Annotated in this window: 207 protein-coding genes, 5 tRNA genes, 5 pseudogenes and 1 riboswitch (1 of these 218 running past the window's edge); of the genes and pseudogenes, 105 read left to right on the forward strand and 112 right to left on the reverse strand. The window is 63.2% G+C overall.

The genetic code is table 11. The annotated features are described in order from the left end of the window. Positions 1–62: 62 nt before the first annotated feature. On the reverse strand, positions 63–287 hold the full coding sequence (locus tag CK222_RS22025; protein ID WP_176477709.1) for a hypothetical protein: 225 nt from the start codon (positions 285–287) through the stop codon (positions 63–65). Positions 288–934: 647 nt separating this feature from the next. Continuing rightward, entirely contained in the window at positions 935–2,092 is a 1,158-nt protein-coding gene (locus CK222_RS22030) for an AraC family transcriptional regulator (protein WP_245433174.1), read from the reverse strand. Between the two features lie 204 nt (positions 2,093–2,296). Between CK222_RS22030 and CK222_RS22035 the strand changes: the two genes are divergently transcribed. From CK222_RS22035 to CK222_RS22065, 8 genes are all read left to right on the forward strand, one after another. Beyond that, complete coding sequence (locus CK222_RS22035) at positions 2,297–2,572, forward strand: hypothetical protein (protein WP_141247107.1); 276 nt, start codon at positions 2,297–2,299, stop codon at positions 2,570–2,572. 119 nt (positions 2,573–2,691) lie between these two features. Beyond that, on the forward strand, positions 2,692–2,937 hold the full coding sequence (locus tag CK222_RS31840) for a hypothetical protein (protein WP_141247108.1): 246 nt from the start codon (positions 2,692–2,694) through the stop codon (positions 2,935–2,937). A gap of 241 nt (positions 2,938–3,178) precedes the next feature. Next, positions 3,179–4,063 carry a cytochrome c oxidase subunit II gene (locus CK222_RS22040; protein WP_095801846.1) on the forward strand — a complete coding sequence of 295 codons (885 nt, stop codon included), beginning with the start codon at positions 3,179–3,181 and terminating at the stop codon, positions 4,061–4,063. Positions 4,064–4,079: 16 nt separating this feature from the next. Continuing rightward, positions 4,080–5,849, forward strand: coding sequence for a cbb3-type cytochrome c oxidase subunit I (locus CK222_RS22045; protein ID WP_095801847.1), 1,770 nt, complete (start codon positions 4,080–4,082; stop codon positions 5,847–5,849). Further along, positions 5,846–6,550: a cytochrome c oxidase subunit 3 gene (locus CK222_RS22050; RefSeq protein ID WP_095801848.1), complete on the forward strand. Its 705-nt coding sequence runs from the start codon at positions 5,846–5,848 to the stop codon at positions 6,548–6,550. Before CK222_RS22045 ends, CK222_RS22050 begins: the two co-directional genes overlap by 4 nt. Positions 6,551–6,560: 10 nt before the next feature. Beyond that, the gene (locus tag CK222_RS22055) at positions 6,561–7,280 is read left to right on the forward strand and encodes a heme-copper oxidase subunit III family protein (RefSeq protein WP_095801849.1); all 720 of its coding nucleotides are present in this window, start codon (positions 6,561–6,563) and stop codon (positions 7,278–7,280) included. A gap of 26 nt (positions 7,281–7,306) precedes the next feature. Next, on the forward strand, positions 7,307–7,699 hold the full coding sequence (locus tag CK222_RS22060; RefSeq protein ID WP_082953928.1) for a cytochrome C oxidase subunit IV family protein: 393 nt from the start codon (positions 7,307–7,309) through the stop codon (positions 7,697–7,699). 111 nt (positions 7,700–7,810) lie between these two features. Next, positions 7,811–8,284, forward strand: a complete 474-nt coding sequence (locus tag CK222_RS22065) for an aminoacyl-tRNA deacylase (RefSeq protein ID WP_095801850.1) — start codon at positions 7,811–7,813, stop codon at positions 8,282–8,284. A 37-nt stretch (positions 8,285–8,321) separates the two neighbouring features. On the opposite strand, the gene CK222_RS22070 is transcribed toward CK222_RS22065, so the two are convergent. From CK222_RS22070 to tig, 4 genes are all read right to left on the reverse strand, one after another. After that, positions 8,322–9,143 carry a DUF2189 domain-containing protein gene (locus CK222_RS22070; RefSeq protein ID WP_067325381.1) on the reverse strand — a complete coding sequence of 274 codons (822 nt, stop codon included), beginning with the start codon at positions 9,141–9,143 and terminating at the stop codon, positions 8,322–8,324. Positions 9,144–9,626: 483 nt separating this feature from the next. Then, complete coding sequence (locus tag CK222_RS22075; RefSeq protein WP_067000047.1) at positions 9,627–10,007, reverse strand: cytochrome c family protein; 381 nt, start codon at positions 10,005–10,007, stop codon at positions 9,627–9,629. 289 nt (positions 10,008–10,296) lie between these two features. Continuing rightward, positions 10,297–10,803 carry a hypothetical protein gene (locus CK222_RS22080; RefSeq protein ID WP_067000878.1) on the reverse strand — a complete coding sequence of 169 codons (507 nt, stop codon included), beginning with the start codon at positions 10,801–10,803 and terminating at the stop codon, positions 10,297–10,299. A 196-nt stretch (positions 10,804–10,999) separates the two neighbouring features. Further along, positions 11,000–12,484 (reverse strand): trigger factor, encoded by a 1,485-nt coding sequence (gene tig, locus CK222_RS22085; RefSeq protein WP_095801851.1) that lies wholly within the window; start codon positions 12,482–12,484, stop codon positions 11,000–11,002. Between the two features lie 342 nt (positions 12,485–12,826). Between tig and CK222_RS22090 the strand changes: the two genes are divergently transcribed. Then, positions 12,827–12,911 (forward strand) — tRNA-Leu (locus CK222_RS22090). Positions 12,912–13,231: 320 nt separating this feature from the next. Beyond that, complete coding sequence (locus CK222_RS22095; protein WP_095801852.1) at positions 13,232–14,164, forward strand: hypothetical protein; 933 nt, start codon at positions 13,232–13,234, stop codon at positions 14,162–14,164. Positions 14,165–14,216: 52 nt separating this feature from the next. Here CK222_RS22095 and CK222_RS22100 read toward each other — a convergent pair whose 3' ends face one another. Further along, on the reverse strand, positions 14,217–14,798 hold the full coding sequence (locus CK222_RS22100) for a GDYXXLXY domain-containing protein (RefSeq protein ID WP_095801853.1): 582 nt from the start codon (positions 14,796–14,798) through the stop codon (positions 14,217–14,219). Further along, entirely contained in the window at positions 14,795–15,910 is a 1,116-nt protein-coding gene (locus tag CK222_RS22105; RefSeq protein WP_095801854.1) for a DUF2157 domain-containing protein, read from the reverse strand. Before CK222_RS22105 ends, CK222_RS22100 begins: the two co-directional genes overlap by 4 nt. Positions 15,911–16,144: 234 nt before the next feature. Here CK222_RS22105 and CK222_RS22110 point away from each other — a divergent pair, with 234 nt between their 5' ends. The 3 genes from CK222_RS22110 (at position 16,145) to trmFO (ending at position 18,235) form a co-directional block, all read left to right on the forward strand. Beyond that, complete coding sequence (locus CK222_RS22110) at positions 16,145–16,285, forward strand: DUF1127 domain-containing protein (protein ID WP_006335194.1); 141 nt, start codon at positions 16,145–16,147, stop codon at positions 16,283–16,285. A gap of 51 nt (positions 16,286–16,336) precedes the next feature. Next, positions 16,337–16,477: a DUF1127 domain-containing protein gene (locus tag CK222_RS22115; protein ID WP_067000031.1), complete on the forward strand. Its 141-nt coding sequence runs from the start codon at positions 16,337–16,339 to the stop codon at positions 16,475–16,477. 348 nt (positions 16,478–16,825) lie between these two features. Beyond that, complete coding sequence (gene trmFO, locus CK222_RS22120) at positions 16,826–18,235, forward strand: methylenetetrahydrofolate--tRNA-(uracil(54)-C(5))-methyltransferase (FADH(2)-oxidizing) TrmFO (protein ID WP_095801855.1); 1,410 nt, start codon at positions 16,826–16,828, stop codon at positions 18,233–18,235. Here the strand turns inward: trmFO and CK222_RS22125 are convergent, their stop codons facing one another. From CK222_RS22125 to yajC, 6 genes are all read right to left on the reverse strand, one after another. Beyond that, positions 18,236–19,186 carry a sterol desaturase family protein gene (locus CK222_RS22125; protein ID WP_176477710.1) on the reverse strand — a complete coding sequence of 317 codons (951 nt, stop codon included), beginning with the start codon at positions 19,184–19,186 and terminating at the stop codon, positions 18,236–18,238. Beyond that, the gene (locus tag CK222_RS22130; protein ID WP_067329583.1) at positions 19,186–19,611 is read right to left on the reverse strand and encodes a hypothetical protein; all 426 of its coding nucleotides are present in this window, start codon (positions 19,609–19,611) and stop codon (positions 19,186–19,188) included. Before CK222_RS22130 ends, CK222_RS22125 begins: the two co-directional genes overlap by 1 nt. Before the next feature lie 79 nt (positions 19,612–19,690). Continuing rightward, on the reverse strand, positions 19,691–20,539 hold the full coding sequence (locus CK222_RS22135; protein WP_176477711.1) for a phytoene/squalene synthase family protein: 849 nt from the start codon (positions 20,537–20,539) through the stop codon (positions 19,691–19,693). Further along, positions 20,539–20,928 carry an Mth938-like domain-containing protein gene (locus CK222_RS22140; protein WP_067329577.1) on the reverse strand — a complete coding sequence of 130 codons (390 nt, stop codon included), beginning with the start codon at positions 20,926–20,928 and terminating at the stop codon, positions 20,539–20,541. Before CK222_RS22140 ends, CK222_RS22135 begins: the two co-directional genes overlap by 1 nt. A gap of 126 nt (positions 20,929–21,054) precedes the next feature. Then, positions 21,055–23,610 carry a protein translocase subunit SecDF gene (gene secDF, locus CK222_RS22145; RefSeq protein WP_095801856.1) on the reverse strand — a complete coding sequence of 852 codons (2,556 nt, stop codon included), beginning with the start codon at positions 23,608–23,610 and terminating at the stop codon, positions 21,055–21,057. Between the two features lie 55 nt (positions 23,611–23,665). Further along, a complete protein-coding gene (yajC, locus tag CK222_RS22150) occupies positions 23,666–24,004 on the reverse strand; it encodes a preprotein translocase subunit YajC (RefSeq protein ID WP_067000009.1) in 339 nt (112 codons plus the stop codon). 267 nt (positions 24,005–24,271) lie between these two features. On the opposite strand from yajC, the gene CK222_RS22155 reads away from it, so the two are divergent. After that, positions 24,272–25,144, forward strand: coding sequence for an ATP-binding protein (locus CK222_RS22155; RefSeq protein WP_095778420.1), 873 nt, complete (start codon positions 24,272–24,274; stop codon positions 25,142–25,144). Between the two features lie 101 nt (positions 25,145–25,245). Here the strand turns inward: CK222_RS22155 and CK222_RS22160 are convergent, their stop codons facing one another. The 13 genes from CK222_RS22160 to CK222_RS22225 form a co-directional block, all read right to left on the reverse strand. Next, positions 25,246–26,772: a peptidoglycan DD-metalloendopeptidase family protein gene (locus CK222_RS22160; RefSeq protein ID WP_095801857.1), complete on the reverse strand. Its 1,527-nt coding sequence runs from the start codon at positions 26,770–26,772 to the stop codon at positions 25,246–25,248. A gap of 648 nt (positions 26,773–27,420) precedes the next feature. After that, on the reverse strand, positions 27,421–28,074 hold the full coding sequence (locus CK222_RS22170) for a protein-L-isoaspartate(D-aspartate) O-methyltransferase (RefSeq protein WP_095801859.1): 654 nt from the start codon (positions 28,072–28,074) through the stop codon (positions 27,421–27,423). Further along, positions 28,071–28,829, reverse strand: a complete 759-nt coding sequence (surE, locus tag CK222_RS22175) for a 5'/3'-nucleotidase SurE (protein ID WP_095801860.1) — start codon at positions 28,827–28,829, stop codon at positions 28,071–28,073. The genes CK222_RS22170 and surE overlap by 4 nt, the downstream gene beginning before the upstream one ends. 4 nt (positions 28,830–28,833) lie before the next feature. Continuing rightward, on the reverse strand, positions 28,834–30,138 hold the full coding sequence (gene serS, locus CK222_RS22180; RefSeq protein ID WP_095801861.1) for a serine--tRNA ligase: 1,305 nt from the start codon (positions 30,136–30,138) through the stop codon (positions 28,834–28,836). A 108-nt stretch (positions 30,139–30,246) separates the two neighbouring features. Continuing rightward, on the reverse strand, positions 30,247–31,113 hold the full coding sequence (gene tatC, locus CK222_RS22185; RefSeq protein ID WP_095801862.1) for a twin-arginine translocase subunit TatC: 867 nt from the start codon (positions 31,111–31,113) through the stop codon (positions 30,247–30,249). Beyond that, positions 31,110–31,853 carry a Sec-independent protein translocase protein TatB gene (gene tatB / locus CK222_RS22190; RefSeq protein ID WP_095801863.1) on the reverse strand — a complete coding sequence of 248 codons (744 nt, stop codon included), beginning with the start codon at positions 31,851–31,853 and terminating at the stop codon, positions 31,110–31,112. Before tatB ends, tatC begins: the two co-directional genes overlap by 4 nt. Before the next feature lie 83 nt (positions 31,854–31,936). Next, positions 31,937–32,155, reverse strand: coding sequence for a twin-arginine translocase TatA/TatE family subunit (locus CK222_RS22195; RefSeq protein WP_066999984.1), 219 nt, complete (start codon positions 32,153–32,155; stop codon positions 31,937–31,939). Positions 32,156–32,334: 179 nt separating this feature from the next. Then, entirely contained in the window at positions 32,335–33,090 is a 756-nt protein-coding gene (gene scpB / locus CK222_RS22200) for an SMC-Scp complex subunit ScpB (protein WP_067329549.1), read from the reverse strand. Then, on the reverse strand, positions 33,087–33,887 hold the full coding sequence (locus CK222_RS22205) for a ScpA family protein (protein WP_095801864.1): 801 nt from the start codon (positions 33,885–33,887) through the stop codon (positions 33,087–33,089). Before CK222_RS22205 ends, scpB begins: the two co-directional genes overlap by 4 nt. 63 nt (positions 33,888–33,950) lie before the next feature. Further along, positions 33,951–34,970 (reverse strand): beta-N-acetylhexosaminidase, encoded by a 1,020-nt coding sequence (gene nagZ, locus CK222_RS22210; protein WP_066999978.1) that lies wholly within the window; start codon positions 34,968–34,970, stop codon positions 33,951–33,953. Positions 34,971–35,205: 235 nt separating this feature from the next. After that, positions 35,206–39,054: an SPOR domain-containing protein gene (locus CK222_RS22215; protein WP_095801865.1), complete on the reverse strand. Its 3,849-nt coding sequence runs from the start codon at positions 39,052–39,054 to the stop codon at positions 35,206–35,208. Between the two features lie 103 nt (positions 39,055–39,157). Next, positions 39,158–40,915 (reverse strand): arginine--tRNA ligase, encoded by a 1,758-nt coding sequence (argS, locus tag CK222_RS22220; protein WP_095801866.1) that lies wholly within the window; start codon positions 40,913–40,915, stop codon positions 39,158–39,160. Between the two features lie 60 nt (positions 40,916–40,975). Continuing rightward, positions 40,976–42,193, reverse strand: coding sequence for a deoxyguanosinetriphosphate triphosphohydrolase (locus tag CK222_RS22225; RefSeq protein WP_095801867.1), 1,218 nt, complete (start codon positions 42,191–42,193; stop codon positions 40,976–40,978). Positions 42,194–42,263: 70 nt separating this feature from the next. Between CK222_RS22225 and erpA the strand changes: the two genes are divergently transcribed. From erpA to CK222_RS22245, 4 genes are all read left to right on the forward strand, one after another. Continuing rightward, on the forward strand, positions 42,264–42,611 hold the full coding sequence (erpA, locus tag CK222_RS22230) for an iron-sulfur cluster insertion protein ErpA (protein ID WP_095801868.1): 348 nt from the start codon (positions 42,264–42,266) through the stop codon (positions 42,609–42,611). A gap of 9 nt (positions 42,612–42,620) precedes the next feature. Then, entirely contained in the window at positions 42,621–43,013 is a 393-nt protein-coding gene (locus CK222_RS22235) for a VOC family protein (RefSeq protein ID WP_095801869.1), read from the forward strand. Positions 43,014–43,020: 7 nt separating this feature from the next. Further along, positions 43,021–43,815, forward strand: a complete 795-nt coding sequence (xth, locus tag CK222_RS22240; protein ID WP_067329529.1) for an exodeoxyribonuclease III — start codon at positions 43,021–43,023, stop codon at positions 43,813–43,815. Positions 43,816–43,894: 79 nt separating this feature from the next. Then, positions 43,895–44,170, forward strand: a complete 276-nt coding sequence (locus tag CK222_RS22245; protein WP_066999955.1) for a hypothetical protein — start codon at positions 43,895–43,897, stop codon at positions 44,168–44,170. A 15-nt stretch (positions 44,171–44,185) separates the two neighbouring features. Here the strand turns inward: CK222_RS22245 and CK222_RS22250 are convergent, their stop codons facing one another. The 11 genes and pseudogenes from CK222_RS22250 to CK222_RS31845 all read right to left on the reverse strand — a co-directional run bounded on the left by CK222_RS22250 (position 44,186) and on the right by CK222_RS31845 (position 56,162). After that, positions 44,186–45,013 carry a tetratricopeptide repeat protein gene (locus tag CK222_RS22250; RefSeq protein ID WP_066999951.1) on the reverse strand — a complete coding sequence of 276 codons (828 nt, stop codon included), beginning with the start codon at positions 45,011–45,013 and terminating at the stop codon, positions 44,186–44,188. After that, positions 45,000–46,724 carry a dihydroxy-acid dehydratase gene (gene ilvD / locus CK222_RS22255; RefSeq protein ID WP_095801870.1) on the reverse strand — a complete coding sequence of 575 codons (1,725 nt, stop codon included), beginning with the start codon at positions 46,722–46,724 and terminating at the stop codon, positions 45,000–45,002. The genes CK222_RS22250 and ilvD overlap by 14 nt, the downstream gene beginning before the upstream one ends. Positions 46,725–47,092: 368 nt before the next feature. Then, positions 47,093–47,239 (reverse strand): annotated as a pseudogene (locus CK222_RS22260) (IS5/IS1182 family transposase); the annotation flags it as partial. 180 nt (positions 47,240–47,419) lie between these two features. Then, positions 47,420–48,667 carry an OmpP1/FadL family transporter gene (locus CK222_RS22265; RefSeq protein ID WP_095801871.1) on the reverse strand — a complete coding sequence of 416 codons (1,248 nt, stop codon included), beginning with the start codon at positions 48,665–48,667 and terminating at the stop codon, positions 47,420–47,422. 361 nt (positions 48,668–49,028) lie between these two features. Continuing rightward, positions 49,029–51,812, reverse strand: a complete 2,784-nt coding sequence (locus tag CK222_RS22270) for a valine--tRNA ligase (protein ID WP_095801872.1) — start codon at positions 51,810–51,812, stop codon at positions 49,029–49,031. 220 nt (positions 51,813–52,032) lie between these two features. Then, the gene (locus CK222_RS22275) at positions 52,033–52,839 is read right to left on the reverse strand and encodes a PopZ family protein (protein ID WP_095801873.1); all 807 of its coding nucleotides are present in this window, start codon (positions 52,837–52,839) and stop codon (positions 52,033–52,035) included. 233 nt (positions 52,840–53,072) lie between these two features. Further along, positions 53,073–54,467: a TolC family outer membrane protein gene (locus tag CK222_RS22280; protein WP_066999937.1), complete on the reverse strand. Its 1,395-nt coding sequence runs from the start codon at positions 54,465–54,467 to the stop codon at positions 53,073–53,075. A 181-nt stretch (positions 54,468–54,648) separates the two neighbouring features. Continuing rightward, positions 54,649–55,323 carry a protein-L-isoaspartate O-methyltransferase gene (locus CK222_RS22285; protein ID WP_095801874.1) on the reverse strand — a complete coding sequence of 225 codons (675 nt, stop codon included), beginning with the start codon at positions 55,321–55,323 and terminating at the stop codon, positions 54,649–54,651. 126 nt (positions 55,324–55,449) lie between these two features. Next, positions 55,450–55,523 (reverse strand) — tRNA-Cys (locus CK222_RS22290). A gap of 177 nt (positions 55,524–55,700) precedes the next feature. Beyond that, positions 55,701–55,961 carry a hypothetical protein gene (locus tag CK222_RS22295; protein WP_066999931.1) on the reverse strand — a complete coding sequence of 87 codons (261 nt, stop codon included), beginning with the start codon at positions 55,959–55,961 and terminating at the stop codon, positions 55,701–55,703. Next, entirely contained in the window at positions 55,962–56,162 is a 201-nt protein-coding gene (locus tag CK222_RS31845) for a hypothetical protein (RefSeq protein WP_141247109.1), read from the reverse strand. A 14-nt stretch (positions 56,163–56,176) separates the two neighbouring features. Here CK222_RS31845 and CK222_RS22300 point away from each other — a divergent pair. Next, a tRNA-Asn gene (locus CK222_RS22300) sits at positions 56,177–56,251 on the forward strand. A 92-nt stretch (positions 56,252–56,343) separates the two neighbouring features. Further along, positions 56,344–57,252 carry a hypothetical protein gene (locus tag CK222_RS22305; protein WP_141247110.1) on the forward strand — a complete coding sequence of 303 codons (909 nt, stop codon included), beginning with the start codon at positions 56,344–56,346 and terminating at the stop codon, positions 57,250–57,252. A gap of 72 nt (positions 57,253–57,324) precedes the next feature. On the opposite strand, the gene CK222_RS22310 is transcribed toward CK222_RS22305, so the two are convergent. From CK222_RS22310 to CK222_RS22330, 5 genes are all read right to left on the reverse strand, one after another. Further along, positions 57,325–59,637, reverse strand: coding sequence for a type I restriction endonuclease subunit R (locus CK222_RS22310; protein WP_095801876.1), 2,313 nt, complete (start codon positions 59,635–59,637; stop codon positions 57,325–57,327). Positions 59,638–59,757: 120 nt separating this feature from the next. Continuing rightward, the gene (locus CK222_RS22315; RefSeq protein ID WP_095801877.1) at positions 59,758–60,969 is read right to left on the reverse strand and encodes a restriction endonuclease subunit S; all 1,212 of its coding nucleotides are present in this window, start codon (positions 60,967–60,969) and stop codon (positions 59,758–59,760) included. Continuing rightward, entirely contained in the window at positions 60,966–62,414 is a 1,449-nt protein-coding gene (locus CK222_RS22320) for a type I restriction-modification system subunit M (protein WP_095801878.1), read from the reverse strand. Before CK222_RS22320 ends, CK222_RS22315 begins: the two co-directional genes overlap by 4 nt. A gap of 198 nt (positions 62,415–62,612) precedes the next feature. Further along, positions 62,613–63,746 (reverse strand): hypothetical protein, encoded by a 1,134-nt coding sequence (locus tag CK222_RS22325; RefSeq protein ID WP_095801879.1) that lies wholly within the window; start codon positions 63,744–63,746, stop codon positions 62,613–62,615. Continuing rightward, the gene (locus CK222_RS22330; protein WP_095801880.1) at positions 63,743–64,291 is read right to left on the reverse strand and encodes a DUF4365 domain-containing protein; all 549 of its coding nucleotides are present in this window, start codon (positions 64,289–64,291) and stop codon (positions 63,743–63,745) included. Before CK222_RS22330 ends, CK222_RS22325 begins: the two co-directional genes overlap by 4 nt. Positions 64,292–64,550: 259 nt before the next feature. Here CK222_RS22330 and CK222_RS22335 point away from each other — a divergent pair, with 259 nt between their 5' ends. Both CK222_RS22335 and CK222_RS22340 read left to right on the forward strand, forming a co-directional pair. Then, a complete protein-coding gene (locus tag CK222_RS22335; protein ID WP_095801881.1) occupies positions 64,551–65,159 on the forward strand; it encodes a recombinase family protein in 609 nt (202 codons plus the stop codon). Then, entirely contained in the window at positions 65,156–65,710 is a 555-nt protein-coding gene (locus tag CK222_RS22340; RefSeq protein WP_095801882.1) for a hypothetical protein, read from the forward strand. The genes CK222_RS22335 and CK222_RS22340 overlap by 4 nt, the downstream gene beginning before the upstream one ends. Here CK222_RS22340 and CK222_RS31850 read toward each other — a convergent pair. Beyond that, the gene (locus tag CK222_RS31850; RefSeq protein ID WP_141247111.1) at positions 65,678–66,310 is read right to left on the reverse strand and encodes a hypothetical protein; all 633 of its coding nucleotides are present in this window, start codon (positions 66,308–66,310) and stop codon (positions 65,678–65,680) included. The two genes, CK222_RS22340 and CK222_RS31850, sit on opposite strands and share 33 nt — an antisense overlap. 409 nt (positions 66,311–66,719) lie before the next feature. Here CK222_RS31850 and CK222_RS22350 point away from each other — a divergent pair, with 409 nt between their 5' ends. Continuing rightward, entirely contained in the window at positions 66,720–67,592 is an 873-nt protein-coding gene (locus CK222_RS22350) for a ParB/Srx family N-terminal domain-containing protein (protein ID WP_141247112.1), read from the forward strand. A gap of 459 nt (positions 67,593–68,051) precedes the next feature. Next, positions 68,052–68,396, forward strand: a complete 345-nt coding sequence (locus tag CK222_RS32460) for a DUF4145 domain-containing protein (RefSeq protein ID WP_176477713.1) — start codon at positions 68,052–68,054, stop codon at positions 68,394–68,396. Positions 68,397–68,688: 292 nt separating this feature from the next. Here the strand turns inward: CK222_RS32460 and CK222_RS22360 are convergent, their stop codons facing one another. From CK222_RS22360 to CK222_RS22385, 4 genes are all read right to left on the reverse strand, one after another. After that, on the reverse strand, positions 68,689–69,579 hold the full coding sequence (locus CK222_RS22360; protein WP_176477714.1) for an FHA domain-containing protein: 891 nt from the start codon (positions 69,577–69,579) through the stop codon (positions 68,689–68,691). A 979-nt stretch (positions 69,580–70,558) separates the two neighbouring features. Further along, positions 70,559–73,705, reverse strand: a complete 3,147-nt coding sequence (locus CK222_RS22375; protein ID WP_067329506.1) for an efflux RND transporter permease subunit — start codon at positions 73,703–73,705, stop codon at positions 70,559–70,561. Between the two features lie 78 nt (positions 73,706–73,783). Continuing rightward, entirely contained in the window at positions 73,784–74,662 is an 879-nt protein-coding gene (locus CK222_RS22380; RefSeq protein WP_141247113.1) for a hypothetical protein, read from the reverse strand. Continuing rightward, positions 74,649–77,753: an efflux RND transporter permease subunit gene (locus CK222_RS22385; protein WP_095801889.1), complete on the reverse strand. Its 3,105-nt coding sequence runs from the start codon at positions 77,751–77,753 to the stop codon at positions 74,649–74,651. Before CK222_RS22385 ends, CK222_RS22380 begins: the two co-directional genes overlap by 14 nt. 442 nt (positions 77,754–78,195) lie before the next feature. On the opposite strand from CK222_RS22385, the gene CK222_RS22390 reads away from it, so the two are divergent. Next, on the forward strand, positions 78,196–79,500 hold the full coding sequence (locus CK222_RS22390; RefSeq protein ID WP_245322446.1) for a hypothetical protein: 1,305 nt from the start codon (positions 78,196–78,198) through the stop codon (positions 79,498–79,500). A gap of 153 nt (positions 79,501–79,653) precedes the next feature. On the opposite strand, the gene CK222_RS22395 is transcribed toward CK222_RS22390, so the two are convergent. Further along, complete coding sequence (locus CK222_RS22395; RefSeq protein WP_095801890.1) at positions 79,654–80,118, reverse strand: hypothetical protein; 465 nt, start codon at positions 80,116–80,118, stop codon at positions 79,654–79,656. 769 nt (positions 80,119–80,887) lie between these two features. Further along, positions 80,888–81,214, reverse strand: coding sequence for a hypothetical protein (locus tag CK222_RS31855; protein ID WP_141247114.1), 327 nt, complete (start codon positions 81,212–81,214; stop codon positions 80,888–80,890). On the opposite strand from CK222_RS31855, the gene CK222_RS22405 reads away from it, so the two are divergent. Further along, positions 81,214–81,948: an isoprenylcysteine carboxylmethyltransferase family protein gene (locus CK222_RS22405; protein WP_245433177.1), complete on the forward strand. Its 735-nt coding sequence runs from the start codon at positions 81,214–81,216 to the stop codon at positions 81,946–81,948. The two genes, CK222_RS31855 and CK222_RS22405, sit on opposite strands and share 1 nt — an antisense overlap. On the opposite strand, the gene CK222_RS22410 is transcribed toward CK222_RS22405, so the two are convergent. Continuing rightward, positions 81,942–82,121, reverse strand: coding sequence for a hypothetical protein (locus CK222_RS22410; protein WP_095801893.1), 180 nt, complete (start codon positions 82,119–82,121; stop codon positions 81,942–81,944). The genes CK222_RS22405 and CK222_RS22410 overlap by 7 nt on opposite strands. 270 nt (positions 82,122–82,391) lie before the next feature. Here CK222_RS22410 and CK222_RS22415 point away from each other — a divergent pair, with 270 nt between their 5' ends. Beyond that, positions 82,392–84,602 carry a hypothetical protein gene (locus CK222_RS22415; protein WP_095801894.1) on the forward strand — a complete coding sequence of 737 codons (2,211 nt, stop codon included), beginning with the start codon at positions 82,392–82,394 and terminating at the stop codon, positions 84,600–84,602. 76 nt (positions 84,603–84,678) lie between these two features. Here the strand turns inward: CK222_RS22415 and CK222_RS32465 are convergent, their stop codons facing one another. Next, complete coding sequence (locus CK222_RS32465) at positions 84,679–85,038, reverse strand: hypothetical protein (protein WP_176477715.1); 360 nt, start codon at positions 85,036–85,038, stop codon at positions 84,679–84,681. A gap of 545 nt (positions 85,039–85,583) precedes the next feature. Between CK222_RS32465 and CK222_RS22425 the strand changes: the two genes are divergently transcribed. The 4 genes from CK222_RS22425 to CK222_RS22440 all read left to right on the forward strand — a co-directional run bounded on the left by CK222_RS22425 (position 85,584) and on the right by CK222_RS22440 (position 88,081). Beyond that, positions 85,584–86,015 (forward strand): cupin domain-containing protein, encoded by a 432-nt coding sequence (locus CK222_RS22425; protein WP_067329481.1) that lies wholly within the window; start codon positions 85,584–85,586, stop codon positions 86,013–86,015. Between the two features lie 187 nt (positions 86,016–86,202). Further along, positions 86,203–86,961 (forward strand): copper homeostasis protein CutC, encoded by a 759-nt coding sequence (locus CK222_RS22430; RefSeq protein WP_095802013.1) that lies wholly within the window; start codon positions 86,203–86,205, stop codon positions 86,959–86,961. 14 nt (positions 86,962–86,975) lie between these two features. Continuing rightward, the gene (locus CK222_RS22435; RefSeq protein WP_095802014.1) at positions 86,976–87,470 is read left to right on the forward strand and encodes a GNAT family N-acetyltransferase; all 495 of its coding nucleotides are present in this window, start codon (positions 86,976–86,978) and stop codon (positions 87,468–87,470) included. A 125-nt stretch (positions 87,471–87,595) separates the two neighbouring features. Further along, positions 87,596–88,081: an SRPBCC family protein gene (locus tag CK222_RS22440; protein WP_095801896.1), complete on the forward strand. Its 486-nt coding sequence runs from the start codon at positions 87,596–87,598 to the stop codon at positions 88,079–88,081. Between the two features lie 5 nt (positions 88,082–88,086). On the opposite strand, the gene CK222_RS22445 is transcribed toward CK222_RS22440, so the two are convergent. Beyond that, positions 88,087–89,109, reverse strand: a complete 1,023-nt coding sequence (locus CK222_RS22445; protein WP_095801897.1) for an acyltransferase — start codon at positions 89,107–89,109, stop codon at positions 88,087–88,089. 292 nt (positions 89,110–89,401) lie between these two features. Here CK222_RS22445 and CK222_RS22450 point away from each other — a divergent pair, with 292 nt between their 5' ends. The 4 genes from CK222_RS22450 to CK222_RS22465 are packed head-to-tail and all read left to right on the forward strand — an operon-like array spanning position 89,402 to position 92,301. Next, positions 89,402–90,100, forward strand: a complete 699-nt coding sequence (locus CK222_RS22450; protein WP_095801898.1) for a fumarylacetoacetate hydrolase family protein — start codon at positions 89,402–89,404, stop codon at positions 90,098–90,100. Beyond that, complete coding sequence (gene maiA, locus CK222_RS22455) at positions 90,097–90,747, forward strand: maleylacetoacetate isomerase (protein WP_095801899.1); 651 nt, start codon at positions 90,097–90,099, stop codon at positions 90,745–90,747. The genes CK222_RS22450 and maiA overlap by 4 nt, the downstream gene beginning before the upstream one ends. Then, the gene (locus CK222_RS22460; RefSeq protein WP_095801900.1) at positions 90,737–91,204 is read left to right on the forward strand and encodes a DUF4262 domain-containing protein; all 468 of its coding nucleotides are present in this window, start codon (positions 90,737–90,739) and stop codon (positions 91,202–91,204) included. The genes maiA and CK222_RS22460 overlap by 11 nt, the downstream gene beginning before the upstream one ends. A 56-nt stretch (positions 91,205–91,260) precedes the next feature. Then, on the forward strand, positions 91,261–92,301 hold the full coding sequence (locus CK222_RS22465) for a zinc-dependent alcohol dehydrogenase family protein (protein ID WP_067329463.1): 1,041 nt from the start codon (positions 91,261–91,263) through the stop codon (positions 92,299–92,301). Positions 92,302–92,310: 9 nt separating this feature from the next. Here CK222_RS22465 and CK222_RS22470 read toward each other — a convergent pair whose 3' ends face one another. Next, the gene (locus CK222_RS22470; RefSeq protein WP_095802015.1) at positions 92,311–93,174 is read right to left on the reverse strand and encodes a DMT family transporter; all 864 of its coding nucleotides are present in this window, start codon (positions 93,172–93,174) and stop codon (positions 92,311–92,313) included. A gap of 102 nt (positions 93,175–93,276) precedes the next feature. Between CK222_RS22470 and CK222_RS22475 the strand changes: the two genes are divergently transcribed. Next, on the forward strand, positions 93,277–94,722 hold the full coding sequence (locus CK222_RS22475; RefSeq protein ID WP_095801901.1) for a PLP-dependent aminotransferase family protein: 1,446 nt from the start codon (positions 93,277–93,279) through the stop codon (positions 94,720–94,722). Here the strand turns inward: CK222_RS22475 and CK222_RS22480 are convergent. The 3 genes from CK222_RS22480 to CK222_RS22490 all read right to left on the reverse strand — a co-directional run bounded on the left by CK222_RS22480 (position 94,719) and on the right by CK222_RS22490 (position 97,199). Then, positions 94,719–95,216, reverse strand: a complete 498-nt coding sequence (locus CK222_RS22480; protein WP_095801902.1) for a MaoC family dehydratase — start codon at positions 95,214–95,216, stop codon at positions 94,719–94,721. The two genes, CK222_RS22475 and CK222_RS22480, sit on opposite strands and share 4 nt — an antisense overlap. Before the next feature lie 191 nt (positions 95,217–95,407). Further along, the gene (gene phaP / locus CK222_RS22485) at positions 95,408–95,836 is read right to left on the reverse strand and encodes a TIGR01841 family phasin (RefSeq protein WP_095801903.1); all 429 of its coding nucleotides are present in this window, start codon (positions 95,834–95,836) and stop codon (positions 95,408–95,410) included. A 67-nt stretch (positions 95,837–95,903) separates the two neighbouring features. After that, complete coding sequence (locus CK222_RS22490; protein ID WP_095801904.1) at positions 95,904–97,199, reverse strand: DUF445 domain-containing protein; 1,296 nt, start codon at positions 97,197–97,199, stop codon at positions 95,904–95,906. 197 nt (positions 97,200–97,396) lie between these two features. On the opposite strand from CK222_RS22490, the gene rirA reads away from it, so the two are divergent. Beyond that, entirely contained in the window at positions 97,397–97,858 is a 462-nt protein-coding gene (rirA, locus tag CK222_RS22495) for an iron-responsive transcriptional regulator RirA (RefSeq protein ID WP_066999863.1), read from the forward strand. Here rirA and CK222_RS22500 read toward each other — a convergent pair. The 5 genes from CK222_RS22500 to hemP are packed head-to-tail and all read right to left on the reverse strand — an operon-like array spanning position 97,855 to position 101,981. Beyond that, the gene (locus CK222_RS22500; RefSeq protein WP_095801905.1) at positions 97,855–98,643 is read right to left on the reverse strand and encodes a heme ABC transporter ATP-binding protein; all 789 of its coding nucleotides are present in this window, start codon (positions 98,641–98,643) and stop codon (positions 97,855–97,857) included. The two genes, rirA and CK222_RS22500, sit on opposite strands and share 4 nt — an antisense overlap. A 7-nt stretch (positions 98,644–98,650) precedes the next feature. Beyond that, positions 98,651–99,751, reverse strand: coding sequence for an iron ABC transporter permease (locus CK222_RS22505; protein ID WP_095801906.1), 1,101 nt, complete (start codon positions 99,749–99,751; stop codon positions 98,651–98,653). A gap of 6 nt (positions 99,752–99,757) precedes the next feature. Beyond that, positions 99,758–100,651 (reverse strand): hemin ABC transporter substrate-binding protein, encoded by an 894-nt coding sequence (locus CK222_RS22510; protein WP_095801907.1) that lies wholly within the window; start codon positions 100,649–100,651, stop codon positions 99,758–99,760. A gap of 11 nt (positions 100,652–100,662) precedes the next feature. Further along, on the reverse strand, positions 100,663–101,724 hold the full coding sequence (locus tag CK222_RS22515) for a hemin-degrading factor (protein ID WP_095802016.1): 1,062 nt from the start codon (positions 101,722–101,724) through the stop codon (positions 100,663–100,665). A 50-nt stretch (positions 101,725–101,774) separates the two neighbouring features. After that, complete coding sequence (hemP, locus tag CK222_RS22520; protein ID WP_066999851.1) at positions 101,775–101,981, reverse strand: hemin uptake protein HemP; 207 nt, start codon at positions 101,979–101,981, stop codon at positions 101,775–101,777. Between the two features lie 203 nt (positions 101,982–102,184). Between hemP and CK222_RS22525 the strand changes: the two genes are divergently transcribed. The 4 genes and pseudogenes from CK222_RS22525 to CK222_RS22540 form a co-directional block, all read left to right on the forward strand. Continuing rightward, entirely contained in the window at positions 102,185–104,374 is a 2,190-nt protein-coding gene (locus CK222_RS22525) for a TonB-dependent hemoglobin/transferrin/lactoferrin family receptor (protein ID WP_095801908.1), read from the forward strand. Positions 104,375–104,379: 5 nt separating this feature from the next. Further along, positions 104,380–104,817, forward strand: coding sequence for a hypothetical protein (locus tag CK222_RS22530; RefSeq protein WP_095801909.1), 438 nt, complete (start codon positions 104,380–104,382; stop codon positions 104,815–104,817). Positions 104,818–105,033: 216 nt separating this feature from the next. Beyond that, the gene (locus CK222_RS22535) at positions 105,034–105,894 is read left to right on the forward strand and encodes a TonB family protein (protein ID WP_245433181.1); all 861 of its coding nucleotides are present in this window, start codon (positions 105,034–105,036) and stop codon (positions 105,892–105,894) included. A 9-nt stretch (positions 105,895–105,903) separates the two neighbouring features. After that, positions 105,904–106,026, forward strand: a pseudogene (locus CK222_RS22540) (antibiotic biosynthesis monooxygenase); the annotation flags it as partial. 32 nt (positions 106,027–106,058) lie between these two features. Here CK222_RS22540 and putA read toward each other — a convergent pair. Then, positions 106,059–109,667: a bifunctional proline dehydrogenase/L-glutamate gamma-semialdehyde dehydrogenase PutA gene (gene putA, locus CK222_RS22545; protein WP_095801911.1), complete on the reverse strand. Its 3,609-nt coding sequence runs from the start codon at positions 109,665–109,667 to the stop codon at positions 106,059–106,061. Between the two features lie 165 nt (positions 109,668–109,832). Here putA and CK222_RS22550 point away from each other — a divergent pair, with 165 nt between their 5' ends. Then, complete coding sequence (locus tag CK222_RS22550; protein WP_095778463.1) at positions 109,833–110,285, forward strand: Lrp/AsnC ligand binding domain-containing protein; 453 nt, start codon at positions 109,833–109,835, stop codon at positions 110,283–110,285. Positions 110,286–110,344: 59 nt separating this feature from the next. Here the strand turns inward: CK222_RS22550 and CK222_RS22555 are convergent, their stop codons facing one another. Together CK222_RS22555 and CK222_RS22560 are read right to left on the reverse strand one after the other, a co-directional pair. Further along, positions 110,345–111,553: a cytochrome c peroxidase gene (locus tag CK222_RS22555; RefSeq protein ID WP_095801912.1), complete on the reverse strand. Its 1,209-nt coding sequence runs from the start codon at positions 111,551–111,553 to the stop codon at positions 110,345–110,347. Between the two features lie 7 nt (positions 111,554–111,560). Further along, positions 111,561–112,004: a FixH family protein gene (locus CK222_RS22560; RefSeq protein WP_095802017.1), complete on the reverse strand. Its 444-nt coding sequence runs from the start codon at positions 112,002–112,004 to the stop codon at positions 111,561–111,563. A 154-nt stretch (positions 112,005–112,158) separates the two neighbouring features. On the opposite strand from CK222_RS22560, the gene CK222_RS22565 reads away from it, so the two are divergent. After that, the gene (locus CK222_RS22565; RefSeq protein WP_095801913.1) at positions 112,159–113,079 is read left to right on the forward strand and encodes a sugar kinase; all 921 of its coding nucleotides are present in this window, start codon (positions 112,159–112,161) and stop codon (positions 113,077–113,079) included. Here the strand turns inward: CK222_RS22565 and CK222_RS22570 are convergent. The 3 genes from CK222_RS22570 to CK222_RS22580 all read right to left on the reverse strand — a co-directional run bounded on the left by CK222_RS22570 (position 113,076) and on the right by CK222_RS22580 (position 116,755). Continuing rightward, on the reverse strand, positions 113,076–114,098 hold the full coding sequence (locus CK222_RS22570) for an aldose epimerase family protein (RefSeq protein ID WP_095801914.1): 1,023 nt from the start codon (positions 114,096–114,098) through the stop codon (positions 113,076–113,078). The two genes, CK222_RS22565 and CK222_RS22570, sit on opposite strands and share 4 nt — an antisense overlap. 96 nt (positions 114,099–114,194) lie before the next feature. Next, entirely contained in the window at positions 114,195–115,652 is a 1,458-nt protein-coding gene (locus CK222_RS22575; RefSeq protein WP_095801915.1) for an NAD-dependent succinate-semialdehyde dehydrogenase, read from the reverse strand. A 152-nt stretch (positions 115,653–115,804) separates the two neighbouring features. Next, a complete protein-coding gene (locus CK222_RS22580) occupies positions 115,805–116,755 on the reverse strand; it encodes an AEC family transporter (protein ID WP_095801916.1) in 951 nt (316 codons plus the stop codon). Positions 116,756–116,919: 164 nt separating this feature from the next. Here CK222_RS22580 and CK222_RS22585 point away from each other — a divergent pair. The 9 genes and pseudogenes from CK222_RS22585 to CK222_RS22625 all read left to right on the forward strand — a co-directional run bounded on the left by CK222_RS22585 (position 116,920) and on the right by CK222_RS22625 (position 124,368). After that, positions 116,920–117,460 (forward strand): annotated as a pseudogene (locus CK222_RS22585) (histidine phosphatase family protein). A gap of 221 nt (positions 117,461–117,681) precedes the next feature. Then, a tRNA-Gln gene (locus tag CK222_RS22590) sits at positions 117,682–117,754 on the forward strand. Beyond that, positions 117,755–117,823: transfer RNA gene (locus CK222_RS22595), tRNA-Met, on the forward strand. 354 nt (positions 117,824–118,177) lie between these two features. Continuing rightward, positions 118,178–119,323 carry a slipin family protein gene (locus tag CK222_RS22600; RefSeq protein ID WP_095801917.1) on the forward strand — a complete coding sequence of 382 codons (1,146 nt, stop codon included), beginning with the start codon at positions 118,178–118,180 and terminating at the stop codon, positions 119,321–119,323. 177 nt (positions 119,324–119,500) lie between these two features. Further along, on the forward strand, positions 119,501–119,782 hold the full coding sequence (locus CK222_RS22605) for an acyl carrier protein (RefSeq protein WP_066999801.1): 282 nt from the start codon (positions 119,501–119,503) through the stop codon (positions 119,780–119,782). A 46-nt stretch (positions 119,783–119,828) separates the two neighbouring features. Next, positions 119,829–121,019, forward strand: coding sequence for a beta-ketoacyl-ACP synthase (locus CK222_RS22610; RefSeq protein ID WP_095801918.1), 1,191 nt, complete (start codon positions 119,829–119,831; stop codon positions 121,017–121,019). Positions 121,020–121,036: 17 nt separating this feature from the next. Then, entirely contained in the window at positions 121,037–122,308 is a 1,272-nt protein-coding gene (locus CK222_RS22615) for a beta-ketoacyl-ACP synthase (protein WP_066999795.1), read from the forward strand. A gap of 38 nt (positions 122,309–122,346) precedes the next feature. Further along, positions 122,347–123,375 carry a zinc-binding dehydrogenase gene (locus CK222_RS22620; RefSeq protein ID WP_067329404.1) on the forward strand — a complete coding sequence of 343 codons (1,029 nt, stop codon included), beginning with the start codon at positions 122,347–122,349 and terminating at the stop codon, positions 123,373–123,375. A 6-nt stretch (positions 123,376–123,381) separates the two neighbouring features. Beyond that, positions 123,382–124,368, forward strand: a complete 987-nt coding sequence (locus CK222_RS22625) for a lipid A biosynthesis lauroyl acyltransferase (RefSeq protein WP_095801919.1) — start codon at positions 123,382–123,384, stop codon at positions 124,366–124,368. A gap of 141 nt (positions 124,369–124,509) precedes the next feature. Here CK222_RS22625 and CK222_RS22630 read toward each other — a convergent pair whose 3' ends face one another. Further along, positions 124,510–125,340: a hypothetical protein gene (locus CK222_RS22630; RefSeq protein WP_095801920.1), complete on the reverse strand. Its 831-nt coding sequence runs from the start codon at positions 125,338–125,340 to the stop codon at positions 124,510–124,512. A gap of 203 nt (positions 125,341–125,543) precedes the next feature. Continuing rightward, positions 125,544–125,975 carry a L,D-transpeptidase gene (locus CK222_RS22635; protein WP_066999783.1) on the reverse strand — a complete coding sequence of 144 codons (432 nt, stop codon included), beginning with the start codon at positions 125,973–125,975 and terminating at the stop codon, positions 125,544–125,546. Between the two features lie 255 nt (positions 125,976–126,230). Here CK222_RS22635 and CK222_RS22640 point away from each other — a divergent pair, with 255 nt between their 5' ends. The 5 genes from CK222_RS22640 (at position 126,231) to CK222_RS22660 (ending at position 132,564) form a co-directional block, all read left to right on the forward strand. Beyond that, positions 126,231–127,508, forward strand: a complete 1,278-nt coding sequence (locus tag CK222_RS22640) for an acetylornithine deacetylase/succinyl-diaminopimelate desuccinylase family protein (RefSeq protein ID WP_095801921.1) — start codon at positions 126,231–126,233, stop codon at positions 127,506–127,508. Positions 127,509–127,623: 115 nt separating this feature from the next. Continuing rightward, on the forward strand, positions 127,624–129,102 hold the full coding sequence (locus tag CK222_RS22645; protein ID WP_095801922.1) for an ABC transporter substrate-binding protein: 1,479 nt from the start codon (positions 127,624–127,626) through the stop codon (positions 129,100–129,102). Between the two features lie 29 nt (positions 129,103–129,131). After that, the gene (locus CK222_RS22650) at positions 129,132–130,079 is read left to right on the forward strand and encodes an ABC transporter permease (protein ID WP_095801923.1); all 948 of its coding nucleotides are present in this window, start codon (positions 129,132–129,134) and stop codon (positions 130,077–130,079) included. Continuing rightward, a complete protein-coding gene (locus tag CK222_RS22655; protein ID WP_067329386.1) occupies positions 130,076–130,945 on the forward strand; it encodes an ABC transporter permease in 870 nt (289 codons plus the stop codon). The genes CK222_RS22650 and CK222_RS22655 overlap by 4 nt, the downstream gene beginning before the upstream one ends. Further along, entirely contained in the window at positions 130,942–132,564 is a 1,623-nt protein-coding gene (locus tag CK222_RS22660) for a dipeptide ABC transporter ATP-binding protein (RefSeq protein WP_067329383.1), read from the forward strand. The genes CK222_RS22655 and CK222_RS22660 overlap by 4 nt, the downstream gene beginning before the upstream one ends. Before the next feature lie 15 nt (positions 132,565–132,579). On the opposite strand, the gene CK222_RS22665 is transcribed toward CK222_RS22660, so the two are convergent. Continuing rightward, on the reverse strand, positions 132,580–133,005 hold the full coding sequence (locus CK222_RS22665; RefSeq protein ID WP_066999766.1) for a TerB family tellurite resistance protein: 426 nt from the start codon (positions 133,003–133,005) through the stop codon (positions 132,580–132,582). Positions 133,006–133,117: 112 nt separating this feature from the next. Here CK222_RS22665 and CK222_RS22670 point away from each other — a divergent pair, with 112 nt between their 5' ends. The 4 genes from CK222_RS22670 (at position 133,118) to CK222_RS22685 (ending at position 135,557) form a co-directional block, all read left to right on the forward strand. Then, positions 133,118–133,903 carry a TSUP family transporter gene (locus CK222_RS22670; protein WP_095801924.1) on the forward strand — a complete coding sequence of 262 codons (786 nt, stop codon included), beginning with the start codon at positions 133,118–133,120 and terminating at the stop codon, positions 133,901–133,903. Between the two features lie 52 nt (positions 133,904–133,955). Further along, complete coding sequence (locus tag CK222_RS22675) at positions 133,956–134,126, forward strand: hypothetical protein (protein ID WP_082954093.1); 171 nt, start codon at positions 133,956–133,958, stop codon at positions 134,124–134,126. A gap of 91 nt (positions 134,127–134,217) precedes the next feature. Further along, on the forward strand, positions 134,218–135,051 hold the full coding sequence (locus CK222_RS22680) for an AraC family transcriptional regulator (RefSeq protein ID WP_095801925.1): 834 nt from the start codon (positions 134,218–134,220) through the stop codon (positions 135,049–135,051). Between the two features lie 86 nt (positions 135,052–135,137). Beyond that, a complete protein-coding gene (locus tag CK222_RS22685) occupies positions 135,138–135,557 on the forward strand; it encodes a VOC family protein (RefSeq protein WP_095801926.1) in 420 nt (139 codons plus the stop codon). Between the two features lie 278 nt (positions 135,558–135,835). On the opposite strand, the gene CK222_RS22690 is transcribed toward CK222_RS22685, so the two are convergent. Beyond that, positions 135,836–137,311: a cobyric acid synthase gene (locus CK222_RS22690; RefSeq protein ID WP_095801927.1), complete on the reverse strand. Its 1,476-nt coding sequence runs from the start codon at positions 137,309–137,311 to the stop codon at positions 135,836–135,838. Further along, the gene (locus CK222_RS22695) at positions 137,311–137,916 is read right to left on the reverse strand and encodes a dimethylsulfonioproprionate lyase family protein (protein ID WP_095801928.1); all 606 of its coding nucleotides are present in this window, start codon (positions 137,914–137,916) and stop codon (positions 137,311–137,313) included. The genes CK222_RS22690 and CK222_RS22695 overlap by 1 nt, the downstream gene beginning before the upstream one ends. Positions 137,917–138,054: 138 nt before the next feature. On the opposite strand from CK222_RS22695, the gene CK222_RS22700 reads away from it, so the two are divergent. Together CK222_RS22700 and mmsB are read left to right on the forward strand one after the other, a co-directional pair. Further along, positions 138,055–139,221, forward strand: a complete 1,167-nt coding sequence (locus tag CK222_RS22700; RefSeq protein ID WP_095801929.1) for an isobutyryl-CoA dehydrogenase — start codon at positions 138,055–138,057, stop codon at positions 139,219–139,221. Between the two features lie 24 nt (positions 139,222–139,245). Further along, the gene (mmsB, locus tag CK222_RS22705; protein WP_095801930.1) at positions 139,246–140,130 is read left to right on the forward strand and encodes a 3-hydroxyisobutyrate dehydrogenase; all 885 of its coding nucleotides are present in this window, start codon (positions 139,246–139,248) and stop codon (positions 140,128–140,130) included. A gap of 321 nt (positions 140,131–140,451) precedes the next feature. Here mmsB and CK222_RS22710 read toward each other — a convergent pair whose 3' ends face one another. From CK222_RS22710 to CK222_RS22725, 4 genes are all read right to left on the reverse strand, one after another. After that, positions 140,452–141,831 carry an aspartate aminotransferase family protein gene (locus tag CK222_RS22710; protein WP_067329356.1) on the reverse strand — a complete coding sequence of 460 codons (1,380 nt, stop codon included), beginning with the start codon at positions 141,829–141,831 and terminating at the stop codon, positions 140,452–140,454. 50 nt (positions 141,832–141,881) lie between these two features. Then, positions 141,882–142,004, reverse strand: coding sequence for a capsid protein (locus CK222_RS22715; RefSeq protein WP_066999731.1), 123 nt, complete (start codon positions 142,002–142,004; stop codon positions 141,882–141,884). Between the two features lie 32 nt (positions 142,005–142,036). Next, the gene (locus CK222_RS22720) at positions 142,037–144,106 is read right to left on the reverse strand and encodes a prolyl oligopeptidase family protein (RefSeq protein ID WP_095801931.1); all 2,070 of its coding nucleotides are present in this window, start codon (positions 144,104–144,106) and stop codon (positions 142,037–142,039) included. A gap of 89 nt (positions 144,107–144,195) precedes the next feature. Continuing rightward, entirely contained in the window at positions 144,196–145,356 is a 1,161-nt protein-coding gene (locus CK222_RS22725) for an MFS transporter (protein ID WP_095802018.1), read from the reverse strand. Between the two features lie 255 nt (positions 145,357–145,611). Between CK222_RS22725 and CK222_RS22730 the strand changes: the two genes are divergently transcribed. The 4 genes from CK222_RS22730 (at position 145,612) to CK222_RS22745 (ending at position 152,778) form a co-directional block, all read left to right on the forward strand. Then, positions 145,612–147,189, forward strand: coding sequence for a trimethylamine methyltransferase family protein (locus tag CK222_RS22730; RefSeq protein ID WP_095801932.1), 1,578 nt, complete (start codon positions 145,612–145,614; stop codon positions 147,187–147,189). A 53-nt stretch (positions 147,190–147,242) separates the two neighbouring features. Beyond that, the gene (locus CK222_RS22735; protein WP_095801933.1) at positions 147,243–149,813 is read left to right on the forward strand and encodes an FAD-dependent oxidoreductase; all 2,571 of its coding nucleotides are present in this window, start codon (positions 147,243–147,245) and stop codon (positions 149,811–149,813) included. Between the two features lie 92 nt (positions 149,814–149,905). Next, on the forward strand, positions 149,906–151,414 hold the full coding sequence (locus tag CK222_RS22740; protein ID WP_176477716.1) for a glycosyltransferase family 39 protein: 1,509 nt from the start codon (positions 149,906–149,908) through the stop codon (positions 151,412–151,414). 17 nt (positions 151,415–151,431) lie between these two features. After that, entirely contained in the window at positions 151,432–152,778 is a 1,347-nt protein-coding gene (locus CK222_RS22745) for a Xaa-Pro peptidase family protein (protein WP_095801935.1), read from the forward strand. On the opposite strand, the gene CK222_RS22750 is transcribed toward CK222_RS22745, so the two are convergent. Together CK222_RS22750 and CK222_RS22755 are read right to left on the reverse strand one after the other, a co-directional pair. Then, the gene (locus tag CK222_RS22750) at positions 152,740–153,585 is read right to left on the reverse strand and encodes a PhnD/SsuA/transferrin family substrate-binding protein (protein ID WP_095801936.1); all 846 of its coding nucleotides are present in this window, start codon (positions 153,583–153,585) and stop codon (positions 152,740–152,742) included. The two genes, CK222_RS22745 and CK222_RS22750, sit on opposite strands and share 39 nt — an antisense overlap. 75 nt (positions 153,586–153,660) lie before the next feature. Further along, positions 153,661–154,671, reverse strand: coding sequence for a fatty acid desaturase (locus CK222_RS22755; RefSeq protein ID WP_095801937.1), 1,011 nt, complete (start codon positions 154,669–154,671; stop codon positions 153,661–153,663). 228 nt (positions 154,672–154,899) lie between these two features. On the opposite strand from CK222_RS22755, the gene CK222_RS22760 reads away from it, so the two are divergent. Together CK222_RS22760 and bmt are read left to right on the forward strand one after the other, a co-directional pair. Next, positions 154,900–155,757 (forward strand): helix-turn-helix transcriptional regulator, encoded by an 858-nt coding sequence (locus CK222_RS22760; protein WP_095801938.1) that lies wholly within the window; start codon positions 154,900–154,902, stop codon positions 155,755–155,757. 152 nt (positions 155,758–155,909) lie between these two features. Beyond that, entirely contained in the window at positions 155,910–156,926 is a 1,017-nt protein-coding gene (bmt, locus tag CK222_RS22765) for a betaine--homocysteine S-methyltransferase (protein ID WP_066999705.1), read from the forward strand. A gap of 12 nt (positions 156,927–156,938) precedes the next feature. Here bmt and CK222_RS22770 read toward each other — a convergent pair whose 3' ends face one another. The 6 genes from CK222_RS22770 to CK222_RS22795 all read right to left on the reverse strand — a co-directional run bounded on the left by CK222_RS22770 (position 156,939) and on the right by CK222_RS22795 (position 163,352). Continuing rightward, the gene (locus CK222_RS22770) at positions 156,939–157,340 is read right to left on the reverse strand and encodes a hypothetical protein (RefSeq protein ID WP_245433184.1); all 402 of its coding nucleotides are present in this window, start codon (positions 157,338–157,340) and stop codon (positions 156,939–156,941) included. A 14-nt stretch (positions 157,341–157,354) separates the two neighbouring features. After that, positions 157,355–159,523 carry a VWA domain-containing protein gene (locus CK222_RS22775; RefSeq protein ID WP_095801940.1) on the reverse strand — a complete coding sequence of 723 codons (2,169 nt, stop codon included), beginning with the start codon at positions 159,521–159,523 and terminating at the stop codon, positions 157,355–157,357. Positions 159,524–159,525: 2 nt separating this feature from the next. Continuing rightward, complete coding sequence (locus CK222_RS22780) at positions 159,526–160,089, reverse strand: RNA polymerase sigma factor (RefSeq protein ID WP_095801941.1); 564 nt, start codon at positions 160,087–160,089, stop codon at positions 159,526–159,528. Positions 160,090–160,162: 73 nt separating this feature from the next. After that, positions 160,163–160,894 carry a dienelactone hydrolase family protein gene (locus CK222_RS22785; protein WP_095801942.1) on the reverse strand — a complete coding sequence of 244 codons (732 nt, stop codon included), beginning with the start codon at positions 160,892–160,894 and terminating at the stop codon, positions 160,163–160,165. Between the two features lie 104 nt (positions 160,895–160,998). Then, a complete protein-coding gene (locus CK222_RS22790) occupies positions 160,999–161,688 on the reverse strand; it encodes a hypothetical protein (RefSeq protein ID WP_095778495.1) in 690 nt (229 codons plus the stop codon). 89 nt (positions 161,689–161,777) lie between these two features. Next, a complete protein-coding gene (locus CK222_RS22795; protein WP_095801943.1) occupies positions 161,778–163,352 on the reverse strand; it encodes a trimethylamine methyltransferase family protein in 1,575 nt (524 codons plus the stop codon). Between the two features lie 281 nt (positions 163,353–163,633). Between CK222_RS22795 and CK222_RS22800 the strand changes: the two genes are divergently transcribed. Beyond that, positions 163,634–164,332: a B12-binding domain-containing protein gene (locus CK222_RS22800; RefSeq protein ID WP_066999684.1), complete on the forward strand. Its 699-nt coding sequence runs from the start codon at positions 163,634–163,636 to the stop codon at positions 164,330–164,332. Positions 164,333–164,415: 83 nt separating this feature from the next. Here the strand turns inward: CK222_RS22800 and CK222_RS22805 are convergent, their stop codons facing one another. Next, on the reverse strand, positions 164,416–164,553 hold the full coding sequence (locus tag CK222_RS22805; protein ID WP_019858698.1) for an entericidin A/B family lipoprotein: 138 nt from the start codon (positions 164,551–164,553) through the stop codon (positions 164,416–164,418). Positions 164,554–164,609: 56 nt separating this feature from the next. On the opposite strand from CK222_RS22805, the gene CK222_RS22810 reads away from it, so the two are divergent. The 7 genes and pseudogenes from CK222_RS22810 to CK222_RS22840 all read left to right on the forward strand — a co-directional run bounded on the left by CK222_RS22810 (position 164,610) and on the right by CK222_RS22840 (position 170,115). Continuing rightward, positions 164,610–165,239 (forward strand): DUF1638 domain-containing protein, encoded by a 630-nt coding sequence (locus CK222_RS22810; RefSeq protein WP_095801944.1) that lies wholly within the window; start codon positions 164,610–164,612, stop codon positions 165,237–165,239. A gap of 167 nt (positions 165,240–165,406) precedes the next feature. Next, a pseudogene (locus CK222_RS22815) lies at positions 165,407–165,977 on the forward strand (DUF4893 domain-containing protein). A gap of 114 nt (positions 165,978–166,091) precedes the next feature. After that, on the forward strand, positions 166,092–166,874 hold the full coding sequence (locus CK222_RS22820) for a formyl transferase (protein ID WP_095801945.1): 783 nt from the start codon (positions 166,092–166,094) through the stop codon (positions 166,872–166,874). A 135-nt stretch (positions 166,875–167,009) separates the two neighbouring features. Continuing rightward, positions 167,010–167,312 carry a virulence factor gene (locus CK222_RS22825; protein ID WP_066999671.1) on the forward strand — a complete coding sequence of 101 codons (303 nt, stop codon included), beginning with the start codon at positions 167,010–167,012 and terminating at the stop codon, positions 167,310–167,312. Continuing rightward, a complete protein-coding gene (locus CK222_RS22830; protein WP_066999668.1) occupies positions 167,305–167,904 on the forward strand; it encodes a methylenetetrahydrofolate reductase C-terminal domain-containing protein in 600 nt (199 codons plus the stop codon). The genes CK222_RS22825 and CK222_RS22830 overlap by 8 nt, the downstream gene beginning before the upstream one ends. After that, complete coding sequence (locus tag CK222_RS22835; protein ID WP_095801946.1) at positions 167,901–168,995, forward strand: methylenetetrahydrofolate reductase; 1,095 nt, start codon at positions 167,901–167,903, stop codon at positions 168,993–168,995. Before CK222_RS22830 ends, CK222_RS22835 begins: the two co-directional genes overlap by 4 nt. 142 nt (positions 168,996–169,137) lie before the next feature. Further along, positions 169,138–170,115 carry a methyltetrahydrofolate cobalamin methyltransferase gene (locus CK222_RS22840; protein WP_095778498.1) on the forward strand — a complete coding sequence of 326 codons (978 nt, stop codon included), beginning with the start codon at positions 169,138–169,140 and terminating at the stop codon, positions 170,113–170,115. A 79-nt stretch (positions 170,116–170,194) separates the two neighbouring features. Here CK222_RS22840 and CK222_RS22845 read toward each other — a convergent pair whose 3' ends face one another. Further along, complete coding sequence (locus CK222_RS22845) at positions 170,195–170,425, reverse strand: hypothetical protein (protein ID WP_245433190.1); 231 nt, start codon at positions 170,423–170,425, stop codon at positions 170,195–170,197. 89 nt (positions 170,426–170,514) lie between these two features. Between CK222_RS22845 and CK222_RS22850 the strand changes: the two genes are divergently transcribed. From CK222_RS22850 to CK222_RS22860, 3 genes are all read left to right on the forward strand, one after another. Further along, entirely contained in the window at positions 170,515–172,584 is a 2,070-nt protein-coding gene (locus CK222_RS22850; protein ID WP_095801948.1) for an ASKHA domain-containing protein, read from the forward strand. 185 nt (positions 172,585–172,769) lie between these two features. Then, complete coding sequence (locus tag CK222_RS22855; RefSeq protein WP_067329623.1) at positions 172,770–172,955, forward strand: hypothetical protein; 186 nt, start codon at positions 172,770–172,772, stop codon at positions 172,953–172,955. Between the two features lie 231 nt (positions 172,956–173,186). Continuing rightward, positions 173,187–174,146 carry an alpha/beta hydrolase gene (locus CK222_RS22860; RefSeq protein ID WP_095801949.1) on the forward strand — a complete coding sequence of 320 codons (960 nt, stop codon included), beginning with the start codon at positions 173,187–173,189 and terminating at the stop codon, positions 174,144–174,146. A 1-nt stretch (position 174,147) separates the two neighbouring features. On the opposite strand, the gene CK222_RS22865 is transcribed toward CK222_RS22860, so the two are convergent. Then, positions 174,148–175,047: a LysR substrate-binding domain-containing protein gene (locus CK222_RS22865; protein ID WP_066999645.1), complete on the reverse strand. Its 900-nt coding sequence runs from the start codon at positions 175,045–175,047 to the stop codon at positions 174,148–174,150. Between the two features lie 221 nt (positions 175,048–175,268). Between CK222_RS22865 and CK222_RS22870 the strand changes: the two genes are divergently transcribed. Further along, a complete protein-coding gene (locus tag CK222_RS22870; protein ID WP_066999640.1) occupies positions 175,269–175,454 on the forward strand; it encodes a hypothetical protein in 186 nt (61 codons plus the stop codon). A 254-nt stretch (positions 175,455–175,708) separates the two neighbouring features. Here the strand turns inward: CK222_RS22870 and CK222_RS32470 are convergent, their stop codons facing one another. Further along, positions 175,709–175,975, reverse strand: a complete 267-nt coding sequence (locus CK222_RS32470; RefSeq protein ID WP_164746637.1) for a hypothetical protein — start codon at positions 175,973–175,975, stop codon at positions 175,709–175,711. Between the two features lie 288 nt (positions 175,976–176,263). On the opposite strand from CK222_RS32470, the gene CK222_RS22880 reads away from it, so the two are divergent. Then, the gene (locus CK222_RS22880) at positions 176,264–177,202 is read left to right on the forward strand and encodes a GlxA family transcriptional regulator (RefSeq protein ID WP_348626902.1); all 939 of its coding nucleotides are present in this window, start codon (positions 176,264–176,266) and stop codon (positions 177,200–177,202) included. Positions 177,203–177,345: 143 nt separating this feature from the next. Here CK222_RS22880 and CK222_RS22885 read toward each other — a convergent pair whose 3' ends face one another. The 5 genes from CK222_RS22885 to CK222_RS22905 all read right to left on the reverse strand — a co-directional run bounded on the left by CK222_RS22885 (position 177,346) and on the right by CK222_RS22905 (position 184,521). Continuing rightward, the gene (locus CK222_RS22885) at positions 177,346–177,687 is read right to left on the reverse strand and encodes a peptidase inhibitor family I36 protein (protein WP_067000849.1); all 342 of its coding nucleotides are present in this window, start codon (positions 177,685–177,687) and stop codon (positions 177,346–177,348) included. Positions 177,688–177,801: 114 nt separating this feature from the next. After that, on the reverse strand, positions 177,802–178,650 hold the full coding sequence (locus tag CK222_RS22890) for a DUF1194 domain-containing protein (protein ID WP_095801951.1): 849 nt from the start codon (positions 178,648–178,650) through the stop codon (positions 177,802–177,804). A gap of 92 nt (positions 178,651–178,742) precedes the next feature. Then, complete coding sequence (locus CK222_RS22895; RefSeq protein ID WP_095801952.1) at positions 178,743–181,304, reverse strand: FAD-dependent oxidoreductase; 2,562 nt, start codon at positions 181,302–181,304, stop codon at positions 178,743–178,745. A 321-nt stretch (positions 181,305–181,625) separates the two neighbouring features. Further along, positions 181,626–181,889 carry a hypothetical protein gene (locus tag CK222_RS22900; protein ID WP_066999629.1) on the reverse strand — a complete coding sequence of 88 codons (264 nt, stop codon included), beginning with the start codon at positions 181,887–181,889 and terminating at the stop codon, positions 181,626–181,628. 142 nt (positions 181,890–182,031) lie between these two features. Continuing rightward, entirely contained in the window at positions 182,032–184,521 is a 2,490-nt protein-coding gene (locus tag CK222_RS22905; RefSeq protein ID WP_095801953.1) for a mechanosensitive ion channel family protein, read from the reverse strand. Between the two features lie 205 nt (positions 184,522–184,726). Between CK222_RS22905 and CK222_RS22910 the strand changes: the two genes are divergently transcribed. The 5 genes from CK222_RS22910 to CK222_RS22930 all read left to right on the forward strand — a co-directional run bounded on the left by CK222_RS22910 (position 184,727) and on the right by CK222_RS22930 (position 191,532). Further along, positions 184,727–185,986, forward strand: a complete 1,260-nt coding sequence (locus CK222_RS22910; protein ID WP_095801954.1) for a sarcosine oxidase subunit beta — start codon at positions 184,727–184,729, stop codon at positions 185,984–185,986. Between the two features lie 12 nt (positions 185,987–185,998). Continuing rightward, on the forward strand, positions 185,999–186,292 hold the full coding sequence (locus tag CK222_RS22915; RefSeq protein ID WP_067329272.1) for a sarcosine oxidase subunit delta: 294 nt from the start codon (positions 185,999–186,001) through the stop codon (positions 186,290–186,292). Next, on the forward strand, positions 186,289–189,282 hold the full coding sequence (locus CK222_RS22920; RefSeq protein ID WP_095801955.1) for a sarcosine oxidase subunit alpha: 2,994 nt from the start codon (positions 186,289–186,291) through the stop codon (positions 189,280–189,282). Before CK222_RS22915 ends, CK222_RS22920 begins: the two co-directional genes overlap by 4 nt. 22 nt (positions 189,283–189,304) lie before the next feature. After that, positions 189,305–189,892: a sarcosine oxidase subunit gamma gene (locus tag CK222_RS22925; protein ID WP_067329620.1), complete on the forward strand. Its 588-nt coding sequence runs from the start codon at positions 189,305–189,307 to the stop codon at positions 189,890–189,892. A 197-nt stretch (positions 189,893–190,089) separates the two neighbouring features. After that, positions 190,090–191,532: an MFS transporter gene (locus tag CK222_RS22930; protein ID WP_095801956.1), complete on the forward strand. Its 1,443-nt coding sequence runs from the start codon at positions 190,090–190,092 to the stop codon at positions 191,530–191,532. 29 nt (positions 191,533–191,561) lie between these two features. Here CK222_RS22930 and CK222_RS22935 read toward each other — a convergent pair whose 3' ends face one another. Continuing rightward, on the reverse strand, positions 191,562–192,266 hold the full coding sequence (locus tag CK222_RS22935) for a nitroreductase (protein WP_095801957.1): 705 nt from the start codon (positions 192,264–192,266) through the stop codon (positions 191,562–191,564). A 235-nt stretch (positions 192,267–192,501) separates the two neighbouring features. Here CK222_RS22935 and CK222_RS22940 point away from each other — a divergent pair, with 235 nt between their 5' ends. From CK222_RS22940 to CK222_RS22960, 5 genes are all read left to right on the forward strand, one after another. Continuing rightward, positions 192,502–193,089 (forward strand): XRE family transcriptional regulator, encoded by a 588-nt coding sequence (locus CK222_RS22940; RefSeq protein WP_176477717.1) that lies wholly within the window; start codon positions 192,502–192,504, stop codon positions 193,087–193,089. A gap of 106 nt (positions 193,090–193,195) precedes the next feature. Continuing rightward, positions 193,196–195,649 carry an FAD-dependent oxidoreductase gene (locus CK222_RS22945; RefSeq protein ID WP_095801958.1) on the forward strand — a complete coding sequence of 818 codons (2,454 nt, stop codon included), beginning with the start codon at positions 193,196–193,198 and terminating at the stop codon, positions 195,647–195,649. Then, the gene (locus CK222_RS22950; protein ID WP_095801959.1) at positions 195,646–196,545 is read left to right on the forward strand and encodes a homocysteine S-methyltransferase family protein; all 900 of its coding nucleotides are present in this window, start codon (positions 195,646–195,648) and stop codon (positions 196,543–196,545) included. The genes CK222_RS22945 and CK222_RS22950 overlap by 4 nt, the downstream gene beginning before the upstream one ends. Then, the gene (locus CK222_RS22955) at positions 196,545–197,726 is read left to right on the forward strand and encodes a pyridoxal phosphate-dependent aminotransferase (RefSeq protein WP_095801960.1); all 1,182 of its coding nucleotides are present in this window, start codon (positions 196,545–196,547) and stop codon (positions 197,724–197,726) included. The genes CK222_RS22950 and CK222_RS22955 overlap by 1 nt, the downstream gene beginning before the upstream one ends. Then, positions 197,723–200,170: an FAD-dependent oxidoreductase gene (locus CK222_RS22960; RefSeq protein WP_095801961.1), complete on the forward strand. Its 2,448-nt coding sequence runs from the start codon at positions 197,723–197,725 to the stop codon at positions 200,168–200,170. The genes CK222_RS22955 and CK222_RS22960 overlap by 4 nt, the downstream gene beginning before the upstream one ends. A 139-nt stretch (positions 200,171–200,309) precedes the next feature. Here CK222_RS22960 and CK222_RS22965 read toward each other — a convergent pair whose 3' ends face one another. The 7 genes from CK222_RS22965 to CK222_RS22995 form a co-directional block, all read right to left on the reverse strand. After that, positions 200,310–200,897, reverse strand: a complete 588-nt coding sequence (locus CK222_RS22965) for an NAD(P)H-dependent oxidoreductase (RefSeq protein ID WP_067329249.1) — start codon at positions 200,895–200,897, stop codon at positions 200,310–200,312. Beyond that, positions 200,897–201,478 (reverse strand): NAD(P)H-dependent oxidoreductase, encoded by a 582-nt coding sequence (locus tag CK222_RS22970; RefSeq protein ID WP_067329247.1) that lies wholly within the window; start codon positions 201,476–201,478, stop codon positions 200,897–200,899. Before CK222_RS22970 ends, CK222_RS22965 begins: the two co-directional genes overlap by 1 nt. A gap of 127 nt (positions 201,479–201,605) precedes the next feature. Then, a complete protein-coding gene (locus CK222_RS22975; RefSeq protein ID WP_095801962.1) occupies positions 201,606–203,003 on the reverse strand; it encodes an FAD-binding oxidoreductase in 1,398 nt (465 codons plus the stop codon). A 2-nt stretch (positions 203,004–203,005) separates the two neighbouring features. Further along, the gene (locus tag CK222_RS22980; RefSeq protein ID WP_095802021.1) at positions 203,006–204,304 is read right to left on the reverse strand and encodes a cytosine deaminase; all 1,299 of its coding nucleotides are present in this window, start codon (positions 204,302–204,304) and stop codon (positions 203,006–203,008) included. A 12-nt stretch (positions 204,305–204,316) separates the two neighbouring features. Next, positions 204,317–205,168, reverse strand: a complete 852-nt coding sequence (locus CK222_RS22985) for an ABC transporter permease (RefSeq protein ID WP_095801963.1) — start codon at positions 205,166–205,168, stop codon at positions 204,317–204,319. Then, on the reverse strand, positions 205,155–205,973 hold the full coding sequence (locus CK222_RS22990; RefSeq protein ID WP_095801964.1) for an ABC transporter ATP-binding protein: 819 nt from the start codon (positions 205,971–205,973) through the stop codon (positions 205,155–205,157). Before CK222_RS22990 ends, CK222_RS22985 begins: the two co-directional genes overlap by 14 nt. Positions 205,974–205,988: 15 nt before the next feature. Beyond that, positions 205,989–206,993, reverse strand: a complete 1,005-nt coding sequence (locus tag CK222_RS22995; RefSeq protein WP_067329238.1) for an ABC transporter substrate-binding protein — start codon at positions 206,991–206,993, stop codon at positions 205,989–205,991. A gap of 254 nt (positions 206,994–207,247) precedes the next feature. On the opposite strand from CK222_RS22995, the gene CK222_RS23000 reads away from it, so the two are divergent. After that, complete coding sequence (locus CK222_RS23000; protein ID WP_067329236.1) at positions 207,248–207,631, forward strand: RidA family protein; 384 nt, start codon at positions 207,248–207,250, stop codon at positions 207,629–207,631. A 66-nt stretch (positions 207,632–207,697) separates the two neighbouring features. Beyond that, positions 207,698–208,495, forward strand: coding sequence for a creatininase family protein (locus CK222_RS23005; protein ID WP_095801965.1), 798 nt, complete (start codon positions 207,698–207,700; stop codon positions 208,493–208,495). Positions 208,496–208,510: 15 nt separating this feature from the next. Here the strand turns inward: CK222_RS23005 and CK222_RS23010 are convergent, their stop codons facing one another. Then, complete coding sequence (locus CK222_RS23010) at positions 208,511–209,020, reverse strand: tyrosine phosphatase family protein (protein ID WP_067329232.1); 510 nt, start codon at positions 209,018–209,020, stop codon at positions 208,511–208,513. Between the two features lie 2 nt (positions 209,021–209,022). Then, a complete protein-coding gene (gene cobD, locus CK222_RS23015; RefSeq protein WP_095801966.1) occupies positions 209,023–210,072 on the reverse strand; it encodes a threonine-phosphate decarboxylase CobD in 1,050 nt (349 codons plus the stop codon). Here cobD and cbiB point away from each other — a divergent pair. Beyond that, positions 210,071–211,060, forward strand: a complete 990-nt coding sequence (gene cbiB, locus CK222_RS23020) for an adenosylcobinamide-phosphate synthase CbiB (RefSeq protein ID WP_095801967.1) — start codon at positions 210,071–210,073, stop codon at positions 211,058–211,060. The two genes, cobD and cbiB, sit on opposite strands and share 2 nt — an antisense overlap. 6 nt (positions 211,061–211,066) lie before the next feature. On the opposite strand, the gene cobO is transcribed toward cbiB, so the two are convergent. From cobO to CK222_RS23045, 5 genes are all read right to left on the reverse strand, one after another. Next, positions 211,067–211,696: a cob(I)yrinic acid a,c-diamide adenosyltransferase gene (cobO, locus tag CK222_RS23025; RefSeq protein WP_095801968.1), complete on the reverse strand. Its 630-nt coding sequence runs from the start codon at positions 211,694–211,696 to the stop codon at positions 211,067–211,069. A 1-nt stretch (position 211,697) separates the two neighbouring features. After that, positions 211,698–212,219: a bifunctional adenosylcobinamide kinase/adenosylcobinamide-phosphate guanylyltransferase gene (gene cobU, locus CK222_RS23030; RefSeq protein WP_095801969.1), complete on the reverse strand. Its 522-nt coding sequence runs from the start codon at positions 212,217–212,219 to the stop codon at positions 211,698–211,700. After that, on the reverse strand, positions 212,212–213,009 hold the full coding sequence (locus tag CK222_RS23035; protein ID WP_095801970.1) for a CbtA family protein: 798 nt from the start codon (positions 213,007–213,009) through the stop codon (positions 212,212–212,214). Before CK222_RS23035 ends, cobU begins: the two co-directional genes overlap by 8 nt. A 15-nt stretch (positions 213,010–213,024) precedes the next feature. After that, positions 213,025–213,204 carry a CbtB domain-containing protein gene (locus CK222_RS23040; protein ID WP_095780832.1) on the reverse strand — a complete coding sequence of 60 codons (180 nt, stop codon included), beginning with the start codon at positions 213,202–213,204 and terminating at the stop codon, positions 213,025–213,027. Between the two features lie 36 nt (positions 213,205–213,240). Further along, a riboswitch (cobalamin riboswitch) is annotated at positions 213,241–213,439 on the reverse strand. Positions 213,440–213,509: 70 nt separating this feature from the next. Beyond that, on the reverse strand, positions 213,510–214,196 hold the full coding sequence (locus CK222_RS23045) for a gamma-glutamylcyclotransferase (RefSeq protein ID WP_095801971.1): 687 nt from the start codon (positions 214,194–214,196) through the stop codon (positions 213,510–213,512). 141 nt (positions 214,197–214,337) lie between these two features. On the opposite strand from CK222_RS23045, the gene CK222_RS23050 reads away from it, so the two are divergent. After that, the gene (locus tag CK222_RS23050; protein ID WP_095802022.1) at positions 214,338–215,537 is read left to right on the forward strand and encodes an aromatic ring-hydroxylating dioxygenase subunit alpha; all 1,200 of its coding nucleotides are present in this window, start codon (positions 214,338–214,340) and stop codon (positions 215,535–215,537) included. Here the strand turns inward: CK222_RS23050 and CK222_RS23055 are convergent. Next, positions 215,506–216,705 (reverse strand): annotated as a pseudogene (locus tag CK222_RS23055) (MFS transporter). The gene CK222_RS23050 and the pseudogene CK222_RS23055 overlap by 32 nt on opposite strands. Before the next feature lie 226 nt (positions 216,706–216,931). On the opposite strand from CK222_RS23055, the gene CK222_RS23060 reads away from it, so the two are divergent. Both CK222_RS23060 and CK222_RS23065 read left to right on the forward strand, forming a co-directional pair. Continuing rightward, the gene (locus CK222_RS23060; protein ID WP_067329215.1) at positions 216,932–217,933 is read left to right on the forward strand and encodes a DUF1624 domain-containing protein; all 1,002 of its coding nucleotides are present in this window, start codon (positions 216,932–216,934) and stop codon (positions 217,931–217,933) included. Further along, positions 217,930–218,409, forward strand: coding sequence for an isoprenylcysteine carboxylmethyltransferase family protein (locus CK222_RS23065; protein WP_067329213.1), 480 nt, complete (start codon positions 217,930–217,932; stop codon positions 218,407–218,409). The genes CK222_RS23060 and CK222_RS23065 overlap by 4 nt, the downstream gene beginning before the upstream one ends. 204 nt (positions 218,410–218,613) lie before the next feature. Here CK222_RS23065 and CK222_RS23070 read toward each other — a convergent pair whose 3' ends face one another. Then, on the reverse strand, positions 218,614–219,000 hold the full coding sequence (locus CK222_RS23070; protein WP_040969921.1) for a MerR family DNA-binding transcriptional regulator: 387 nt from the start codon (positions 218,998–219,000) through the stop codon (positions 218,614–218,616). A 144-nt stretch (positions 219,001–219,144) separates the two neighbouring features. Continuing rightward, positions 219,145–220,563 (reverse strand): magnesium transporter, encoded by a 1,419-nt coding sequence (gene mgtE / locus CK222_RS23075; protein WP_067329211.1) that lies wholly within the window; start codon positions 220,561–220,563, stop codon positions 219,145–219,147. A 391-nt stretch (positions 220,564–220,954) separates the two neighbouring features. On the opposite strand from mgtE, the gene CK222_RS23080 reads away from it, so the two are divergent. The 7 genes from CK222_RS23080 to CK222_RS23110 all read left to right on the forward strand — a co-directional run. After that, positions 220,955–221,578, forward strand: coding sequence for a response regulator transcription factor (locus CK222_RS23080; RefSeq protein ID WP_095802023.1), 624 nt, complete (start codon positions 220,955–220,957; stop codon positions 221,576–221,578). A 122-nt stretch (positions 221,579–221,700) separates the two neighbouring features. Further along, complete coding sequence (locus CK222_RS23085) at positions 221,701–222,891, forward strand: aminotransferase class V-fold PLP-dependent enzyme (protein ID WP_095778527.1); 1,191 nt, start codon at positions 221,701–221,703, stop codon at positions 222,889–222,891. A 10-nt stretch (positions 222,892–222,901) separates the two neighbouring features. Then, on the forward strand, positions 222,902–223,864 hold the full coding sequence (locus CK222_RS23090) for a CoA ester lyase (RefSeq protein WP_095801972.1): 963 nt from the start codon (positions 222,902–222,904) through the stop codon (positions 223,862–223,864). 17 nt (positions 223,865–223,881) lie between these two features. Then, positions 223,882–225,069 carry a malate--CoA ligase subunit beta gene (locus CK222_RS23095; RefSeq protein WP_067001218.1) on the forward strand — a complete coding sequence of 396 codons (1,188 nt, stop codon included), beginning with the start codon at positions 223,882–223,884 and terminating at the stop codon, positions 225,067–225,069. Positions 225,070–225,082: 13 nt separating this feature from the next. After that, entirely contained in the window at positions 225,083–225,982 is a 900-nt protein-coding gene (gene sucD, locus CK222_RS23100; protein WP_067001220.1) for a succinate--CoA ligase subunit alpha, read from the forward strand. Positions 225,983–226,070: 88 nt separating this feature from the next. Next, the gene (locus CK222_RS23105) at positions 226,071–227,039 is read left to right on the forward strand and encodes a D-glycerate dehydrogenase (protein WP_095801973.1); all 969 of its coding nucleotides are present in this window, start codon (positions 226,071–226,073) and stop codon (positions 227,037–227,039) included. A 66-nt stretch (positions 227,040–227,105) separates the two neighbouring features. Beyond that, on the forward strand, positions 227,106–228,794 hold the 5' portion of the coding sequence (locus tag CK222_RS23110) for a phosphoenolpyruvate carboxylase (protein ID WP_095801974.1). 996 nt of this gene lie beyond the right edge of the window; 1,689 of the gene's 2,685 nt are visible here — the first part of the coding sequence; the start codon lies at positions 227,106–227,108; the stop codon falls past the right edge of the window.

Consider the following 228,794-nt stretch of genomic DNA (forward strand, 5'->3'; position numbering starts at 1 on the left):
ACCGGGACAGTGAATCAGACAGGATCTATCGCGTGAAGGTCCTCAAACCGACTCTGTGTTCATCAAAGATGCTCTAGCGCGATGGGCCAGTATTTAGTCGTCCAGTCGCGCCCGTTCTTGTTGTAAAGACGCGCGCCGTTCTTATCAATGATGATTTGCGTGCGGTAGCCGTCGAATTTGGCCTCGTGGACCCACCCTTCATCTTCGGGCGGCCGCTCGACAAGAGTTGGTATCTGCGGCGGAATGAACTCCAGCCGTTCGTCGTCGACTTTGTCACGCTGACTCAACTACGCCACCATCTTTGCCGGATAGCGGTGGCGCGAGCGGCACCGGCGATCTGGTATCCATTTGGACACCTGCCGCCTGTGCCTTGCCCCCACTAAGCCATTCTGCGACGGAATGAACACCGGCCAGCCGCCCCCCGGCCATTGGCACGCTTACTCAATTACGCCACACCTTCGACGGATAGCGGTAGCGCGAGCGGCACAGGCGATCCGATGTCCCCCAACTTGGACATCTGCCGCCTGTGCCGAGCCCCCACTAAGCCGTCGAGCCCCCACTAAGCCATTCTGCGGCGGAATGAACACCAACCGGCCGCCTCGGCCTTGGCACGCTAACTCACTTACGCCTTTGACGGTTTGCGGCGGCGCGGTCGGCACAGGCGGTGCGATATTCCCCCCAACTTGGAAACCTGCCGCCTGTGCCGAGCCCCCCGCTAAGTCACAGCGAACATCTACGAATAAGGCCGCGCTGTCGTTAGCTGCGCATCCAGATACTTATCCGGGCGTACATATCTCGATCGGCACGGCATCTCTCGCCAGGGATTTTGCCAATGGGGTACCGCCAGCCAAGGATCGCTTGCCCGGCAAGGATTGTCGCCGGATCCAGTATCACTCCGGGCATACTGATGAAACGTCCGCCGCGGATGCTATGATCAGCTTCCAAGCGCCTTGAGCCATCCTTCAAACGAGGAGGTCTTCTCGTGCTCGCCAAGCGAAACAGAGTGGGCGGGGCGCGGCAACACCGTCGTCCTGCGCCCTTCGCGGGGGCTGTAACCGAACTCCTTGCTGAACGCCCGGCTGAAATTTGCCGCTGAACTGAACCCGAAGGCCTCCGCAATTTGAACGATGCGCCGGCTGTCCGCCGGATCGCTGAGCGCAACATGGGCCGCTAGAAGTCGGCGACTTTGAATGTAATGGAGCACCCCACCGCTCGGTTCGAACAGCTGGTAGAGACGAGATCGCGAAACACCGAGCGCCCGGCACATTGAATCCGGCGTCAGATGAGCCGCTTCCAGGTTGTTTTGGACGTATCGACGGGCCCGCTCCATCAGCGCGACACTCGCCAGTTGTTCGGCCGCAGCCGCATGTTCGGCCGGCGGCGCTAGGCACGCAATGATCATGCTGCGGGTTGCGTGTACGATGCGAGGCAGGTCGTCAGCGGTGAGGCTGCGCAGTCTTGTTACGATGCCGTCGACATAGTCGATCAAAAGGTTTGCAAAATTGCCGGAAAGAATTGAATTGTTGTTTGCGTCGAGGGTTGCCGCCGCGTCGGCGAACAAATCACGCGGCAAATATAGAACGAGACTTTCGGATTCGGTCATCCTCCCGCGAAACGGGTAGCCTAGCGACCTGATCTCAAGTTTGCCCGGCTGGCCCTCCGCGACACGGCGATTGACCTCCGTCCACGACCGGCCGGTATGTGGCAAGACGACATACCAATGATCGATCGAGCTGGACCGAAGCTTTGCGGCGGAACGGATGTAACTGTGCGCCGGCGTCCGCTGTTCGACGATCAGCATGCCGCCGAGATTCCAAGCCTTGTGCGCTGCGGGGAAGCCGTCGTCCACCGATTTGTCATCCGGCAGCCTGACCTCGACAAGCGGTGCCACATGCGTTTGCCAAGCGGGGAATTGATCCTCTGCTGCCAGTTCGAGCGTTGAAAAGGACAGCGGTTCCAGTGCCGGCGCGATTGGCCGAGCCGCCTCATTGTCGGGTTGAACGTCGCGAGGCCAACGCCGTCGCTCGCGCTCCGGTACAGGCCCGGTATGCGCCTCGTCTTGCTCCTTAGCGTCCATCGCGCGTGGTGCCATATCCGATTCCGGTATGCCCATGCCCCCGCAATCATGTGGTGTATCCCGGGATCTGGCAAGCCTGTGGACCGCATCGTCGATCACGCTGGGTTACAATAAGAAATGCATCCCGAGATAAGTTTCTGGATACGAGGCTAACGACACACTTCAGACCGGCGCCTATAGATTCCGACATCGTGAAAGCGACGTTGAGGAGACCAGGTAATGAATGAAAAAGTCAAAGGAGAAGCTCGCCGCAAGATAATTCTTGATGGATATGTCAACAACGAGCCATTGAAAGACATTGCGGCAAAGCTCGGATGCTCACTGGCGAGTTTGAAAGCCAGCGCCAGCAAACTTGGCTGCACTCGCGCCCGAAAGAGGCGGCTGACTTTCGACGCGGCTTCCGTATACCCGACAACAAACGGCAAGACTATTACCAGCTCATGCGGGTCGGCCAATATAGATCTCGGGACTGCGCACAGATTTTGGGATTATTGACAACACAATCGCCGAGCATGGAGTAACGTTACTAGAAGCTGGGGACAACATCTTTTCAAGCCTCGGTGACAAGGCCCCGCCGCAAAGCACGGGCGGCGGGCGCTGAAAGGTTCGCTCAAATGCTGCGTCGGCGTTTCAATCGCACCTGCCTTAGCCCTCTCGATCTGGTCGTTTGCGAACGCGTGTTCAATCAAGTCTGCGCAGATGAACAGCTCGATCCTTTGCACCCGGACGCCGAAATTCTAGCGGTATTGGTTGTGGCCATCTTTCGAAATGCTCACACCAGCGAACGCGAACTGCTGGAGGCGGTCAAATCTCGCCGGCAAAAGGCCAGGGCAGCCGTCCGCACGCCTAAAATGAACTAGTTGATCTACCCGCCAGCGGCATCTAGCCGGCCATTCATCCCTCTGCACATTGTCCGTAAGGGCAATGCTTCGACGAAGGGCCCGCTGCGCCAAGGCCCCCCGCCCCAAAAGGTCCGGGCGCGCAGCAACGTTTTGCACATCAGCTAGTCGGCTCTGGAATTTCAACCGGAAATCGAGCATGATGCGGCTTGGTATTGGCGTTGGATGCTTCGCGCTCCCATGAAATACCGGAGGACGGGACATGGCCATCGCGCTTGTACTCGTTTTGATCGTCGTGGGCTCGGTGTTGTTCCACTTCCTGAGCCCATGGTGGTGGACGCCGATTGCCTCGAACTGGGACTATATCGACCACACCATCATCATCAGCTTCTGGATCACCGGCGTCGTTTTTGCCGCCGTTGTGCTCTTCATGGCGTATTGCGTGTTCCGCTTTCGCCATCGCGAAGGCAATCGCGCGGTATACGAACCGGAGAACAAGCGTCTCGAATGGTGGCTGACGATCGTCACTGCGATCGGCGTCACCGCCTTGCTCGTTCCCGGCCTGTTCGTCTGGAGCCGCTTCGTCAACGTGCCGAGCGATGCGACCGAAATCGAGGTCGTTGCTCAGCAATGGCAGTGGAGCTATCGCCTGCCGGGCAAGGACGGCAAGCTCGGCACTTCGGACACCCGTGAAGTAGCCGCTGAGAACCCGCTAGGCATCGCCCCAAAGGATCCCAACGGCCAGGACGACGTCGTGGTCGAGGCGGCGGACCTGCACTTGCCGGTCGGCAAACCGGTCAAGATGCTGCTGCGTTCGATCGACGTGCTGCATGATTTCTACATCCCGGAATTCCGCGCCAAGATGGACATGATCCCGGGATCGGTCACCTATTTCTGGTTCACTCCAACAAGGACCGGAACCTTCCAGGTCCTGTGCGCCGAGCTCTGCGGCCAGGGACATCCGCTGATGCATGGCATGGTGATGGTCGACACCGAGCAGGATTACCTGACCTGGCTCGGGCAGCAGCAGACTTTTGCGCAACTGTCGGCGCCTCAGCAAACGGGCTCGGCGAACCCGCTGCCAGGAAAGACAATGGCGTCCGCTTTGGACGTCGAGGCAAAAGTCGAAACTGTCGAGGCCCGCTGAACAGGGAGGTGCTCCCATGGTCGACGTCACACCCGCAGATGCCGTTCCCCCCGCCGAAGTCGGGGAAATGGAACTGTACCATCCGCACAGTTGGTGGACGAAATACGTCTTCTCGCAGGACGCCAAGGTCATAGCGATCCAGTATTCGGCAACGGCAACGGCGATCGGCTTTGTAGCGCTGTTCCTGTCCTGGCTGATGCGCCTGCAGCTCGGCTTCCCCGGCACGTTCGATTTCATTACTCCGGAGGCCTACTACCAGTTCATCACCATGCACGGCATGATCATGGTGATCTACCTGCTCACCGCACTCTTCCTCGGCGGCTTCGGCAACTATCTCATCCCGCTGATGGTCGGCGCCCGCGACATGGTCTTCCCCTATGTCAACATGCTGAGCTACTGGGTCTACCTGTTGGCGGTGCTCGTTCTCGTCGCAAGCTTCTTTGCGCCCGGCGGACCGACCGGCGCCGGCTGGACGCTCTACCCGCCGCAGGCGATCATGACCGGCACGCCGGGTGGCCAGGACTGGGGCATCATCCTGATGCTCTCTTCGCTCATCCTGTTCATCATCGGCTTCACCATGGGTGGCTTGAACTATGTTGTGACGGTGCTGCAGGGCCGCACGCGGGGTATGACCTTGATGCGCCTGCCGCTCACCGTATGGGGCATCTTCACCGCCACCGTCATGGCTCTGCTCGCCTTCCCGGCGCTGTTCGTTGCTTGTGTGATGATGCTGCTCGACCGCGCGCTCGGCACCTCCTTCTTCATGCCGGCGATCGTCGAGATGGGCCAACAGTTGCAGCACAGTGGCGGCAGCCCGATCCTGTTTCAGCATCTGTTCTGGTTCTTCGGCCATCCGGAAGTCTACATCGTGGCCCTGCCGGCCTTCGGCATCGTGTCCGACCTCATCAGCACGCATGCGCGCAAGAACATCTTCGGCTACCGAATGATGGTCTGGGCGATCATCGCGATCGGCGCCCTGAGCTTCGTGGTCTGGGCGCACCACATGTATGTCAGCGGCATGCACCCCTATTTCGGCTTCTTCTTCGCCACGACGACGTTGATCATAGCCGTTCCGACCGCCATCAAGGTCTATAACTGGGTGCTGACCCTGTGGCGCGGCGACATCCACCTCTCGATACCAATGCTTTTCGCGCTCGCCTTCATCGTCACCTTCGTCAATGGCGGTTTGACGGGGCTGTTCCTCGGCAATGTCGTCGTCGACGTTCCCCTGTCGGACACGATGTTCGTCGTTGCCCATTTCCACATGGTGATGGGTGTCGCCCCGATCCTGGTGATCTTCGGCGCGATCTATCACTGGTATCCGAAGGTCACCGGACGGATGCTGGACGAGGCGCTCGGCCAGTTTCACTTCTGGGTCACCTTCCTCGGCGCCTACCTGATCTTCTTCCCCATGCACTATATCGGCCTGATTGGTGTACCGCGCCGCTACGCCGAACTGACCGACATGACGATCATGACGGAGTCGGCCCATCATCTGAATTCGTTCATCAGCATCATGGCCTTCTTGGTCGGCTTCGCCCAGATGGTGTTCCTGTTCAACCTGATCTGGAGCATCCGTCACGGCCGTGAGGCCGGCGGCAATCCGTGGCGGGCAACGACGCTCGAGTGGCAGACGCCGCAGACGCCGCCGGCGCACGGCAATTTCGGCAAGGAACTGCCGATCGTCTATCGTTGGGCCTATGACTACAGCGTGCCGGGCGCCAAGGAGGATTTCATTCCGCAGAACGTGCCGGGCTCCTTCATCCCATCGAGGGAGCCGGCATGAGCGTCATCCTGGTCTTCCTGCTGGTGATCGCCGGCTTTGCCGGATGGTGGCTTTCGCACCAGCGGCTGACCGCGAAGCCGTGGCTCGAGCAAGGCTTGGCCGGGGATTTCGTCGGCCTCGAGCGATCGGCCCTGCCCACCGCCAAGATCGGCCTCGGTGTCTTCCTCGCGGTCGTCGGCTGTCTGTTTTCGCTGTTCACCAGCGCCTATTTCATGCGCATGGGTCTGCCGGACTGGCGGCCTCTGCCGCTGCCGCGCCTGCTCTGGCTGAACACCGGCGTGCTGGTGCTGAGCAGCGTTGCGCTGCAATGCGCCGTGATCGCGGCGCGCAGAGGCCAGACGGACATCGTCAGGCTCGGTCTTGCGACGGCCGGGCTGACCGCCCTCGCCTTCCTGATCGGCCAACTGATCGCGTGGCGGCAGCTGACCGATGACGGCTACCTGCTGGACTCCAACCCGGCCAACAGCTTCTTCTATCTGATCACCGCCATGCACGGCCTGCACATACTGGGCGGGCTGGTCGGCCTTGGCAGGACGAGCATCGGCGCCTGGACGGGCCCCCGGCCGCAGCGGCTTCGCCTCGGGATCGAGCTCTGCGCGATGTACTGGCATTTCCTGCTTTTCGTCTGGCTCGGCATTTTCGCCGTCCTGGCCGGCTGGGCGGCGACATTCGTGAGCATTTGCCAACGGCTGCTGACCTAGGAGACTGGCGATGGCCGAGACGACACTGACGGATAGCAGCCAGTTGGATCGCCCCCAGGGCTGGCGCGGGATTGCCGCCGACTGGGCCTCGGATCAGCGCGCGTTCAAGAACGTGTCCTGGGGCAAGGCCATGATGTGGATCTTCCTGCTCAGCGACACCTTCATCTTCGGCTGCTTCCTGCTCTCCTACATGACCGCCCGCATGTCGACGCGCGTGCCGTGGCCCAACCCAAGCAAGGTCTTCGCGCTGCACATCGGCGGGTCGGAGGTCCCGCTGATCCTGATCGCCATCATGACCTTCGTGCTGATCTCCAGCAGCGGCACCATGGCCATGGCGGTCAATTTCGGCTACCGCCGCGATCGCCGCAAAACCGCGATCCTGATGCTTTTGACCGCCGCGCTCGGCGCAACCTTCGTCGGGATGCAGGCCTTCGAATGGACCAAGCTCATCACCGAAGGAGTGCGGCCCTGGGGCAATCCCTGGGGAGCCGCGCAATTCGGCTCATGCTTTTTCATGATCACCGGCTTCCACGGCACGCACGTCACCGTCGGGGTCATCTTCCTGATCATCGTGGCGCGAAAAGTCTGGCGCGGCGATTACGACATCGGGCGTCCAGGGTTTTTCACCAGTCGCCGGGGCCACTACGAGAATGTCGAGATCATGGGACTCTACTGGCACTTCGTCGACCTGGTCTGGGTGTTCATCTTCGCCTTCTTCTATCTTTGGTGAGAGGCAGGCTTTGCTGAGAGGACGAAATGGCTGAAGCAACCGCAAACGGTCTCGGACAACAGGCACTGCACTCCACCCACGATGCGGCGACCGCCGGCAAGTCGGACACGCATCAGGAACACCCGATCAGGCTCTATCTGGTGGTCTGGGTGTGGCTGTTCATTCTCAGCGCCTGCTCCTATATGGTCGACTATTTCGGCCTGCACGGCTATCTCAGATGGTCGCTGATCCTGATCTTCATGATGCTCAAGGCAGGACTGATCGTGGCCGTCTTCATGCACATGGCCTGGGAACGGTTGGCGATGATGTATGCGATCATCCTGCCGCCGATATTGGTGCTGGTCTTCGTGGCGATGATGGTCTTCGAGGCCGACTATACGCTGCTGACCCGTATCGCGTTTTTCGGGCCCGGCCCCTGACGCGCGGTTTGGATAAACCGCAGCCTAATCAGCCCGAAATGGCCGGTGCCTCGAAACAACCGGCGGTTTGGTTTTGATATGCGTCGTGAACTCAAGCAAAGGACGCGGAAAATGACGATAGCGAACAGACTGAGGAATTTCATAGACGGCAAGGGAATCCCGTACGACACCGTCGCGCATCATCGGACTGCAACCAGCAGGCAGGCCGCCATTGCCGCCCACGTGCCCGGCAGCATGATGGCCAAGACCGTGGTCGTTCACCACGAGCTCGGCTATGCGCTGGCCGTGGTCCCAAGCACCCACAGGATCGAACTCGCCAAGCTCCAGGACGTCATGGACAAGCGCCTCGGGCTCGCTTCCGAGGACGAGGTGGTCTCGCTCTTCGACGATTGCGATATCGGCGCCGTACCGCCGATCGGCGCGGCCTATGACGTGCCGGTCATTTTGGACGAAAGCCTCGGCGACGCCGCCGATATCTACTTCGAGGGCGGCGACCACAAGACCCTTGTGCATGTCAGCGGCAAGGATTTCCGCGACCTGACCACAGGCGCGCGTCGGGCACGCTTCAGCCACCCGGCCCTGTGAGAGCACCGGCACTCCAGCCCGTGCTCGACAGGGTTTGCTAGTTCGCCGGTCTTGGGGCGGCGGCCGGCGCTTCCACGACCTTACGATACACGTGCCAGGTGGCATGGCCGAGGACTGGCAGCACAACCGCCAGCCCCGCGAACACCGGCAGCGAACCGACGATCAGCCCAACGGCGACGATCAGTCCCCAGACGGCCATTACGATGGGGTTCGCCAGCACTACGCGTACCGAAGTGTGAATGGCTTCGTAGGCGCCGACATCGCGATCAAGCAGCAGCGGAAAAGCCACCACGGTGGTACACAACACGACCACGGCGAAGACGAATCCGATGGCGTGACCCAGCACGATCAGGGTCCAACCGCGCCCGGTGGCGAATATCTCAGCGATGAAACTGGACAGCGATGCCGGGGGCGCGGGACCGAACAGCTGCTCGTAGAAGATTTTGGCGGTCAAAAGCCACGCGATGAAGATCGCGAACAGCATGATCCCGACCGCGGCGATGGCCGGCAGCGCCGGGGAGTTCCTGACCTCGAAGGCATGGCGCCAGGATGCATCGAGCCCGGCTTCCCGTCTGCGGCTGATCTCGTAAAGACCGATCGCCGCGAATGGGCCGATCAGCGCAAAACCGGACACCAGCGGAAACAGCAGTGGCAGCGCGTTCGCTCCCGATGTCCAGGTAGCAAGCACCACGCCGACGAGCGGATAGATCATGCACAGAAACACGATATGCGAGGGTTTCACCATGAAATCGTCGACACCGCGCCTGAGCGCGTCGAAAAGATCGGAAAGGCCGATCTTTCTCACTCTGGTATGCTCGAGCGTTTCGCTAGCGCCTGCAATGACGTGAAAGCTTGCCATGACCATTCCTCCAGACAGGGTCCGGCAAGGTCGCGGATTCGCGGTGCTACCGCTCTGCATGGTTGGCCACGCAAAACCGCGACCTGCACCGGCAGCCAACATACTCCATTGCGCCTGATTTGTCTCTTTTCATTGAAACGAGGGTGCGGTGGCCGGCCAGAGCTCCACGCTGGTTCGAGAGGTTTTTTTGCGGTATTCTTATACAGCTACAACGCAGCGCCTCCGGTACGCGCAAAGGAGGCTGGATCACTTTGATTGGCCCGTGATCTTTCCCGATTTCCGGGTCATGCGCCTGGTCGAAGGCGAACGTCATGGACACGCGAACGCTTCTCATACTCGGCCTTGGCATAGCCATTCTGTTGGTGCTGGGATTTTTTGCGCTGCCTGCATGACGGCGCCGGCGGCCACACTTCAGCAGCGTCATGCCGGCCGCCTTCGGTCGGGGCGAGCCGGCGCCACCGAAAGGGGCCTGGAAGGGCCCGCTTACTTCGAAAACTGTTTCAGGTAAGCGATGACGTTGGCTACGTCCTGATCGTTCTTGAGGCCGGGAAACACCATCTTCGTCCCTTTGATCATGCCCCTGGGGTCTTGAAGATACTTCGTCAGCGTGGGCTCATCCCATTTGATGCCGGATTTTCCGGCCTCGATCATAGCAGGGGAAAAAGTGAAACCGGGATGCGTGCCCGCCGTGCGCCCGATGACGCCGTGCAGAGACGGGCCGACCTTGTTCTGGTCCTGGTCTGCAATGTGGCAGACCTTGCACTTGGTGAAGACCTTCTCGCCTGCGGCTGCATCCTGCGCCCGCGAAGGGCTTGCAATGAAGATCGTGGCCGCCGAGGCGATGAAAAGTGCGATTGCGCGCATGGCATTCCTCCCTGATCGATCGTCATCTGCGCCGGACGATGCGCACCACGCCAGCTGCGCTGGGGCGGCCTGCACGGTACAGCGGAATATCCGTGGTCCCACCAATGGAATTGCGGCATCTACATACCACAGTATCAAGCCAATGGGTAGAAACGGCAATTTGTGCGAAGGTGCACGTCGCCCAAGCTGCGCAGCGGTTCTGGCAGAACGACATGCATCAAAACACGGACCTAAAGCGCGTCGCCTGAGTCCGGCTCCTCGCGACGCCCTTTAGGCCGTGTACTGAGACTCACGGCGGATCGGTATTGCAGCTTGCAGCCATCTGTCCGATCGCCTCGGACAGTCCGGCGAGTTCGAAATCGGCCTCGCCGCGTCCCGACAGCAGGCCGAAGCGCCATGACAGCAACAGCCGGCTCGCCGAAACCAGCCGCTTGATGCCATCGGCTCCGTCCCTGACCAGCATTTTACCGCGTGGGCCGACAGACCAGCTTTCATCGAACTTGCCGCCGCCATCGACCATGACCGACATGGTGATCTTGCGGCTGGCGGAGACTGAATCGTTGAGTTGCAGCCATTCGCTCCAACGCGGTTCGCCGCCCGGTCGACAAGCCAGCGTCAGCACCGGACTGTAGCCCAGCGCGCCGCCGCCGGTGATCAGCTTGTTGGTGGCGTATAGCGACGCAGTGACCTGGCCGTCGTTGCCGGCGTCGACGCGCCAGTTGCCGAGATCGGGTCCGGCCTCTGCCACACCGGCCGCGGCAAGCAAGAGCGCCGCGGTAACGACCACGCCCCTCATCGTGAATGCCACACCCACCGACGCCTCCAAACGACCCTGCGCAATGTGATATCGAGCAGATAATCATCAATGTTCGGTATCGCCAGCAGCGTGCATTCATCTGAAGCGGGTGGTGTTGCCCCGCAGCAACAACAGAGAACATGAACGAAAAAGGCCGCCTCGTGGGCGGCCTTTCGAAATCAGCTTATCGCCGGTTTTACTCGGCGTCCTTGGCGGCCTTCTTCTTCGGCGCGGCCTTCTTCTTGGGCTCTTCCGCCTCACCGGCTGCTTCGCCGGCCTTGGCCTCGGCTTTCTTGGAGGAAGCCTTCTTCGCCGGCTTCGCCTTGCTGGCGCTCTCGGCCTCCTCGTCGTCCGCCATCAGCTCTTCCTTGCTGACCTTCACGTCCTCGACCGAAATCTGGCCCAGCAAATAGTCGACGACCTTTTCCTCGAACATCGGCGCGCGGAGCGAATTAATCGCCTCGGGGTTGCTGCGGTAGAACTCGAAAGCTTCCTGCTGCTGGTTGGCCGGGAAGCGGCGAACCTGCTCGAACAGGCCGCGCTGCAGTTCATCGTCCGACACGGTGACCCCGGCCTTCTCGCCGATCTCGGCAAGAACCAAGCCGAGACGCACGCGACGTTCGGCCAGGCGCATATATTCGGCGCGCGCCTCTTCCTCCGTCGTTTCTTCGTCGGCAAAGGTACGGCCGGCGGCTTCAAGGTCGCGGTTGACCTGCGCCCAGATGTTGTTGAACTCGGCCTCGACGAGCTTCGACGGCGCCTCGAAGGAATAGGCGGCATCGAGCTGGTCGAGGAGCTGGCGCTTCACCTTCTGGCGGGTCATGGAACCGAACTGGTTCTCGATCTGGCCGCGCACGATCTCGCGCAGGCGCTCCAGCGATTCCAGGCCAAGGTTCTTGGCCGTCTCGTCATTGATCTCGAGCGCGCCGGGCTTGGCCACTTCCTTGACGGTGACGTCGAAGGTGGCTTCCTTGCCGGCCAGATGCGCTGCCTGGTAGTTCTCCGGGAAGGTCACCGTGACCTGCTTCTCATCGCCCGCCTTGGTGCCGACCAGTTGGTCCTCGAAGCCCGGGATGAACTCTTTCGAGCCCAGCACCAGCGGCTGGTCGGTGCCGGCGCCGCCGGCGAACGCCTCGCCGCCGATCTTGCCGACATAATCGATGCCCACGCGATCGCCTTCGGCGGCCTTGCCCTCCTTGGGCTCGTAGCTGCGAGCCGATTCAGCGACCCGCTTCACCTGGTCGTCGACCTCCGATTCCGGCACGTCGTAAACCTGACGCGTCACCTTGATGTCGGAGAAATCCTTGACCTCGATGGCCGGGATGACCTCGTAATTGAGGCGGAACTCGAAGTCGGCGCCGCCAGCCAGGATCTTCTCCGCCTCCTTCTCGTCCTCGGTCATGATGACTTCAGGCTGCATGGCGGCCTTTTCGCCGCGGCCCGAGATGATCGAGCGGGTCGAGTCGTTGAGGATCTCGTTGACCACCTCGGCCATGAACGACTTGCCGTACATCTTGCGCAGGTGCTGCACCGGCACCTTGCCCGGGCGGAAACCGTTGATCCGCACCTTGCCGCGGGCGTCGTTCAGCCGCGCCATCAGCTTGGCTTCCATGTCACCGGCCGGCACGGTGATCTTGATCTCGCGCTTGAGACCGGAGTTGAGCGTTTCGGTGACCTGCATCCTAAAACCTTTGTTTTCACCAACGAGGCTGCCAAACGGTCCTTAGCCGTTTACAGCCTGCCGGTATATTCTTGCCGGAAATGGCTTTGGTACGGAACCTGGTGATTTGACCGCCAATGCGGCTCAAACTCTCCTGAACTGCGCTTCCAAAATGTGAAGAAGTCTTTGTTTTTCCTACTTCTTCTTGCATTCGGCAGAAGCAGATAGTCGCGTCCCGTCACATTCGACACGCCTTTTGTCACAGGCTAGGCTAATTTTCAACCATCTTCGCGATTACGAGAATGACGGTGACTTGGACCCCGACATTGACAGAATGATGGCTACATGGGATTGCCGGGGAACGCGGATGTGGCGGAATTGGTAGACGCCCTGGATTTAGGTTCCAGTGCCGAAAGGCGTAGGGGTTCGAGTCCCTTCATCCGCACCACCCTTCGCCTGCGAGCTTCTGGTGGTAGGCCACCCTATGGTCGTCAGAGCGAAGCGTGTCCTCCGAACCTTTGGCAGGAAGGACCGGAGCCATCAACTCCTGGCGCGCAAGGCTCGAGCAGACAATCCGCTTTTTCGTGTGCAATTCCCTTGAAATAGCGCGTCAATAGGTTCTTAGTCGCAGCAACAGGCAGGTTGGGGCTCTGTCAGGTTGTGCGCGTAGTTTCTCTGGTTCTGGCGGTTGGGTCGGCTGTCGCGGCAGCGACATGTCACGTTGAGGCCTTGGAGTACACTTCGGTTTCCTCTCCGGGCCAGCAGCCAATGCTTCTTGTATCCGGTGAGTTTGGCGCCAATGAACCCCTGAACGCCTTCAGCAACGCGGTTGCGAGCAGCAGGGCCAGGATGATCGTATTCAACTCCCGCGGCGGCAACGTCGGCAGTGCGATTCGCTTGGGGCGACTGATCCGCGCGGCGGGGTTGGATACTTTTCAGCTTCGCCAATTGCAGTGCGCTTCAGCCTGCTCACTGGCCTTCCTGGGCGGCGTCCACCGCGTTGCCGAACCAGGTTCCATCGGCGTTCATCGGCCGTCCCTCAAACCGGCCGACGGGATGTCAAATGAAGACGCGGAGGCCCGTTTCCAGTTCGGCACGGCCGCAATCATATCCTATGTGATCGAGATGGGAGCGGATCCCAAGCTGATGGAATTGGCTTCGAGCTATGACAAGCATGACATACGGTACCTGTCGGCCAGCGAAATGGCAGAGTTGCGTGTGACCAATGCCGCAGCGAACCAGCCGCAAGCAGATGCATTGCAGGTATCAACGACGCCGGATCCTGCGTCCGTGTCCGCTCCTGCGCCCGACGCCAGGCAACAGCCGGAAAGCGTTGCGGTCACCCTCGTCAGGGACCTCATCGAGCATCATGGCGATAACAACGATTTCGCTCTTGCTCAGGCTCAGGCGTCCTACGCTCCCACGGTCGACTATCATGGCAAGTTGACGAACCTAAGTTCGATCATTGAGGACAAGAGAAGCTATTACCAGCGATGGCCTGAACGCGGATACAACGTCCGCAATGACAGCATTGCGGTCAGCTGCGCCAACGATCGCTGCAAGGTCTCAGGCATCTACGACTGGATTGTGCGCAGCCCCTCGACACACAAGCAGGAGAAAGGCGTAGCGAACTTCAGCTATACGATATCGATCGGTCCCTATCCCAAAATCATCGCCGAGACGGGCGATGTCCGGCCATAACCAGGACCGTCGTTAACGCGGACCGTCGCGCTGACGCCCAGGCCCGAACACACTAATAAAGCGGCTCCTCGAACAGCGTCTTGTCGCCGTCCATGAGCGCCTTGATCTGCGCCTTGCCATTGGCGGAGAGCGCCAGCTTGACGCCGAACGGCCGCACGCGCATGTCGTTCTGGATCGCCATCCCCTTGCCCTCCGGCAGGTAGAAACGCTCGATCCCGTATTCCGGCGTGATCGTCATGTCGGGTGAGCGCAGATCCCAGCCATCCGCTACATGCCCGACAATGTCGGCCTCATCGGAAGCGGCAGGCGCCGGCGCCCGATCGAACCATGCCGCGCTCGGCTGCCAGTAGCCGTCCACAGCCTTCTTCAACCTGACGACGATCTCGGAGTCATTGCTGGTGAACTTGCCCGGCGGAATGTTGGCGATAAGCTTCACCGGGATGCGCGAGATGTCATAGCCAAGCGAGATATAATCGCCGCGCAGAAGATCGCGCGGGTCAACGGGCTCAACCTTGAGCAGGACCTCCTTGCCGTTGCGCAGGATCGCCGCGCGTCCGGCGATGATCCAGCCCAGCAAGCCGATTTGGACAAGCGCCGTCACCAGGGCCGCGATGATCAGTCTTTTGCCGCTCATGCCGCTGCTCCTCCGGCGGGCGTCTTCATTCGTTTTTCAACGCGGATGATGACCAGCGCCAGTATCCCCAGCAGCACGGCCGCGGACAGGAAGAAGCCCGCCGTGTCGAGCATCGACTGCAACATCACCACATAGATAATGGCGAGCTCGAAGGCAAAGCCGGCATAGGCCACCCAGCGCAAGCCTCTGCTTTCACGGCCGCCGAGCATGATCGCCGCGACGATGCCCGCAAGCGCGGCTGCCGAGGCAATGGCAAAGCCGCTGTTGTAGCTCGCCTCATCGGCCAGTTCGAACTGGACCATTGCGAGGCCGGCAAGAAAGCCGATGAGCGCATGCAATGGCAGCCTGCCGCCGAGTTGCACGACGCTGTCGACGGGTTCGGCGACAAAGATCGCTGCCGCGAACAGCAGCATCGAGACGAGCACGAGTGGAATCGCGACCTGGAGCGTGTTGTGGTCGATCGCCAGCAGCAGGAGATAGAATACGATCGAAAGGATGATGACGTGCCGCGCCGCCTGGCTGCGTGTCCAGAATGAAATGGCGAACAGCACCAGCACGATAGCGGCGAAGAGATGCGGGAACTCGGCCCGGCGGAAAAATCCTCCCCATTTAAGGAACAGCCAGGCATCGGCGATGCCGACGGAGGCGACGGTGAGCGGGTTCGAGCGCAATGCGACCGCCGCCAGCGCCGTGCCGGCGCACCACGTCAGCAATGCCGAAGCCTCGTCGCCCGACAGATGATACATCTGACCGATCAGCGCGATTGACCCGCCAAAGGCCGCGGCGGCGATGATCCATAGCGCCTCGCCGATCGCCGCATGGTCGCGTGTCTTCAGAACGGCGCCACCGACATAGCCGCCGAGGATGACACCAAACAGCGCCGTCACACGCGCCAGGCGCGGAATGGCTTCCCAGTTGGCGGCGACGAAGATCAGGATCGCGGCACCGAACAGCAACGCCGCCATCATCGCCAGGATCGAGCCGAAGCTCAGCGAGGCGCGATCGTTGGCGGCAACGTCACGCGTCAATGCGTCCGCCGTCGGCGCGTCGATCAGGCCCGCCGCCCGCCAGCGGGCGATATCGGCCCTCACCTTAGTCGCATAGCCCGCCATCCGTTCCCCCCGAGCTTGGCCATTTTTACAACCGTGCGCCGCAAATCGTTGACGCAACGGCATTTTCCGATTCGGTCTTCCTTATGTCGCAAGCGTGAATCGCCGTTGATGTTGCATTGCACAATTTGCATTGCTGCCATGCACCAATGGCACTTTTAAACCGATATGACCCTGCCTATTTTCCGTTCGTACACAAACGGAATGATCCGAACCAAAGACGAAACGAGCACTACCATGAACCTGATCCGCAACTACCGCAACTGGCGCCGCTACCGGGACACCGTTTCCGAGCTGAGCCGCCTGTCGAACCGTGAACTGACCGACCTCGGCATCAGCCGCAGCGACATCCACTACGTCGCTCGCAAGGCGGTCTAATCCGCTTCGGACCGCGAATGGTCCGAACCAGTTTTTGAGAAGAGCAAGACAATGAACCTGATCCGCAGCTACCGTAACTGGCGCGTTTATCGCGAGACGGTTTCTGAGCTGGGTCGGCTTTCGAACCGCCAGCTCAATGATCTCGGCATCGTTCGCGACGAGATCAAGATGATCGCCCGCAAGGCGGTTTGACAAGGAATCTCGCCAGGGTCGACCTCCTCCCCGACCCTGACGGATACGGTCAGCCTTTACCTCCTCCCGAAGGTTGACCACCGAAACGGCGCCCGCCGGACCTCCTCCCCCGGCGGGCGTTGTTCTCCGAAAGGATCCGCCCCTTCAATTGGCGGAAGGAATTTCGTCAAAGCCGACCTCCTCCCCGGCAATGACGAATATGGTCGATCTTCACCTCCTCCCGAGGATCGACCCCCAAAACGACACCCGCCGGACCTCCTCCCCCGGCGGGTGTTGTTGTTTTGGAGGTAGTCGGCCCCTCGAAGCCGGCAATTGCATTCGCCGCGCCAAGCGACTATCTCGGCGCTCATGAGCAAAGATCCCGTTCACGTCATCGGCGGCGGCCTCGCCGGCTCCGAAGCCGCATGGCAGATCGCAGAAGCCGGCGTGCCGGTCGTGCTGCACGAGATGCGCCCGGTGCGCGGCACCGACGCGCACAAGACCGACGGGCTCGCCGAGCTCGTCTGCTCCAACTCGTTCCGCTCGGACGACGCCGAGACCAATGCGGTTGGCTTGCTCCATGCCGAAATGCGGCTCGCCGGCTCGCTGATCATGAGCGCCGGCGACGCGCACCAGGTCCCGGCCGGCGGCGCTTTAGCCGTCGACCGCGACGGTTTTTCCGAGGCAGTAACCGCAAAAATCGAAGCGCATCCGCTGATTGCCATCCAGCGCGAGGAAGTGCCTGGACTTCCGCCGGCGGATTGGGACCAAGCGATCATCGCCACCGGTCCGCTGACCGCGCCTTCGCTTGCGCAGTCGATTGCCGAAGCAACCGGCGCCGATGCGCTCGCCTTTTTCGACGCCATCGCGCCGATCGTCCATTTCGACACCATCGACATGAACACCTGCTGGTACCAGTCGCGCTACGACAAAGTTGGCCCCGGCGGCACCGGTAAGGACTACATCAACTGCCCGATGGACAAGGAGCAATATCTCGCCTTCGTGGCGGCGTTGCTGGAGGGCCAAAAGACCGAGTTCAAGCAGTGGGAAGGCACGCCCTATTTCGACGGCTGCCTGCCGATCGAGGTGATGGCCGAGCGCGGCGTCGAGACGCTGCGCTACGGGCCGATGAAGCCGATGGGGCTGACCAACGTCCACAATCCGTCGGTCAAAGCCTATGCAGTGGTGCAGCTTCGCCAGGACAATGCGCTGGGCACGCTCTACAACATGGTCGGTTTCCAGACCAAGCTGAAGCATGCCGAGCAGATCCGCATCTTCCGCACCATTCCCGGACTGGAGAATGCCGAATTCGCCCGCCTCGGCGGCCTGCACCGCAACACTTATATCAACTCGCCGACGCTGCTCGATCCGTCGCTGCAGCTGAAGTCGCGCCCCGGCCTGCGTTTTGCCGGCCAGATCACCGGGTGCGAAGGCTATGTCGAAAGCGCCGCGATCGGCCTGCTCGCCGGCCGCTTCGCCGCGGCCGAACGGCTCGGCCGGGCGGCCTCACTGCCGCCGTCGACCACGGCCTTCGGCGCGCTGCTCAACCATATTACCGGCGGCCACATCGTCTCCGACGACGAGCCGGGCAAGCGCTCCTTCCAGCCGATGAACGTCAATTTCGGCCTGTTCCCGCGGGTCGAGGCTCCAAAGTCCGAAGGCAAGCGCCTGCGCGGCAAGGACAAGACCGTTGCCAAGCGCCGCGCGATCACGGCGCGCGCATTGGCCGATTGTCGCGTGTGGCTGGGCCTGCCTTCGCAGGCGCAGGCAGCGGAATAGCTACTCCGCCGGCTCGGCACTCGCCGCCGGCAATCCCGGCTTTCCTGCTTCGGACGGATTCCTCCGCACATAGGCCGCCTTCAACGTCTCCGACGTATCGCGCGAGCCGTCATGGCTCCAGCCTGGCGGCCGGATCAGATAGCTGAGACGCTGGCCGAGCGTCAGTCCCGGCATCATCGCATCCTTGAACATGCCGATCCATTCATGGAAGGCGACCTTCAGCGGGTTGAAGGTGCCGATGTTCTTGACAATGCCGTAGCGCGGCCGGTCCTCGTCCAGTTCCGCAACGAAAGTGCCGAACATGCGGTCCCAGATGATCAGCGTGCCGGCATAGTTGGCGTCCAGATAGCGCGGATTGGTGGCGTGGTGGACGCGGTGGTGCGAGGGCGTGTTGAAGACGAATTCGAACCAGCCCCACATCTTGCCGATCGTTTCGGTGTGGATCCAGAACTGCCAGACGAGGTTGAAGCCGAAGACGAACGCAATGACGGCCGGATGGAAGCCGAGCAGCACCAGCGGCGCCTGCAGCACGAACATGAAGGTGAAGAGACCGGTCCAGCTTTGCCGGAGCGCCGTCGAGAGATTGTAATGCTGGCTGGAATGATGGTTGACGTGCTCGGCCCAAACCCAGCGCACCCGATGCGCGATGCGGTGGTAGACATAGTAACGCAAATCATCGAGCAGGAAGGCGGCGACAAACACCCAGATCGACAGGCCGAGATTGAAGAAACGGAACTGCCAGAGCCACAGCAGCGCCCAGTAGGATACGACACCGAGCAGCAGGCCGGCGACGACATTGCCCGTCCCCATCATCAGGCTGGCCAGCGTGTCGCGCGTCTCGAACGATCCCTTGGCGCGGCCGGTGCGTACCAGCCAGAGCTCGATCAGGATCGCCGTGACGAAGAACGGGATGGCAAGCTGGGTGACCTGCGGGAAATTGTAATCGTCCATCACGCCGCCTCTCGGATCTGATCGTGCCTCAGCAGCACCGCCGCCACGGTCAGCGCGTCTGCCTCGTCGGCGAGGGCAAACCGCCCGCCTTTCCAGGTGAAATCATCCATTTTCAGCGACAAGACATTACCTTCCCGCACCAGGGCGAGCACATCCCGCGGCGTGACGATGCGGGTTAGGAAACAGTCGCCGATGCTCTGGACGATGCCGCAGCGCTGCGGGTCGAGTTCCAGGATGGCGGCTTGCCTGTCCGATGTCAGCCTGACCGCCCCAGGCTTTTCGTCTGGAAAGTCTTCGGCAAAACGTGCGAGCGCGTGTTCAGCCCCGGCAAGCGTCGCGGTCGCCGTACCGCCGGTGAAATGCACGGCCGCCACCGACAGCGCGATGCCGAACACGACAAGGACGACCAAAACTGGCAGGCTCATGGAAAGGCGGTCCTCCGCTGGCTCGCATTTCTCTGATGCGAGTCCACGCGCAGAACCCCTAGCATGGTTGACGTTTACGTCAAAGGGGCGTCCAGCCATGCATGGCATGACGCAAGAGCAGCCAGTGCCGGCGCAGGGTTGAGAGGGTCGAAGTGCCCCCGAGTGGAGACCGACCCGGCTTTTCCATCCTGTCGAGATAGGCATGTGTGAGCGCCAGCGGCAGGAAGGCGGGGCGCAGCAACGCGGGGAGCGCCGACGCGCCCTTCTCGAAAGCGCCGAGATGCTCTCGCGCCAGCGCGATCATCGCCCCGACCGCGCGCTCCGCGGCAGCATCGCCGTCGCCCTTGACGAACTCTTCCGGCGAGGTGCCGGCGGCTGCCAGGATATCGGAGGGGATAAAGCACTGTCCACGGCGACGGTGCAGCGGCAACAAAAGCAGCAAGCCGGTGATGGCCTGCGCGCAGCCCGCCCTGCCCGCCAGTTCGGCAAAGCGTGGCGCGGCATTCGGATCGAGCACCATGGCCGCAAGCTGGATGATCGCCGAGGCCGTCTCGCCGCAATAACCCTCAAGGTCGGTCCGCGACGGCATCGGATCGTTGTAGAGATCGAAGATACGCGCTTCGAGCATGTTCTCGAAAGCGGCCTTCGGCAGATGGTTGGCGACAATCGCCGCCCTCAGCGCGTCGGCGGTCGGATGACCTGTCTCCGCCTCGCCCTCGGCTAAGATGACATCGCGCCACCATTGCAGCCGGACCTCGCCCGGCAGCGGCTCCTGGATGCGGTCGCGAACGCTGGCGACCTCGGCATTGAAGGCATAGAGCGCAAGCAACGCGTCACGCCTCTCGGCGGGCGCGTAAAGCGCGGACAGATAGCGATCATGGTCTGCGGCACGCACCGCATCCATGACGATGTTGGACATGTCGGCCATCAATCGACGGCAATGAGCGCTGCGGCCACGGCACGGTCCTCGGCCAGCAGCACGTTGTAGGTGCGCACGGCCGCGCCCGTCGACATCGGGTCGGCCGAAATGCCCGCCTCTTTCAGCGCGGAGCGGAGTGCAGCCGGCAGCGGCCGCAGATCCTTGCCGGTGCCGACCAGCAGGATTTCTACCTTGTCGGCCTGGGCGAACAGCTTGTCGAAGTCCGAAGCTTTTAGCGCCAGCGGATCGGCCGGCTCCCAGCCATGGATACCGGACGGCAGGCACAGCAGCGAGCCTCGATGCGACATGTCGGCAAAGCGGAACCCGCCATTGCCATAGGCCTCGACCGGCGCCCTGCCCGGGAAATGCGCCTCTCGGATGACGATGCCTTTGGCCATGGGGCTAGAGCATGATGCCGAAAAGGGTGGAGCGGTTTTCGGACGACATTATGCTCTATCTCTTTGATTTAGAGCGGATTCAGATCTCAGTTCGACTCGACCTGAGATCATCCGGCTCTGACGGCTTCAGGTCGCCACGGCCTTGCCGTTCGCCGGCTTGGTCTCTTCGGCGGCTGCGGCCTGCGGCCTGAGCTTGAAGAGGATCAGCAGCGGCGCGGCGATGAAGATCGACGAATAGGTGCCGAACACCACGCCGAACAGCATCGCCAGCGTGAAGGAGCGGATCACCTCGCCGCCGAACAGCACCAGTGCCAACAGCGCAAGGATGGTGGTCACCGAGGTCAGCGTGGTTCTGGACAGCGTCTCGTTGATGGCGTTGTTCAACAGTTGCGGCAACGGCATCTTCTTGTATTTTCTTAAGTCTTCGCGGACGCGGTCATAGACGACGATGGTGTCGTTGAGTGAGTAGCCGATGATGGTCAGGATCGCCGCGAGCGACGACTGGTTGAATTCCAGTCCGGTTATGACGAAGAAGCCGATGGTCATCACCACATCGTGCACCGTGGCGATGATGGCGCCGACGGCGAACTGCCACTCGAAGCGGAACCACACATAGAGCAGGATGCCGACCAGCGCGATGAGCATGGCGATCGTGCCTTGCTTGGCGAGCTCGCCGGAGACCGTCGGTCCGACCACCTCCACGCGGCGGAAGTCATACTGGTCCTGCAGTTCGCCGCGCACCTTGTCGATGACGGTCTGCTCGGCATTCTCGCCGGCGTCCTGCGTGCCGACGCGGATCAGAACGTCGTTCGGCGCGCCGAACTGCTGCACCTGGATCTCGCCGATGTTGAGCTCGGAGAGCCTGTTGCGGATGTCACCGAGATCGGCGTCGCCCTGCTTGGACTGCACCTCGATCATCGAGCCGCCCTTGAAGTCGATGCCGTAATTGATGTCGATGGTGAGGAACCCGACAACTGACAGGATCGACAAGATGCTGGACAAAGCGAACGTCCAGCGGCGGATACCCATGAACGGGATCCTGGTGCCGGGCGGAATGAAGGTGACCGGCGCGCGCGGCAATTCCTTCGGACGGGCGCGGCGCAGCCAGATCGACACCAGCATGCGGGTGAAGGTGAAGGCGGTGAAAACGGTGGTCAGAATGCCGATCGCATAGGTGATGGCGAAACCCTTGACCGGTCCTGTGCCCAGCCAGAACAGCACCACGGTGGCAATCAGCGACGTGACATTGGAGTCGACGATCGTTGCCAGCGCCTTGGCGAAGCCGGTGTCGATCGACTGGATCACCGAGCGGCCAAGTCGCCGCTCCTCTCGAATGCGTTCATAGATCAGAACGTTGGAGTCCACCGCCATGCCGATGGTGAGCACGATGCCGGCGATGCCGGGCAAAGTGAGCGTGGCGCCCAGCAGCGACAGCAGCGCAACGATCATCGCCACGTGGACGGCCAGCGCGATGTTGGCGAGGAAGCCGAGGAAGCCGTATGCGACGAACATGAAGGCGACGACGAGGATCGAACCGATCACGCCCGCCACCTTGCCGGCATGGATGGAATCCTGGCCGAGGCCTGGACCGACCGTTCGCTCTTCGATGACCGTCAGCGTTGCCGGCAACGCGCCGGCGCGCAGCAGCACGGCAAGGTCATTGGCGCTCTGCGGGGTGAAATTCCCGGAAATCTGCCCGGTACCGCCCAGGATCGGCTCACGGATCTGCGGCGCCGAAATCACCTGGTTGTCGAGGACGATGGCGAACAGCTTGCCGACATTCTGCGCCGTCGCCTGGCCGAACCGTGTCGCGCCCTTGGAATCGAAACGGAACGAAACCACCGGCTCGTTGGTCTGCGAATTGTAGGTCGCCTGCGCGTCGACCAGATTTTCGCCGGAAACGATGACGCGGTTTTCGATGAGATACGGGACCGGCGGATCGTCTTGCGAGTAGAGGACGGAAGAGCCTGCGGGCGGACGGCCCTTCAGCGCATCCTGCACAGGCATCGACTGGTCGACCATCTGGAAGGTCAGCTTGGCGGTCTGCCCGAGGATCTCCTTCAGCCGCTGCGGATCCTGCAGGCCCGGCACCTGGACAAGGATGCGGTCGTCGCCCTGCCGCTGCACGATCGGCTCGGTCGTGCCGAGCTCGTTGACGCGCCGCTCGACCACTTCGATCGACTGCGACAGAGCCGTCGAGGTGCGGTATTTCAGGCCGGCGTCGGTGACCGTGAATTTGAGCAGGCCGGGCTCGGAGTCATCCAGCGACATTTCCTGGATGGAGCCGCCGCTGAACAGTCCCGCCGCCACCGGATCGGTCAGCGGTTTCAGGACCTTCTTGGCCTGGTCGAGTTGAGCCTGGTCCGTGATGCGAACCTGCACGGTGCGGCCGGAACCGGAAAGGCCGGTGTAGTTGATCTTGGGATTGGCCTCGCGCAGCAGCGTCCTGATCTCGTCGCGCGTCGTCTCCATCCTATCCTTGATCAGATCGTTCTGATTCATTTCAAGCAGGATGTGCGAGCCGCCCTGAAGGTCGAGGCCGAGCGTCATCTGCCGCTTCGGCACCCAGCTCGGCAGTTGCGCCAGCATGCTTGCCGGAAACAGGTTGGGCGCGGCGAGGACCACTGTCACGGCCACGGCCAGCCAGATCAGGATCATCTTCAGGCGCGAGAAATAAAGCATTAGTTCTTATCCGTTCAGGCGTACAAGCGGCAGCGTTCCGCCATCGAGGTGGTGATTACTTCTTGGCGTTCTGGTTCGCCACCGGCTCGCCCTTGACGCGCACGTCGGAGATCGTCGAGCGCAGCGCCGTCACCTTGGTCCCGCCGCCAAGGTCGATCTCCAGTTCATTGTCGTCGATCACCTTGGTCACCTTGCCGACGAAACCGCCGCCGGTCACCACCGTATCGCCGCGGCGCACTGCGGCCAGCATTTCCTGGCGCTTCTTCAACTGCGTGCGCTGCGGCCTGATGATCAGAAAATACATGATCACGAAAATCAGGACAAACGGCAAAATGCTGATGAACATATCGGGCGAGGTGCCGACGCCTTGGGCGTATGCCGGTGTGACGAACATCAAGAAACTCCTGGATGGTGAAATACCGCCGGGACGGCCCCGCGAAATTTTGGCCGGAATATAGTCGGTAAAGTTGCCAATGCAACTGCGCGACCCGCCGAATCCGTTGCTTTTCCAGCCGTTTGGCGCGTGCTAGAGCGTCGCAGCCGGAAGCCGGTTGGAGCCGGCCGAAAAGATCGTGCTACAACAGAAGCTTGCAGTTGGTTCTTGGTGCGCAGCCGCGGATCCGTTTCACGTTCCGTGATTGCCAAGTTAAAAAGACCGGAAATGACCGATAGCCTGGATGCCCTGAACAAAAAGCTCGACCGCCTGATCGACGCGGTCTCCCGTCTCGGGCCGCCACCGGTTCCCGAGACCGACCTCGGCGTGGCCGATTGCTTCGTCTGGCAGGCCGATCCCGGCTACCTGGAGCCGGTCCATAAGGTCAATCGCGTCGACATCGGCCTGATCCGCGGAGTCGACCGGGTCCGCGACATCCTGCTCGACAACACCGAGCGCTTTGCGTCCGGCTTCGCCGCCAACAATGTGTTGCTCTGGGGCGCGCGCGGCATGGGCAAGTCGTCGCTGGTCAAGGCCGTGCACGCCAAGGTCAACGCCTCGGACAAGCTCGACCGGCCGCTGAAGCTGATCGAGATCCATCGCGAGGACATCGACACCCTGCCCAAGCTGATGAGCTTGTTGAAGGCGGCGCCCTACCGCTTCATCCTGTTTTGCGACGACCTTTCCTTCGACCATGACGACACTTCCTACAAGTCGCTCAAGGCAGCGCTCGAAGGCGGCGTCGAGGGCCGCCCGGCCAATGTCATCTTCTACGCCACGTCGAACCGGCGGCACCTGCTGCCGCGCGATATGATCGACAATGAGCGCTCGACCGCGATCAACCCGTCGGAAGCGGTGGAGGAAAAAGTCTCGCTCTCCGACCGCTTCGGCCTGTGGCTCGGCTTCCACAAATGCTCGCAGGACGAATATCTCGACATGATCGACGGCTATGTCCGTTACCATGCCCTCGCGATTGATCCCGAGACGTTGCGCGCGGAAGCCTTGGAATGGGCAACGACGCGCGGCAGCCGCTCCGGCCGCGTCGCCTGGCAGTTCACCCAGGATCTTGCCGGACGGCTCGGCAAGCCGCTCAAGGACTGATAGCCCATCACCGGCTGCACTGAAAAAGCCCGCTCCTGGCGGAGCGGGCTGAAGCCGGCGGGCCGGACTGGAGGTCAGGCGGCCCGCAATTTGTTCTTGTTCTATTCGAGATAGCCGCTCGGATCGACCGGAGCAGAGTTCTTGCGCACCTCGAAGTGCAGCTTCGGCGAGTCCGTGGTGCCGCTCATGCCGGACAGCGCGATCTCCTGGCCGCGCTTGACCTTCTGGCCGCGCTGCACCTCGATCGAGCTGGCATGGCCGTAGACGGTGACCAGGCCGTTCTCGTGGCGCACCAGCACTGTGTTGCCGAACTCCTTGAGGCCGTCGCCGGCATAGATGACGACGCCGTTTTCGGCCGCCTTGATCGGCGTTCCTTCCGGCACCGCGATGTCGACGCCGTCCTTGCCGGAGCCGAAGCCGGAGATGACGCGGCCGCGCACCGGCCAGCGCATCTTGCCGATGCCGGTCGCATCCGGCGCCACTGCATCGTCGTCCTCGGCCTGCTGGATGACCTTGGCGTCCTTCTTCGGCGGCGTGTAGGAGGCGAGCGTCTCCGACGGTGTGGTCTTTGCCGGCGGCTGCGTGGTTGCCGTCGTCACCGGATCGACGGTCGGCTTGGTCGCGACAGGCTTCGCCGCAGCGACGGCAACGGTGCCGCCGGCCGGAACCTTGAGCGTCTGGCCGATCTTCAAGAGGCCGTCCTTCATGCCGTTGGCCTGCTTGAGCGCCGTGACGCCGACGCCGGTCTTGCGGGCGATCGAAGACAGGGAATCGCCCTGCTGAACGGTGTAGGTATCGCCGGCGCCGGCCGGCTTTGCCTCGGCCATCTGGGCGGGCGTGGCGCTCTTCGAACCGCTGGCCGCCGCCGATGCATCGACCTGCGCGGCGGATTTGCCGTCCTTGAGTTTTGGCTGCTGCGGCAGCACGGCAACCTTCTCCGGCGCGCCGGCGGGCTGCTTCGGTGTGTTGGCGGGCTTGGTGCTGTCGGCAACCTTCGGCCCGCCCTTGCTCGAATAGGCATAGGCCGGAATGACGATCTTCTGGCCGGTTCTGATGCCCTTGTTGGCATCGAGCCCGTTGACCTTGATGATCGCATCGGCCGGCACATGATATTGGCGGGCCAGACCGGAAATCGTCTCGCCTTCCCTCACCACGATCTCGGTCGCGTGCGGCGCCGCGCTTGCGTTGCGCACCGCGTCGGGCTCGGCGGTCTTGAACGGCTTCGCGGCCGGGGCGACTGTGTTGGTGGCCGTCCTGTCCAGATGAGGCGCGGCGGGGGCCGGCGCGAGTGCCGGGGCCGAGGCGGTGCGCATCGGCTTGGCGGCGGCCGGCGCCGAGGGCGGCGGCAATTGCTGGGAGGTCACCGGCTCGAGACTGGAGCGGCTCACGGACTGGGTGTGACTGCCGTCGACAGGCGCCGGCGCGACCGTATCGCCCGGATAGGGCTGGTCGACATTCTGCTTGTTGATGATGGCGCGCTGATTGTTGGTGGACGATGTGAACACGTCGTCGACACCATTGAAGCGCATCGCCTGGGAGCTGCAGCCTGCCGCGGCACCGGCGATCATCAGGACGGCGCAGCCGCGCGCCAGATTGCGTCCGTTTGCCTTCAAACCATTGGATTGCATCGCACTAACCCGCACAGACCCGGTACAAACTGGTCATGATTAAAGCGCGTTAATGTTACTGGCCGGTTAACCCATTAGAATCCGCCGAAAATTTTCTTAAAACATTTTTCGACAGGCGCGACCAAGTCCGGACAGATCGTGCCGGCCGAGACGAGACGGACGTCTCGGGAACCGGCGAATCGCACGAAATGAGACCGGGCGAGCAGCGGCACCACCCTCACACGACCACGCCTTCGCTTGGTTTGGCTTGCTGACCGCCCAAGTCGGGTACAGCGTCGACAACGCCCTCTTCTACGTCAAGGGAGGCGCGGCCGTGACTCACGACCGTTTCGATGTTCTCTTTTCACCCGACACGACCGCCGGCGAGACAGACGATCAGACCCGCTGGGGCGGTGCCTTGGGTGCCGGTCTTGAATATGGCTTTGCCCCGAATTGGTCACTCGCGATCGAATACGATCACCTGTTCATGCCCGACAAGACCACCACCATCACGGTCGTTGGCGCGCGGGGGCCCCTTCAGCACCGAGCGCATCGATCAGGATGTCGATCTCGTTGGTTTGCACCTGAACTACCGCTGCGGCGGCTGACTGGAGTGATGGTCTGCAGGCGCGTTCGGCGTGGTTAGCCGTCGATCGCAGGGCTGGCGCGCTAGATCACCGCGGCGACGCTGCGCAGGACCGGCTGCAGCCTGACCAGGCCGATGTCCTCGCGCTCGAAACGGCTGCCGACCTTGGTGAGCTTGGCCAGCACCTGCTCGCCCTCCTCCGGGCCGATCGGCGCGATGACGACGCCACCGCTCGACAATTGATCGAGCAGGAAGCGCGGCAGGCTATCGAAGGCCGCCCAGGCGATGATGCGGTCGAACGGCCCTTCGTTGGGCAGGCCGTTGGAGCCGTCGGTCTGGCGTACGATGACATTGCTGATGCCGAGCGCCTCGAAACGCTGCTTTGCCTGCTCGGCCAAGGTTTTGTAGCGGTCGACGCTGACGACGCGCGCGGCGAGCCTGGACATCACGGCTGCCGTATAACCCGACCCGGTGCCGATCTCGAGCACGCGGTTGCCCGGCTCGATGGCCAAAGCCGCAATCACCGCCGCCTGAAGGTCCGCGCCCTCGATCGCCTCGCCGCATTCGATCGGCAGCATCCCTTCCGACCAGGCCATCGAATGGAACTGCGCGGATAGGAAGCCGCGCCGCGGCGTCGCCTCGAAGGCGGCGACCAGTGCCTTCGGCGCCGCGCCCCTGCCGCGCAGCCGCAGCAGGAAAGCGGCGAAACCTTCACGGTCGTCGATAGCCATGGTCATGACAGCGCCTTGGTCAGCTGGTCGCGGAGTTCATGGGCGGTCAGGTCGAGCTGCAGCGGCGTCACCGACACCAGCCGGTTACGCAACGCGTAAAGATCGGTGCCCTTTTTGCCTTCGACCGGCTCTCGGCCGAAGCGCAGCCAGTAATAAGGCAGACCGCGGCCGTCGCGGCGCTCGTCGACCCAAAGACTGTGCACGAGCTTTCCCTGCGCGGTCACGACCGTGCCCTCGATTTCGTCGGGTGCGCAGTTCGGGAAATTGACGTTGAGCAGCACACCTTCCGGCAGCGGCGTTGCGATCAGCTTTTCGAGCAGCGCCGGTGCCAGCGCTTCGGTCGTCTCGTAAGGGACGACGCGGTCCTCGCCGAGATAGGAATAGGCCTGGCTGACCGCGATCGAACGGATACCGAGCAGCGCCCCCTCCATGGCGCCGGCCACCGTGCCCGAATAAGTAACGTCGTCGGCGATGTTGGCGCCGGAGTTGACCCCCGAAAGGATGAGGTCAGGCGGCCCGGGGAGGATCTTTTTCGTGCCCATGATGACGCAGTCGGTCGGCGTGCCGCGCACGGCGAAATGCTTCTCGCCGACCTTCCTCAGCCTGAGCGGTTCCGAAATCGAAAGCGAATGCGCGTAGCCGGACTGGTCCTGCTCGGGCGCCACCACCCAGACATCATCCGAGAGCGTTCGGGCGATGCGTTCGAGCCACGCAAGGCCTTCGGCGTGGATCCCGTCATCATTGGTCAGCAGGATGCGCATGAACTCATTTCGATTCGATCTTGACGAGACCACCCATGTAAGGCCGCAGCACTTCAGGAATGGTTACGCTGCCGTCCTCATTCTGGTAGTTTTCGACCACGGCGATGAGAGCACGGCCGACCGCGGTGCCGGAGCCGTTCAACGTGTGCACGAAGCGGTTGCCCTTGCCGTCCTTGTCCTTGTAGCGGGCATCCATGCGCCTCGCCTGGAAGTCGCCGCAGACGGAGCAGGACGAGATTTCGCGATAGGCGTTCTGGCCCGGCAGCCAGACCTCGATGTCGTAGGTCTTGCGTGCGCCAAAGCCCATGTCGCCGGTGCAGAGCGTCACCGTGCGGAACGGCAGGCCGAGCCGCTTCAGCACCTCCTCGGCGCATTGCGTCATGCGCTCATGCTCGGCGAGCGAGCTTTCCTGGTCGGTGATCGACACCAGCTCGACCTTGTAGAACTGGTGCTGGCGCAGCATGCCGCGCGTGTCGCGGCCGGCCGAGCCCGCTTCCGAGCGGAAGCACGGCGTCAGCGCCGTGTAGCGCAGCGGCAGCTTCTCATGCGGCGTGATCTCCTCGCGCACCAGGTTGGTGAGCGGCACTTCCGCGGTTGGGATCAGGCCCAGCCGTCCGTCGCCATGCGGCGTGAAGAACAGGTCCAGTTCGAATTTCGGCAGCTGGTTGGTGCCGAAGAGAACCTCGTCGCGCACCATCAGCGGCGGCTGGATCTCCTCATAGCCGTGCTCTGTCGTGTGCAGGTCGATCATGAACTGGCCGAGCGCGCGCTCCATGCGCGCCAGCCGGCTCTTCAGCACTGTGAAGCGCGAGCCGGACAGCTTCGCCGCACGCTCGAAATCCATCATGCCGAGCGCTTCGCCGATCTCGAAATGCTCCTTCACCCAGTTCGGGCGGGTCGGCACATCGCCGACGACGCGCTTGACGACATTGTCGTGCTCGTCCTTGCCGACCGGCACGTCGTCGAGCGGCACGTTGGGCAGGACCGCAAGCGAGTCGTTCAGCGCCTGGTCGAGCTCGCGCTCGCGCGCCTCGCCGTTCTGGATGAACGCCTTGATCTCGCCGACCTCGGCCTTGAGCTTTTCAGCAAGCGCGGCCTCGCCCGAGCGCATGGCATTGCCGATCTCCTTCGAAGCGGCATTGCGGCGCTCCTGCTTGACCTGCAATTCGCTGAGGTGGGTGCGCCGCTCCTCGTCCCTGGCGATCAGATCCTCGACGGCGGACTGGGCGTCGTCAGCAGACCACGAGCGCTTCACCAGCGCTTCGACAAGGGCCTTCGGGTTGTCGCGAATCCATTTGATGTCAAGCATGGCTTTCCGTCCTCGAGTAAGGTTCGAGGGCGTAAACCGCATCCCTGATCGATGCAAGACAGCAGCAGCCGGCAGCCGTGTTTTTCAGGCCTGGGACCAGGTTTAGCGCTAGGTTGACGGCGCGTCCGGCGTCTTTCCGGCGACAGTGCTGTCTGCCTCTTCCTGCCTGTCGCGCGCCAGACGGTCGCGCTCCCGGCTGCGCTCGATCAGGCGCGAAGTGAAGATCGCGACCTCGTAGAGCACGATGGTCGGAAGAGCGAGGCCGATCTGGCTCATCGGATCTGGCGGGGTCAACACCGCGGCGACGACGAAGGCAATGACGATCGCCCATTTGCGCTTCTCGGCCAGCGCTTGCGACGACAGAAGGCCGACGCGCGTCAGCAGGCTGGTCACCACCGGCAGTTGGAACACCAGGCCGAAGGAGAAGATCAGCGTCATGATCAGGCTGAGATATTCCGACACCTTCGGCAGCAAGGAGATCTGCACCTGGTCGTTGGTGCCGACCTGCTGCATGGCGAGGAAGAACCACATCACCATCGGGGTGAAGAAGAAATAGACCAGCGAGGCGCCCATCAGGAACAGGATGGGCGACGCAATCAGGAACGGCAGGAAGGCGCTGCGTTCGTTCTTGTAGAGACCCGGCGCGATGAATTTATAGATCTGCGTGGCGATCAGCGGGAAAGCGATGACCATGCCGCCGAACATGGCGAGCTTCACCTGGGTGAAGAAGAACTCCTGCGGCGCCGTGTAGATCAGCTCGACCTTGTGCGGGTCGAGCCCAGCCCATTGCGTCGCCCATTTGAACGGGACGACCAGAAGGTTGAACAGGCGCTTGGCGAAGAAGAAGCAGGCGAGGAAGGCGATGAAGAAGCCGCCCAGCGACCAGATCAGCCGCCGGCGCAGCTCGACAAGGTGCTCGATCAGCGGCGCCGAGGATTTCTCGATCTCTTCCCTCTCCTTGTCCGAGACGCTCACTTGGCGGCTCCTGCCGTCTTCTTGGCATCGGCGGCCTTTTTCACGGCCGGCTTCTTCGCCGCGGGATTGGCCTCAACCTTGGATGCCGCTTCCTTAGCAGGCGCTGCGACCTTTGCCGCCGCCGGCGCAGATTTCGCCGGGGCTTTAGTCGCCGGAGCCTTGGCCGATGCGGCTTTCGCCGCTGCACCGGCGGCTTTCGCCTTCGACGCGGCCACTTTTTTCGCCGGCTGGGCGGACCCGGCGGTCTCCGCAATGGGCGTGGTCACGGAGGCCTCAGTCAAGGCCGGGGAGATCGGCGCAGCTGGCGGGAACATCGGCACAGCCGGGGCGACGTCGGTTCCGTTGATGCCTGAGATTTCCGTCGCGCCGTTCTTCAGCGGCTCGGCAGGCTGCGGGGTCGTTGCATCCGAGGGCGCCTGATCGGAAGCCGGCTTGGGCTTCATGATCGTATCGACGCCGGCCCGAACGTCGGCCGCCGCCTGCTCGAACGGATTGAGCTGCTTGCGGATTTCGTTCATCGGGCTGAGCCCACGAAGGCTGTCGACCGAGTCCTTGACATCGTCAAGCTCGGCTTCCTTCAGCGCGTCGTTGAACTGCTTCTGGAAGTCGCCCGCCATGGCGCGCAATTTGGCCGCGGTGCGGCCAAACGTGCGCAGCATGTTGGGCAAATCCTTCGGCCCGACGACCACGATCATGACGACCGCGATCACCAGCAGCTCGCTCCAGCCGACTTCGAACATGGCAATCTATTCCAACGAGAGCCTGCCGCCCAAAAACACGAAACGGATCTGGGACAACGATATGCTCAAAGCAACAACCGGACTCAGCTCTTGCTGACCTTTTCTTTGCCCGGCGATACGGTCTCGTCGGCGCGGTGCTCGACGGTCCGCTTGTCGTCGGTATCGTCCTCAGCCATGCCCTTCTTGAAGCTCTTGATGCCCTTGGCCATGTCGCCCATCAGCTCCGGCAGCTTGCCGCGGCCGAACAGGAGCAGCACGATGACTAGAACGATCAGCCAGTGCCATATCGATAGTGAACCCATAACAATCTCTCTCGAATGTTTTCCCTCGGCGATGATCTATGCGTTTTCGCTCGGGGATTCAAACACAACCGCAATGAAGTTGGTAAAATGGCTAGCGGATGTCACGCACTTTCGGCGTGAGCGCCTTGCTACGAATCCGCGCAGCCCCTGCTAATAGACCATTCGCGTCGGTTTCGCACTCACTCTTCGGTAACGCGCGGCGTGAGCAATCCGAGCTCCTCGAGGTCGATATCGGTCAGCGCATCCTCGTCCTCGGCCAACGCGTCCGGATCGGCCGGCGGCACCGGCATCGAGAAATTGGACGGCATGCGCGTCGAAAGCAATCCGGCGCCCTTCAGCTCTTCCATGCCGGGCAGGTCGCGGATCTCCTCCAGCGCGAAATGATCGAGGAAAGCGTCAGTCGTGCCGTAGGTCACGGGACGGCCGGGCGTGCGGCGCCGGCCGCGCATCCTGACCCACTCCGTCTCCAGCAGCGTGTCCAGCGTGCCCTTCGAGGTCTCGACCCCCCTGATATCCTCGATCTCGGCGCGGGTGACCGGCTGGTGATAGGCGATGATCGCCAGAACTTCGAGCGCCGCGCGTGAGAGCTTTCTCTGCTGGACCGAGTCCCGGCTCATCAGGAAAGCCAGGTCGCCGGCGGTGCGGAACGCCCAGGCGTCGCCCACCCGCACCAGGTTGACCCCCCGCTTGGCGTAGATTTCCTGCAGATCGGCCATTGCGGCCGCAATGTTGACGCCCTCGGGCAGGCGCGCCGCCAGTTGCCTGTCACTGACCGGCTCGGCGCTGGCGAAGATGATCGCCTCGGCCATGCGGACTGCTTCCGACAATTGCAGCCGCTCGGCGGGGTTCTCGATAGAACCCTGCTCGGCCATCTCGGCTTCCGGTTCGACCTCGACCTTGAACGGGATGACCGAAGCGTTGGCGCGTTCACTCATGATGCCACCTCGACTGCCTTGACCCCTTGTGCGCGGCCGCGCAGATAGATCGGCGCGAAGACCTGATCCTGCCGCAGATCCAGCTTGCCCTCGCGCACCATTTCGAGTGTCGCGGCGAACGAACTGGCGATTGCCGTGCGCCTTTCTTCCGGCGCGGCCAGATATTGGATCAGGAAGCTGTCGAGCGCCGTCCAGTCGCCAATCGTTCCAACCAGCCGTGCCAGCACGTCGCGTGCGTCCTTCAGCGACCATACGGCGCGCCTGGCGATCGTCACGTTGCTGATCGCCTGCCGCTGGCGCTGCTGCGCATAGGCGGTCAGCAGATCGTAGAGCGAGGCCGAATAGGCATTGCGCTTCTCGACGATCACCATTTCCGGCATGCCGCGCGCGAAGACGTCGCGGCCGAGCCGGTTGCGGTTGACCAGCCGCGCAGCGGCATCACGCATCGCCTCCAGCCGCTTCAGCCGGAACTGCAGCACCGCTGCCAGTTCCTCGCCGCTCTCGCCCTCTTCGCCCGGCTGTTTCGGGATCAACAGCTTCGACTTGAGGAAGGCAAGCCATGCCGCCATGACCAGATAGTCGGCCGCGAGTTCCAATCTCAGCGCCCTCACCTTCTCGATGAAGGCCAGATATTGCTCGGCGAGCGCCAGGATCGAGATGCGGGCGAGATCGACCTTCTGGTTGCGCGCCAGATGCAGCAGAAGATCGAGCGGGCCCTCGAAGCCGGCGACATCGACCACCAGCGACGGGTCGCTGGTCAGACGTGACTCGTCGTTCTCGGCCCACAGACGGTCCATCGGTGCGGCCTTCGCGGCCTTGCTGTCCAATGTTTCCGCCACTTGCCTTGCTTTCCCTTCGGTTCAGGCCACCGCGTCGAAATAGGTGGCGAATTCCGCGCGTATGGTGCTTTCGTCCGCGACGTCGCGGTCCTTTATATAGGCCAGCGCCCGCTCCGCTCTCGCCAAGGACTTGCCTTCGAGCACCGTCGTACGCGACGCGATCCCCGACATTTCCTCGAAAACGCCGTTGCAGTGAAGGACGAGATCGCAGCCCGCCGCAAGGATCGCGGCCGCCTTTGTCGGGAAATCCCCAGAAAGTGCCTTCATCGAGGTGTCGTCGCTCATCAGGAGCCCGTCGAAGCCGATCTCGCCACGGATCACCTCGTTGACGACCTTGGCCGAGGTCGTCGCCGGATTGTCCGGGTCGATCGCGCTGTAGACGACATGCGCCGTCATCGCCATCGGCAGGTGGTTGAGCGCCTTGAACGGGGCGAAATCATGTTGCCGCAACTCGGCGAGGGGCGTGTCGACCGTCGGCAGCGCGAAATGCGTATCGGCAAAGGCGCGGCCGTGGCCGGGAATATGCTTCATGACCGGCAGGACGCCACCCGACATCAGGCCCTCGGCCGAAGCCCGGCCAAGCTCGATCACGGCATTTGGTTCCATACCATAGGCGCGCGCGCCGATGACATCGCTGGCGCCCGCAATGGGCACGTCGAGCACCGGCAGGCAGTCGGCGGTGATGCCGTGGCGCAGCAGATCGAAGGCGTGAAGCCGCGCGAGCAGCCACGCGGCACGGCGGCCGGCCTCGCGATCATCGCGCCAAAGCGCGCCGAGCGCTCCGCCTGCAGGATAGTTCGGCGCCAGCGGCGGTCGCAGGCGCTGCACCCTGCCGCCCTCCTGGTCGATGAAGACCGGGGCATCCGGGCGTCCGACGCTCTCGCGCATCGAGGCGACCAGGTCGCGGATCTGCTCGGTCTCGCCGACATTGCGCGCGAACAGGATGAAGCCCCAAGGACGTTCGTCGCCGTAGAAGCGGATTTCATCTTCAGTGAGGGATTTCCCGGCGCAGCCGAGGATCATGGATTTTGATTCGGTCATGGATCGAAGCTTAGAGCAATTCCAGGAAAAGTGTGTAACGGTTTTGCGTCCGGAATTCCGTAAAAACAAGGAGTTATGCGGGTTCGGTGATTCTGCCGGCGCTGAACCGCTCTAAGGTTTTGCGAACCAAAGGGGAATCACCCCTGACCGGTGCCGCATGAATGACGACAGCCGTCCACAACGAAAAAGCCGGCGCGGCCTCGCGGCGACGCCGGCTCTGAACGGTGGTAAATGATCAGCGCGACACGAAGCAGGTGCCGCCGGCCGCCTTGTAGTTGGTGCACAGATTGATCGCGTCGTTGCGCGACTGGGCCGGGACCCGGACTCGGTAGAAAGTGCCCTTGCCGGCGATCTGCGCCTTGACGATGTTGGCTGTGCGTCCGGCGAGCACACTTCCGTAACGGCGCTGCAGGTCCTGGTAGGTGGACTGGGCGCTTTCAACCGTCGGCTGCGAAGCGATCTGCATCGACCACGAGCCGCCGCCTGCCGCCGCCGGATCGATGGAGGCGACCTGGTCGGGCTTGACCTCGCCGACGATATCGACCGGCTGATCGGACGGACGCGGCGGCGCCACCGGCACCTTCGCCGGCGTGTTGGCGGACTGGACCCTGGCTTCGGTCTTCGCCGCGGCGGCTGGCTTCACCGCGGCGGCAGCGCGTTGGTCATCACCGCCCTGGTCGGCAGCCTGATCGGTTGCCGGCGTGACGGCGCCTGTCGGCTGGGCATCGCCCTGCCCGGCGGAAGCGACGTGCTGCGGCGCCGGATCGGTCGGTTCGGTTGCCGCGACCTGCGGCGCGGGAGCCGGATCCTCGCGCGGAACCAGCGAGCCGTCAGGCTTCACCATCATGGTCTTCACCTTGCGCGGCGCCACGGCGACGACATCGTTGTTGGTCCCCTTGTCTGCCTCCTGCAGAACCTGGGCGATGCGGTCTTCCGATTTCGGCGCCGGAGCGGCCTGCTGTGGGGTTGCGGGGGCGGCGGCCTGGGCGTCAGCCGGCGCTGCTGCGTCCGGTGCGGGCGCTGCGGCCTCCGGTGCCGGCGCTGCGGCTTCCGGAGCCGGCGCTGCTTCGGCCGGTGCCGGCGCGGCTGCGGCCGGTGCCGGCGCGGCTGCGGCCGGAGCTGCTGTGTCCGGAACCGGCGCTGCCGCGGCCGCATTGCCGGCTGAGTTGGTGCCAGGCGCGGCGTCGGTGTCGTCAGGCGAAAGGTCGACGATCCGGCTCTGCGCCGGTTCCTTCGACGCCACGTCGATAGGTTCCTCGGTGTTGGTCACCAGTTTCTGCTGCGCCGGTTCGGCGGGCTTGGCCGCCCCACCCTTGGCCACGGCGTCATAGACTTTGTTGTCCTGGTTCGGCACCACGGTGCCGCCCGGGTTTTGCGGCTTGACCTTGATCGGCGAATTGTCTGCCTTCACGATCACGGGCGCTTCGCTGCCGCCCTTGCCGCCAAAGGAGAAGGCGAGAGCGCCGAGACCGCCCGCGACCACAACGGCGCCGACGAGCGCGGCAAGCATCATGCCACGGCTTCGCGGCTTCGCGGCTTCGCGCTCGGCAAAGCCGGGCACAGTCATCGCTTCGTCGAGCTCAGGATCGTAGTCAAGTTCGTCGACGGCGAAGTCGTCCGCCTGCGAGACCGGCCGGCTGCCGGGCAAATCGTCTGCATCGAATTGGCTTGCAGCTGCGGCATAGGACAGGGTCGCCGGTGCAGCGGCCGTCTCGGCCCGCAACTCGCGGCGGTCGTAGCCGGTCTTGAGCCCGGCATTGTGGGAGTCGTCCTCATAGCCCCGGCTCTGCACAGGCGCCTGAGCGATCTCGGTTGCGTTCATCTCGCTAAGCAAGCCGGCAAACTCGGCATCGAGATCGTCATAGGCAGGCGCCGCAGGCTGATCCTCCTCGAAGCTGAGCTCCGGAATGTCTAGGTCGTCGGCCAACGCCACCACGCGCTCCGGCACGTCGACCGTCTCGACATCGGGCATTTCCTCCTGCTGGCGAGACTGCGGCGCCGCGGCTGGCTTGGCGTAATCGGAATAGTCCCTCGCCGGCTCCTCACGATAGGCAGGCGCCGACATCTGCGGCGCCGGGGCCGGCGTGGCGTAACCGGCATAGTCCTTCGCCGGCTCCTCACGATCGGCAGGCGCTGACATCTGCGGCGCCGGGGCCGGCGTGGCGTAACCGGCATAGTCCTTCGCCGGCTCCGCACGATAGGCAGGCGTCGGCATCTGCGGCGCCGGCTTGGCGTATGCGGAATAATCCTTCACCGGTTCGTAGGCAGGGGCCGCGGTTTGCGGCGCCGTAGCCGCAGGCTGCGTGGCATAAGAGGCGTGCACCGGCGCTGCGACCGGGGTCACGCGGCTCCACGACTTTGGCGGTTCGGCAGGCGCGACAGGCGCGTCCATCTCGATGCCCTTGGCGAAGGCGGCGTCGAAAGCCTCGTCATCGAAATCTATGCTGGGTTCGGCATCCTGTTCGGAAGCCGCGCCTTCGAAGCCCTGCCGGTCGAGTTCGCCGGCGAGCAGCCTATCGAGATCGGCATCGGCGGACTGGGCGATCTGCGTGCCGTAGGCGGGCTCGTTGCGTGCGTCGAGGTCCCAATCGAGCTCATCGCCCACGCCAGCCTTCTGGTCGGTGTCGCCAGCCGGCTGAACGACCGACCGCGGTGCCGATGCGGCGGCCGGAACAGGAGCAACCGGGACCGGCGCAACCGGAAATGGCCGCGCCGTCATGGCGCCAAGCAGCGCATTGAGTTCGTCTTCCAGGCTGCGCTCGCCTGCGGCCGGCTTAGCCGGGTCGACTGCCGCAACCGGCGGAACCGGTGCCGATGCAGAAGGAGCAGGCTCGGCAAATGGCGGCTCCGCCGCGGCGACGGGCTCGGCAGCCGGCGCTTCCGATTCCCCAGACGGCACGTTGTCGAAATTGAGTTCGAAATCGTCTCCGAAGACCTCTTCAGCCGCAGCCTCGTGACCGGCGACCGGTTCAGGATCGACAGCCGGGCCTTCCGGCTCCTCGGCAAGCGCGTCACGGAAGCTGAGCTCGAAATCGTCTTCGAAGACCTGATCGGCTACAGCTCCGTGATCGGGTTGGGGATCGAAGGCGGGCTCGGGATCGGCGGCGAAATGCTCGGCCTCAACAGGCGCCTCGAGAGCCGGCGATGGCTCGTCATCGACCGACAGTTCCTGCTCCAGGATCAGGTGCTGCGGCTGATCGATATCCATGGCGATATCAGCCGTCGCCTGCTCAAATTGGGCCTGATCAGATTGGGCCTGATCGAAATGGGCCTGATCAACTGCGGCCCGAACGAATTCGGCCTGATCGGACCCACTCTCGTAGTCTTCAGCGGCGATCGGCTGGTCGACAGCGGCGTGAGCCTCGATCGGCTGCACGTCGGCGCCTTCGGGCTCAATATCACGGTCATCGAAGGCCAACTCGTCCTCGAGCGACATCTGGACCGCAGTGTCGAAATCGGCGTCGAACGCCGTCTCGTCCGCAGGCTCAAGGACAGCAGGCTCGACAGCCGCAGGCTCGGCGGCCGCGGCGGCGCTCTCGTCCGTGTCAGGCTGGTCGTCGATCCAGAAGCCCTCATCCAGCGAGGCCGCCATTTCCTGGTCGACGGAAAGCTCGTCCTGCACGGGCGAGACTTCCAACGAACGCGCGACCGCCTTCTCGAAATCATCGTCGTATGCCGTGTCCGCGGCCGGCTCCGGCGCTGGGGGCGTGGCAACAGCGGGCGTGGCAAAATGGGCGTGATCCGCCGCATCGTCAAAGACGAAATCCCGTTCGAGAGAAGCGGCGAGCTCGTCGTCGCTGAGAGTGGCAGCCCAGTAAGCCGGCGCAGCCTGGGCAGCCTGCTGCGCCACCGGCTCGCTTTCCTCGGCAATGTCGAAGTCGCCCATCAGCTCCTTTTCGAGGTCGATGTCGAAGTCGGCCCCATCGGCAGCCTGGTTCGCGGGCGCAGCCTTTGCGGTCGCCGGCGACTGCGGCCTGACCGGTTGACGCGGATCGAAACCCATGATGCGGGTCAGTTCGGCGAACGGATCGTCGTCGGCGATATGATTGCTTGCGGCTACTTTCAGCTGGGTTCTGTCTGCCATTATTGTTCCCGAACTCGCACACAGTCGGACGCCATGGACGTCGCGCAGGGTTGGCCCTTACCAGCGCAATGTGGGCAAAAGGTGACAGGCTTTTTAGTCAAACCTAACGCATTTCGGTAGGCGCATCAGCTCCTATCAGCGTCAGGCCGGAGGTCAAAACATCCGAAACAGCCTGCACCAGCCCCAGTCTGGCATACGTCAATTGTGGGTCGTTAACCTTAACAAAACGTAAGTCTGGGTTGTCGGTGCCCCGATTCCAGTGTGCGTGGAAGCTCGACGCCAGATCGTAGAGGTAGAATGCCAGCCGGTGCGGCTCCAGCGCAAGCGCCGCGGATTCGATTAGCCGTGGATATTCAGCGAGTTTCCGGATCAGGCCGATTTCGCCCTCGTCCGTCAGCGACGCAACCGAGGCCACAAGCCGGTCGCGGTCGAAATTCGCTTCGCCCAATTGCTCGCTCGCCTGCCGGAACACCGAGTGGGAGCGCGCGGAAGCGTATTGCACGTAGAACACCGGATTGTCCTTGGACTGCTCGGTGACCTTGGCGAAGTCGAAATCGAGCGGCGCATCATTCTTGCGGTAGAGCATCATGAAGCGGATCGGGTCGCGGCCGACCTCCTCCACCACGTCGCGCAGCGTGACGAAATCCCCTGACCGCTTCGACATCCGGACCGGCTCGCCGTCGCGGAACAGCTTCACCAGTTGGCAGAGCAGGACCGTGAGCTTGACCGTGTCGCCGGCGACCGCGCGCGCCAGCGCTTCGAGCCGCTTGACGTAACCGCCATGGTCGGCGCCGAGCACATAGATGAGATCGACGAAGCCGCGCTCGACCTTGTCCTTGAGATAGGCGACGTCCGCGGCGAAATAGGTGAAAGAGCCGTCCGACTTCACCAGCGCCCGGTCCATGTCGTCGCCGACCGCGGTCGAGCGGAACAGCGTCTGCTCGCGGTCTTCCCAGTCGTCCGGCTTCTCGCCCTTCGGCGGCGGCAGCTTGCCCTTGTAGATATGACCCTTCAGCGTCAGGTCGGCGATTGCCGCGCGGATCTTCTTGGCGTTGTCGGCATGCAGCGTGCGTTCGGAGAAGAACACGTCGTGATGCACGTTGAGCAGCGCCAGATCCTCTCGGATCATCGCCATCATCGCGTCGACCGTGCGATCCTTGACGATCGCCAGCGCCTCGTCTTCCGGCATCTCCAGCAGGCCGAGGCCGAACTGTTCGGCCAGCGCCTGGCCGACGGGTATCAGATAGTCGCCTGGATAAAGGCCTGGCGGAATCTCGCCGACGGCTTCGCCGAGCGCCTCGCGATAGCGCAGCATGGCCGAACGTCCAAGCACGTCGATCTGCGAGCCGGCATCGTTGATGACATATTCCTTGGTCACGTCGTAGCCGGCGAAGGCCATCAGGTTGGCTAAAGTGTCGCCGACGACGGCGCCCCGGCAATGGCCGACATGCATCGGGCCGGTCGGATTGGCCGAGACATACTCGACGTTGGCCTTGCGGCCGCCGCCTATCTTGGAGCGGCCATAGTTGCGGCCCTCGCTGAGCAGCACTGCCAAATGCGCCTGCCAGAAGCCGTCCTTCAGCCGGAGATTGACGAAGCCCGGGCCGGCAACATCGGCGGAAGCGATGTCGGCATCGCTGCGCAGCGCTGCGGTCAGCTGCTCGGCCAGCGCGCGCGGGTTCTGGCCGGTGGGCTTTGCCAGCACCATCGCCGCATTGGTGGCAAGGTCGCCATGACTGGCGTCGCGCGGCGGCTCGACCGCGATGCGCGACAGATCCAGCGCTCCGCCATCCTTGTCCTTCAGATCAAGGGCTTCGACGGCTTTTACGATCCGCGCGTTGAAATCGGCGAAGATATTCATCGGGTATGCTCTGGGCTTTAAGAGGGACCGGCTGCTTGGCCGACAAAATCGTGGCTCGCCCTAGCCCAAATCCGGCGTATGGTCAAACAATCGCCTGTGCTCCTTGAGCGCATAGGTATCGGTCATTCCGGCCAGGAAATCGGCGACGCTGCGCGCCTTGATGCGATCCTGCGCCCTGTCGAGCCCTTCGCGCCAGCCGTCCGGCATGGCGCGCGGGTCGGCGAAATAGACATCGAACAGGTCGCGGACGATCTGCTCGGCGTCGGCCCGCACGCGCATCACTTCGGCATGCCGGTAGAGATGCTTGTAAAGAAAGGCCTTCAGCTCCTTTTCGGCTGCCGCCATCTCGGCCGAGAAGGTGACCATCGTCTCACCCGCGGCCCTCACCGCATCGGCGCTGTCCGGCTTGAGGCGCTCGATATTGTCGGCAGCGGCAGCAATGACATCCTCCACCATCAGCGTGATCTGCCGCCGCATCAGCTCGTGGCCGGTGCGAACGTCGTCGAGTTGCGGGTAGCGGGCGCGCACGCCACTCAGGATCGAGCCCGGCAGGCCGATGTCTTCCAGCATGTCCAGCGTCAGCAGGCCGGCACGCAGGCCGTCGTCGATGTCATGCGTGTTGTAGGCGATATCGTCGGCGATCGCGGCGCACTGCGCCTCGATGCCGGCGAAGCGGTCGAGCTCGAGGTCGTGCAGTGCGGAATAGTCGCGGACCGCCTGCGGCACGGGGCCCTTGAGCCCCTTCCCGCTTGCATCGGTAAGCGGCCCGTTATGCTTGACCAGCCCTTCCAGCGTCTCCCAGCTGAGGTTCAACCCGTCGAACTCGGCATAGCGCCGCTCGAGCCGGGTGACGACGCGCAGCGACTGCGCGTTGTGGTCGAAGCCGCCCCAGCCGGCCATCTTTTCGTTCAGCGCCTCCTCGCCGGTATGGCCGAAAGGCGTGTGACCGAAATCGTGCACCAAGGCCACTGCCTCCGCCAGATCCTCGTCGCCGCGCAGCGCGCGTGCCAGGGCGCGGGCAATCTGCGCCACCTCGATCGAATGCGTCAGCCGGGTGCGGTAGTGATCGCCCTCATGCGCAATGAACACCTGCGTCTTGTGCTTCAGCCGGCGGAAGGCGGTGGAATGGATGATGCGGTCGCGGTCACGCTGGAATGGCGTCCGGGTCGGACTTTCCGGCTCATCGAACAGGCGGCCGCGCGAGCGCGCCGGATCGCTCGCGTAAACGGCGCGCGGCCGGTAGCCGAAACCGATCTCGCCGAGAGCATCCTTGCCCATTCGCCCACCAGTTGACTTGCCCCCGTCCGCTTCATACCTATCATGGGAAACCGAAAGCAAGGTGACGCCGATGGGCGCGGATGCCAAGACTGCCATGAAGGTCGAGATGACCGAAGCGGCCGCGAAGCGGATCGCCAGGATTCTGGCCGGCGAGCCGGGCAAGAATGCCTTGCGTGTATCCGTCGAAGGCGGCGGCTGCTCCGGCTTCTCCTACAGGTTCGATCTCGTCGATAGTCGCAACGACGACGACGTGGCCATCGAGAAGGATGGCGCCACGATCCTCATCGACGACCTCTCGCTGGTCTATATGGGCGGCTCGGTCATCGACTTCGTCGACGACCTTATGGGTCAGTCTTTCCAGATCCGAAACCCGAACGCTGTCGCCTCCTGCGGCTGCGGCACCAGCTTCTCCGTCTAGCGGGCCGCCATGCGCACGATAGGCGCGGTCCGTCAGGTCGCGCTGTCGGCCGGGCGCGATCTCGATAGAACGCTGGCTTTCTGGCACGATGTGCTCGGCATGAGCGTGCATGCGCGCTACGATCCGCCGGGCATCGCCTTCATCATCGCGGGCGGCGTGCGGCTGTTTTTTGGCGACGGCGTGCCCCCCGGCACCGTCTATCTCGATATTGCCGGCCTCGAGGCCTTCCATGCCGAGGCGAAAGCCGCCGGTGTTCCTTTCACCGCGTCGCCGGCGCTGGTCCATCGCGACACCGAGGGCCGGTTCGGTCCGGCCGGGGAAAGCGAATGGATGGCCTTTCTAAAGGATCCGGCAGGCAATACGATCGGCCTCGTCGAGCGCCTTGCGCCGGAAGAACATTGAGGTCCGCATGAAGATCGTCACCTGGAATATCAACGGCGTTCGCGCCCGCATCGGCAACCTCACCCACTGGCTGACCGAGAGCGCGCCGGACATCGTGTGCCTGCAGGAGATCAAGACGGTCGACGACCAGTTCCCGCGCGCCGAGATCGAGGCGCTGGGCTATAATGTCGAGACCAACGGGCAGAAGAGCTTCAACGGCGTCGCTCTCCTGTCGAAGCTGCCCTTCGACGAGGTTAATCGCGGTTTGCCTGGCGACGATGCCGACGACCACGCGCGCTTCATCGAAGGCGTCTTCTCGACCGATAAGGGCGCGCTGCGGGTCGCCTCCCTCTATCTGCCGAACGGCAACCCAGTCGATGACGAGCGGAAGTTTTCCTACAAGCTGTCATGGATGGCGAGGCTGGAGCGCTGGGCGGAAGAGCGGCTGAGGCTCGAGGAAGCGCTGGTGCTGGCCGGGGACTACAACGTCATCCCCGAGCCCGCCGACGCCAGGTTCCCCGAAAACTGGCGCAGTGACGCGCTATTCCAGCCTCAGACGCGGCAGGCCTTCCGCCGCCTGAAGAATCTCGGCTTCACGGAGGCCGTGCGCGCTGTGACCGATTCGCCGGATGTCTATACTTTCTGGGACTATCAGGCCGGCGCCTGGCAGAAGAACAACGGCATCCGCATCGACCATCTGTTGCTGTCTCCCGAAGCCGCTAACCGCTTCTCGTCGGCCTCGGTTGAAAAGCACGTCCGCGCCTGGGAAAAACCTTCCGACCATGTGCCAGTGGCCATCGATCTGCGCTTGCAGCCGGCCTGAAGGCGCTGCTTGCGGACTCTTGCCGAACCCTGATGTCGCCACAAATCGTGTGTCTGATGCGGGATTGTTGCGGGGTTCGATGGCGATCCGATTTGTTCTTTGCCCGGTCGGCCTTGCGCTGGCATTTGCCGCGCCGGCGCTCGCGGCCCCGGAGTGTCTTGCCAACGGCAAATCGTTCAAGCTCGGTGAGACGGCCTGCCTGACCATTGCCGGCGAAAGTCACCTCGCCCGCTGCGACATGGTTCTCAACAACACGTCCTGGACGAAGGTCCAGGACGACTGCCCCGGCGAGAATCAGGCGCCGAAACTGCACCCGACCTCGATCACGGCGCCGACGGAACCTACCGAAAATTGAAGCCGAAGCTGCGGCCTACTGGTCGCCGTTGTTGCCCTTGGTCAGGATGTCGTCGGCGAGCGAAATCGCCGTGCGACGGTCGGCTTCGCCAGCCGCGGCGAAGGCCTCTTCCTGCATGCTGCGGATCCAGGGCTGATCCGCCGGCGGGGCACGCTCCAAGGCAGCCGTCATCATCGCCAGGCCGCGCACGATCTTGCCGCTCTGGAACAACAGGTTGCCGAGCGTCGCCTGCGCACCGGCATGGCCTTTTTCGGCCGCGAGTTGCAGCCAGCGCCCAGCCTGTTTGACGCTGGCCTTCACGCCGCCCTCGCCTTTGAGGAACATCTGACCGATCTCGAACTGGGCGTTCGGGTTGCGGTAGTTGGCGGCGGCGCGCATGTAGTATTCCTGCGCCGCAACCTCGTTCTCCTCGACCGGGCTGCCGGGGATACCTTTGCGCAGATAGTCGCCGAGCGCGACAAGCGCGTCGGAGACATAGCTTTCCTCGGGCGAGCCGGGCTCGACATCTTGGTCGACGATCTCCGAGAAGAACTTGAAGGCCGCATAGTCGTCGCGGGCCACGCCGTCGCCCTGGGCATACATGCGCGCAAGTTTCCAGGTGGCCCCGATCTGGCCGTTCTCGGCGGCATATTTATAGGCCTCGACCGCTTGATCCTTGTGGCCGTTCTTGTAGGCGGAGAAGCCGAACTGGAACACCGCCCACGGGCTCGACTGCGGCTTGACCCCGGTCTTGTCGTCGAACACCTTGTCGTCGAAGGCCATGACCTGCCCGACGGCGCCCAAGGTCGCCACCGCGACCAGTGCCGGCAAGACAAATGACCTCAACACCTCAAATGTCCGCATAGCAGTGTGTTTCTTTTGCACCGCCCGGATGGGTGACCGCGCCGTCGCGGGCCGACCCTACGGTCTGCGCATATTTCCAGATCGCGCCGGACTGATAGTCGGTCTTGCGCGCCTTCCATTTCTTTGCCCGGGCCGCCAGCTCGGCATCCGACAGCGCCACCTCGATCGTGCCACTCACGGCGTCGATAGAGATCACGTCGCCATTCTTGATGAGCCCGATCGGCCCGCCGACCGCCGCCTCCGGCCCGACATGGCCGATGCAGAAACCACGTGTAGCACCGGAAAAACGCCCGTCGGTGATCAGCGCCACTTTGCCGCCCATGCCCTGGCCGTAGAGCGCTGCCGTCGTCGACAGCATCTCGCGCATGCCCGGACCGCCGCGCGGCCCCTCGTAGCGGATGACGAGGACCTCGCCCTCCCGGTAATTGCGCTGCGTGACCGCTTCGAAGCACTCCTCTTCCGAATCGAAGCAGCGCGCCGGGCCTGAGAATTTCAGCTCCGACATGCCGGCGATCTTGACGATCGCGCCTTCGGGGGCGAGGTTGCCCTTCAAGCCCACAACGCCGCCTGTCTTGGTGATTGGCCGATTGGCGGGACGCACAACATCCTGGCTCTCATTCCAGGCAACGTGCTCCATGTTTTCGGCCAAAGTGCGGCCAGTGACCGTCATGCAGTCGCCATGCAGATAGCCGTGGTCGAGCAGCGTCTTCATCAAGAGCGGAATGCCGCCGGCCTCGAACATGTCCTTGGCGACATATTTGCCGCCGGGCTTGAGGTCGGCGATATAGGGCGTCTTTTCGAAGATCGCCGCCACGTCGAAGAGGTCGAACTTGAGACCCGCCTCATGCGCGATCGCCGGCAGATGCAGCGCCGCATTGGTCGAGCCGCCGGTGGCCGACACGACCGTCGCAGCATTCTCCAACGCCTTGCGGGTAACGATGTCGCGCGGCCGGATGTTTTTCGCGATCAGCTCCATGACCTTTTCGCCGGAGGCGAAATTGAACCGGTCGCGCATTTCGTAGGGCGCAGGCGCGCCGCAGGAATAGGGCAAGGCCAGCCCGATCGCCTCGGCGACCGTCGCCATGGTGTTGGCGGTGAACTGGGCGCCGCACGACCCTGCCGACGGACAGGCTGCCTGCTCGATCTCGAGCAGCTCGGCATCGGAGATCGTGCCGACCGAATGCTGCCCGACCGCCTCGAACACATCCTGCACGGTGATCTGCCTTCCGCGGTAGCTGCCGGGCAGGATCGAACCGCCATAAATGAAGATCGACGGCACGTTGAGCCGCACCATCGCCATCATCATGCCGGGCAGCGATTTGTCGCAGCCGGCAAGCCCGACCAGCGCGTCATAGCAATGGCCGCGCATGGTGAGCTCGACTGAATCGGCGATCACCTCGCGCGACACCAGGGACGACTTCATGCCCTGGTGGCCCATGGCGATACCGTCCGTGACGGTGATGGTGCAGAATTCGCGCGGCGTGCCATTGGCGGCCGCGACGCCCTTCTTCACCACCTGCGCCTGGCGCATCAGGGAGATGTTGCAGGGAGCGGCCTCGTTCCAGCAGCTGGCGACGCCGACCAGCGGCTGCGCGATCTCGGCCGCCGACAGTCCCATGGCGTAAAGGTATGAACGATGTGGTGCGCGCGCCGGACCTTCGGTCACGTAGCGGCTGGGCAGCTTGGCCTTGGAGATTGCCTTGGCGTCCATCGTCGTCCTTGCCGCACACCCCGCGGCCGGTCCCATCGCCGAGCCAACCTGGCACGCATCCCGAGACCTATTCGAGTTGCTCCGGGTTTATGGCGGGAAATGGGCAGTTCCCTCGGCTAGCCTTTTAGCTTCGGGGTTGTTCATCAACTGTTGCTGAAACGTCACAATCGTCTGAAGCGCCGGCTGTGCAGCTAATTTGCAACACAGGATCGGCCAACCAGCCCAGGCCGTTGATCGCCCGATAGAGAAAGGCCGGGCGGTGCCCGGCCTCAGACTGCTGACGAACCCCGTCGATTTTCGGCGGGGTTTTGTTTTGCAGATTGATTGCGCTTGGGAAATTGGTGGCGGGAGCGGATGTCAATGCCGCAACGACCGTCCACCGTGCGGTGATCGAGATAGAAGAAGCCCTTGGGCTTGCCCTCGCGCACCATGTAGCCGGCCTCCGGATCGGCGCGCGAGACCTTGGTCTGCTTGACCGGCGGCTTGCGCTCTTTCTGCTTCAGCGGCTTCTGACCGCGCAACAGATGATCGGCCGGAACCAGCTGATCCAACGTCACCATCTCAAGCGCGGTCTGTTCAGGGGCGGGTCGCTTCAACATGACCCAGTGAATCAAAAACCCCCGGCAAACGCCAGGGGTTTGTCAGCAGTCTGACCCGGCGGTGCCCGGCCTTCTTCGCGGAATTGCGGGAGCGACTTAGAACTTGATCTTTATGCCACCCGAGATCGCTGTGACCAGATCGTTGCCGAAGTCGTAGCTGACGTCCGTACCGGCCACATAGCCATTCTCATCGGTCAACGTACCGGAGTGACCGCTCGTCATGACGCCGATAGCACCTGCCAGGCGAATCTCGATGTTCGGCTTCGGGGTATAGGCAACGCCGCCGCCAAGGGTCCAGGTGTCGGTCTGCGAGCCGTAGCCGTGGGAGGTGCCACGGTCCCAGGTCAGTTGGCCGGCCGCGGCCCACTGATCGTTGAACTTGTGACCGATACCCCCAGAAATTGTCCAGCCGTCGCGATACATAAGGTCAAGAGACGTCAGCCGGATCGGAAACGGCGAAACAGTGGTGCAGGCGGCAAGTCCCTGCGAGGCTTGCGAACAGATCGGAATGCTCTGCAGTAGGCTCCAGTTGACCCACTTGATCGAGCCGAAGGCCAGCCAACCGGGTGCAATGCCCGATTGCAACTTCAATTCCACCGTATCCGGCATGTATCGCGTGGGGGCATAGATTGCTGTGGTGCCCTGCCCGAGATTGGTCAGGTCAAGCGTACCCGAGATATTGTCGAGCTTGACCTTGGAATTGTAGACGAGGCTGGCGCGTAGGGCGATTTCCGGAATTTCGTAAGCGATACCGGCGCGCCAACCCCAGCCGCTGCTATCCAGATCAACACGGCCGGTGCCCTGGAAATCGGGAACCAGTGGCGACACCAAGCTCTCTTTGAAGCCATAGACTTCCTGGTAAAAGACGCCGCCAATGAAGCGAAGCTGGCCCTTACCGACGTCCATCTTGTAAGAGCACGTACCCGCGTAGTTGTTGCTCTTGATGTCGGTTTCCATGTTGGATTGGGCACCAGCCCAGAGGCCCGGAGCGGTATGCGCTCCCCACGGCTGCGAATAGTCGACCATGCAGTCGACGCCAGGGACAAGCTGTGCCTTGACGCCGATGCGCGGCACCCAATAGTCCTCGCTGTCCTTCGCAGTACTGCCAAGCGCGGTCACATTGCCGTCGCTCGGGTCGGTATCCACCGCGTTCTTGAGCTTGCGGTTGGGCATTACATAAGTTGCTTCCGCTTCCGTCGCGAACGGCGCCGGATCGAACAGCAGGTCGATGTCATAGCCGCCGCGCTCGATGCCGCCGGCATGCGCCGGGTGCATCGCCGCTCCGATCAAAGCCAGCGAAAAGCACCCTGCCCCCAGCAGTGCTTTGAGCCGCAAAACGTTCATGGAAATCCCTCCCCGAAACACGAAGTGGGGCAAGCTAGAACCAATTCAGGTTAACGGCGCAACAACGAATTCGTGAGCTGTACATGTACACCTTGACAGCTCGTATTTTCGCCATGGTCATCGACCGCCCATTGAGCCTTAAAAGCGGCCCACTCGGCATCGGACTGAGAGAAAAAATTACAAAAACGGTCCGAAATAGCTCAAAAACGGGCCATTTTGATCGGACTGGGCCCCGTTGTTACATTACGGCAACAATGGGGCCAAAACTTTCCGTTTACGTCAAAATTAACCCAACGGCAGGCCCGTATACGAGCGTGGTGACGCTTCGTAAAGCGCCCTCCGTGAAGCCGAATCTTGCCGGTCACCCGGCGTCTCGGACCCTGGTCAGGGCGACTGAAAGCCTCTCTTGAGCCTCGCGATATTCGGCGAGCTTTTCGCGCTCTGCCTCGACCACCTCCTGCGGCGCGTTGGCGACGAACTTCTCGTTGGAAAGCTTCTTGTGCAGGCGGGCGATCTCCTCGGTCACCTTGGCCAGTTCCTTCTGCAGCCGCGTTGCTTCGGCCTGAAGGTCGATCAGGCTGCCGAGGGGCAGACACACGGTCGCCTCGTTCAGAACGATCTGGGCCGAGCCTTTCGGCGGCGCATCGACCAGCGCGATGTCGCCGACGCGCGCCAGCCGCTTGATGGCCTGGGCGTGGCGATCCAGCCTTTCCTGCGTGATGGCATTGGCGCCGATCACCACCAGCGGCGCGATCGCCGCCGGCGGCACGTTCATTTCCGAGCGCACCGAGCGAATGCCGGAGACGAGCTCGACCAGCCAGTTGATGTCGGCGGCAGCCTCGTCATCCTCGAAATCGGGCGCGGGCCAGGCGGCGTGGCAAAGCAGGGAGGTGCGTACCTTCCCCTCGCCCGCGGTCTGCGCCCACAGCTCCTCGGTCATGAACGGCATCATCGGGTGCAGCAGCTTGTAGATCTCGTCCAGCACGAAGGCGACACAGGCCCGGCTCTCCGCCTTGGCCGCCTCGTCCGTGCCCATGAACACCGGCTTGAGCAGTTCGAGATACCAGTCGCAGAACAAGTTCCAGACGAAGCGATAGGCGGCGCCGGCCGCCTCGTTGAAGCGGTAGGTGGTGATGCCCTCGGTGATCGCCCGCGCCGCCCGCGTCAGCTCGGTCAGGATCCAACGGTTGACCGCGAGCTTGGCGTCGTGCAGCCAGAAATCGTCGTTCCTGGCGACCTCGTTCATTTCGGCGAAGCGCGTGGCGTTCCAGAGCTTGGTCCCGAAATTGCGGTATCCGGCGATACGCGCCGGGTCGAGCTTCACGTCGCGCCCCTGCGCTGCCATCACGGTCAAGGTGAAGCGCATCGCGTCGGCGCCATACTCGTCGATCAGGTCGAGCGGGTCGATGACGTTGCCTTTCGACTTCGACATCTTCTGCCCGTTCTTGTCGCGCACCAGCGCATGAACATAGACCGTGTGAAACGGCTCCTCGTTCATGAAATGCAGGCCCATCATCATCATCCGGGCCACCCAGAAGAAGATGATGTCGAAGCCGGTCACCAGCACGTCGGTCTGGTAGTAGGTCTTCAGCTCCGGCGTCTGGTCAGGCCAGCCGAGCGTCGAGAACGGCCACAGCGCCGAGGAGAACCAGGTGTCGAGAACGTCCTCGTCGCGCGTCAGGATCTCGCCCGGCTTGAAATTCTCAAGCTTGTCCTCGACCCAGCCCTTCCACGGTCCTTCCAGTGCCAAATAATATTCGACCGCCGCAGCCAGCGCCTCCTCTTCGGTCTTCTCGACGAAGACGCGCCCGTCCGGCCCGTACCAGGCCGGAATCTGGTGCCCCCACCACAGCTGCCGCGAGATGCACCAGGGCTGGATGTTCTCCATCCAGTCGTAATAGGTCTTCTCCCAGTTCCTCGGCACGAAGTTCGTGCGGCCCTCGCGCACAGAGGCAATGGCCGGCTTGGCGAGCTCCGCCGCGTTGACGTACCACTGGTCGGTGAGGAACGGCTCGATCGGCACGCCGCCGCGATCGCCATGCGGCACGGTGTGGCGATGCGGCTCGACCTTTTCCAGGAAGCCGCCCGCTTCCATCAGCTCGACGATCTTCTTGCGCGCCACGAAGCGATCCAGCCCGTCGAGCTCATCCCAGACGGCCTGGCGCTGCGGCGTCACTTCAAGACCTGCAAGGAACTCCTCGTTATCCTTGAGCTTGATGTAGGCTTCGACGGTCAGGATGTTGATCGCCGGCAGCTTGTGGCGCTTGCCGACCTCAAAGTCGTTGAAGTCATGCGCCGGGGTGATCTTGACCGCGCCGGAACCCTTTTCCGGATCCGAATACTCATCCGCAACAACCGGTATCCTGCGGCCGACGATCGGCAGGATGACGTTCCCGCCGACCAGGTCGCGAAACCGCTCGTCGTCGGGGTGAACCGCCACCGCCGTGTCGCCCAGCATGGTTTCCGGGCGTGTCGTGGCGACGGTGATGAACGTCTTCGGATTCTCGGGATCGAACGCGAGGCCTTCGACCGGGTAGCGGAAATGCCAGAGATTGCCGTTGACCTCATGCTGTTCGACCTCGAGGTCGGAAATAGCCGTCAACAGCTTCGGATCCCAGTTCACAAGGCGCTTGTCCTTGTAGATCAGCCCCTGTTTGTAGAGGGTGACGAACACCTCCAGCACCGCCTTGGACAGACCCTCGTCCATGGTGAAGCGCTCTCGGCTCCAGTCGGCCGAGGCACCGAGCCGCCTCAGTTGATTGAAGATGGCGCCGCCGGATTCGGCTTTCCACTCCCAGACCTTTTCGATGAACTCCTCGCGCGACAGGTCGCGGCGATGGATCTGCCTCTCCATCAGCTGCCGCTCGACCACCATCTGCGTGGCGATGCCGGCATGATCCATGCCCGGCTGCCACAGCACATTCTTGCCACGCATGCGCTCGAACCGCACCAGGATATCCTGCAGCGTGTTGTTGAGCGCGTGCCCCATATGCAGCGAGCCCGTAACGTTCGGCGGCGGGATGACGATGGTGAAGGCTTCCGCCCCTTCCTCCGCGCCGGCGCCGGCGCGGAACGCATCGGCCTCTTCCCAGATTTTGGCGATCTTCGGCTCGACGGTCTTGGCGTCGTAGGTTTTATCAAGCATGGAGGAAGTCCGAACTGTCGGGAACAAGCGTCCGGTGTAAATCGGAAGCTCTTGGCCGAGTCAACCGCGAGAAGGATGAGCCCGCCTTGCCCAGATAGGCTTGCGGCGATCAGCGGCAAGCCCATTACTCATCGCAAGACAAATCGCGCGGCCGCATTTTCGCGGAAATAAAAAGCACCGCCCGACGGCGGCCCCTTTTACACTGAAAGCTCAGACGAAATCACTGCGCGCCGCGCGCCACGCGCTCGATTTCCTCGCGCACCAGCCGTTCGACCAGTGTCGGCAGGTTGTTGTCGAGCCAGTCCTGCAGCATCGGTCGCAGCATCTCCTCGGCCATCTCGTCGAAGCTCTTCTTGCTGCGGCTGGCGAAGGCATCGGAAAGCTCGCCGAAGGCCGCCGCGACCTGACGGCCCGCATGCTCGGACAGGATTGCCGGCCGGGCTGGCGGCAGGTCGGACGAGGATGGCGCCGAAACGTTGCCAGGCGCCGCGGTTTCGGCCGTTGGCGCCGCAAGATCCTCCTCGTCGATCTCGACTTCGGGCGCCACTTCCGGAGTTGCTACCTTCGCCTTGACGGAACTTCCGCCAACGGCGGCGATCTCGCGCCGCCAATCGGCGACGATGGTATCGGCACTTTGCGGCACGCTCGCCGCGCTCCCCGCAACCGCCGGGGTGCCCGGCTCCGCGGCTACCCGGGCCCCGACTTCCGCCAGGGTGGTGGGAGCAGGCGCGGTCTTCACCGGTTCAGGGCTCGTCTCGGCGATCGTCGGATCGGACGCCGCAAGCTGGGCCTGTATTTCCGCCAGACTCACCGGCTTGCTGGGAGCGGATCCGACGTTGAGCTCGGAACGGAAGGCATCAAGGTCGGCCGTCTGCGCTTCCGGCGTCGGCCGGAGGTCCTGGCGAACGTCACCGTTGTCCGCCGCCGGTTGCTTGCGGCCGGTGTCGCTGTCCTCGATGATCCTTCGGATGGAAGCAAGTATCTCTTCCATGGAAGGTTCGCGCTGCGCGCTGCTCGCTGTCGCCATCGTCACATCCGCCGCCCTTGTGACTTGTTCAAGATTTCCATTCCGGCAAGACCGGAATTCGAATCAATGCGAACAGCGTAACCGACCGATCGTCATCCGAGAATCCGCAATCTGGGGAGACGTTGGATTTCAACAGATTAGCTCGCTACGCCGCCGGCAGCCGACCGTCTGGTTCCAATGCAAAAGCGCCGCGCATCCATTGGACACGCGGCGCTTTTGGAAATGCCAAAGGTTCAGCGGCCGTCCGGCGTGCGCAGCCCGATCCACTTGTCCTTGACGGCGTTGTAGTGCTCTTCCGGGTTGTATTTCGTGACCGCCAGGCCGAGTTGGCCGGCGGACAGGCGGCCAATCGCCGACAAGATGGCGTAGCTCGCCACGACGACATCGCGCTCGGAGCTCGCCTGGTTGATCTTGGCGGTGATGACGGCGTTCTGCGCGTTGAGCACGTCGAGCGTCGTGCGCTGGCCGACATTGCGTTCCTCGATGACGCCGTTGAGCGCCAGTTGCGCGGCGGCGATCACCTGCCTGTTGGCATCCACGCTTTCGCGCGCGGCGGTGTATTGCGTCCACGCCGAAGCCACGGCCTGGCGCACCTGGTCGCGACTGACGTCGACCTCGATGCGGGCCTGGCTGAGCGATTCCTTCGATTGGCGGACCAGCGCAGAGGTGCGCCCGCCCGAATAGATCGGCACGGTAAGCGTTGCACCGATATTGGCCGAATTGGTCGTTCCTTCGGAACCCGCCGATGCAAAAACGCCGGGCGAGGTGTTGCGATACTGGCTCGAAATCCCGGCGCTGGCGGAAAGCTGCGGCAAAAGCGCCCCTTCGGCCGACTTAACCGAAAAGGCCGCGGCGTCGACGAGATGCTCGGTGGCAAGGATGGCCGGATGCTCCGCGGCGGCAATGGTGAAGGCCGAATCCAGGCTTCCCGGCAGCAGCTTTCCAACCGGCGCGGCCGCCTTGAGCTTGCCCGGCTCGTCGCCGATGATCTGGTGGTAGGTCGCAGCGCTTGCCAGCGCCGTCGCGCGAGCGCTGGCGAGTTGCGCCACCGCGGTCGCCCGCGAGGCATCGGCCTGTGCGACGTCGGTGCGGGTGCCCTCTCCGACCTCGAAGCGCGACCGCGCGGCGCGCGCCTGCTCGGTCAGGAATTGCAGGTTCTGTGCGGTCAGGACCGCGATCTGGCGATCGCGAATCACATCCATGTAGGCGCTTGCCGCGTTGAACAGGATGTTCTCTTCGGTGTTGCGGAGACTTTCTTGCGAGGCCCTGACCTGCGCTTCGGCCGCGGCGACATTGTTCTTGGTTTGAAAGCCGTCGAACAGCGTCTGGTCGATCTCAACCCCGAAATTGCCCGTAGTGATATTTAAGGTTTGACCCAGGTTGTTGTTGCGGCTGCTCGTGTAGTCGATGCTTGCCGATCCCCTGATCGTCGGCCGGTAGCCGGACTTGGCGATGGCCACGCCCTCGTCGGTGACACGGGTGCCCGCGCGGGCGGAATTCAGCTGGGAATTGTATTGATAGGCTTTGGCGAGCGCGCCGGTGATGGTTTCGGCGGATGCTGCCAGCGGCGAAAGCGCGGTCGCCGAAACAAGTATGGCTGATAGAAAAGTCTTGTGTAGGGGCGGCACGTATTATCCCTCATTCGTTTGCATGGGAACCACGCCGCGCACCTTTTCCATCCGGATCAGCTAGCGCCGCGTGTTTATCGTCCCCCGCTGACAGCCCCCGAAAATGCACGTGAAGCAAATCAGCAACGATTGTTCAAGCGCAAGCGATCATGACAGCGCCTTCGCTGCAAGGCAAAACCGCTCAAAATTCGAACGCATGAGCACGTTCGAACCCCGGTAGTGGCTTAATTGCCGCATTAAATGCGCGTCTGCCGGTTACAACCCCCCCGGCCTTGACAAAAAGACGCGCAACGCCGGAGTTGCCCTGCCCCTCGACCACAACCAGCCGTCCGTCCTCGGCGAGCTGGCCGAGCAATGCCGCGGGCACCTCCTCGACGCTGCCGCCGATGAAGATGACGTCATAGGGCGCCGCGGCGGCATGACCCTCCGGTAACGGCCCGGTCACTACAGTGGTGTTCTGGCAATCCAGTGCGGAAAGGGTCGACTTCGCGGCTTCGGCAAGCGCCGGGTCGCTTTCGAGCGCAACCACCGATTTTGCGATTCGGGAAAGCAGCGCGGCCGAATAGCCGGTGCCGCAGCCGACATCGAGCACCGAGTCGGTGTCGCTGATTTCGGCCAGTTGCAAAAGCTTGGCGAGCGGTGACGGTTCCATCAGGTAGCGGGCAGCGCCGCCACTGACGCCATCGGTGATGCGGATGTCCTCGTCGATATAGGCAAGGTCCCGCTGCCCGGCGCCGACAAAAGCCTCGCGCGGCACGGAAAGCATCGCTTCGATCAGCGGAGCGCTGGTCACATCGGTGGTGCGGATCTGGCCATCGACCATCTTCACGCGGCGTTCGGAGAAATCAGCGTTCATGTCCCAACCAACCCGCTTCCCGCGCCCAATTCGCTGCCCGCGCCCGATCCGATTTCCAGGCAAATGACGCGGGCCAATTCGACCGGAACCTAGCGCCCCGGCGCGACAGCGCCGGAGCCCGGGCATTGGAGGCCTCGCCCGGAATCGAACCGGGGTGCAAGGATTTGCAGTCCTCTGCGTAACCACTCCGCCACGAGGCCTTCCATGCTCCCGGCGTTCCGGGGCAACTCAATATGTTGGCGGTGAAAGGTCGTCAAGCACCGGCAAGTCATTCCCGATGCTTTCCCATTCCTCATCGAAGGCAGTGGTTGCCGATTGCTTGCGGCCGATCCCGATGGTGTCGGCGGCACCTGCCGGACCCTCTCCCTGCAAAGCTCTCAATCCGGCCGGCGGCGGCGTTCCCACCAGACGACGAAGCGCCGCCTGTGACGTCGCACCAGTGCGAATTCGTAGGACAGGACCAGCAGGCCGATCGGAACCATCCAGAAACCGAGAATCGGCAGAAAGCCCAGAATCCCGCCGATTGTGAGCAGCACGCCGATCGCGATCCGCAATCCCCGCGAGCGCGGCATGGAGAAGTCGCGGCCGAAGACCGTGATCTTGCGCGCCGGTGGGTTATCGTCGTCAGTTGCCGTCATTCAAAGCCAGATCCCATCTGCGCGGCCGATGTCATAAGTACCAAAGGACGACCAGCCGCATTGTTCCATGCCGGTGTCAAGCCGCTCATATGTGGGCACGCCGAGACGATGCCACAAATCGCCGCACGAAAAACTGCAGAAAAATTGCGAATTGCTGCTTTGCAAAGCCGAAAGGTGTTTGCTATAGGCTGCGCCACTCACGTCAGAGCCTCCGTTCCCCGGTAGCTCAGTGGTAGAGCAACCGGCTGTTAACCGGTTGGTCGCTGGTTCGAATCCGGCCCGGGGAGCCACTATTACCAGAAAAGTCTTGAAACCCAAGGATTGCAAGGGTTTCCTCTTCCCCAGAGATACACCGCGCGATACACTGCGGGGTACCCTGAGCATGAAGATCGACGTGAAGCACATACAGAAGCGCGGCAAGGCTGGTTGGCGCTACAGGCGCAAAATCCCGGAGGAACTTCGGGGCATTTTCGGCAAGCGGGAACATTTGGTACCGCTTGGGGCTACCGAACACGAAGCCCTTAGGAAGTATCCGAAGGTTCACGCTGAGGCGGAGAAGCTTTTGGCCGACGCAGTCAAGCGCATCCAAGGGCCGGTTCCGACAGAGTGGGGCTATTACCGCGACGGCGTCGCCGCAGCCCGCAAGATTGGGTTTCGGCAAGACCGTGACTTTCCGTCTCCCCATGAGATGGAACGGGATGCCGACTGGATGGCCAGATTAAAAGCGATTGAGAGAATCGGGCTGAAATACCTGCCTAAGTCCGACAGCATCGAGGTCGACGACGACAACCTTCCCGATTTCCTCCCGACTGAAGCAGACACTGCGTTGGCGCACGCGCTTTTGTTGAACCCGGCAGGTACGCCAGCCCCGACCCTTGAGGACGCCAAAAGGCTCTATCTGAAAGAGCGCGTTGGGAGCGACGAGACGAAGCAAATGGAGCTTGAGCGTGTTTTCAAGCTAGTCTGGGAGGCGCTCGGTAAGGACCGCAAGCTGGCAAGCATCAAGCGCGAGGATGCCAAGGACGTCCGTGACCACATGTTAGATGGGCGTAAGGCGTCGTCGGTGGACCGGTACTTGAACGTGGTCCGGGCGGTCATCAATCACGCCATAAGGGAGTTTGACCTTGCGGGAGCCACCAACCCCTTCATGAATTTGGAGGCCGCACCGAAAGATAGGGCCGAGCCCGACAGGGACAAGCGCCGCCCATTCACCCTTGACGAGGTCACTGCGATTTCGGCGCGCATAGCGTTGGGGAGGACTATGGTGGCGACCAAGCGCGGCTTGAGGTAGCCAGACGGGCGCTTGAAAAGGCTATGATGGAGCGGGGTTGAGGCTCCCGGTTTGGCGAGCAACCTACAGCTTTCAATCCCTGTAGAGACGTTGCTGCACACCCAGAAACGAGGCTTTTATTGCCGGTATAGGTCCAAGTCTCGCTCTTGCATCGGACAAGGTGCCGTATCGCGCGGTCAAAAAATCACCGAGCTTCCTGGTCGCCAGTTCCGTTTCGCCATGCAGTTCGTAAGCACGCAAAATCCCCGCCAGAAATTCGCGCATCTCTTGATCTTCGCTTATCAATCCGTCGCCTCTGACGCCGTCAGCACGGGCTGTCCTGGTCTTTGGCGGCGTGGTGAAGCGGACGTAGGACAGGACGTCGAAAAGATCGCTGTCAGGGGCGTCGATCAGGCGACGCATGTCCGCCAACTTATCCGCATCGTAACCGCGCTGTTCGAGGATGGCGATGAACCGTTCGCGCTGGTCGGGGTCGCTCCATTGCCGTCGCAGTTCGTCTTCGCTTGCAAGTAGTCCGGACAGGTCGCCAAAAAGTCTCTCAAGGAACTGTTGGGCTGACATCGGCTTGCCGTCCGGTCCCCAATACGAAGTGGACGCAATGTACTGGATGGCCCGCTCCTTGCCGTCGGCCAGCTTGATCACCAGCTTCGCTACCGGTTCCTCGGTTTCGTCACCACCGCCCTCAGGCGGCTCAGAGGGCTCTTCGGGTGGCAATCCTTTGACGGGTGGCCGCACAGGCTCCAGAGGTTCGCCGTCCCACTCGGGATCGTTGAAGTGTTCGTAAGCCTTCACGAAATCATAGATGGTGAAGTAGTCCTTGCCGTCATAGGTTCGGGTTCCACGGCCAATGATCTGCTTGAACTCGATCATGGAGCGGATTGGCCGCATCAGCACCATGTTTCGGATGTTGCGAGCATCAACGCCGGTGGAGAGCTTCTGGGAGGTCGTGAGGATCGTCGGGATCGTCTTGTCGTTATCCTGAAAGTCCCGCAGGTGCTGCTCTCCAAGCTTGCTGTCTTGGGCGGTGACCCGACAGCAATAGAGCGGATTTGCAATCGTCTTGATCTGGTTGATGTAATCCCGAACGCGGCCCGCGTGGTCTTGCGTGGCGCAGAACACCAGGGTTTTTTGCCGCTGGTCGATCTGGTTCATGAACTCTGCAACTCGACTTTTTTCTCGTTCCTCAATGATGATGCGGGTGTTGAAGTCGGCCTCGGCGTATTTGCGGTCCTCATCGACTTCGCCGCTTAGCACCGTATCGGTGCCGTCATACACATATTCGTCGATTGTGCTGGCCATCTGCCGCACTTTGAAGGGCGTGAGAAATCCGTCCTCGATGCCTTCGCGCAGCGAGTACGTGTACACGGGCTCGCCGAAATAGGCGTAAGTGTCGGCGTTAAACTTGCGCCTCGGTGTGGCTGTTAGGCCGAGTTGAACGGCTGGCGAAAAATACTCTAGAATCCCCCGCCACTCGCTTTCGTCCTTTGCACCCCCACGGTGACACTCGTCGACGATAATGAAGTCGAAAAAATCGGGAGGGTAGCCTTCATAGCTGGGCTTGCCCTCCCCGGTCATGAACGTTTGGAAAATGGTGAAAAAGACGCTGGCGTTCTTTGGAACCACGCCTTTCTTTCGGATAACGTCGGGATCAATTCGCGCAACGGCGTCAGTCGGGAACGCGGTAAAGGCGTTGTAGGCTTGATCCGCCAGGATGTTTCGGTCGGCGAGAAACAGGATGCGGGGGCGTCGCACCGGCTCGCCGCTCAAGCTCCACTTGGCCTGAAATAGCTTCCACGCAATCTGGAAGGCAATTGATGTTTTGCCGGTACCGGTAGCTAGCGTCAGTAGGATGCGCCGGTCGCCTTTGGCCATGGCGTCCAACACCGCCGTGATCGCATTATGCTGATAGTAGCGTAGTTCCCACTTGCCGCCGTCCGTTTCGAACTCGACTTCCCCGAAGCGTTCCCGCCATTCGTTGTGGTCGGCAAAGGTCAGGTTCCACAATTCGTCGGGTGTAGGGAATGGCAGCGACATGTCGCCCTCGGCTCCCGTAACCATGTCGATCCGGTACCACTTGACCCCGTTGGAGGCGAACGCGAATCGGGACCCTAGGCGAACGGCATAGTCTTTGGCTTGCCCCACCCCGGCGCTGTGACTGACTCCTGCTCGTTTGGCCTCCAGGGTCGCAAGCTTGTGGCCTTTGTGGATTAGGACGTAGTCGCAGGACAGTCCCTTTCCCCGCTTGCCGCCTGTCTGGATGCGGCCGGGACAGATGACCTCCCGACGTATCTTGGAGCCCTCTATCATGCCCCACCCTGCCGCCGTCAGGATTGGATCGATGCGATTTGCGCGCGTGTCGGCTTCGGTCTCTTCGGCCTGCCCCATCTAACCCCCCAGTGCCCTACTCAGCAGCGAATAGTTATGGCACAAGCCATTATCTAATTATCGAAATATTTTTTCCGCTACAATGACGATCTGATCTGCGCCGAGCCTTCCTTGCACCTCTTACTCTAGCTCGCCTGAAACGGCTTTCTCCATCAGAGACCGGCGCAGATTAGACAGGTACGCCAACTTTCCCTGGTAGGTGGAAATTAGTTCGACTTGCTGCTGCCGCAAACGGTTCATTGACTCCACGATCGCGGCCTGTCTCTCGCGAGGTAGAGGAACCCGAATAGACAGCTGGCTCCATTTACTTTTGTTTATGATTGGGAGGGTGGCCTGTCCGGATTTATGAATAACCGCCGCTTGAAACTCAGGCGTCAGCATTTGATAATACAGGTACTCGCCTAACACACCGTCGGTCGGTGTAATCGCGTTAATCTGCTGGTTGGTCGCGATCGCTCTATCAGTGAAGCCAGTCTTTCCGATTGTGGCACCGATGCATACCATAAGAGCGGAACCGGGGGCGACAAGCCGTGATACCTTGGCGCCCTTCTCACTCAGCCCGAAGTTGTAGTAGTCGAGCGTGCCGTCCGATCGGAAGTCTCCGGGTTTGATAAAGGGAACGTGGTCACCGAAATTCCCTGGTTCGGATGTCTTGGGGGTCGAGCCTGTTTGTATCAACCCCAATTCGCCGAGTGGTTTGACCTCCCACTCTCCGTTAGAATCAGAAAGTGCGCGATGAAGGGCACTCTCAAACAGCTCCCGGGTGTTCTGCAAATTGGCCTCAGCATGGGCACGTGCGCGATCAAGACCCTCGAACGCCTCATCCAGAAGCGCTACAAGGCGTAGCTGCCGTTCGAGAGGTGGGATTGGCACGTGAAGCGCCTTGTAGGCCGTGAAATCGAGATTTCTAATCCCTGTCGAGTTTGACTGAATTTTTTCTGTCACTCCGGAATTATACCACCAGTTTAAAACCAAATGCAGAAAACGATAGGAAACTCGCTTTTTATCGATGACTCTTATGACACTTGTAAAGTTGCTAAACGAGTAGCCTGACTCGTTTAACTCGAAGCAAACCGCACGTCCAACAGGTTGCTTTGGTCCACCTCCCGACCGCTCAAGAATGATGTCTCCGAATTCGAGGAGTCTAGATTGCAGTTGCTTTTTTTCTACCTCAATCTCGGCAACATCATCGAGAGATAGTTTCCCATTCGGCTTGATGTTGGTGTTTCTGATAACCTTGGCTGTGGAAAAAGGCCCTTTTTTACCCACCCATAGCCCGCTTCGAAATGCAGCAATGCGTTCGAGCGGCGCCTCGTCCCATCCGGCCCTCATAGCAATCCTCGGATATTCTCCAGAATGTCCGCCGCCTCTGCGTCCCGCGCCAGAATGTCAGCAATGATGTCTTCAGGAGAGCGCATAGTCTCTGCCTCGGGAGCGTTGGGGTTCTTGACTGATAGATCAAACGTACTGGGATCAAGGCTCTCGCGAGTGATCCGCCAGCTCTGCGGACCCTCCACGAACATCTTCTGCATCGTGACGAACTCCGCCAGATCATCGTCGCTGAGCGGGTTCGTCTTGCCCATGTTGCGACCAGGGTTAAGCTGATAGATCCAAATGTCTCGTGTAGGTTCGCCCTTTTTGAAGAACAAGACCACGGTCTTTACCCCAGCGCCCTGGAACGTGCCTTGAGGGCAATCGAGTATGGTATGCAGAGCGCAGCCTTCCAGCAGTTCCTTACGCAGCGCAATGCTGGCGCCGTCTGAGTTGGAGAGGAATGTGTTCTTAATGACTATCGCCGCTCGCCCTCCCGCTCGCAGCTTGCGGATAAAGTGTTGCAGGAACAGATAAGCGGTCTCACCAGTTCGGATTGGGAAATTCTGTTGCACCTCACGTCGTTCGCCTCCGCCGAAAGGGGGATTGGCCAGGATGATGTCGTGACGGTCCTTTTCCTGAATGTCCATTACGTTCTCGTTGAGCGAGTTGGTATGGACGATGTTCGGTGCATCGATGCCGTGCAGGACCATATTCATGATGCCGATGATGTAGGCGAGCGACTTCTTTTCCTGTCCGGAGAAGGTACGGATCTGCAGGGTCTCATAGTCGGACGCGGACAAGCCGTCGCGGCGCATGTACTCGTAGGATTCACAAAGGAAGCCAGCGGACCCCACCGCCCCGTCATAGATGGTCTCGCCGATCTTCGGGTCGATCACCTTGATGATGGCGCGGATGAGCGGACGGGGTGTGTAATATTCGCCTCCGTTCCGGCCCGCGTTTCCCATGCGGCGAATCCGCGTCTCGTAAAGCTGGGAGAGCTCGTGGCGTTCGGCCTGGGTGTTGAAATTTAGGCCGTCCACGATCTCCAACACATCGCGCAGGATGTACCCCGACCGGAACTTGTTGCGCAACTCGGTGAAGACCTCGCCGATCTTGTACTCGATGGTCCTTGGACCGGAGGCCGACTGGCGGAAGGAGGCCAAGTACGGAAACAGCTTCTCGTTGACGAACTGGATTAGATCGTCGCCGGTCAGGGCGCTGTTATGGTCGAACTCGCCGTTGACCTTTGGCGCCGCCCAGCGTCCCCACCGGTGGTCACCATCGATGATAGGGCTGTAGGTCCGCCCGTCCAGTTCGGCGCGATCACGCCGTTCGTTCTCGAGGTCGTCCAGGTACTTTAGGAACAAAACCCACGAGGTCTGCTCCACATAATCCAGTTCGTTGGCAATGCCCTCCTCGGCCCTCAAGTCCTTCTCGATGCTGTTGAAGGCGTTCTCGTACATGCGTCCCCCTGGGTTATCGTGGCGTTGAATCGCAGGCTCGATCTACCACAGACCGCCCCGGCTTTGGCGAGGTTTGAACCGTAAAAACATCGGACATTTTTGCACAACTTCTGTGTGGGGATTTTCGTACTTGTGCTCACGCAGGTTTCCCCCCTGGGGGGGCTTGCGGGCGCGGTGAGCTGAATCGCGGGCGGTTCCCTACTTCGTGAGCAACTCGAACATCGTCATCTCAGCTAGTTGCCGAGGTTGCCGCCCCGGAAGGAGACGGCCCCGGATTCTGACGTACGCCCCGTTTGTCATGTGCGCCTTGTCTGCAGTTGCGTAATCGGAAACGGACAGTGTCACCCTGGCTCGAACCGTCTCGCCTTCGTCGGGAAGCAATAGAGAAAGGATTACGTTCCCCGACCGGTGACCATCCCCGCCCATTTCACCTTCCAATCGCTCCACGGTTCCAATAAACGTATCGTCATTGTGGGGCTCAACGGCTCTCAATTCGCGGCGAACATCCTCGATCCTTGAGAAGTAATCCCTCTGTATCTTTATTCGACCGGTATGCAATCCATCAGGAACTTTTCTCATTGGAGACCACTGAATTGCGAACTCCAGTGAATTGCCTATCAAGTCATCTTGCATTCCACCGATTGCTTCACAGAGATTTGCTGATACCAAGGGGGCTGCGGATTTCTTTAAATCTTCAACCAGATCGTCAAGCTTGTCTCGCTCGATAGCATTAGTTAACTGCTGCAGAGCCCTCTGCAATGACAGCGTGACGCTACGGACAAACGGTTGGTCGCTGTCGCTGAGCGTCAGGCTTCCTTGAACGTCCATTGCAAGGATTGGACAAGAGACGTTTATTACGAAGCTCCCCTCTTCAGTTTGACCAAATCGGGCTTTGTCGACGAGCTGTGTCGCTTCCGCGAGTGACAGGCGCGGATGATTAGCTCGTGGGCGGACAACAGTACAGGCTGCAGCTTTTAAGAGTTTTTCCGTGCTGGCGACGACCGATGACGCAAAATGTAATGGCAGGGAGCTGCCTTGATACTCCGAAAACAGCCTCAGCTTTATTATGTCGTCTTTTATGGAATTGATACGATATATCAATTCTCTAAAGTTGGCGCGACCAATGTCCGCAAACTTTTCGATGACGCTTACAACGGACTCATTATAGTCTGGAGCACTCATATCCATGGGATATACAAGCTGACGCCTGGGGAAGCCTGGGTTTTCGAGCACGTACAAGCGGTCCCTCAGTCCGCGCTCAACGACTGTCCATCCTTCCGATTTCAGAAAGTCGCGCAGATCGGTGGGATTGATCGATTGGCTAAGATTCATGCAGCCTCACCCTTGTAAGCGAGCTGTTCGTTTCGGGAGATCGTCGCCATCAGAGCTGAAAGTCCGAGTGCATCGAAGCGCTGGCTCTTTGGTAGATAGACCGTCTGAGAGGTTTCGTTCTCGGAAGCAGGCGCACCTCGAAGGCTGACCCAATACGCGCATTTGCGTAGTGAGAGAGCATCATCCGTGTGCTCCAGCCAGTCTGTAGAATCTTTGGGCATAAAGAGCACGACCAGAATGCGCGCCGTAGACAGGGTCAATGCCCGCAAGTCATCATACCTTTGGATACCGACTAGGCTGTAAGACAATGTATTCCCGATGAGGGAGGGCGCTTTTGTCGTAGCCTTGAGTTGAACGTTTATGTCGACCTCAGTTAGGTAGCCGCCCTCTGGAAAAGGTCCCCACCCGGTGAGCTTTGCGTCCACGCCAGCGTTGTCTTGATGCCTAGTCACACCCGTGCACGCCGCTCCGGCGCTTGACGCCACTGCGTGCAGGTATGCGTAGCTCAGCTCCGACTCGATGTTTTGGGACGACAGGGGCTGCATAAAATCCAAATCACGTGGCCATCGCTCGGAAAGCTAGGCTACATCTGAAGTTATTAAAAGTCTGAAGCGACGTGAGTGCGTCTAAGTTGTCGGATGCCGGGAGTCCGAAGCTCGCCTATCCCGCACAAAGGCATACAGCCGAGCAGCATCGCCCCCCATTAAAGCCCCCGCCTTTTGCGTATCACACAAGTTGGTATTGACATTATGATACTGTCGTATCACAATCTCAATGAGATCAATGATACTTCCGGAGTGAAGGATGCCACCGACAAGACCCACGGCGCCAGAAGGCCACCTTGTGGGATACGCCCGCACATCAACCACAGATCAAAAGGCGGGGCTGGCTGCGCAACAGCGGGACCTATTGGCCGCAGGTTGCCGGAAGATATTCCACGAGGAACTATCTTCAGTCGCTACGAAACGCCCCCAGTTAGATGCGGCTCTGGAGTATGTGAGGGATGGGGACACCTTTATTGTCACGAAGCCGGATCGGCTAGCACGCTCGACGCTGGACCTGTTGCAGATCGCTAAGGGCCTTGAGATCAAGGGCGTTGCGCTTCGCATCCTATCGCTCGATCTCAACACCTCGACGCCCACCGGCAAATTGATGCTTACCGTGTTGGGAGGCATTGCGGCGTTTGAACGCGACCTCATGCTTGAGCGCCAGCGGGAGGGCATTGCCAAGGCACAAGCCGAAGGCAAGTACAAAGGCCGAGCCCCTACCGCCCGGCGTAAGTCAGCTGACGTGCTTCGCCTGAGGGCCGAAGGGCTTACTGCAGATGCCGTTGCTGATCGGCTGGGGATCGGCAGAGCCAGCGTCTTCCGCATCCTTAGAGCCGATGCAGCGCTGAAGCGAGAAACTCCATGAAGCGTGTTGCGAAACGATACGTTGATCCGGCAACCGACAAGACCAGCGCACACTACCTAACGTCTGCTGAGGAACTTGGAGCGAAAGAGGTGGAACGTCGGCTGTTTCGTCAGGCCGTTAACGACTTCGGCGTTCAAACCGCCAACCTGGAGGCGCTTCTGAAGCCCGCAAACTGGCTAACGGCGCGTCCATCCGTTGAAATCCACGCCTACTATAACCAGCTTAGCAATCTCATCGTTGCTTGGCACCCCGGAGGCGGCCGCGAGCAGTTCGCCCCAAACTATATCAGCCGTGTCGAACACGAATTTCTCATACGACCCGCCGAGTACCGGCGACCGCGTGGCGAGTTGATGTACGTGCAAGAACCCTTTGGCTGTGGAGGTCCTGCGGAGAGGTCTTTGCTGCTTGGATTCGCTGCACGGTACCGAGAACTCCTCACTGAGATCGCTTCCCACATCGTCATCACAACATGTATTCAGCTACGTGTGGACGCTGGCGGACGCAGCAAAGGACATAGGCTAGATATAAGCAAACTTAAGGAATATCCTTAGCATCTTTGATGAAATACCGTAAATTCTCCACAATCGGCTGCTATATTTCTGCTTCCTATACCAGCGTGGAGCCAGTGCTACTTCCGCGCTCTCGATGAAACCAAGAGAACTACATTGACCAGCCAACGGGGAAACCCAACAACGTGGATGACCACCGATCGAAGTAACCGCACAACCCTTACCCAATTTCGGAAGCTTCGGAACCAAGCTCTTCCATGCAGCCATAAAGGTTGCACCCATCAGCGCGCAGGGCTTAGCCGCTTCTGCCGGTCCCATGCGGATAGGCTGCGGGACATTGGAGACCCAATTGCCACGGTGCCGAGCCTTGAGGAACTTGAGGTTTTCACCAAGGCCGTTGTGCGATGGATTGAACAGGACTGCCTGCCGATGCAGCGAGACCAGATCGAGCAAGAACTGCGCTTTCAGTCCCGGAAGTTCAACCGGCCAGAGAGTTGGGCCGTGCCACCCGGTGACTTGCACCGCAGGATCACCCAACGAGGCCGTGCCGAGATCGTCAAAGCTACCATAGCCAAGAATGGCGGGGACTTCCGGGAATGGTTCATTCGCGCGACAGCGGTCGAGGGCTGGGCCTTGCTCCACTTCGATGGCCTCCCCGAGTTTCGGAAAAGGTTCGTAGAGACCCAGGCGGGAAGCTGGGCGACCCAGAGAGGCACCCCAAGCCGCAAGTGGACCATGCCTGTAATGACGAAAGACACGACGACAATCCTTTACACGGCCAATGGCCCAAGACACCCGACTGTCTGGTCTTCGCACACGCAGTTGCAGCGGAAGAAGGTGTCCGGCACGGTCCAGCGGCTGCTTGGCGCTGACGCTCTGGCTGCGGCAAAGAGCTCCTTGCACCTTGGAGTGTCCCTATGGGATCAGCCGGTGAAATCACCAGTTGGCGAAGGCTACCTGACGCTCCTCGCATCTATGCGTCTCGGCTCACACAGAGCTAACGCGGCCTGAGCGCAGCGTCCCATACCATTGCATCAAGGGAAGCCTGTCCTTGACTCCTCCTGCTTCTAACATTGACGATCTAGATACAGCAGAAGCTATGGAGGCAATCGGAAAGGCGCTTGGCACCAACCCGACGGCTCCTCAGGGTGAGCCTAAGACTCTCGACCTCGACCAGCTGCGCACAATCGAAACCGTCTTCCAGCCGAGGGATTTGACTTTTCGGGAGGGAGAACACGAAGCTCACGTTGAGGTCTTGGCGAAGGCCATCGGAAGACGTGAGAAGCCCAACTACCTTGAGCCAATCACCGTGTGGTGGGGCGGATCGGGCTGGTACATTCTTGACGGGCACCACAGGCGGCTCGCCTACGCGCGAGCGAAAGTCGTAAAGAATATTCCAGTCCGCGTCTTCAAAGGTGGCCTTGAGGAGGCCCTAGGCGAGTCGGTCGCCCTCAACTCTAAAAACAAGATGGCGATGAGCCTCCAGGACAAGACGAATGCCGCCTGGAGGCTCACTGCTCGCACTGACTATTCCAAGAGCCAAATCGCACGCGAGTGTTCCGTCGCGGAAAGTTCCGTGGCCAACATGAGGAGGATCAAACGAGAACTGACCAAACAGGGCGTAGCTGCGGACCAGATGTTAGCAATGAATTGGGGAGAAGCCCAACGCGTGGCTAGGGGAGAGGAAAGGCCAGAAATTAATCAGGACTCTGCAACAGAACGACGCGCCCGAGGCTACGCCAAAAGCCTAGCGCGAGCACTGAAGGATAGGCCCCATAAAGACCCTGAGGGTTTCGCGAAGGCTCTCCTCATGTTGGACGAGAGGCTCCCTGGGAGACTGCTAGAGACGGAAGCTTGGACCGATGTCCGTTTAACCTATCTGCAGGATCAGGAGGACCTCGCCGAAACAAATAGCGACTATTAGAGGTGCATCCATACATGTGCATTTTGCACAGGCAGTCATATTTCCCAGTTTAGCAACGATGTGGCAGCATGAGCGTCCAACCGAGGGCAGAACATGGCGTCAAACCGAGATCTTTGGCCGGAGCAATTCGAAGACGACGCCTTTCCTGCGTTTCCATGCCCATCGTGCCGCCCTGGCCGATTAGAGCTGGACAAAGCTACTCTGAAAACGATTAGGCTGGGGAGCGCCGATCGAGAGCATCGAGCCAAAGGTTACTGGGCCGAAAACGATGCGGGACGGTTCACCTGCACGTTAGTTTGTAGCAACCGCCGGTGCCGCGAAGTGGTTGCAGTCATGGGCGATGCCTCCTCGGATGAGTTCGGGGCGCACCAGCTAAGCTCTCTACGACCTCACTGCTTGTACCCTGGCCCACCTTTGATAGACATTCCTGATGCTGTGCCTAAACCTGCAGCCGAAGCGATGAAGCAGGCGTTCACCGCGTTTTGGGGTGACCGAGGATCGGCTGCGAACCGGCTGCGCATCAGCGTTGAACGGATCATGGACGCGGAAGGCATCAAAGCAGCGGGCCTCAAGCTACATGAAAGGATTGACCTATTCGGGAAAGCGCAACCTGACTTGATGGACACGCTCGACGCGCTTCGTCACGTGGGCAACCTTGGAAGCCACGACGGGAACGTGAGTCGCGAAGCTATTCTCGATACCTTTGAGGTGTACCAAGAGTGGCTCCGCAACTACTACGGCAAATATCCCGCTCGGATTAAGGGCCTCGTCGACAAACTCAATGCAACAAAGGGCTCTTATTAAAGGCATCAGCGAAAGCGTTGAGGTGCGGCCACGTCGCCCCAATTCGCTTGACCGAGAGATACACCGCTGCTACCTCTTGAGATACACCAAAGCGGCATACACTTTGGGGAGAGATCGCAACAAAGCGATTGAAAATAAAGAGTTTTCTGGCAATCTCGCCCTCAGTTCGATTTGATCAAACTGTCCGGCCCGGGGAGCCAATCGCCATTGAATTTCACTGAATAAACTTCCGATTCTACAAGCCCGCGGCGCTAGATCCGGCAGCATGCGGCAACGGTCAAGCCCGGCCGGGTCAGTCTGAGATAATTTGGTAGTGAAGGATTTGGGCGTCGCCGAGGGACGATCTCCGTCCAGGCGAGATGACGCCGGAGCCGAAGAGAAGAATATCTTCGCGGCGCACGAATACCTCATGGTCGGGTCCCATCGACACAAAGGTGCCCGACGAGCTTCGCTCGATAAGCACGGCCTTGCCATTCGAAATGGTGAAGGTCGCGTGGTGCCTTGAGACCCAGGGCCGCTGGATGACGATGTTGCATTCCGGGGATCGGCCGATCGTCACCAACTCGTTGTTTCGGCAGGATCGCAACTGATCTCCATAGCGGATGACCAGATTGATCTGCCGCGGCGGGGCGGAGCGTCTCTCGATAACCGTGCCCCGGCTGACGATTTGCGTACTGAGGGCCCGATCCTCGCTCCCCAGGGTATAGACATCAAAGAGTTCTTGCTTTCCCTTGAAAGCCATTTTGTCGAGGAGCCGCAGGGCACTGCGGCTATCCGCGCAAAGGGCTTCGAAGAAGCTCTGGCTGATCAGCACCTCCCCGGGGTTGGCCGTGGTGGACAACCTTGCGGTGACATTGATGACGTCTCCGAATACCGCGCCCCGCGCGCGAATGACCGCCCCGAAATGCAATCCGATACGGGCGTGCAACGGCCCTTTCGTCAGTTCGCTGCTGATTTGGAAGACGGCCCTCAGCGCCGCCTCCGAACTCTCGAACAGGCTGAGCACGTCATCGCTCTTCGAGTAAATGAAGTCACCGCCGTGCCGGGCGACGATCTCGCGTATCGCGTCGAGGCAATCCGAGATCTGCTGCAGAGCTGCATCGTCGCCGATGCGCTCATAAAGCGGCGTGCTGCCCACGACATCAGCTAGGAGGACTGCGGCCAGAAGTCTTTCCTGATCCATCGGCTCGTATCCGACCAAGAACGCAACGTATAGCATAAGTCGCCCTCCTTGCCCGCCTGGGAGCCGGTGCTGTGGCGTGAGCATCTTGCACGGACAGGCCTTGTTGCCGCCTCGGCAACTGCACAAGAGACTTTCCACGGCTATGATTGCACGGATGACTGCTCGGGCCACGAGGCCGGCTATGATTGAGCGGCAAGGGGCGCTATCGCCGATGAACGAGATTGCGATGGTGATAGCCAATCGTTCGACGAAGGCTGCCAAGCGTGCGTTGAGGAGCAGGCAGATGATGCGGTCCGGAACAGCATCCCGAAAGCGAGGACGAGGATAATAGGCGCGGCTACGGGCCGGCTCAGGGCAATGCTGGGTGGCGCCCGCGTGAGACGAACGGGTGGAGTGTATCATTTTAATACAATCCTCAATTTGTAGACTCCTGCCATGCATCGGCAGCTAGTGTTCTCCGTCCAGGCTAATGGAGGGAGCCGCGGACCGGGAGGAAAAAGATGTCCATCCAAAAGGAAGACTATCGCACGAACCGGGCCGACTATGCCCTTGCCGCGAAAGGCCAATCGGCCGTCGATGTGGGCCGCAACGAGATTCTGGAAAGAAGAAAGAAGACTGTCTGGCTAAGAGATCCGCGAATCGCCAGATTGGCCGCAAATCCGTGCGAAAGCCTTCGAGGACCAAAACCCAGACCGCGCGGGAATTAGCGACGTTGCTTCACTTATGGATGCGTGCCCCATCATAGCGGCAGGAGCGTATAGCCGGTGCCGTATTTCGTTTCCTAGGCCCGCCGGCTAGGCCCAGCCCTGTTGGCTGCCCGCTTTGTGAAATCACGGACGCGTTCCTTGCTGCTCCAAGTCCTCCGAGTTTTGTAAGTTGTCATGCTGTTTCGCTGCGCGATCGAGATCGCCAACGGTATAGCCGGTGGATTGGATGCGGTAGAGTCACGAACGTTCTGCTCTAGGTCTCGGGCCTTGTATCAAAGGGGAGATGGTTCCAGGCCGAGACCTGTGGTCCGCGCCGGCGATCGCGCCTGCAGCGAACCGAGTCTGAGATAGATGGCAGGCACGACGAAGAGGTTCAGAAGCGTTGACGTGATCAGCCCGCCCAGAATGATGATGGCCATCGGATGTTCGATTTCCTGCCCGGGAATGTTGCCGGTGACAACCAGGGGGACGAGCGCAAGACCGGTCGCCAGCGTCGTCATGAGAATGGGCGAAAGGCGTTCACGCGCGCCGCGCAGGACAAGTTCCGGTCCGAAGGGCTCGCCCTCCTCGCGCTCCAGATGCAGGAAATGGTGGATCAGAAGCACCCCGTTGCGGGCCGCGATGCCCAACACCGTCAGGAACCCCACGAGGCCGCCTAGCGAGATGATGCCGTCGCCCAGATACGCGGCGATGACCCCGCCGACCATAGCGGCCGGCAGTGACAGGAAAACCAGGGCAGCGAGCCTCCAGCTTCTCAAGGAGGCCTGCAGCAGCATGAAGATTACGACCGCGGCGACAACAGAGGCATAGACGAGCCTGCTTTGCGCAGCCCTGCGTTCCGCCGCCTCGCCCAGCAGCTGGGCATGATAGCCGAGCGGAAACTCGAACTTGGCCAGGCGCTCCTCAACCTCATGGACGACCGAGCCCAGGTCGCGGTCGCGCACGTTGGCATGCACGTCATGGCGGCGCGAGGCGTTCTCACGTTTTATGGTGCTGGCCACCGGGGCAATCTTGACTTCGGCAACGTCGCCGAGCCGGACCTGACCGCCGTCGGGGGTATCCAGGAGAACGTTCTGTACGTCGTCAAGGCCGCGCCGCGATTTGGGCGTCGACCATACCATGACGTCATACACCTTTCCGATGCGATGAACGTCGCTCACCTCGTGACCGGCGAAGATCACGGCAGCAGCGCGACGAACATCGCCGGGCTTGAGACCCCTGGAAGCCGCCTTGGCGATATCCACGGTGACCTGAATTTGCGGTACCGTCTTCTGCGGCTCCTCGTGTAGGTCAATCAGGCCCTCGATGCCGGTCAGGGCGTCGCGGACCCTCACCGCCTGCTCCCGCAACATCGCCGCGTCAGGCCCGAAAATCCGAACCACTATCGACTCGCCCGACCCGGTGAGCACTTCCTTCACGCGCTCGCGAAGGTAGGTCTGGACGTCGCGATAGATACCGGGATAGCCGCCGACCGTGTCCTGAACCGCTTTCAGGGTCTCGTCATAATCGACCTTCGGATCGACGCTGATCCAGTTCTCCGTGAAGTCGATGCCCACCACCTCGTCGGCCACCAGCGCCCGGCCGATGTGAGCGCCGAAGTTGCGCACCCCGGGAATGGATCTCAGTTCTTTGCTGGCAGCCACCGTCATCCGGTACATCTCTGCATGCGATGTCCCGGGCGGCGTCAGCCAGTGCATGAGGAAGTCACGTTCCTTGAAGGAGGGCAGGAGCGAGGTTCCGAGCAGCGGCCAAACGGCCAATCCCGCGACCACGACGAACGCGGTGATCCCAAAGATCGTGCGAGGAGCCGCGATGATCCGCGACAGCATGGCGGCATAGCCTCGCTGCAACCGCCCGACAAGCGGCGAGACGCGCTCGATCGGCGCTCCTTGAAGCAGGATAAGGCAGAGTGCCGGCGTCACCGTCAGCGCCACGGCCATCGAAGCGAGGAGCGCGATGGAATAGGACGTCGCCAGCGGTACGAAGAAAGTGCCCGACAGACCACCCATGAAGAACACAGGGACGACCGAGATGACGATGATGAGGGTCGCGGCGACGATCGGGCTGCGGATCTCGAGCGATGCTTCCAGGATAACTGATGCCACCGATTTGCCAGCGCCGCTGCGGCGATTCTCGCGCAATCGCCGCGTGATGTTTTCAACGTCGATGATAGCGTCGTCCACCACCGATCCCACCGCCACGACGAAGCCGGCCAGCACCATCGTGTTGATGGTCGTTCCGAGCCAGTAGAGAACAAGTCCCGCCGCGACCAGGGAGAGCGGGATCGCCAGCAGGCTGATGAGCGCCACCCGCCACTCGAACAGGAAGGCACCGAGAACGCAGACCACCAGGACCGATCCCACCAGCAAGGCCATTGTCAGATTATGGATCGAGAGCTCGATGAACGTCGCCGGGCGGAAGATCTGCAGGTCGACGTCGATGCCCTTGAGGCCGTCCCTCATTTCGGCGAAGGCGGCCTCGACGCCGCGCGTGACCTCCAGCGTATTCGCCCACGGGAACTTCTCGACGATCAGCATCATGCCGGGACCGTCATTGATCACAGCGTCGCCGATCGGCAGCGGTTCCCCCCAGGTGACGTCGGCAAAGTCCGCCAGTACCAGTCGCTCGCCGGCTTTTGACTCGACCGGAATTCTCTTGACGTCCTCCAGCTTCACGCTGGACGCTATGTCGGCGCCGACATACAATCGCTGGTTGTCGGTGTCGATGAAGCCTACGGTCTGGCTCTTGGCTGAGCTCGACATCGGCAGCAGGCCGAAGTCCAGCGCATCGGCCGAAGCCTCCATGACCTCGTTCAGCGTCACGCCGTGTTTCAGCATGCGTGCGGGATCGACCTGGATCTGCAGCTGTTTGAGCTTTTCGCCCCACATCGCCACGTTGGCGACGCCGGGCACGCGCAGCAGGCGGAAGCGAATCTTCCAATAGGCGGTCATCGACAGGTCGAGCTGAGTGAGCTCCTTCGACGAAAGGCCGATCTTCATGGTCCTGCTGGTCGACGACAAGGGCTGCAGCATGACGGGCGGGCTCGAGCCGAACGGCAGTCTGGCCGACGCAAGCTGCACGCGCTCCTGGACGAGCTGCCGGGCGTGCATGATGTCGGTTCCCCGCTTGAAGATCATGACAATGGAGGACAGCGACATCACGCTCTTCGAGCGGATGACGTCGAGTTCCGGTGTGCCGCGCAGTGCATCCTCGAGGGGAATGGTGATCAGCTCCTCGACCTCGGCGGTCGACATGCCGATACCCTCGGTCTGAATCTCCACCAGCGGCGGGGAGAATTCGGGGAAGACGTCCACGGGCATCTTGCGGAACACGTCCAGACCCAGCAGCACCATCAGCGCTGCCGCGGCCAGTACCAGATACCGGTATTTCAGATTCGTGCCGATGATCCAGCGGAACATGGCCCTGTCCTTTGTTCGGATGATTGGACGCCGGCTAACTCAGGCGTTCGCAAGCGACGGAATGTCTTTCACGCCCGCTCAGTGGCCGCCAAACTTCAATTCAACCCCCATCAGCTCGACCGCGCCGACCGACACGACCGGCGTACCGCGCGCTGGTCCGTCCGACAGCACTGCTATGTCGCCAAGGACGCGCTCGACAGCCACTTTTTGGCGGATGAAGACGAGCGGCTCCGGATTGGAGTAGAGCCAGCTGTCCCCGTGCTCGTCATAGACAACCGACGAGTAGGGCACGATCTTCGCCATGCTGCCGCTCTCCGGCGCCTTCATCGCCACGAACGCATGATCGCCTGGCTTGACGCCGCTGCTTGCCTCGAGGAATTCAAAGAACCGCCCGTCGTCCCGGTCCTTCACCGCCACCGGCCGCGCCGTGTAATATTTACCGGAGCGGCCTTGGCCGGTCAGCAGCACGACCACTAGACCGTCCTTATCCTCGTCCGCCGGGTTGGCGACGCCGAAAATCTCGGCAAACTCGTCGTGGTCGCCGGTCTCGTCCTCGTCATCCTCGTCGTCGACAACCGCGATCAACATCTGGCTTGCCGCGTCCACAGGCACCTTGATCAGGGATTGCCGTGCTTGGCCGCTTTCACCGGCCGGCGCGATGGAAGCCGTCTCCGTAATTGCATTCACCGACGGTTCACCGCTCGCAATCTCGACCTGGGCGTTCATCATCATCCACCGCTTGGCCGTCTCCTCCCGCAGCGCTTCGGTCTGGATGCTCAGTCGTTTGGCAGCCTGTTCGGTCAGAACCACGCGTGGAAATGGGGAACCTGCGACCTCTACCAGCTTGGCAGGCGCGCCTGCGGGCGACTCCGCGACCGCGAGGGGTCCCGTGGCAACCACGACGAAAGCCACACCGGCGACGAGGGATGACTTAAGAAAAAGCCTATTGCGAAGCATGTGCAACTCCTCCAAGGCGTCGTGAAACCGGGCCGGAATGGAGCATCATGGCCGGTAGGACGAACAGATTGATCAGGACTGAAATGACTGCGCCTGCGATCACGACCCATCCCATTGGATGCAAAATCTCCAGACCGGCGGCGCTGCCCATGACCACTGCGGGAAGGAAGGCGAGGCAGGTGACCAGCGTGCTCGTCAGCATAGGCGCAAAGCGCTCGCGCGCGGCCGCCGCGACACGGTCCGGCCAGGATTCGTCACCCTCCCCGGTCTGATCGACGCGGCTGGCCAGAACCAGACCGTTGCGGAGTGCAAGCCCGAGGACGGCGAGAAGTCCGGCAAGCGCCCCAACCGAAACGGTGCCCGTTACCGCCACGAGGATCGCCGCGACGCCACCCGACACTGCCACCAGCGAAAGGAACATGCCGGTCGCCAGTCGCCAGCTTTGCAGCGCCGCCTGCAGCAGGAAGAAGATCAGCACTGCCGCCGACGCTGCGAAGAGCGTCACCTGCAGCATGGCTGCACGGCTCTCGGCATACTCGCCCCGAACGTAGGCATGGTATTCGAAGGGGAGCTGCACCTTCTTGAGCTCTGCCGCCACGTCTTCCGCCACTGCCGTGACGCTGCGGCCTGCGACGCTGGCGTGAACGTCCATGCTGCGCGTGACGCCGTCACGCTCGATGGTGCTCAACTGCGGCACCATCCGCACCTCGGCGATATCGCCAAGGCGTGTATGCGGGCGATCAGGCGTTTCGATCAGAAGATTCTCGACGTCGGCGATGCTGCTTCGTGCGTTGGGAGCCCCCCAAACGACCACTTCGAAGACCTTTTGCTGCTCGAACAGATTGCCAACCTCGAGCCCGGCGAAGACCGTCGCTGCCGCGCGCCGGATGTCTCCCGGTTTCAGTCCACGTGCGGCAGCCTCCGCAACGTCGACCTTGACCTCGATTTCGGGCGAGAAAGCGTTCTTGTCGATGCGTACGGAGTTGATGCCGTCAACGGCGGCGATTCTCGCCGCGACGAGCTTTGCCTGCTCTTCAAGCACGGCCGTCTCGGCCCCTTCGATGCGGACCACCACTGGTTCGCCGGCGTCGGCGAAGATCCGCCCGGCCGTACTGGCCAGATAGCCTTCAACCTTCACCTCGAGGTCCGCGAAGCCTTCCATCGTGTCGCGAATTTGCGACAGTGCGGCGGCTCGGTTCCCCCGCTCGTCGAGCCCAATCCAGAGCTGCCCGGATTCGATGCCGGTGACCTGGTCGCCCGTGATGGCCCTGCCGAGATGGCCAGCGACAGAGCTGACTCCATCGATTGCGCGGACTTCGGATTCCAGTCGCGCCATCGTGCGGATCATGGCGGGCAAGGATGCACCCGGCGCGGCCTTGAACGAAACGCGGACGGTGCCTTCGTCAAAGGACGGCGACGGCGACCACTTCAGGGCGGGCGTCGCCGCGAGTAGCGCCAACGCTCCGAGACCCACGATCGCATAGGCAGGACCGGTCGTCGCCGAGAACCTCCCCAGCAGCCGCCCATAGGCCGCACCGAACAGCCGCGCCACCACAGGTTCGGACCTGTTTCCTGCTGCGCTGCCCGAACGGAAAAAAACCATCGCGAGGGCGGGCGCCGCCAAGAGCACGACGACCATGGCAGCGGCCACCGTGACGCCATAGGCCTGAGCCAGCGGCCGGAAGAATGCCGCGGTTTCGCCGTCGAGTCCGAGTATCGGAGCGACCGCCAGCAGACCGATCACCGCTGCATAGATCATTGGCTTGCCGATTTCGCCGATCGCATCGAATAGAGGCGCGGCGAGCGGACGGCCGCCACCGGCGCGAAGGCGTCGCCCGAGGGCCTCGGCAGCCACTACCGCAGTGTCGACCACGAGGGAAAGCGCGGCCGCGAGGCCGGCCAGGTGGATCAGGTTGAAGATCGGGCTGCTGAAATAGAGAGCGACAAGTGCCGCGACATACGACAGGACGATCGCGACGACGGCGACGCTCGCCGTGCCGACCGGCGTCAAGGACAGGAAGAGGGCTACGGACACGACCACCATGGCGGCGATCACCATCCGGACCAGATTGGCCAAGGCGCTGTCGACATAGTCGGAGGCGCGGTAGAGGGAGGCGTCGATGTCGATGCCCGGCATGCCTTGGCTCAACTCCGCGAGCGCAGCTTCGACCCCCGCTACGACCGCTTTGGTGTCGACGTTGGGAAGCTTCTCGACGACGAGGATGAGGCCAGGCTGTCCGTTGATCATCGCATCGCCGATCAGCGGCGGATGGCCTTCGACGACCTCGGCCACGTCTCCTAGCCTGAGCGCGGAAGACGGGACAGCAACCTTCGTCAGGTCGCTGGCCTTGCTGATCGGTTGCACATGCTGGATGCCGAGCCTCTGGTTCGGCGTGTCGATCCAGCCTCCGCTTCCGAGTACTGACGCTTCCAGATAACTGAGCGGCGAGACCCAGAGCGAATCCCCGGCGCTCTCTACGGCTTCATCGAGCGAGACGCCTGCCGATTCGAGGCGCTGAGGTTCGATTTGCACCTGAAGCTGGCGAGCGCGCTGGCCCCAGATCGCGACGTTGGCGACGCCCGGCACGCTGAGCAGCTTCGGCGTCATCGTCCACCGGGCCAGCACCGACATGTCGATCAGCGACACGGTCTTGGACGACAGTCCGACGATCATGGCGCGGCCTGCCGCCGACTTCGGCTGCAGCATGGTGGGCGGCTTCGAGACATTGGGCAGGGCCCAAGCCATCGTAAGACGCTCCTGCACCATTTGTCGGGCTTTCATCGGATCCATGCCGGGCTCGAAGGTGAGCAACACCGAAGCCATCCCCGGCACCGACTTGGAATGAATTGATTTGAGGAACGGCGTCGCGGTCAGAATCTCTTCGAGATTGATGGTCACCAGGCTTTCCACTTCGCCTGTCGACAAGCCGAGCGCCTCGGTCTGCACCTCCACGACCGGCGCCCCGAACTCGGGAAGAGCATCGGTTTTGGCTTTGGGAAGCAGAACGGCACCCGCCGCTACCAAGAGTAGCGCGGCTGCTAGGACCAGATGCCGAAATTCGAGACTCAGCTTGACGAGCGTTTGCAGCACGGCAACCCCCCGCGATTCCGCGGCGCGCGAAAGCGCGCCTGCGACAGATCAGAGACAGTCCCAAAGCGTATCATGCGGGAGGGCGCCGCATAATTAATCAATATTGCAAGGCGCTATTACCGTATATCCGGCGGGTCTCTAACTTTTGGAGTAGAGAAATAGTTCATACAAATTTATTAGGATAGCCACTCACGCCGTGAGTGCTCGCGTCGGTTGCATGCGCGTGTGTCTGTTTCCAGCGAAAGGCTGGACGTGCTCTGGCGCAATTTGCCTCGGTCGGGGAGTGCCCGAATATTGATTCGAGGAAGGCGAAGCGGGACCGCCAATTTGCTGCGCCGGCGGTCCTCGGGGGAGCGTACCGGGCGCGGAACAGCGAAGCAGTGTTGTAGAGATGCGACACGTTTGCGTTTGTATGAGACAAGTCGCGTTTGTAAGGGACAAAATGACGAAATCGCAGTTGCCACAGTGGAACCATCGGATATCATCGACGCGTGGTGCATCTCATGGGGGCTCGCCGGTCATTCGCCTTTTTATCTTAGCACTTAGTGGCATAGGGCTGCTGTACTCTTCGGCCTCGGCACTGGCGGAGGAGCACGAGCGGGCTCTGGCCGAAGAAACGATACCGGCTCTGGCCGAAGAATGCGCTGCGCCCTGCGCGGGGTACGAGGCTACCGCGGAGCTGCAGAACGACTGGATATTTGGCGCACATCCGTCTTTCCTGAGATCCGATGTGTTCTTTCCGAAGTTGGAGCTCGATCTTTTCTACGCGCCGACGGATTATCTTCGGTTCGTGAGCGCCATCATTACCGAGCCCGTGGTCGACCCGGAACCCGGGGAGGATGCGGCCTTTCAAGGGATCGGCACCTATGTCGGTGAGCTCTACGCCCTCGCTAAGGTCGATCCCCTGACCGTGAGGGCCGGAAAGTTCGACACGGTGTTCAGCCTGGCCAGCGAAGCCCTGCCGGGGATACACGCCCCGGATCTGGCGTCTGTTTTTGACGCTGACGAACGTCTGGGTGGCGAAGCTGTTGTTGGCTTCGAGGGCTTTGGGCTGAACCATGCCCTGGCCGCGACGGTATTCACGACCGACCGGACGTTCCTCAGCGAGTCGCTCTTTACCAACCGTGGACGGCTCACGCTGGCGGATGGCGGTGCCGGCAACACCACCGGTTTATCCTCATTCTCGGTTACCCTTGATGGCTGCAAAGGCGCAGAAAAGGGCGATTGTTACAAGGACGGTGAATTTGGCTATCGCCTTGGCATCCGATACCAGAAGCCCGGGCTCTCCGCCGACACAGGGGAGGAGGAGGAAGAAGAAGAGGAACCGCTGCCGGGGACCGGCAATGAATTGGCCTACCTTGCTGCCGCCACTGGAAGCTTCGACCTCAACGGGAACACACTGAGGCTTCTCGGCGAATCGGCCTACCTTAAGCATTTCGATGGCGGTCCGGACGACGCTCTGCTTCTCACCGGATCTGTCGCGCTGGAAGTGCAACCTATGACCTACATAGCCACCTACACGCATCAGCGGAACCTTGTCGCCGACGGTCCGGACACCCGCGAGCAATTGGCGGATTTCGAAGTAATTTATGCGTCTGGGGAAGAAGAAGACGCGCCGTCCGGCGCGGCGAAATGGAACCTCGGCGCCGCCTACACATTCGCGGAGAATGCTGAGGACGAGAGAACGCACACCTTCAGTGTGCGCGCGACGCTCCAATTCGGCGGACACGTGAAGTTAGGCAGGTAGGTTCGACCGTCCGAATGTCCGGCGCTTGTTGACGGCTGCCTTCTGCTGAACTCGAGTGAGGTCCGCAAGCCCGTCTGCCTGCGCCGGACTTGTTTCTTCTCTCAGGCTGATTGAAGCTATGTCAGCGACCCTTCAGTGCAAGAGTTTCGCCCATCAGCCCTTCACTTCCTTTCCATCCGGATCGAAGACGGGCTGAACGTTCTTGCCCTTGTAGCTTATCTGGAACTCGTAACTCACCTTGCCGTCGCGCATCAGCTTCTCCGCAAGCTTGATCTTTCCACCTGCGAATTTCGTATCAACGGCCGCACGCACCGATTGAGGCACCGCTTCCATCGGAATTGATTCCTCGACGACGATGACCTTACCGTCTTGATGGTAGAGCACATCGCGCGTCATTGCGCCCTCGACGCTTGCTATCTCGAAAACCAGTTCTCCGTTCTCGACCTCGCGGGCGCATGCCTTGACCTTAGCGACGGGAAAATCCTTGTGGAACCTGTCCCGCACCACCAACGGCACCTTCTTGCAGGCGATCGGCTGTTCCGCGGCCGACGCGCCGGTCGCCCCGGCAAGCACGAGGACGAACGCGCCGGGCGCCAGGCAGTAACGAACAGGTTTCATGGGGGACCTCCTTCATATGATTTCATCGGCTTTCGGAGCACCAACACTGGACTCGACCAGACAAGCACGCAGTGCCGCTTTGCCGCCTCTGCCGCGGCGCCGAGTTCGCTTACTCCTAATGGCTCTGCGGCGGTGTGCGGCTGTACGTACTTGCGCGAGCTTCGCCTGCAGCAATGCGACCCACCAAGTTGACAAGTGTTGCGCAACCGACCCGCCGCGCTAGCCAGCGGAGCGTAGGCTTGGCTAAGGGACCCAGCGCGACCGTTGCCCGACGTTGGAAACCCAAGATAGGACAAAGCGCGCCGGCGGACCGATAGCCCAAAACGGCTTTGCCGGCCTAACCGAAAGCCGTAGCGGCTCACCCGAGGTTCCGGACGCCCCCAGCGGGAGGTGGCGCCGTTCCGGTCGTCGCTCCCGTCGCGAGCATGCTCTTTTGCAGCCGCAGCTCCGGCGCCTGCTCGGCGACGACTTCCTTCAAGCGCTATGATGAGCCGAAATCTCGCTCTCTCAGTTAAGCCCACTCTGGCGTTGATGTCGGACATCACGGACGAGGCCCCTTCGCAAAAAGGGGTAATCCCTTCGCAAGCGAGTCAGCTCAACTGCCGAATCGTAGAGCCTAACGACTGCAGCGATAAATAGGCGCGTCAACCTGAAAGCGTGCTGGCAGGCACGAGGGAGCCTGCACTGAATGTCTCGCGGAAGTGTCGCCGTAGCGCCCGGCTCATCTGCTCACGTCTTCGCGCCCGAAGACCCTAACAAGTCCTATGGGTCACGAAAGGCGTTTTGCCTGCAGCGCCGTTTGGGTCGAGCAAGCCAAGAACCCGGCCGGCGCGCAGGGGGAACGATCGACACAGAAGCGACCTCCATCCGCATCCTGACGACCATTCTGCAGCCTATCACGGGACATTTTGTCAATGGAGACGCGGGCTGGCTGCGCGTCGAGCTTCTTGATCCGACCAAAACACCTCCAAGCCGCCAGCTCAACAACGAAATCCCGAACGTCCTGATCCGCGCCGAGATGCCGATCCTCGCCTTCGAGGCCGAGAGCGGGCGGCTCCAGGACGTCTTCCTTCAGCTTACCGAGGAGACGATCCAATGATCGATACCCCTCCTGTTCAACCGCACGGCCAGCAAAGCGTGGCAAGCGCAAGCGAGCCGCATATCGGGGGGTGCCGTCAAAATGCGGAGCCCAGAAACGCGGCCCCTTCATTCCCGGGGGCCTCGATGAGAGTTCAGTCAGTCAATCAAAGGATGCGGATAAACGCCGCTCGGGCAGCGGGGCTGGTTGCTGCAACCGTTATCCTGTTTTCGCACCCCGGATTGGGTGGGGGCGTACATGAGCTTGTCCAGATGGCGGGTCTCGGCCTGGTCCTCACCTGCTTCGTGGGCAGGATGTGGAGCATTCTCTATATCGGTTCAAAGAAGAATCTGGAGTTGATTACCTCCGGCCCCTACTCGTTGACCAGAAACCCGCTCTATCTCTTTTCTACGCTTGGAGCAGTTGGGATCGGATTGATCCATGGATCGATCGCCGTCGCTCTGGCGCTGGGATTTTTCAGCTATTGGATCTTGGTCATCACAGCAGCCAAGGAGGCCGAACACCTGAAGACGATCTTCGGCTCGCAATACGATTCCTATGCGCGCTATACGCCGCTGTTCTGGCCGAAACTGTCCCAATATACGGACTCTGCCGAAGTTGTCTTCTCCCCGAAAGCGCTCAAACGCAACTTCCAGGATGGACTGTACTTCCCCGCAGCCTATCCCGCCATTGAAGCAATCGAACAACTGCGAGCAGGCAGTTACCTCCCGATCCTCATGACGATCTACTGAGATCCGCCAAGTGCCAGATCCTCTCTCGGCAGCAGGACCAAATGGCCTGCCGATTTCGGCATCGTCACCAGTTCGTCGAGCTTGATGAAGTAGCCGCGGGAGTCTTGGCGCTCGTGCCGGGCACCGCGATGGCCATTTTGCATGGCCGAACTGTCGCCCAGATGGTTGACCACCGAGGTCTGTGACCTAGCTTAAACTTTACGATGGAGCGTCCAAACTCCGAAATGGTGGCATGGCGCGCACCGTGGGAGAACTCCCCGGGACGTTGAGGATGGAGAGGCGCGAGCTGGCTTTCGACCGGCGCCCAGCCATGCATCGCCAAAATTCCCCCAGTACTGGGGCCGAAGCGATGACAACTTCGAAGGCAGGCAGTTAGCCAGGGCGAGGAGCCACACACCGCTTCACGAGCTTAAAGTTACATCGGAAACCGCGCAGGTACGGCGATGACAGATCTTGCCGGGTTTTACGCAGACGACACAGGTCTCGCTCTCCTGGGCGGGATGACAATATTTGTATTGGTAGGCTTCTTCCTTGTGGTCCGGCGTATCCTCATCGCAGCGAGACGGCGTCACCAGTATGGCTACCTGAGCGAAAGCACGCCTATTCCCCTCGATGAGGCTTCTTGGGCCTGGGATCGCCCACGCAATCTTGCAGCCAAGGCGGCTTCTTCCCGGGCCGCCGTGGCCCCGGCCCCGGATGTTCAGGGTCTAAACTCCGGTAAGTCCGGGGTGCGAAAGGATTATCTCAACACGACGCCCGAAGCGGGCGAGAACTCGCGCGAGGACCTGCCCGATGCTTTCGCTCTGGCGACAAGCTTCGCCATGGCCTTACCTCCCCGTGTTCGCAGGCCGACGAGCCCCTTGTTACGCTTGAGCGTCGCCGCAATTTGTCTGGCCGTGCCGCTTGGCTATGCGTTGACGAGACAAAAGCCGGTCGAAAGCGCCCCCGCTGTTTCGCGGGCCGATAGCTACTCCCTTCCCGATCTTTCACACCGCTTGGAGATTCCTGCCAGCACGGCATCAACCGACGCACCCACGAACGGCGAATTGCCCAAACCGGATCTCACCGCTGCCGAAGCACAGGTCGAGGCAGCTCGTGCTCAGGCAGCAGCTGCAACGGAATTGGCTGGCCAGGAGCACCGAGCGATGGAGGAGGAGCGCGCCAGGAGTGCCTCTCTGGAGAGTGCGCTCGCTGAGACGCGCAAGCAGATCGAGGTGCTGAAGACAAGCATGGCCGCCGCGGACGACGCCAGCGAGGAGCGTTTGCGCAACGAACTTGTGGCAGCCCGCACGCTCGAGGCATTGCGCTGGATTGCGCAAGATATCCGCGCGCGGATCAGCGAAACCATCGACCATGTCTTTATACAGATGCCCGCTGCTCGCCTCGAACGGGAGCGAACCGAACAGATGGCGCGCGACCTAGCGCAAGCGCGAGCGCAAATTGAACAGCTGGAAGCCAAAGCCGCCGGGGATCGCGCCAAAGCCGAGGCTTCGCTGGCGCAAGCGAGCGGAATGCTTGACGAGGAGCGCCGGAAGTCGGAGGACCTTCGTGGCGACATCGCTGAAATGGAGCAGTCCAAGGCCGCGATCGCGGACACGGCTGAGCGGGAACGGACCGGTGCCGCTGCGACGCGAGCAAGGGTTGAGCAGACTGCCGCCGAGACGGCGCAGGCATTGGCACGGGAACAGGCTTCAGCAGTCGCGAACCGTGCGGACCTCGACAAAGCCCGGCTCGAGCGCGACGCGGCCGAACAGGAGCGAGCCAAGGCCGTCTTAGCCAAAGAGCGTGCCGAGCGGACTGCCGCCGAGACGGCGCAGGCTTTGGAACGCGAACGCGCTTCAGCAATATCGGCCCAAGAGGACGTCAACAGAGCCCGCCTCGAGCGCGACGCGGCTGAGCAGGAGCGAGCGAAGGCTGTCTCGGCGAAAGTGCATGCCGAGCAGGCTGCCACTGAAACAGCGCAGGCGCTGGAGCGCGAACGCGCTTCGGCAGTCGCGGCCCGTGAGGACCTCGACAAAGCCCGGCTGGAGCGCGACGCGGCGTTGCAGGAGCGAGACAGGGCTGTCGCGGCGAGAGAACGTGCGGAGCAGACTGCTAGCGAGACGGCGCAGGCGCTGGAGCGCGAACGCGCTTCGGCAGTCGCGACCCGGGAGGACCTCGACAAGGCCCGGTTGGAGCGCGACGCGGCGTTACAGGAGCGCACCATGGCGGTCGCAGCGAGAGAGCATGCGGACCAGACTGCTGCCGAGACGGCGCAGGCTCTGCAACGAGAACGCGCTTCAGCAGTGTCGGTCGGAGAGAACCTCAACAAAGCCCGCCTCGAGCGTGACACAGCCCGCCAACTTTTGGGACAGGCCGCCATGAGGCTGAAGGAGGCTCTGGACAAGCAACGTGAAGCGACGGTTTCTTTCGCCCGCGAGCTGGCCGCCGCGCGTGCCGATAATGATAAGCTTCGGGCTCAGCGCCGCGACGCTCAGATAGAGCCGCCGCTGAAGCCGCGCACTGGCCGCGCATCGGCCGGCGCAGGCCAGACGAAAACTGTCAGCCAAAAGAAGACTACGTCCAGCAAGGTTCGCAAACCGTCGCGCGAAATCCGTGTGCGTGCCATCACGCTTCCGTTTTCCCTCCGGCCAAGCCATTCGACGTTGGACTGAGCTGGAACGACTGCCCTGGAAAATCGGGGCTGGGCAGCCCGAACTCGACGTCTACGGCGAGGGCTCCCACTGTGCGCTATGTCAGCCCGATCACGCTGCCTTTCGCGTTCAATTCGCAGCCGACCGGCGCCTGGCGCGTCTCGACGCCGCCTTGATATCCGTAGTCGATGCTGACCTGGACGGGAGCCGATATCCTCTGTCGGCTCAACCGCCGTACGGAACCTGCACTGCTGACGCGCACACTGGTCGCGCCAAACTGAGCTGCGGCCTGCTCGATTGCCTCACGGCAGGCACGAACGATGTTGTCCGGGACACCCGGCAGCACTTCAATTGGATGGACTGCCAGTGGAATAGCGCTTTCTTCGAAGGGCAGCAGGGCGGGCGGAAGGTCGAGCGACCTTCCGCCGTTGCCGGCTACGCCCGGCGTTGACCTCACTGACCCGGTTGTGGTGGGGCTGCTTCCGTCATCGTTAGACGGTGGGGACGGTGGGTCAGACGGCGGACTGCCGCCGGAGCCACCGGGATCGCCGCTAGTTCCGTTGTGCTGACCGTTGTTGCTGCCAGCGCCATGACCGCCGCTATTCCCGTGATCGCCACCAGCGTTATGACCTTGGCCGCGCTCGCCGCCGGCCGCGGCTCCCGCGCAAGCTATCGCGACAGAGCACGCGAACGCGAGATGGGCCAAGCTGGATCCCAGATATTGACGCACGGCACCCTCCAAAGGCGCTTCGGCCGGCCGTCCTTCCGCCGCATGCCGTCAGAACGGCGCAGCACCCCCAGGCAACTCGCGACTGCGCCAGGGAAACTAACTAGGGGATGATTCCGGTCTATCAAGGGACTGGGTGCGGCAGCACCCAAGTGGGGGGCAGATTTGAAGGACCTGGCAGCTGATAGTTCATACAGCCCGGGAAGCCCCAAATCCTTTCTCCTTGCGAGTCGACAGCGCTTAGGCGATTTTGCCGATCATTTCGGGAGGAAATCGTGCGAAACATTCCGGCATCGGCGCTGCTGCTGGCGGCCGCTTTTTATGCAACCACCGCCGACGCTCTGGACAGTTCGGCCACACCTGTTGTCGTGACGCCATTGGCGTCGAAGACGACGACGGCATCCGGCCAGCCGATCAAGCTGCCGCAGAAGAATGTCGAGGTCCAGGTCTCAGCCTATCAGATCGCGCCCGGCGCGACGCTGCCGGTGCACAAACATCCCTTCCCGCGCTATGCCTATGTCGAGGCAGGCACCCTCAAGGTCACCAATGTCGAGACCGGCAGCAGCAACACTTACAAGACCGGCGATTTCATCGTCGAGATGATCGGCCAGTGGCATCAGGCGACCAATATCGGCAGCGATCCGGTGAAGCTGCTGGTGATCGACCAGGTCGAACAAGGCGCCAAGAACACAATCCTGAAGCAGTAGCGAGGCAACGGGGCTCAGCTGTTCCGCGGTAGGGCGGGCGCTCCAAGGCTTGAGCAATCAATAACTGCGCGCCGAACAAAACCGGAAGCGCAAAGTGACCGCTTTCGCTTGCTGGACCGATTGATGCGGCTTTCGCCTCGATCGCCCCAATGCTAGGGCTGCGCTTTCTCTTCAACATGGATAGATGATGGTGACCGACACTCAAAGGCCCCTGATCGAACTCTGCGTCGAAGGCATTGACGGGCTGCTTGCCGCGCAGGCCGCCGGCGCCGACCGGGTCGAGCTTTGCGCCAGCCTCGTCGAAGGCGGCATTACGCCGAGCCTCGGCACGGTGCGCGTAGCCCTCGAACGTGCGACCATCCCGTTTCATGTTATCGTGCGCCCGCGCGGCGGCGATTTTCTCTACAGCGAGGCGGAATACCAATCGATGCTGGCCGATATCGGCGCGCTGCGCGATCTCGGCGTGGCCGGCATCGTCGTCGGCTGCCTGACCGCTGACGGCGCAATCGATGAAGCGAGAATGAGCGAACTGGTGCGCGCCGCCGGTCCCCTCAATGTCACCTGCCACCGCGCCTTCGACATGACGCGTGACCCGGCCGAGGCGCTCGAAGCGCTGATCCGCTGCAAGGTCGGCCGCGTGCTGACCAGCGGGCAACGCGACACGGCGCTGGAGGGCGTCGATCTGCTCGCGCGCTTGGTTCGCCAGGCCGGCGCACGCATCATCATCCTCGGCTGCGGCGGGCTGGCGCCCGACAATATCGGCGAGGTTCGCCGGCAAACCGGACTGACCGAGATGCATTTCGCCGCGCTTGCCGACGTGCCGAGCGCCATGCGCTACCGCAACCCGCATGTCGGCATGGGCGGCACCGATCTCGATCGCGAGTACCGCAACACGGTGACCGACCAGGACTTGGCGGCGGCAACGATCGCGGCCGCGAGGGTCTGATGCGGGAAGTGACGATGTCGAAAGCTCGCTCGCCGATCGACCGCGTTTCGCCTGCCGACGAGGCCGCCATTCTCGCTCTCAACAACGAGCATGCCGCCGAGTTGTCCTGGCTTGAGCCGGAGCGCCTGTCATTCCTGATCGGGCAGGCTTTCTACACGCGCCGCATCGGGGCGCTCGAAGCCTTCATCACGTGCTTCGATCAGGATGCCAGCTACGAAAGCCCGAACTTCCTCTGGTTTCGTGAGCGCTACTCCCGCTTCGTCTATGTCGACCGGGTGGTGGTCGCGGCCGAAGCGCGCGGCCGCGGCCATGCCCGCCGTCTCTACGAGGATCTGTTCGAGCATGTCAGGCGCGCATGCCACACGATCGTAACCTGCGAGGTCAATGCCGATCCCCCGAACCCCACATCGGATGCCTTTCACGCGGCGCTCGGCTTTGGCGAGGTCGGCGATGCCGTGATCCACGGCGGCAGGAAGTCGGTGCGCTACTACGCCAAGCCGATCGACTAGCGCATGGCCCTGAAAGCCAGAGGCTTTCAACCATGAGCCAAACAAGGTCTCATGCGGCCGCCGCACTGGCCACAAACAGAAGCTGCAGCTAATGTATCGTCTTCGCGTGCCGGGGGCGTGACATCATGCCAAGCAACGTCTTCCGCTTCGACGAGAGTTGGAACATTCCCGATGCCACGCCGCAGGAAGTGTGGGACGTTCTGTCCGACGCCGAGTTGCTGCCGCTCTGGTGGGGCGACGCCTACAAGGAAGTCGAGCCGCTCGACAAGAAAGGCAAGGCCGTCGTCGGGTCACGGGCAAGAGCCAGGGCGCGAGGCGCCCTGCCCTACGAGCTGAACTTCATCATCGAGGCCGCGGAGCTCGATCCTGGCCGGCTGGTGGTGGTGAAGACCTTCGGCGATTTCGACGGCCTGTGGCGGGCTGAGCTGTCGCCAGCCGGAAGCGGAACGCATGTGAAGCTCACCTGGCAGGTCATCGTGGAGAGGCCGATCCTCAAACTCCTGGCACCCTTGCTGAGGCCGGCTTTCGCGTGGAATCACCGCTGGACCACACCTCGCGGCGAAGCCGGGCTTCGGCGCTATCTCGCCGCACAAAAAACCGGCAAGGCCTGACCTCCTCACCAATTGCGGTTGAGCCAGCCGCGCGCCGGTTTCTCGACGATGTAGTAGCTCGCCAGGGCGCAGGCGAAGACCGCGGCCAGCATCGGGATCGGCGCCACGTCGCGGTCATAGACGAATTTGTAGAAGGGCTGCTGCCACAGATAGAGCGAGTAGGACCACAGCCCCAGCATCACCATCGGCCGCGATGACAGTAGGCCGGTCAGATAGCCGCCGGCGAAGTCGAGCGTGTTGACGGCGAGCGCCAGCAGCGGCACGCCCAGCAGATAGTGCAAGGGCGTCGGCACCGGATCGAGGAACAGCAAGATTCCCCCCACCGCGGCCGCCAGCGCCAGATGCCGGCTCCTGAGGAATGCCGGCAGGTGTCCATCGGCCTTGAGCAGGCAGATCGCCGCCGACAGCAGGATCGAGGCGATATGCACGTCGGTTCGCCAATAGCTGGTTTCGTAGTCCATGCAGAAGACCCAGTAGGAAATAGCGCCGTTGGCCATAGCGAGCAGCGACAGCATGACAAGCAGGCGCACGACATTCGCGCGCCTGGAAACCGCCACGCTGATCAGCGCCAGGATGACATAAGAATGCTCCTCGATGGCAAGCGACCAGATATGGTCGAGCGCGCCCGCGCGATTGATGAGAATGCCGGCATAGTTGTAGGTGAATGTCAGCGCGGTAAGCGCCGCCTTCCATTTGAAGGCAATGAAGGTGCCGGAGAGCCCGATCATGACGGCAACCACGAACACCAGCAGGGCTGGATAGACGCGGGCGAACCGGCGCTTGAAGAACTTCTTCAGCGGAAAGCGCTCGACGAACAGGATTTCCCCCATCAGCCGGCCGCTCAGCACGAAGAAGAACTCGACGCCGAGCACGCCGAGATTGATGCCGCGAATCGGAAAGAAATGGCCGATCAGCACGAAGGCGATCGACAGGCCGCGCCAGCCGTCGAGATAGGCCAGCCTTGCCCGTGCCGCCTTGTCGGCTGCGGCCCGCGGCAGGACGCCGGCCGTCGCGGAGATGTCGGTCATGCCCGTCCCTCGCAACTCGAGGTCCCGGCATAGCCGTGCCTGGAACCGCTTCGTTTTCCCCGCCGCAGTTATTTTGCAGTGCGGGATCATCTTGTGCAAGTGCGAAGCAGCGAATTCACAGGCAGTTCCTGCCAACCGATTGCGAACACAAAAGAAAAAGGGGCCGCGGCGGGTCCTGCCGCCGCTTGGTGAACCCGCCATGGTCGGCAATGTTTCGTGGCCTCATGCCTTGCCCGCCTGCCGAAATCGGCCGAATGTGCGGATAGATTCATTTCCAACGCAGAGACCGCCTATGGCAGACTTCGTCCTCCCTCCGCCCGCGATCGCTTCGGTCGCGGTGACCGGCTCGGCGGAACGGTTTGCCGTGCGCCGCATCTTCTGCGTTGGCCGCAACTACGCGGCGCATGCGCGAGAACTCGGCAATGACGAGCGCGATCCGCCCTTCTTCTTCACCAAGCCGGCCGACGCCGTGGTCGACAGCGGCGCCGAGATCCCCTACCCGCCGCTGACTGGCAATCTCCACCACGAGATCGAGCTGGTCGTGGCGATCGGCAAGGCCGGCTTCCGCATCCCTCGCACCGAGGCGCTCGCGCATGTCTGGGGCTATGGCGTCGGCGTGGACCTCACTCGCCGCGACCTGCAGGACCAAGCGAAGAAAGCGGCCCGCCCCTGGGACTGGTCGAAGGCCTTCGACTTCTCCGCGCCTTGCGGCCCGCTGCTTCCGGTCGCAAGGTCTGGCCATCCCGAAACGGGTCGCATCTGGCTCGCTGTAAACGGTGACGTAAAACAGGACGGCGACCTCGCCGAGCTGATCTGGCCCGTCGCCGATGTCGTCTCGATCTGCAGCGAGTCGGTCGAGCTCCAGCCCGGCGACCTGATCTTCACCGGCACGCCGGCCGGCGTTGGCGCGGTTCAGGCGGGCGACGAGATCACTGGTGGCGTCGACGGCATCGGCGCCGTCGAGGTCACCATCGGGCAGCCGAGGCGATGAGCGACCTGATCCTCCATAACTATTATCGATCCTCCACCTCATACCGGGTGCGGATCGCGCTGGAGATGAAGGGGCGTGCCTACACCTATGTGCCCCACCATCTGCGCCATGGCGAGCATCTCGAGCCCGCCTATCTCGCGGTCAATCCGCAAGGGTTGGTGCCGGCGCTGGTGCTCGACGACGGAACGCTTTTAACCCAGTCGCTGGCGATCATCGAATATCTCGACGAGATCGAGCCCGAGCCGCCGTTGTTGCCCAAGGATGCGCTGGGACGCGCCAGGGTCCGGATGCTGGCGCAGATGATCGCCTGCGACATCCATCCGGTGAACAATCTGCGCGTGCTCACCTCGCTGCGCACCTTGTTCGGCGCCGGCGACGAGGATGTCGTCAACTGGTTCCGGCATTGGGTGAATGAAGGTTTCCAGCCGCTTGAAAAGATTCTGGCCGCCTCGCCCGAGACCGGCAGGTTCTGCCATGGCGATACACCGGGGCTCGCCGATATCTGCCTCGCCGCGCAGGTCAGCAACAATGCCCGCTTCGGCGTCGACATGGCGGCCTATCCGGTGATCTCGCGCATCCACGCCGCCTGCATGGCGCTGCCGGCGTTCCAGAAGGCTGCGCCGCAGAACCAGATCGATGCCGAATAGAGTAGCCAGGGATCCCGACGAAGCTAAGACGCTCGCAGATATCGAGGAGTATGGCTGTCATATCCTCTACGTGCTGGAGGACGACGAGCACCCGCCATTCGCTTACTCGGTGGGGATAGAGTACAATTTCAAAGCCCCTGAGCTGGTCGTCATCGGGCTCAAGCCGGAGCTTTCGCAGACCATCAGCAACGAGTATTGCCGACGAGTGCGCAGCGGCGAGAGGTTCAACGTTGGAGAGCGGGCGCCGGGTTTCCTGGGAGGTGGCTTCGACTGTCAATTCGGTGCGGTCCATCCCGACCTTTTCGGTTGGGACCTATGGTTTTACGACGGGCCCGTTTTCCGGATTATGCAGCTTATCTTTCCGACAACCTCCGGTGTTTGGCCATGGGATGCCGAAGCCGGCGAGTGGTTTTGCGAGCGGCAACCATTGCTCGACCAACCACCATTGCCGACTTAGCTTGGGACCTACTACCCAAAACCGTACTGCCTTTGAACTGGATAGAAAGCACTCCCATGAAAGCTGTCGTCTTCGAAAAATTCGGCGAAGCGCCAACAATCCAGACCGTGCCTGACCCCAAGCCGGCGGGGGATGGCGTCGTCATCAAGGTCGAGGCGACCGGTCTTTGCCGCAGCGACTGGCATGGCTGGATGGGTCATGACGACGGCATCACGCTGCCGCATGTCCCCGGCCATGAACTGGCGGGCGTCGTCGTCGCCGCCGGCAAGCAGGTGAGCCGCTGGAAGGCCGGCGACCGCGTCACCGTGCCTTTCGCCGTCGGCTGCGGCCGCTGCTTCGAATGCAACTCCGGCAACCATCAGGTCTGCGAGCACCAGACCCAACCTGGCTTCACGGGGTGGGGCTCGTTCGCCGAATATGTCGGCATCGAGCATGCCGACACCAATCTCGTACGCCTGCCGGACGAGATGGAGTTCGCCACTGCCGCCAGCCTCGGCTGCCGCTTCGTCACCTCCTTCCGCGCCATCGTCGACCAGGGCCGGGTGACGCCCGGCGAGTGGGTGGCGGTGCATGGCTGCGGCGGTGTCGGTCTCTCGGCGATCATGATCGCCAGCGCCATGGGCGCCAATGTCATCGCCATCGACCTCACCGACGAGAAGCTGGAGTTTGCGAAAAGGATCGGGGCGGTCGCGACCATCAACGCTTCGACCACGCCCAATGTCGTCAAGGCCGTCAAGCAGATCACCAACGGCGGCGCGCATATGTCGATGGACGCGCTCGGCCATCCAACCACGTGCTTCAACTCGATCGCCAATCTGCGCCGGCGCGGTCGCCATGTTCAGGTCGGGCTGATGCTGGGCGACCATGCCCGCCCGCAAGTGCCGATGGACAAGGTCATCGCCTTCGAGCTCGAAATCCTCGGCAGCCACGGCATGCAGGCCTACCGCTATTCCGCCATGATGGACATGATTCGCACCGGCAAGCTGAAGCCCGAACTGTTGGTCGGCAAAAGGATCAGCCTCGATGAGGCGCCAGCCGCATTGATGGCGATGGGCGGCTTCGAGGGCATCGGCATCGGCGTGGTGACGAAGTTTTGAGTAGGCTCCCTACCTGGCGAACTTCTTCGCCCCGAACACGCAGGCCACCACGCCGAGCGTGACCACCACCATCAGCGGGCTGACCTGCTCGTGCAGCAGACTCGCCGCGAGCGCCAGGCCGAAGAAGGGCTGCAGCAGTTGCAATTGCCCGACCGCGGCGATGCCGCCCTGCGCCAGGCCGCGATACCAGAACACGAAGCCGATCAGCATGCTGAACAGCGAGACATAGCCGAGGCCGATCCATGCGCCGGAGCCGACAGCGGCAAAAGACGGCGGCAGGGTCGCAAAGCTCAGCGCTAACATGACCGGCAGCGACAGCGCCAAGGCCCAGCAGATCACCTGCCAGCCGCCGAGCTTGCGCGACAGCGCCGCACCTTCCGCATAGCCCAGCCCGCAGGCGATGATGGCGGCGAGCATCAAGCCGTCGCCGACCGGTGAGGCCGTCACGCCTTGCAACAGCGCGAAACCCGCGACGAGCGTGCTGCCCAGGCAGGAAAACAGCCAGAAGGCCGGGCGCGGACGGTCGCCGCCGCGCAGCACACCGAAGATCGCCGTCGCCAGCGGCAGCAGGCCGACAAAGATGATGGAATGCGCCGCCGTAACATGTTTGAGCGCCAGCGCCGTCAGGAGAGGAAAGCCGACCACGACGCCTAGCGCAACGACGACCAGCGAGACCAGATCCCCGCGATCCGGGCGCTTCTCGCGGAACAGGAACAGCATTGCGATGCCGAGCAGGCCGGCGATCGCCGCACGGGCCGACGTCAGGAAGGTCGGGTCGAAATCGACCACCGCCACGCGCGTCGCCGGCAGCGACCCGCTGAAGATCAGCACGCCGATGAAGCCGTTGAGCCAGCCGTTGAAACTCTTATCCATCATCCGCTCCGTTTGCGCTTCTGTACCGGCGCAGCGCATGGCTTTGCCAGAGACAATGGGGTACAATTCCGCAAAACTGTATTGGTCAACAGGGAAGTACAGATGGACACGCCCGACCCGAAGGCGACGAATGCCGGAACGCTCGTCGAAGCCGTCATGTCGGCAATCCGGCAGCGGATCGCCGCGCGCATCCTGACGCCGGGCGCGCGCTTGCCTTCGATCCGCGCCTTCGCCGGCACGATGCAGGTGTCAAAATCTACGGTGGTCGAGGCCTATGAGCGGCTTGCGGCGGAAGGCACGATCCGCTCGCGGCCGGGCTCCGGCTTCTTTGCCGCCGGCCCGCTTGCGCCGCTGTCGCTGGCCGAGATCGGCCCGCGGCTCGACCGCGCCGTCGACCCGCTCTGGGTCTCGCGGCAAGCACTGGAGGCATGCGACGATATGCTGAAACCGGGCTGCGGCTGGCTGCCGGCTTCCTGGATGCCTCAGGCCGCGTTGCGGCACGCACTGCGCGGCGCCGCCCGAGCCGACGATGCGACGCTTGCCGACTACGGCACGCCGCTTGGCCTGCCGGCACTGCGGCAGCTGCTTGCCCGCCGCCTGTCGGCGCACGGCGTCGAGGCTTCGCCGGACCAGATCATGCTCACCGAGTCCGGGACGCAGGCGATCGACCTATTGTGCCGCTTGCTCCTCGAGCCGGGCGATACGGTTCTGGTCGACGATCCCTGCTATTTCAACTTCCATGCGTTGCTGCGCGCGCACCGCGCCAAAGTGGTCGGTGTCGCGATGACACCCTCAGGGCCCGATATCGACCTCTTCGCGCAAGCGCTCGCCGAGCACAAGCCGCGCCTCTACATCACCAATTCCGCGCTTCACAACCCGACCGGCGCGGTGCTCTCGCCGCTTATAGCGCACCGGCTGCTCAAGCTTGCCGATCAATCGGATCTCGCCATCGTCGAGGATGACATCTTCGCCGATTTCGAGCACGCGCCGGCGCCGCGGCTGGCGGCCTTCGATGGCCTCGGCCGCGTCGTCCAGATCGGTTCCTTCTCCAAGACGCTGTCGGCTTCGGTGCGATGCGGCTTCATCGCCGCGCCCCGCGACTGGATGGAACGGCTGATTGACCTCAAGATCGCCACGACTTTCGGCGGCGGGAGGCTCTCCTCGGAACTGGTGCTGACTCTGCTGAAGGACGGCAGCTACCGCAAGCATGTCGAGCAGTTGCGCACCCGCCTGTCGCGCGCAATGGCCGAAACAGCCGGCAGGCTGAAAGCAATAGACGTTATGCCCTGGATCGATCAGGGGGCCGGTATGTTCCTGTGGTGCCGCCTGCCCGACGGCATCGACGCCGCCGATGTCGCCCGCCATGCGCTGGCGGATAATGTCGTGCTGGCGCCCGGCAACGCCTTCAGCCTGTCGCACTCCGCCGGCCGCTTCATGCGTTTCAACGTCGCCCAATGCGCCGATGAGCGCAACTTCAGAGTGCTTGGAAGGGCAATGGCCGCGTCCCGTCGCAAAGGCGCGTCGCAGCCCGGCAGCGGCAGAGCTTAGGCGCCTGCCCGCTTGCGGCGCTCATACATCATCACCAGCGTCTCGGCAGTCAGCGCCGGCTTCTGCTCGCCCTCGATCTCGACGGTGTTCGCGGCCTTCATCAGATATTGGCCGGGGCCGCGGTCTTCCATGGTGAGCAGCGTCGTGCGCAGCCGGATACGTGCGCCGGACTTCACCGGCGCCAGGAAGCGCACTTTGTCGAAGCCATAGTTGAAGGCGGCTTGCGTGTTTTCCGGCACGATGCCCATTTCCAGCGCCAGCGCGCCGATGATCGACAGCGTCAGATAGCCATGCGCGATCGTAGTGCGGAACGGACTCTGCCGCTTCGCGCGCTCCGGATCGACATGTATCCACTGGTGGTCGCCCGTGCATTGGGCGAACTGGTCGATGCGCTGCTGGTCGACCGTCGTCCAGTCCGACACGCCGATCTCCTGGCCGGCCATTGTCCGCAACTGTTCAAAGGTCGGCGGCGTCCTCGGCCAATTTTCCGTCATTCCTGCTTTCCTGCTGGCTTCTGCCAATCTCCCGACCATGAACCGGCGGCTCCTGTCAATTCGCGGCGCCTCGATTTCACCCTCAGAGTTGACGGTTTTACGGCAAGCCGCGAACGCGCAGCCGCACGCGCCGCCGATTGCTCAGCCGCCTGAACCCGATCCGGAAAACCCGAATAGGCGCCCTGGATTGCTCACTTCCCGTCGTAGCCGGCCCGGATTTCCGCCATCGCGTCCTTGATCCTGTCGCGCAGGATTTCGACCGATTCGGTGCCGGATTTCCGAACCAGGTCGGCGACCTCGCCGGCATTCTTCAGCGTTGTCTCGAAGGATTTCCTGGCGAAATCCACCTGCTTCGTCATCAACTCCTGCGGATTGCCCGGAGGCTGGTAGTTGCGTGCCATCCGGGTAATTTCGCCGAGCGCCTCCTGCACCATTTCGTGCTGTCTCGACAGAATGGATGACGCGCCGGCGGCGCTTGCCCTGGCCGACTTCTCCAGAGCCTCGAGATTCCTGCGGTGGTGATCGAGGATCGCCTGGATGTCGACCTTCGGCAGCTTCAAGTCGCGGCCGAACCTGCTGAAGATGTCCAGAAAAGAGTCGGATTCCGGTTGTTTTGCCATGTCGTCGCCTCCCGATCTGCCGCTCTTACAGCGCCCACTAGGGAGAATAGTGCGCGCCCGGTCCGCGTCAATTGAGGAGAAGCAGCCGCTCCGCCGTATAGAGTGCCAAGCCGGCCAGACCGCCGATTACCATGCCGTTGAAGCGGATGTACTGCAGGTCCTTGCCGATATTGATCTCGATCAGCCGCGTCAGCTGGGCCAGATCCCAGCGCTTGACCTGATCGGCGATGAATTTCGACACGCCGCTCTTCTGGCTTTCGACGAAGGAGGCGAGCGCCACAACAAAACCCTGGTTCATGTCGGCCCTGATCTGGGCATCGTCGGCCAAATGTCGTCCGACCTCGACGAACAGGTTGGCGAGGTGCTCGCGAATCGTCGAATTGGCCGCGTTGGCGTCCTGCTCGATGAACAAGCGCAGGCTTGCCCAAGTGTCGCCGGCGAGAGCCCTGACTTCCGGACGGCCCAGGAAATCGCGCTTCAGCTTTTCGGCGCGCCTTGCATATTGCTTCGAGGTCCTGAGCCGCTCGACGAAGCGAAGTACGAAACGGTCGAACTCGGCGCGCGCCGGATGATCGGGATCGGCCCGCACCTCCTCCAGTAGCAACCCGGCGGAAGCGACAATCTTCTTGAGCAGATAGGCGTCGGCGCGAAACAGGTTGAACAGCGACGGCAGTTCCTCACGAATCTTTTCGCGCATCGTCGCCAGCGCCTTCTCGTCGTTCAGGAAGCGCCCGACCACCCTGGTGAACTCGTCGAACAGTTTCTGGTGGCGCCGGTCGTCGGTGAGCGCCGACAACAGCTCCGCGGCTAAAGGCGCCAGCGGCACTTTTTCGATCTGCTCCAGCAAGCGGCTGGTGACGAAGTCGCGCAGCCCGGACTGCTCCACGGCGGTCAGCGTCTGCGGCACCAGGCGGGCGACGAATCGCGACAGGTCGGCGGCGCGTTCGGCGTCGGCCAACCAGTCGGCGACGAGGGCCGCAAAGTCGACCTCGGCGAGCTTTTCCCGCACGGGCTCCGGCGCAAGGAAATTGGCCTCGATGAACCGGCCGAGATTGTCGGCGATGCGGTGCTGGTTCTCGGGAATGATGGCCGTGTGCGGGATCGGCAAGCCGAGCGGGCGCCTGAACAACGCCACGACCGCATACCAGTCGGCCAGCCCGCCAATGATCGCCGCCTCGGCGAACGCGGCAACAAAGCCGAGCCACGGATGGGTGATCTCTAAAGACTTGGCGAGCGCGAAGACAAGGATGCATAGGCCAAGCGCCGCGGCGGCGACGAACTTGGTCCGCCGCAATGCCGAGAGCTTTGCCTGCGCATCGGCGTCGAATCGAACCGGCGCGAGGGCCTGAGCTGATTGTGACATGGAAAGGTCTTCCCTATTGCACCCGGACTTATCTAGGGCCTGCGCCGGGGAAACGCTCGCTCAAAGCGCATTGCGGTGCGATGCGGCGGAGTCGCACAAAAAGTTGACAAGATTATTCAGCTATGTAGCGGTCCAGTCTGGAATTGTTCCAAACTATGGGCCATATATTCGGCCCAAGCTAATTTCGCGAGGATACCATGCGGCTCACACGCCAGACGAACTATGCGATGCGCATACTGATGTATTGCGCCGCGAACAGCGACCGCCTGAGCCGCATCCCCGAGATCGCCACCGCCTATTCGGTTTCGGAGCTGTTTTTGTTCAAGATCCTGCAGCCGCTGGTCGAGGCCGGCCTGGTCGAGACGGTGCGCGGCCGCAATGGCGGCGTCAGGCTCGGCCGCCCGGCGGAGCAGATCAGCCTGTTCGACGTCGTGCGCGTCACCGAAGAGAGCTTCGCCATGGCCGAGTGCTTCGAGAACGACGCCGCCGAATGCCCGCTGGTCGACAGCTGCGCCTTGAATTCGGCACTGCGCGAAGCGCTCAATGCCTTCTTCGCCGTGCTCTCCCGCTACACGATCGCCGACCTCGTCGCCGCGCGCCCGAATGTGCGCCACCTGCTTGGCATCGATCTCCTGGAGCAGCGCGCCCCGGCTGCCTAAGCTGCCGATTGCGGCAACACGAACGGAACGCTTCCAGCAGGCAGTGCGCCGACCTTGAGCCGGCAGTCGAACACCTTTTCGATCAGCTCGTCATTGAGCACGTCTTGCGGCGAGCCGGCGGCAGCCAGCTGGCCACGAGAGAGCACGAAAATCCGGTCGGCATACATGGCCGTCAAATTGAGGTCGTGCAGGATCGCCACCACGCCGCCGCCGCGCCGGGCGAAATCGCGCGCAATATTCATGATGATCAGTTGGTGCTTGACGTCGAGGCTGGAGACAGGCTCGTCGAGGAAGAGGTAGCGCGGCCTGCCCTCGAGAACCGGCGCCCAGACCTGGCAAAGCACGCGGGCAAGCTGGACGCGCTGCTGCTCGCCGCCTGAAAGCTCCTGGTAGAAGCGGCCGGCAAAGCCGTCGAGATCGACACGCGCCAGCGCCCGCTCGGGCAAGCGCGCATCCTCGCCGGGCAGCACCCCGGAACGCCCGCCGATCAGGCCGAGACGAACGACCTCTAGCACCGTGAAGGGAAAGGATAGCGTGGTGGACTGCGGCAGCACGGCGCGATGCGTCGCTGCCTCCACCGGCTTCATGGAAACCAGGTCTCGGCCATTGAGGATGACAGTGCCGGTATAGGAGAGCTCGCCCGTCAGCGCCTTGAGCAGCGTCGTCTTGCCCGAGCCATTGGGCCCGACGATTGCCGTTACCTCGCCCGGCCGCGCCGTGAAATCGACATGCGACACGATGCGCCTGGAGCCGATCGCTACGGAGATGTCCCGGGCTTCGATCATCGGCTGCTCACAGATCAATGACGCCGCGCTTGCGCAGCAGGATCCACAGGAAGAACGGCGCGCCGGCCACTGCCGTGACGATGCCGATCGGCAGTTCGGCCGGAGCGACGATGGTGCGGGCGACCGCGTCGGCAAGCAGAAGCAGCGAGGCGCCGAGCAAGGCCGAGGCCGGCAACAGGTAGCGGTTTTCCGGACCGATGGCGAGGCGCAACAGATGCGGCACGACGATGCCGATGAAGCCGATGCCTCCGCTGACGGCGACCGACGCACCGACCGCCGCCGACACGCCGACGATGGCCGTGTATTTCAGCCGCTGGACCGGAATGCCGAGATGGCCGGCGGTCGCCTCGCCGAGCGCCAGCGCATCGAGGCCGCGCGACAGAAACGGCATCGTCGCCAGTGCCAGCAAGATCACCGGTCCGACCGTGCCGATTTTCGGCCAAGTGGCGCCGCCAAGCGAGCCGAGCTGCCAGAAGGTGAGGTCGCGCAATTGCCTGTCGTCGGCCACGAAGACCAGTATGCCGGTCAGCGCCATGGCAAGGGCGGCGATCGCCAGGCCGGCGAGCAGCATCGTGGCGACTGACGTCCGGCCGTGGCGCGTCGCAATGGCATAGAGCAGCAGCGTCACCGCCAGGCCGCCGAGGAAGGCTGCCAGCGGCAGGGCGAGCGTGCCAAGGGCGAGCGTGACAGGCGCAAGCCAGGTTGTGCCGAGCACGATGATTGCCACCGCGCCAAGGCTCGAGCCGGCCGAAACGCCGATCAGGCCGGGATCGGCGAGCGGGTTGCGGAACAGTCCTTGCATCACCGCGCCGGAGACGGCGAGCGCGGCGCCGATCAGCACGCCGAGCAGCACGCGCGGTATGCGGATGTCATAGACGATCAGCCGGTGGCGCGCGGCGAGCGCCGTATCGGCCGGCACGCCTCCGGTCAGCCAGTCGCGGATGACGCGAACGGCGGACGCGTCCGAAGCGCCCGAGGTCAGCGACAGGAATATGGACAGCGCAAGCGCGACAGACAAAAGCAGGATGACGATCCTTGCCCGCGCCGAGCGGTCGCCATCGGATGCCCTCACCCTGCCCGCCGGCCCCGCAATCGACTGTTCGGCCATCACCGCTCAGTCCGTGACCTGATTGCCGTAAAGCGAGACGGCGAGGTCGTGGATGGCCGCGGCCGTGCGCGGCCCGAAGCCCAGCAGGTAGCCGCCATCCATGCTGATCAGCTTGCGGGCAGCTCCCGCGGGCGTCGAAGCGATCGATGGATTGGCGAACAGCTCATCTTCCGAGATCGGTGGACCGGCGTTTTTCATGGTCAGGAGCACATCCGGCCTTGCGGTGACGATCGCCTCGTCGGACAGCTGCTTGTAGCCCGAAAAACCCTCGACCGCGTTGACGGCGCCGGCAAGCCTGATGATGCCGTCGCCGGCCGTATCGCTGCCCGCGGCCAGGATCTTGCCGCCCTGCATCGACAGCACGAACAGCACGCGCTTGCGCTCCTTGATCGCGGCCGTCTGCTTTTCGGCCGACTTCAGCTTCGCGTCCGTCTCCGCAGCGAGCTGCTCCGCCTTAGCCTCGACCCCCAGTGCCCTCCCGACGGTGCGGATCTTTTCGAGGATGCCTTCATGGCTGTAGCGCTCCGGCACCTCGATAAAGGGCACGCTCGATTTCTTCAACACGTCGACGGTTTCCTTCGGGCCGCTGCCATGCAGGGCTAGAATCCCCGATGGATTGACCGACAGAACGCCCTCCGGCGACAGCGCGCGCATATAGCCAACATCAGGCAATTTCTGCGCGGCTTGCGGGAAAGAGCTGGTCGAATCACGGGCGACGAGATGACCTTCCTCGCCGAGCGCATAGACGATCTCGGTGATCGAGCCGCCGATGGAGGCAATCCGCGAGGTGTCGGAGAAGACGGCCCTACCTTCATCGGCTCCGGCAGGCAGAGCGGCGGCGGCAAGCAGAACGCCGACCAGCAGCGCAAGCCCAGAGCGGAAACGGTGAACGACACGCATCGAGTCTCGCCTCATGCAGCGGTCGGGCTGGGGATGCGGGGCAGGTTCTCGGCCAGGAAGCGCCAGTCTTCGCGCTCGCCCTCGCCTTCATGGCGCTTGCCGAAGAACTGGATGATCATGCCCCCCTTGGCGTCGTAAGCCTCGAGCGAGGTGACATGGCCATCCTTGGTCGGCTTGCGCACCGCCCAGACTTCATGGATGTGATCGGTCCTCAGATGCAGGTGGAAGGTCTCGTCGAGCACGTTAATCCATGGTCCCATCGGCTTGACCGACTTGATCGGGCCGGAATGGATCTGGATGCAGCCGCGGTTGCCGACGAAGCACATGATCGGCATCTCGCCTTCCGCCGCGTGGTGAAACATGGCGCTGACGGCATCATTGTCGAGCAGCCATGCATAGTCCTGGCCGACCATGCGCACCGCCTCACGGCGGCTGAGCTTCAGCGTCTTCAGCATGCCGAAGAACTGATGCACGTCGGTCATCCGGCTCCAGCGGTCGCGGAGGTCGTCGATGCTGGCTACCGAGGCTTGCACCTCCACTTCGTCCTCCGGCGCGCTTGAGGCGATTGCGATCGTCGGCTCCTGGTTCGACGATTCAAGGCCCGCCACCAGCTTCTGGTAAGCATAGAGGTTCGAGGCCGCCCGCAGATGCACCTTGTGAACGGCCTCGCCGGCCGCATCGAAGAACTGCAGGCTGCGGCGGATCTCGCCCCCGTCGCGTTTCTCGACGGCAAAGCCATGTGCCCACACTTTCGGGAACATGCGCAGGTCGATGTTCTCGCCGAGCACCATGGCGTTGTGATTGCCAGTGACGACCTTGTCGTAGACGCCGATCTTTTCGTGCACGGCGCTTTCGTTGCGGGTCAGCGCCATCACTTCGCCGACCGCTTCGAGGCCGCTCAGCAGGTCGTTGACGCGCGGCTCGACGCGCACGGCGCCATGGCCGCAATGTGCCGCGACCAGCTCTGCTTCCGAAATGCCGAGTTGGGCCGCCAAATCGCGCTCGCGCATCTTCGGATTGTCTTCCCGCGAACGCCGGATCTCGTCCGGCGACGGCTTCACGCGTTGGTCCATATCGTCCACCTGCCCACTTTTTGTCTGCCCTGTTCGTCTGCCGATCGTGCTTACTTGTTGAGGATCAGCTTGCCCTGGCGGGTGATCTTCAGACGGTAGAGCGCACCATGGTGTTCGATGCCGATCTCATGCTCGCCCTGGAACAGCGCGTTGCTGGAGAGCGTGCGCACTGACATCGCCACGCGGTCAAAACGCGCGGGCACGTCGTCGGAGCGGCGGCCGCGGTAGCGAAAGTCGCTTGGGTTATGGCTGTTCATCTCATTCGGTCCCTTTTTCCTGTGCCGGCCACCGGGCCGGTCGCCTCGTCAAATGCCGATTAAATTCTTGACTCTATTTCTCATGTTTACTAGTCGTGCATTACCGGACTAAATGAGTCAACATTTAAGACGCCGGACGCGATCAAAAATGCGAGCGAGCCCCGCGCCAGCCAGCATCGAGCCTGAGAATCTGGAGTTGGGGCATGGGGTTGGTGAATTGGGGACGGCCGACAGATCGGCCGATGGCGAAGGAAATGGCGGCCTTGCTGGCTGGCGCGGCGGCAATCGCGCTCTGTATGCCGGCGGCCAAAGCGCAACAGGCCACCCAGCCGGCGGCTGACCAGCAGAGCGACCAGATAAAGAAGACTGACCAGAAAAGTGCAGGCGACTCGACGCTGCTCGACAAGATCCTCGTCATTAGCCGCACCGGCGAGACGGCGATCCAGTCGCTGGCCTCGGCCAGCCATGTCGACAAGGAACAGCTTGAGCGCCGCATGGCGACGACGCCGAACGAGATGCTGCTTGGCGTGCCGGGAGTTGCAGTGCAGGCCGACGCGCGACGCGTCAGCTCCAGCATCAACATCCGCGGCCTGCAGGATTTCGGCCGCGTGGCGGTGATCGTCGACGGCGCCAGGCAGGATTTCCAGCGCTCCGACCACGGCACGCAGTCGACCTTCTATGTCGATCCCGAGCTCATCAAATCCGTCGACGTGATCCGCGGCCCGGTCGCCAACACCTATGGCTCCGGCGCCATCGGCGGAGTGGTGTTCTTCGAAACCAAGGACGCCGGAGATTTCCTCAAGCCGGAAGAGACCTGGGCCGGATCGCTGACTGGTCGCTATGAAACGAATGGCAAGGGCTGGACCACCAGCGCTAGCGGCGCCTATCGCTTCAACGAGAACTGGGACGTTTTGGGCAACATCGTCTACCGCGACTACGGCGACTACAAGAACGGTGGCGGCGACACCGTTGCCGGCACCGGCTTCGACGTGCTGAGCGGCCTGCTCAAGACCACCATTCGCCCGACCGAGAACAGCGAGTTGAAGCTCGGCTGGGTCGGCTCGAAGGACGGGTGGACGGAGACCAGTGGCGGCGTTCCGGCCAACGATGTCGACCTGAAATCGAATACCTTCACCGCCCGCTACAACATCACCGACGATGCCAAAAGCTGGCTCGATCTCCACATCAACGCCTCTTACAACAAGACGCTTCTCGATCTGACGACGCTCGTCCCGCAGAACCGTTTCGATCCGACGACCGGCCTGCCCGTGGTGCTGCCCGCCGGGTCGCTCTCGACTTTCGATGTCGGGACGACCGGCATCGACATATGGAACACGTCGCGATTCGAGACCGCCGGCATTGCGCATGAGTTGACTTACGGCGGTGACTGGGTCGGCGACGACGTCGAAACCGGGGGCACAGCCGGCGGCGACAGCTTCTACACGCCGTCAGGTAAGCGCAACGTCTCCGGCGCCTATGTCCAGGACAAGCTGACCTGGGAATGGCTGGAGGTCATCACCGGCCTGCGCTACGACAGGTACAGCCTGAAGGACTCCGAGCACGAGACATCAGGCGACCGGCTGTCGCCGCGCATCACCGTCGGCGTATCGCCCTTCGAAAGCGCTGACCTCGCCGGCCTGCAGTTTTACGGCACCTATGCGGAAGGCTACCGCTCACCCTCGCTGACGGAGACGCTGATCAGCGGTAACCATCCGGCCGGCGTCACCTTCCCCTTCCTGCCCAATCCAAATCTCAAGCCTGAGACCGGCAAGACCGTCGAGTTCGGCGTCAACTTCAAGCAGAACGACATTTTCGAAGGCGGCGACGCTCTGCGGCTCAAGGCCGCCTATTTCAACAACAATGTCGAAGACTATATCGACGGCGTCACGCTGTCGGCCTTCGACCCGACCAGCGGCTGCCCGTTCGGCCCCGGCATCCCGATCTGCTTCCAGTATCAGAACTTCGCCAAGGCCAAGATCAACGGTTTTGAACTGGAAAGCGTCTATGACGCCGGCTGGGGCTATGCGGGCTTCTCGGCCTCGATCATCAACGGCCACACCATCTCGTATGAGGGCGAGCGGGCCGACCTTGCCACCATTCCCTCCTCGCAGGTGACGGCGCAGCTCGGCCTTCGCTTCCTCGAGGACAGGCTCACCGTCGGCGGTGAAGTGCAATATAACGGCAAGCCCAAGGGCAATCCGGTGGCCAAGGACTATACGCTGGTCAATGCCTTTGCCAGTTACCAGGCGACCGACAACCTCAAGCTCGACGTCCGCGCCGACAATCTGTTCGATGTCAAATACACCAATCCGCTCAACGCAAGCACGACTGCCGTCCTCTATGAACCGGGCGTCACGCTGAAGCTTGCGGCAACCATGCGCTTTGGAGGCTGAGAACCATGAACTTGACGACATCGCTCTGTCTCTTGACCTCGGCGCTGGCGATGTCGCTCGGCCCGGTGCCGGCGCGCGGCCAGTCCGCGCCAGCGCCGGCCCTTAATCTCGAACTCAACGCCGTGCAGCCTTCGGACAAGGGCTGCCGGCTGACCTTCGTCGTCAACAACGCGCTCGGCGCCGACCTGTCGAAGTCCGCTTTCGAAATCGCGCTGTTCAATGAGTCCGGCGTTGTCGACCGCCTCACCGTGCTCGATTTCAAGGACCTGCCGGTCGGCAAGACGAAAGTCACGCGCTTCGATCTCGCGGGCGCCGACTGCGGCAAGCTCGGCCGCGTGCTGATCAACAGCGCGACGGAATGCGCTGGAACCGGCGTCGAGCCGACGGCCTGCATGCGCGACCTGACGACCTCGACTAAAACCGCCATCGCCTTCGGCGTATAGAGGTGGGGATTGCATCCGGCCCGCCAGGAGACGCCATGGCGTGGGCCATAGGCGGCAACCGATCTTGATTTGACAATTTCTTATCGCGTACAGCAGGTCTCGGCGCGAGACATGCAGGACATCAATCACTCCTCCGATGCAGGCAGCGAACCGGCGATCACGCCGGCCGAGCCGCTCATGCAGCCGCGGCACTCGGCCGGGCATCGCAAATGGCCGGTGGCGATCATCGCTTCCGGCCTGCTCCATGGCGCTGCGGCGGCCGCGTTCCTGTTCGCGCCTGCCGGGATATTCGACTCCATGGACGCGATTCGGGCCGAGGGCACAGATCAGTCCGGCGCCAACGTCACCGGCAGCGCCCTGGACGACCAGTCGTCCGGCGCCGTGGATGTCACCTTGGTGCCCGAACTGCAGCCGGTGAAACGCCAGGCCGCGCAGCCCGCACCGCCGGTCGAAGCGCAGCAACCAGCAAGCGAACCCTCGACGCCTCAGCTTCCGCCGCAAGCCGTCAAGGAAGCCGCTTCCGCGCCGGATATCGTGGCGGCCACCAGCCCACGCCAGGATGACCAGACTGTCCCCGACGACAGCAAACCTACGCCCGCGACCGAACTGCAAAGCGCTGAAGCGCCCCTTGCCGAGCCTCAACAGCCACCGGTCCCCAGTGCGACATCGAGCGGCCCAGCCCCATCGGCAGCGGCAGACCAGACCAATGCAACCGGCGGCACGGCGGATGGCGATACACGCGACGCGCCTGTTGCCGCCAGCAAAGGCAAGAAACAGGTCGCTGCCGGCAATGCCCTGGAATCCCACTACAGCGGTGAAATCCAGAAGAAACTTGCGCGCGCCAACCGTCGCGTTTCGAAATCGATCCAGGCCAAGGCTCGCAACAACGCCAGGGTGGTTTTCGTCGTCGCGGCCGACGGCAGCGTCAGCGACCTGCAGCTCACTGAAAGTTCAGGGTCCGCCGAGCTCGATCAGTTCGCTTTGACGCTGGTGCGCAAGCAAGCCCCGTTCCCTCCCATTCCACCCGAGACCGGCAAATCAAGTTGGGTGTTCAAGGCGCGGATCGGCCCTTTTTAAAGCCTCCGCGATTTCATCGCCTGGACGAAGTCGGAGAACTTCCGCGCCGCCCATCGCAACGCCGGCACCGCCAAGGTGCATTATCTTGGCCACCCCGAGTTCGAAGGGTTTTTGGTCGTCGAGGGCGCCTGACCGCCGCTACGCGGCGGCCTTCCCGCACCTGATTAGGCTGCCGCGAGCAGGCTGGCATTGCCGCCGGCCGCCGTCGTGTCAACGCAGACCGCGCGCTCATGCGCATAAGCCGCCGGATTAAGCACTTCGCTGACCAGCGGCACGATCGGCCCGGCGCGCTCGGCAACCACCTTGCGCACGATGCGCGCCGCTTCCGGCGTGCCGGAGAAGGCAACGACGTCGACGCGCAGCGAGCGCGCCTCGACCGGGTCCGGCCGACCGTCGATCGCCGCCAGTGGCAGGCCCTTGCCGGTCAGCGCCGACAGCGCCGCCGGCGCGCCTGGCGCCACTGCCAGAACGGCATTGCCGGCGGCTAAAGCCTGGATTGTCTGCGCAAGCAGCGTCTCGGCATCCGGCCCGAGGCAGAGCACCCGTCCGCGCGGCGCCAGCGACAGCGTGTTGGCCTCGCCGGTCGGGCCCGGCAGGTCGACCTGCCCGAAATCGAGGCCCGCTGCGGCGGCGATGGCCGCAGCCCCCTTGCCGCGCAGATGTTTTCTCAGAATCGCCACGCGATCGGGTCGCGTCGACCAACCGCCAAGCGTCGGGTCCGGCAGATTGTCCGCGAGTTCCGTCGCCGTCACCTTGTGGCCGTCGCCGACTTCCGTTCCGGCTTGCGGGCCCTTGCGGAAGCGGCGCAGATAATGTGGCCCGCCGGCCTTCGGCCCGGTGCCGGACAGACCCTCGCCGCCGAAGGGCTGCGAGCCGACGACGGCGCCGATCTGGTTTCGGTTGACATAGATGTTGCCGGCATGGATGCCGTCGACGAAATGCTGGACGCGGCCCTCGATGCGGGTGTGCAGGCCGAAGGTCAGGCCGTAGCCCTTGCGATTGATGCCGGCAATCACCGCGTCGATGTCGTCGGCGTCGAAGGTGGCGACATGCAGCACCGGACCGAACACTTCGCGCTCCATCTCCTCGATGCCTTTGACCCGAAAGACATGCGGCGCGACGAAGCGGCCGGCAGCCGGCGCTTCGAGCTTGGCGATGAGGCGCCCCTCCAGCCCCTTTTTCTTGCAGTAGTCGCCGATCGAGGCCTGCGCCTCATCGTCGATGACCGGGCCGACATCGGTCGAGATCAGCCACGGATCGCCGACATTGAGGGCTTCCATCGCGCCCTTCAGCATGGCCAGCATCTTCTTCTCGACATCCTTCTGCACGTAGAGCACGCGCAGCGCCGAGCAGCGCTGCCCGGCGCTCTGGAAGGCGGAGGCGAGGATGTCGCGCACCGCCTGCTCGGGAAGCGCCGTGGAATCGACGATCATGGCGTTCAGCCCACCCGTCTCGGCAATCAGCATGGCATCGGGCGCCGCCGTTTCGGCCAGCTGTTTTTCGATCAGCTTGGCGACCTCGGTCGAGCCGGTAAAGCAGACACCTGCGATGCGCGGGTCGGCGGTGAGCGGCGCTCCGACCGACGCACCGTCACCCGGCAGGAGCTGGATGATATCCTCCGGCACGCCGGCCTCGCGCAGCATCTCGACGGCGCGGAAGGCGATCAGCGGCGTCTGCTCGGCGGGCTTCGCGATCACCGAATTGCCGGTGACGAGCGCCGCCGCGATCTGGCCGGTGAAGATGGCCAGCGGGAAATTCCACGGCGAGATGCAGACGATCGCGCCACGGGCTTCAGTGCCCGCTTCGGCATTCGCCGCCTCGGCCGCATAGTAACGCAGGAAATCGACCGCCTCGCGCACTTCGGCGATGCCGTCGGCCAAAGACTTGCCGGCCTCTCGAGTGGCCAAAGCGAAGAACTCGGCGGCATTGGCCTCGTAGAGGTCGGCGGCGCGGTTGAGGATCGCGGCGCGCTCGGCAACCGGGCGTTTTGCCCAGGCCGGCTGCGCCTCCACAGCGATGCGAACGGCCGTCGCGACCTGCTTGGCCGCCGCCTCATGCACGGTGCCGACGACCTCATCGGGCTTGGCCGGGTTGACGATCTGGCGCGGCTTGCCGTAGCCGGCGGCGCGCGTGATCGGCTTGGCATGCCAGCGATCCGCTCCCGCGAATTCCGCCCGCGCCCTGTCGATGGCTGCAAGAGTCACCGCATCACTGATGTCGAACCCTTTTGAATTGCGCCGGTGGGCGCCGAAGATCGCGGCGGGCCGCGCGATCGCCGGATTGGCGGCGGGGCCTTGTTTCTCTACAGCCTCCAGCGGGTCGCGGGCGATTTCTTCCGGCTCGACCTCCTCGTCAGTCAACTGGTGGACGAAAGAGGAGTTGGCGCCGTTTTCCAAGAGCCGCCGCACCAGATAGGCGAGCAGGTCGGAATGCGCACCGACCGGCGCGTAGATGCGGCAGCGCGTCCTTTCGGCCTTGCGCACCGTCTCGTGCAGCGATTCGCCCATACCGTGCAGACGCTGGAATTCGAAGGAGTCGCGATCCTTCGCCATCGACAGGATGGCAGCCACCGTGTGCGCGTTGTGGCTGGCGAATTGCGGATAGATGCGGTCGGTCATCGACAGCAGTTTTCGCGCGCAGGCCACATACGAGACGTCGGTGTTGGTCTTGCGGGTGAAGACCGGATAGCCGGCAAGCCCAAGCGTCTGTGCCCGCTTGATCTCGGTGTCCCAATAGGCGCCCTTCACCAGCCGCACCATGATCTTGCGGTCGTATTTTTTGGCAAGCGCATAGAGCCAGTCGATGACGAAGGCCGCGCGCGGGCCATAGGCCTGGACGACGACGCCGAAACCATCCCAGCCGGCAAGCTCCGGTTCGGCGAGCACGCGTTCGATGACGTCGAGCGACAAATCGAGCCGGTCGGCCTCTTCGGCATCGATGTTGAGGCCCATGCGCGAATGCCGCGCGGCAAGCGCCAGCGACAACAGCCGCTCGGCCATTACCGGCAGCATCTTCTCCTTCTGCGCCACCTCGTAGCGTGGATGCAGTGCCGAAAGCTTGACCGAAATGCCGTGGTTGTAGCGAATGTCCGGGCCATTGGACCCCGCGTCGAGCGAGGAAATCGCATCCGCATAGGCGCGGTGATAGCGCAACGCATCAGCCTCGGTGCGGGCCGCCTCACCCAGCATGTCGAAGGAATAGAGATAGCCCTTCTGCGTCATCGGACGGCCGCGCTTGACCGCCTCGGCGATGGTGCGGCCGAGCACGAACTGCTCGCCCATTTCGCGCATCGCCGCCGCCACGGCCTTGCGGATGACCGGCTCGCCGAGCCTGCGCACCATGGCGCGCAGCGTGCCTTCGATGCCGCCCTCGCCTTCATCGAGTACGCGGCCGGTCAGCATCAGCGCCCAGGTCGAGGCGTTGACGAAAATGGAACTCGAGCTGCCCGAATGCGCCGACCAGTCGTGCGGCGCGATCTTGTCGGCGATGAGATCGTCCATCGTCTCGGCATCGGGAACGCGCAGCAGCGCCTCGGCGAGACACATCAGCGCCACGCCTTCCTTGGTCGACAGGCCATAGGCCGAAAGAAAAACCTCCATCAGCCGAGGGTCGGTCGAGCCGCGCACCGCGCGCACCAGATCGGCCGCACGCGCCGAGATCGCCTTGCGCTCTTCCGCCGAAAGCCCGGCAGCCGCGGACAGCCGCCTCACCGCCTCGTCTTCGTCGGGCAAATAGTTGGCGCGGATCTGCTGGCGGATGGCATCGAGCGGCATGTCGGATCCATGAGAGCAAGCGTTAGCGAGCAGGTCTGGCGGTCGCCGGACCGATTGGCGCAAGCTAGCACAGCTGGGAGCCCAGGTCGGTCCAAAGAAATCGACGAGACAGTCCATTCGAGCTATCGTATAGGCTTAGCTCCCGCCATTTTGACCGTAAGACCGATGAGCGAAGACCAATTGGACCGCATTGACCGCAACATCCTGGCCGCGCTCGGGCGCGACGGCCGGCTTTCAATGTCCGAGCTGGCTTTGAAGGTCGGGCTGTCGAAGACCCCGGTGCAGGCCCGTGTGAAGCGTCTTGAGAAGGAGGGCTACATCAGAGGCTATCGCGCGATTATCGACCGGGAGCGCATGGGCGAAGGACATGTCGCCTTCGTCCAGGTGAAGCTGTCGGATACGCGCTCGGCGGCGCTCGACGCGTTCAACCGCGCGGTGCAGGGCGTGCCGGAGATCGAGCAGTGCCATATGATGGCGTCGAGCTTCGACTATCTCCTGAAGGTCCGCACCACCGATATCGCCGCCTACCGCCGCGTGCTCGGCGAGCGCATTTCGGCCCTTCCCCACGTGGCACAGACTTCCACCTTCGTGGCGATGGAAACGGTGAAGGATCGCTAGCGCAGTTCCAGGAAAAGTGCGCAGCCGTTTTCCGTCCGGAATTGCACAAAATTAAGACTCTACTCCGACAGAGTCTTCAGAAACGCCACCAGAGCGGCGCGCTCGCGATCGGAGAGCTCGAGCGGGTGGATCTCCGAAACGCCTTCAACGCTGGACGCCGCTTTCGAATAATGCGCCACCACCTCGTCGAGGGTCGAGAACTGCCCGGCATGCATGTAGGGCGCACGCGTAGCTGCCCCCCTGAGCGACGGCGTCTTGTAGGCGCGCACGAGTTGCTGCCCGTCCTTCACCATGAAGCGCAATTCGCGGCAGGCGCTTTCATCGCCGTCGCGGAACTTGCCGAAGCAGTTGAACGGGTCCGCCTGCACTTGAGCCACGGCATCGACCCGGCCGCGGTCGGGCGGCAGATCCTTGACCGGCGGCACGCCGGTGTTGTGGAACGAATTGTCGGTGAAGCGCGGCCCGTTATGGCAGGTCACGCAATTGGCCTTGCCGATGAACAGCTTCAGCCCGAGGATCTCTTCCGGCGAGAAGGCAGCATCGCCTTGCGGCTTGGTGCCGGTCGCGAGGTCGATCGCGAAGCGGTCGAAACGCGTCTGCCCAGGTTCGATCGAGCGCTCGAAGGCCGCGATTGCCTTGCCGATATTGGCAAAGACGCGGTTGACGTCTTCGGCCTGCCTGGCGGGCATGGCGTTCCATGCCGCCTTTTCGGCCTCGGTGCCGAGCGGGCTGGCATTGGCCGGCACGGTGGAAAGATCGGGCAGCGGCCCGAAAATGCGCTCATAGCGCTCGCCGAACCGCTCCTTGATGTAATGCGCGAAGGCCGCGCGGTTGCCGGCCTGCTCCAGCGGGTTTTCGAGCGGCGTCAGCGCTTGCGCCCACAAACTGTCGCGGCGTCCGTCCCAGAAGAACCAAGGATCGCGCGCCACGCCGGCCAGCGGCATGGTTCGGCGATTGGTGTGGCCGGCGCCGACCGCCCGCGGCAGGTCGTCCTGGAACTGACGGTCGATCTTGTGGCAGGTCGAGCAGGACACGGTGCCGCCGCGGCTCATGCCGACATCGAAGAACAGCGTCGATCCGAGCGCCGCAGCGGCCGGCACATCGGCATACTGGTTCGTCGTGTCCGCTTTGAGAGCCGGCAGCGTGTTCAACGCCAGCGAGGCGATGGTCTTCTTCTCGGCGTCGCTGAGCTCGGGCTCGCCGCAACCGCCAAGCCAAGCGAGCGCAGCCAGAGCGGACAGGCTTGCGAGGCGGAGAAGACGCTTCATCGGCCGCTCACAACACGATGTTGAAGACGACGGAATCGGAACCCGCCGCCGCGGAGATCGCGAAGCGCAATTGCCACCAGCCGCTCATGGTGAATTTCACGCCGTCGATGCGGTAGCGTCCCGCCCCCATATAGTCGGTCGCCTGCGGGCTGGTCGGCAGGCCGTGATTGTGCTGCGGCATGCCGCCGGAAACGGTGATCGCGGCGCCCTCCACCGGAGCGCCGGCGGAGGTCTTCAGTGTCAGCAGCCAGGATTGCAGCTCGCCCTGCCGGATGACGCCGCGCTCCGGCTCGAAGCTCGCAACGAACAGGCCGCTCGCCGTCTTTTTCGAACGCGACGTATCGGGACCCGGTGCCGAATGCGGCGCCGTCAGGTACACGACAGTCAGAATGCCGACCAGCAGGGCAGCAAGACCGAGACCCGCAAGAATGTAACGCCATATCGATGCCAAACCGGCTCCTCTTCGGCTGATAACGTCACGGGCTGCGCGCAGCATCCCTCCCGCCTGTGGGAAATCGCTTCTGGCGCAAAAATCGGCCTGCGCCAAGCATGGCGCTGCCGGCTGCAAAAAGCTACAGCACCAAAGCTTTAGGAGGACAAGTCATATGGAAGCCAATGGTGTCGCGTCGATCGGCGAATGCATGCTCGAACTGTCGGGCCAGGCAGGACCGAACTGGCGTATGGGCTTTGCCGGCGACACCTTCAATACGCTATGGGCGCTGCATGCGCTCAGCCCCGGCCGGCCCGCGACCTATGTCTCGGCCTTCGGCGACGACCCTTTTTCCCGCGATCAGATCGCGTTCTTAGCCCAGAACGGCATCGGTATCGGCAGCAGCCCGGTCATTGCCGGCGCAAGACCGGGCCTTTACGCCATCACGCTCACTGGAGCCGAGCGCGCCTTCACTTACTGGCGAAGCGATGCTGCCGCGCGCCAGCTTGCCTCCGATGCAGCGGCACTGGCGAAAAGTCTTGAAAACCAGGCGCTTGTCTATTTTTCCGGAATCACTTTGGCAATTCTGGATGATGCCGCGCGCAAAACCCTGCTTTCGGCCGTCGCGACAGCACGCGCGGCGGGTTCGCTGGTCGCCTTTGACCCGAATTACCGTCCCAGGCTGTGGCCGAGCCGTGAAACCGCGCAGGCTGCGATCTTGGAAGCGCTCGCCGTCGCGGATATCGCATTGCCCACTTTTCCGGATGAGCAGATGCTGTTTGGCGATGAGGCGCCGGAAACAACTGCCAGGCGTCTCGGAGGAGTGGTTGGCGAGGTTGTCGTCAAGAACGGCGAGCAGCCGGCATTGATTGCCATGGACGGCGCCTCGGAAACAATCGAGGCAGTGCCTGTCGCCTCGCCTGTCGATACAACCGGCGCCGGCGATTCCTTCAACGGCGGCTATCTCGCCACCCGGCTTGCCGGTCACGCCCCAGTCGACGCGGTTCGACGCGCGCATCGGGTGGCTGCGGCCGTCGTACAGGTGCGCGGCGCGCTCGCGCCGTTCGAGATTCTAAGAACAGCCTTTGGGATCTAGTTAGGGAGCCGGAACCTGTATTCCGTCACCTGATGGTAGATCTGGCCCGGCCAAAGCGTGGCCTGTGGGAAATAGGGCCGGTTCGGCGCGTCGGGCCAGGTCTGAGCTTCGAGGCAGAAGCCTGAAAAGGCTTTGTAGCCGCGCCCGTCCAGCCCAGGGGAGGACGGCGCGACATACTGGCCGATATAGAGCTGCAGGCCGGGCTCGGTGGTCCAGACTTCCATTTCGACGCCGGAACTGGCGCCCTGCACCCAGGCTGCCTGGTGCAGCGGTCCACGGCTGGAGGCGAGGCAGTAATTCAGATCGTAGGGAAGCTGCTCGCCTTCCGATTCCATGCGCAGCGGCCGCGCCTGGCGGAAGTCATAGGGCGTGCCGTCGACGGGCTTCACCGCGCCGGTCGGGATTATCTCTGCGTCGACGGGCGTATAAGCGCCGGCATTGAGCATCAGCCGGTGGTCGAGAATGTCGCCCGCGCCCCCGTCGTCGAGATTGAAGTAGGAGTGCTGCGCAAGATTACAGAGCGTCGGCTCCTCGCATGTGGCGGTCAGTTCCATGCTGAGCGTGCCGGGGATCTTCAGCCGATAGGTGCAGGTGACGTCCAGCGCGCCTGGAAAGCCCATCGTGCCGTCGGGATCGTGCAGTGTCAGCGTCACGAAATCGCGCCCGTGCAGCGAGACCGACCATGGCCGGTGGAAATAGCCCTGCGAGCCGCCATGCAGCGTGTGTTTCCCTAGAAAATTGCGCTCGGTCTGGTAGCGCTTGCCGGCGATGGTGAAGCGACCGTCGCGAATGCGGTTGGCGAAGCGGCCGACGACGGCGCCGAAATAGGCGCGGTCGGTCTCATAGGGCTCGAACTGGTCGTAGCCCAACACCAGCGGCGCATCATGGCCGGCGAGCCGCAGATCCTGGATGATCGCGCCAAGCCCGATGATGTTGGCCGTGAGACCACCGCCACGGATGGTGAAGCGGCGAACAGCCTCGCCCGCCTGCGTCGTGCCGAAGACCTCGCCGTCCTTCATCGCTGTGCCCGAAAACGTCAGTTCATTGATCTGTGGACTACGCCGGCCGTCTCCGGCAAGGGCAGGCCTGATGCCTGCCTCACCAGTCGAGCGGTGTCAGAGGCCGAGGCCGCCGAGGCAGACATATTTGGTGTCGAGATAGTCCTCGATGCCCTGATGTCCGCCTTCCTTGCCGAGGCCCGATTCCTTGACGCCGCCGAACGGCGCCTCGGGCGTGGTGATCAGGCCTTCATTGACGCCGACCATGCCGTATTTCAGCCCTTCCATGACGCGGAAGGCGCGGCCGAGATCGCCGGTGTAGAAATAGCAGGCGAGGCCGAACTCGGTGTCGTTGGCCAATGCGATTGCTTCTTCCTCGGTCTCGAACTTGAACACGGGGGCGACCGGCCCGAAGATCTCTTCCTTCATGAAGCGCATCTTGGGCGTGGCGTCGGCGATGACCGTCGGCTGGAAGAACGAGCCGCCGAGCGCATGGCGATTGCCGCCGGCAACGACCTTGCCGCCCTTCGAGGTGGCATCGGCGATCAGTTCCTCGACCTTCTCGACCGCTTTCTCGTCGATCAGCGGCCCCTGCTGCACGCCTTCTTCCAGGCCGGAGCCGACCTTCAGACTGTTGCTGGCAGCGGCCAGCTTCTCGACGAACTTGTCATAGATACCCGCCTGGACGAGGAAGCGGTTGGTGCAGACGCAGGTCTGGCCGGAATTGCGGTACTTCGCGGTGATGGCGCCGGTGACGGCGCGATCGATGTCGGCATCGTCGAAGACCAGGAACGGCGCATTGCCGCCGAGTTCCATCGACACTTTCTTGACCGTCGTCGACGACTTCTGAATCAGGATCTTGCCGACCTCGGTCGAGCCGGTGAAGGTGATCTTCTTGACCAGCGGGTTGGCGCAGATCTCGTCGCCGATCTCGCCGGCCGAACCGGTCAGGATGTTGATGACGCCCTTGGGGAAGCCGACCTCTTCGGCGAGCGCGCCCCAGGCGAGACCCGAATAAGGCGTCTGCGAGGCCGGTTTGACCACGGCCGTGCAGCCCGCGGCCAGCGCCGGTCCGAGCTTGCGGGCGAGCATCGAGGACGGGAAGTTCCATGGCGTGATGGCGGCAATGACGCCGACCGGCTCCTTCGTCACCAGGATGCGGCGGTCGCCCCAGGGCGACGGCACGATGTCGCCATAGGTGCGGCGGCCTTCCTCGGCGAACCAGAGGATATAGCTCGCGGCCGAGCCGATCTCGCCCTTGGATTCGAACAGCGACTTGCCCTGCTCGATGGTGAGCAACTCGGCCAGCACGTCCTGATTGTCCATCATTGCGTCGTGCAGCTTGCGCAGAAGCTTCGAGCGCTCGAGCGCGGTTGTCTTGCGCCAGCTCTTGAATGCTTCATCGGCGGCCTCGATGGCGCGGCGGGTTTCGGTCTTGCCGGCCTTCGGCACGGTGCCGATCTTCAGGCCGGTCGCCGGATTGTTGACGTCGATGGTCTGGCCGCTGTCGGCCTGCACCCATTCGCCGTTGATGAGATTGGCCTGGCGCATGAAATGACTGGTTTTCTGAAGCATGGTCTGGCCTCCGTTTCGGCGCGCTGATCGGCCGTTTTTCTGGATATTCGGGGGCGTGCAAGGCTGCACGCTGGCGCATTGCTCTTACCTAGGGAAAGCCCGGCAAGCAATCACAAGATGGCATATAGGGGTTGGGCCAGCAAAGACGAGCGCTAGCCGAACACATGCAGGACCACCGTCAGCCAGAAGGATGTGGTGAGCACCGCGCTGGCCGTGGCGATCGTCATCTGGTTGGACGCCAGCGCTTGTCCGGTGTTGAACTGAACGGCGATGAGATAGGAATTGATGCCGGAAGGCAGCGCCGCCACGACCACGGCGACCTTTGCCGTCAGCGGCGGCAGGCCGAGCAGCCAGACCGCGAGCAGCACCAAGGCCGGCATCAGGAAGAGTTTCAGCGCCGACAGCGCGAGCGCTGGGCGCACGTTGCCGGAAATGCCGAAGCGGCGCAGGCTGAGCCCCATCGCAAACAGCGCCACCGGCCCGGCCGTATCGGCCAGCGCGTCGACCAGCCGCTCGATCAGCGGCGGCAGCGGCGCGCCGATGAAGCGCCAGGCGAGCCCCGCGAGAATGCCGATGATCAGCGGGTTGACGAACAGCCGCCTGAGGAAATTCCGGATGACGCGCAACGGATGCACAGACTCGTCGTCGCGACGACCGAACATCTCGAACAGCACGATTGACGCCATCATCATGACAGGCAGGTGGATCGAGACCAGCAGCGACAGCACCTCGAAGCCGCTGGTGCCGAATATGCCGAGGATGAAGGGCGCGCCAAGCAGCACGACATTGGAATAGGCCGAGGACACGCCGCCGACGATGCCGGCGCGGGCATCGCGGCCGAAGAGGCGCGTCATGACCAAGTGCCCGGCGGACCAGGTGACGGCAACCGCCGCAAAATAGGCGCTCCACAGCGACCATGGCGCCACGCCATGGAAATCGGACTTCACCATCGTCTGGAACAAGAGCAGCGGCATAGCCACGTTTACGGCGAACTCGGATATGCCCTCACCACTCACCGGCTTCAGATAGCCGGTAAGGCCGGCGAAATAGCCGAGCGCAACGAGACTGAAGACGAAGAGGACGGTTTCGGTGAGCGGCGTCATTGTTCGGGCGGAGACATCTTTCCCGTGATAGGCAAGCCCCGAGCGCCGTGCAATCGGCCGTTCTCCGGCCGACCGTTGGTCCTCTGCTTGTTTTTCAGCCGGCTTTGCGGTCCCTATATGCCGATCATGGCCCCGGCCTCTCCCGGCCGCCATAAGGACTTCACATGCTGCGACTTGCCCTGGCGCTTTTCCTGCTTGCCGTTCCCACCCTCGCCCACGCAACCGACGCCGGCTGGGCGCTGCTGCGCGATGGCGGCCATATCGTCCTGCTTAGGCATGCCTTCGTCACCGGGACCACCGATCCGGCGAATTTCGACATCGGCAATTGCGCCACCCAGCTCAACCTGTCCGAGCGCGGCAAGCAGCAGTCAAGCCGCATCGGGGCGCTGTTTGCGGCGCGCGCGGCGCCCATCGAGCGTGTGCTCTCCAGCCGCTACTGCCGCTGCCTTGATACCGCCCGCATCGCTTTCGAGGCCGAACCGAAACCATTTGCGCCGCTCGACTTGCTCAAGACCGATTCGGCTGAGAAGGCCGCTCAGATGGAGGCGGTGATGAAGGAGATCCGGGGCTATTCCGGCTCTGGTGCTGGTCACGCATCTGGAAAACATCCAGGCGCTCACCGGCGTCTCGCCGCGCGAGGGCGAGGCCGTGGTCGTGGCGCCTAATGGAGACGGCCTCAAAGTGCTCGGCCGCGTCACCTTCTGACGGCATAGGTCTGCCCAGCTCAGCACTGTGGCCGAAATGCCACAGCCGCAAGAAGCCGCAAGCCCCCGCGATAATGCCGCTTGCGACAAGCCGTCGCAGGGTCTATAGGCGCGCTCCCGGTCACGAAAACCGAAGCGAGCACAACGGTTGGAGCTTTCGTCTCCGCCCGCGCAGCCGGCTTTGCCGCGCTGTGTACGGCGCCGTTTCGGAGTGTTGGGATCGCCGATGTAGCTCAGAGGAAGAGCGCCGGATTTGGTCCGGAGGTCAGGGGTTCGAGTCCCTTCATCAGCACCACGGATAGCTCAGTTTGGTTAGAGCGTCAGACTCATAATCTGATTGTCGAAGGTTCGATTCCTTCTCCAACGGCCTGTTAAGCCGACACCTTTGGGTGGTGTTATCCAAAACGGTCCGGGGACCGGAATGCAGAAGACCTGACGGACGGCTAAGCCTTCGGGCCGAGGCCGTATCGAACGGTCCGATGCCATCGGCTCGCGGCCAGGCTCGCGGTGACGATCAAGGCGCGGCAATGCCGGCAAAGGAGCCTTCGGGCGCCGGCGCCCGCCTTGCCGCCCCGCGATCCGCTCCCGAAGGCCCGCCGCCTGGCGATGCCACCGGTCTCCGGATCATTCGTGCCGGGAAACGAAACGAGAAACGAAAGGACGATCGACGCATGACGTGACGCCTCACATGGGGCCATGCCCGACAGGAGTAAAGACAATGAAGACCATTCTCGAAAAGGTTCTGGGACGCCAGCGCGTCCTCGTGAAGGAAAATGAACGTGCCGTTGCCCTCTACAAGGGCGAGATCCAGGCTGTCCTGATGCCGGGCGAACATTGGCTCGACAACCGGCGCGGAAACCTGGAAATCTCCAGGCACGACCTGAAGAACCCGGAATTCGTTTCGGCCTACGAGAAGGCATTGTTCGACAAGCTCCCGGATGTGGCCGCGCGTCACTTCACCGTGGTTCGCACCGGGCGCACCGACATTGCCGTGATCGAGCGCGACGGCGCCCTTCATGCCGTTCTCGCTCCGGATCGCAAGCTCGTGCTGTGGACGGATGCCGGCCCGTGGGCGGTGACCTCCGTCGACGCGGCGGCCGATCTGGCCGCCGATCCGGCCTTGATGCGCCGGATCGGCCAGGCCCAGAAGACGGAACACATGTTCCTGCATCCGGTCGTGGACGGTCAGGTCGGTCTGCTGTTCGTGGACGGCGTCTACACCCGCACGCTTGTCGCGGGGGTGCACGCCTTCTGGAATGTCGGGCGCATGGTCCAGGTGAAGGTCGTCGATCTCAAGCGGCAGTCGCTTGATGTCAACGGGCAGGAAGTGCTGACCAAGGATCGCGTGACGATCCGCGTCAACATCGCCGCCGAATACCGGGTCGTCGATCCGGTGACGGCGGTGAGCATGGTGAAGGACTTCTCGGAAGCCCTCTACCGCGCCCTGCAGTACGCCTTCCGCAAGACGCTCGGCGCGCTCACCCTCGACCAGATCCTCGACAAGAAGATCACGGTCGATGAGGAGGCAGCCGCCAAGGTGCGTTCCGACATGGCCGCGATCGGCCTCGAGGTCAGCGATATCGCGCTCAAGGATGTGATCCTGCCGGGCGAGATGCGCGAGATCCTCAACCAGGTGGTTTCGGCCGAGAAGCAGGCCGAGGCCAACGTCATCCGCCGCCGCGAGGAGACGAACGCCACGCGTTCGCTGCTCAACACGGCCAAGGTGATGGCCGAGAATCCGGTGATGCTGCGGCTGAAGGAACTCGAGGCTCTCGAGGCCATCGCCGGCAAGGTCGAGCGCCTGACTGTCCACAACGGGACGGGCGGGCTGCTCAACGATCTGGTCAAGCTCCGCGAAGGCTGAGCTTACGCCACGTAAAATGGGAAGGGCCGCCGGTTGCCCGGCGGCCCTTCTTGCGTCCACAAAGCCGGCATCCCATCTGCGCCCGGCGTGTCAGGCCTTTTCCTGCCCGGAAAAACCGATTAGACAGCGCCAAAACAAGATGCGGACAGATTCCGCCCGCAACCGAAGGAAGAGCCCTTGTCCACCACGTTCGAGAAAGTCGCCAAGATCATTGCCGACACCAGCGAGATCGATATCGACACCATCACGCCCGAAAGCCATACCATCGACGATCTCGGCATCGACAGCCTCGATTTCCTCGACATCGTCTTTGCCATCGACAAGGAATTCGGCATCAAGGTGCCGCTCGAGAAGTGGACGCAAGAGGTTAATGACGGCAAGGCTTCGACCGACGACTACTTCGTCATGCAGAACCTGTGCGCCAAGATCGACGCGCTGGTCGCGGCCAAGGCCGCCTGAAGAGCGCGACCTTGCCCCGCCTCCAGCCTGACCAGCAAAGCCGCTCATGAGCAGCCCGCGCGACGTCGTCATCACCGGCATCGGCCTTGTCTCTTCCCTGGGAGAAGGACCAGACGCGCATTGGCAGAAGCTGACCCGGCCGGGCGTTGAGCCGGTGCTCGATGCGACGCGCTTTGCGCCCTACACAATTCATCCCCTGCCCGAGATCGACTGGAACCTGCAGATCGCCAAGCGCGGGGACCAGCGCCAGATGGAGACCTGGCAGCGGCTCGGCACCTATGTCGCCGGCCTGGCGCTGGACGACGCCGGCATCAAGGGCAATGACGAGCTTTGCGCGACCATGGACATGGTTGTGGCGGCCGGCGGCGGCGAGCGCGACGAGGCCGTGGACAGCGCGATCCTGGCGGCGTCCGAGAGCCGCAACGACCGCGACGTGCTGCTCAACGAGAAGCTGACCACGGAATTGCGGCCGACGCTGTTCCTCGCCCAGCTTTCCAATCTGCTCGCCGGCAACATCTCCATCGTGCACAAGGTCACCGGCTCGTCTCGTACCTTCATGGGCGAGGAAGGCGCCGGCGTCTCTGCCGTTGAGACGGCCGCCGCGCGCATCCGCTCCGGCCAGTCGACCCATGTGCTGGTCGGCGGCGCCTTCCAGACCGAGCACTCAGACATGCTGCTCGGCTATGAGCTCGCCGGTTATCTGCATCGCGGCCCGTGGAGACCGGTCTGGCAAAGACAGGGCGCGGAAGGCGGCGGCGTGGTGACGGGCTCGGGCGGCGCTTTCTTGGTGCTCGAACAGCGCGAGCATGCGCAGAGCCGGGGTCGCAAGATCTATGCTGAGCTCGGTCCTGTGGTTTCCGGCCGGGCGAGGCGCCGGCGCGGCGAGCTGAATGCCGAAATCGCCGCTTTGCTGAAGCAGGCGGCGCTGCCCGCCGGCGAATTGCTGACCATTTCCGGTGCCTCCGGCGCCCATGCCGCCACGGCGGCCGAAAAGGTGGCACTCGATGCCAACCCGGCGCTTGCAGTGCGCGCCTTCTCGACGCTCACCGGCCACATGAAGGAAGCCCAGTTCCCCTTCGCCGTGGCGCTTGCCGCGCTCGCCGTCGACCGCAAGGCCCCCTACCCTGTCTTCGATGCCACAGTGGAGCAACCATTCGAAGGCGCCCCCAGCTCCGTCCTTGCAACGGCGATCGGCTATCACCAATTCGAGGGCCTGGGGCTGATCAAGGCCGCTTAGAGCGAGACAGACAGAACATGGCCAATCTCCGCGATCACATGGGCAGGCCTATCGTCGCCGTGACCGGCATCGGCGTGGTGACTTCGCTTGGCGTCGGCAAGGCCGACAACTGGGCGGCGCTGACCTCAGGCAAATCCGGCATCCATCCGATCACCCGTTTTCCCGTCGATCATCTGAACACCCGCATCTCCGGCATGGTCGATTTCCTGCCGTCGAGCTCCAAGGGTGCCAGTCCCCTCACCTACGAGCTGGCCGAGACGGCCGCCCAGGAAGCGGTGTCGGAGGCCGGCCTCGATTCCGGCGATTTCGGCGGCCCGCTCTTTCTCGCCTCGCCGCCGGTCGAGCTCGATTGGGCCGACCGCTTCTCGCTCTACAATTCCGACAAGAAGGAAAGCGGTTCCGAGAGACTGCTGCGCGTGGCGCGCGGACTGAAGGAGCTCGGCATTTTCGAGACCACCCAGTTCGGCTCGATCGCCGATCGCCTGGCCGATCGTTTTGGCACGCGCGGCCTGCCGATCACGCTGTCGACAGCCTGCGCGTCAGGCGCCACCGCCATCCAGCTCGGTGTCGAGGCGATCCGCCGCGGCGAATGCGACAAGGCGCTGTCGATCGGCGCCGACGGCTCCGCCACGGCCGAAGCCCTGATCCGCTTCTCGCTGCTCTCGGCGCTTTCCACCCACAACGACATTCCCGAAAAGGCCTCGAAACCCTTCTCCAAGGACCGCGACGGTTTTGTCCTTGCCGAAGGTTCCGGCGCGCTGGTGCTGGAGTCGCTGGAGGCGGCACTTACCCGGGGAGCCACCATCCTCGGCATCATGCGCGGCTGCGGCGAGCGCGCCGACGACTTCCACCGCACCCGCTCCAAGCCTGACGGTTCGCCGGCCATCGCCGCGGTACGCGCCGCCCTTGCGGATGCCGGCTTGAGCGAGGACGAGATCGACTACGTCAACGCGCACGGCACCTCGACGCCGGAAAACGACAAGATGGAGCATCTGTCGCTGTCGACCGTGTTCGGCGAGCGGATCGGCTCGATGCCGATCTCGTCGAACAAGTCGATGATCGGCCACACGCTGTCCGCTGCCGGCGCGGTCGAGGCCGCGTTCTCGCTGATGACCATGCGCGAAAGCGTCATCCCGCCGACCATCAATTACGACAATCCTGATCCGGCAATCGTGCTCGACGTGGTGCCAAACAAGAAGCGCAACGCAGAGGTCGGCACGGTTCTGTCGAATTCCTTCGGTTTCGGCGGCCAGAACACCTGCCTTGTCATGGCGCGGGAACCGGTCTAAGCGGACGTTTTCCCGCTTCCAAAGTACCGACAGGCCAAATGCGCGCATTGCAACTTATCGAGGACCGCCGCCTTGAAACGGTGGACCTTCCGCCTCCCCCGCCGCCTTCGCAAGGTGAAGTGACGCTCCGCATCAAGGCGGTGGCGCTCAACCATATCGACGTCTGGGGCTGGCGCGGCATGGCCTTCGCCAAGCGCAAGCTGCCGCTGGTCGTCGGCGCCGAAGCCTCGGGCGAGGTCGAGGCTGTCGGGCCAGGCGTCTCCACCCTCCTGCCGGGGCAACTGGTGTCGATCTACGGCGCGCGAACCTGCGGGCTCTGCCGTGCCTGCCGCGAGGGCCGCGACAATCTTTGCGAGCACGTCTCCGGCGTCCACGGTTTTCATCTCGACGGCTTCGCGCAGGAAAAGATCAACCTGCCTGCCCGTCTCCTGGTGCCTGCGCCGCCCGGTGTCTCAGAGATCGGCGCTGCCGTCGCACCCGTCACCTTCGGCACGGTCGAGCATATGCTGTTCGACAACGCGAAACTGGAGCCCGGTGAAACCATCCTCGTCCATGCCGGCGGCTCCGGCATCGGCACCGCAGCCATCCAATTGGCGAAGCGCATGGGCTGCACGGTCATCACTACGGTCGGCTCGAACGACAAGATCGACAAGGCGAAGGCGCTTGGCGCCGACCATGTCATCAACTATCGCGAGGATCGCTTCGAAGGCGTGGTGCGCAAGCTGACGAAGAAAAAGGGCGTCGATGTCGTGTTCGAACATGTCGGCGCCGACACTTTTGCAGGTTCGATGCTATGCCTGAGGCGCGGCGGCCGCCTCGTCACCTGCGGCTCGACCTCCGGCGTCTCGACGCAGGTCAACCTGATGCAGCTTTTCCAGCAACAGCTGAAGCTGCTCGGCTCCTTCGGCTGCCGCATGAAGAACATGGCCGATGCCATGCAGAAAATGGCGGCCGGTCTCGTCGCGCCCGTGATCGACACCGAAGTCGGCTTCGACGACATCGACGCCGCGCTGAAGCGCATGGAAGGCCGCGACGTCTTCGGCAAGATCATTCTTCGCGTTTCCTAAGACAAGATGGTCGGCAAGGTACTCAAGAAAGCCCGCCGGGACTTCATGTTCCGCTATGGCCGGCGGCTACGCCAAATGGAGCACTGGCTGGTGGCGCGGCTTGCCATGGCGATCATCGGCCTGCTGCGCCTTTTGCCGCCTGACAGCGCGCTCAACTTCGCCGACCGCGTCGCCCGCCGCATCGGGCCGATGGTCGGACGGCACAGGGTAGCCGTCAACAATCTGCGCCTTGCCTATCCGCAAAAGAGCGATGCCGAAATCGAGGCCATCGCGTCCGACATGTGGGGCAACATGGCCCGGCTTGCCGCCGAATACATCTTCCTCGATGCCCTCTTCGATTTTGACCCGAATGCCGCCAAGCCGGGCCGGGTCGAGGTCAGCGGTATCGAGCATTTCGTCGAAATCGCAGGCGAAAAGAAGCCGCACATCCTGTTCACCGGCCATCTCGGCAATTTCGAGCTTTTGCCGGTCGCCGCCGCCACCTTCGGCATGAACATCACGGCACTGTTCCGCCCGCCCAACAATCCCTACCTTGCCGACTACATCCACTCGACACGCCGCTCGAGCATGGGAGGCCTGCTGCCGTCCTCGACCGGCGCATCGTTCGCCCTTGCCGCCATCCTGGAAAACGGCGGCAATATCGGCGTGCTGGTCGATCAGAAATTCACGAACGGCGTCGAGACGACCTTCTTTGGTCGCCCCTGCCAGAGCAATCCCGTGCTGGGGATGCTCGCCCGCCACTATGACTGTGATGTCTATCCGGCGCGCTGCGTCAGGCTGCCGGGAAACCGTTTCCGATTGGAAATCGAAGACAAGCTCGACTTGCCGCGCACCGAAACCGGCAGCGTCGATGTTCACGCCACCACGCAGCTGCTCGCCGACGTCGTTGAGCGCTGGGTGCGCGAGGATCCCGGACAGTGGATGTGGTTCCACAAGCGCTGGGAGATGAGCGGCCGGCGACGTAAGCGGCGTGAGCGGGCCAAGATCAGCTAAAGCGGCCCAGAACGTTCAGATCGCTTTCGTCTGGATCAAACGCTAAACCGCTAGGAGATAACTTTCTGCTAGCCGTGTTGCGTGCCATGCGCAACGAAGGGCCGCGAGGACTAAGTCCACGCGGCTCCAGGTTCTGCTGTCTCAAAGCGGAGCGGGGATGGTGAAGTTCGGCCGGAACGTATCCATCGTGGCACCGTTGCGATCCTCGGAAAGCAGTGTGTCCGAGCCGAAGCTTGCCCGCAGGCCAACCACGTATTTGTGGATGTTCACGCTGCCTGAAGCCTCCGAGATGGTCAGGTGATCCAACTGGTAGCGCCCGAATACCGACCACGGCGTCCCATCGAACCTGTATGTAGCCTGCAAGGCGGCTGTGACAGTATCGAGGTGGCCACCATCCGCGGAAAGCCTCGAGAACCCGAGTTCGCCATCGAAACGGAGATTGTCCTGGGCGAAGAAGCGCACCACTCCACGGCCGCCCCAGTTGTCCAAATGCTCCGAAAAGCCGCTGGCCCGCAACTGGCCATAATAAATTTGGCCGTAGATCGTCACGTTGCCGAAATAGGCCTGTGCCTCCGGGCCGACGGTGAAAGTGTAAAGGTCTGCGTCACCGATGCCGTTATCGCCGCCAAATCCGTTTATCGTAGCAAATCCACCCAGCGCATATGAGCTCGGATCGCGCCAGTAACCGTGGATCGCACCGCCGTAGCTGTAGATGTTCGTGCCTTCGACCCAAAGCGAATCGATCACCGCGTCGGTCTGGATGTTCCAGCGGGCGTCGATCGGGAAATTCACCCGAACGGCGCCGCCGGCAGTCGTGCCATCCGAGTCGTCCCCGGGGGTCGCGAAATAGAGACCTCCGAGATAGATTTCGCCATAACCTGATATATGCGGCTGCGCGAGTTCCTGGTCCAGAAGAACGGGTGCATCGGCAGCAAAAGCCGAGGTTGCGGTTGCCGCGATCGCAGCGCTCAATAGAAATCGATACATTAAAGTCCCCAAGCAGCCAGAACAACGCTTCGTACTTACCACTGCGCCGTCATGCAAACCAGCTTCGGCGATGCTCACGCTAGTATAAGCTGTTTGTTTTCGAAGCATGTGCGGCATTGCTGCAACGCTCCGAGCAGGCGCAGCCATGAAATGCTGCCTGCGGCCTAGGCAGCCCTCTCCGGCCCGTTTCAATCGGTGACGACGATTCGCGTGTTGCCGTAGCCGGCTTCCTTCACCATCGAATAGAAAGTCGCGGCATTGGCCGTATGCAGGCGCACGCAGCCATGCGAGGCCGGACGCCCGAGATATTTCACGGCGCCGGTGCCGTGAATGGCGTAGCCGCCGCGGAAGAACACCGAATACGGCATCGGCGAATTGTCATACTTGCGCGAGTACCACATCCGCGCGGTCCATTGCGGCCGGTAGCTGCCGCGCGGTGTGAAGTAGCCCCTGCGGGCCGTCGATACATTCCAGCGATACAGCACCTGGCCGTATCTGCTGACGGTCATCGTCTGCGTCGAGACGTCGATATTGGCGACCAGCGAAGCCGCCCGGCTTGCGATCGACGTGCCGAGCAACGTGGTTGCCAGCACGGCCGCCATGAGGCTGGATTTTTTCATGCGATGAACCCCTTCGATTGCCCCCTGCCATCACGTGGTCTCTTTTCCATCATTTTCGCCGGCAGGTGCGTTAAGTACCACACACTCCTTGACAAATTCGCCAATTCGATTTCGCGAATTTGAATGATTTCCCGTCATAGTTGCTGGGCCGCCGCCCACTCTCAACGGTTTGAGCGCGAGCCTGCCCTCAATCATTGTCCGGCAACCGCGAAAGGCAGCTTGCAAAAGCGCCGCGTTGCTTCTTCAATCAGCAGGATGAATGAACGACTCCTCCGGGCCGTCGATGACCGGGTCGACGACCTGATCGCGCTGACCGCCGAGCTCATCCGCTTTCCGACCGTCAATCCGCCCGGCGAGGCCTACCGGCCATGTGCCGAGTATCTTGGCGCACGCCTCAAGAAGCTCGGCTTCGAAACCGAATTCATTCGCGCAGAAGGCACGCCCGGCGACACCGACCGCTACCCGCGCGTCAATGTCGTCGCCCGCTTCGACGGCCGCTCGCCCGGTGCCTGCGTCCATTTCAACTCGCATATCGACGTGGTCGAGGCCGGCGAAGGCTGGACCGTCGATCCTTTCGCCGGCCTGGTGAAGGAAGGTAGGGTCTACGGCCGCGGCGCCTGCGACATGAAAGGCGGGCTGGCGGCTTCTGTCATTGCCGCCGAAGCCTTCATGGAGGTCTATCCCGACTTTCCCGGCGCCATAGAGATATCCGGCACGGTCGACGAGGAATCCGGCGGGTTCGGCGGCGTCGCCCATCTGGCGAAGCTCGGCTATTTCTCGAAGCCGAAGGTCGACCACGTCATCATCCCCGAGCCGCTGAACAAGGACCGCATCTGCCTTGGCCATCGCGGGGTCTGGTGGGCCGAGATCGAGACCAAGGGCGAGATCGCGCATGGCTCGATGCCGTTCCTCGGCGACAACGCGGTGCGCCATATGGGTGCCGTCGTGCAGGCCTTCGAGGACGAGCTTTTCCCGGCGCTCGACCGCAAGGTGACGCGCATGCCGGTGGTGCCCGAGGGCGCCCGGCGCTCGACCATGAACATCAATTCCGTCCATGGCGGCCAGACCGAGGATTTCCGGCCGGGACTGCCCTCGCCCAACGTGCCGGATTCCTGCCGGCTGACCATCGACCGCCGCTTCCTGCTCGAGGAAGACCTCACCACCGTCAAGGGTGAAGTCACCGGCATCCTCGACCGGCTGAAGCGCGAGCGAGAAAAGTTCGACTACGAGATCCGCGACCTGATGGAGGTGCTGCCGCTGATGACCGAGCGCGACGCGCCGGTGGTGAAAGCCGTCGCCAAGGGCATCATGGAAATCTTCGACCGCGAGCCGGAATACGTCATTTCGCCCGGTACCTACGACCAGAAGCATGTTGTCCGCATTGGCCAGATCTACGACTGCATCGCTTATGGCCCCGGCATCCTCGATCTCGCGCATCGGCCGGACGAATGGGTGGGCATCGCCGACATGGTGGACGCGGCCAAGGTGATGGCGATCGGCCTCGACGTGCTGCTGCGCGGTACGACCGGCTGATCGGGAAAAACATTTCGCTTGGCGCCACCCGGCAGCACGAAACGCAATTTACTCATAGGCCAAATCACGCTTCTATCCGCTTGGCTTGTCCGTTTGACCGCATGGGAGTTCGGCAATGAGATTGTGGAAGACCATTTTGGCCGCCGCTGTGCTTACTTTCGCGGCCGCCACGTCGGCATTTTCGGCCCGTACCGACCTCGTCATCGGCATTCCGCTCGAACCCCCGCATCTCGATCCGACCGCGGGCGCCGCCGCCGCCATCGACGAGGTGCTCTACGCCAATGTCTTCGAAGGTCTCACCCGCATCGGTCCGAACGGCGAGGTGATCCCCGACCTTGCCGAAAGCTGGACCATCTCGGATGACGGCAAGATCTACACTTTCAAGCTGCACACCGGCGTGAAATTCCACGACGGCAGCGATTTCAGCGCCGACGACGTGAAATTCTCTCTCGACCGTGCCCGGGCCGACAATTCGGTCAACGCCCAAAAGGGGCTGTTCGCGCAGATCGACAAGGTCGATGTCGTCGATCCGGCGACGGTGAAGGTCACGCTGAAAAACCCGCAAGGCTCCTTCCTGTACAATATGGGCTGGGGCGACGCGGTGATGGTGTCGCCGAAATCGGCCGACACCAACAAGGAAAAGCCGGTCGGCACCGGCCCCTTCAAGTTCCAGAACTGGGCCAAGGGCTCGTCGATCACGCTTGTGAAGTCGGACAATTACTGGGGTGCCCCGGTTGCGCTCGACAAGGTCGAGTTCCGCATCGTACCCGACGCCGCCGCCGCCGTGCCGGCGCTGCTTTCCGGCGACATCCAGGCCTTCCCCTTCTTCGATCCCGACAGCGTCTCTCAGGTCAAGGACGATCCGCGTTTCAAGGTGGTGATCGGCTCCACCGAAGGCGAGACGATTCTTTCGATAAACAACAAGAAGCCGCCCTTCGACAAGCTCCAGGTGCGCCAGGCCATCTCCTTCGCGCTCGACCGCAAGGCGATCATCGACGGCGCCTCGGCGGGCCTCGGCGTGCCGATCGGCTCGCATATGTCGCCCGCCAACAAAGATTATGTCGACCTCACCGGCCTCTATCCGCACAATGTCGACAAGGCCAAGGAACTGCTGAAGGAAGCCGGTCTCGAGAAAGGCTTCAAGGCGACGCTGAAGCTGCCGCCGCCGTCCTATGCGCGGCTTGGCGGCGAGATCATCGCGTCCGAGCTGCGCGATGTCGGCATCGATCTGGAGATCATCCCCGTCGAATGGGCGCAATGGCTGGATCAGGTCTTCACCAAGAAGGACTACGACCTCACCATCGTCTCCCACACCGAGCCGAACGACATCGATATCTATTCGCGCAAGGACTATTACTTCAACTACGACAACCCGGCCTTCGACGCCATCATCGCCAAGCTCAACCTGACCTCGGACGAGGCGAAGCGGAAAGAGCTGCTGGCAGAGGCGCAGAAGATCCTCGCCGACGACGCCGTGGTCGGCTTCCTTTACGAGCTGCCGAAGGTCGGGGTCTGGGACGCGAAGCTGCAGGGCCTGTGGGAGAATGCACCGATTCAGGCCAATGACCTTACCAAGGTGAAGTGGACGGATTGACGGCCGGCGCGGTCGCCTGATCGCCTCCCATGGCCACCTATCTCCTCAAGCGCCTCATCATCGCGACCATCACGCTGGTGCTGGCCTCGATGGTGGTGTTTGCGGTGATGGAAATCCTGCCTGGCGACCCGGCGCGCCTGATGCTGGGCTTCAACGCCAGCGCCGACCAGGTCGAGCTGTTGCGCAACCAGATGGGCCTGAACGCGCCGCTTGTCCTGCGCTACCTGCACTGGGCGGGCGGGTTGCTCAGCCTCGATTTCGGTCGCTCCTACACCTATTCGGTTCCCGTCATCGACCTCGTGGGTGAGCGCGTCGTCGTTTCTCTGCCGCTGGCGCTAATCGCGCTGGCGCTGTCGACCGTCATAGCCATTCCGGTCGGGGTGTTTTCCGCCGGCCGCCAGGGCCGGGCCGGCGACACAGTCGCCATGGGTGCTGCCCAACTCGGCGTTGCCGTGCCGAATTTCTGGTTCGCGCTGATGCTGATCTATCTCTTCGCCGTCTGGCTGCGGCTGGTGCCGGCGGGTGGGTTTCCTGGCTGGGGCGCCGGGATCTGGCCGGCGGTAAAATCGCTGCTGCTGCCGGCGGTGGCGCTGGCGCTGCCGCAGGCGGCGATCCTGGCGCGCGTCGCCCGCTCGGCGCTGATCGAGGTGCTCAACGAAGACTATATCCGCACCGCCCGCGCCAAAGGCCTGCCCTACCGCGCCGTGCTCTGGCGCCACGCGCTGCGCAACGCCATGATCCCGGTGCTCACCATTCTCGGCCTGCAATTCGCGTTCCTGCTTGCCGGCACCATCATCATCGAGAATGTCTTCTATCTGCCGGGGCTTGGACGGCTGGTTTTCCAAGCCATCACCCAGCGCGACCTGATCGTCGTCGAGAGCGTCGTCATGCTGCTGGTCGCCGCCGTGATCGCCGTCAATCTGCTGGTCGACTTCTCCTACGCCGTTGTCGATCCGCGGCTCAGGGGCCGGCAATGATAATGCGCGTCGACCTGCCCGAGGAAACGCTTGCCGGGGTTCTGGCCAAAGCCTTCGGCAACCGCTCTTTTCTGATCGGCTTCGCCATCACGCTGCTGGTGGCCGCGATTGCGCTGCTCTCCTTTGTATGGACGCCCTACGACGTCACCAAGCTGGTCATCGCAGACAAGACGCAGGCGCCCTCGTGGACGCATTGGTTCGGCACCGACCATTTCGGTCGCGACATCCTTTCGATGATCATGGTCGGCGCACGCAACTCGATCGCGGTAGCGCTGGTGGCGGTCGGCATCGGCATGGGCATCGGCGTGCCGCTCGGCGCCTTCGCGGCGGCGCGGGGCGGCCTTGCCGACGAGGCGCTGATGCGCATCAACGATCTCGTCTTCGCCTTCCCGGCACTACTGTCGGCGATCATGATCACCGCCATCTTCGGGCCGGGCGCCGTCAACGCCATCATCGCCATTGGCATCTTCAACATCCCGGTCTTCGCGCGCGTCGCCCGCGCCGGCGCCTTGGCGATCTGGCCGCGCGAATTCATCCTCGCCGCGCGCGCTGCCGGCAAGGGCATGACGCAGATTTCTGTCGAGCACATCCTGCCCAACATCGCGACGCTGCTGCTGGTACAGGGCACGATCCAGTTTGCGCTGGGCATCCTCGCCGAAGCGGGGCTTTCCTATGTGGGCCTGGGCGCGCAGCCGCCAATGCCGAGCTGGGGCCGCATGCTGTTCGACGCGCAGACGCGGATGGTGACGGCGCCGTGGATGGCAATCTTTCCCGGCATGGCGATCATCGTGACCGTGCTTGGGCTCAACCTGCTCGGCGACGGCATCGCCGACATCCTCGATCCGAAATCGCGGCGGCGGCGATGAGCCTGCTCCAGATCGAGAACCTGTCGCTTGTCATCGGCGGAACGCGGATCCTGAAGCAGGTCGAGCTTGCGATTGCGCCTGGCGAGGTGGTCGGCCTGGTCGGCGAATCCGGTTCCGGGAAATCGATGACGGCGCTGACGATCATGAGCCTGCTGCCGCATCTAGCTCAAACCAGCGGACGCGTCACTTTCGACGGCATCGACCTCCTTGCAGCGAGCGAGGACCAGATGTGCGCGCTGCGCGGCGACGACATCGGCATGGTTTTCCAGGAGCCGATGACGGCGCTCAATCCAGTCAAGACCATCGGCGAGCAGGTGGCCGAGGGCATTCGCTGGCACACCAGGGCGGGCCGCGCCGAGGCCGAGGATCGCGCGCGAAAAATGCTCGACCGTGTCGGCCTGCCGGAAGCCAAGTTCCCACTGTCGCGCTACCCGCATGAGCTCTCCGGCGGGCAGCGCCAGCGCGTCGTCATCGCCATCGCCTGCGCGCTGAAGCCAAAATTGCTGATTGCCGACGAGCCGACCACGGCGCTCGATGTGGTGCTGCAGGCGCAGATCCTCGACCTGCTGCGCGATCTGGTCAGCGAAAACCGCATGGGCCTGCTGCTCATCTCGCACGACCTTGCGGTAGTGACCGAGATGGCCGACCGCCTGACCATCCTGCGCGGTGGCGAAGTGATGGAAGCCGGCGACACCGCGCGCACGCTGTCGGCACAACACCACCCCTACACGCGCGAGCTGGCGCTGGCTTCCATGCATGTGCCGGCGCGGCCCAAAAAACACCTTGCCGGTTCGGCAAAGCCGCTGCTCGAAGTCGAAGGCCTGAGCCGCGACTATCCGGGTCGGCGCAAATCCCTGTTCCGGGCGGCAGAGCCGATCCGCGCCGTCGACGATGTATCGCTAACCATCGAGCCGGCCCAGTCGGTAGCCCTCGTTGGCCGTTCCGGCTGCGGCAAATCCACGCTCGCCCGCATGATCCTGGCATTGGACAAGTCGACGGCGGGCTCAATCCGCTTTCGCGGCCAAACCATCACCGGCAAATCAGAGGCCGAGCTGAAGCCGGCCAGGCGCGACATGCAGGTGGTCTTCCAGGACCCTTACGGCTCCTTCGATCCACGCCAGAAGGTCGAGAAGCTGGTCGCCGAGCCGTTGCATCTCCTGGAGACCCAGCCGTTGAAAGCCGAGCGGCGCGAGATGGTCGCGCATGCGCTGCATGAGGTCGGACTCGGCCCGCGCGACATGGACAAATACCCGCATGAATTCTCGGGCGGCCAGCGCCAGCGCCTGTCGATCGCCCGCGCCATCATCACCCGCCCGAAACTGGTCGTCGCCGACGAGCCGGTCTCGGCGCTGGATGTGTCGATCCGCGCCCAGATCCTCGACCTCTTCGCCGAGCTTAACCAGAAGCTCGGCATCGCCTATCTGTTCATCACCCATGACCTGACGGTTGCCCGCGCCATGTCGGACGAGGTGCTGGTCATGCATGAGGGCAAGATAGTCGAGCGCGGCAGGACGGCCGATGTGCTCGACAGCCCGCGCTCGGAAGCCGCGCAGGCGCTGGTCGCGGCGGCGCCGGACCTTCACCGTGCGATCGCGCGACGCATGCAGGAACAAGGGTAAGCGGCGAGCCCGAGCTCAGCCCTCCGGTTTGACCAAATCCACCGGGCTGATGTCGAGTAGGTCGAGCGTGCGACGCAGCAGCTTCACCTCGCTCTCGGCAAGCTTGGAATCCGCCTTCGCGATCTCGGCCATGTGACGCGCAAGCAGCTTTCGCCGCTCGACATCGAGGTCGCGGAACAGCGCGATCGCTTGTGAGCCGTTGGTCTCGTAGCCGTAGTCGTTGAGATATTCGACGACGCTGTCGATCGAGGCTTCGGGAATGCCGAAGGCTTCCTTGCAGATGTGCCGGAAGGCGACCATCTCGCTCTCCGACACCGCGCCGTCGGCCAGGATCATCCGGAACAGCATCAGAAGCTCGGCCGACAGCACCGGATCGTCCGCTACCTTGCGCACGCCGGGGTCGCCGTCGAAGATCGAGCGTATCTGATCGAGCAGCGCCATCGCCGTAAGCCTCCCCTTGCAATTCCGTTGAAATTGTTAGCGTGGAATCGGTCTTGCGCAAACTGTGTAAGCATGATGGAAGCAGCCGTCCCCCGCCTTGACCCACAGCCCGATGATCGACCTTACCTTGCAGACTGTCTTCATGCTCACCGCTGCCGCCTTCGCGGCGGGCTTCGTCGATTCGATCGCCGGCGGCGGCGGCCTGATCACCATCCCGGCGCTGCTTCTGGCGGGCTTCTCTCCGGTGGCAGCGCTCGGCACCAACAAGCTGCAGGGCATGTTCGGGTCCGGCTCGGCCACGATGCACTATGCCGCGAACGGCCAGGTCGATCTGCGCCGACAATTGCCTTCCGCGCTGCTGGCCCTTGTTGGCGGCGCCATCGGCGCCCTGCTGGCGACGATCGTCCCCGGCGACTTCCTGCGTGCCCTTTTGCCGGTTCTCCTGATCGCGATCGCTCTCTACTTCGCGTTCAAACCCAACATGAACGACGTTGACCGCGCAGAACGTCTGTCGCCGCTCCTCTTCGGCCTAACGATTGTGCCTGCCATCGGCTTGTACGACGGTCTGTTCGGCCCAGGCACGGGCTCGTTCCTTATGCTCGCCTTCGTCAGCCTTGCCGGCTATGGTCTGCTCAAGGCGACCGCGCACACCAAGCTGCTCAATTTCGCCTCCAACATCGGCGGCTTCGTCGTCTTCGCCGCCGTCGGCGTCATCGACTGGAAGATCGGTCTGATGATGGGTGTCGCCCAGTTTCTGGGCGCCCGCCTCGGCGCAGGCCTCGCCATCAAAATCGGCGCAAGACTGATCAAGCCGCTGCTGGTGATCGTGTGTGTAGCGCTGGCGGTGAAGCTGCTTGCCGACCCGGCCAATCCCCTACGCCAACTCATTGGTGTGTGACTGTCCTGCTGGTAGAATTCGGGTGTTGCGAATCATGTTGGAGGGACCAGACATGAATCTTAGTGCGCCCACGCAGATCGTGTTCATTATTTCGTTGGTCATCGCCGCCATCGGCCTTCTCGCCGCTCTCGGCCTTCTTGCGTTCATTCCTCTCGCGTCGGTGTGGATCATGCTCATCGCCTATGTCGTGCTCGCCGGCGGCTGCCTGATGCGCGGCGCCTAAAGCAATCCAGGAAAAGTGTGGAGCAACTCGGAGCGCCCGGCCCTGCCGGGCGCTTTTGATTTTTGCGAGCGTGTTCTGCTAGGCTTGCGGCATGTCCGACGAGACGGAGCGCCATCGGGAGGATACTCGCTCTCCCGCCCTCCATTCCGAGATGGTGCGGCGCAAACCCGCCGCCCCGCTCGCAGGCATCGTCACGGATATCTGCGGCTATCGGGAAATATTGCCCGGCCATTTCCGCATGGTCGAATATGCCTCGCTGACCGTACCCCTGGTGATCAGCTTCGCCGAAGCCTTCGCCATCGGGCTCGGCCGCAGCCCGGGCGACAACGATCGCTACGCCAGCTTCGCCGCCGGTCTCTATGCCGGCCCGGTCATGATCGAATCCTTCGGCGCCGCCTGCTGTGTCCAGGTCAATTTCACGCCGCTTGGCGCCAGGCAATTCTTCGGCCTGCCGATGAGTGAGTTGCGCGACCGCATGGTCGGGTTGGACGATGCGATGGGCTTTGATGGCATCGCGCTGCGCGAACAGCTCGGCGAAGCGTCGGATTGGGACAAGCGCTTCGACATTGCCGAGGGTTTCATCGCAGGCCGACTCGCGGACGCGCATGCGCTTTCGCCCGAAATCGCCTGGGCCTACCGGACGGTCATCGCATCGGGCGGCCGCACCCGCATTTTGGCGCTCGCCAGCGAGATCGGCTGGAGCCGCAAGCATCTGGCGGCGAAATTCACCGACGCGACCGGCATCGGCCCGAAGACATTGTCACGCATCGTGCGCTTCAACCGCGCGCTGTCGCTGTCGAAGCGGCAGGACGACAACTGGGCCGGCATTGCCGCCGATTGCGGCTACGCCGACCAGGCGCATCTGGTGCGCGAATTCCGTCAGCTTGCCGGCGAAACGCCATCCGGGCTCGCCACGTGGATCTAAGCTTCAGGCGAGGTAACATTTCTTCAAGACGTGGAAACCGCCTTCGCACAGACTGGCATCCATTCAACCAGCACAGGGATATTGTCATGCCAGCAACAAACGAAGCACCCCGTCTCTATCCAGCCCTGCGATACAGGAACGCCGCTAGGATGATCGACTGGCTCAGCGAGGCCTTCGGCTTCGAACTGCGCGCCCGTTATGGCGATGGCGACATCGTTCACCACGCGGAACTGACCTTTCGGTCCTCGATGATCATGCTGGGCACCGCGCGCGACGACGATTACGGCAAGATGGTCGGCGAGCCCGGCGGTGGCGGCGGCAAGTCCATCTACATTGCCGTCGATGACGCCGATGCCGCCTATGCCAAGGCGAAGAAGGCCGGCGCCAGGATCACCCAGGAACTGGTCGACCGCGACTATGGCAGTCGCGAGTTCATCTGCCTCGACCCCGAAGGCAATGTCTGGTCCTTCGGCACCTACTGGCCGAAGGCGGGCGAGAAGGCGTAGTTGCTATCCGCGCCGGCATTTGCGGCTGGCGAAAACGCCTGAACTTCGTCATCCACGGGCGGAGCGGGAGCGAAGCGGACGCGAAGACCCGAGGATTCATTCCGTGACCTCGATCGAAGGGCGCAGAGGAGCAGAATTCTGCACGGTAGCAACGCCTTACCGTCACGGAATGGATCCTCGGGTCTGCGCCGCGTCGCTTCGCTCCTTGCTCCGCCCGTGGATGACGATGCGGCGGAAGCTTTCGCTAATGGCAAGCGTATGCGCATCGACGGGAGGACCTACCGCGCCAGCCCGAAAATCGCATCGCAGTCGAGATGCTTCTCCAGCTCGGCCGCGACCTCGTCCAGCGCCTTCTCGACCTCGGCGCGATAGTCGATGCCCCCATCCTTGACCCCGAGGCTCGCAAGGTAGGCCGCGCGAAAAGCGTCCGCTGCAAACAGCCCATGCAGATAGGTACCGATAACCTTGCCATCGGCGGAGACCGCGCCGTCCTCGAGGCCGTTGATGATCGCCGAAGGCCGCGCGGCGTCCGGGCCGGTGGTGCGGCCAAGATGGATCTCGTAGCCTTCGAGCGGCAGGCCGAATTGCACCGAATGAGCGCTCGAGTTGCGCACCGTCTTTTCCGGTTCCATCACCGTCTCGATGTCGAGCAGGCCAAGGCCCTCCGTCTCGATGACGCTGCCTTCGATGCCATCGGGGTCGCGAACCTTGCGGCCGAGCATCTGATATCCGCCGCAGATGCCGACGACATGGCCGCCGCGTTTGCGGTGCGCGGCAAGGTCGCGATCCCAGCCATTCTCGCGGAATTTTATCAGATCGCCGATGGTCGATTTCGAGCCCGGAATGACCACCAGCCCGGCATCTTCCGGGAGCGGCTTTCCCGGCGGCACGAACACCACCTCGACCTGCGGCTCGGCCTTGAGCGGATCGAGATCGTCGAAGTTGGCGATCCGCGCCAGCATGGGCACCGCCACCTTCAGCGCCCGCCTTTCGCCCGAGGCAAGTCGCTCGAGCACAACCGAATCTTCGGACGGCAGCCTTGCCGCGGACTTCAGCCAGGGCACGACGCCGAAACAGCGCCAGCCGGTAAACTTGCCGATGGCGCTGACCCCATCGTCGAACAGCGAGACATCGCCGCGGAACTTGTTGATGAGATAGCCGGCGATCATGCGCCGGTCTTCCTCCGGCAGGATCAGATGCGTGCCGGCGACGGAAGCAATGACGCCGCCGCGGTCGATGTCGCCGATAAGCACCACCGGGACGTTGGCACGCGTGGCAAAGCCCATATTGGCGATGTCGCGGCTTCTAAGGTTGATCTCGGCCGGCGAGCCGGCGCCCTCGACGATGACGAGGTCGGCGTCCTCGCCGACCTTCGCCCAGGAATCGAGCACCGCATCCATCAGCCTGGCCTTCATTGCCTGATAGTCGCGCGCCCGCGCCTCGCCAAAAACCTTGCCCTGCACCACCACTTGCGAGCCGATGTCGCTTTGCGGCTTGAGCAGCACCGGGTTCATGTGCACGGTCGGCCTCACCCCGCAGGCCAGCGCCTGCAGCCACTGCCCGCGGCCGATCTCGCCGCCGCCGGTCTTGTTGTTGCCGGGGATGTCGGCGACGGCGGCGTTGTTGGACATGTTCTGCGGCTTGAACGGCCTGACCTTCAGTCCGCGTTTTTTTGCTGCCCGGCAGAGCCCCGCCACCAGCACCGTCTTGCCGACATCCGAGCCGGTGCCTTGCAGCATGATCGCCCTGGCCATCAGCCCCTGCCCTCCGCGCCGATGATCGATTTCTGCGCGAGCGGTCCACCTCGCCAGATATAGAGCGCCATCAGTGGCTCCTTGCCGGTACGCATGGCGTGATTGACGTTGGACGCATGGTGGATGATTTCGCCCGCCGCTCGAACCCGAAAGCCGGCCCCGCCCATGCGCCACTCGGTGCTGCCGGTCAGCGGAATGTAGATCTCCTCGGCGGTGTGGTGGTGGTCTGGGTAGACACTGTCGGGCCCGAGGATCAGCAGGCCGCCCGCGACCTCGTCATTGGCGAAATGCCCCCGCGTGCCGAACACCTCCAGCCAGCCGTAATTGTCGATGAAGAGCTGTCCGAAATCGGCAGCGGTATAAGTCTGGCCCCAGCACAGCTCATTGCGATGGTCCGCGATGAACCGCGTCAGCGGCCCGGCGTCCCGCGGCGCAAGCTCCGCAATCCGATCGAGATGGCGAAGGCAACGAAGCGCACGTGGTTCGCGCGAACGAGAGGGCATGTGCCAACCGATGCGCGCGACGGCGTCCGCAACCAGATCGCTGTCGATGCCGGCGAGATAGAAGTGGAACCGGTCCAGCAGCTGATCGAAAATTGTCGGCACGCAAGACTCCGTTGATCAATCCATGCACAGCCGGTCCGCGGCGGGCTGGGTTGCGCGGCGGCATCATTGGTCTAGATTGATCGCTGCGCAAAGCCAAAAACGACAGGCCACAAGGCCTGAAACGACAGGGAGCACGCCATGGACGCGGCAGTCGATGCGGGCACTGGCCAATTCGAACTCACCGAGCAACAGCGCGCCATGAAGGAGATGGCTGAGGCCTTCGCGGCCGATCGGGTCGCGCCGAACGCGCTCGACTGGGACCGGGCAAAGCACTTTCCGGCCGACGTGATCCGCGAGACCGGGCCGCTCGGCCTGGGCGGCATCTATGTCCGCGACGATGTCGGCGGCTCGGCGCTCGGTCGGCTGGATGCGGTGCTGATCTTCGAGGCGCTGGCGCATGCCGATCCGGCCTTCTCCTCCTTCATCTCCATCCACAACATGGCGGCGTCGATGATCGACCGCTTCGGCAGCGACGAGCAACGCCGGCGCTTCCTGCCGAAGCTGACCTCCATGGAATGGCTGGCGAGCTATTGCCTGACCGAGCCCGGCTCCGGCTCCGATGCCGCCGCCTTGAAGACGAGAGCGGTGAGGAGCGGCGGCGACTATGTCTTGAACGGCGCCAAGCAGTTCATCTCCGGCGCTGGCGACACCGACCTCTATGTCGTCATGGCGCGCACCGGCGGCGACGGGCCCAAAGGCATTTCGACCCTGGTGGTGCCCAAGGATGTGCCCGGCCTCTCCTTCGGCGCCAATGAGCACAAGATGGGTTGGCATATGCAGTCGACCCGCCAGGTCATCTTCGAGGATTGCAAGGTGCCGGCCGAGAACCTGCTTGCCACCGAAGGCGCGGGCTTCGGCATCGCCATGGCCGGGCTCGACGGCGGCCGGCTCAACATCGCCGCCTGCTCGCTGGGCGGCGCGCAGTCGGCGCTCGACAAGGCGCTCGCCTACACGAGCGAGCGCAAGGCCTTCGGATCGAAGATCAACCAGTTCCAGGCCCTGCAGTTCAGGCTGGCCGACATGGAGACGGAGCTGCAGGCGGCCCGCATCTTCCTCTATGCCGCCGCCTCGAAGCTCGATCGCAAGGCGCCGGATGCCGGCAAATGGTCGGCGATGGCCAAGCGCTTTGTCACCGACATCGGCTTCGACGTCGCCAACGAGGCGCTGCAGTTGCATGGCGGCTACGGCTATCTGCACGATTACGGCATCGAGAAGCTGGTGCGTGATCTGCGCGTCCACCAGATCCTCGAAGGCACCAACGAGATCATGCGCGTCATCATCGCGCGTACGCTGATCGGCCGCTGAAGCAGCAAATTTCGGGAGACAACGATGGCAACGATCGCCTTCATCGGCCTTGGCAATATGGGCAACCCAATGGCTGCCAACCTCGTAAAGGCGGGGTTTGCGGTGCAAGGCTTCGACCTCGTGCCGGAGAACCTCACGATCGCAAAAGAGCATGGCGTCACCGTCATGGCCAATGCCGTCGCTGCAGTGAAGGACGCCGACGTGGTGATCACCATGCTTCCCGCCGGCAAGCATGTGTTGTCGGTCTACGAGGACATCGCGCCCAAGGCGAAGAAAGGCGCCTTGCTGATCGATTCCTCGACCATCGATGTCGAATCGGCACGCAAGGCTCACGCCATTGCCGCCAGGCACGGCTTGCCTTCGATCGACGCGCCTGTGTCCGGCGGCACCGGCGGCGCCACCGCCGGCACGCTCACTTTCATGGCCGGCGGGTCGGATGCAGCATTCGCCTCTGCCGAGCCGATCCTGAAGCCGATGGCCGGCCGCATCGTTCATTGCGGCGGTGACGGCGCCGGCCAGGCCGCCAAGATCTGCAACAACATGATTCTCGGCATTTCGATGATCGGCGTCGCCGAAGCCTTTGTGCTCGCCGAGAAACTCGGCCTGTCGCACCAGGCGCTGTTCGACGTCGCCTCCACCTCCTCCGGCCAGTGCTGGTCACTGACCGCTTACTGCCCGGTGCCCGGCCCTGTTCCGGCGTCGCCCGCCAACCGCGACTACAAGCCGGGTTTTGCTGCCGCCCTCATGCTCAAGGACCTGAAATTGTCGCAGGAAGCCGCGCAAAGCGCCGGCGCCGTGACGCCTCTGGGCGCCGAGGCGACGCAGCTCTACGCGCTGTTCAATGCGCAGGGCAACGCAGGCGCCGACTTTTCCGGCATCATAAATTTCCTGCGCGGCGATCAAACCTAAGCAGCTGCTTGCAAAGGGTTATTAGCAAATTTTTTCGACAGAAATCCGGCAAATTTAGATTTGCTTAAGGTCTCGCTAACTCACCGGTAACGATGTGCCTTTAAAACGGACTGCGAGGCGGACATCGCAACCGCCCGGCGCTCCGGATCAGGTCTCGCGTACCGGAGCCCGTAAGTTTCGCAGGTCTCGAGTAGCGAAACGCCATGCGTATCTGGCAAAGCCGCGTTCCCTTCTGGGACGCGGTTTTTGCGTCTGGGCAAGGCTTCGCTGCAGATTCGGGTCGCCGGGCACCCTCCAGCAAGGGCGCCCGGCTGTGTTTTCTCAGCGCTTTCGCAAATCCGCCTCGGCAAGGTCGAGCGCCTTGGCGATGCGCTCGCAGGCCATGTCGATGGTGTCGCGCGTCCAGATCAGCGGCGGCGACAGTATCATCGTGTCGCCGGTGGCGCGCAGCATCATGCCCTGCGAGATCGCGTGATCGCGCACGACGACCGCCGCACTTCCCGACGGCAGGTATCGTTCCTTGGTCGCCTTGTCCTTGACGATCTCTATCGCACCCATAAGACCGATCGAGCGCACCTCGCCGACCAGCCTGTGGCCGGCGATGCGCTCCTGCAGCGCCTGCGCGAAATAGGGACCGGTGTCGGTCCTGACGCGCTCGACCAGACCTTCCCGTTCAATGATCTCGAGGTTCTTCAGGGCCACCGCGCACGCGACCGGGTGACCGGAATAGGTGTAGCCGTGGTAGAACTCGCCGCCCTTTTCGACGAGCGTCCTGCTGATGCGGTCGCCGACCAGGAGCGCCGACAGCGGCTGGTAGCCGGAGGTCAGCGCCTTGGCGGTGGTGATGGTGTCGGGCTGGACGTCAAAGGTCTGCGCCGCGAACCATTCGCCGGTGCGGCCATAGCCGGTAATCACCTCGTCGAGCATCAAGAGCACATCGTATTTGCGGCAGATGCGCTGCACCTCCGGCCAGTAGCTGATCGGCGGGATTTTCACACCGCCCGCACCCATCACCGGCTCGCCGATAAAGGCGGCGACCTTGTCGGCGCCGGCTTCGAGGATGGCGTCCTCGACGGCCTTGGCGGCGCGCAGGCCGAAATCGTGGTCGCTTTCGCCGGCCAGCGCGAGCTCATAGGCATAGGGCATCATCACATGGACGATGTTCGGCACCGCGCCGCCGAGCTGCTTGTGCATGGGCTCCATGCCGCCGAGCGAGGTGCCGGCGATCGTCGAGCCGTGATAGGCCATCTTGCGCGAGATGATCCGGTTCTTCTCAGGCTTGCCTTCGAGCGCCCAATAGTGGCGCACGAGCCGCAGCGCTGTGTCGTTGGCCTCGGAACCGGACGAGCCGTAGAAGACCTGACCGACATGCTCCGGCGCCAGTTCCGCCAGCTTCTGCGACAGCAGCACCGGTGTAGGCGTCGAACACTTGAAGAAGGAGTTGTAGTAGGGCAGCTCCTTCATCTGGGCGCAGGCGGCCTCCGCCAGTTCGTCGCGGCCGTAGCCGACATTGACGCACCAGAGGCCCGCCATGCCGTCGAGGATTTCCGTTCCGTCGGAATCATAGATGAACGGCCCTTTGGCGTGGGTGATGATGCGAGAGCCCGCTTCACGCAGTTCCTTATGGTCGGTGAAGGGATGAAGGTGATGCGCGGCATCGATCTGCTGAAGCTGCTTCAGCGAATAGTTCTGATAGGTCATGGGTTTGTCTTTCCTCTTGAATCAATCCGGCGGTGGCCGGGGCGGATTCGTCAGAGGAAACGGGGCGGCGAATAGCCGATGCGGGCGCACAGCCGCAAAAGCTCGGCGCGCAGCGTGCGCGGTGACGGCGTCACCGCGACCCCGAAGGCGCCTGATGTGCTGATGCGGACCATGGCGGCACCTTAAGCCGCCAACGGCCAGCAATTCAAGCTGGACCGGCAAGCGTGCGCTGCAGAAAGACGTAGCGCATCGCCGTTTGCGCGGCCTGGGGCCGGCGATCGCCGCGCCCGCCATGGCCGCCTTCGGTCTCCTCGAAGAACAGCGTCTTGCCGTGACCGGCGGCCTGGAGCCGCGCCGCCATCTTGCGCGCATGCCCCGGATGGACGCGGTCGTCCGCGGTCGAGGTCATCAGCAGCACCGGCGGATAAACGGCACTGGTCGCCACACGCTGATAGGGTGAATAGGCGGCGAGCCATGCAGCCTCCTCCGGCTTTGACGGATCGCCATATTCCGCCATCCACGAGGCACCGGGCGGCAGTTCGGTGTAGCGCAGCATGTCGAGCAGCGGCACGTCGATGATGACGGCGCCGAACAGCTCCGGACGCTGCGTCAGCGAGACGCCGGTCAGCAGGCCGCCATTCGAGCCGCCCTGGATGCCGAGTTGTGCCGCCGTGGTGATGCCGCGCCTGACCACATCCTCGGCGACCGCGGCGAAATCATCGAACGCTTTCTGGCGCTTGCCCTTGAGCGCCGCCTGATGCCAGGCCGGGCCGAACTCGCCGCCGCCGCGGATATTGGCCTGCACATAGGCATGGCCCTTGTCCAGCCAGAGCCTGCCGCGGATCCCGGCATAGCCGGGCAAGAGCGGCACTTCGAAGCCGCCATAGCCATAGAGCAGCGCCGGCACCGGTCCCGTCTGGTCGCGCCGCCTGACGACGAAATACGGGATCATCGTGCCGTCCTTCGAGCGCGCCTCGAACTGCTCCGAAACATAGGGCGATGCATCGAAGCGCGCCGGCTGCGATTTCACGGTTTGAAGTGTGTCGCCATTGTCGTCCGACCATATGATCGAGCTCGGCGTCAGGAAATCGGTGAAGGAGAAGGAGACGCTGGAGCCGAAATGCTCGGCATGGCTGATGCCGACATTGCCCTTGTCGGGCAGGTCGACCGGCTTCACCGACCAGCCATTGCCGGTGCGGTCGCAAACGACGACCTTGCCGCGCACATTGTCCATCAGGTTGATGAACAGCCGGTCCTGCGTCCTCGCGAGACCTGCGATTGAAACGCGGGGCTCCGGTTTGAGCAGCGTCTCGACCGGTTCGAACGAACCGGTTTCAATCCAGCGGTCGAAATCCACGGAATAGAGCCCATCCGGCAGGCAGCGCGTGCCGTCCGGCGCCGTCCACGCACTGCGGACGCCAAAGACGAGCTCTCCCTTGAAGATCGCGGTGTCGGTCGCGTCGTCGGGCAGCGGGATACGCCGGTTCTCGCCCGAAGCCAGCCGAAGGAAACTGTGCGAGGTGAAGAAGTCGATGGTCTTGCCGAGCATGACATGTTTCTTGTCGCCATCGAACTCCACGCCGCCGCCGACCGCGAGATGATTTTTTTCGCCCTCGAAGATCGGCGTCGCCTCCTCCAGCTTCGTGCCACGCCGCCAGAGCTTGATCACCCGCGGATAGCCTGACTGAGTTTTGTCCTCGTCCTCGAAAGCCGCCGAGACGATCACCGTATCCCTGTCCAGCCAGGAAAACCCCGACTTCGAAGCCGGTGCCCGGAACCCGTCCTCGACGAAGGATTTCTTCGCAATGTCGAACTCGCGCATCTCGCTGGCGTCGCCGCCGTCCGGCGACATGAACAGCAGGCAGCGGTCGAAATCGGGATAGAGCCGGCTCGCGCCGCCGAACACCCATTTCACGCCTTCCTTGGCCGAGAGCTGATCGAAATCGAGGATCGTTTCCCAATCCGGCTTGTCGGTCTTGTAGGAGGCGACCGTCGTGCGGCGCCACAAGCCCAGCGCGTTGGTCTTGTCCTGCCAAAAATTGTAGACGTAACCGGCGAGCGCCGATCCGACCGGGATATTGTCCTCGGCCGTCATCAGGTCGAGCGCGGTCTCGAATGCCGCCTGATAGGATGGATCGCCCTGCAGTTCGGCGACAGTCGTCGCATTCTGGCGATGGACCCACTCAAGCGCTTCCTTGCCGTTGCGATCCTCCAGCCACAGGAAAGGATCCTCGACCGGCAATTCAGGCTGGGTTTGGGTCATCGGGCTGGTCATGCTGGTCTCCGGGTCTGGCGGCCCTGCCTACATCGCGTTCGCCGTGCCAACATTCAAGAGCAGCGCTGCCTGCGCTCAGCCAGCCGGCCCTACATCACCCGCCGGCGAATGACGGTGGCTACAGCCAGCGCCGCGCAGATCGCGCCGAGCGTCACCGGAAGCCCTGCGGCGCCGATCAGGTCCATCACACCGCCGGTCAGCGGCGGCACGAGGATGCCACCGACGCCCCACATCAAGGAGAAGGAGGCATTGCCCGCGACCAGCGCCGAGCCGGTAAAACGCGCGCCGAGCTCGATGATCGACATCGTATAGATCCCGTAGGACACCGCGCCCCAGATGAAGACGCAAGGCCAGATCAGCGGCGTCTCGATGAGCGCCGGCAAGAGCGCGCAGCCAAGAACCGTCACCGAGACACAGCCGAATCGCACGAGGCGCGCCGTCAGTCTTTCGGCGAGCAGGCCGAGCGGCACCTGCATGGCGATGTTGCCGGCGATCATCGTCGACAGCAGCGCCGACATGCGCGTCTCGGGAATGTCGAAGTGGGTGCCATAGACGGGAAGCAGCGCCAGCACCGACTGCTCGAAACCGGCGGCGGCGACGACCGCCGACAGGAGCAGCCAGGCGAGCGGCATGAAGCCCAGCACAGAAACTTTTTCACCTGCCTCGTCGACCCTAGGCAGGCGTTTCACCACGACCGCCAGGCAGGCGCCGCAGAAAAGAAAAGCAAAGATGCCGACCAGAAAAGGCGGCCAACCCTCCGTGCCGACCGCCAGCAGGCAGAGCGGTCCGGCCGCGAACCCAGCCGAGATGATGGTCGAATAGATGCCCATGACGCGCCCGCGCCGCGACGGCGGCGCCAGCGCGATCACCCAGATTTCGCTGAGCACATAAAGCGGATTGGTGACCACGCCGACCAGGAAGCGCAGTGGGAACCACAAATAGACGTCCTGGGTCCAGCCGATCAGCGCCAGCACCAGGGCCGAGAGCCCGGCGCAGATGAGCGCAGTCCGCCCCGCTCCGAACCGGCGCGCCAGCCCCGGGATCAGCGGCGAGGACAGGATGAAACCGACCGGCGTCATCGCGGCCGACAGGCCGATCACCACCGGCGACACGCCCTGACGCTGCAGGATGAAGCTCAGCAGCGGATAGGAAAGCCCCTGCGCGATGGCGAACACCGACACGGTCGCGATCACGCCGGTAATCGCGGCCCACTGCACCGTCTCGCCGGTCTCTGATTTCGCCAGAGCCATCATTCCTGCTCCATTCAACGCAGGCTTAGCCGCTGCCGGCGACAGCCGTAAGGGCCAACTGACGGCAAGGGCGCATGTTCCAGCCAATCCTTGTCAGGAACGCCGGCAGGGAATGCTTTGGCGGCGGCAATTCGGCGGGCCAATCTGCCCTTCCGTCATGTCGCTTCCCTCGCCCTAGTGGTCGCCGCCTCCTTACCGGCAGCATTGCCGCCGGTCCATTATGCCGACCACTTTCGCATCCCCACGAGGCCTCTCATGACTGCCGCCCTTCACCCCGCCGAACCGGCATTGGCAACAGATCGCGCCCGCCGCGGCGGCCGTGCTGGCAAACGCGCCGGCGGATCGGCAGCCTTCGAGCAGCCGCCGTTCCGGCAGCTTAAGAACCCGCTGGTGCCCACCAGGCTGGTGTCCGACGACGAACTGGAATCGATCCACCTCGCCTCGCTGCGCGTTTTGAAGGAGATCGGCGTCGACGTGCTGCATGAGGAAGCCCGCCGCATCATGAAGGCGCATGGCGCCGACGTTCGCGAAGGCAGCGAGCGCGTGCGCTTCGAAAGCGACATGATCCTCGAGCTCATCGCGTACTGTCCGCCGGAGTTCACGCTGCACGCCCGCAACCCGGCGCACAATCTGCGCTTCGGCGGCAACAACGTCATCCTGTCGATGATGGCCTCGGCGCCGAACTGCTCCGACCTCGACCGCGGCCGCCGCCCCGGCAACCAGGTCGACTACCGCAATTTCCTGCGCCTGGCGCAGATGCACAACATCCTGCAGTGCACCGGCGGCTATCCGGTCGAGCCGATCGACATCCATCCCTCGGTCCGGCATCTCGAATGCATCCGCGACCTCGCCACGCTGACCGACAAGGTCTTCCACATCTATTCGCTCGGCAAGGAACGCAATGTCGACGGCATCGAGATCGCCCGCATCGCGCGCGGCGTCAGCCGCGAGCAGCTGATGGAGGAGCCGTCGGTCTTCACCATCATCAACACCAATTCGCCGCTCAAGCTCGACGTGCCGATGATGGAAGGCATCATCCAAATGGCCAGCATGGGCCAGGCGGTGATCGTCACGCCATTCACGCTCTCCGGCGCCATGGCACCCGTCACCATCGCCGGCGCGCTGGTGCAGCAGAATGCCGAGGCGCTCTCCGGCATCGCCTTTGCCCAGATGGTGAAGAAGGGCGCGCCGGTCGGCTATGGCGGCTTCACCTCCAATGTCGACATGAAGTCGGGCGCACCGGCCTTCGGCACGCCCGAATACATGAAGGCGCAGCTCGCCGGCGGCCAGCTCGCCCGCCGTTACAATATCCCCTACCGCACCTCAAATACCTGCGCCGCCAACACGGTCGACGCGCAGGCGGCCTATGAAAGCGTCTTTTCGCTCTGGGGCGCCATCCAGGGCGGCGGCAATCTGATGATGCACGGCGCCGGCTGGCTGGAAGGCGGCCTGCGCTGCTCCTACGAAAAGACCATCCTCGACATCGACCTCCTGCAGATGGTGGCCGAATTTCTCACCCCGCTTGATCTCTCCGAAGACGCGCTCGGCTTCGACGCCATCCAGTCGGTCGGCCCGGGCGGCCATTTCTTCGGCACCCAGCACACGCAGGAGCGCTACAAGACAGCCTTCTACTCGCCGATCGTCTCCGACTGGCGCAATTTCGAGACCTGGACCGAGGCGGGCTCGCCGACGGCGCTGGAACGCACCAACAAGGTGTGGAAGGAGCGCCTCGCGGCATACGAAGAGCCCTATATGGACCCTGCCATCCGCGAGGAGCTCAACGACTTCGTCGAGAAGCGCCGCGCCGAAGGCGGCGCGCCGACCGATTTTTGATCTTTCACGCCCCGCTCACTCGATTCAGTCTCTGCAAGAACGGACCTATCTTCATGAAATCCCATGTTAAAGCGGTTGTCATCGGCGGCGGTGTCGTCGGCTGCTCGGTGCTCTACCACCTCGCCAAGGCCGGCTGGACCGACATCATGCTGATCGAGCGCTCGGAGCTGACCTCCGGCTCGTCCTGGCACGCGGCGGGCGGCTTCCACACCCTGAACGGCGACCCGAACGTCGCCAAGCTGCAGGCTTATACCGTCCAGCTCTACAAGGAGATCGAGGAGCTTTCCGGCCAGTCCTGCTCGCTGCATCTGACCGGCGGCGTGATGATGGCCGATACCCCCGAGCGCATGGATTTCCTGCGGCTCGCCCACGCCAAGGGCCGCTATCTCGGCATGGATACCGAGCTGATTACGCCGTTCGAAGCCAAGGCGATGTTCCCGCTGATGGACGAGAAGAATTTCGTCGGCGCCATGTGGGATCCCGTCGAAGGCCATCTCGACCCCTCCGGCACGACCCACGCCTACGCCAAGGCCGCGCGAAAACTCGGCGCTGAGATCGTGCTGCGCAACCGCGTCGTCGAGCTGACGCAGGAAGCCGACGGCACCTGGAACGTCGTCACCGAGCAAGGCACGGTGAAAGCCGAGCATGTCGTCAATTGCGGCGGGCTGTGGGCGCGCGAGATCGGCCGCATGGTCGGCGTCGAGCTGCCGGTGCTGGCGATGGAGCACATGTACCTGCTCACCGAGCCGATGCCGGAGGTCGAGGAATTCAACAGATCGACCGGCCGGGAGATGATCGGCGTGCTTGACTTCAAGGGCGAGATTTACACCCGCCAGGAGCGCAACGGCATCCTGCTCGGCACCTATGAAAAGGCCTGCAAGCCGTGGTCGCCGGTCAACACGCCCTGGGATTTCGGGCATGAACTCTTGCCACCCGACATCGATCGCATCGCGCCGTCGCTGGAGATCGGCTTCAAGCATTTCCCCGGCATCGAGAAGGCCGGCATCAAACAGATCATCAACGGCCCCTTCACCTTCGCGCTCGACGGCAACCCGCTGGTCGGCCCAGTCCAGGGCCTGACCAACTTCTGGTGTGCCTGCGCCGTCATGGCCGGCTTCAGCCAGGGCGGCGGCGTTGGCCTGGCGCTGTCCAACTGGATGGTGCACGGCGATCCGGGCTTCGACGTCTGGGGCATGGATGTCGCCCGCTTCGGCGAATGGGCGACGCTGCGCTACACCAACGCCAAGGTGCGCGAGAATTATTCGCGGCGCTTCTCGATCCGCTTCCCGAACGAGGAACTGCCGGCCGCCCGGCCGGCGCAGACGACGCCGCTCTACGACACGATGCTCGCCAACAATGCGGTCATGGGCGACTCGTGGGGACTGGAAACCCCGCTCTGGTTCGCGCCAAAGGGCACCGAGCCAAAGGACATCGTCTCCTTCCACCGCTCCAACGATTTCGGCCCGATCGGCGAGGAAGTTCGCGCGACGCGCGAACGGGTCGGCGTCACCGAGATCGCCAACTTTGCCAAGTACGAAGTTTCCGGGCCGGGCGCCGAGGATTTCCTCAACCGGCTGATGACCAACCGGATGCCGAAGACCGGCCGCATTGTGCTCACCCCGATGGTCAACGAGTTCGGCAGGCTGATCGGCGACTTCACCATCGCCAAGACCGGTGAGGACCGTTTCATGATCTGGGGCTCTTCGGCCGCGCAGAAATTCCATATGCGCTGGTTCGAGAAGCACCTGCCCAAGGATGGTTCTGTGCGCATCCACCGCTTCGACCAGACGCTGGTCGGCCTGTCCATCGCCGGACCGAGCTCGCGGAATTTGCTGCAGAAACTCGTGGACGTCGACGTCTCGACCAAGGCCTTCCGCTTCATGGACTTCCGCGAGATGGCGGTCGGCGGCGCGCCCTGCATGGTCAACCGCATCACCTATACCGGCGACCTCGGCTACGAGATCTGGATGGCCCCCGCCTATCAGCGCCTCGTCTACAAGGCGATCAAGGAAGCAGGCGAGGAATTCGGCCTCGTCGATTTCGGCATGCGCGCGCTGCTGTCGATGCGTCTCGAAAAGAACTTCCCAACCTGGTTCCGCGAGTTGCGTCCGATCTACGGGCCGTTCGAAGGCTCGATGGACCGCTTCATCAAGCTGGAGAAGAACGACTTCATTGGCCGCGAGGCGGCTGCCAGGGAGCAGGCGCAAGGGCCGAAGCTGCGCCGCGTCTCCTTCATCGTCGATGCTGCCGACGCCGACGTGATGGGCGACGAGCCGATCTGGGCCAAGGTCAGCAAGGATTATGGCACGGTGGAGAAGCCGCATGGCTACGGCGCGCCGCGCTTCAACGAGACGGGCGAGGAAGTGCGCGGCTCCGAAGCCGCCGAAGGCGCTTCGGCCGTGCGCGGCATCGTCGATGGCGAGTGGCGCGTTGTCGGCTGGGTCACCTCGGGCGGCTATGCGCACTATGTGCAAAAGTCGATGGCGCAGGGCTATGTGCCGGCGGCCCTTGCCGACGACGAGAGCGCCGGCCTGTTCGAGATCGAGATCCTCGGCCACCGCCGCCCGGCCCGCATCAACGTCGAACCGCCCTTCGACCCGAGCGGCGAGAAGATGCGCACCTGATTCCAGGAAGCCGCAATGTACCGCTTTCGGATCGTGTTGGTGGCCGGCTATATAGCAACCGGCCACCAATGCATCAGATGAGAAGACGACCCTTGCGGCAGCTGGAGAAATGGACCGACTGGCTCTGCGATGACCGGGTTGGTCCTTTCAGTGCCGCAATCGCGTTTGCACTTGCCTATTGCCTGGTCCAGATCGTGGTTATGCCGCTCTCGTCCCATTTCGTGGGCACCGGCGTCGGCGTCGACGACGCCGAACAGTTGATGGCGATGCGCTTCCTCGCGGCCGGCTATGGCGGCTCGCAGCCGCCTTTATACACCTGGTTCGGCATCCTCACGGCCTCGCTGGTTGGAACCAGCATTCTCGCGCTCAAGATCGTCAAATACACGCTGCTGGCCGGTGGATTGGTCGCGTCCTTCGCCACAGTGCGCCGCCTGGGCTACTCAGCCCGCGCGGCGACCGCCGCCATGTTCGGCCTGCTGCTGTTTCCACAGATCGTATGGGAGATGCAGCATGCCCTCACCCACTCGGTCGCGGTTTTTTGCTTTTCATCGCTGCTGCTCCTGGCAGTCGCCGAGTTGCAGAAACGGCGCTCGACTACCGCGTATGTGCTGCTTGGCTTGGCGACCGCCGCCGCAATGCTGTCGAAATACAATGAGGTGATCTTTCTCGCTGCGCTGTTCCTTGCGGCGCTGTCCGTCCGCGAAACACGTGAGGCGATCTTCGATCGCCGTTTCCTGATCAGTGTGGTTGTGGCGATCCTCGCCTGCCTGCCCACATTCTACTGGAGCCTCACGCATCTGGGAGACCTGCTGGCGCACAGCGGTGGCCTGGGCGTCGCCGAGGGGGGCAGCGCGGCAAAGACCCTGTCTCGCGGCATCCGCGGCTTGGGCAATGCGATACTCAATTTCGCCGGGCTGCCGGCCACGATCTTTGCCGTCGCGTTTTTCCTGGCGCGCAAGCAATCCGCACCACCGCCCGAGGCCGCACCGTGGCCAGAGACGCTGGTCTGGCGAGCGATAGGCTTCGCCTTGCTGATCACGCTCGTGGTGGTGCTGGCGGGAGGCATCACACAGTTTCGCGATCGCTGGATGCTGCCCGTATTCGTGCTGTTGCCGGTCGCCATTGCCATGCGGCTGGACGCGATGGGGGAAAGGGGCAGGAAGACGCAGGCTACAATCGTCTTCGTCGGCGCCGTGATGGCCATCCTGGTGCTTCCGGTAAGCTGGTACATGCAGGTCCACGGCGGCGACAACCGCGGCAGCATCGTGCGCATGGACTACGCTTCGCTCCATCGTCAGCTGACAGTCGACGGACCGGTCGGCACTGTGGTCTCAAGCTGGTTCTGGATCGGCAATCTCCGCCTCGTCGATCCCGATCTCATCGTGCTCGACGACGAGATACCCGATTTCGCCAAATCGATCCGCGAGCCCGCGGTGCTTGTGCTCACGGATGACGAGGAGCCGGCTTCCGTCATCTTCAAGAGGATCACCGAGGCCGGCTATGTGATGGACACCGTCCATCGGCGCATCGCGGTGCCGCAGTTGGGGAACGCACCGCGCCAGGTCACGATCACCAGGCTGCACAAGATGACGCCGCAATAGACAGCCAGGGGGACCGCATGGACACACAACGTTTCGGCCGCCACCGCAAGATCATGCCGTTCGAACCCGGCTCCGTCGAGGCGCTGCGCGCCGCCTCCCGCGAGAAGGCTGCCGCGCTCAACCAGCACGCTCTGGGCTTTGGCGCGGTAGCCGAAGCCGAATGGGCGGCGGCAGGCATCGCCGCTCCAGACCTGCCTGCCATGCGAAGCTATCGGCTCGAGCGCATCCGCGCTGAGCTCAGGCGCCGCGACTATGCGGGCGCCCTGCTCTACGACCCGGTCAACATCCGCTACGCGACGGATTCGACCAACATGCAGCTCTGGGTCGCGCACAATCCGACCCGCCACTGTTTCGTCGCCACAGAAGGTCCTGTGGTGCTGTTCGACTATTTCTCCTGCGAGCATTTGTCGGATCACGCCGGCGTCGTCGACGAGGTGCGGCCGGCGGTGTCGTGGATGTATCTTTATAGCGGCGAGCTGACCGACAAGAAGGTCCGTCGCTGGGCAGCCGGCATCGCCGAGCTCCTTGCCGAGCAGGGCGGCGGCAATCGGCGGATCGCCGTCGACCACGTCAACCCGGAAGGCGTCGAAGAGCTTGCCCGCCACGGCATCACGGTCGGCAATGGCGAGGCGGTGATGGAGAATGCGCGCCTCATAAAGTCGCCCGACGAGATCCTCGCCATGCGCCGCACCATTGTCGCCTGCGAGGCGGCGATGGGCGAGATGGAAGCGGCGCTGAAGGCGGGCATTTCCGAGAACGAACTCTGGGCGGAACTGCATCGCGGCAACATCGCGCGCGGCGGCGAATGGATCGAGACCCGGCTTCTGTCGTCCGGGCCGCGCACCAACCCCTGGTTCCAGGAATGCTCGTCGCGCATCGTCGAGGACGGCGATCTCGTCGCCTTCGACACCGACCTCATCGGTCCCTATGGATTCTGCGCCGACCTCTCGCGCACCTGGCTCTGCGGCGATGGCCGGCCGTCCGACGAGCAGCATGACCTGTTCCGCATCGCCGCCGACCAGATCGCCCACAACACAGCATTGATGCGGCCGGGCATTTCCTTTCGCGATCTCGTCGAACGCTCCGCCGTGCCGCCGGGAGACTGCTTCCCGGCGCGCTACGGCGTGCTCTACCACGGCGTCGGTCTGGCGGACGAATATCCGACCCTGCCGCATGCCAGCGACTGGACGGACGACACGCCGGATGGCGTCCTGGAACCCGGCATGGTGCTGTGCGTGGAAAGCTATATCGGCAGGCTCGGCGGCCGCGAGGGCGTCAAGATCGAGGAGCAGATCCTCATCACCGAGACCGGCAACGAAAAACTCTCAGCCTACCCGCTCGACGAAAAGCTGCTTGGCAACTGACCCGTCCAAGCCAAGCTCGGCGATGGCCTCGCGCATGCACGCAACGACGTCCGCCGATGTGGCCCTGGCCGAGATAAACGGCAATCCCTTCCGCCTGGTCGTCCAGCCGACCACTTTCACGCGCCGCGCCGCCGGCTCGAATCGCTGCGCCAATGCCCAGCTCTGGCAGTCGATGGCGGCGATATCGGCCCTGCCCTCGGCGATGGCGACGATCGACGACCGGTGGCCGCCGCTTTCGCCGCACGAGGCGAAGACGCCCAGACTTTCGCTGATCGCCTCCAGGTCGCGCGTCAGCCCGAGCAGCCCGGACATCGAATCCGGATTGTTGAAGATGAAGCGCTTGCCGCGGATGAGATCGAGCGGGATGACGGCCTTGCCGTCCTCGGGCGAGCCAACCGACGTCCCGCCATCAGCCGGCATCACCAGCGCGCTGGAATAGAGCTCGCCCTGCCCGCCCTCGAAGGCGTCATAGCTTGGCTGAGCGACCACCTGCACATGCCTGGCAAGGCCGAGCTCCATCGGCCCCCAGCAGGTCTGTCCGAAAAGCAGCGCCGGGCTCAGCCAGAGCTGGTGAAAATCGAACTCGTCCGGGGGCAATGTCGCGGGGTCGGGCGCTATCAGCTTCCCGGCGCCGTCTTGGATGCCGCCGGACACCGGCGGCAGGTCGCGATTGCTGCGCGCCATTCTTTCCGGCGCGTCGATACCCCTCCGTCGAAAAGCGTCGCGGAGCTGCGCCCATTGCGCGTCGATCTCGCCGCGAACTTCCGGCCAGTCATACATCGGCAGAGCCGCAATCAACTTGCTCATGACGAACAGCTTTCAAAACAGGCGGTCATCGGCGCCTGAATTCCGCGGCGATAAAGCAGTCGCGAAAGTTCGAAATTACTCTTTCGGCGGCTCAGCTGGCACCGGAGCCGTGCCAAGTCCACTCACATTACGCGCTCTGATGCGCGGCTTGAAGGCACGGCCGGGTTCGGGCGCGCGGCGCAGCACCGGATGCACCACCGGCTCCTTGGCCTTGAAGGCAAATGATTTGATCAGCGCGAAATAATTCGGATAGACGTAGCCGTTGTTCATCCGCAGCCATTCTTCGCGGCGATCGCGAAACATCTTCGGCAGTCTGTACCAGGCGACGGTCGGGCTCTTGTGGTGCACGAAATGCAGGTTGTTGTTGAGGAACAGGAAGGAGAGCGGCGACCGCTCGACGATGATCGTGCGGCCCTCCGGGTGTTCCGACCACTGATGCTCGGCATAGGTGCGCACCGAAATCAGGGACTGGCCGAGCCACACCGGCCCCAGTATGTAGAGCCAGAGCGGGATGCCGAAGCCGAAGGTTACGATCGGCACGACCACTGCAAGTCCGACCGCATGCAGCAGCCAGGCTTTGCGGATCGCCTTGTCGCCGGCGGCCATCTGTCTAGCGTCTTCGAGGAAGAAGCCGATCGACGACAGCCAAGGTCCGAGAACGAAGCGGCCGACCATTGTGTTGTTGATCTTGAGCAGGACCTTCATCGCCGGCGGCATTTCCGCATGCATCCAGAGCGCCTGGTAATAGCTTTCCGGATCGTCGAGCGGGTCGGTCAGCCGCTCGTCGGCGTGGTGGCGAAGATGGATCGCCTTGAATCGGCGGAACGGCCAGACCAGCCCGATCGGCAGGATGACGAAGGCTTCGTTGATGCTGGCGTTGCGGGTCGGATGGCCATGCAGCACTTCGTGCATCAGCGAGGATTGCAGGGCCAGTATCAAGGCCAAGGCGACAAGGGCCAGCAGCGGATAGGAAGGCCAAAGCAGGAAGCCGGTGGCAAGCCAGGCGCCATAACAGAACAGTGTGAGGAATACTGTCGGCCATTCCACGGCCGGTGTGCTGCTATGTCTCTTGCGTATGCCAGTCATGCTATCGACCACTGCCTTCCAGTCGCCGGAACCACTTTGATTCCTGACAGCATTGTGTCAGGAGCCTGTCGTTGTCGCAACGCGACAAAGTGAACAATCTGTTGCGAATGCGCATTTTTAGCTGCAGATGTTATATATTGTAAACAGATTTGGGGATTCATTTGCGCCTGAGCACCTAACCAGCAGGCCTGGGCGCAAATTTTTCCTCCACTGGAAAGGAGCGGCGTGATGGACAAGCGTGATCTGTCGACGGTCTTCCGAGAGCGCCTGAAATTGCTCTTGACACGCTCGGACTTGAACCAGTCGGCCTTCGCGAGCGCCGTCGGCATCGATCGTTCGGCGCTGTCGCAACTCCTGTCGGGCGCCTCGACGCGCCTGCCCCGCGCCGAGACGCTTCTCAACATTGCCGCCGAGTTCAAGGTATCGCTCGACTGGCTGCTGGGCCTTAGCCAGGACGAAGGCGTCACCGGCGAGATTCGCGAAAGCCTCGAGATCGAGGAGGCGCCGGACGGCTTTGACCGCACGCTACTTGCCAAATGGCACGCCGAGGCGGTCGGCACCAAGATCCGCTACGTGCCAGCGGGCATTCCGGACCTCCTGCGCACCGAGGCCCTTGTCGAATACGAGGCCGGCATTACCAACAAGAGCCGCGAGGCGCAGGCCGGCGAAACGCAATACCGCATCGACTACAACAGGCGGCCCGAGACCGACATGGAGGTCTGCATGCCGCGCCATACGCTGGAGATTTTCGCACGCGGGCTCGGCGTCTGGGACCGGTTCCCGGAAGCCGAGCGCCGCCGGCAATTGCTGCACATGGCAACGCTCCTCGACGACCTTTACCCGACCTTCCGCCTGTTCCTCTATGACGGCCGCATGCGCTATTCGATCCCTTATACGATCTTCGGGCCGTACCGCGCCGCAATCTATGTCGGCGATATGTATCTGGTGTTGAACGCCACCCAGCCGGTCCGTACCCTGACCAGCCACTTCGACAATCTGATCCGAGCCGCCGATGTCAACGCGCATGAGGCTGCGAGCTTCACGCAGAAACTGGCCGGCATCGCCTTCACCTCAGGCTTTGTCTGAACGCGGCCGCTATCGCAATGCTGGCATGCGGCGACCAACCTGGCCGACCGTCGTTTTAGGAAACTCACGCAAGAGCGGGCCTCATATTCGTTGACTAGATATAAAGACTTCTTTATATCGTTATTTGAATTCAGGATACGAAAGCCAGAGCCATGACCGCCACCAATCCGATCGACGCATTGCTTGCCGAAAAAGGCGTGCTGCTGGCCGACGGCGCCACCGGCACCAATTTATTCGCGATGGGACTTGAGGCCGGCGAAGCCCCCGAGCTGCTCAACGAGACGGCGCCCGACACCATCGCCGCGCTGCATCAGAATTTCGTCGATGCCGGCGCCGACATCATCCTGACCAATTCGTTCGGCGGCACCCGTCATCGGCTGAAGCTGCATCACGCTCAGGACCGCGTGCATGACTTGAACAAGCGCGCCGCCGAAATTGCCCGTTCGGTGTCCGACAAGGCAGGCCGCAAGGTGATCGTTGCCGGCTCCGTCGGCCCGACCGGCGAGCTTTTGGTGCCGCTCGGCGCTATGTCCTATGAGGAAGCGGTCGATGCCTTTGCCGAGCAGATCGAGGGCTTGAAGGCCGGCGGAGCCGAAGTCGCATGGATCGAGACCATGTCGGCGCCGGATGAGATCCGCGCCGCGGCCGAAGCCGCGATCCGCGTCGGCCTGCCCTACACCTATACCGGTTCCTTCGATACGGCCGGCCGCACCATGATGGGGCTGTTGCCCAAGGATATCCACGGCGTTGCGGATGGACTGTCGCAGGCTCCGCTTGGGGTGGGCGCCAATTGCGGCGTCGGCGCAGCCGACATCCTGGCCTCGCTGCTCGACATGACCGACGCGAAGCCGGAAGCCACCGTGATCGTCAAGGGCAATTGCGGCATTCCGGAATTCCGCGGCAGCGAGATCCACTATTCCGGCACGCCCGAACTGATGGCCGACTATGTCCGGCTGGCAGTCGATGCGGGCGCCAAGATCGTCGGCGGCTGCTGCGGCACCTCGTTCGCTCACCTTGCCGCGATGCGCAAGGCGCTCGACGCGCACACCAAGTCGGCGCGTCCGACGGTCGAGTCCATCGTCGAGCGCATCGGGCCGATGCGCAACAAGATAGCGAGCGCTGCCGAGGCAGGCGAAGGCCGTCGCGAACGCCGGCGCAGCCGCGCCTGAAGTTGGCCTGCTCTATTCGCTGTTTTCAGCGTAGCGCGACAGCGCCGTACCGAGATCGGTGGCGGCGCTGTTCTTGCCGTCGCCGCCCATCGTCATCAACGCGCCGGACGCGCGCGGGTCGCTGATCTGCTCCAGCATCACGCGAAAGCGGTCGTTGTTGAGCGCAGAGAGCGCCGTGTCGCGGGCCGCATCGACATTATTCCTGATCCGCGCGGATTCCGCCGACGGAGCGGACGGTGCTCGCGTCTGAAGATTGCCCGCAGTCGGCGTCACGTTGCCGGTGATATGCAATTCCAGCCCCTCACTTCTATCAGCTTTGACTAACAGGAGGGCATTGCGATCAAGTTCCGGAAAAGCCGCGCAATTTAACGATCGGCAAAAGCCGGCAGGTCCTCCGCCGGCTTTTTGTTCCATGGACGGCACCCGCCCTATCTGTTGGTGCCCAGCGACGAGGCTAGCCGCACCAGCGACAGGAATTCCGCCCTGTAGCCGAACGGATCAGCGCCGCGCGCGGCGTTGGCGATCTCCAGGATCCGGTCGTAGCCGAAATTCGCCGTCTGATCCGCGTCGCGCAGCTTCTGCCCGAAAGCCGCGACCGCGACCGAAAAGCGCTGGTCGACGCCGGCTTCATCGAAGGACGGCACCTCGTTGGCCGCGGTCACCGGTGTCGTGATCAGTTTCGAGACATTCTCGTTCGGCAGCTTGTAGCGGATTTTTACGAAGGCATATTCGCCCGCATTGGCAACGCCGCCATTGTCGACCTTCGCCTCGCCATAGCGCAACGGATCGACCTGCTCGGCGCCGCTTCCCTTGGGCGTGACCTCGTAGATCGCCGTCACCGAATGGCCGGAACCGATATCGCCGGCGTCGACGCGGTCATTGTTGAAATCCTCGCGCTTGAGCGCCCGCGTCTCATAGCCGACCAGCCGGTATTCCGAGACCTTGGCCGGGTTGAACTCGACTTGGATTTTCACATCCTTGGCAATGGTGAACAGCGTCGAGGACGCGTCCTCGACCAGCACCTTCTCGGCCTCGGCAAGCGTGTCGATATAGGCGGCCGTGCCATTGCCGTTCTGGGCGATGGTCTGCATCATCTGGTCGTTGAGATTTCCGCGGCCGAAGCCGAACACCGAGAGAAACACGCCGGTCTTGCGCTCCTTCTCGATCAACCGTTTGAGGTCGTCGTCATCGGTCTGGCCGACGTTGAAATCGCCGTCGGTGGCAAGCATCACGCGGTTGATGCCGTCCTTGACGAAAGACTGCTGCGCAAGTTTGTAGGCTTCCTTGATGCCTGCCTCGCCGGCGGTCGAACCGCCTGGCTCCAGATTGTCTATCGCTGCAAGAATCTTCTGCCTTTCCGCGGCCTTTGTCGGCATCAGCACCGTGCCGGCATTGCCGGCATAGGTGACGATGGAGACGGTGTCGTCGGCCTTGAGCTTGCTGACCAGCAACCGGAACGCCGACTTCAAGAGCGGCAGCTTGTCCGGCTCGTCCATCGAACCCGAAACATCGATCAGGAACACCAGGTTTGCCTTCGGCGCCTCGACCGGCTTCACGTCAAAACCCTTGATCGCAACATGCATCAGCTTGGTGCGCTCGTTCCAGGGCGTCGGCATGACGGTGACAGTCGAATTGAACGGCGTCGCGGCCGAGTCTGGCCCCTTCCAGTCATAAGGGAAGTAGTTGATCATCTCTTCGACCCGGACCGTGCCTGGGTCGGGCAGAATACCTTCCTTCAGCGAGCGGCGGACGAAGGAATAGGACGCCGTGTCGACATCGATCGAGAAGGTCGACACCGGATCCTGGGCAGCTTGGTGCACCGGATTGGTCTTGAAGGTCTCGATGCGGTCGCGGTTTTGCTCTTGCGGCTGCATTTGATCGGCCGGCATGGGCGCCGGCTGAACCATCGGCCCGAAACCAGCGACGGCGCCAGCCGGCATCTCTGCAGGCTGCATGGCGGTTGCCGGCGCCTGGGCATTCGCGCGTCCGCCGGCGGCCAGCTGGTCAACCTCCGCAGGTGCAGGCGGCGGCGCAGGCAGCGCCTGTGGTACTTGCTTGGCAAAGTCCTTCAACGCCCCATATTCCTGCCTGGTCCGATCATCGGATCGGCTCGATTCAGTTTTCGGCGGCGATGCCGGTGCGACCTGCGCCTCGTCTTCGACCCGCCTCTCGCTGTCGGCGCCGGTCTTCTTCTCCTTGGCAGGCGCGGCCGCCAGCGGCTCGCTGATCGCGGGCTGGTTCGGTATCGGCTTCTGCGCAACCGGCTTGTCGGCCACCGTTTCGGTGACCTTCCCGTTTGAAATAACGGGCGGCTGCTCCCTCAGCATCTCAAAAGCGGCATAGCCGGCGATAGGCAGCGCGACCAGCGCGGTCAGGGCCGGGGTGGCAATGAGTTTCCGTTGCATGATCTCTCTCCAGAGCCTTTGTGCTCGCTCCGTGAGACGAAGACCTGCCGGCGATCCTTGGGGGGCGGTCGAAATTTTTTCGTTCAAGTCGAAGGCGTGCATCGCGGCGGCCAACGCACGCGTTTGCGCTTCGCTGTCCGGCGCCGGAACTGCCAGATTGCGCAGCCTTTCGAGTTCGTTGTCGTCGACCATGGTCACACTTCCCCGGCTGAGCGCATGAGCAGCTTCAGCCGTTTCTTCGCTTCATGGATGTGCCAGGAAACCGTCGCCTCCGAGATCGCCATCACCTCGGCCGCAGCCGCGTGGCTCAACCCTTCGCCATAGACGAGCAGCACCGCGTCGCGCTGCTTGTCCGGCAGCATGCGCACCGCCGCCCACAGCGCCTCGGCCGGGTCCTGGGCTTCCGCCGAGCCCTCCCCCGCGATCAGCGCATACGTGCCGAAGGCCTCGGTCTTGGCGCTGTCGCGGGCGCGCTTGCGCATCATGTCGCGCGAAGCGTTCAGTGTCATGGCGTAGAGCCAGGTCGTGAACACGCCATTGCCCTGATAGTCGCGGATTGCCCGGCCGAGCCGCACGCAGACATCCTGGGCGATGTCTTCGGCATCGGCCTTGCGGCCGCACCAGCGATAGGCGGCGCGATAGACGAAGCCATAGTGCCTTTCGAGCAGTTTGCCGAAAGCCCCCCGGTCTCCGCCCCTCGCCCGCCCGATCAATTCGGCATCGGAGGCTTCGCTGTCGTCCAGCATCATCGCCGTCATTTGCCTGTTGGACGAAGGCTAATGGCGATTCCTTGGGGCGATGGAAAGATTTTTTTGCGGCAGCCTCCGCACCCTACCCCAAGGTTTCGGCGAACAGCGTGATGAGCCGCTTCCAATGGCGCTCGGCGCCCGCTTCGTCATAGACGCTGTGGTCCTTGACGCACCAGCCATGACCGACGCCGACATAGTTCTCGATCGTGTGGTCGACTTCGGCGACCCTGAGCGCCTCTGCCAGCCGGGCTGATTGCTCCGGCGGAAAGCTGCGGTCCACGCCGGCGACCCCGACGTAGATGCGTGCCTTGATCGACGCTGCCTTCCGGTGCGGGCTGTCGGGCGCATCACTTGCCAGATTGCCGCCGTGGAAGCTGGCCGCGGCAGCAATGCGGTCGGGATAGGCCGCGGCCGCATTGAGAGCCCGAGCGCCGCCCATGCAATAGCCGACGACGCCGACCGGCCCGTCCAGGCCTTCGGCAGTGAGCGCATCGAGGAAGGCCGCGCTGTCGCGGATGGTCATCTCTTGCGTGGTGCCACCGCTCAGCGCCGTCAGTTGAGCCCTGGTCTTATCCTCAGCAAACGCAGTCTTAGGGTCGAACGGTCCATAGGGCACGCTGCGATAGAACAGATCGGGCAACAGCACGGCATAGCCATGCCCTGCGAGGCGTTCGGCCATCTGGTCGAGCGTCGGCCGCGGGCCGAAAATATCCATGTAGAGGATGACGCCGGCCCTGGCCGCCGCCGCCGGTCGGAACAGCCCGGCCTTGGCCTTCCCGTCCCGGGTTTCGATCTCGATCTCTTGCTTGGCCATGCTGCTCTCCGTCGTCTGTCCGCGCGATAGATATCCGGCTGGAGCGGCCCGGCAAGACAATCCCGGAGCCTGGCGTTCAAGATTTCGTGCGGTTGGCCTTCATCTTACAGCCGAGCAAAGGCCGCCATATGAAAGGCCTGCACCTCTGGCGGATAGCGATAGTCCGCCCCGTAGGGACATGCGTTGCGGTCGAGGCAGCCGCTCGTGCGGCACAGGCCGCCTCCGGGGCCGCGCACATGCCCAAGACAGGCTTCATGGGCAAAACCCTGCTCGGAATAGGCATCGACCGGACAGGAATTCATGCAGGGTTTTTCGACGCACGTGTCGCAGAGATGAATCGCTTCTCGAGGTTCGGGGAGGAAAATCTCTTCCTCGAACAGCAGCGCGCCGCGATAGGCATGCCACAACCCATACTGCGGATGCATGAGGATGCCGAGCGGCGACGGCTTCAACCCTTCCGCCCGCATCGCCCATTGCTGGAACGGCAGATAGGGCCTGTCGGAGGGCGACACGGCGCGAGCGCCGAACGCTTGCGCCACCGCGCCGATCACCTCCCGCGACCAGGTGTCGAGCGGGTTGACGATCCCGCTGGCCCGCTGCCCGAGCCAGCGCTGGAAGTGCGGCCAGGGTGCGGCGCCGGCCTGCCCAACTAAGAGGGCGGACTTCGCAGGCGCGCCTGAAAGCCCCGCAGGCACGGCTTCATCACTAGCGAAGCGAAAGCCGCCCCGAAGGATCAGGCCGTGGGCGGCAAGCGCGGCCGCGGTCCCTTCGATCGTGCCGCGCGAAAAAGTCATCCCTTCTTGTCCGGGTCGGAGAACGCGCTCCGCCAGACTTCCTTATGGATGATGTTGGCGACTTTAGCCCGGCCTGACTCGGGCTCCTTTCAAGTGAAGGCGTCGGCCATCGAGGCCTTCTTCCTGTCGATGAAATCCTTCAGTGCCTCGTCGATCGCCGGATCGAGATGCGGTGCCTCGTAGCTTTCCAGCCAGCGGCGGGCGAGCTCGTTGGCGCGCTGCGGCGCTGTCTTTTCGCCTTCGGCCAGCCACTGCTCATAGGAATTGTTGTCGGCGATGTTGGAGCGGTAGAAGGCGGTCTGGAAATTCGCCTGCGTGTGGTCGCAGCCGAGATAGTGGCTGCCCGGACCGACCTGGCGGATGGCGCCCATCGCCTGGCCGTTCTCCGACAGGTCGACGCCCTCGGCGAATTTCTGCGTCATGCCGAGCTGGTCGATGTCCATCATGAATTTCTCGTAGCAGGAGGCGAGACCGCCCTCGAGCCAGCCGGCCGAATGCAGCACGAAGTTGGTGCCGGCAAGGATGGTCGAGTTCAGCGTGTTGGCGCTCTCATAGGCCGCCTGCGCATCCGGGACCTTCGAGGCGCAGAGCGAGCCACCGGTGCGGAACGGCAGGCCTAGCCGGCGCGCGAGCTGCGCTGCGCCATAGGAAACCAGCGATGGTTCCGGCGTGCCGAAAGTCGGCGCGCCCGACTGCATCGAGATCGATGAGGCGAAAGTGCCGAACAGCACCGGCGCGCCGGGCCTGATCAGCTGCGTGAAAGAGGCGCCGGCAAGCACCTCGGCCAGGATCTGCGTCAGCGTTCCGGCAACCGTCACCGGGCTCATCGCGCCGGCCAGGATGAACGGCGTGACAATGCAGGCCTGGTTGTGGCGCGAATAGACTTTCAGCGCGCCGAGCATGGTCTCGTCGAACACCATCGGCGAGTTGGCGTTGATCAGGCTGGTCAGCACCGTGTTGTTCTCGACGAAATCCTCGCCGAACACGATCTTGGCCATCGCCACCGTGTCCTCGGCCCGCTCCGGCGCCGTCACCGAGCCCATGAACGGTTTGTCCGAATAGCGGATATGCGAATAGATCATGTCCAGATGGCGCTTATTGACCGGCACGTCGACCGGCTCGCATACCGTGCCGCCCGAATGGTGGATCGACGGCGCCATATAGGCGAGCTTCACGAAATTCTGGAAATCCTCAAGCGTTGCGTAGCGGCGGTTGCCGTCGAGGTCGCGCACGAAGGGCGGGCCGTAGACCGGCGCGAACACTGTTCCCTTGCCCCCGATCTGCACCGAACGCTCCGGATTGCGCGCATGCTGGGTGTAGATCGAAGGCGCGGTCTTGAGCAGCGAGCGGCAAAGCCCCTTGGGAAAATGCACGCGCTCGCCTTTCACATCGGCGCCGGCCTCTTTCCACAGCGCGAGCGCCTCGGCGTCGTCGCGGAAGATGATGCCGATCTCTTCCAGCACCGTGTCTGTGTTCTTCTCGATCAGCGCCAGGCCTTCCTCGTCGAGGACCTCGTAGACGTTGATCTTGCGCTTGATATAGGTGAGCTGGGTGCCCGGACCGCCGCCTGCGCGCGCCGCGCGCCTGGCCGCCGCGCCGCCGCTGGCGCCGCGTCCGCGTCGTCCGCCCGACGCTTCCTGCTCGACTGCCGCGTTATCGCTCATGATCGTTCTTCCTATAGATTTTAGATTTGGGCCTGAATTGGCTGGCGGCCGGTTCGCCGCCGCTTCTTTCCGGATCGTAGCCATGCACCCTATTGGAAACGGCCCGCCAGCGCCAACGCCTGTCGCAAAATCGACAAGAAAACCGCCAACTTTTCAGTCGCTTTCCTTTTGCGGGAAGTCGCAAATCAGCTATGGCTACCTTGCCCTCGCGGGTTAGGTATTGGCGCATCGATTTTTGAGCTGCAGCAAGCATTCCGAGCAGCAAGGAGCCCGAGGAAAAAATGTCCGACGACGAGATCATCCTTTCCGAGCTTTCCGACGAGGAACTCGTGCAGCAGATGCATGACGACCTTTATGACGGGCTGAAGGAAGAGATCGAGGAAGGCACGCATATCCTTCTTGAGCGCGGCTGGCAGCCCTACACGGTGCTGACCGAGGCGCTGGTCGAAGGCATGCGCATCGTCGGCGAAGATTTCCGCGACGGCATCCTGTTCGTGCCGGAAGTGCTGCTCTCGGCCAATGCCATGAAGGCCGGCATGGCCATCCTGCGCCCGCTGCTTGCCGCCACCGGCGCGCCCAAGCAGGGCAAGATGGTGATCGGCACCGTCAAGGGCGACATCCACGACATCGGCAAGAACCTCGTCGGCATGATGATGGAAGGCGCCGGCTTCGATGTCATCGACCTCGGCATCAACAATGCGGTCGAGAAATATCTGGAAGCGATCGAGCAGCATCAGCCTGACATCATCGGCATGTCGGCGCTGCTCACCACGACCATGCCCTATATGAAGGTCGTCATCGACACGATGAAGGAAAAGGGCATTCGCGACGATTACGTCGTGCTGGTCGGCGGTGCGCCGCTCAACGAGGAATTCGGCAAGGCCGTCGGCGCCGACGCTTATTGCCGCGATGCCGCGGTGGCGGTCGAGACCGCCAAGGACTTCATGAAGCGCAAGCACAACGTTCGCGCTTCCGCCTGATCCCAGGGCATCAGGATGGATTGAAAAAAGCCGCGCCTTGCAGCGCGGCTTTTTTGTTCCCAGATGATGATGAGGCTGAACGATCAGTTGGCGACAGTGTCTTTGACCGCCCTCGCCGTCGATTTGACGTCCTTGCCGACGCCTCGAATGGTGTTGGCGCAGGCGGTGAGTGCAAGCGCGCAGGCAAGGATGGCAATCGGCGCGATGCGTAGCAGTTTCATGGGTGTCTCCCTCAACAGATAATTAGCCCCGCAGCGAAAACCGGCTCGACTGGTTCATGGTCAAAACGCAAAAAACGAAACCGAATCAAACAGACAGGCTGCTCGTCATCGCCTGCGGGATGATTGCGCGCGAAGTTTTGGCCGTCAAGCAACAGCTAAAGCTCGATCACCTTGAGTTGACCTGCCTGCCGGCCGAGTTCCACTTCTATCCGGACCGCATCGCGCCGGCCATGGACAAGGCCATCGAAAAGGCCAAGGCGGAAGGCTACAAACACATCTTCGTCGGCTATGCCGATTGCGGCACCGGCGGCATGCTCGACCGCGTGATCGAGAAGCATGGCGTGGAGCGCATGGCCGGCCCGCATTGCTTCGCCTTCTACCAGGGCATGGACCTCTACGCGAAGGTCGCCGACGGCGACATGATGTCGTTCTACATGACCGACTTCCTCTGTCGCCAATTCGACGCCTTCTTCATCAAGCCGCTCGGGCTCGACAGGCATCCCGAGCTTATCAAGGACTATTTCGGCAATTACGAGAAGCTGATCTATCTCGCGCAAACCGACGATCCGGATCTCGACAAGATTGCCGAGAAAGCCGCCGCCATGCTCGGCCTCGCCTACGAGCGCCGCTCGACCGGCTATGGCGATCTGACGAGCGAACTGGCGCGGGCGGCAGCCAACGCTTGAGGCTCGAGCAGGGCTGCTTCAACGGCGGCCAGCGGAACGGACGATCGACTTGCAGACGAAGCCCCCTCGCCTCCGCTGGCAAGCCGGATGACAGCGGCCTGCGAACGGGTAAGTTGTGCCCCAAGCAGACCAAACAGCTATTCCAGCCACCGATTCGGGAAACGCCCATGATCCCTCGCCTGCTGCTTGCCGCCCTTTGCCTTATCGGCTTCGCCCTGCCCGCCTATGCCGACGGCGAGTTGCATGATCACCGCCGCAGACAAGGCGCGACTGGATAAATATGGCGAAACGCGCAAGGCGGCTCTCGAAGAGGCAAAGGCCGGCGATCCGGCTGAGGTCAAGCAACTCGATGCGCTGCTCTCCAAGCCGCTGGTTGCTTTCTCCGACAAGGATCTGACCGGCAACTGGAAATGTCGCACCATCAAGGCCGGCGGCTTGAGCCCGCTAGTTATCTATGGCTGGTTCAAGTGTAAGGTCACCGGGGACGGCTCGGGTTGGCGGCTGCAGAAGATCAGCGGCTCGCAGCGCACCACCGGTCGCTTCTTCGACGACGGTGAGAAGCGCGCCATCTATCTCGGCTCGTTTTCGGTCAATGACGAAAAGGCCAAGCCCTATGGCAGCGGCGCCGAAAGCGACCAAGTGGGCTATGCCTTCCGCAACAGTGCCACCGAGTGGCGCATCGAATTCCCCGCGCCCTATTATGAATCGAAGCTCGACATCATGGAATTCAAGCGCTGACTGAGCCCGAAAAGTTGCAGAGTTTTCGGACCAGGATCATGCGCGACCATTGGCTCACTAAGGGTTAACCCGCTCTCCCTAGCATGCGCCCGACTTTGAGAGCGGGTGCTTGCCATGGCAACGTCGGAATCCGGTCCGCGGCGGACTGTTGTCGTCACCGAAGGCGGTCCGCATATCTGGGCAATCGTTAACGCCATCGCCGATCGCGTCGGCCCTGTGAGTGTCATCCTCGAAAACCCTGAATCAAAAAAGCGTTTGCTGCTCGGCCGCGCCCGCCGCCAGGGCTGGATCTCGGCCATCGGCCAGCTCGGCACGATGGTGCTGACCAAGCTTGGCAAGCGGTTCTTTGCCGGCCATGCTGCACGGCTGATTGCCGCGGAAAAGCTCGAGACAGAACCTCGCCCGACCCAGACGATCATCCATGTGCCTTCCGCCAACGGTCCGGAATGCCTTCAGGCGATTGAGAAGATCGGGCCGGGCGTCGTGCTCCTCGCCGGCTGCCGGCTGCTGTCGAGGAATATGCTCGCGAAGATGCCTTGCCCGGTGCTCAACTGTCACGCCGGCATTGCCCCGAAATATCGTGGCATGAATGGCGGCTACTGGGCGCTGGCCTCCAGTGATCGAGGGAATTTCGGCACCACTGTGCATCTGGTCGATGCCGGCGTCGACACCGGCGGAGTGCTGAAGCAGGCGCGCGGCAAGTCGAAACGCGGCGACACCATCGCCAGCTACGCGCTGCGGCAGGCGGCATTTTCCCGCGACATCTGCGTCCAGGCAGTGGCCGAGGCGCTGGCGGGAAAACTTACGACGATCGATCCCGGCCTGCCCTCGAAACAGTGGTTTCACCCGACGATTTGGTCCTACCTCTGGACCGGCCTGACGAAGCGCGTCTGGTAATCTGCCGGCGTCGGAAATTCAGCACTCGCTTTGCGTCATCGCCAGCGTCGCTTTTGAAGGCGCGCGCGTCGTCCCATAACAAGCGGCACAAGGGCGCATGCGGCAATGCTCCCAACATCGAGGAGTTGAGAATTCATGGCCGATCTGATCGTCGTCTATTGGCGCGATATCCCTGCGCAGGTCATCGTCAAGAAAGGCCGGCAGAACGCCAAGCGCGAGTTGCCGCTGCGCTTCACCGAGGCGATCGACATGTGCGCCATGCGCACCGGCGCCGGCGGCACCGACGATTACCTCGCCGAATGGCGTAAGGCCGATCCGGTTCCGGTCGGCGACGACATCGAAGCCGAGGTCGAGAAGGCCTACCAGGAACTCGATACGAAATATGACCGCGAGCGGCTGGTCGCTCTGGTCAAGGCTGGCGGGAAAGAAAATGTCTGAGAAGCAGCCGGCGGTCACCCAGGCCACCCTGGTCAAGAAGGCGGCGCCGAAGTCCGACTACAAGCCTGCGGACGTGTCGCCGCAACGCCGCGTTCAGCGCACTTTTGCCGTGAGGTTGTGGTCCATCCGCCATTCGCGACTGCTCGAATGGTTTTATGGCAGGTTCGCCGATGTCTTCCTGCTCTTGCATCCTTTGTGGAAGGGCATCGGCTACGGCCGCGTCGAAGCGCCGGTGAAATTCGTCGAGAAACGCGTCAAGGGCTTCATGTTCGACTGCCGCATGTGCGGCCAGTGCGTGCTCTCCTCCACTGGCATGTCGTGCCCGATGAACTGCCCGAAGCAGCTGCGCAACGGCCCGTGCGGCGGCGTGCGCGCCAACGGCAATTGCGAGGTCGAGCCGGACATGCCCTGCGTCTGGGTCAAGGCCTGGGAAGGCTCCCGCAACATGAAGCATGGCGACAAGATCCTCACCGTGCAGAAGCCGGTCGATCAGTCGCTGCGCGAAACCTCGGCCTGGCTCAGGGTGACCGCGCAGGCGGCCGCGGCGCGTGAAGCCGCCCAGAACCCGCAGAACCCCGGAGCTTCAGCATGAGCATCCGCCACCAGCGCGACGAGAACCCGGCCGGCGTTCACCTGCCGCTCGATCCCCTGCCCGGCCATTCGTCGCGCGGTCGGTTGGAGCGCGTGCTGCGCCGCGGCGAGTTCGCGGTGACGACCGAGCTCAACCCGCCCGACAGCGCCGACCCGGAAGACGTCTACAACCGCGCCAAGATCTTCGACGGTTGGGTCGACGCCATCAACGCGGTCGACGCCTCCGGCGCCAACTGCCACATGTCTTCGGTCGGCATCTGCGCGCTTTTGACCCGCATGGGCTACGCCCCGATCATGCAGATCGCGTGCCGCGACAAGAACCGCATCGCCATTCAGGGCGACGTGCTGGGCGGGGCGGCAATGGGCGTCGCCAACATGCTCTGCCTCACCGGCGACGGCGTGCAGGCCGGCGATCAGCCGGGCGCCAAGCCGGTCTTCGACCTCGATTCCATGTCGCTGCTCGAAACCATCCGCATCATGCGCGACAACGGCAAGTTCCTGTCCGGCCGCAAGCTGACGACGCCGCCGCAGGTCTTCCTCGGTGCTGCCGTAAACCCCTTCGCGCCGCCTTACGATTTCCGTCCCATCCATCTCGGCAAGAAGATTGCCGCCGGCGCGCAATTCGTGCAGACGCAATATTGCTTCGATGTGCCGATGTTCCGAAACTTCATGCAAAAGGCGCGCGACCTCGGCCACACCGAAAAAGTCTTCATCCTGTGCGGCGTCGGGCCGCTCGCCTCTGCCAAGACCGCCAAATGGATCCGCTCCAACGTGCCGGGCATCCATATCCCCGATGCGGTGATCAAGCGGCTCGAAGGCGCGCAGGACCAGAAGAAGGAAGGCAAGCAGCTCTGCATCGACATCATCAACGAGGTGAAGGAAATTCCGGGCGTCGCCGGCGTCCATGTGATGGCCTACCGCCAGGAAGAGTATGTCGCCGAGATCGTCGATGAATCCGGCGTGCTGAAAGGCCGCCAACCCTGGAAACGGGAGATCCGCCGCGACGACCAGATCGTCGCCGAGCGGCTCGACCACATACTGCACGACGAGATTACCGAAACCCAGGTCGACATGGTGAAGACCGCGCATTGATGTATGTCGCCCAAAAGTGGGAACCGGTTTTGGGACACCGACATACATGAACTTAAAGTCCAAGGCGCGGCCGACACCCGTGCGCTTGAACAAGACCAGATAACGATATAAAGAACTCTTTATATCCCGACGGAGAGATTGCATGACCCGCACCATCGTCGCCTCGGCGACCCGAGAAATCGTCATCGGCTTCGATCAGCCCTTCTGCGTGATCGGCGAGCGCATCAACCCGACCGGCCGCAAGAAGCTGGCCGCCGAGATGGTGGCCGGCAACTTCGAGACCGTCATCAAGGATGCGCTGGAACAGGCCGCCTGCGGCGCCACCATGCTCGACGTCAATGCCGGCGTCACCGCCGTCGACCCCAATGCGACCGAGCCGGCGCTTTTGGTGCAGACGCTGGAGATCGTGCAGAACCTGGTCGATCTGCCGCTGTCTATCGACTCTTCGGTGACCGCCGCGATCGAGGCGGCGCTGAAGGTCGCCAAGGGCCGCCCGCTGGTCAACTCCGTCACCGGCGAGGAAGAGAAGCTTGAAGCCATCCTGCCGCTGGTCAAGAAATACAACGTACCGGTCGTCGCCATCTCCAATGACGAGACCGGCATCTCGATGGATCCGGACGTCCGCTTCGCGGTTGCCAAGAAGATCGTCGAGCGCTGCGCCGATCACGGCATTCCCGCGCATGACGTCGTCGTCGATCCGCTGGTGATGCCGATCGGCGCGCTGGGCGATGCCGGCCGCCAGGTGTTCGCACTGCTGCGCCGTCTGCGCGAGGAACTCAAGGTCAACACCACTTGCGGCCTTTCCAACATCTCGTTCGGCCTGCCGCATCGCCACGGCATCAACGCCGCCTTCATCCCGATGGTGATCGGCGCCGGCATGACGAGCGCCATCATGAATCCGGTCCGCCCGCAGGAGATGGAGGCCGTGCGCGGCGCCAACGTGCTCAACGGCACCGACGAGAACTGCACCAACTGGATCCGCACCTACAAGGACTACAAGCCGGCCGAAGGCGGCCATGCGGTCGCGGCTCCGGTCGCGGTCACCGCCCCTGGCGATGGCGCCGCCGCTGCCGGCGGGCGTCGCCGCGGAGGTCGTGAAGCCCGCATGGCCAGGGGGTAAGCGCGCAATCGTGAGCCGCATTGCAAACAGCCCTGATCCGGTCGCATCGTCGATGCGGTCGGAGAAGTCTGCTTTGCGGTCAGGCGACGCCCAATATGGCGTCGAACAACGCCATTCCAGCCCAGGATCCGAAGATGCCTGTGCCGCCGCCGACGATGACATCATCGTCGTAGGCGGGCCAGAATGCGTGCAGCAGGAGCGCTCCGACGATCGCGCCGAGAATTCCGGAGGCCAGATATTGCGGATTGCGCAGCCATGGGCCTTTGAGCACGCGCACCATGGTGAAAGCGGGCAGCAGAATATCCGACATGTTTGGCCCCTGGACCAACGTACACTCCACCCAACAGTAAAACGATCCGTTAAACGGTATCGGCAATTGCCATCGAGACGCGTGCCAGCATGAATCCCCCGCCCAACATCACCGATCCGCTTGTGCTGTTCATGCCGTCAGGCAAGCGCGGGCGGTTTCCCGTTGGCACGCCGGTGCTGGACGCCGCGCGCCAGCTCGGCGTCTATGTCGAGAGCGTGTGCGGCGGCCGCGCCACTTGCGGGCGCTGCCAGATCGAGGTGCAGGAAGGCAATTTCGCCAAGCACAAGATCGTCTCTGCCAACGACCACATCTCGCCCAAGGGCGCCAAGGAAGAGCGCTACGAGCGCGTGCGCGGCCTGCCCGAGCGCCGCCGCCTCTCCTGCTCAGCGCAGGTACTCGGCGACCTCGTCATTGACGTGCCGCAGGACACGGTCATCAACGCCCAGACCATCCGCAAGGCAGCCGACACCAGGGTGATCGCTCGCGATACGGCAATCCGCATGTGCTATGTCGAGATTGAAGAGCCCGACATGCACAAGCCGCTCGGCGACCTCGACCGACTCAAGATCGCCTTGATGAAGGACTGGGGGTTCAAGAATGTCGAGTTCGACTTCTATCTCATGCCGCAGGTGCAGGGCATTCTGCGCAAGGGCAATTGGACCGCCACCGCCGCCATCCACAAGGATGCGGACAGCGACATCGCGCGCGTCATCGCGCTGTGGCCGGGCCTGAAGAACGAGGCCTACGGGCTCGCCTGCGACATCGGCTCGACGACCATTGCCATGCATCTCGTGTCGCTGCTGTCGGGCCGCGTCGCCGCCTCTTCCGGCACCTCCAATCCGCAGATCCGCTTCGGCGAGGATCTGATGAGCCGCGTCTCCTACGTGATGATGAACCCGGACGGCCGCGAGGGCATGACGGTCGCCGTGCGCGAGGCCGTTTCCGGCCTGGTCGACAAGGTCTGTGCGGAAGGCAATGTCCAGCGCAACGACATCCTCGACGCGGTGTTCGTCGGCAATCCGATAATGCATCATCTGTTTCTCGGCATCGATCCGACCGAGCTCGGTGGCGCGCCGTTCGCGCTCGCCGTTTCCGGCGCCGTGCGCATCAAAGCCTCCGATCTCGGCTTGAAACTGAACCAGGGCGCGCGCCTTTATATGCTCCCTTGTATCGCCGGCCATGTCGGCGCCGACGCAGCCGCGGTCACGCTCTCCGAGGGTCCGCACCGCCAGGACGAGATGATGCTGATCGTCGACGTCGGCACCAATGCCGAGATCGTGCTCGGCAACAGCACGCGCGTCGTTGCGGCCTCCTCTCCCACCGGCCCGGCCTTCGAGGGCGCCGAGATTTCCGGCGGCCAGCGCGCGGCGCCCGGCGCCATCGAGCGCGTGCGCATCGATCCCGACACGCTTGAGCCGCGCTACCGCGTCATCGGTTCGGAACTCTGGTCGGATCAGCCGGGCTTTGCCGAAAGCGTGCAGGCGACCGGCGTCACTGGCATTTGCGGGTCCGGCATCATCGAAGTGGTGGCCGAGATGTATCTCGCCGGTATAATCTCCGAGGACGGCGTCGTCGACGGATCGCTTGGCGCGCGCTCGCCGCGCATCGTCGCCAACGGCCGCACCTTCTCCTATGTGCTGAAGGACGGCGAGCCGAAGATCACCATCACCCAGAACGACGTGCGCGCCATCCAGCTCGCCAAGGCGGCGCTCTACGCCGGCACCAAGCTATTGATGGAAAAGCAGCACACCGACCATGTCGACCGCATCCATTTCGCCGGTGCCTTCGGTTCTTTCATCGACCCGAAATACGCCATGGTGCTGGGGCTCATTCCCGATTGCGATCTCGACAAGGTCTCGGCCGTCGGCAACGCCGCCGGCGCCGGCGCGCGCATGGCGCTCCTCAATCGCGGCTACCGCCGTGAGATCGAGGAGACGGTGAGCAGGATCGAAAAGATCGAAACCGCTCTGGAGCCAAAATTCCAGGAGCACTTCGTCTACGCCATGGCGCTGCCGAACAAGGTCGACCCTTTCCCGAAGCTCGCGGCCGCAGTGAAGCTGCCGCCGCGCAAGACGGTCGGCGAGGACGGCGCCGCAGGCGACGCCACCCCGCGCCGGCGCTCGCGCGAAGAACGGGCGGCGCGGCGTGGGCGCGAATAGGTCCCCTTCGCCCGACGACTCTCTTTAGTTCGTATGCATGCAAATGTTTCCGGGTCCATCGATCCGGAAACCGGAACGCTGTTTTCGTGAAATCCGCCGGAAACATGCCGGGCGCATTTAGCCCGCCATCGAAGGGCTGGCGCGAAATGTCTTCGAGCTGGCGCGACCTTCCGGAGGAACCCACTATGTCGATGTTCGATAACCTCGGCCGCTTCGGCGTGACCATCAGGCAGGCTCATGCCCGGAGCAAGGCGATCCGCGCGCTCAACGACCTGCCCGTGCATGTCCAGAAGGATATCGGCTGGCCGGCTTCGCCGCCGAGCGACCCGCAGGCAGCCCTGCACGCGCTGCTCCTGGGAACCGCCCGCTGATGACCTTCGCCGACAAATGTAAGCTGCTCGGCAAGCGCCGAGGCCGGCAAGCGGCCTCGGCGATCGGCGACAACAAGTTGCGCGCCGCGCTGCTGCCAGGGCGCCGTTGACGCGACCGCCGTCGCATCACGCCGATGTGCCCGCTGCGAACCTTGACATTTTCAACCTAACTACAATCTTCGCATAGCAGGGGGAATTTCTCTTAGTCGGCTCGACCGATCCGTGTTCCGTATGCCCAGTTTGAAAAGCCACGTCGTTTCGTTCATTCTCAGGCACAGCCGCAAGAAGGCCTTTTCCAGTCCCGAGAATCTGCAGCGCTGGATCGCCTACGCCCGCAAGACCGAAGACTATCATCCGCCGGCCCTTCTGAAGGCGCGGCTGGGTATCGCGGAGACCAGCGTGGATGGTTTCCCCGTCTATGAGATCGCACCGAAATCGGGCGAGCGCCGGCGCATCCTCTATTTGCATGGCGGCGCCTTCGTCTTTCAGATCACGTCCTATCACTGGGTGCTGATTGCCGAGATGGCGGAGCGGCTGGGCTTCGGCATCACCGTGCCGATCTATCCGATCGCGCCGGAGCACAATTTCCATGACATGTTCGGCATGGTCGGCGACGTCTACCGGCGCATGCTGCTAGAGACCGATGCCGAGAACATCGTCTTCATGGGCGATTCCGCCGGCGGCAACATGGCAGTCGTGCTCACCATGATGGCCGCCGAGGAAGGCCTGCCCTCGCCGGCGCGCCACGTGCTGATCTCGCCCGGCCTCGATATGTCCTTGTCCAATCCGGAAGTGTTCGAAGCCGAACGCAACGACCCCTGGCTGGGCATCCCCGGCGGGCTCGAGGCGATCCGGCTCTACAGCGCCGGCATCGACCGCTCCGACTGGCACATCAGCCCGCTCTACGGCGATCTCTCGGTGCTGCCGAAGACGTTGCTGCTCACCGGCTCGCGCGACCTGCTCAGCCCCGACAATCTGATCTTCGCCGAACGGGCGCGCGCCGCAGGCGTCGAGGTCGATGTCGTATACGAGGAAGGCATGTTCCACGTTTGGCCGCTGATCGATATGCCGGAAGCGCGGCGCGCACGTGACAGCATCGTCGACTTCCTCACAGCCGAGATCGTACCGCAGCGAGCCCATGCATCGCGCCGAACCACTTATGCGGCGCGACCTGTGCCGGCGGCCGAATAGCTCAGAACTTGCCGGTTTCCCGGAACAGTTCGAAGGTCGCGCGGATGTGGTCGGCAACCGCCTTCACCGGCGCGCTGGCATCGGGTGCCACCACCATGGCGAGATTGTAGGTGCCGATATCGGGCATGCCGTCCTTCGCGCCCAGCGAAACCATCTCATCGCCGAGGAACGACTTCGGCAGCGGCGCGACGGCAAGGTCGGCCATGATGGCGGCCCGCTGGCCGGCGGTATGAGCGCTCATATAGGCGATGCGGTAGTTGCGGCCTTCTCGGCCGAGCGCTTCCAGGGCGCCGGCCCGCCAGGCGCAGCCTTCTTCCCACAGCGAAACCGGCAGCGGTTCGCGCAGATGCGCGCAGCCGCCCTTGGCGCCGGCCCAGACGATCGGCTCGGTTAGCAGCACCTCGGCGCCGACCGCGCTGGTCTTGTAGGAATTGGTGAGCAGCGTGATGTCGAGCGCACGGTCGTCCATGCGGCGGCGCAGATTGACGCTCTGGTCGATGGTGACGTCGACGGCGATCGACGGATGCGATTGCGCGAAGCGCTTCAACACGTGAGGCAGCACGCGCTCGCCATAGTCGTCCGGCGAGCCAAGCCTGACCACACCGACAATGTCGGGAATGATGAACTTCGACACCACTTCGCGGTTGATCGACAAAAGCCGCCGGGCATAGCCGAGAAGCATCTCGCCGTCCGTGGTCAGCGTCACCGAGCGCGCGTCGCGCGCGAAGACGGAACGGCCGAGAATGTCTTCGAGCTTCTTGATCTGCATGGAGACGGCCGAGGGGGTGCGGAACACCGCATTGGCGGCGGTGGTGAAGCTGCCGGTCTCGGCGATCGCCACGAAGGTGCGCAGCACGTCGAGATCGAGCAGCGGCAAAGGATGGTTGAGTGGGGCGTTCATCAGGGCTTGCCTTCAATTTTTCTGATGCAAATGATCATTCCATTTCGTTTGATTGAACATCACTTCGAGCGCATAGTCAACTCGATCGATGCAGGATGCTGCCAAAAGCAGCCATCGAACGACCATGATACAGGCCTGCACTCGACATGAAATGAAGCTGAAACAGACCTGACGTAACCAATTGCCGGGGCGCCTCCCTGCCCGAATCGAGGAGAAAGAAAATGTCTATCCTGTCGTCTATCGGTCGGCTCGCGACCGAATTCAGTGCCGCCCGCGCTCGCTACCAGACCGAACGCGCAATCCATGCGCTGCCGATCGAACTGCAGAAGGATATCGGCTGGCCGGAAGCCGCCGATGCCAAGACTGGATTGCGCTACGGCGTGGGAACCTGGGCCGGAGCCAAGTAAATAAGTGTGCATCACGTGCTAAGGGCCTGCCGCGTGTCAGACCGGCAGGCCCTTTTGTTTGTACTCAAATGACTTTTCCAGCCATGCGGCCGTCGCATGACGCATATGAAGCACTCGCATAGCGACGTCCGTTTCGAATTAAAGCGCTGTAACTAATAGTAAATTTCGAGCGCAGAGCTCAAAAAAGTCGCATGGGATGTCGCTTTTCATAACAAGCGCTTCGTTTTTGCGATTTAGTTTTGGCTGGAGCAGGCCTATATCACCGCCAGCAAAAACGAGCTGCCCCACTCCATTAAGCGAAGGCGACCCGTCTGAGCAACCAAATGGAGATGATGATGAAGCTGTTTGCCCGCCTGTTCCCCCGTCGCGAAATGAACATGACGACCGCTCTTGAGCGTCAGCGTCTTGCCAAGACCATGCCCGGCCAGACCGGCGCCATGGCTGCCGCTCGCCTCGGCTTCGTTGCCTGACACAGCAGTTTCGAACGGCACCTGGTTGCCGTCGCGCTGAATGAAATTCAACGTCGCCCGGCTCCGCCGTGGCGGCGTTTTTCTTCTGACGGCGCATTCGTTGGAACCTGAAGTAGCAACCTTCGGTCTCGCGCCATCGACGATTGCCCATTTGCGACCCGTGTCGCAAATTTAATCGTCGCTTAGCCGTCTAGCCGATTGACAGGAATGATTTTTCCTGATGTCGCTATGCTATTAGCGACATTCTGTTCGCGTCATGGCCGCGTGAGGTTTCCCGTGAATGCCGTCAAGCACCCGATCAAGAGATCGTTTGTGTTCTTCCTCATCCCCGACTTCACCATGATCGCCTTCGCAACGGCGCTCGACCCGCTCCGCTCGGCCAACCGGATGCTCGGCTACGAGGCCTATAGCTGGCGCCTGACCAGTATCGACGGCAAGCCCGTGCGCGCCTCGAACGGCGTCGAATGCGCCGTCAACACCTCGCTCGAGGAAGAGCGCAGGAAGATGGCCGGGCCGGACCGCCCGAACATGGCGATCGTTTGCAGCGGCATGAATGTCGAGCGCTATCATAACAAGTCGGCCTTCGCCTGGCTGCGCGAGGAATACAACCGTGGCGTCGCCGTGGGCGGCCTGTGCACCGGCGCGCACATCCTGGCGGCTGCGGGCCTGCTCTCCAACAAGCGCTGCGCCATCCATTGGGAAAACCTGCCGGGCTTCTCGGAGGCCTTTCCCAAGGCCAATGTCTTCGCCGACCTCTTCGAGATCGACCAGAATGTCTACACCTGCGCAGGCGGCACCGCGGCGCTCGACATGATGCTGAAGCTGATCGGCGACGACTTTGACGAAAGCCTCGTCAACCGCGTCTGCGAGCAGGTGCTGACCGACCGCGTGCGCAGCCCGACGGATCGCCAGCGCCTGCCGCTGCGCGCCCGTCTCGGTGTGCAGAATTCCAAGGTGCTGACCATCATTGAATTGATGGAGGCGAACCTCTCCGAGCCGCTGTCGCTGATCGAGATCGCCGACCATGTCGATCTGTCGCGCCGGCAGATCGAGCGCCTCTTCCGCACCGAGATGGGCCGCTCGCCTGCCCGCTATTATCTCGAGATCCGGCTCGACCGCGCCAGGCATTTGCTCATCCAGTCGTCGCTGCCCGTCGTGGAAGTGGCTGTCGCCTGCGGTTTCGTCTCGGCCTCGCACTTCTCCAAATGCTACCGCGAGCTCTATGCCCGGTCGCCGCAGCAGGAGCGCGTCGACCGCAAGCAGTTGCTGGCCGCCTAAGCGACAAGGCTACGAAAACCTACGGCGGCTGTGCGGTCCGTATCGCCTCAATGCGGATGTCTTCGGTCAACTGCGCCTTCAGCGCCGAGAATTCCGGGCTGTTTTTCAGCGTTGCGTTATGACCGCTGGCAGGTTCGACCAGCTCAATATCGGTCGCAATAGCACTCCGCGGACGAGATGCGGTCGTTCCAGCCGGAACCTCCGAAATCGCGGACCCTGCGATTGAGCTCGATCGAGCGGCCGCGCCTTCCTGCATTCTCATAGGCGACAAGCGTGCAGCCCCGCCGCACCAGCACCGAGGAAACGCGGTCGTTCCAGAAGCCGCCCCGGAAATTGACGGCGTCGTCAGGACCCATTGCAAGCGAGCGTCCGCGGAAGTTCGCATTCTCGAACAGCACGCAGGCGGCCTCGCCGTAAAATTGGGCGCTGGCGCTTCCGGCAAATATTGTCGACGCAAGCGCCGCCAGGATGACCAAACGTTTCATGCAATATTTCCTCATTTCATCGCGTTGCGCGATGGCGCGGGCCCGATCACATTTTGCCATTGTGCTACACGAGGAAGCAAGTCCGAACCCCGCTCCGGCGGAGCTTGCCGACCGTCACCGGCTATCCATCATCCAGCCGCGGTTGCGCCACATCTTCTCACCGGCCAGGCAATCGGCGGCCGGCCTGTCGTCGGCAAGCACGACCGGCGGGTGAGCCGCCTCTTCTGCCGCCCATTGCCGCGAGGCCGGGCCGGCGAGCTCGAGCACCAGCTTGCGGCGGATCGCTTCCGGGAATTGCGTCCAGTCGTTGACCGGGATCATGAAGGCGCCCGGCCCGCCGATCACGCAGTCGCTGTAGTAGCGGTCGAGATTGGCGACGTCGAAGGCGCCGCCGTACCCGCCCCTTGTCATCAGCGGCAGTCCGTTGATGGTGATGCCCTGCCTCACCACCTCGTCGCGCGTGATGTCGACCGGGGCGCCCTGGTTGTTGGGTCCGTCGCCCGAAACGTCGATGACGCGCTTGGTCCCCTGAAAGCCGCTTTCGGCGAAAAGGTCGCTGCCGAAGGCCAGCGCGCCGGAGATCGAAGTACGTCGCGCGCTGTCCGGCGGACGTGCGTTCATCTGCGCAACGACCCGTTCGGCGTCGGCGCGATTGGCAATCGCTGTCCACGGTACGACGACCCGCTGCCATCTAGTGCCGGCCCACTCGACATAGGTGACCGCGATCTTGCCGTGGACGCCGTCGGCGATGGCCTTGAGCACGTTGTCATCCGTCAGTGCCGCCGCATAGCCACGGCGCTGGATCTCGAGTTCGGCCGGCGACATGGAGAGCGAAACATCGACTGCGAGCACCAGCTCGACATCGACCGGCTCTATCGCACTCGATCGCGCGGGCAGGCCGAGGAGCAGCGCCAGCGCGGTGGCGCCGGAAAGCCAATGCCTTGTTCGGCCCAAAGCGGACATGACGCAACGGTAAGCGATAATCGCGCATGAACAAAGCAAAAAGGCCCGGCGTCGACCGGGCCTTCCACCAATCCGGACGAACGCGCGCTCGCTTAGCTGCGCGGCTTGAGATTCTCCGGGTCGTAAAGCGGCTTGTAGCCGACGCCGGCCACCTCGACCGGATAGGTCTCGCCGAAATACTCCACCTGCAGCTTGCGACCTTCCTGGCAGTAGGCCCAGGGCAGATAGGCGAGCGCGATGTTCTTGCCGATGGTCGGGCCGTAGGCGACCGACGTGGTGAAGGAGCGCCGGCCGAGCTCGTCGACCAGCGTCTCGCCGGTCGCGGGATCCTGCACCGGCATGATGCCGACCGGATAGCGCGCGACGCCCTTGGAATCGGTGTTCTCGGTCATCACCAGCGTGCAGAGCATAGCCGGCTGATGCTCGCGGGCGCGATAGTCCAGGTGCTTGGCCTTGCCGCAGAAGTCGTTCTCCTTGACCTTCGGGCGGGCAAGATCTGCCTCGAGCAGATTGTATTCGGTCAAGAGGTCGGCGTTCTGCAGCCGCAGGCTCTTCTCCATGCGGCGCGTGTTGGCGTAGGTCTCGACGCCGAACGGCATCACACCGGTCGAGCGCAGCGCGTCCCAGACGGCGAGCCCGTCCTCATAGCGCATATGCAGTTCCCAGCCCTGCTCGCCGACATAGGAGATGCGGAAGGCCGTGACGTCCTTTCCGCCGATCCTGATCGGCTTGATCGCCGCGAACGGGAAATTGTCCGGCGTCAGCCCGTTCGGGTCCTCGACCACCTTCTGCAGCGTCGTGCGAGCATTAGGTCCCCAGATGCCGATGGTGACGTATTTTTCGGTGACATCGGTGACAGTGACATCGAAACCTTTGTCCTGCGCGGTGCGCTGCATGTAGCGGAAGTCGCGCGGCCCGGCGTCGGCGCCGTCGATGACGCGGCAGCGATCGGCCATGCGGATCACGGTGAAGTCGGCGCGCACCATGCCCTCCTCGTCGAGGAAGTGGGTGTAGATGCCCTTGCCGATATTGTTGTCGCCGCCGATCTTGGCCGCGCACAGCCATTCCAGCAGCGCGACATGGTCCGGCCCCTCCACGTCGTACATCGAAAAATGCGAGAGGTTGACGATGCCGCAATCCTCGCTCATCGCCAGATGCTCGGCATTGGAGACGCGCCAGAAATGGCGGTTGTCCCACTCATTCTCGCGCACCGGGACGCGGTTGGCGTATTTTTCCAGGAGATGCTCGTTGGCGGCATAGCCATGGGCGCGCTCCCAGCCGCCCAGCTCCATGAAGTAGCCGCCGAGTTCCTTCTCGCGCTCCCAGAACGGCGAGCGGCGGATGTTGCGGCCCTTGGAGAACGGCTCGCGCGGATGCACCGCCGGATTGTAGACCTTCATCGCCGTCTCGGTGCAGCGATCCCAGATGAACTCTTCCTTCGTCTGGTGCGGGTAGAAGCGCGCATAGTCGATGGCGTGATGATCGATCGCGGTGCGGCCGTCGGTCATCCAGTCGGCGATCAGCTTGCCCATGCCCGGGCCGTCCTTGACCCAGATGGCGACGGCGTACCAGAGGCCCCTCACCTTCTGGCTTTCGCCCATGGACGGGCCGCCGTCGGTGGTGACCTGCAGCAGGCCGTTGAAGGAATGGCCTTCATTGTAACCGAGCTCGCCGAGGATCGGCGTCAGTTCCATGGCGCGCTCCAGTGGCGCCATGATCTGCTCCATGTCGAGGTCACGCTGCGAGGGCGAGAGCCGCGCCTGGTCTTTTTCCAGCAGGTCGCGCGGATGGCAAAGGCGCGGATTGGTCTCCTCGTAATAGCCCCATTCGATCTGCCCGCCCTCCGCGGTCTTGGGATCCCCGGTGTCGCGCATATAGGCCGAGTTGCCCTGGTCGCGCAGCAGCGGCCAGCCGATCTCCTTGCCGGTGCCGGCGAACTCGTTATACGGGCCGAAGAAGGTCAGCGGGTGGTCGATCGGCATGACCGGCAGGTCTTCGCCGACCAGTGCCGCGGTCAGCCGGCCCCAGATGCCGGTGCAGACGACCACATAATCGGCTTCGATCGTGCCGCGCTCGGTCGCGACGCCCTTGATGCGGCCGTTCTCGACGATCAGGTCCTTGGCCGAGGTGTTGGCGAAAGCCTGGAGTTTGCCGGAAGCGACACCCTGGTCGACGAGCTTGCCGGCCACCGTCTGCGAGCGCGGGATGACGAGACCGGCGTCGGGGTCCCACAACCCGCCCTGCACAAGATGCTCCTCGATCAGCGGGAACTTCTGCTTGATCTCGGCCGGCTCGATCAGGCGCGCGCGGGTGCCGAATGCCTTGGCGGAAGCAATCTTGCGCTTGATCTCGTCCATGCGGCCGTCGTCGCCGACGCGCGCGACTTCGAGGCCGCCGATGCGCGCGTAATGCCCCATCTTCTCGTAGAAATCGATGGAATAGAGCGTCGTCCAGCAGGAGAGAAAATCGTGGCTGGTCGTGTAGCAGAAGTCCGAGGCATGCGCGGTTGAGCCGATATCGGTTGGGATGCCGGACTTGTCGATGCCCACGATGTCGTCCCAGCCGCGCTCGATTAGGTGATGGGCGACCGACGCGCCGACAATACCGCCAAGACCGACGATGACGACCTTCGCCTTTTTCGGAAACTCTGCCATGCCCGCGACTCCAAAGTGCTAAAGCGGGCGCGCCGGCGCCCGTACGAATTGCGCCACAATATGCAGAGGACGCGGATTGAGCTACCGCCTGTTTGCGACACGTCGCGGATGCCGCGCGACCCGGCGCGCCAGCTCGGCTCCACATGCGATTTCGCTCAGGCGAAAGCCCCGAAGTCCTCGGCCTGGAAGCCGACCTGGCAGCTGGCAGTCTTGAGCTTAACCACGACGGGAACACTTCCGGCGTTATCGTTAAGCAGCGGCTACCGGAACGATAAAAGGCCGGACAAACGCCCGGCCTTGCCGATCATATTCAAGGAGTTCTTACTTGATCCGCGCGACGCCGCCGGAGATCTCGACCGTTTCCGAACCGGTCAGCGCTTCGAGATCACCATTGGGCAGAGTGACGAAGCAGCCATTCGGGCAGAACTCCACCGTCTCGCCGGCGGCCAGCGCCAGCTCGGTCTTGCCGCCGCCTTCGGTCACGATCAACGTCCGCGTCTGGGCGTCCTTGTTGACCGCGCTGGCGGCAAAAGCCGAACCGCTAAGGGCCAGGAAAGCGACGGCGGCAACGACAGACTTCCACATTGCAATTCCGGTGTTTCCACACCGCCTCTGTTCAATTTCGCAAGGCATTCTCGCACTTTGCGTGAGAGCTTATATGAGATGGAACGTGAACCGCAACTGAATGCCGCATTCATGCCACAATCGGCTTCGGCGGCCGCCAAAGCTAGTCGGGGTCGGGCTTGCGGCCTCTTCTCTTGGTTTTAGCCAGACGCGCCTGCTCGGCCGCGGCCTCCGCTTCCAGCCGCTCGCGTTCGGCGAATTCGGCCTCGATCTTGTCGTCGTCGATCGGCCATGGCTCATGCTTCTTGCTCTCGACCACGGCGCGGGGCGCCGACGGGATCTCGATGTGCTCGTCTTCGAAGATGTCGAAGATCGCGAATCGGATGTCGTTCTGGACGATGCTGCCGTTCAACACGTCGGCCACGAACACGCGGATCTCGAATTCCAGTGCAGCCGGGCCGAAATTGGCAAACAGCACAAAGGGCTCGGGGTTCTTGAGCACCATCGGATGGGCGCGGGCAATGCCGAGCAGGACGGCGTGGACGCGCTTGACGTCGCTGCCATAGGCGACGCCCACCTTGATGTCGACGCGGCCAAGCTTGTTGCGGTGCGTCCAGTTGCCGACCGCATTGTTGATGAGGTTCGAGTTCGGCAGGATCACCGACTGGCGCTGGAACGTCTCGATCTCGGTGGCGCGCACGCTTATCTTTCTGACCGTGCCGCTGATGTCGCCGGCGACGATCCAGTCCCCGACCTTGAACGGTCGCTCGGCAAGCAGGATCAGCCCGGAGACGAAGTTCGAGACGACGTTCTGCAAGCCGAAGCCGATACCCAGCGAAAGTGCGCCGGCGACCAGCGCCAGATTGGAAAGATCGATGCCCGCCGCCGATATGCCGACCAGCGCTGCAAGCGCGACGCCGGCATAGCCAACCGCCAGCCGGATCGAATTGCGCACGCCGGTGTCGACCTTGCCGCGCGCCATGACCGAGCCGTCGAGCCAACCCTGGAACCAACGCGTGAGAAAATAGCCGATGGCGAAAACGACGATGCCGGTGAGGATGCCGAGCACCGAGATGGTCACCGACCCGATGGTCACGCCCGTTGCGAGCTTAAAGGCCCAGGTTTCGATATCGCCGGGCTGGAAGCCCCACATCAAGAGGATCAGCGGCAGGAACACCAGCACGATCATCAGGTTGATGGCGATGCTGACCACCAGGCCGAGCTGGTCGAGCGCGGTGTCCTCATAGCTGGAATTGGCTGACAGCCAGCGCCCGACCGAAGTGTCGGCGAAGCCGCCCTCCTCGCCGATCGCCCGCGCCGACAGAAAGCCGATATAGGCGGTGATCAGCGTGGTGCCGGTGACGACGACCTGAATAGAGACGAAAAGCGCAAGACCGATATAGCCGAGCAGTGCCGCGGCGATTGTGGAGACTCCGAGCCCGATGGCAATGAAGCGAAGCCAAGCCGGCCACGGACGCCACGAGCCGTCCTTCGCCCTGAAAGGCTTCAGCACACCCATCAGGATCAGGATGACGCCCACGATGACGGTGGCAACGAAGCTCCTGGCGATCGTCAGCGACAGCGGCGAGCCCATCTTCTCGTTGACGACGGACAGGAAGTAGTTGAAGCCGAGGACCACGGCCATGGCGGTGGCCAGCCGCACCAGCCAACGCGCTGGTCCGGTTGCGACTGGAATAAGCCGCCAGTTCGGCAGCCGCGGCTCTAGGGCGGCATTGGTCAGCCGGTTGACGCAGAACGCCACCGCGACGACCGAGAGCAGCGCGTTGAGGAATTCGCCGATGTCGCCGCGCAGGACGTTGTAATAGTTGAAGAAGAACACGGTCGAGGCGAGGAACGCGCCGAGCGCCACGGTCGGCAGCAGCGTCGACCAGAACGCCACCGAAAGCCGGCTCAGGTACGACGGCTCTTCGACCGAAGGATCGGCCTCGAAGATGCGGCCGAAGAGACGCCTGCCCCCGATCAGCAGCACGGCCGCCAGCGCCAGCGCCATCAGCGTCGCCGCAAGCATCGCCTGGAACTTGAACTTCAATGCGAAGGTGAGCCAGGACGCCACCGCCTTATAGAGGCCGGTGAACTGGTCGTGCGCGTCGGAAAAGGCCTGCGGGCTCAGCGCATCGCTCAACTCGTAGCGTTTCGTCAGAACGCTGCGGAAAAGCTGACTGCGTAGCGTGGCGATCCTGTCGACCAGCCCGCTGATGCGGATGGACAGGTTTTGCGCGCTGGCGACCACGGCATTGATCTCGGCCTTCTCGGCCGTAAGCGCCGCGCGCTCGTTGGCGACGATCGCCGGCTCCGGCGGCTGCCCCTGGGCCGGCGGCGGCCCTAATACCGCGATGCGCGCGTTGATGTCGTTGAGGCGTGAACGGAACGCGAGCGCGCTGTTCAGCGCCGCCCGTGAAATATCCTCGAGCTGCAAGCGGATATCGACAAGGCCGGCGTCGTCCTGGTCTGGGGCGCTTAACTTCTTCTCCAGTCCGTCGGTCTTGGCCGTCAGATCCTGGATGGCCTTGGTTTGGTCGGCGATGAGCTGCGTGGAGCCCTGGCCGATCGCCTGCGCCATCGCGCCGGGCGAGGGCTGCGCCGCGACGGCGACAATGGCGATCAGGATCAGGCGGAGCAGTCGGAAAATCATGACGTGACGGGCGACTCACGGCCGAAAAATCTTCGAAAATCCTGCCCTTGATAAAGACCGGCCTATCAGGCGGCAAGACGTCTCCATCCGCGGGCCTCGGCGCGGATCGAAGTCGGCCTGTCGAAAAGCGATGGCGCAATCTTGGCTTTGCGCTTCTCGCCTGCTCTATAGTCTGCCGGCTCGCACCAAAAGGACGACGGGAAGAATGGCGGAATACTCAGCCTTTTCGCTGCTCAAGAACGCGCTCAACGGCAACCAGGACTGGAAACCGGCCTGGCGCAAGCCGGACCCCAAGGCGTCCTATGATGTGATCGTCATCGGCGGCGGCGGCCATGGGCTCTCGACCGCCTATTACCTCGCCAAGGAGCACGGCATCACCAATGTCGCTGTGCTGGAAAAAGGCTGGCTGGGCTCGGGCAATGTCGGCCGCAACACCACGGCAGTGCGCTCCAACTATCTTTTGCCGCAGAACACCCGCTTCTACGAGCATTCGATGAAGCTGTGGGAGAACCTGTCGCATGACCTCAACTACAACGTCATGTTTTCGCAGCGGGGCTGCCTGAACCTCGCGCACACACCGGCTCAGCTCGACGACTATGCAAGGCGCGGCAATGCCATGCGCCATCTCGGCGTCGACGCCGAACTGATGAGCGTCAAAGAGATCAAGCGCCTTGTTCCGGCCCTGGACGTTTCGAGCTCGGCGCGATTTCCAATCCTTGGCGGGCTGATGCAGCCGCGTGCCGGAACCGCGCGCCACGACGCCGTCGCCTGGGGCTATGCGCGCGGCGCCGACCGGCGCGGCGTCGACATCATCGAGAATTGCGAGGTAACCGGCTTCCTGCGCGACGGCGACCGCATCACCGGTGTGACGACGACGCGCGGCGATATCCGCGCCAAGAAGGTGGCGCTTGCGGTGGCCGGCAGCACTGGCCAAGTCATGCAGCTTGCCGGCATTTCGCATATGCCGATCGAAAGCCACGTTCTGCAGGCCTTCGTCTCGGAATCGCTGAAGCCGATCATCGGCACCGTTCTCACCTTCGGCATGGGCCACTTCTACATCTCGCAATCCGACAAGGGCGGCCTCGTCTATGGCGGGGACCTCGACGGCTACAACAGCTATGCCCAGCGCGGCAGCCTGCCCGTCGTCGACGAGGTGATGAGCGAGATGCTGGCACTCTTCCCGGGCCTGGCGCGGGTGCGCATGCTGCGCTCCTGGGGCGGGCTTTGTGACATGACGATGGACGGTTCGCCGATCATCACCACCGGCCCGCTGCCCGGCATGTATCTCAATTGCGGCTGGTGTTATGGCGGCTTCAAGGCAACGCCAGCCTCAGGATGGTGCTTTGCCTGGACCATCGCCAAGGACGAGCCGCACGAGTTCAACGCGCCCTTCACGCTCGACCGTTTCTATCGCGGCCTCATCATCGACGACAAAGGCCAGGGCGCGACGCCGCGGCTGCATTAGGTTTCGAATCATATGCTGATCACTTGTCCCTATTGCGGCCCGCGCGATGTCATTGAGTTCACCTACCAGGGCGACGGCAACCGCGAGCGGCCGCAGCCGGCCTCGCAGGATCTCGATGCCTGGAATGCCTATGTCTACGACCGGCTGAACCCGGCCGGCGACCACAATGAGATCTGGCAGCATTCCGGCGGCTGCCGCGCGCATCTGCGGGTGGTGCGAAACACCTTAACCCATGAAATCTTGAGCACTGCCTTTGCCCGTGGCGGACACAAGTCCGCGGGCCACAAAGCGGGAGGCCACCAGTGAGCCCTCGCCGCACAGAAACCGGCGGCCGCATCGACCGGCTGCGCACCATCCGCTTCACCTTCGACGGCGCGCGCTATACCGGACACGCCGGCGACACGCTGGCTTCGGCGCTGTTCGCCAATGGCGTGACGCTGTTCGGCCGTTCGTTCAAATACCATCGCCCGCGCGGCCTGCTCGCCGCCGGCGTCGAGGAACCGAACGCTCTGGTGACGGTGCTGCGCGGCGAGGTGCGCGAGCCCAACATTCCCGCCACCATGGTCGAGATCTATGACGGGCTCGTCGCGGTCAGCCAGAACCGTTCCCCCTCGCTCGCCTGGGATATCGGCGCGCTCAACCAGCTCGGCGGCAAGCTCCTGTCGGCCGGCTTCTATTACAAGACCTTCATGGGACCGGTGATCGGCCCGTTGAAAGGCACGCGCTTCTGGATGTTCTGCGAGCATTTCATCCGCCGCGCCGCCGGCCTCGGCAGAGCCGGCACCGCGCCCGATACCTCGCGCTACGAGCGCATGAACGCCTTCTGCGACGTGCTGGTCGTCGGTTCCGGCCCGGCCGGGCTGATGGCGGCGAAGGCCGCGGCCGACCAGGGCGCCCGCGTGATCCTGGCCGAGCTCGAAGCAAAGTTCGGCGGCTCCGCCAACTGGTCGGGCGAAACCATCGACGGGGCGTCGGCAGCCGACTGGGCGGCGCGCATCGTCGGCCAGCTCGAAGGCAATGACAATGTCCGCCTTCTGCCGCGCACGACGGTGTGGGGCTATTACGACGGCAACACGCTGGCCGCGCTCGAACGGGTGACGGACCACAAGGAAGTTCCGGCCAAGGGCGAGCCGCGCCAGCGCTACTGGGCGATCCGCGCCAAAACGGTGGTTCTCGCCACCGGCTCCTTCGAGCGTCCGCTGGTATTCCCCGGCAACGATCGTCCGGGCGTCATGCTGGCGCATGCGGCCGAACGCTACGCCAATGAATATGGCGTGCTGCCCGGTGAACGCATCGCACTGTTCACCAACAATGACAGCGCCTATCGTTCCGCCGTTGCACTGAAGAAGGCCGGGGCCGCCGTCGTCGCCATCGTCGATGTCCGCAGCGACGTGTCGAACGAGATGAGCAGGCTGGCGAGCCAGGCCGAAGCAGAGCTGCTTGCCGGCCATGCCGTGGTTGCGACCGAAGGCGGCAAGGCGCTCACCGGTCTCAAGGTGCGGCGCTTCGAATTGATGAACGGCGCGCTGAGCGGCGATGAGCGCAGCATCCATGCCGACTGCCTGTTGATGTCGGGTGGCTGGTCACCGACGATCCATCTCGCCAGCCAGGCTGGAGCCAGGGCCATATGGAACCCTGCCAGGCAGGCCTTCCTGCCGCCGCAGCCGACGCAGCGCTGGATCGGCGCCGGCGCCTTCACCGGCAGTTTCACGACCGCGGAAGCCATTGCCGAAGGCCGCGCGGCTGGCCTTCAGGCCGCCGGCGGAAGCGCGTCCTCCGCTCCGCTAGTCCTCGTGGAGGCCGTCCCCGGCGAACCGGATCCGGCACCGGTCTTCGAGATCAAGGCCAAGGGCAAAAGCTTCGTCGATTTCCAGCACGACGTGACCGCCGAGGATGTGCGGCTCGCGCACCGCGAGGGCTTCGTCTCGGTCGAGCATCTGAAGCGCTACACCACGCTCGGCATGGCGACCGACCAGGGCAAAAACTCCAACGTGCCGGGCCTCGCCATCATGGCCGAGGCGCTGGGCAAGCCGATCCCCGAAGTCGGTACGACGCGGTTCCGGCCGCCCTACACGGCCGTGTCGATCGGCTCGCTGGCGGCCGAGCGCTTCGGCGACCTGAAGCCCGAGCGGCTGACGCCGATGCACGACTGGCACATCGACAACGGCGCGACCATGTATGCGGCCGGTCTCTGGTACCGCCCGATGATCTACGGTCTCGCCGGCGAGACGGTCGAGCAGGCCTATGTCCGCGAGGCCGCGGCAACGCGTGAGAGCGCCGGCATCGTCGATGTCTCGACGCTTGGGAAGATCGCCGTTCAGGGCCCGGATGCGGCGGAATTCCTCGACCGCGTTTACACGAACATGTTTTCCACCCTCGCGGTCGGCAAGGCCCGCTACGGTCTGATGCTGCGCGAGGATGGGCTTGCCTTCGACGACGGCACCACATGGCGGCTTGGCGAACAGGATTTCCTGATGACCACCACCACCGCCAATGCCGGCAAGGTGATGCAGCATCTGGAGTATTTCCTCGACGTGATCTGGCCGGAACTGAAGGTCACCGTCACCTCCGTCACCGACGAGTGGGCGGGGGCCGCGATCGGCGGACCGAAAGCCAGGGCGATCCTCGCTGCCTGCGTGAAGGGCACGGCCGTCGACAACGCCGCGCTTCCCTTCATGGGCATTGTGCACGGTGAGATCGCCGGCGTGCCGGTGATGATCTGCCGCCTCTCCTTCTCCGGCGAGATGGCTTTCGAGGTCTATTCCGGCGCCGGCTATGGAACGCGCGTTTGGGAGGCTCTCATCGAGGCCGGCAAGCCTTTCGGCCTGGTCGCCTACGGGCTCGAGGCGCTTGGCACCATGCGCATCGAGAAGGGCCACGTCACCGGCGCGGAGATCGACGGCCGCACCACGGCGCGCGACCTGCATCTCGACTGGATGCTGTCGAAGAAGAAGCCCTTCATCGGTTCCGCCATGATGGATCGCGAAGGCCTGATCGCCCCGGACCGGCTGGAACTTGTCGGCTTGATCGCTCTCGACAACCGCGCGCTCAACGGTGGCGGACATATCGTCGAGGAACTCGACGAAGCGAACCCGCACGATTCGATCGGCCATATCACCGCCTGCTGCTATTCGCCGGCGCTCGGCAAATACATAGCGCTTGCGCTTGTCAAAGGCGGCAAGGCGCGCCACGGCACGCGCGCCTTCGTCTCCGATCCGCTGCGCAACCGGTTCGGGCCGGTCGAGATCGTCTCCAACCATTTCTACGATCCGGACGGGAGCCGCATGCATGGTTGAACGACAACTTCCCGAGCGGCAATTGCCTGAGCGCCTGTCGCCGCTTGAACCGGTCTATCATCCAGGCTCGCACGGTAATTTCGAGCATGGCGTTGACGTTATCCTGTCCGAAACGCGGCCGGGCTCGATCCTGCAGCTCGCAGCATGGCCGGGCGAGGAGAAGCGGCTGATGTCCGGCATATACAAGGTGACAGGCCTTGCCCTGCCGGATGGAGCCGGCGGCGGCGTCGTCAACGGCGCGAAAGCCGCGTTCGGATTCGCGCCGGGCAAATTCACCGTGGTTGACGAGGCCGAGGGCCTGGCTTCCGCGTTCACCGGCCTGATCACGCCGTCCATCGGCACGATTACCGATCTCTCGCATGGCCGCACCGCGATTCGCATCGCCGGGCCGAAAGCGGAGTGGGTGATGGCGAAATTCTTCGCTATCGACTTCGCCTTGCCGGCCTTCCCGCTCGGCGCCGGCCGCTCGACCAACCACCACGATGTCTTTGCACAGATCCAGCGCACCGGTGGCGACCAATTCGACATCTATGTGTTCCGCTCCTTCGCGCGCTCCTTTTGGAAGGCCTTGTGCCACGCGAGCGAGGAAGTCGGCTACGAGGTGCACTAAGCGCAATTCCAGGAAACTGCGCGGCGGTTTTCCGTGCCGAATTTGCCTCTAAGCAGGCAGCACTCGGGGATTGGTTCAGCCGGCGCGTGGCACTATCGACGGCCACAACTGCCGCTTGAGCCTTGGGCCAGCGAAGACGATAGACAAGGAACGCGGCTCTCGGAGCCCTCAGGCAACCGGTTCGACAACATCCTTCCATGACCGCAGAGACTACGGCGACAGCCACGACCCGCTTTGCTCCGGCGGGTGACCCGTCGCTGCTGTTGCCGGCGACCGTCGCCTTCGGCGTGTTCATGACCAGCCTCGACCAGAATGTCATTGTGACCGCGCTGCCCGGCATCGGCGAAAGCCTGGGCCGCCCGCCGAGCCAGCTCGGGCTTTTGATCACCGTCTATGTCGCGAGCCTCATCGTCACGATGCCGCTCGGCGGCTGGCTGGCCGACCGCTTCGGCCTGCGCAACGTCTATTGCTTTGCGCTGCTGGTCTTCGCCAGCGCCTCGGGCCTGTGCGGCCTGTCGGAAAACATCTGGATGCTGGTCGGCTCGCGCGCGCTGCAGGGCTTCGGCGGTGCGCTGATGGGCACCCTCGGTCAGGTCGTAATCCTGTCGAGCTTTCCGCGCGACCGCACGCTCAGGATCAACATGTATATTTCGCTCGCCGGCCAGTCCGGCCCGCTGGTCGGGCCCCTCGTCGGTGGCGCGCTGACCACTTACGTCTCGTGGCGGTGGATCTTCTACATCAACATACCGATCGCGCTGACGGCCGCGTTGCTCGCGGCCTCGCTGTTCCCCACGACCACCAAGCCGGTCCGCACGCCCTTCGATTTTCCCGGCTTCCTGCTAGTCGGCGGCGGCATGGCGCTGCTCGTCTTCGGCATGGATTCGCTTGCCGCGAAGGACGTCGCCGCCAGCATCATCGGCGTCGAGCTCGGCCTGGCAATCGCCATCCTCACTGTCGCGGCCTTCTATTGTCTGGGGGCCCGCAATCCGTTGCTCGACCTCAATCTGCTGCGCATCCGCACCTTCCGCATCAGCTTTCTGACCGGCGGCGGGCTCGACACGATAGGGCTAAGCTCCGTTGTCTTCCTGCTGCCGCTGATGTTCCAGCTCGGCTTCGGCATGAGCGCGGTGCAGGCCGGATCGCTGACCTTCGTCGCGGCGATCGGCTCGCTGCTGATGCGCTTCTTCATGCCGCGCATCTTGAACCGCTTCGGCTTCAAGCGGGTTCTGATCGTCAACACGCCGATCGCCGCCCTGCTGGTCGCCGGTTTTGCCTTGATGCAGGAAAGCACGCCTACCTGCATCGTGCTTGCCTACATCTTCGCCTTCGGCCTTTTCCGTTCGGTGCAGTGGGCCTCGACCGGCAACCTCGCCTACTCGGACATCGCGCCCGAGCAGCTCTCGCGCTTCAGCGCCCTGTACTACATCCTTTGGCAGCTGGCGGTGGCAATCAGCGTCGGTCTGGCCGCTGCCATGCTCTCGCTGCTCGCCGGCGGCGGCCAGGCGAGCGTCAACGACTACCGGCTCCTGTTCGTTGTCGAAGGCTTGATCACGCTTTGCGCGCTGCTCGCCTATTTCAGGCTCACCCCGCAGGACGGTGCCCATGTCAGCGGCCATGGCGGGCATATCGGCACGGATTAGCACATCGGGCTGCGATCCGCGCCGGAGAGCTATGTCGCGAACGTCACCCAGTCTTCGAGCGGCGCGCGGTCGGTGCGGAATTCGTTCTCGGGCTTGGACGTGTCCTCATAACCAAGCGCCATGCCGCAGACCACGATCTCCTCGTCTGGTATGTCGAGCACCGGGCGGATCTGCCGGTGATAGGGCGCGAAAGCCGCCTGCGGACAGGTATGCAGGCCCCTGCCCCGTGCCGCGACCATGATGTTCTGCAGAAACATGCCGTAGTCGATCCACGAGCCCTTGTTCAGCCGCCGGTCGACCGTGAAGATCAGGCCGACCGGCGCGTCGAAGAAGACGAAGTTGCGGTCGTGCTGCGCCCGCATCCTGTCGACTTCGCGCCGGCCGATGCCGATCGCGCCGTAGAGACCGAAACCGTTGGCGCGACGCCGGCTGAGATAGGGCTCGAAGAACTGGTCGGGATAGTAACGGTACTCGTCCCATTCGGCCTTTTCGGCGCGGATGCCCGAATTGAGGATGGCGTCGCTGATGCGCCGCTTCACCTCGCCCTTGGTCACATAGACACGCCAGGGCTGCATGTTGGTGCCCGAGGGTGCCCTTGCCGCGACCGTCAGGATGGCGCGGATTGTGCTGTCGTCGACCATGTCGGGCAAAAACGCGCGCACCGACCGGCGCGACATGATCGCCTCATCGACGATCGCTGCGTCGAGCGTGCTCCGGTCATTCTTCTCCAGCATGGGCCGTCCCTTCACGCATGGCTGGACCCGGCAACCCGATTCCCGCAACGACCATAGGCAGACACAAATAACTAACTGGTCCTCGACCGGACGCCCCACTCGCGATTCGATGGCGAGGCTTTGCATCAACCGCCAAAATGGCGCAAGCAAATCTTGCGTTGCATGAAAATTCACTTGATTTTTTCATGCACTTGCTTTCTCATGAAATTTGAGCAGATTTTTTCACGAGGAGCGGGTGACCTCGACCGCCATCAGATCGGAGCAGGACAATGGCGAGCGGCTGCTGGCCGGCGACATTCGTGCGCTGCGCAAGGCCCGCGGGTTGACGCTTGCCGAGATTGCTCTGAAGCTCGACCGCTCGGTAGGCTGGGTCAGCCAGGTCGAGCGCGGCTTGTCGATCCCTTCGCTTGGTGACCTGCGGGCCTTCGCCGAACTCTTCGGCGTGCCGCTCAGCCTGTTCTTCAGCCATGACGTGCCTGCCGAAGAGGAGCGCGGCGTGGTTGTGCGCGCCGGCAGCCGCCGCTCGCTTGGCACAAGCGAATCGGGCCTCGTGGAGGAGCTTCTGTCGCCCGATCTTGGCGGTAGCTTCGAGATGCTGCGCTCGGTCTTCGCGCCGGGCGCGGAATTGAAGACCGAAGCGCGCCGCCCGACCGAGGAAGCGGGCTACGTCGCGTCGGGCACTTTCGAGCTCGAGATCGGCGGCGTCTGGCATCGGCTCAGCGAAGGCGACTCGTTCCGCTTCGAAGGCAAGCCGTTCCGCTGGCGCAATCCTGGCGCCGACCCGGCGGTCGTCATCTGGGTGGTTTCGCCACCGGTGTACTGAACCAATGCATGCCGCCCAAAACTGTGCCGCGGTTTTTGGGACAAGGCCTGCATGAAACAAAGAATCAAAAGCGCGTCCTGACGCGCTTTGGACGTTGGAGGAGAACATGGCCGGTTTGCCGACCACGGCACGCGTGGTGATCATCGGAGGCGGCGTCGTTGGCGCCTCCTCACTTTACCACCTTTGCAAGGCGGGCTGGACCGACTGCGTGCTCTTGGAAAAGAACGAGCTGACCTCCGGCTCGACTTGGCACGCGGCCGGCAACGTGCCGACCTTCTCGTCGTCCTGGTCGCTGATGAACATGCAGCGCTATTCTACCGAGCTCTACCGGGGCCTCGCCGACGCGGTCGACTATCCGATGAACTACCATGTCACCGGCTCGTTGCGGCTCGCCCACACCAAGGAGCGCATGCAGGAGTTCCAGCGCGCCAAAGGCATGGGCCGCTATCAAGGCATGGACATCGACCTCGTCGGCCTCGACGAGATCAAGCGCCGTTACCCCTTCATCGAGACGCATGAGCTGAAAGGCGCGCTCTACGACCCGAGCGACGGCGACATCGATCCCGCGCAATTGACGCAGGCGCTTGCCAAGGGTGCGCGCGACATGGGCGCGAAAATCATCCGCTTCTGCCCGGTCACCGGCGTTCGCCGCGAAAACGGCGAATGGGTGGTGGCGACGCCGCAGGGCGAGATCCGCTGCGAGATCGTGATCAATGCCGCCGGCTATCGCGCCGCCGAAGTTGGAAAAATGTTCGGCCGCGAAGTGCCGATGATGGTGATGAGCCATCAATATATCCTGTTCGAGGAAATCCCCGAGCTGGCCGCATGGACCAAGGAACAGGGCAAGAAACTGCCGTTGCTGCGCGACGTCGACACCTCCTACTACCTGCGCCAGGAAAAGACCGGCATGAATCTCGGTCCCTATGAGCGCAATTGCCGCGCGCATTGGGTCGGCCACAACGATCCGATGCCGGAGGATTTTTCATTCCAGCTTTTCCCGGACGATCTCGACCGTCTCGAGCATTACCTTGCCGACGCCGTAGCCCGTGTGCCGATCCTCGGCACCGCAGGCCTTTCCAAGGTGATCAACGGGCCGATCCCTTATGCGCCGGACGGCAATCCGCTGATCGGTCCGATGCCCGGCGTGCCGAATGCTTTCGAGGCCTGCGTCTTCACCTTCGGCATTGCGCAAGGTGGCGGCGCCGGCAAGGTGCTGGCCGAATGGGTGACCGAGGGCCAGACCGAATGGGACATGTGGTCCTGCGATCCGCGCCGCTTCACCGCCTTTGCTTCGGCACCCGACTATTGCGTTGCCAAGGGCATGGAGATCTACGGCAACGAATACGCCATCCAGTTCCCGCGCCACGCCTGGCCGGCCGGCCGCGACCGCAAGCACTCGCCGCTGCATGAGCGCGTCAAAGCGCGGGGTGGCCAGTTCGACGCTTATAACGGCTGGGAGCGCGCCACCTGGTACGCGCAACCGGGCGACGACATTTCGGAAGAATCAACGCTGACTTTCCGCCGCGACGGGCCATGGCAGCAGCGCGTTCGCGAGGAATGCCTGGCTGTGCGCGACGCAGCCGGCATCCTCGATTTGCCCGGCTTCTCGCGCTTCAATCTCGAAGGTGAAGGCGCCGCCGAGTGGCTGGCCCTGCAGGTCACCGGCCTCGTGCCGAAGGCCGGCCGCATCGGCCTGGTTTATTTCGCCGACGATAAGGGCCGCATCGTTACCGAAATGTCGGTCGTGCGCCATGGCGAGGACCAGATGACGCTAATCACCGCGGCCGTCGCGCAGTGGCATGACTTCGAATGGTTGAAGTCGCGCATGCCGGCCGATGCGGCCTTCAGGCTGACCGATCGCACGGAGGAATACTCAACCCAGATTCTCGCCGGCCCGAACTCGCGCGCTATCCTTGCTGACGTCTGCGACGCCGATCTCTCCCTGCCTTGGCTGACGCATCAGGAGACGACCATCGTCGGCCGCTGGGCGAAGCTGGTGCGCGTCTCCTTCGCCGGCGAGCTCGGTTGGGAGATCCACACCAAGGTCGCGGACACGGCTACCGTCTTCGACGCGGTTTGGGCCGCCGGCCAGAGGCATGGCCTAAAGCCCTTCGGCATGTACGCGCTGGATTCGCTTCGGCTGGAAAAAGGCTACCGCGCCTGGAAAGGCGACCTCTCGACCGACTATTCGATCCTGCAGGGCGGGCTCGAACGCTTCGTCAAATGGGACAAGCCCGACTTCCGCGGCAAGGCGGCGCTGCTCAACGAAAGGCAGCAGGGCGTGAAGAAGCGCTTCGTCACGCTGGTCGTGGAAAGCCCCAGCGATTGCGACGCGCCCTATATGTCGACGCTCTGGCATGACGGCAAGATTGTCGGCGAGACGACGTCGGGCGGCTGGGGCCATCGCGTCGATAAGTCGATCGCGCTCGGCATGCTGCGTTCCGACCTGACCGAGCCCGGCACGGCGGTCGAGGTCGAAATCTTCGGCGACCGTTTCAAGGCGGTGGTGCAGAAGGACGAGCCTTTGTGGGATCCGAAGAACGAAAGGTTGAGAGCATGACATCCGTCATTCTTACCGATGGCGGCATGGGCCAGGAGTTGGTCCGTCGCAGTCAGTCCGAACCGACGCCTTTGTGGTCGGCCAGAGTGCTGATCGACGAACCGGAACTGGTGCGCGACCTGCATGCGGAATTCATCCGTGCCGGCGCTCGCGTCATCACCATCAACACCTATTCGGCCACGCCCGAGCGCCTGGCGCGCGAGGGCGCGGAAGAGCTGTTTAAGCCTCTGCAGAAGCGCGGCATCGAGCTCGCCCGGCAGGCGCGCGACGAAGCGGGTGAAGCCGCCATCGCCGGCTGCCTCTCGCCTCTGTTCGGCAGCTACGCGCCGGCGCTGACCATCTCCTTCGAGGACACGCTCGCCATTTACCGCCGCATCGTCGCCGAACAGGCAGAAGGCGTCGATTTGTTCCTGTGCGAGACCATGGCTTCCGCCGACGAGGCTCGCGCGGCGGTCACCGCGGCATGCGAGAGCGGCAAGCCGGTCTGGGTATCCTGGACTCTCGCCGACCACGGGACGCCCCGCCTGCGCAACGGCGAGAGCGTTGCCGCCGCGGCTAGCGCCCTCGGCGATCTGCCGGTGGCGGCACGGCTGCTCAACTGCTGCCGGCCCGAAGCCATTGCCGCCGCATTGCCGGAACTGCTGGCCCTCGGCGGTCCGGTTGGCGCCTATGCCAATGGCTTCACCTCGGTCGAGGCGCTCAAGCATGGCGGCACGGTCGACGTGCTGCACGCGCGCCATGATCTCGATCCGAACGCCTATGCCGACCAGGCGATGGGCTGGGTCGAGACTGGCGCCAGCATTGTAGGCGGCTGTTGCGAAGTCGGGCCGGCGCACATCGCTGCGCTACGCGACCGGCTCATTCAGGCCGGCCATCACATCTCGGGAGCAGCCTGATGCCAAAACCATCGAAGCGCATTACCGGCATCGTGCCATCGGGCAAGGACGGCTGGGAAGTCCATTTCGCCGCCTGGACCCGCAGGGCAGCCGGCGAGGACATCATCGTGCTCTCGGTCGGCGACCATGATTTCGACACGCCGTCGCAAACGATCGAGGCCTGCGTCAACGCCGTCCGCGGCAGCAACCACCACTACACGCCGCTTCCCGGCCTGCCGCGCCTGCGCAAGGCGATGGCGGCGGCCTCCTCCGCCTGCACCGGCGTCCTGACGGAGCCCGACGAGGTCATCGCCACGGCCGGAGGTCAGGGCGCGCTCTACGCCGCCGTGCAGGGCGTGCTCGACCCTGGCGATCACGCGATCGTCGTCGCGCCTTATTATGCCACCTACCCCAACACCTTCAGCGCCGCCGGCGCCGGCTTCACCGTGGTCGAGACGCCGGCCGAGGACGGCTTCCAGCCGCGCGCCGACAGAATCCGCGCGGCGCTCAGGCCCAACACGCGCGCCATCCTGATCAACACCCCGAACAACCCGACAGGCGCAGTCTATTCGCGCGAACGGCTCGAGCAATTGGCCGAAATCTGCAAGGAGCACGATCTCTGGCTGCTGTCCGACGAGGTCTACTGGACGCTCGGCGGCGGCGAGCACATCTCGCCGCGCTTGCTGCCCGGCATGTCCGAGCGCACGCTGGTCATCAATTCCATGTCGAAAAGCCACGGCATGACCGGCTGGCGCATGGGCTGGCTCACCGGCCCGAAGGCGATGATCGCGCTGATGACCGATCTCAACCTGGTGACCACCTATGGCCTGCCGGCCTTCATCTCGATCGCTTGCGCCGAGGCGCTTGAAAACCACTACGGCGTGGACGAGATAGCCGAGCGTTACGCCGGGCGCCGCGCCGTCTTCCTCGACGCCATTCGCGGCGCAAATGAAGTCACCGTGCGCGGCTCCGAAGGAGGCATGTATGTCATGCTCGACATATCGGCCATCGAGCCCGACGACGAGAAATTCGCCTGGGCGCTGCTCGACAAGGAGAAGATCGGCGTCATGCCTGGCTCGAGCTTCGGCGAGGCCGCCGCCGGCCACATCCGCATCAGCCTCTGCCAGCCTGAACCTGTCCTTCAGGAAGCAGCGCTTCGCGTGCGCCGCTTCGCTTCCGACTACCGCCGCGAGGCCGCATGACCAGAACCATTCCAACCAAAGCTCGCGCGGTCATTATCGGCGGCGGCGTCTCCGGCTGCTCGGTCGCCTATCATCTGGCCAAGCTCGGCTGGACCGACATCGTGCTGCTTGAGCGCAAGCAGCTCACCTGCGGCACGACCTGGCACGCCGCCGGCCTGATCGGCCAGTTGCGCGGCTCGCAGAACATGACCCGGCTGGCGAAATACTCGGCCGACCTCTACGTCAAGCTCGAGGCGGAGACCGACGTCGGCACCGGCATGCGCCAGGTCGGCTCGATCACCGTGGCGCTGACCGAGGAACGCAAGCATGAAATTTATAGGCAGGCCTCGCTAGCCCGCGCCTTCGATGTCGACGTGCGCGAGATTTCGCCAACCGAAGTCAAGGAGATGTACCCGCATCTCAACGTCTCCGATGTGGTCGGCGCGGTGCATTTGCCTCTCGACGGCCAGTGCGACCCCGCCAATATCGCCATGGCGCTGGCCAAGGGCGCGCGGCAACGCGGAGCGACGGTTATCGAAAACGTGAAGGTCATCAAGGTCCACACCAGGAACGGCCGCGTCTCCGGTGTCTCCTGGGCTCAGGGCGAGGACCAGGGCACGATCGAGACCGACATCGTCGTCAACTGCGCCGGTATGTGGGCGCGCGAGCTCGGCCGGCAGAACGGCGTCACCATCCCGCTGCACGCCTGCGAGCATTTCTACCTCGTCACCGAGCCCATCCCCGGCCTCACCCGCCTGCCGGTGCTGCGCGTGCCGGACGAGTGCGCCTACTACAAGGAAGACGCCGGCAAGATGATGCTCGGCGCCTTCGAGCCGGTGGCGAAACCCTGGGGCATGGACGGCATCCGCGAGGATTTCTGCTTCGACCAGTTGCCCGAGGACATGGACCATTTCGAGCCGATCCTCGAAATGGGCGTCAACCGTATGCCGATGCTGGGCACGGCCGGCATCCACACCTTCTTCAACGGCCCCGAGAGTTTTACTCCCGACGACCGCTACTATCTCGGCGAGGCGCCGGAACTCTCCGGCTACTGGATGGCGACCGGCTACAATTCGATCGGCATCGTTTCCTCCGGCGGCGCCGGCATGGCCCTGGCGCAGTGGATCAATGACGGCGAGGCGCCTTTCGACCTCTGGGAGGTCGACATCCGCCGCGCCCAGCCCTTCCAGAAGAACCGTCGCTACCTCAAGGAACGCGTCTCCGAAACGCTCGGCCTGCTCTACGCCGATCATTTCCCCTATCGCCAGATGGCTACCTCGCGCGGCGTGCGCCGCTCGCCTCTGCACGAGCATCTGAAGGCTCGTGGCGCCGTCTTCGGCGAGGTGGCCGGCTGGGAGCGCGCCAACTGGTTTGCCCGCGAAGGACAGGAGCGCGAATACCGCTATTCCTGGAAGCGGCAGAACTGGTTCGACAACCAGCGCGAGGAACACCTCGCCGTGCGCAACGGCGTCGGCCTGTTCGACATGACCTCGTTCGGCAAGATCCGCGTTGAAGGCCGCGACGCTTGTGCCTTCCTGCAGCGGCTCTGCGCCAACGACATGGACGTGGAACCGGGCAAGATCGTCTACACGCAGATGCTCAACGCCAAAGGCGGCATCGAGAGCGACCTCACCGTGACGCGGCTGTCCGAGACCGCCTATTTCCTCGTCGTGCCGGGCGCCACCTTGCAGCGTGACCTCGCCTGGCTGAGGCGGCACGTCGCCGACGAATTCGTCGTCATTACCGACGTAACCGCTGCCGAAGCCGTCATCTGCCTGATGGGCCCCGATTCGCGAAAGCTGATCCAGAAGGTGAGCCCCAACGATTTTTCCAACCAGGCCAATCCGTTCGGCACCTTCCAGGAGATCGAGATCGGCATGGGGTTGGCCCGTGCCCATCGCGTTACCTATGTCGGCGAGCTCGGCTGGGAACTCTATGTCTCGACCGATCAGGCCGCCCATGTCTTCGAGGCGATCATTGAAGCCGGCGCCGATGTCGGGCTGAAGCTCTGCGGCCTGCATACTCTGGATTCCTGCCGCATCGAAAAGGCCTTCCGCCATTTCGGCCACGACATCACCGACGAGGACCATGTGCTGGAGGCAGGCCTTGGCTTCGCGGTGAAGACGGCCAAGAGCGACTTCATCGGTCGTGACGCGGTGCTCAGGAAGAAGGAAGCCGGGTTGAGCCGCAGGCTGGTGCAGTTCCGCCTCAAGGACCCGCAGCCCCTGTTATTCCACAACGAAGCAATCCTGCGCGACGGCATGATCGTCGGTCCGATCACCTCGGGCAATTACGGCCACCATCTCGGCGGCGCGATCGGGCTCGGCTATGTGCCCTGCGAGGGCGAGAGCGAGGCTGATGTGCTGGGCTCATCCTACGAGGTCGAGATCGCAGGCGAGCGTTTCGCCGCGGAAGCATCGTTGAGGCCAATGTACGACCCGAAGGCTGAACGGGTGCGGATGTAGCGCAGTGTTCCCTTCTCCCCGTTCAACGGGGAGAAGGTGCCCGAAGGGCGGATGAGGGGCAGCGCCACACCTTTGCGACGCCGCCCCTCATCTGCTGCCGCCGTCTTCTCCTCATTTAACAGGGAGAAGAGAGCTATCCTCAAAAGCTTTCCAGCCTCGCCCTTACCTTCGCCAGAAACGCCGTCCGGCTCTTCGGCGTTGAGGAATCCATCAGGTAGTGCGCCAGGAAGAATGTCTTGCAGCGGGGGGCGCAGATGGCGCGCATGCCGCGCAGGATCGTCTTGCGGCCGGGCTGGCCGACAACGACGCTCCACCACGTCGGCGCGCCACAGGTGGTGATGACGCCGACCTTGGTCACATGGGTCATCAGCGATTGGATCCGGCCTCTGCCGCGCGGCAGCTTGAAGGCGATGTCGGTCGCCCACACGCGATCGAACCAGCCCTTCAGCATCGCCGGCAATCCGTACCACCAGGTGGGGTAGATGAAGAGGATCGCCTCGGCCCATTGCAGATGCTCGAAATGCGGCCTGAGCTCGGGATCCTCAGGCGCGCGCTCGTTGTAGGAGCGCCGCTCTTCGCAGCTCATCACCGGATTGAACTTCTCGGCATAGAGATCGAGCAGCCGCACGTCCCAGCCTCGTCGCGTCAGCACCTCTATCGCCATGTCGCGGATCGCGGCGCAATAGCTCTCCGGCACCGGATGGCAATAGACCACCAGCACGCGCATCAGAATTGATCCATGCTGGCGGCTACCTTCGCCATGAAGGCCTTGCGCGTCTGATCCGTCGAAAGGTTCATCGAATAGTGTGCGAGGTAAGAGACGGAGGCGCCTGGCTTGATGGTGGCCCGCAGCGTGCGCTTCACCATTTTGCGCGGCGGATCGCCCATCAGCATGGCGCGAAAACGACTGCCGCCGTAGGTGGTGATGGCCGCGAGCTTGCGGATGTTGTGCAGCGTCGGCCGAACCTTGCCGTCGACCAGCTTGAACGATACGCCGGGCAGGAAGACGCGGTCGAAGAAGCCCTTCAGGATAGCTGGATAGCCGTAATTCCAGACCGGAAACGACAGCACCAACGCTTCCGCCTTCTGAAGCCTTGCGATGTAACCGGCGACCGCCTCGTTCGGCCCGCGCTGATCGTGGTAGCCGAGCCGCTCTGCGCGCGTCATCCGCGGATCGAAATCCTCGGCATAGAGGTCGCAGTCGTCGATCGTGTGGCCCGCCGCGCCGAGCCGCTCGACGATCGTCCGATGCAGTCCGGCGTTGAAGCTGGTCTCCACCGGATGTGCGTAGAGCACGAGGATGTTCACGGGAGTGGATCCCGCAGGTCAGCTCGACAAACCCCTGTTGTCCCATGCCACATCTCCTCCCTTGTGCGGGAGATGTCGCCAAAGGCGACAGGCCAGAGGAGGGTGCAGCGCCGGGCGCTCATCGCGATCACCTCGCCTTTTGCAGCCCCTTGAACAGGAACGGCTTGCCGGAGCGATAGTCATAGCCCGGATTCTCCCAGGCAATCATCTTGCCGGGGTTGAGCAATCCTTGCGGGTCGGTCTCGCGCTTGAAGGCAAGCTGAACCTCGTCAGTCTGCTTCATGCCGCCCTCTTCCAGCGTGTAGCGATGGGGGTTGAAGATCCAGCAGCCATTGTCCTCGTGGATACGGATGATCTCGTCGAGCCTTTCTTCCGTGGTGAAACGGACCAGCGGCAGCCCGGCGGCGCCGATCGCGCCGTCGAAGCGGATGAATTCGAGATGCGCCGGCACCTCGTCGCCGAAGCGGTCGACCATCGCCTTGACGTGCGCGAGATGGTCCGGCGACGGATAGCGCGCCTGCAGATAGGTGATCGTCGGATCGACTCTTATGGCGCGCAGCGTCGTGTGATTCCAGGTCAGCTCGTAGGCCGGCGGCAATCCCTTGAGGTCGGTCTCCTGGTCGGCCCGGAAGACGATTTCGCCTTTGCTGGCCCGGACGAACGCGAGGAACCCATCCATCGCGTGCGGCGCGATCATGCACACCACGATGCTCTGCTCGCGCCGGAAGAACTTCTGGTGTCGCTTGAAATAATCGTAAGGAATGGGTGCCGCGATCGGCGTGATCAGCTTCGCCAATATGCCGTCCTGCTCGGCGAGGTCGTTGCCGAAGCCCGCTGCACCCATGAAATCGTCGAAGCCGACGATGACATCGACCCAATCGTAGGACGCCGTCAGCGGCATCTCAACCTCGGTGATGATGCCGTTGGTGCCATAGGCATGCATCACCTTGAGCACGTCCTCGCCCGAGAGGTCCATGACGCGCGGCTCCGCCTCCATCGTCACGGTCCGCAGCCGGATGACATTGCCGAGATCGCGCAATCCGCCCCAGCGGATCGAGCCGACGCCGCCAGAGCCGCCTGCGACGAAGCCGCCGATGGAGGCGGTGTTGTAGGTGGAGGGCGACATGCGCAGTTCCTGCGCGGAATGCGCCCGCGCGGCGCGATCGATGTCGGCCAGAACCGCTCCGGGCCCGGTCACCACGCGGCCCGGCGCGATCGCCTTGACTTCGTTCATCTCGGCGAGGTTGAGCACCACGCCGCCCGACAGCGGCATCGCCTGTCCGTAATTGCCGGTGCCGCTGCCGCGCGGTGTGACTGGAACGCCGTGCCGGTGGCAGGCGGCCAAAATGCGGATCACCTCGTCCTCGTTCTTCGGCGTCACGATCAGGTCACCGGTGACGTGGTCGAGCTGTTGTTTGAGGACGGGGCTGTACCAGTAGAAGTCGCGGCTCTTCTGCTGGACGATGGCCGGATGGTCGTCGATCTTGAGGCCTTCGAGATCGCGCTTCAGCGCTGCGATATCCATCATCACACCATCAATTCGTCGAGTTCAGCATAGTCGGGCAGCCGGCGCTCGATCGCCCTGCCCTCGCGCACCACGATGCGATCCGATTCGGGCCGCGACAGCAATTCGGTCCAGCTGCGTCCCTTGAAGACGATGAAGTCGGCGCTGCCGCCGGCGGCGAGAGTGCCGACACCTTCCAGCCGCATCACCTCGGCCGGCGTCGCCGCTATCGCTTTCGGCCAGTCACCGACAGGGTGATCGAAATGCAGGATGCGTGTCGCCATGCGATAGACCTCCAGCATATCGAGGTCGCCATAGGCGTAGAACGGGTCGCGCGTGTTGTCGGAAGCGACAGCCACTTTGATGCCGCGTGCCTTGATCTCGTGCAGCAGCGTCACGCCGCGCCAGCGGGGCGTCGTGCCGTTGTTGCGCCGGTCCTGCAGATAGAGGTTGCACATCGGCAGCGACACGACCGCCAGTCCGGCCTTCGCCACCTTGTCCAGCGTGTCGAGAACTTCGAGGTCGGGCTGGCGCGCCAGCGAGCAGCAATGCCCGATCAGGATATTGCCCCCAAAACCGTTCCACAGCGAAGCCTCGGCGATCTTCTTCAGCGAGACGGCCGCGACATCGTCGGTCTCGTCGGCATGGAAATCGAGGTCGAGCCCATGCTTGATGGCTTCAGCGAACACCTTGTCGAGCAGTTCCTCGAGGTCGGGCACCATGTAAGTGACAACGCCGAGCACGCCCTTGGCCGCGGCGACGCGTTTTGCCAGACGCTCGAACCAGGCCTTGTCGCGCACGCCTTCGATGCCAAGCAGACAGGCGGCCTGCAGCTCGATCCGGCCTCGCCATTTTTCCCGCATCGTCTCGAACACCGGCCAGGAAATTTCCTCCTGCGGCGCCACGCTGTCGAGATGCGTGCGCAAGGCCCTGGTGCCGTGCGCGTAAGCTGAGCGCAGCGAGAAATCCATGCGCCTCGCCACGTCCTCCGCGCTCCAGCGAGCGGTGCGATCGGCGGCAGTTGCGTTGAGCGCGCCTATGAAGGTGCCGTCGGGATTTGGCTTGCGCGGCCAGATATGGCCCTTGTCGATATGCGTATGGCAGTCGACGAAGCAGGGCAGCACGATGCGGCCGCCAAGGTCGATTGCGTCGAATGGCGGCTCGGCTTTGCCGTGCGCAATGATGCTAGCAATCTTGCCGTCGGCGACGGCAATGTCGGCGAGCGCAAAACCATCGGCATCGAAGCTTGCGGCAAGACCGGGCGTCAGCGATTGATGAACGCGGACGTTGGCGAGTTGGTAACGACCAGAGGCTGGGATCAACATTGAGGCACCCTAGCGCTCCTGCTTCAGCGCGCTCTCGTGCCAGCGGCGCAGGATGAGATGCGACACCAGCGACAGCACCAGGAAGATCAGGATGCCGGTGAGCGAGATCAGGATCAGCGCCGCGAACAGCCTGGGAGCATTGAGCCGGTAGCCCGCCTCGATGATGCGCGAGGCAAGCCCGGACGATTGCCCCTGCGCGCCGGCGACGAACTCGGCCACCACGGCGCCGATCAGCGACAGGCCGCCGGCGATCTTCAGCCCGCCGAGGAAATAGGGCATCGCCGCCGGCAGGCGCAGATACCGCAATTGCTGCCAGCGGGTTGCTCCGTTGAGCTTGAACAAATCGCGCAGGTTGCGGTCGACCGAGTTCAGCCCGAGCGTGGTGTTGGAGAGGATCGGGAAGAAGGCGACGATCCAGGCACAGAGCAGGAGCTTGGTCGTCTGGTTGTTGATGTAGATGTTGATCAGCGGGAAGATCGCCACGATCGGCGTCACCTGCAGCACGATGGCGAAGGGGAAGAACGACATCTCCACCCATTTCGACTGCGCGAACAGCACCGCCAGCCCGACGCCGCCGATTACCGCAAGCAGCAGGCTGAGGAAGGTAATCCTGAGCGTCACCAGCAGCGAAGAGAACAACAGCCCGGCGTCGTCATGCAGCGTCTGCAGCACCACGCCCGGGCGCGGCAGGATGTATTGCGGGATCCCGTTCCAGACGCAGATGCGATCCCACAGCCAGATCGCAAGCACCATGATCGCCAGTGGCAGCACCCATTTGCCGATCCGCTCCAGCCGCTCCTGGCGGACGCGGCGCGCCTCTTCCGCGTCGAGCTTCAGGGCATTGTCTTCAATGGCCGTCATGATGAGGTCCGGCGGTTGAGTTGATGGCATTGACCAGCACGTCCGAGGCCTGCCGGCAGAGCGCCGCATAGTCGGGCGAAGTCCGGAATGCCTCGTCGCGCGGATAAGGCGCTTCGATTGCAAGCTCGCCGTGGACGCGGCCCGGTCGTGCCGCCATGACGACGACACGACTGGACAGGAACACGCTTTCGAAGACGCTATGGGTGACGAAGACGACGGTAAACCGCTCGTCCTGCCAAAGCTCGAGAAGATCGTTGTTGAGCTTGAAGCGGGTAATCTCGTCAAGCGCCGCGAAGGGCTCGTCCATCAGAAGAATGCGCGGCTTGGTCACCATAGCCCGTGCGATCGAGACACGCATCTTCATGCCGCCGGAAAGCTCGCGCGGCACGGCATTCTCGAAACCGGTGAGGTGCACGCGCGACAGCATTTCCATCACCGCGGGCTTGGCCTCCGCGCGCGATACGCCTTTCAGCCTGAGCGGCAGCCAGACATTGTCGAAGACGCTGGCCCATGGCAGCAGCGTCGGCTCCTGGAAGACGAAGCCGATATTCGAGCGGTCGATCGAGCCGCGCCAGTCGAGCTGACCGGAGGTCGGCGTCGACAGGCCGGCGATCAACCTGAGCGCCGTCGACTTGCCGCAGCCCGAGGGCCCGAGCAGGCTTAGGAAATCGCCTTCGCGGATCGCCAGGTCGACCTTGCTCAGCGCCGTGACGCCGTTGGAAAAGACCTTGCCGACATTGCGTAAGGAAAGCAGCATCGGGCTCTCACCCGATGCCGTTGCCTGCGCCACTTTCTCCTGGATCATCTCAGGCAGGCCGCCTTACTTCTTCAGCTCCCGCCCGACCCCCTTGTTGATGAAGGCGAGCGTATAGGCCTTCTTGATGTCGATGCCCGGCTGCGCGACCTTGGCCTTGACCATCTTGTCGTAGAAGCTCTGGATGCGCGCTTCGGTCATGCCGCCGATACCGAGCTTTTCCGTATCGCCGGAATCGACAATGCCGAACTTCTTCAGCTGTTCGATCGAGAAGGCGATCTGCTCATCCGTCATGTCCGGATTGTCCTTCTTGATCATCTCGTTGGCGGCCTTGTTGTCGCCGTAGAGGTAGTTGTACCAGCCCTTGGCCGAGCCATCGACGAAGCACTGCACCACCTCCGGCCGCTTGTCGATGGTGTCCTGCATCACTTCGATGGTCGTGGCATAAGTATCCCAGCCATTGTCGGCGAGCAGGAACTGGTTCGGCACGAAGCCGCCCTGTTTCTGCACCGCGTAGGGCTCCGACGTGACATAGCCCTGCTGGATCGACTTCTTGTTGGCGATGAAGGGCGCCGGATTGAAGGTGTATGGCACGCGCTTGGCGGCATCGAAGCCGAGATCGGTCACCATCCACTGGAAGAAGGTCTGTGCGCCCTCGTCGCCGAGGATATACTGGTCGGCGTTCTTCAGGTCCTCCCACTTGTCCAGCCCTTCGCCCGGATGGGACATAATGACCTGCGGGTCCTTCTGGAAGTCGGCGGCGACGACGCGCATCGGAATCCCCTGCTGCACGGCGTCGAAGGCCGAGAGCAGGTTGCCACCCATGTAGAAATCGATCTTGCCGGCCAGCAGCATCGGCCGGCCGCTGACCTGCGGGCCGCCCTGCATGATGGTGACGTCGAGGCCGCAGGCGGCGTAGGTTCCGTCAGCGATCGCCTGGTAGTAGCCGCCATGTTCCGGCTCGGCCAGCCAGTTGGTGCCAAAGGTGACCTTCTCGTTGGCCGCAGCGCCCAGCGTGCTGGCAGCAAGCAGCGCGATCGCACCCGCCAGGATTTTTTCTTTTCCGTACATAAACATCACCCTCTCTTGGCTCCGGCGCGCTGCGCGCTGGGCTCCACTCCATTGGTTCAAGAAGCAAGACACATGCCACCGCCTTGGGCCGCCTGCTTGCGCGGCAGTCATTGCCGAGACCGGACGGGTCATGCTGTACAAATGGCATCGTGCCCATTTTTTGGACGCCTGTCCATAATCGCCCGGGCGGCATGCACCGCATCTTGAAGCTTTCATGAATCCGGCCTTAGTCTGCTTGCCGACAGGAGAATGCCATGCTCAATTATCTCGCCCCCAAGTCGATCAAGCCGCCCTTTGCCCGTTATAGCCATGGCGTTGAAATTCCAGCGGGAAAGCGCCTTGTGCTATGTTCGGGTCAGTTGGGCATCGCGCCGGATGACGCCGTCCCGGAGGATGCCGGCGCGCAGACCGAGCTTTGCTTCAAGAATATTGCCGCAATCTTAAGCGAAGCCGGGCTGACGCTGAACGATGTCGTGCGCATCAACGCCTTCGTCACCGATCGCGCGCATCTGCAGGCCTATATGGACGTTCGCAATCGCCTGTTTTCCGATCCGGCGCCCGCTTCGACGCTGATGATCGTTTCAGGTTTTGCCCGCCCGGAATTCAAGGTCGAGGTGGAGGTTCTGGCAGCAGGCTAGCTGTTGCCCGGAATGGCCAGGCGCTTTAGACCTTCGGGCCGAACAGCAGACCATCGGGAGACGACAGTGACGACAAGACGTGTGTGGTGGGGCGACTATCGGACGACCGAATACGCCTCGATCGACGCGGAAGCGACGATTGCCGTTCTGCCGGTGGCCGCGGTCGAGCAGCATGGCCCTCACCTTCCCGTCTCGACCGACACCTCGATCATGATGGGCATGCTGGAGACGGTGATTGCGCGCCTGCCCGAGGACATCGACATCCGCCTCCTGCCGGTGCAGGCGGTGGGCAAGTCGAACGAGCATCTGCATGCGCCGGGAACGCTCACCTTGCCGGCCACCACCCTGGTCGACGCCTGGACGGAGCTTGGCCTCTCGGTCGCCCGCGCCGGGGTCAGAAAGTTGATCGTCGTCAACTCGCATGGCGGCAACGAGGAGATCATGGGCATTGTCACGCGCGAATTGCGCGTGCGCGCAAAGATGCTGGCGGTGAAGACGAGCTGGCAGCGCTTCGGCCGTCCCTCCGGCATGTATACCGAGCTCGAGGACCGTCACGGCATCCATGGCGGCGATGTCGAGACCTCGCTGATGCTGCATTTCCGGCCAGATCTCGTCGATATGGGCAAGGCCGACAATTTCGTCTCCAATGTCGGTCGCGCCGAAAAGGAATTCGCCCTGCTGCGGCACACCGGAACGCACGCCTTCGCCTGGATCGCCAGCGACCTCAATCCGAACGGCGTGGTCGGCGACGCCAGCATCGCCACCGCCGAAAAAGGCCGGCTCACGGCCGAGCATCAGGCCGATGGCTTCATCAGCCTGGCCAGGGATGTGCGTAAGGCGAGGCTTGCCGACTGGCTGGCGTAGCGGAACAGTGCGAGCTCAATCTCTAATGCTGAGTTCGAACGGAATCCCTTCAAATGCATCTGCACCGCGCCCGATTGCTTCGACCGCCGCGATCATCCGGCCTTCTCGCCCAAGCAACATATCCGCAACGGCAATCAGCCTTGGATTGGGCGTCGCTGACGGCGAGAGAAAGCGCAGCGTCTTCGCCAGCTCCGCCTCGTCGCGTTTGGGCGCCAGTGCCGCCGCGATAATATAGGCCGATGCCGTCGAGCGGCTGATACCGGCATAGCAGTGCACGACCATCGGTTTGGCCCTGTCCCAGCGATAGGCGAAGTCGAGCAGCGCGCGCACATGCTCCTCGCCCGGCATGGTCATGCCTTCCTGCGCGGCGACGATGTCGTGCATGACGAGATGCAGATGGTTTTCGGCCAGTATCGAGGCCGGACGGATCATCCCGGTGCCGTCGGCGAGCAGCGACAGCAAGCGCTCCGCGCCGGTTCTCGCAACGGTCTCCTCCACCTTCGACAGCGAACAGACATGGATCATCGTCAGCACTCCTTCGGCGCATAGTCGCGCCGCGAGGCCCACGCTGCAAGCGCGCTCTCGAGCCGCTGCCACTCCTCTTCGCTGCCGGGCAGACCGACGCGCAAGGCGTGCGGACGATCGGCAAAATGGCGGACCAAGATACCGCGTTCGCCAAGAGCGGAGAACAGGGAGGCAGCATCGGAGAACGACAAATAGCGGAACAAACTGGTGCCGCCGGCGACCGCGATACCGAATCGGCTGAGCAGCGCGTCGAGGCGCTTGGCATCGGCTGCCAGGCCCTGTCGCATGTCGTCCTGCCACCCGGCATTCGCCAATGCGCGGATTCCGTATTCAAGTGCAGGACCGGCGACAGCCCATGGCCCAAGCTGCGCCTCCAGCCGCTCGGCTGTCAGTTGGTCGGCCAGCGCGAAACCAAGCCTGACGCCGGCAAGGCCGAAGAATTTGCCGAAGGAGCGCAGCACCACCATACCACCCTGGCCCACATCGCCGGCAAGGCTGTGTTGGACCGGGCCGACATCCATGAAGGCTTCGTCGACCACCAGCAGGCCGCCCTTCGCGCGAAGCCGCGCAGCAAGGCCGACCAGGCGGTGCCTTTCGATCACTCGCCCATCCGGATTGTTCGGGTTGACCAGCACGGCAAGGTCAGCGTCCGCCAAGGCGTCGAAGTCGCCCACCTCCACAATCGCATGGCCTGCAATCGCGGCCGCCCTGGCGTGTTCGGCATAGGTTGGACCCAGCACCAGTGCCTTGCCGGGCCTCACCAGCGAAGCGACCCGCGGCAACAGGATCTGCGTGCCGGGCGCGGCCACGACATGCGCCGCCGACCGCGCGCCATACGCCTTGGCCGCAATTTCGGCCAATTCGCGCAGTCGTCCTGGCTCGGGCAATCGTGACAGGGCGGTGGCGGGCAGATCGAAAAGCGGATAGGAGTGCGGATTGATACCTGTCGAGAGGTCAAGGAAAGGCTGTGGCGCATGAGGAAAGAGCGCGCTTGCCCGGCCAAGGCTGCCGCCGTGATCAACCGCTGCAACCGCTCCGCTTAGAAGCTTCATGTCGATACTGATCGCTTTCCTGTCACTCGCCATCGAACGTGCCCTTGGCTACCCGGACTGGCTGTTTAACGCCATCGGTCATCCGGTAACCTGGATCGGCAGGCTGATATCCTTTCTCGATCGCAGGCTCAACCGCGCCACCGATTCCGACGAATTGCGTCGCCGCCGCGGCCTCCAGGCGCTTCTGGTCGTCCTGCTGGTGCCGGCGGCCATAGGCCTGGCGCTGCATGTCCTGCTCTGGCTGATCTTTCCGTCCGGCCTGGTCATCGCGGCCATTCTCAGCTCCTCGCTTCTGTCGCAGAAGAGCCTCGCCGAGCATGTCGAGGATGTCGCCGATGCGCTGGAGACCGGCGGCCTCACGCTCGGCCGCATCGCCGTTTCGCGCATCGTCGGCCGCGATCCGGACAAGCTCGACAGGGCGGGCGTTGCCCGAGCCGCGATCGAAAGCCTGGCAGAGAATTTCTCCGATGGCGTCGTCGCGCCTGCCATATGGACCGGTGTCGGTGGTTTGGCCGGGGGTGCTGCCTACAAGGCCGCCAACACCGCCGATTCCATGATCGGCCACCGCACGCCGAAATACGAGGCCTTCGGCCGGGCGGCCGCTCGCTTCGACGACCTGGTCAACCTGCCGGCATCGCGGCTCACCGGCCTGCTGATTGTGCTGGCGGCCTTCATCGTCAAGGGCGCCGACCCCCGCAACGCCTGGCAGGTCATGCGGCGTGACGCGAAGAAGCACCGTTCGCCCAATGCCGGCTGGCCGGAAGCCGCCATGGCCGGCGCGCTGGGGCTCGCCCTGGCCGGACCGCGCAGTTATGGCGGCGAGGTCGTCGAGGATGCCTTCATGGGCGAAGGCGGCAGGCGCGAGGCCGAAAGCACCGACATAAGGCAGGCGCTGGAACTCTATCGCGTCGCCGACGGGCTGCTGATCGGCCTGTTCGCGATTTTGTCGGCGACGGTGATCTATCTGACCATTTTGATCGGCGGCTAAGGCGCCTCAGAACTCGATCCCCTGCTGCGCCTTCACGCCGGCCGCGAAATGGTGCTTGGTCAGCCCCATCTCGGTGACGAGATCGGCCGCCTCGACCAGCAGCGGCTTGGCGTTGCGGCCGGTGACGACGACATGCAGGCCCTCGCGGCGCGCCTTCAGCGCCGCGACCACCTTTTCCAGCTCGAGATAATCGTAGCGCAGAGCGATGTTGAGCTCGTCGAGGACGACGAGGCTGATCGAAGGGTCGGCAATCAGCTCGAGCGCCTTCGCCCAGGCAGCCTCGGCGGCGGCTATGTCGCGCTTCAGGTCCTGCGTCTCCCAGGTGAAGCCCTCGCCCATCGCGTGCCAGACGACGCGATCGCCGAAGGCGGCGAAGGCATCCTTCTCGCCCGTGTGCCATTTGCCCTTGATGAACTGGACGACGCCGACGCGCTTGCCGTAGCCAAGCATCCTCAGCGCCAGGCCGAACGCAGCCGTGGTCTTGCCCTTGGCCGGCCCCGTATTGACGATCAGCAGTCCCTTCTCGATCGTCTTGCCGGCCACCTCGGCATCCTGCACCGCCTTGCGCTTGGCCATCTTGGCTCGATGGCGTTCGGCATCCTTGTAGTCGATGATCGTGTCTTTGATCTCGCCCATGTCACTTCGCCTTGAGCGGCAGCCCCGCCACCATCATCAGCACGCTGTCGGCGACAGCCGCGACCTGCTGGTTGAGCCGCCCGGCGGCGTCGCGGAACCGGCGCGCCAGCGCATTGTCCGGCACGATGCCGAGCCCGACTTCGTTAGACACCACAAACCACGGTCCGCGCGGCTGCGAAAGCACATCCGAGAGCCGCCGGCACTCGGCCTCGATATCGTGGTCCGCCAGCATATGATTGCTCAGCCACAATGTCAGGCAATCGATAAGCACCGGCTGGTGATCGGGCAAGGCGTCGATCGCGCCGACCAGGTCGAGCGGCGCATCGACGGTGACCCAGCCTTTGCCGCGGCGCGAGCGATGCAGCGCGATGCGCTCGCGCATCTCCTCGTCATAGGCCTGCGCGGTGGCGATATAGGCCCAAGGCGACGGGCTTGCCGCCACCAGGCACTCGGCATGCGCGCTCTTGCCGGAGCGCGCACCGCCGATGATGAAGGTCAGATGGCCCTCCGCGCGATCAGGCAAAGCTGTCGCGCAGGCTGGTCGACGTACCGGTGAAGCGGCCGCGCACCACACCGACGGCCGCACCGAGCACCAGCCAGAAGACCAGATCGGTGAGGGTCACCGCCACCACGAACTGATGGTGCAGCCCCTCGGGAATCGCCGTCTCGAAGCTGACGGGCTGCGGCGCGCCGACTACGTGCGGAGCGACGATCAGCACGACCGCCAGAATTGCCAAGGGCAGCGACTTGCGAAAGGCGATCAATCCAAGGCCGACCGCGGTTGCGGCCACCGTCGAAATCCACCAGATCTGGCGCGGCAGAAGTTCCGCCGCCGGCATGGCCGGCAGTTCCGGCGGCAGGCCGAGGCCGGGCGCGAGCGTGAAAACCGCAAAGCCGGCAAGGCCCCAGAACACGCCCTGGCGCCAGCTGCCGATGCCACCGGCGAATTCCGAGACCGCGACCAGGATCAGCGCGAAGCCGATGCCGGTGACGATGTTTGCGACAACGTTGAAGGCGAAGCGCTCGAAGCCGTCGGCCGGAGCCCAGCCCTCGTCCTCGGTCGGAGCCGCCGCTTCCGTCGACGCAGGAGCGGCGCTGCTCATCGCATTGCCCGCCGGTTCGGCCGAGCTCATGGCAGCGCTAGTTCCAGTGTTGGCGGCATGGTCGTGGTGATGACCGCCGCCCGCCTTTTCATAGACTTCCGCTTTGAGGATCAGCGGCACGGTCGCATAGGCCTGCATGCAGGCAAGCGCGATGCCCGCCACGAGCCCTGCGATCGCCGCGACGAACACGACGTTGCGAAACAGATTCATGATATCGGGCCTTCGTCAGTGGCAGGGAAAAGCCATCGAGTGACGATAGTCGTGGGCAGCGTTGTGGACCGCATCGATGTGCGAGAAGCCGACAAAACCGACGACGAAAATGCCGAGCAGCGCGGCGAGAGCCAGCTGCATGATGCGCGACTGCGAGGAGACGGAGGCGCCGAGGGAGACGGAAGCGGTATTCATGTCTTGTCCTTTCGCCCTCCACCCGAGGGCATCGAAGTCAACTTTCCTGTCGCCGGCAGGTCTCCTGGCTCGCGGATTCGCACCCTTCCCCACCTTCCCGAGGACAAACCTCAGTGGTCTATGGAGAGGACTACCGCACACAGTTGCGGGGGCAGCCACGGCTTAGGGCAAAGACTCCACCCTCACCGCATTCCCTCTTGGCTCCAAAAACGGAACCGACGACGCCAGCGACTATAGGCAGAATCGTCGCGACCGGCAAACCAAATTCCGTCACGCCGCAGCGTGATTGCGGCACCGGTTTCGGACTAAGATCCGGCGATCCGCTCGGCGACGAGCTGCTGCAATCGCCACAAATGGCGGTCGTGAATACCGCGCTGTTCGAGGTTCTTCACCGTGTTGTAGAGATAGTCGGCGCCTGAACCCCAGTGGCCGCACGAGGTCGCCAGCCTTTCGACCACCTCGTCTTCGTTGAGTGGGCCGGCATAGGTCGTGCCTTTGCGATTGATGACGAAGGCAAGCGCTCTCAACGGCCCCTTGTCGGTTGCGAGTTGCAGCAGGCGCGGCCGGTAGCTGGTCGGCTTCAGCGTCATCTCGCGGCGAAAAAGCCTGTCCAGCGCCTGCCGGCGGTCACCACCGTTCAGGCGGAAAGCAACGCCCTTGCATTGGCCGCCACGATCCAGCGCCATCATCAGCCCGGGCCTTTGCTTGGTGCCGCGCCAGCGCGTCATCTTCATGCAGAAGGAGCGATGCCAGCCGCGTGCCACGGCGACGCGCTCCTCGACATGCTCAATCTCGGGCTTCCAGATCAGCGAGCCGTAGCCGAACAGCCAGAGAGGCTCGGTTGCAGGTAGCTCGGCCTCGAATGCATCCAGCATGGCTTCATAGTCGCTGTCCACGAGATGCTCGGCATCCGGGTCGGGCCCCGGGTCATCGACCGCGCGAAAACAGCGGGCGACCAGTTCCACGGTCAGCGACATCGTTCTTGCAGGCATACTTTGCAATCCTGGGCAGCCGGCGAAACCGCAGGCGATTACGAAGTGACCTTAAGGGCAGCACCCGCAAGCGACAATGGCCGCGCAATTGACAACGGTCCTGCCCGGGTGTCGGCTGTCATCAGCCAAGGGGAGCCGCTCATGCAGCCAAATCCTAGCGAACACAGCCGCTACAATGGCCTCACCAGCCTCGAGCCGACGTTGCCTGCAAGCGCCTATCGGGAAGCCGACGCTTACCGGCTCGATCTCGAAGCGATCTGGTATCGGAGCTGGCTCATGGTTTGCCGCGAAGCCGATCTCGCGGAACCTCTTGCCTTTCGAACCGCGCGTATCGGCTCGCAGCAGGTCGTCGTGCTGCGCGACGAGACCGGGAGCTTGCGCGCCTTCCACAACACCTGCCGGCATCGCGGCTCGCAGCTCTGCCAGGAAAGCGAAGGGCGGCTGAAGGCAAGGCTGCTCACCTGCCCCTACCACGCCTGGTCCTATTCGCTGCGCGGCGATCTCGTCCGTGTCCCATCGAAATCGCTGCCCGAAGGCTTCGACAAGGACAATTATCCGCTCTACGGGGTGGCGCTGTCAGTGTGGCGCGGCTTCGTCTTCATCAATCTCGCAGTGGAGCCCGATGGCTCGGCGGAAGCCTCCTTCGACTCCGCCTCCCGCGATCTTTCGAACTGGCCGCTGGAGACGCTCGTCCCCGGACACCGGCTCACCAAGGTGATGAACTGCAACTGGAAAATCTTCTGGGAGAACTTCAACGAATGCCTGCATTGCCCTGGCGTACACAAGGACCTGTCGCGGCTGGTACCGATCTATGGCCGCGGCCTGATGGCGAGGCATGACGATCCGGAATGGGCGCGCTATGCGGATAATGATGCGCCGGAGTTTTCCGGCGGCCTGCGCGCCGGCGCCGAGACCTGGTCGCGCGACGGACGCGTCCATGGACCGGTCTTTGCCGGGCTGACGCCGGCCGAGCGAGCCGCCGGCCAGACCTACGCTACCTCGGTACCCTCGATGTTCGTCGTCGGCCATGTCGACTATGTCCGCACGGTGCGTCTCGCCCCGCTCGGGCCGGAGCAGACGGAACTCACCGCCGAATGGCTGTTCGCGCCCGATGCCCTGGCACAAACCGATATCGACAACATCGTCGCCTTCGGCACCCAGGTGCTGGAGGAGGACGCCGCGATCTGCGAGATCAACCAGAAGGGTCTGCACTCGATCCGCCACCAGGCCGGCGTGCTGATGCCCGAGGAGTACGATTTGCGCCGCTTCCACGAGTGGGTGCGTGGGCGCCATGCGGCGTTGCAGCCGATCAAAACGACTTCGGCAGATAGCGCCAAGTGAAGAAGCCGCAGAAGGCGGCCAACAGGCCGAGCGTGGCGAACACCGAGCCGAGACCGAAGAAGGTCAGCACCACCGAATAGACCAGCGGCGGCGTCAGCTCGGAAAAATCGAGATAGGTTCGATAGACAGCTGCCATCTGCGCCCTTTCATAGGAACGCACCGACCGCATGAAGGCGGTCGAGCCCAGCGCGTCGAGCGCGATGGTGAACAAGGCGCCGCAGAGCAGGAAGGCGGCGGTGAGCAGCGGCGCGGCGGCGCCGACGCCGCCGGCCGCGAAAAGCATCGCCGCCATGGCGAAATAGGCGAAAGCCATGGTCCGCTGACCGCCGAAGCGCTTTCCCGCCCTGCCCCAGAAGATCGCCATGAACAGAAGCGCATTGCCTGCCGAAACCAGCAGCCCGCCGGCAAGCTTGCCCTCGCCCGTGATCACCATGAACAGCGGGCCATAGACGAAGAAGGTCGTCCAGAAACACGAGCGGCCGAAGGCGATCAGCCACGCGAGGCGCAACCGCGGCTGCGCGACGAAGCGGCCGATATTGGCGAGCGGGTTGATCGGACGGCTCTTGCCGGGACGGATCGAAGGGTTGTCGCCCAGCCGATAGGTCCAGAACAACGCCAGCAGCGCCAGCGCGAAAGCCACGACTGCGCCGTGCGCGGCATAAATCCCGAAGCGCGTATAGAGGAAAATGCCGAGCGTCGGTCCGCCGGTCCAGGCAAACATCGACCAAGCCATGCGCAGCGATTCCGCCTGCATGAAGTCGGTCTTGCGGATGTGGTCCATGATGTAGAGGTTGAGCGTGATGGACAGCGCGCTCGCCCCCATGACGCGGCACAGCATCCCGGCGAGTTGTCCCGGCAGCGTGTGGGTAACGAAGAACACCGAGCCGATCGCCAGCATCAGTCAGCCGGCCGTGTAGATCCAGCGCCGCGCGAAGCGGCGGATCAGCATCGGCATGAACAGCGTCACCGACAGCCCGAGCAGCGACACGATGGTGTAGAGGATCGAGACGATCTGCTCATTGTGCAGGATCTCGTAGGCCTGAATCGGGATGACGCTGGAGATGGTGGCGCGAGCAAAGGATTCGACCGCATAGAGCGAAGCGAAGGTGCGCGCATCGGCGGGCCTGAGAGCCGGAAGCCAGATCGGATGGCGCACATGGGTGGACATCGGCCCTCCGAAAAGTGAATCGCTCGCCAAATCTGGCCGGACCAGTCGCGGACCGGTAGCAGGAAACCGACTCCGAGAGGCCGAAAAGCGAAGCCGGCCAGAGGCTTTCCGCCGCTGGCCTAAAGCGGCTTGCCATGCCGCCTGAATGGCAGCAGCCGATCCACCCTCTGTTGTTCGCCCGAACCGTGATAGTCGTTTGGCACGACTGAATCGGATTGCGAGATCAATGACCCTTCAGACGACCGGCGTCGCCGTTCAAGACGCGCCGAAACACGGCCGCATCGTCGCCATCGACGTCCTGCGCGGCATCGCGCTGATCGCGATGGCGAGCTATCATTTCACCTGGGATCTCGAAAACTTCGGCTACACCTCGCCGGGCCTCACCGCCTTTGGTTGGTGGAAGCTCTACGCCCGCTGCATCGCCTCGACTTTTCTGTTCCTGGTCGGTGTCAGCCTTTTCCTCGCACATGGCCGCCATATCCGCTGGCCTGGCTTCTGGAAGCGCTTTGCAATGGTTGCGATTGCGGCGATCGCCATCTCGGTCGTCACCTATATCGCCACGCCGGACGGCTTCATCTTCTTCGGCATCCTGCACGAGATCGCGCTGGCAAGCCTGCTCGGCCTGGCTTTTCTCAGGCTGCCGACATTGCTGACGGCGATCGTCGCCGCGGCCGTGATTGCGGCGCCCTATTATCTGCGGTCGGAAGTCTTCGACCATCCGGCGCTGTGGTGGGTCGGACTGTCGCCGACCAACCCGCGCTCGAACGACTATGTGCCGCTGTTTCCATGGTTCGGCGCAGTGCTTGCCGGCATCGCGGTCGTCAAGCTCGCTTCGGCATCCGGGCTTCTCGCCCGGCTGGCGACCTGGATGCCCGGCCGCTGGTCGACCCCGCTGACTTTTATCGGCCGGCACAGCCTCGCCTTCTATCTCATCCACCAGCCGCTTCTGTTCGGCGCGGTGTGGCTGTTCTCGCAGGTCATGCCGGCCGCGCCACAAGACAAGGACGCTGGTTTCCTGTCGGCTTGCCAGGCGCAGTGCGAACAGCAACGGGACAGCAAGTTCTGTTCCAGCTATTGTGGCTGCATGCTGGACACGCTGAAGGGCGAAGGGTCTCTCGACAAGCTCTACAGCAACGACCAGTCCAGCGCCTGGAAATCGCATCTGGCCGATCTGGCGAGCACTTGTACCGCCGCGACCGAGGACGAGATGGAAGGAGGGCAGCAATGACAGGCATCGCAAAGCCCGGACACGGGATCATCCCCTGGCCACCTGTGATCTATGTCGTGGCGATCGCACTGAGCGTCGTGCTCGGCATGCTCTACCCGCTGCCCTGGATCGGGGACATATTCGGCGCTATCCTCGTCGGCGCCGGCTGGGTAGCGCTCTTTGGCGTGGCAGCGCTCTGGGTTACCGCGATCCGCGCGATGGTGCGCGCCAGGACGACGCTCAATCCCAATGCCGAGCCCGACCATCTGGTGACATCGGGGCCCTTCGGCATCACCCGCAACCCAATGTATCTCGCCAATACGCTGCTGTTGATCGGCGTCTCCTTCATCACCGGTATCGTATGGTTCCTGCTGTTTGCCTTCCTCGCTGCCTTCGCGACGCAGAAAATGGCGATCGAAAAGGAGGAAAAGATACTGGCGGCAAAGTTCGGCAAGAAATACCGCGATTACGCCAAGCGGGTCCGGCGCTGGATCTGAGGCTGTATCGACAATGAAGGTTGCTGGGTGCGAGCAGGCCCGCACCTCGGCGATTAGCAGAAGCATCCGTGACATCCTAGGGCGAAGCAAGCCGCGACGCCGCTTCGCGGCTGCTCCGCCGTGGGATGACGAAGTTCGAAAGCTCCGGCCAATCTCGAACGTCTGCGACGGTTAGCCTAGCTGAATTCTTTGGCTGTCAGCGGGCTACGTGTTCACGCCCAGCTCCGCCAACCGCTCCACGCAGGACTCCTCGGCCTGGTCGAGCTCGGCAAGCGTCTCCTCGAGGTCGCGCCGTTTCTGGCGCAGGTCCTCGCGCTTTTCCTCGATGCGCTTGATCATCAGCTTGAGCTGGCCGACCTCGCCGGGCGGTTCCTTGTACATCTGGATGATTTCGCGGATCTCGGCGATCGAGAAGCCGAGCCGCTTGCCGCGCATGATCTGGCGGATCAGATGCCGGTCGGACGGGCGAAACAGCCGCGTGCGCCCGCGCCGGATCGGCTGCACCAGCCCCTCGTCCTCATAGAACCGCAACGTCCGGGTGGACACGTCGAATTCGCGCGTCAGCTCTGTGATCGTGTAATATTCCCGCATTCTCGCTCCCACGCCCAAACGTCCAGGCATCGCCACGCAGAAGCGTCGCCCTTTCTCCGATCAACCCCGTCTGTGCCGGAATCGGCATCTGACCCCAGGGCAACGTCGCACGGCATTTACGTAAAAGTCAATTATAGCACTGTCTCAGGGAACGCCAAACCACCACGTGGCCAATCCGAGGAATGCAAAGAAGCCGACGCAGTCGGTGACGGTCGTGACGAAGACGGCGGAGGCTACCGCCGGGTCGATCTTGAAGCGGTCGAGCAGCAGCGGGATGAGAATGCCTGCCAGGGCCGCCGCGAACATGTTGATGATCATCGCCGCCGCAATAATGCCGCCCAGGTTGGGGTCGTGGAACCACAGTCCAGCAACCATGCCGATCAGCACCGCAAAGACGATGCCGTTGATGAAGCCCACTCCCACCTCACGGCGGATGATCCGGGCGGCGTTGTAGATGTCCAGATCCCTGGTCGCCAGCGCCCGCACCGTGACGGTCATCGTCTGCGAGCCGGCATTGCCGCCCATGCCGGCAACGATCGGCATCAGCACAGCGAGCGCCACGATATGCTCGATGGTCTGGTCGAACAGGCCAATCACCGAGGCCGCGAGAAACGCCGTGACCAGATTGACGAGCAGCCACGGCACACGCGATCGCGAGGTCGCAAGCACGGTGTCGGATAGCTCTTCGTCGCCGACACCGCCCATGCGCAGAAGGTCCTCCTCGGCCTCCTGCTGGATGACGTCGACCACGTCGTCGATGGTGAGCACGCCGACCAGACGCTCGTTCTCGTCGACCACGGCGGCCGAGAGCAGGTCGTATTGCTCGAATTCCCGCGCCGCCTCTTCCTGGTCCATGGTGGCGGGGATGGCATGGCGCGTCTCATGCATCACCTCCTCGACCTTCACCGCGCGCTTGGTGCGCAGGATCTGGTCGAGATCGATGGCACCGAGCAGTTTGAAGCTCGGGTCGATGACGAAGATCTGGCTGAAGCGATCGGGAAGGTTCTTGTCCTCGCGCATGTAGTCGATCGTCTGGCCGATGGTCCAGAACGGCGGCACGGCGACGAACTCGGTCTGCATGCGCCGGCCGGCCGTCTCTTCCGGATAGTCGAGCGCGCGCCGCAGCCGGATGCGCTCGGTGAACGGCAGTTGCGACAGGATCTCGTCCTGGTCCTCCTGGTCGAGGTCTTCCAGGATGTAGACGGCGTCGTCGGAATCAAGTTCCTGCACCGCCTGCGCGATCTGCTCGTTGGGCAAATTGTCGACGATGTCGAGCCGGATCGCCTCGTCGACCTCGGTCAGCGCCGAAAAGTCGAAATCCGAGCCAAGCAATTCGACCAGCGCGCGGCGCTGCTCGGGATGGAGTGCTTCCAGCAGATCGCCGAGTTCCGACTGATGCAGGTCGTCGACTTCGCGTTTTAAGATGAGCGTGTCGCGATCGGCGATGGCCGCGCCGATCTGCGCAAGGAAGGCAGAACGGACGGCGCCGTCCTCGCCATAGATGTCGGCGCCGCCTTCCTCGACGGTCCTGGCGCCGGTCGTCTCTCTGTCCTGGCCTTCCACCAGCGCCTCCCGCCAACAGCAATCCGGAAAGGGTGTGAATCAGGTCTAGAGCATGAGTCCGAAAAGTGGAAACCGCATTTCGGGAAATCCGATGCTTATGCGGCAGATAGGGTCGAGACACGATTCGTCCTGAGAAAATATAGCCGTAGCGCGCGGAATATTCAGAGAAATGTCCCCGCGACGCCTCCCGGTAAAGGCGGGTCGCGCCGCATTTGCGGGTTCAGCCGCCGCGACAGCGCATGTCGCTGCGGAAAGAGCGCCCTTTTGCTGTTGGGGCAGAATTGCCATGATGCAGGTCCAGGTGGATCGGCAAGCGCGAGATCGACAGGACAATCGGCAGGCCTTGAACCTCAAGTCCCGGAAAACGAACGAAGCAGTTGGCGAGCAGCGCGTGCGTGTTATCGTCGCCGAGCGCAATCCGCTTGTCGTGTCTGCGCTTCGCGAGATGCTGGAATGCGACGGGCGTTTCGAGCTGTTGAGCTCCGTGCCGAGCGGCAAGCAATTCCTGGAATTGGCGGCGAACACCAGGTTCGACGTCGCCGTCATCGGCTGGAAGCTCGCCGACATGGATGGCGCCGATGTCCTGGCGGAAATCCAGAACCGCAAGCTCGACCTGCGCATCACGGTCTTTTCCAATGATCATGACATCGGCATCCTGAAGCAGTGCGTGCGGCTCGGCGCCCAGGGCTATTGCTTTCAGTTCGACGATCCCTTGATCATATTCGAGACGATCCTGGCGGTCGCGCATGGGCGGATCTGCATCCCTTACATCGACATCAACAAGGTCAACGATACGCCGCTGTCGCAACTCACCGTGCGCGAGCGCGAATTGCTTGCGGTGCTTTCCGATGGCTGGACCAATCTCCAGATCGCGACCCGCACCGGGATCTCCGAGAACACGGTGAAGTACCATCTCAAAAATCTTTACGACAAGCTTGACGTGCGCAACCGCGCCATGGCTGTCGCGCTCTATGCCAACGAGAAGCGACGCGGCTCCAAATCGCCTTTCGGGTAGGCGGATCGGGTAGGCTCGACCTACCCGCGCGTGGCGACAACTTACCCGGCAAGGTGTTGTCGCTCGGCGCCATCGACATGAAACTTCCTCCAGCATCCCAAAAACGCAGGAGGAGTTTGCGCATGGCCGGGTTTACCCATCTTTTCATCCCTGGACCCACCAACATTCCTGAAGAGGTCCGGCAGGCGATGAACCTGCCGATGGAAGACATGCGCGCCGCCTCCTTCCCCAATCTGACGCTGCCGCTGTTCGAGGACATCAAGAAGGTTTTCAAGAACGAGACCGGCCGCGTCTTCATCTATCCGTCGTCCGGCACCGGCGCCTGGGAAGCGGCGATGACGAACGTGCTCAACCCGGGCGACCGGGTGCTGATGTCGCGCTTTGGCCAGTTCTCGCATCTGTGGGTCGATATGGCCGAGCGCCTCGGCTTCGACGTCGACGTCATCGATTGCGAATGGGGAACCGGCGTCCCGCTCGACCTCTACGCCGAAAGGCTGCGGGCGGACAAGTCGCACCAGATCAAGGCGGTCTTCTGCACTCAAAACGAGACCGCGACCGGCGTTACCAGCGACGTCGCCGGCTGCCGAGCGGTGCTCGATGCGGTGAACCACCCGGCGCTCCTCTTCGTCGACGGGGTCTCGTCGATCGGCTCGATCGACTTCCGTCAGGAGGAATGGCGCGTCGACTGCGCGGTAAGCGGCTCACAGAAAGGTTTCATGCTTCCCGCCGGCCTCGGCTTCCTGTCGGTCAGCAAGAAGGCGCTGGCGGCGTCGCGAGTCGCGACCCACCGGCGCTGCTACTTCTCCTTCGATGACATGATCCGCGCCAACGACGCCGGCTATTTCCCCTACACGCCCGCCACGCAGCTGCTGCGCGGCCTGCGCGCCTCGCTCGACCTGATCGCCGAGGAAGGGCTGGAGAACATCTTCGCGCGCCACCATCGCCTGGCCGAAGGCGTGCGCAAGGCGGTCGACGCTTGGGGGTTGAAGCTGTGCGCCAAGGCGCCGCAATGGCACTCCGATACGGTGAGCGCGATCCTGGTGCCGGAAGGCATCGACAGCGGCGACGTGGTCAAGCGTGCCTACCGCACCTATCAGACATCGCTCGGCGGCGGCCTCAACAAGGTCTTCGGCAAGGTCTTCCGCATCGGCCATCTCGGCTGGCTGAACGAGGTGATGGTCTGCGCCTCGCTGTCGGCGGCCGAAATGGCGCTGCTTGATTGCGGCGTGCGCCTGGCGCCGGGCTCGGGCGTGGCGGCTGCGATCGAGCATTTCCGGCGCACGGCCGCAATGCCGGTCGCCGAGGCGGCGTGAGGAACGGACGATGAGCCACACCATCAACCACCTCAAGAAGCTCAGGCTCCAGCGCAGCGAGCTGGCGGTTCCCGGCTCCAGCCCGGAAATGATCGACAAGGCGGCGAACAGCGCCGCCGACTTCGTCTTCCTCGACATCGAGGACGCGGTGGCGCCGCCCGACAAGGAGCGCGCGCGCAAGAACATCATCCAGGCGCTGAACGACATCGATTGGCGCGCCAAGGGCAAGACCGTGTCGGTGCGCATCAACGGCCTCGACACCCACTACATGTACCGCGACGTGGTCGACGTCATGGAACAGGCCGGCGACCGGCTGGACACTATCCTGGTGCCGAAGGTCGGCGTACCGGCGGACCTATATATGGTCGAGGCCATGGTCAACCAGATCGAGATGGCCAAGGGTTTCAACACCCGGGTCGGCCTCGAAGCGCTGATCGAAACCGCGCTCGGCATGGCCAATGTCGAGGCGATCGCCGCCACGCCCGGCCGGCTCGAAGCGATGCATTTCGGTGTCGCCGATTACGCCGCCAGCAACAAGGCGCGCACCGTCAACATCGGCGGCCTCAACCCTGACTATCCCGGCGATCAGTGGCATTTCGCCCTGTCGCGCATGACTGTCGCCTGCCGCGCCTATGGCTTGCGCGCCATCGACGGACCGTTCGGCGATTTCTCCGACCCCGAAGGTTACACAGCAGCCGCCAGGCGCGCCGCCGCACTCGGCATCGAAGGCAAATGGGCGATCCATCCCTCGCAGATCGCTCTGGCCAACGACGTCTTCTCGCCGCCGCAAAAGGAGGTCACGCGCGCCCGCCGCATCCTTGAGGTGCTCAAGGAAGCGGAGGCGCTCGGCAAGGGCGCGGCGGCGCTCGACGGCAAGATGATCGACGCTGCCTCAGAACGCATGGCACGCAATGTTCTGGTGGTGAGCGAGGCGATCGAGCGCGCCAGCCAGACGCATAGCGCAGCGCATTAGATTACCGGGAGGACAAGATGGACATTCACGAATACCAGGCCAAGGAACTGCTCGCCCGCCACGGCGTGCATGTCCCGCGCGGCGGCCTTGCCTACAGCCCCGAGCAGGCGACCTACCGGGCGCGCGAGATCGGCGGCTCGAAATGGGTGCTGAAGGCGCAGGTCCATTCCGGCGCGCGCGGCAAAGCCGGCGGCATCAAGCTCTGCTCCAACGACGAGGAGATCTCCAACGCCGCCGAGGGAATGCTCGGCCGCAAGCTGGTCACTCAGCAGACCGGCCCGCGCGGCAAGCTGATCTCGCGCCTCTATCTCGAGGAAGCCGTCGACATCGCGCAGGAGCTCTATCTCGGCTTCGTGCTCGACCGCAAGGAAGAGCGCGTCATGATCGTGGCATCGGCCGCCGGCGGCATGGAGATCGAGGACATCTCCGAAAAGAAGCCGGATTCCATCATCCGCGCCACCGTCGATCCGGGCGTCGGCATGCAGGGCTTCCAGGCGCGCGAGATCGCCTTCGGCCTCGGACTTGAAAGCAACCTGATCGGCAAGGCCACCGAGACCATCCTCGGCTGCTATCAGGTGTTCCGCGACTACGACGCCTCGATGCTGGAGATCAATCCGCTGGTGGTGACCCGCGACGGCAGCCTCGTCGCGCTCGACGCCAAGATGTCGTTCGACGAGAACGCGCTGTTCCGCCGCCCGGAAATCTCGGAACTGCGCGACAAGAGCCAGGAAGACCCGCGCGAGACTTTTGCGAGCGATCGCGGTCTCTCCTATGTCGGGCTGGACGGCAATATCGGCTGCATCATCAACGGCGCAGGCCTCGCCATGGCGACGATGGACATGATCAAGATCGCCGGCGGCGAGCCCGCCAATTTCCTCGACATCGGCGGCGGCGCCTCGCCCGAGCGGGTGGCGAAATCCTTCCGCGCCGTGCTCGGCGACAAGAATGTCGAGACCATCCTGGTCAACATCTTCGCCGGCATCAACCGGTGTGACTGGGTCGCCGAAGGCGTCATCAAGGCGATCCGCGAGGTCGGCGTCGACGTGCCGCTGGTGGTGCGCCTCTCCGGCACCAAGGTCGAGGAAGGACGCAAGATCCTGGCCGACTCCGGCGAGGCGGTGATCGTCGCCGACACGCTGGCCGAAGCCGCCGAAAAGGCCGTCGCCGCCTGGCGCGAAGCCACCAAGAACAAGAAAGCAGCCTGAGGGAGGTCGAGAAATGGCAATCCTGCTCAACCGCAGCACGCGCGTCATCGTCCAGGGTTTCACCGGCAAGATCGGCAGCTTCCACGCCGACGACATGAAGCGCTACGGCACCAAGCTGGTCGGCGGCGTCACCCCCGGCAAAGGCGGCCAGACGCATCTCGGCCTGCCCGTCTTCAACACCGTCAAGGGTGCTGTGCGCGAGACCCGCGCCGAGGCGAGCATCGTCTTCGTGCCGCCGCCCTTCGCCGCCGATTCGATCATGGAGGCGGCGGACGCCGGCATTAAGCTTTGCGTCTGCATCACCGACGGCATCCCCTCCCAGGACATGATGCAGGTGAAGCGCTACATGCGCCGATACCGCTTCGAAGACCGCATGCGGCTCGTCGGCCCGAACTGCGCCGGCGTCATCACGCCCGGACAGGCGCTGATGGGCATCATGCCCGGCAGCATCTATCTCCCCGGACGCGTCGGCATCGTCGGGCGCTCGGGCACGCTGGGCTACGAGGCCGCCTCGCAGATGAAGGCGTTGGGGATCGGTGTGTCGACCAGCGTCGGTATCGGCGGCGATCCGATCAATGGTTCGTCCTTCAAGGATATCCTTCAGCTCTTCGAGCGCGACGAGGACACCGACGCCGTGGTGATGATCGGCGAGATCGGCGGACCACAGGAAGCCGAAGCCGCGATCTGGGCGCGCGACAACATGCGAAAGCCGCTGATCGCCTACATCGCCGGGCTCTCGGCGCCGAAGGGCCGCCGCATGGGCCATGCCGGCGCCATCATCTCCGCCTTCGGCGAGTCGGCGCAGGAAAAGGTCGAGATCCTGAAAGACGCAGGCGTCGTCATCGTGCCGACGCCTGCCTCCTTCGGCGAAGTCGTGGCTGATACGCTGGCGCGGACCAAGAAGGCGGCGTGACGGCCGGGCCACGGCCGCATACTCGCCAAAACGTGAAGTCTGGCCGGCGCAAACGTCGCGGCGGCCCGTCGACCAGCAGGCAAGTTCGATGAAACCGCGTTTGATTGTCACCCGCAGATGGCCGGCCGCCGTCGAAGCGATCCTCGCCGAGCGCTTCGACACGACGTTCAACCCCAGCGATACGCCGCTGAGCCCTGCCGCGATGACTTCCGCCTTCGCGCATTTCGACGCGATCCTGGCGACGGTCAGCGACCGCTTGCCGGTTGCGCTATTTCCCGAGAACGCCGCCCGCACCCGCATCATCGCCAATTTCGGCGTCGGCTTCAGCCATATCGATGTCGCGGCAGCCCGCGACCGCGACATCGTGGTGACCAACACGCCTGGCGTGCTGACGGATTGCACCGCTGACCTTGCGCTTAGCCTGATGCTGGCCGTCGCGCGCCGCACCGGCGAAGGCGAGCGGCAGCTGCGAGCCGGAGAGTGGCGAGGCTGGTCGCCGACCCACATGGCCGGGGCAAAAGTGTCGGGCAAGACCTTGGGTATTGTCGGCATGGGGCGCATCGGCAAAGCGACGGCCAGGCGCGCGCATTTCGGCTTCGGCATGAAGATCGTATTCTTCAACCGGTCGCCGGTCGATGATGACGAGACGCGCGCTATGGGCGCGGAGCAGTTGCCGACTTTGGACGATGTGCTTACGGCATCCGATTTCGTCTCGCTGCACTGTCCGGGCGGCGTGGAAAACCGCCATCTCATCGATGCTCGAAGCCTGGGGTTGATGAAACGCGGCGCCTTCCTGATCAACACCGCGCGCGGCGACGTCGTCGACCAGGATGCCCTGATCGGTGCACTGCAACGGCGCGAGATCGCAGGTGCAGGTCTCGACGTCTTTGCCGACGAGCCCGCCGTTCCGGAAGCGCTGAAGCAGTTGGAGAACGTCGTGCTGTTGCCGCATCTCGGCAGCGCGACCGAGGAAACGCGGGTGGCGATGGGCATGAAGGTGGTGGAGAACCTGACCGCCTTCTTCGAGGGCCGCCCCGTCCCCGATCGGGTCGCCTGACAGCCGGCGCCGCCCTCCATTCAAGGCGCTGCTGCAGTTGCAATCGATGCAGCCGAGGAAAGCGGTTTGGAACAGAGCAGACGCATCAAATTTCGCGAGGACGAGCGCAGCCTCCTGTTGCGCCTGCTGCTTCAGGTCGCAAGCGCTCGTGAGCCCGAGGTCGCCGCCGTTCTGAGCGGGCGTCGGTCGCTTGTCTCGCTTGCCGCGGAACAGCGCATCCCGGCGCTTCAGGCGAGCGGCGTGTGGTTCCAGTTGCTGACGATTGCCGACGAGTTGCTTGCCATGCGGGCGCGGCGCGAACTCGAACAAGGCGCGGGCGCCGACGAGGTGCCCGGGTCCTTCGCCAGCGTGGTCGCGCAGATGGCGGCGAACGGCCGCTCGGCGGGGGAAGTCCAGGCCACGCTCGATGAGCTATGTGTCGGGCCGACCATGACCGCGCACCCCACGGAGGCCAAGCGCGTCACGGTGCTGGAGATCCATCGCCGCATCTATCGCAAGCTGACCGAGCTCGACCAGCCGCGCTGGGCGCCGCGCGAACGCGACCTGTTGGTCGCCGATCTGGAAAGCGAGATCGAGCTTCTGTGGATGACGGGCGAGCTGCGACTTGAGCGCCCGACGGTCGAGGGCGAAATCGCCTGGGGCCTGCACTTCTTTCGCGAGGTCATCTTCGAGGCAACGCCGCAGCTCTACGGCAAGCTTCAAGGCGCGTTCGAGCGCCACTATCCGGGAGAGCCGATCAGAATCCCGTCCTTCATGCGCTATGCCTCGTGGATCGGCGGCGACCGCGACGGCAATCCGAATGTGACGGCCGCAGTCACCGCTCATGCCCTGGCCGAATACCGCAATACTGCCATGGGCTGGTATCTGACGCAGGTGCAGCGGCTGGTGACGGTGCTCAGCGCCAGCTCCAACGTCATCGACCTGCCGCCGGGCTTTAAGCCGGTGCTGCAAACGGCGCTTGATAAAAGCGGACAGGCGCAAGCGATTGCCGCCCGCAACCCCGATGAACCGCTTCGCCAATTCGCTTCGGCCATGCTTGCCCGGCTGGCGGCGACGCGCGACGGCGGCACGGCGGCATATCTCTCGGCGGAAGCGTTTCGTGCCGATCTCAACGCACTGTCTTCCGTTCTCGAAGCGATCGGTGGGCGCGCGGTCGCCAGGCGCTTCGTCCAGCCTCTCATCTGGCAAGCCGGAAGCTTCGGCTTCCGTACGGTCTCGCTCGACATCCGGCAGAACTCCACGGTCGTCAACCGGGCGCTGGCCGAGCTGCTTGCGCTGATAGATCCCGCGGACCCGGTCGCACCCGGCACGCCGCGATGGTCGGCGCACCTCCGCTCAAGCCTCAGCCAGGGCGAGCAACCGGAGATCGACGCAGGCCGGCTCTCGCCTGAGGCGGCCGAACTGCTTTCGACATTCTCTGTCATCGCCAGGCACAATTCGGGCGCGGATACCGACACCGTTGGCTCGTTCGTGCTCAGCATGACCCGCTCGGCCGACGACCTGCTCGCGGTCTATCTGCTGGCGCAATATTGCGGACTTTCGACCGCCCCTGGTAGTAGCGGCACGATCAGGCTGCGCATCGTGCCATTGTTCGAGACCATCGCCGATCTGCAGGCCGCTCCTGCCGTCCTGAATGATTTGCTCGGCGTTTCGCTGGTGCGGCGGACTGTGCGCGATTTTGGCGCGCGCCAGGAAATCATGCTTGGCTATTCGGATTCCAACAAGGACGGCGGCTTCCTCGCCTCCAATTGGGAA

It is taken from the genome of Mesorhizobium sp. WSM3866 (genome assembly GCF_002294795.1).
In the GTDB taxonomy this organism is placed as follows: Bacteria; Pseudomonadota; Alphaproteobacteria; order Rhizobiales; family Rhizobiaceae; genus Mesorhizobium.

Coding starts and splice junctions, on each gene's coding strand:
- CK222_RS22030 (WP_245433174.1), bottom strand. CDS start 2,092: ATGGCACCACGCGCGATGGACGCTAAGGAGCAAGACGAGGCGCATACC.
- CK222_RS22035 (WP_141247107.1), top strand. CDS start 2,297: ATGAATGAAAAAGTCAAAGGAGAAGCTCGCCGCAAGATAATTCTTGAT.
- CK222_RS31840 (WP_141247108.1), top strand. CDS start 2,692: ATGCTGCGTCGGCGTTTCAATCGCACCTGCCTTAGCCCTCTCGATCTG.
- CK222_RS22040 (WP_095801846.1), top strand. CDS start 3,179: ATGGCCATCGCGCTTGTACTCGTTTTGATCGTCGTGGGCTCGGTGTTG.
- CK222_RS22045 (WP_095801847.1), top strand. CDS start 4,080: ATGGTCGACGTCACACCCGCAGATGCCGTTCCCCCCGCCGAAGTCGGG.
- CK222_RS22050 (WP_095801848.1), top strand. CDS start 5,846: ATGAGCGTCATCCTGGTCTTCCTGCTGGTGATCGCCGGCTTTGCCGGA.
- CK222_RS22055 (WP_095801849.1), top strand. CDS start 6,561: ATGGCCGAGACGACACTGACGGATAGCAGCCAGTTGGATCGCCCCCAG.
- CK222_RS22060 (WP_082953928.1), top strand. CDS start 7,307: ATGGCTGAAGCAACCGCAAACGGTCTCGGACAACAGGCACTGCACTCC.
- CK222_RS22065 (WP_095801850.1), top strand. CDS start 7,811: ATGACGATAGCGAACAGACTGAGGAATTTCATAGACGGCAAGGGAATC.
- CK222_RS22070 (WP_067325381.1), bottom strand. CDS start 9,143: ATGGCAAGCTTTCACGTCATTGCAGGCGCTAGCGAAACGCTCGAGCAT.
- CK222_RS22075 (WP_067000047.1), bottom strand. CDS start 10,007: ATGCGCGCAATCGCACTTTTCATCGCCTCGGCGGCCACGATCTTCATT.
- CK222_RS22080 (WP_067000878.1), bottom strand. CDS start 10,803: ATGAGGGGCGTGGTCGTTACCGCGGCGCTCTTGCTTGCCGCGGCCGGT.
- tig (WP_095801851.1), bottom strand. CDS start 12,484: ATGCAGGTCACCGAAACGCTCAACTCCGGTCTCAAGCGCGAGATCAAG.
- CK222_RS22095 (WP_095801852.1), top strand. CDS start 13,232: ATGCTTCTTGTATCCGGTGAGTTTGGCGCCAATGAACCCCTGAACGCC.
- CK222_RS22100 (WP_095801853.1), bottom strand. CDS start 14,798: ATGAGCGGCAAAAGACTGATCATCGCGGCCCTGGTGACGGCGCTTGTC.
- CK222_RS22105 (WP_095801854.1), bottom strand. CDS start 15,910: ATGGCGGGCTATGCGACTAAGGTGAGGGCCGATATCGCCCGCTGGCGG.
- CK222_RS22110 (WP_006335194.1), top strand. CDS start 16,145: ATGAACCTGATCCGCAACTACCGCAACTGGCGCCGCTACCGGGACACC.
- CK222_RS22115 (WP_067000031.1), top strand. CDS start 16,337: ATGAACCTGATCCGCAGCTACCGTAACTGGCGCGTTTATCGCGAGACG.
- trmFO (WP_095801855.1), top strand. CDS start 16,826: ATGAGCAAAGATCCCGTTCACGTCATCGGCGGCGGCCTCGCCGGCTCC.
- CK222_RS22125 (WP_176477710.1), bottom strand. CDS start 19,186: ATGGACGATTACAATTTCCCGCAGGTCACCCAGCTTGCCATCCCGTTC.
- CK222_RS22130 (WP_067329583.1), bottom strand. CDS start 19,611: ATGAGCCTGCCAGTTTTGGTCGTCCTTGTCGTGTTCGGCATCGCGCTG.
- CK222_RS22135 (WP_176477711.1), bottom strand. CDS start 20,539: ATGGCCGACATGTCCAACATCGTCATGGATGCGGTGCGTGCCGCAGAC.
- CK222_RS22140 (WP_067329577.1), bottom strand. CDS start 20,928: ATGGCCAAAGGCATCGTCATCCGAGAGGCGCATTTCCCGGGCAGGGCG.
- secDF (WP_095801856.1), bottom strand. CDS start 23,610: ATGCTTTATTTCTCGCGCCTGAAGATGATCCTGATCTGGCTGGCCGTG.
- yajC (WP_067000009.1), bottom strand. CDS start 24,004: ATGTTCGTCACACCGGCATACGCCCAAGGCGTCGGCACCTCGCCCGAT.
- CK222_RS22155 (WP_095778420.1), top strand. CDS start 24,272: ATGACCGATAGCCTGGATGCCCTGAACAAAAAGCTCGACCGCCTGATC.
- CK222_RS22160 (WP_095801857.1), bottom strand. CDS start 26,772: ATGCAATCCAATGGTTTGAAGGCAAACGGACGCAATCTGGCGCGCGGC.
- CK222_RS22170 (WP_095801859.1), bottom strand. CDS start 28,074: ATGACCATGGCTATCGACGACCGTGAAGGTTTCGCCGCTTTCCTGCTG.
- surE (WP_095801860.1), bottom strand. CDS start 28,829: ATGCGCATCCTGCTGACCAATGATGACGGGATCCACGCCGAAGGCCTT.
- serS (WP_095801861.1), bottom strand. CDS start 30,138: ATGCTTGACATCAAATGGATTCGCGACAACCCGAAGGCCCTTGTCGAA.
- tatB (WP_095801863.1), bottom strand. CDS start 31,853: ATGTTCGAAGTCGGCTGGAGCGAGCTGCTGGTGATCGCGGTCGTCATG.
- CK222_RS22195 (WP_066999984.1), bottom strand. CDS start 32,155: ATGGGTTCACTATCGATATGGCACTGGCTGATCGTTCTAGTCATCGTG.
- scpB (WP_067329549.1), bottom strand. CDS start 33,090: ATGAGTGAACGCGCCAACGCTTCGGTCATCCCGTTCAAGGTCGAGGTC.
- CK222_RS22205 (WP_095801864.1), bottom strand. CDS start 33,887: ATGGACCGTCTGTGGGCCGAGAACGACGAGTCACGTCTGACCAGCGAC.
- nagZ (WP_066999978.1), bottom strand. CDS start 34,970: ATGACCGAATCAAAATCCATGATCCTCGGCTGCGCCGGGAAATCCCTC.
- CK222_RS22215 (WP_095801865.1), bottom strand. CDS start 39,054: ATGGCAGACAGAACCCAGCTGAAAGTAGCCGCAAGCAATCATATCGCC.
- argS (WP_095801866.1), bottom strand. CDS start 40,915: ATGAATATCTTCGCCGATTTCAACGCGCGGATCGTAAAAGCCGTCGAA.
- CK222_RS22225 (WP_095801867.1), bottom strand. CDS start 42,193: ATGGGCAAGGATGCTCTCGGCGAGATCGGTTTCGGCTACCGGCCGCGC.
- erpA (WP_095801868.1), top strand. CDS start 42,264: ATGGGCGCGGATGCCAAGACTGCCATGAAGGTCGAGATGACCGAAGCG.
- CK222_RS22235 (WP_095801869.1), top strand. CDS start 42,621: ATGCGCACGATAGGCGCGGTCCGTCAGGTCGCGCTGTCGGCCGGGCGC.
- xth (WP_067329529.1), top strand. CDS start 43,021: ATGAAGATCGTCACCTGGAATATCAACGGCGTTCGCGCCCGCATCGGC.
- CK222_RS22245 (WP_066999955.1), top strand. CDS start 43,895: ATGGCGATCCGATTTGTTCTTTGCCCGGTCGGCCTTGCGCTGGCATTT.
- CK222_RS22250 (WP_066999951.1), bottom strand. CDS start 45,013: ATGCGGACATTTGAGGTGTTGAGGTCATTTGTCTTGCCGGCACTGGTC.
- ilvD (WP_095801870.1), bottom strand. CDS start 46,724: ATGGACGCCAAGGCAATCTCCAAGGCCAAGCTGCCCAGCCGCTACGTG.
- CK222_RS22265 (WP_095801871.1), bottom strand. CDS start 48,667: ATGAACGTTTTGCGGCTCAAAGCACTGCTGGGGGCAGGGTGCTTTTCG.
- CK222_RS22270 (WP_095801872.1), bottom strand. CDS start 51,812: ATGCTTGATAAAACCTACGACGCCAAGACCGTCGAGCCGAAGATCGCC.
- CK222_RS22275 (WP_095801873.1), bottom strand. CDS start 52,839: ATGGCGACAGCGAGCAGCGCGCAGCGCGAACCTTCCATGGAAGAGATA.
- CK222_RS22285 (WP_095801874.1), bottom strand. CDS start 55,323: ATGAACGCTGATTTCTCCGAACGCCGCGTGAAGATGGTCGATGGCCAG.
- CK222_RS22295 (WP_066999931.1), bottom strand. CDS start 55,961: ATGACGGCAACTGACGACGATAACCCACCGGCGCGCAAGATCACGGTC.
- CK222_RS22305 (WP_141247110.1), top strand. CDS start 56,344: ATGAAGATCGACGTGAAGCACATACAGAAGCGCGGCAAGGCTGGTTGG.
- CK222_RS22310 (WP_095801876.1), bottom strand. CDS start 59,637: ATGGGGCAGGCCGAAGAGACCGAAGCCGACACGCGCGCAAATCGCATC.
- CK222_RS22315 (WP_095801877.1), bottom strand. CDS start 60,969: ATGAGGGCCGGATGGGACGAGGCGCCGCTCGAACGCATTGCTGCATTT.
- CK222_RS22320 (WP_095801878.1), bottom strand. CDS start 62,414: ATGTACGAGAACGCCTTCAACAGCATCGAGAAGGACTTGAGGGCCGAG.
- CK222_RS22325 (WP_095801879.1), bottom strand. CDS start 63,746: ATGAATCTTAGCCAATCGATCAATCCCACCGATCTGCGCGACTTTCTG.
- CK222_RS22330 (WP_095801880.1), bottom strand. CDS start 64,291: ATGCAGCCCCTGTCGTCCCAAAACATCGAGTCGGAGCTGAGCTACGCA.
- CK222_RS22335 (WP_095801881.1), top strand. CDS start 64,551: ATGCCACCGACAAGACCCACGGCGCCAGAAGGCCACCTTGTGGGATAC.
- CK222_RS22340 (WP_095801882.1), top strand. CDS start 65,156: ATGAAGCGTGTTGCGAAACGATACGTTGATCCGGCAACCGACAAGACC.
- CK222_RS32460 (WP_176477713.1), top strand. CDS start 68,052: ATGAAGCAGGCGTTCACCGCGTTTTGGGGTGACCGAGGATCGGCTGCG.
- CK222_RS22360 (WP_176477714.1), bottom strand. CDS start 69,579: ATGGATCAGGAAAGACTTCTGGCCGCAGTCCTCCTAGCTGATGTCGTG.
- CK222_RS22375 (WP_067329506.1), bottom strand. CDS start 73,705: ATGTTCCGCTGGATCATCGGCACGAATCTGAAATACCGGTATCTGGTA.
- CK222_RS22380 (WP_141247113.1), bottom strand. CDS start 74,662: ATGCTTCGCAATAGGCTTTTTCTTAAGTCATCCCTCGTCGCCGGTGTG.
- CK222_RS22390 (WP_245322446.1), top strand. CDS start 78,196: ATGACGAAATCGCAGTTGCCACAGTGGAACCATCGGATATCATCGACG.
- CK222_RS22395 (WP_095801890.1), bottom strand. CDS start 80,118: ATGAAACCTGTTCGTTACTGCCTGGCGCCCGGCGCGTTCGTCCTCGTG.
- CK222_RS22405 (WP_245433177.1), top strand. CDS start 81,214: ATGATCGATACCCCTCCTGTTCAACCGCACGGCCAGCAAAGCGTGGCA.
- CK222_RS22415 (WP_095801894.1), top strand. CDS start 82,392: ATGACAGATCTTGCCGGGTTTTACGCAGACGACACAGGTCTCGCTCTC.
- CK222_RS22430 (WP_095802013.1), top strand. CDS start 86,203: ATGGTGACCGACACTCAAAGGCCCCTGATCGAACTCTGCGTCGAAGGC.
- CK222_RS22435 (WP_095802014.1), top strand. CDS start 86,976: ATGTCGAAAGCTCGCTCGCCGATCGACCGCGTTTCGCCTGCCGACGAG.
- CK222_RS22440 (WP_095801896.1), top strand. CDS start 87,596: ATGCCAAGCAACGTCTTCCGCTTCGACGAGAGTTGGAACATTCCCGAT.
- CK222_RS22445 (WP_095801897.1), bottom strand. CDS start 89,109: ATGACCGACATCTCCGCGACGGCCGGCGTCCTGCCGCGGGCCGCAGCC.
- CK222_RS22450 (WP_095801898.1), top strand. CDS start 89,402: ATGGCAGACTTCGTCCTCCCTCCGCCCGCGATCGCTTCGGTCGCGGTG.
- maiA (WP_095801899.1), top strand. CDS start 90,097: ATGAGCGACCTGATCCTCCATAACTATTATCGATCCTCCACCTCATAC.
- CK222_RS22460 (WP_095801900.1), top strand. CDS start 90,737: ATGCCGAATAGAGTAGCCAGGGATCCCGACGAAGCTAAGACGCTCGCA.
- CK222_RS22465 (WP_067329463.1), top strand. CDS start 91,261: ATGAAAGCTGTCGTCTTCGAAAAATTCGGCGAAGCGCCAACAATCCAG.
- CK222_RS22470 (WP_095802015.1), bottom strand. CDS start 93,174: ATGGATAAGAGTTTCAACGGCTGGCTCAACGGCTTCATCGGCGTGCTG.
- CK222_RS22475 (WP_095801901.1), top strand. CDS start 93,277: ATGGACACGCCCGACCCGAAGGCGACGAATGCCGGAACGCTCGTCGAA.
- CK222_RS22480 (WP_095801902.1), bottom strand. CDS start 95,216: ATGACGGAAAATTGGCCGAGGACGCCGCCGACCTTTGAACAGTTGCGG.
- phaP (WP_095801903.1), bottom strand. CDS start 95,836: ATGGCAAAACAACCGGAATCCGACTCTTTTCTGGACATCTTCAGCAGG.
- CK222_RS22490 (WP_095801904.1), bottom strand. CDS start 97,199: ATGTCACAATCAGCTCAGGCCCTCGCGCCGGTTCGATTCGACGCCGAT.
- rirA (WP_066999863.1), top strand. CDS start 97,397: ATGCGGCTCACACGCCAGACGAACTATGCGATGCGCATACTGATGTAT.
- CK222_RS22500 (WP_095801905.1), bottom strand. CDS start 98,643: ATGATCGAAGCCCGGGACATCTCCGTAGCGATCGGCTCCAGGCGCATC.
- CK222_RS22505 (WP_095801906.1), bottom strand. CDS start 99,751: ATGGCCGAACAGTCGATTGCGGGGCCGGCGGGCAGGGTGAGGGCATCC.
- CK222_RS22510 (WP_095801907.1), bottom strand. CDS start 100,651: ATGCGTGTCGTTCACCGTTTCCGCTCTGGGCTTGCGCTGCTGGTCGGC.
- CK222_RS22515 (WP_095802016.1), bottom strand. CDS start 101,724: ATGGACCAACGCGTGAAGCCGTCGCCGGACGAGATCCGGCGTTCGCGG.
- hemP (WP_066999851.1), bottom strand. CDS start 101,981: ATGAACAGCCATAACCCAAGCGACTTTCGCTACCGCGGCCGCCGCTCC.
- CK222_RS22525 (WP_095801908.1), top strand. CDS start 102,185: ATGGGGTTGGTGAATTGGGGACGGCCGACAGATCGGCCGATGGCGAAG.
- CK222_RS22530 (WP_095801909.1), top strand. CDS start 104,380: ATGAACTTGACGACATCGCTCTGTCTCTTGACCTCGGCGCTGGCGATG.
- putA (WP_095801911.1), bottom strand. CDS start 109,667: ATGCCGCTCGATGCCATCCGCCAGCAGATCCGCGCCAACTATTTGCCC.
- CK222_RS22550 (WP_095778463.1), top strand. CDS start 109,833: ATGAGCGAAGACCAATTGGACCGCATTGACCGCAACATCCTGGCCGCG.
- CK222_RS22555 (WP_095801912.1), bottom strand. CDS start 111,553: ATGAAGCGTCTTCTCCGCCTCGCAAGCCTGTCCGCTCTGGCTGCGCTC.
- CK222_RS22565 (WP_095801913.1), top strand. CDS start 112,159: ATGGAAGCCAATGGTGTCGCGTCGATCGGCGAATGCATGCTCGAACTG.
- CK222_RS22570 (WP_095801914.1), bottom strand. CDS start 114,098: ATGAAGGACGGCGAGGTCTTCGGCACGACGCAGGCGGGCGAGGCTGTT.
- CK222_RS22575 (WP_095801915.1), bottom strand. CDS start 115,652: ATGCTTCAGAAAACCAGTCATTTCATGCGCCAGGCCAATCTCATCAAC.
- CK222_RS22580 (WP_095801916.1), bottom strand. CDS start 116,755: ATGACGCCGCTCACCGAAACCGTCCTCTTCGTCTTCAGTCTCGTTGCG.
- CK222_RS22600 (WP_095801917.1), top strand. CDS start 118,178: ATGAAGACCATTCTCGAAAAGGTTCTGGGACGCCAGCGCGTCCTCGTG.
- CK222_RS22610 (WP_095801918.1), top strand. CDS start 119,829: ATGAGCAGCCCGCGCGACGTCGTCATCACCGGCATCGGCCTTGTCTCT.
- CK222_RS22615 (WP_066999795.1), top strand. CDS start 121,037: ATGGCCAATCTCCGCGATCACATGGGCAGGCCTATCGTCGCCGTGACC.
- CK222_RS22620 (WP_067329404.1), top strand. CDS start 122,347: ATGCGCGCATTGCAACTTATCGAGGACCGCCGCCTTGAAACGGTGGAC.
- CK222_RS22625 (WP_095801919.1), top strand. CDS start 123,382: ATGGTCGGCAAGGTACTCAAGAAAGCCCGCCGGGACTTCATGTTCCGC.
- CK222_RS22635 (WP_066999783.1), bottom strand. CDS start 125,975: ATGAAAAAATCCAGCCTCATGGCGGCCGTGCTGGCAACCACGTTGCTC.
- CK222_RS22640 (WP_095801921.1), top strand. CDS start 126,231: ATGAATGAACGACTCCTCCGGGCCGTCGATGACCGGGTCGACGACCTG.
- CK222_RS22645 (WP_095801922.1), top strand. CDS start 127,624: ATGAGATTGTGGAAGACCATTTTGGCCGCCGCTGTGCTTACTTTCGCG.
- CK222_RS22650 (WP_095801923.1), top strand. CDS start 129,132: ATGGCCACCTATCTCCTCAAGCGCCTCATCATCGCGACCATCACGCTG.
- CK222_RS22655 (WP_067329386.1), top strand. CDS start 130,076: ATGATAATGCGCGTCGACCTGCCCGAGGAAACGCTTGCCGGGGTTCTG.
- CK222_RS22660 (WP_067329383.1), top strand. CDS start 130,942: ATGAGCCTGCTCCAGATCGAGAACCTGTCGCTTGTCATCGGCGGAACG.
- CK222_RS22665 (WP_066999766.1), bottom strand. CDS start 133,005: ATGGCGCTGCTCGATCAGATACGCTCGATCTTCGACGGCGACCCCGGC.
- CK222_RS22670 (WP_095801924.1), top strand. CDS start 133,118: ATGATCGACCTTACCTTGCAGACTGTCTTCATGCTCACCGCTGCCGCC.
- CK222_RS22675 (WP_082954093.1), top strand. CDS start 133,956: ATGAATCTTAGTGCGCCCACGCAGATCGTGTTCATTATTTCGTTGGTC.
- CK222_RS22680 (WP_095801925.1), top strand. CDS start 134,218: ATGTCCGACGAGACGGAGCGCCATCGGGAGGATACTCGCTCTCCCGCC.
- CK222_RS22685 (WP_095801926.1), top strand. CDS start 135,138: ATGCCAGCAACAAACGAAGCACCCCGTCTCTATCCAGCCCTGCGATAC.
- CK222_RS22690 (WP_095801927.1), bottom strand. CDS start 137,311: ATGGCCAGGGCGATCATGCTGCAAGGCACCGGCTCGGATGTCGGCAAG.
- CK222_RS22700 (WP_095801929.1), top strand. CDS start 138,055: ATGGACGCGGCAGTCGATGCGGGCACTGGCCAATTCGAACTCACCGAG.
- mmsB (WP_095801930.1), top strand. CDS start 139,246: ATGGCAACGATCGCCTTCATCGGCCTTGGCAATATGGGCAACCCAATG.
- CK222_RS22710 (WP_067329356.1), bottom strand. CDS start 141,831: ATGACCTATCAGAACTATTCGCTGAAGCAGCTTCAGCAGATCGATGCC.
- CK222_RS22715 (WP_066999731.1), bottom strand. CDS start 142,004: ATGGTCCGCATCAGCACATCAGGCGCCTTCGGGGTCGCGGTGACGCCG.
- CK222_RS22720 (WP_095801931.1), bottom strand. CDS start 144,106: ATGACCAGCCCGATGACCCAAACCCAGCCTGAATTGCCGGTCGAGGAT.
- CK222_RS22725 (WP_095802018.1), bottom strand. CDS start 145,356: ATGGCTCTGGCGAAATCAGAGACCGGCGAGACGGTGCAGTGGGCCGCG.
- CK222_RS22730 (WP_095801932.1), top strand. CDS start 145,612: ATGACTGCCGCCCTTCACCCCGCCGAACCGGCATTGGCAACAGATCGC.
- CK222_RS22735 (WP_095801933.1), top strand. CDS start 147,243: ATGAAATCCCATGTTAAAGCGGTTGTCATCGGCGGCGGTGTCGTCGGC.
- CK222_RS22745 (WP_095801935.1), top strand. CDS start 151,432: ATGGACACACAACGTTTCGGCCGCCACCGCAAGATCATGCCGTTCGAA.
- CK222_RS22750 (WP_095801936.1), bottom strand. CDS start 153,585: ATGAGCAAGTTGATTGCGGCTCTGCCGATGTATGACTGGCCGGAAGTT.
- CK222_RS22755 (WP_095801937.1), bottom strand. CDS start 154,671: ATGACTGGCATACGCAAGAGACATAGCAGCACACCGGCCGTGGAATGG.
- CK222_RS22760 (WP_095801938.1), top strand. CDS start 154,900: ATGGACAAGCGTGATCTGTCGACGGTCTTCCGAGAGCGCCTGAAATTG.
- bmt (WP_066999705.1), top strand. CDS start 155,910: ATGACCGCCACCAATCCGATCGACGCATTGCTTGCCGAAAAAGGCGTG.
- CK222_RS22770 (WP_245433184.1), bottom strand. CDS start 157,340: ATGGAACAAAAAGCCGGCGGAGGACCTGCCGGCTTTTGCCGATCGTTA.
- CK222_RS22775 (WP_095801940.1), bottom strand. CDS start 159,523: ATGGTCGACGACAACGAACTCGAAAGGCTGCGCAATCTGGCAGTTCCG.
- CK222_RS22780 (WP_095801941.1), bottom strand. CDS start 160,089: ATGACGGCGATGATGCTGGACGACAGCGAAGCCTCCGATGCCGAATTG.
- CK222_RS22785 (WP_095801942.1), bottom strand. CDS start 160,894: ATGGCCAAGCAAGAGATCGAGATCGAAACCCGGGACGGGAAGGCCAAG.
- CK222_RS22790 (WP_095778495.1), bottom strand. CDS start 161,688: ATGACTTTTTCGCGCGGCACGATCGAAGGGACCGCGGCCGCGCTTGCC.
- CK222_RS22795 (WP_095801943.1), bottom strand. CDS start 163,352: ATGAGCGATAACGCGGCAGTCGAGCAGGAAGCGTCGGGCGGACGACGC.
- CK222_RS22800 (WP_066999684.1), top strand. CDS start 163,634: ATGTCCGACGACGAGATCATCCTTTCCGAGCTTTCCGACGAGGAACTC.
- CK222_RS22805 (WP_019858698.1), bottom strand. CDS start 164,553: ATGAAACTGCTACGCATCGCGCCGATTGCCATCCTTGCCTGCGCGCTT.
- CK222_RS22810 (WP_095801944.1), top strand. CDS start 164,610: ATGGTCAAAACGCAAAAAACGAAACCGAATCAAACAGACAGGCTGCTC.
- CK222_RS22820 (WP_095801945.1), top strand. CDS start 166,092: ATGGCAACGTCGGAATCCGGTCCGCGGCGGACTGTTGTCGTCACCGAA.
- CK222_RS22825 (WP_066999671.1), top strand. CDS start 167,010: ATGGCCGATCTGATCGTCGTCTATTGGCGCGATATCCCTGCGCAGGTC.
- CK222_RS22830 (WP_066999668.1), top strand. CDS start 167,305: ATGTCTGAGAAGCAGCCGGCGGTCACCCAGGCCACCCTGGTCAAGAAG.
- CK222_RS22835 (WP_095801946.1), top strand. CDS start 167,901: ATGAGCATCCGCCACCAGCGCGACGAGAACCCGGCCGGCGTTCACCTG.
- CK222_RS22840 (WP_095778498.1), top strand. CDS start 169,138: ATGACCCGCACCATCGTCGCCTCGGCGACCCGAGAAATCGTCATCGGC.
- CK222_RS22845 (WP_245433190.1), bottom strand. CDS start 170,425: ATGTCGGATATTCTGCTGCCCGCTTTCACCATGGTGCGCGTGCTCAAA.
- CK222_RS22850 (WP_095801948.1), top strand. CDS start 170,515: ATGAATCCCCCGCCCAACATCACCGATCCGCTTGTGCTGTTCATGCCG.
- CK222_RS22855 (WP_067329623.1), top strand. CDS start 172,770: ATGTCGATGTTCGATAACCTCGGCCGCTTCGGCGTGACCATCAGGCAG.
- CK222_RS22860 (WP_095801949.1), top strand. CDS start 173,187: ATGCCCAGTTTGAAAAGCCACGTCGTTTCGTTCATTCTCAGGCACAGC.
- CK222_RS22865 (WP_066999645.1), bottom strand. CDS start 175,047: ATGAACGCCCCACTCAACCATCCTTTGCCGCTGCTCGATCTCGACGTG.
- CK222_RS22870 (WP_066999640.1), top strand. CDS start 175,269: ATGTCTATCCTGTCGTCTATCGGTCGGCTCGCGACCGAATTCAGTGCC.
- CK222_RS22880 (WP_348626902.1), top strand. CDS start 176,264: ATGATCGCCTTCGCAACGGCGCTCGACCCGCTCCGCTCGGCCAACCGG.
- CK222_RS22885 (WP_067000849.1), bottom strand. CDS start 177,687: ATGAAACGTTTGGTCATCCTGGCGGCGCTTGCGTCGACAATATTTGCC.
- CK222_RS22890 (WP_095801951.1), bottom strand. CDS start 178,650: ATGTCCGCTTTGGGCCGAACAAGGCATTGGCTTTCCGGCGCCACCGCG.
- CK222_RS22895 (WP_095801952.1), bottom strand. CDS start 181,304: ATGGCAGAGTTTCCGAAAAAGGCGAAGGTCGTCATCGTCGGTCTTGGC.
- CK222_RS22900 (WP_066999629.1), bottom strand. CDS start 181,889: ATGTGGAAGTCTGTCGTTGCCGCCGTCGCTTTCCTGGCCCTTAGCGGT.
- CK222_RS22905 (WP_095801953.1), bottom strand. CDS start 184,521: ATGATTTTCCGACTGCTCCGCCTGATCCTGATCGCCATTGTCGCCGTC.
- CK222_RS22910 (WP_095801954.1), top strand. CDS start 184,727: ATGGCGGAATACTCAGCCTTTTCGCTGCTCAAGAACGCGCTCAACGGC.
- CK222_RS22915 (WP_067329272.1), top strand. CDS start 185,999: ATGCTGATCACTTGTCCCTATTGCGGCCCGCGCGATGTCATTGAGTTC.
- CK222_RS22930 (WP_095801956.1), top strand. CDS start 190,090: ATGACCGCAGAGACTACGGCGACAGCCACGACCCGCTTTGCTCCGGCG.
- CK222_RS22935 (WP_095801957.1), bottom strand. CDS start 192,266: ATGCTGGAGAAGAATGACCGGAGCACGCTCGACGCAGCGATCGTCGAT.
- CK222_RS22945 (WP_095801958.1), top strand. CDS start 193,196: ATGGCCGGTTTGCCGACCACGGCACGCGTGGTGATCATCGGAGGCGGC.
- CK222_RS22950 (WP_095801959.1), top strand. CDS start 195,646: ATGACATCCGTCATTCTTACCGATGGCGGCATGGGCCAGGAGTTGGTC.
- CK222_RS22955 (WP_095801960.1), top strand. CDS start 196,545: ATGCCAAAACCATCGAAGCGCATTACCGGCATCGTGCCATCGGGCAAG.
- CK222_RS22960 (WP_095801961.1), top strand. CDS start 197,723: ATGACCAGAACCATTCCAACCAAAGCTCGCGCGGTCATTATCGGCGGC.
- CK222_RS22965 (WP_067329249.1), bottom strand. CDS start 200,897: ATGCGCGTGCTGGTGGTCTATTGCCATCCGGTGCCGGAGAGCTATTGC.
- CK222_RS22975 (WP_095801962.1), bottom strand. CDS start 203,003: ATGGATATCGCAGCGCTGAAGCGCGATCTCGAAGGCCTCAAGATCGAC.
- CK222_RS22985 (WP_095801963.1), bottom strand. CDS start 205,168: ATGACGGCCATTGAAGACAATGCCCTGAAGCTCGACGCGGAAGAGGCG.
- CK222_RS22990 (WP_095801964.1), bottom strand. CDS start 205,973: ATGATCCAGGAGAAAGTGGCGCAGGCAACGGCATCGGGTGAGAGCCCG.
- CK222_RS22995 (WP_067329238.1), bottom strand. CDS start 206,993: ATGTACGGAAAAGAAAAAATCCTGGCGGGTGCGATCGCGCTGCTTGCT.
- CK222_RS23000 (WP_067329236.1), top strand. CDS start 207,248: ATGCTCAATTATCTCGCCCCCAAGTCGATCAAGCCGCCCTTTGCCCGT.
- CK222_RS23010 (WP_067329232.1), bottom strand. CDS start 209,020: ATGATCCATGTCTGTTCGCTGTCGAAGGTGGAGGAGACCGTTGCGAGA.
- cbiB (WP_095801967.1), top strand. CDS start 210,071: ATGTCGATACTGATCGCTTTCCTGTCACTCGCCATCGAACGTGCCCTT.
- cobD (WP_095801966.1), bottom strand. CDS start 210,072: ATGAAGCTTCTAAGCGGAGCGGTTGCAGCGGTTGATCACGGCGGCAGC.
- cobO (WP_095801968.1), bottom strand. CDS start 211,696: ATGGGCGAGATCAAAGACACGATCATCGACTACAAGGATGCCGAACGC.
- CK222_RS23035 (WP_095801970.1), bottom strand. CDS start 213,009: ATGAATCTGTTTCGCAACGTCGTGTTCGTCGCGGCGATCGCAGGGCTC.
- CK222_RS23040 (WP_095780832.1), bottom strand. CDS start 213,204: ATGAATACCGCTTCCGTCTCCCTCGGCGCCTCCGTCTCCTCGCAGTCG.
- CK222_RS23045 (WP_095801971.1), bottom strand. CDS start 214,196: ATGCCTGCAAGAACGATGTCGCTGACCGTGGAACTGGTCGCCCGCTGT.
- CK222_RS23050 (WP_095802022.1), top strand. CDS start 214,338: ATGCAGCCAAATCCTAGCGAACACAGCCGCTACAATGGCCTCACCAGC.
- CK222_RS23060 (WP_067329215.1), top strand. CDS start 216,932: ATGACCCTTCAGACGACCGGCGTCGCCGTTCAAGACGCGCCGAAACAC.
- CK222_RS23065 (WP_067329213.1), top strand. CDS start 217,930: ATGACAGGCATCGCAAAGCCCGGACACGGGATCATCCCCTGGCCACCT.
- CK222_RS23070 (WP_040969921.1), bottom strand. CDS start 219,000: ATGCGGGAATATTACACGATCACAGAGCTGACGCGCGAATTCGACGTG.
- CK222_RS23085 (WP_095778527.1), top strand. CDS start 221,701: ATGGCCGGGTTTACCCATCTTTTCATCCCTGGACCCACCAACATTCCT.
- CK222_RS23090 (WP_095801972.1), top strand. CDS start 222,902: ATGAGCCACACCATCAACCACCTCAAGAAGCTCAGGCTCCAGCGCAGC.
- CK222_RS23095 (WP_067001218.1), top strand. CDS start 223,882: ATGGACATTCACGAATACCAGGCCAAGGAACTGCTCGCCCGCCACGGC.
- sucD (WP_067001220.1), top strand. CDS start 225,083: ATGGCAATCCTGCTCAACCGCAGCACGCGCGTCATCGTCCAGGGTTTC.
- CK222_RS23105 (WP_095801973.1), top strand. CDS start 226,071: ATGAAACCGCGTTTGATTGTCACCCGCAGATGGCCGGCCGCCGTCGAA.